The sequence below is a fragment of the Sphingomonas melonis DAPP-PG 224 genome, assembly GCF_000379045.1.
Taxonomy (GTDB): domain Bacteria; phylum Pseudomonadota; class Alphaproteobacteria; order Sphingomonadales; family Sphingomonadaceae; genus Sphingomonas; species Sphingomonas aquatilis.
In genome coordinates this window covers 705,001-925,495 of sequence record NZ_KB900605.1, presented here as the reverse complement: position 1 = coordinate 925,495, position 220,495 = coordinate 705,001, and the positions used below count along the sequence as shown (strand labels likewise).

Here is a 220,495-nt window from a genome sequence, read left to right as displayed (position 1 = left end):
GGGCCAGTCGCCCTCTGGCACGGCAAGCAGGGCTGCGGCGGCTTCGCGCAGGAAGGCGGCGACATCCTCGTCACGCGTCGGCGGTGACAGATCGACCGCCCGCGCGAGCCCCTTGGGCGTCGGCACCGCAAAGCGCGCGGGGTGGAGGAAGGCGAACAGTTCGAGCAGGTCGAGGCCCGACAGCTCGGGGTAGCCCAGCCGCTGCGCGACCAATGCGGCGTTGAGCAGGATCACCGGCGTATCCGCCGCGATCCGGATCGCCTCGCCGCGCCCGATCGGCCGCGTACCCTCCGCGGTCGCGATCCAGATGCCGCCATGGCTGGCGTGGAGGGCGGGATAAGGGATCACCGGTGCCGCTGTACTCCACCGGAACGGAATGGCAACTCGCCAACCCGCGCGCGGCGGACGTCATGCTGCATTCATGAAACCGCGCCCTTTATCGCTCGTTCGGCAGACATCGTTCGACACGAAAGGGAAATATATCATGCGCCATATGCTGTTCGCGCTCACCGCCGCTTCGCTCGTCCTGCCTGCCAGCGTCGCGCTGCCGGTCAGCAAGGCCGAGGCCAAGCGGCATCACCACCGCTATGCGCATGAGCGCGGCTATCGCTATGCGCACGGCTGCCGCTATTCGAGCGGGACGACGGGCCTGGTGGCGGGTGGCGTCGGCGGTGCGCTCGTCGGCAATTCGCTGCTCGGCCATGGCGCGCTCGGTACGATCGCGGGCGGCGTCGGCGGTGCCTTTGCCGGCCGGGCGATCGATCGCACGATCACCGCCAAGCGTCGCTGCCGCTAAGGCGCCGCGATCCAAAGTGTTGCGGGATGCGCGTCGGAACCTTAGTCCGGCGCGCATCATGACCGATACCGATCTGCGCTCCGCCGCTCTCGACTCCAAGGCCTGGCCGTTCGAAGAGGCGCGCAAGCTGCTGAAACGCTTTCCGGACGGCAAGCCAGGGGGCGCACCGATCCTGTTCGAAACCGGCTATGGCCCGTCGGGCCTGCCGCATATCGGCACGTTCAACGAAGTGCTGCGCACGACGATGGTGCGCAACGCCTTCCATGCGCTGAGCGACCAGCCGACGCGCCTGATCGCGTTCAGCGACGACATGGACGGCCTGCGCAAGGTGCCCGACAACGTCCCCAACGGCGACATGCTGCGCGAGCATCTGGGCAAGCCGCTGACGCGCATCCCCGATCCGTTCGGCAAGTTCGACAGCTTCGCCGCACACAACAATGCGATGCTGCGCGCCTTCCTCGACCGGTTCGGCTTCGACTACGAATTCGCCTCGTCCACGGACTATTACGAGGGCGGCAAGTTCGACGACGCCATCAAGGGTGTGCTGCGCCACTATCAGGGTATCCTCGACGTGATGCTGCCGACGCTGCGGGCGGAACGGCGCGAGACCTATTCGCCGGTCCTTCCTGTCAGCCCGACGAGCGGCGTCGTGCTGCAGGTGCCGGTCGAGGTGGTCGACGCTGACGCCGGCACGATCGCCTTCACCGACGAGAGCGGCGAACGGATCGTCCAGTCGGCGCTCGGCGGCATGGCGAAGCTGCAATGGAAGGTCGACTGGGCGATGCGCTGGGTCGCCTTGGGCGTCGACTACGAAATGGCGGGCAAGGACCTGATCGATTCGGTGACGCAATCGTCGAAGATAGCGCGCGTGCTCGGCGGACGCCCGCCCGAAGGCTTCAACTACGAGATGTTCCTCGACGAAAAGGGCGAGAAGATCTCCAAGTCCAAGGGCAACGGCCTCAGCCTCGACCAGTGGCTGACCTATGGCCCCGAGGAAAGCCTCGCCTTCTTCGCCTATCGCGAACCCAAGAAGGCGAAGGCGCTGCACTTCGGCGTCATCCCGCGCGCGGTCGACGATTATTGGCAGTTCCGCGGCAATTATCCGGCGCAGGAGCTGCCGCAGAAGCTGGGCAACCCCGTCCACCACATCCACGACGGCAACGTGCCCAGCGCGACGTTGCCGGTGACGTTCGGTCTGCTGCTCAACCTCGTCGGCGTGATGGGCGAGGCGAGCAAGGAGCAGGTGTGGGGCTATCTGCGCAATTACGTCCCCGATGCGACGCCGGAGCGCGACCCCGAGCTCGACCGGCTGATCGGCTACGCCTTGGCCTATGCCCGCGATTTCGTCGCGCCGACGCTGAAGCGCCGTGCGCCCGAGGGCGTCGAGGTGGACGCGCTGCGCCGGCTGGACGCCGATCTCGCCGCGCTGCCCGCCGACGCGAGCGCGGAGGATATCCAGAACGTCGTCTACGAAATTGGCAAGACCGCCGGCTTCGAAAGCCTACGCGACTGGTTCAAGGCGCTGTACGAGACGCTGTTGGGGTCCGAACAGGGGCCGCGCATGGGGAGCTTCATCGCGCTGTACGGGGTGGAGAACAGTCGGACGCTGATTGCCGAAGCCTTGGCGAAGGCCACTGCCTAAGTCCTCCCCCGCCAGGGGGAGGTGGCGCCGCGTAGCGGTGACGGAGGGGGAGGTATGCGGCGGAGGTCGTGTTTGCGGAAGCACGCCCTCCACCGCCGCCTTTGGCGGCAGTCCTCTCCCCGCTAACGCGAGGGAGGAATTGGCTGAATCCGCCCTCGCTCTTGCGCACTAAAGCGGAACTACGCGCCGCCCTTGGCCATTGATCTTGCTGCACTGCAGCAAGGTCGGTTAGGGCAGCATCCATGACGTTACGACAGACTGCCGAGGCGCATCCCGGCCTCGTCCATCTTGCGCTTGCCGTCGGCGGGTTTGCGATCGGGACGACCGAATTTGCGGCGATGAGCCTGGAGCCGGACCTGGCCCGCGGGCTGGGCATCGACGCGCCGACCGTGGGGCATATCATCAGCGCCTACGCCTTGGGCGTGGTGGTCGGCGCACCGACGATCGCGGTGCTGTCGGCCCGTATGGCACGGCGCAGCCTGTTGATCGGGCTGATGGCGCTGTTCGCGATCGGCAACACGCTGTCCGCCCTCGCGCCGTCTTATGGCTGGATGCTCGCGTTCCGATTCCTCGCAGGCCTGCCGCATGGCGCCTATTTCGGGATCGCCTCGCTCGTCGCTGCGTCGCTGGTGCCGACCGCGCAGCGCACGCAGGCGGTCGGGCGCGTGATGCTGGGCCTGACCGTCGCGACGATCGTCGGTGTGCCGGTCGCGACCTGGCTGGGGCAGATGGCGAGCTGGCGCTGGGTGTTCGCGCTTGTCGCGCTGCTGGCGCTGACCACCGCGAGCCTCGTCGCCGTGCTGGCCCCCATCGACAGTCCCGATCGCAGCGCCAGTCCTTTGCGCGAACTCGGCGCGCTCAAGCGGCGGCAGGTGTGGCTGACGCTCGGCACCGGCGCGATCGGCTTCGGCGGCATGTTCGCGGTCTATACCTATCTCGCCGCGACGCTGCACGACGTCACCGGCGTGGCACCGCAAACCGTGCCGGTCGTGCTGGCGGTGTTCGGCGCCGGCATGACGATCGGCAATCTGATCGTGCCGCGCTTCGCGGACCGGGCGCTGATGCCGACGGCGGGTGCGCTACTGCTGTGGTCGGCGGCGGCGCTGGCGGTCTATCCCTTATGTGCGGGGAGTCTCTGGACGCTGATCCCCGACGTCTTCGCGATCGGCTTGGGGGGTGCGCTGGGCACGGTGTTGCAGACGCGGCTGATGGACGTGGCAGGTGACGCGCAGGCGTTGGCCGCGGCGCTGAACCATTCGGCGTTCAATACCGCCAACGCGATCGGCCCGTGGCTGGGGGGCCTCGCCATCGCGGGCGGGCTCGGCTGGACGTCGACCGGACTGGTCGGCGCCGGCCTGGCGCTGGGCGGCTTTGCGATCTGGGCGGTCTCGTTCGCCATCGAGCGCGGCGGGTTCGGCTTGCCAGCGAGGCGCGAGCCGTTACGTCAGACGGGATGACCAAGGCCTCTGCCCATCGCCGCCACGCGCTGCGCGCCTTTCTGCATGGAGAGGCGGCGGGCGGGATCGTGCTGATCGCCGCGGCCGCGCTGGCGATGATTGCCGCCAACTGGCCGGCGACCGCGCATGGCTATGACGCGCTGCTGCACGCGCAGATCGGCCCGACGCTCGCCCCCGCTTTGGGGCCGATGACCGTCCACCTTTGGATCAACGACGGGCTGATGGCGCTGTTTTTCCTCCTGGTCGGGCTGGAGATCAAGCGCGAGTTCGTCGGCGGCCGGCTCGCCAGCGCCGACCGGCGGCGGCTGCCGTTCATCGCGGCGGTCGCGGGGATGGCGGTGCCGGCGCTCGTCTTCCTGCTCGTCGCGGGCGATACGCCGGGATTGCAGCCCGGCTGGGCGATCCCCGCCGCGACCGACATCGCCTTCGCGATCGGCGTGCTGGCGCTGCTCGGATCGCGCGTGCCCTCGTCGCTCAAGCTGCTGCTGACCACCGTCGCGATCGTCGACGACATGGGCGCGGTGGCGATCATCGCCATCGCCTATACCGATTCGATCCGCGTCCTGGCGCTGGCCGGCGCGGGGCTTGCGCTGCTGGTGCTCTACGTCCTCAACCGGCGGCAGGTGATGGCGCTGTGGCCCTATCTGCTGGTGGGGGCCGCGCTGTGGCTGTTCGTCCTGCAATCGGGGGTGCATGCCACGATCGCCGGCGTGATGACCGCCATGCTGGTGCCGATCCGCCGTGATGCGGCGGGGTCGCCGCTCCACCGGCTGGAGCATGCGCTGCATCCCTGGAGCGCCTTTGCCATCGTACCGCTGTTCGGCTTCGCCAATGCCGGCGTATCGCTGACCGGCGTCGGGCTGGAGACGTTCGCCCAACCGCTGGTGCTCGGCATCGCGCTCGGCCTGTTCCTGGGCAAGCAGACCGGCATCCTGGCAGCGATCTGGGGTGCCGACCGTCTCGGGATCGCACGCCGCCCCGCGGGGGTAAGCTGGGGGCAATTGTACGGCATGGCGCTGATCGCCGGCATCGGCTTCACGATGAGCCTGTTCATCGGTGGCCTCGCCTTCGCCGATCCTGCGCAGATGGATGCGGTGAAGATCGGTGTGCTCGCCGGTTCGATCGCTTCGGCCCTCGCGGGCGCGGCGGTGCTGGTGATCGCGGGACGCCGGGCGCATGCCGCCCGCTGACGCGGCCATCGCGCCCATTGCGCTCGGCACGCCCGCCTATCGCCGGCTGACGCTGGCGATGCTGTTCGCGGGCTTTTCGACCTTTTCGCTGCTCTACGCCGTCCAGCCGCTGCTGCCGCTGTTCGCACGCGATTATGCGCTGAGCGCGGAGGGCGCGTCCTTGGCCGTGTCGCTCGCGACCGGCCCGCTGGCGATCGCCATCCTGTTCGCGGGCGTCCTGTCCGACCGGATCGGGCGGCGGCCATTGATGATCGCGGCGATGTTTTCGGCGGGGCTGTTGACGCTTGCCGCAGCGGTGGCACCGGGATGGCATGCCCTGCTGGCACTTAGGCTGCTCACCGGCCTTGCGCTTGCCGGCGTGCCGGCGGTCGCCATGGCCTATGTCGCCGAAGAGGTGGATGCGGCGACGGTGGGCGCGGCGATGGGGCTGTACATCGCCGGCAGCGCGCTGGGCGGCATGGGCGGGCGACTGATCGCCAGCCTGATCGCGGACGTCGCGGATTGGCGCTGGGCGCTGGGCGGCGTCGGCTTCGCCGGCGTGGTGATGGCGGAGGCGTTTCGCCGGCTGGCACCGCCGTCGCGCCGCTTCGTCGCGAGCACCGCGCGCAACCCGCTCGCCGGCATCGCGATCCTGCTGCGCGACCGGGCGTTGCCGCTGCTCTACGCCGAAGCCTTCCTGCTGATGGGCCTGTTCGTCACGCTGTACAATTACGCGGGCTTCCGCCTGATCGCGCCGCCGTATGGCCTCAGCCAGGCGGCGGTCGGCATGGTCTTCCTGCTCTATATCCTGGGATCGGTGAGTTCGACGCTGTTCGGCGGCTTTGCGGGACGGGTCGGGCGGCGACGGGTGTTCTGGCTGCCGATCGTCGTGCTGATCGCGGGCATCGCCGTCGCGGCGGCGACACCGCTGTGGCTGGTCGTCGTCGGCATCGCGCTGGTGACGATCGGCTTTTTCGGCGCGCATTCGATCGCCAGCGCTTGGGTGGGGCGGCGCGCGGCGGGCCATCGCGGCCAGGGCGCCGCGCTTTACCTGTTCTTCTATTATCTCGGATCGAGCGTGCTGGGCTCGGCCGGCGGCATCGCGTGGAGCCGCAGCGCTTGGCCGGGGGTGACGCTGTTCTGCCTGATCCTGGCGGCTCTGGCATTGGTGGTGGCGCTGCTGCTGACCCGGATACCGCCGCTGCCGATGCCCGAAACGAACGGACCCGGACTGCCTGCGGCCTGACCGAACCGGGCCTATCTTGTCGGCGGCAAAGCTTTTCTTTCTATTCCCATCAGAATGGAGGGATATGCTCGCAGGTCTGGGAGACTTGCCATGCCGACGCTGTCCTCACCGCCCGAATCCCCTGCCGCCGGCGCGACGCTGGACGAGGCAGTCGGCGCGCTGCGCAGCGCCCGGGCGGCGTGGCGCGACCGGCAACAGCCCCAGCGCGCCGCGGCGATCTTCCCCTCGCGCGACGCCATCGAGCGCGTCGTCGCGCTGCTCGCCGAAGCGCTCTATCCCCGCCGTCTGGGCCAGCAACGCGTCGCGCCGAAGGACGAGGATCATTTCGTCGCCGCCAAGCTGACCGCCGCCTTCACCGATCTGGAACGCGAGATCGACCGTGAGCTCGGCTATTGGCAGATGGAGGCGCGCACCGCCTTCGCCGCGGATCAGGCCGCGACGATCGTGCGGCTGTTCGCCGGCACGCTCGGCGATATCCGCCGGCTGATCGACAGCGACGTCGAGGCTGCCTTCCTGGGCGATCCCGCCGCGGGCAGCACCGACGAAATCCTGGTCTGCTATCCAGGCGCGATCGCCAGCCTGCATCACCGTATCGCGCACCAGCTGCACAATCTGGGCGCGCCGATCGTCGCGCGCATGATCTCGGAGCTCGCCAACGAGCGTACTGGGATCGACATCCACCCCGGCGCGACGATCGGCGCGCGCTTCTTCATCGACCATGGCACCGGCGTCGTCATCGGCGAAACCGCGATCGTCGGCACCGGCGTGCGCCTGTACCAGCACGTGACGCTCGGCGCGCGCAGTCCGCTGGGCGCGGCGCGGCGATCCCCGCGCGAACGTTATGCCCGGCATCCCATCGTCGGCGACGATGTCGTCATTTACGCCGGCGCGACGATCCTCGGCCGCGTGACGATCGGCGATGGTGCGACGATCGGCGGCAACGTCTGGCTGCTCGACGACGTGCCGGCCGGCGGCGTGGTGGTGCAGCCCGAAGCCACGTTGCTCGCGCCCTCCGCCAGCCTCGCGTTGCGCGACACGCTGGTCGCGGCGCTGGTGTGATGGGGCAGGCCCGCCCTTTGTCACGCCGCCCCGTCATAGGGGTGCTGTGCTGCAACGAAGTCGCGGCGCGGCCGGTGCAGGTCGTCGCGAGCCGCTTCATCGCGCCGCTGACGACGCTGGCGCAGGCGACCGTGCTGCTGGTGCCCGCGATGCCGGGGACCGCCGATACCGACACGCTCTCCGCGGTGCTCGACGGACTGCTGCTCACCGGATCGCGCAGTCATGTCGCGCCCGGTCGCTATGGCGGCGCGCCGCTGCCAAGCGATCAGGTGACGGATGATTGCCGCGACGAGGTCGCGCTGGCGCTTGCCGGACGGATGATCGAGGCGGGCAAGCCCGTCTTCGGCATCTGCCGCGGGCTGCAGGAGATCAACGTGCTGTTCGGCGGCACGCTGGCTACGGCCAGCCATCCCGGCCGCCACCATCGTGGCGCGTGGGAGGGTGATTACGATTCGCTGTTCGACCACGGCCATGACGTGGAGCTGACCCCTGATGGCCGGCTCGCCGGCGCGACCGGCGCCCGCCGCGTCCGCGTCAATTCGGTGCATCAGCAGGGCATCGACCGGCTGGGCCGCGGCCTGTCCGTCGAGGCGATCGCCGCGGACGATGGCCTCGTTGAGGCGGTATCGGCGCGCCCCTGCGGCGGCGAGGTGCTGGGCGTGCAATGGCATCCCGAATGGGACGCCGCCGATTCGCCCGCCAGCCGCGCCTTCTTTTCGCTGATCGGCGCCGCCCTGCACCGCGGCCGCCCACCCGTTCCATCGCCATCCGGTTTCTAAAGGGAGAACGACATGAAGACTGCCATCCTGCTGCCCGTCCTCGGCCTCGCTGCACTGGGCCTTGCCGCCTGCGGCCCCAAGACCGAATCGGGCAACACAGCCGCGGAAACGGTCACGCTCAACGACGACGGCGCCGTCTTCGACAATGCAGCGGGCCTGGAAACGGACGGCAATTCGGCCGCGGGCGATACCGCGCCGACCGGCAATGTCACGGACAACGCCACCGCCCCGGCAGCCGGCAACGCGCTGTAACGCCTACCCCTTTTTCGAACACGCCAAGGTAAGCTCCCTAGGCGTAGACTGGCGGTCCGACATTGCTGGTGTCGGGCCGTCTCTTTGTGTGGGGGGCTTCAACACGACCTCGCTCCAGCGAATGCCGGAGGCTTTGGCGGCTGTTGGTGCGCTGCGCCGGGAGATCGCTGCCCATCGCTTGGATGACATGTCAGGCGGCGAAGAGGGCCAAACCCCGCCAACCCCTCCAACCGCACGACGCGGGAGTAAATCCCGCGCCGTCAGTCGCCGCTTTGGCGGCGCTGGCCGTGTCGGCGGATGACAGCGAGGCTGCGCCTGCTGTCACCGGCGGGCAACCCGCGTTGCCCGCCTTCCGCCGTCACAGCTTCTCGGTGAGTTCCGGCACGACCTTGAAGAGGTCGCCGACGAGGCCGATGTCCGCGACCTGGAAGATCGGGGCGTCTTCGTCCTTGTTGATCGCGACGATGACCTTGGAATCCTTCATGCCGGCGAGGTGCTGGATCGCGCCCGAGATGCCGACCGCGATATAGACTTCCGGGGCGACGATCTTGCCGGTCTGCCCGACCTGATAGTCGTTGGGCACGAAGCCCGCGTCGACCGCCGCACGGCTCGCGCCGACGCCCGCGCCCAGCTTGTCGGCGAGCGGTTCGATCAGCGCGTGGAAGTTCTCGCCGTTCTGCAGCGCACGGCCGCCCGACACGATGATCTTGGCCGACGTCAGTTCGGGACGCGCGTTCTGCGCGATCTCGGAGCCGACATAGGACGACACACCCTTGTCGCCGACCGAGGCGACCGCCTCGATCGCGGCCGAGCCGCCCTCGGCCGCCGCCTTTTCGAAGGCAGTGCCGCGGACGGTGATCACCTTCTTGGCATCCGACGTCTGAACGGTCGCGATCGCATTGCCGGCGTAGATCGGCCGCGTGAACGTGTCCTCGCCCTCGACCGACAGGATGTCGCTGATCTGCATCACGTCGAGCAGCGCGGCGACGCGCGGCGCGACATTCTTGCCGGTGGTGGTCGACGGCGCGACGAAGGCATCGTGATGCCCCATCAGCTCGACGACCAGCGGCGCGATATTCTCGGCGAGCGCATGCGCATAAGCCGCGTCGTCGGCGACATGGACCTTGCCGACACCGGCGATCTTCGCCGCCGCCTGCGCGACACCATCGACGCCCTGGCCGGCGACGAGCAGATGCACCTCGCCCAGCTTCGATGCGGCGGTGACCGCCGACAGCGTGGCATCCTTTACCGTCGAGCCATCATGCTCGACCCATACGAGCGTCTTCACTTGGCAATCCCCATGGCATGCAGCTTGGTCACGAGTTCGTCGACATCGGCGACCTTGATCCCGGCTTGGCGCTTGCCCGGCTCGACGACCTTCAGCGTCGTGATGCGGGGCGTGACGTCGACGCCGTAATCGGCGGCGGTCTTCTGCGCGAGCGGCTTGGACTTCGCCTTCATGATGTTGGGCAGCGAGGCGTAGCGCGGCTCGTTGAGGCGCAGGTCGGTGGTGACGATCGCGGGGAGCGGGAACTTGTCGGTTTCCAGGCCGCCGTCGACTTCGCGCGTCACGGTGACGTCGCTGTCGGTCAGCTCGACCTTCGAGGCGAACGTGCCCTGGCCCCAGCCGAGCAGGCCGGCGAGCATCTGGCCGGTCTGGTTGTTGTCGTCGTCGATCGCCTGCTTGCCCAGGATGACGAGGCTCGGCTGCTCTTCCTCGACGATCTTGGCGAGGATCTTCGCGACGCCGAGCGGCTCGACCTTGGTGTCGCTGGTCACAAGGATGCCACGGTCGGCGCCCATCGCCAGCGCCGTGCGGATCGTTTCCTGCGCCTTCGCCTCGCCGATCGAGACGACGACGATCTCGGTCACGCCCTTGTCCTTCAGCCGGATCGCCTCTTCGACGGCGATTTCGTCGAAGGGGTTCATGCTCATCTTGACGTTGGCAAGATCCACGCCCGAGCCGTCCGCCTTCACGCGGGGCTTCACATTATAGTCAAGCACGCGCTTGACCGGCACCAGCACCTTCATAGGCTTCCTTCCGATTGCGCCTCCGACACCTTTTTGGCGTCGTATCGGCGGGTGAGATGGCGGTTTTCCGTGCCTTTCGCAAGTCCGGTACGGAAAGCGCCGGTTGCCGTAACGGCAGGTCTACCGCCCAAACGAATCAGGCCCGGACATGATGCCCGAGCCTGAGGAATTTTCTATCGCAAAGTCCTTCCCCGCCAGGCGGGGGAACCGTTCGGCATCGGCCGAATGATCGAAGGGGACGTCAGGACCGGCCTTCATAAACGGCACCCTATCCTCCCCCTCCGTCACCGCTGCGCGGCGCCACCTCCCCCTTGCGGGGGAGGACTAAGGGATCACGCGGCCTTCTGGACCTCTGCGACGATCTTCTTCGCCGCATCGCCCAGGTCGTTCGCAGGAACGATCGCGAGGCCCGAGTTCGCCAGAATGTCCTTGCCGGCCTGCACGTTCGTGCCTTCCAGGCGGACGACCAGCGGCACCGACAGATTCACTTCCTTAGCGGCAGCGACGATGCCCTCGGCGATGATGTCGCACTTCATGATGCCGCCGAAGATGTTGACGAGGATACCCTTCACCGCCGGATCGGCGAGAATGATCTTGAACGCCGCCGTCACCTTCTCCTTGTTGGCGCCGCCGCCGACGTCGAGGAAGTTGGCCGGGAACATGCCGTTCAGCTTGATGATGTCCATCGTCGCCATGGCGAGGCCGGCGCCGTTGACCATGCAGCCGATGTCACCGTCGAGCTTGATGTAGGCGAGGTCGTACTTCGACGCCTCCAGCTCCATCGCGTCCTCTTCGGTGGTGTCGCGCAGCTCCATCAGGTCCTTGTGACGGAACATGGCGTTGCCATCGAAGCCGACCTTGGCGTCGAGCACGACCAGCTTGCCATCGTCGGTGACGGCGAGCGGGTTGATTTCGATCTGCTCGGCATCGGTGCCCAGGAACGCGTCATACAGCTTCGACGCGACGCTGGCCGCCTGCTTGGCGAGGTCGCCGGTCAGTTCGAGAGCGGCGGCGACGGCGCGGCCGTGATGCGGCATGAAGCCGGTCGCGGTGTCGATGTCGATCGAGTGGATCTTCTCGGGCGTGTCATGCGCCACGGTTTCGATGTCCATGCCGCCTTCGGTCGAAGCGACCATCGAGACGCGGCCGGTCGCGCGGTTGACGAGCAGCGCGAGGTAGAATTCCTTGGCGATGTCGACGCCGTCGGTGATGTACAGGCGGTTGACCTGCTTGCCGGCGTCGCCGGTCTGGATCGTCACCAGCGTGTTGCCGAGCATGTCGGTCGCGTGCGCGCGAACTTCATCAGCGGTCTTGGCGAGACGGACGCCGCCCTTGGCGTCGGGGCCGAGTTCCTTGAACTTGCCCTTGCCGCGGCCGCCGGCGTGGATCTGCGCCTTGACGACATACAGCGGTCCGGGGAGCTTCTTCGATGCCTCGACCGCTTCCTCGACGCTGAGCGCCGCAAAGCCTGCCGGCACGGGCACGCCGAACTTCGCCAGCAGTTCCTTGGCTTGATATTCGTGGATGTTCATGGCCTGCCTCGCATTATGCTATAAAGAGGAGATTGCCGCCGCCCTTTGCACAGGCGGCGCGACGAATCCACCCCGGATATAGCACGGGGTCCGATCGTTATCGCAAACGCTTCGCATTAGATGGAATACGCATGTCCTGGCCGATCGGCATCCTTATGTTTCTGGCGACGGTGATCGGCATGGAGGGCTTTGCCTATGCCGCGCACCGCTGGATCATGCACGGGCCGGGCTGGTTCCTGCATGCGAGCCACCACACCAAGCGCGAAGGCAATTGGGAGCTCAACGACCTGTACGCTGCGATCTTCGCGGTTCCCTCGTTCGTACTATTACTTGGCGGGGTACAGCTGGGCTGGTGGCCGGGCTTCGCGTGGATCGGCGCGGGAATCGCGGCCTATGGCGCGATCTATTTCGGGTTCCACGACATCATCGTCCATCAGCGGATCCCGACGCGCTATCTGCCCAAGTCCAGCTACATGAAGCGGATCGTCCAGGCGCATCGGCTGCACCATGTCGTCGAAACGCGCGAGGGCAACGTCAGCTTCGGCTTCCTGGTCGCTCCCCGGCCCGAAGCCTTGAAGGCCGAACTCAAGCGGCGCGGGCGGCAGGGGGTGCGAGCGCCCGCCGGGGAGCCGTTGGCAGAAAAGTAACGCCTTCCGTGGCACGATACAGCCATGGAACAGCCGACCTTCACGCCGCCGTACCAGCCCATCGCCCTTAACGGGACGGAGGAGGGCGCCGAGTCGCGCCGATCGCTGCGCAAGGCGGTGACGATGCGCGCGCACCTGCGCGATCGCGGGCAGACCCGGTTCGAAATCGACGTGACCGACCTGTCGCTGATGGGGTTCCGCGCCGAAACGTCCTTTACGCTATGGCCGGGCACGATCGTGTGGCTGACGCTGCCGGGGCTGGCCGGTCTGGAGGCCGTGGTCGCGTGGCGGGACAAGACGCAATATGGCTGCGCCTTCGCCAAGCCGCTGCACCCGGCGGTGTTCGACCATATCATCGCGCTCAGCCAGCGATAGGCGCTGACGCCGGTAAAGCCGTCGTCAGTCGCGTCACGCTGTACGCGTGAGTGGCCGCGCCTGCACCCGTCAGTCGAACAGCGACGACACGCTCGTTTCGTCGGCGATGCGCTTGATCGCCTCGCCCAGCAGCGGCGCGATCGGCAGGTGGCGGATCTTCGACGTCGCACCGATCGATTCGTGATTGCCGATCGAATCAGTGATGACGAGTTCGGTCAGCACCGATCCCTCGACGCGCGCGACCGCGCCGCCCGACAGGACGCCGTGCGTGACATAGGCGACGACATCCTCCGCCCCCGCCTGCCGCAGCGCCGCCGCCGCATTGCACAGCGTACCCGCCGAATCGACGATATCGTCGACCAGGATGCAGAAGCGTCCTTCGACGTCGCCGATGATGTTCATCACTTCCGATTCGCCGGCACGCTCACGGCGCTTGTCGACGATCGCCAGCGGGGCGTTGTCGAGTCGCTTGGCGAGCTGGCGCGCACGCACGACGCCGCCGACGTCGGGCGAGACGACCATCAGGTTGCGACCCTTGAAGCGCGCATGAATGTCCGCGCTCATCACGGGTGCGGCATAGAGATTGTCGGTCGGGATATCGAAGAAGCCCTGGATCTGCCCGGCGTGCAGATCGACCGACAGCACGCGGTCGGCGCCGGCGACGGTGACCAGATTGGCGACGAGCTTTGCCGAGATGGGCGTGCGCGGCCCCGGTTTCCGATCCTGGCGCGCATAGCCCATATAGGGGATCACCGCCGTGATGCGCTTGGCCGACGCGCGCTTCAGCGCATCGATGATGATCAGCAGCTCCATCAGATTGTCGTTCGCCGGGAAACCGGTCGACTGGAGCACGAACACGTCCTCGCCGCGCACGTTTTCCTGGATTTCGACGAAGATCTCCTCGTCGGCGAACCGGCGGACCAGCGCGTCGGTCAACGGGCTTTCGAGATAGTTCGCGATCGCCTGCGCGAGCGGAAGGTTCGAATTGCCGGTGATCAGTTTCATGCGCTGGGCTCCCTTGCGCCGCCCTTTATCGTCGATGGCGCCTTTCGCAAACCGCTTCGCTTCGCCCGCCCGCGGCGGTAGGAGCGCGGGCATGACCGTCATCGCCCGCTTCGCCCCCTCTCCCACCGGCATGCTCCACGTCGGCAATATCCGGGCGGGGCTGCACAATTGGATGTTCGCGCGGGGGCAGCGCGGGCGGTTCGTGCTGCGCATCGACGATACCGATGCCGAGCGGTCCGAGGAGCGGTTCGTCGACGGCATCCGCGCCGATCTCGCCTGGCTGGGCCTGACGCCCGATGCCGAGGTGCGCCAGTCGCAGCGATTCGCGCTGTATCAGGCGCGGTTCGATGCGCTGGTCGCGGCGGGGCGCATTTATCCGGCCTATGAGAGCGCACAGGAACTGGATCTGAAGCGCAAGATCCTGCTCGGGCGCGGCCTGCCACCGGTGTACGATCGCGCGGCGCTGACGCTGAGCGATGCGCAAAAGGCGCAGTTTGAGGCGGATGGCGTCGCGCCGCACTGGCGGTTCAAGCTGGATCATGACGCACCGATCCATTGGGACGATCTGATCCGCGGTGCCCAAAGCTTCGATGCGAAGACGATGAGCGATCCCGTCGTGCGCCGCGCCGACGGATCGTGGCTGTATATGCTACCATCGGCGATCGATGATGCCGATCTGGGCATCACCCATGTCGTGCGCGGCGAGGACCATGTATCCAACACCGCGCTGCAATTGCAGATGTTCGATGCGATGGGCGTCACGCCACCCGCCTTTGCACACGAAGCGCTGCTGACCGGCGCCGAGGGCAAATTATCCAAGCGTCTGGGATCGCTGGGCGTCGCGCATTTTCGCGACGCGGGGATCGAGCCGCAGGCGGTCGTCGCGCTGCTCGCGCGGATCGGGACGAGCGATCCGGTCGAGCCGATGGTCGATCCCGCACCGCTGATCGCCGCCTTCGACTTCGCCCGCTTCGGCCGCGCGCCGGCGCGATTCGACGAGGCGGAGCTGGCGCAGGTGAATGCGCGGATCGTCCACCAGCTGGCCTATGACGCGGTCGCCGATCGGCTGCCCGACGGCATGGGCGCGGCGGAATGGGATGCAGTGCGGCCGAACCTGTCGCGCGTCGCCGAGGCGGCGGACTGGTGGCAGGTGATCGAGGGGCCGATCGCCGCGCCGACGCAGGACGACGAGGCGCGTGCCTATCTCGCCAACGCGGCGGCAGTCGCAGAGGGACTGGACTGGGGCGACGACGCCTGGGCGGCGCTGACGACGTCGCTCAAGGCAGCGACGGGCCGCAAGGGCAAAGCGCTGTTTCTACCGCTGCGTCAGGCGTTGACTGGGCTCGACCACGGCCCCGACATGGCGGCGCTATTGCCGCTTATCGGCCAGCCGCGCGCCGTCGCACGCCTGCGGGACGCAGCTGGATAAGATCGGCCGCGCTTTGCAGGGGCAGTCGCCGTTCGGACGGGTAAATCGCGCGGGCTGGCGTCCCGCTTAGCCGTGAGCCCTTTCTCCCCTTCCTGTCCGCCTCTGCGACGCAAAGCGGCATCGCCCAACCCCTTGACGATCATATGTTATGGTGTAACGTTTCATGTCTGAGCGGCGTCGCCCCGGTCGAGGGCGACCCGACAGAGAGGAGACGGACGATGTATGCAGACCGCTACGCCAAGCCGACCCGTTTCAACCCCGGTGGACTGACCGCCGCCATCGCGATCAACGCCGCGCTGGTCGCGGCGCTGATGTTCGCGGTGCCGAAGATTCTGCCCGAGGGCCCCGACCATGTGCTGGTCATCGGCAATATCCCGCTCGACCCGCCACCTCCGCCGCCAATGCCAGAGGTGAAGCCAGCCGAAACGGCGCCGCATCATGCGACCGAGACGATCCTGGCACCCGTGCCGGAAATCACCGTGCCGACCAACCCGACCGACCTGGCCCTAACGACGATTCCGACGCCACCGGCACCGACCAAGATCATCGGCACCGATCCCGGGCCGGCGGTCGAGGCACCGGCACCGCCCGCGCCACTACCGTTTGTCGGCCCCAGCATCGATGCGCGCTACGCCGACGCCTTCCAGCCGGATTATCCCGCAGTCGAACGCCGCGCCAATCGCGATGGTCGCGTGACGGTGCGCGTGCTGGTCGGCGTCGACGGGCGCGTGAAGCAGATCGAACAGGTCAACGCGACCAGTGATGCCTTTTGGCGTACGACGCAGGAACGGGCGCTGAAGGCCTGGCGCTTCAAGCCGGCGACGCGCGGTAACGTGCCGGTCGAGGCGTGGCGGACGATGACGCTGACGTTTCGCATGGAGGATGCCGGGTAAACGGCGTGGGGTGACGCTTCCGTCCGGGACGCGTCACCCCAATCCGGGCCAAAACCTTTCCCGGCCCCTGCCGTCTCATAACACTGGAAAACCCCGGCCTGCGCCGGGATGACGGCCACCCCGGGTTGCCGAAGACGGGTTACGACCGACGCGGCTTGATGTCCGCCTTTGCGATCTGCGCGCCCGAGGTACGGCATTGTGCGCCGATCATCGGATAGGGCACGTCCGTGTTGCGCGCGAGCTGATCGGGCAGTGCCGCCCGGCATTGCGCCATCGACTGATAGTGGATCGGGACGACCCGAGCCTCGGTGCATTGGACGTTGCCGTCGCCGCAGCCCATGATCGCCATCACGTAGAACAACGGTTCCATGATGCCCTCGCTTGTCAACTGGTAAAATTCGCGAGGGCGCTAGTATGTTCCGCGGCGCGCTTTCTTCGCAGGGACGCCGTGCCTACATAAGCGGCAATGCCGCCCACCGATCCGACCAGCCAGACCCGCGCCGACCAGCCGTTGCTGCCGACGCTGCGCCGTTTCCTCCCCTATCTGTGGCCTGCGGGTGAAACGGGCCTGAAGGCGCGCATCGTCGTCGCGATGCTGCTCGTCGTCGCGAGCAAGATCGTTCAGGTCTTCGGCGCGGCCTATACGCTGAAATATGCGGTCGACCGGATGAGCGTCGGCGACCGAAGCCTCGTCACGATCGTCGTGCTCCTGGTGGTTGGCTATGCCGCCTCGCGCTTCTCGACGACCCTGTTCGACAATCTGCGCAACGCGGTGTTCGAACGCGTCGGGCAGGATGCGACGCGGCGCCTCGCGGCGAGTGTCTTCCGTCACCTGCACGGCCTGTCGCTGCGCTTCCATCTGGAACGGCGCACCGGCGCCGTCACCAAGGTGGTCGAACGCGGCACCAAGAGCATCGATACGATGCTGTATTTCCTGCTGTTCAATATCGCGCCGACCGTGCTGGAACTGGCCATGGTGTTGACGATCTTCTGGACCAGCTTCGGCTGGCCGCTGGTCGCGGCGACGGTGGCGATGGTCGCGATCTATATCGTCTTCACGCAAAAAGTGACCGATTGGCGCAACGCGCTGCGGGCGCAGATGAACGACCTCGACACCGGCGCGGTCGCGCATGCGGTGGATTCGCTGCTGAATTTCGAGACGGTCAAATACTTTGGCGCGGAGGAGCGCGAGGCGAAGCGCTATGACGCGGCGATCAGCGCCTATGCCGCCGCGGCGACCAAGTCGGAAAATAGCCTTGCATGGCTCAACGTCGGCCAGGCGCTCATCACCAACGCGATGCTTGGCGGCGGCATGGCCTATGTCGCCTGGGGATGGAGCCAGGGGCGGTTTTCGGCGGGCGACGTGGTGTTTGTGTCGACCTTGCTGTCGCAGCTGTTCCGGCCGCTGGACCTGCTCGGCATGGTCTATCGCACGATCCGCCAGGGCGTGATCGACATGGCGAGCATGTTCGCGCTGATCGATACGCCCGCCGAGGTCGTCGATGCGCCAAACGCCGCGCCGCTGGTGGTGGATCGCGGGCGCGTGCGGTTCGAGGACGTGCATTTTGGCTATGACGCGGATCGCGAAATCCTGAAGGGCCTCGACCTCGACATTCCGGCGGGCACGACGCTGGCGGTGGTGGGGCCATCGGGCGCGGGCAAGTCGACGCTCGCGCGGCTGATGTACCGGTTCTACGACGTCGATGCGGGCGCAATCACGATCGACGGGCAGGACGTGCGCACCGTGACGCAAGCCTCCCTGCGCACCGCGATCGGCATCGTGCCGCAGGACACCGTGCTGTTCAACGACACGATCGGCTACAACATCGGCTATGGCCGCGAAGGCGCGTCGGACGCGGAGATCGCCCAGGCTGCGGCAGGCGCGGCGATCGCCGGCTTCATCGAACGCCAGCCCGATGGCTTCGCGACGCGCGTGGGCGAGCGCGGACTCAAGTTGTCGGGCGGCGAGAAACAGCGCGTCGCGATTGCGCGCACCCTGCTCAAGAACCCGCCGATCCTGATCCTCGACGAAGCGACCAGCGCGCTCGACAGCCGGACCGAGGCCGAAATTCTCGACACGCTGAAGGCGATCGAGCGCGGCCGCACGACGATCGTCATCGCGCACCGCCTGTCGACGGTGGTGCATGCCGACCAGATCGTCGTCCTCGACGGTGGCCGGGTGGCGGAACGCGGTACGCACGCGGAACTGCTGAAGCGCGGCGGGCTCTACTCCGAAATGTGGGCACGCCAGGCACAGGAGCGCGACGACGAGGATGTCGCCGGCGCCGGCGAGGGCGCGCTGGCGGCGGAGTGACGCCGCCAAAACGGATCAGCTACGACCTTCAGCGCTGAGGCATAAGCTTCATACGGCTTCCCCACGCAACGTGACGGGGATGTCTTATAATGAAGATAATCGATGGCCTTTGGGACCAAGGCTTCGCACTCGACAAGCACACCGTATCGAGCACGTATCTCGGCGACGACGACAATGGGAATCCGCAGTTCGACACAAAGCGTACCGACATTGGCGAGGCTTTGTTTCAGCTGAAATATCGCGGCGGCTGGCAATACGTACCGGCACTGGCCGATGCCTTGGCGAAACAGATACAGGCCACTCTTCCGCGGTTCGATGTCATCGTTCCGATGCCTGCATCCGCCGTACGGCCGCGCCAGCCCGTGACGGAGCTTGCGACGGAGGTCAGCCGCATCCTCGGCATTCGGATGGACGGCGCCCTGCTCCAAAAAACCGCCACGTCACAGCTCAAAGACCTGACCAACCGATCGGATAAGGACGCCGTGCTGGCCGATGCGTTTTCAGTCCGCGACGCTGGCCTGGCTGACGGCCCCGTCGATGTGTTGCTGATCGACGATCTGATCCATACTGGTGCTTCTCTCGACGCCGCGTGCGCCGCGTTGCGGACCTCGCACAGGATCGGGCGCATCTATGTGGCTGTGTTGACTTGGAGATAACAGTGCCCACCAGCGGGACGGTCTTCATCGCCGGATCCATCGCGATCAGCCGACTGCACCCTGTCGTCTGCGATCGCATCGGGAATGCCGTCGATCGTGATATGGCGGTCGTGGTGGGCGATGCAGATGGCGCCGATACGGCAATTCAGCGCGTGTTGCTGGATCGACAGGCGCGCGCCGTTACGGTCTACTGCAGCGGAGACCGCCCGCGTAACAATGTCGGAGATTGGCCCGTCGAGCATATTTATCCCGATGCTCCGCCGGGCACGCGCCGGTGGTTCACTGCCAAGGACATCGCGATGGCGGAAGCCGCCGATTACGGGCTCATGATCTGGGATACGCGCAGCACGGGCACGCTTTCGAATGTCATCGAATTGCTCTCCGCAGGCAAAAAGTCCGTCGTGTTCGTCAACAAGGCGAAAGAGTTCATGAAGGTTGCCGATGTGGAGGGTCTAAACCGTCTGATCGACTTGATGTCGGTAACGGCAAGGGACAAAGCAGAGCAGAAGATGCGCCTGTCCGATAAGGTCGGCGCTCTTCGCCATCGACAGGGTGCACTGTCTTTATGATGTGCCCGTCCAACAAGGCAGGCGACGGCGACGGGCAGATGGCTTAGCCTACGCCTCGACGCTGCGGCCCGTCCCGCCTACATGAGCCGGTAATGCGTCCCGATCCCCTGCCCACCCTGTCCCGCGTCTTCGGCTTTGCGGGGTTCCGCGGCGTGCAGGAAGAGGTCGTCCACCGCGTGCTAGCCGGCGAGCGGACATTGGGGGTGATGCCGACCGGCGCGGGTAAGTCGCTGTGCTACCAGCTGCCGTCGGTGATGCTGGAGGGGACGTGCGTCGTCGTCTCGCCGCTCATCGCGCTGATGCACGACCAGTTGCGTGCCGCCGAAGCGGTGGGCATTCGCGCAGGCACGCTAACCAGCGCCGACCAGAATCGTGGCGAGACGATCGCGCGGTTCAAGGCTGGCGAACTTGACCTGCTCTATATCGCACCCGAACGCGCTTCGACCGGGCATTTCCGCGAGCTGCTGGGCAGCGCGAAGCTCAGCCTGTTCGCGATCGACGAGGCGCATTGCGTCAGCGAATGGGGGCACGATTTCCGCCCCGATTATCGCCTGCTCGCGCCGCTGATGGACGCCTTCCCGGACGTGCCGCGGCTGGCGCTCACCGCGACGGCGGACGCGCATACCCGCGCCGATATCCTGGCGCAGCTCGGCATTCCGCAGGATGGGCTGATCGTGTCGGGCTTCGACCGCCCCAATATCCGCTATGCGATCACCCCCAAGGCGAACACGACCAAGCAGATCGCCGATGTGATCGCAGGCACGCCCGGCCCCGGCATCGTCTATGCGCAAACGCGCGCGGCGACGGAGAAACTGGCGGAGGCGCTCGCCCGCACCGGCCGGCCGACCCGCGCCTATCATGCGGGGCTGGAGCAGCATATCCGCGCGAAAAACCAGGCGGATTTCGTCGCTAGCGAAGACATGGTGATCTGCGCCACGGTCGCGTTCGGCATGGGCATCGACAAGCCCGACGTCCGCTTCGTCGCGCATGCCGGCCTGCCGAAATCGATCGAGGCCTATTATCAGGAAACCGGCCGCGCGGGCCGCGACGGCGATCCGGCCGTGGCGCATCTGTTCTGGGGTGCGGAGGATTTCGCGCGTGCGCGCCAGCGGATCGGCGAGGTGGAGCCTGAGCGACAGGCGGGCGAGCGGACGCGGCTGGCCGCGCTGGGGGCGCTGGTCGAGACGGCGGGCTGCCGGCGTCGCATCCTGCTGAAGCATTTCGGCGAAGACCTCATCGAAGACTGCGGCAATTGCGACAATTGCTTGGGGTCCCCCGATGCGGTCGATGCGACGACGGTTGCGCAGAAGTTTTTGTCCGCCGTCTTCCGTACCGGCCAACTGTTCGGCGCGGGCTATGTCGAGCAGGTGCTGCTGGGCCAGTCGACCGACCGCAGCATCGATCGCGGGCACGAGGCGCTGTCGGTGTGGGGCATCGTCGCGGGCGAGGAGGCGGCGCTCGTCAAGCCGGTCGCCCGCGCGCTGCTGTTGCGCGATGCCTTGCGGACCAATGCGCATGGCGGGCTGGAGTTCGGCCCCGGCGCGCGGCCGATCCTGAAGGAGGGCGCGCGGGTGATGCTGGTGCTGCCGCCCAAGCGGGTCCGCGGCAAGAAGCGTGACGCGGGCGTGGCGATCAAGCCGGCCGATAATCCGCTGTTCGAAGCGCTGCGGACCTGCCGCCGCGATCTGGCCAAGGAGGCCGGCGTGCCGCCCTATGTCATCTTCCACGATTCGGTGCTGCGCGAGATGGCGGCGCAGCGGCCGACGAGCCGATCCGCGCTGATGCACCTATCCGGCATCGGCGCGCGGAAGCTGGAGGCGTATGGCGACGCGTTTCTGGAGGTGATCCGCGCGGCGGATTAGCGGCGAGCCAAGTCCCCCGTTCGCCCTGAGCCTGTCGAAGGGCATGCTACCCCACGCGGCGTCGCGCGTGGGGACGCCTGTGCTTCGACAGGCTCAGCACGAACGGTGGTTGTGGACCGGGCGATCGCTGCACTAAAATCCTGTCGGACCGCGACCAAAACGGCTGACGCGGCTCGGTTGATCGCGTAACGGGACCGGATGGCCGATATCCGCACGATCAACGAATCCATCAGCGTCGCCCCCCAGATCTCGCCCGAGGACATGGCGGCGATCAAGGCGGCGGGCTTTGTGGGCATCGTCAACAACCGCCCCGACGAGGAGGAAGCGGGCCAGCCGGCGGGCGAGGCGATCCGTGCTGCGGCGGAGGCGGCGGGCCTGACCTATGTCGCGATCCCGATCACGCATGCCGGCTTCTCGCACCCGCAGATCGACGCGATGACGCAGGCGCTGGTCGGCGCGGACGGGCCCGTGCTCGCCTATTGCCGGTCGGGAACGCGCAGCTGCAACCTGTGGGCGCTTGCCGCCGCGAAGGCGGGTCGCAACCCCGAGCTGCTGGTCGCCCAGGCGCGCGTCGCCGGCTACGATCTGTCGGGGATGCGCCCGACGCTGGACGCGCTCGCCGGCGGGCAGTGATCCGGCCATGCGCTTCGATGAGACGGCGATCGGGATCGCGCTGATCGCGGGCCTAATGGTACTGCTGGTCGTCGGCGGCATCGTCTGGGCGGTGCGCCGTGGACGCGTCGGGCGGATCGAGTCGCCCGAAGAGGCCGCCGCGGCGGCGGACGAGTCGCTGGGCGGATTCGAGACGTTGGGCGCGGTGGTCGGCGCGGATGGCGTGGGCGCGCTGGCGGTCGATCGCGCGGGCCGCGTCGCCGTGATGCGCCGCTATGGCAAAAGGATCACGGTGTGCGAGATCGCGTGGCTCGCGCTGCGCTCGACGGTAGAGGGGATCGAGATCGACAGCGGCGACCGGCGCATGGGCCGGGTGCTGATCGCGGGCGTCGATGCGCTCGACGTGCGGCGCTTGGCGCCAGCGGATCTCAAGAAGATGATCGGCTGAAGCCGGTATCCCTCCCCCGGCGCGACCGGAGGAGGGGCAGGCGGATTACGCGGCCTGCGTTTCCAGCGCGGGATAGTCGGTGTAGCCCTCGGGGCCCTTGCTATACCAGGTCTTCGGGTCGTCCTGGTTGAGCGGCGCGCCCTGGCGCAGGCGTTCGACCAGATCGGGGTTGGCGATATATTTGCGACCGAAGGCGATCGCATCCGCAACACCCGAATCCAGGTCGGCCTGCGCACTGGCGCCGTCATAATCCTGGTTCAGCACCAGCGGCCCCTTGAAGACCTTGCGGATTTCGGGGCTGAGCTTTGGCACGTCGCTCTTGCCGAACGTGCCGTCGGGGCCCTGTTCGCGCAGTTCGAGGAAGGCGATGCCGAGCGCGTCGAGCGCCGCCGCGGCGGGGACGAAGACGCTGGCGGGATCGCTGTCATCAGCGCCCTGCGTCTCGCCATTGGGCGACAGGCGGATGCCGGTGCGGCCCGCCCCGATCGCATCGGCGACGCGTGCCACCGATTCGCGCATGAAGCGGATGCGGTTTTCCGAGCTGCCGCCATAATCGTCGTCGCGATGATTGGTGCCGTCACGCAGGAACTGGTCGATCAGATAGCCATTGGCGCCATGCAGCTGCACGCCATCGAAGCCGGCACGGATCGCGTTGCGCGCGGCCGTCGCATAATCGTCCTGTACGCGGGCGATGTCGTCGAGCGTCGCGGCGCGCGCCTCGCCATAGGGGTTCGGCTCCTTGTGATAGGGCGCACGCGTCGCCGAGGACGACAGCGGCGTCATGCCGATCACGTCGGGGCGCGACAGGCGGCCCATGTGCCAGATTTGCGCGACGATCTTGCCGCCCGCCTCATGCACCGCCGCGGTCACCGGCTTCCACGCCTCGACCTGCTCGTCGGTCCACAGGCCCGGCGCGTTGGGCCAGCCCAGCCCTTCCTGGCTGATGCCGGTGCCTTCGGTGATGATGAGGCCGGCGCTGGCGCGCTGGCGGTAATAGTCGATCATGATCTCGGTCGGCACATGGCCGTCGGTCGAGCGGCCGCGGGTCAGCGGCGACATGAGGATGCGGTTGGCGGCGTGGATATCGCCCAGCTGGATGGGGTCGAAAAGGCTCGGCATGGATGCTCCGTTAGTGGCCTGACGCGGGGAAGATAGGGCGCTACAGGGCGGCATGCATCGGCCCGACCCCACAAGAAAAACTGTGCCTGCGCCAACGGTGCCGGTTGCCGCTACGGACACCGCGCCCGCGCTGGGCTTCGTCGCGCTGATCCTGGCGAATATCGCGCTCGCATTCGGGCCGTGGTTCGTGCGGTTGGCCGATGTCGGGCCGGTGGCGGCGGGGTTCTGGCGGATCACGCTGGCGATTCCCTTCCTCGCCGCATTGTCGCTGGCGGCAGGCGCCCGGCCGGTGCGGATGCCGGGCGGGCTGTGGCTACTGATCGCCGTCGGGGGCGTCGCCTTCGCCGCCGATCTGGCGAGCTGGCACCTCGGCATCGTGCGCACGACGATGGCCAATGCGACGCTGTTCGGCAATTCGGCGATCCTGATCTATCCGCTGTACGGATTCCTGGTGGCGCGCGCCTGGCCATCGCGCGGACAGGGGATCGCGCTGCTGCTCGCGGCGGTCGGTGCCGGGCTGCTGATGGGCCGGTCGTACCAGGTCGATCCGCGCAACCTGGCGGGCGACCTTCTCTGCATCGTCGCCGGCATCCTCTACACCGTCTATTTCATCATGATGGCCAAGGTGCGCGAAACGATGCGACCGCTGCCGGCGCTGGCGCTGGCGAGCTGCGCGACGGCGCTGCCGCTGCTCGTGTTCGCGGTGTTGCTCGGCGAGCGTGTGTGGCCGGGGCATTGGAGCGCGCTGCTCGGCCTCGCCCTCGTCAGCCAGGTCTTCGGGCAGGGCTGCATGATCTATGCGCTGGGCCGCATGTCGCCGCTGATCGTCGGCATCGCGCTGCTGATCCAGCCGATCGTCGCCGGCGCGGTGGGCTGGATCGCCTATGGCGAGCGGTTGCAGGGAGCCGATTGGATCGGCGTGGCGTTGGTCGCGGTGGCGCTGGTATTGGTGCGCCGCGCCGAGGTTGCACCGGCGCGTGCGCAGGCGCAGGAGATGGCGGCATGACCCAGGATACGATCGACACCAGCGACCTGACGCTCGACGAGATTCGCGTGTCGCTCGCCCCCGGCATCGCCGCCAATGCCGCGTTCGACGGCTGGGGTGACGCCGCGCGCGATATGGCGGCCGAGGCGGCGGGGATCGACCGCGACGTTGCACGACTCGCCTTTTCCGGCGGTGCGGTCGACATGATCGATGCCTGGTTCGCGCATATCGATGCGGCGATGGCGCAGGAGCTGCCGCCCGAACGCGTTGCGACGATGAAGATTCGCGAACGCATCGCCGGGCTTGTCGAGTCGCGGCTCGACGCTTTGGCCCCCGATCGTGAGGCGCTGCGCCGCGCGCTGACCATCCTCGCCATGCCCCAGAATGTCGCGCGAGCAGCGAAGCTCGGCTGGCGCAGCGTCGATACGATGTGGCGCATGGCCGGCGATACCGCAACCGACTACAATCACTACACGAAGCGGACGATCCTACTCGGCGTCTATACCGCGACGATCACGGTGTTCCTGGACGACGACAGCGAGGGACAGGCCGACACGCGCGCGTTCCTGTCGCGGCGGATCGACGGGATCATGCGGTTCGAGAAGGCCAAGGCGGGGTTCGTCAAGCGCTACGAGCACCGGCCCAGCCTGTCGCGCTTCGTCGGGCGGCTGCGGTATCCGGTGGTGTGATCCCCGGACCTAGTCTGGGGTGACGGACTTTGTACCGGGCGGCGCGTCGCATCCCGATAGGTCGGAGACGCACCCTTTACTCGCTCCTGCGTAAATGATAATCACTCGCAGCATGGATATGTCGCGTACGCCATCCCTCGATCTCGTCTCGCTGCCCCGGCGTCAGCCGGCGACGGTGGCGGGGATCGACTGGGCGCGACTTGCTGCGCCCGAGGCGCGGCGGTTGCGCGAACTGGGTTTCGATGAGGGCGTGTCGGTCGAGGTGCTGCACCGCGCTTCGCTGGGCAGCGGCCCGATCGCCTGCCGGATCGGGCGGATGACCGTCGCGCTGCGCCGCGCGGTGGCGGGAGCCGTCCACGTCGCGCTGCCGGCCGGCGCCGAATAAGCCGACGCCGCCCGTGCATGCAGCCCCGCTGGTGGCGCTGGTCGGCAATCCCAATGCCGGCAAGAGCGCGCTGTTCAACGCGCTGACGGGCGCGCGGCAGAAGGTCGGCAATTATCCCGGCGTCACCGTGGAGCGGCATTCGGGCCGGCTAGTGCTGGACGATGGTCGCCCGGTCGAGCTGATCGACCTGCCCGGCGCCTACAGCCTCGAACCCTCCAGCCCCGACGAACGCGTGACGCGCGACGTCGTCACCGGCGCGAGCAGCCTGGAACGCCTGCCCGATGCGCTGGTGGTGGTGGTCGACGCGGCCAATCTCGACAACCATCTGCGCTTCACGTTGCAGTTGATCGCGCTCGGCCTGCCGGTGGTCGTCGCGCTCAACATGGTCGATCTCGCCGAACGTGACGGGCTGACGCTCGACGCGGCGGTGCTGGAGCGCGAGCTGGGCGTGCCGGTGATCGCGACCGTCGCGGTGCGCAAGCGCGGGCTGGACGGCCTGCGGGCGGCGCTGGGATCGATTCTGGTCGGCGGCGCGGCGACGCGCCTGCGCCCCTCGGATGGCAGCATCGACGACGATATCGTGACGCTGCAGCGCCGCGCGCGACAGATCGCCGCGGCGGCGACGGTGTCGGAGACGGCGGGGCGGCGCTGGGCGCATGCGCTCGACGCGGTGGCGCTGCACCCGGTCGCGGGTCCGCTGCTGCTGGTGACGATCCTGTTCGTGATGTTCCAGGCGGTGTTCACCTGGGCGACCGTGCCCGCCGACGCGATCGATGCGGGCTTCGGCGCGTTGCAGGATGCGATCAAGAGCGCGATGCCCGACGGCTTCGTCCGCTCGCTGCTGACCGACGGGCTGATCGCCGGCGTGGGCGCGGTGATCGTCTTCCTGCCGCAGATCCTGATCCTGTTCCTCTTCATCCTCGTGCTCGAATCGTCGGGCTATATGGTCCGCGCGGCGTTCCTCATGGACCGGTTGATGGCGACCGTCGGCCTGTCGGGGCGCGCGTTCATTCCGCTGCTGTCGAGCTTCGCCTGCGCCGTTCCCGGCATCATGGCGACGCGCGTGATCGACGACGAGAAGGACCGGTTGACGACGATCCTGATCGCGCCGCTGATGACGTGCAGCGCACGCTGGCCGGTCTACACCCTCATCATCGGCGCGATGATCCCCAACACGCCGCTGCTGCCCTTCGTGCGGTTGCAGGGCGTCGTGATGTTCGGACTGCTCATCACCGGCATCGCCGGCGCCTATGTCGCGGCGCTGATCCTGCGGCGTACCGTGACCAAGGGCGCCTCGTCGGGCTTCATGATGGAAATGCCCAAATATCAGATGCCGCGGATGCGCGACGTCGCGCTGGGGCTGTGGCAGCGCGCGGTGATCTTCCTGAAGCGCGCCGGCACGATCATCGCGGCGACGACCGTGGTGCTTTGGCTGCTGCTCAGCTTCCCCAAGCCGCCCGAGGGCAGCGGGATCAGTCCGGTCGACTATTCGGTCGCCGGCCGCATCGGCCATGGCATCGAATATGTCGTCAAGCCGATCGGCTTCAACCGCGACATCGCGCTGGCGCTGTTGCCGGCGATGGCAGCGCGTGAGGTCGCGGTGTCGGCGATCGGCACCGTCTATGCGATCGACGACAAGGACGGCAGCGGCACCGACCGCATCACCGACCAGATCCGCGGCCGCTGGACGCTGCCGACCGCGCTCGCGTTCCTGATGTGGTTCGTCTTCGCACCGCAGTGCATCAGCACGATCGCCGTGACCCGACGCGAGACGAACGGGTGGAAGTGGCCGCTGTTCATGGTTGGCTACCTTTTCGCCGCTGCTTATGTCATGGCGGGGATCACATTCTGGCTGGCAACGTTTGCCGGCCTCTAAGAGGATCCCATGGCAGGCAGCGTCAACAAGGTCATTCTGGTCGGCAACCTGGGGCGCGACCCCGAAAGCCGCAGCTTCCAGAACGGCGGCAAGGTGGTCAACCTGCGCATCGCCACGTCCGAATCGTGGAAGGACCGCAACAGCGGCGAACGCAAGGAAAAGACCGAATGGCATTCGGTCGCGATCTTCAACGAAGGCCTCGCCAACGTCGCCGAGCGATTCCTGCGCAAGGGGTCGAAGGTCTATATCGAGGGCCAGCTCCAGACCCGCAAATGGCAGGACCAGAACGGTCAGGACAAATATTCGACCGAGATCGTGCTGCAGGGCTTCAACAGCGTGCTGACCATGCTCGACGGTCCTAACGGCGGCCAGGGCGGCGGCGGTGGCGGCCGTAGCGGTGGCGGCAACGACTGGGGCGGCGGCGACGACTTCGGTGGCGGGTCGAGCGGCAGCTACGGCGGCGGCAGCCGTGGCGGTTCGTCTGGTGGTGCATCCGGCGGCGGCCGTGGTGGCTTCGGCGGCGGGCAGAGTGGTGGTCCGGGCGGCGGCTTCGCCGACGATCTCGACGACGACGTGCCGTTCTGAGCCGTCGTTCAGCGATGACACCCGTCTGTGAACCGGCGAGCGAGACGCGCCGGGCCGAAGCCCTCGCCGCGCACGACCCGCAGTCGTTGCGCGACGATGCCGCGCTCACCCGGATCACGGACTTTGCCGCGGCTCTTTGCGACGCGCCGATCGCGTTGATCAGCCTGGTCGAGGCGACGCGACAGACCTTCCTGTCGCACACCGGCGTCGACATGACGGAAACGCCGCGCGACACGTCCTTCTGTGCGCTCGCCATGATGGAACGCGGCATCACCGTGGTGCCGGACGCGACGCGCGATATGCGCTTTTCCGCCATGTCGCTGGTGACGGGCGAGGCGCACATCCGCTTCTATGCCGGCGCACCTTTGGTCGCCGACGATGGCGTGCCGCTCGGTTCGCTGTGCGTGCTCGACACCCGCCCACGGCCCGAGGGGCTGACCGCCCTGCAACGGCAAGGGCTGGAAACGCTGGCGGAGGCGGTGATGGCCCGGCTGCGCGACAGCCGCGATGCCGCCACGTGGCGCCGCACCGATCGCGACACGCGCCAACGCCTGTCCGACAGCGAGGATCGCTTCCGCACACTGGCCGACACGATGCCGCAGATGGTGTGGTCGACGCTGCCCGACGGCTTCCACGATTATTACAATGCGCGCTGGTACGAATTCACCGGCGTGCCGGACGGATCGACCGATGGCGAGGGCTGGAACGACATGTTCCATCCCGACGATCAGGCCCGCGCCTGGGAGATATGGCGCCATTCGCTCGAGACAGGCGCGCCGTATCAGATCGAATATCGCCTGCGCCATGCCGACGGCACCTATCGCTGGGTCCTGGGCCGGGCCCTGCCGATCCGCGACACGGACGGGCAGATTACGCGCTGGTTCGGCACCTGCACCGACATCCACGAACAGAAACTGGCGCTGCACGAGCGCGAATTGATCAGCCAGGAGCTGTCACACCGGATCAAGAACATCTTCTCAGTGATCTCCGGCCTGATTTCGTTCGCGGCGCGCGCACGGCCCGAGTTCGCGCCGGCCGCCGCCGATCTGCGCGACCGGATCATCGCGCTGGGGCGGGCCCATGATTTCGTGCGACCGCACAGCCCCAATTCGCGGCCCGCGATGCAGCAGAATTCGCTGCACGGCCTGCTCAGCGAGTTGTTCGAACCCTATCGGCGTGGGGACTATCAGCCGATCACGGTCAGCGGCGATGCGGTCACGATCGACGATCGCTCGGCCACCCCGCTCGCGCTACTGTTCCACGAGCTCGCCACCAACGCGATGAAATATGGCGCCCTGTCGAGCGAGGACGGTGCCGTCGACGTCACCGTCGCGCGCGACGACGCGGACGTGGTGCTGTGCTGGAGCGAACGCGGCGGTCCCTCAGTCGCCGCGCCGGATGGGCCGCACGGTTTCGGCAGCCAGCTGATCGAACTGTCCGCCGTGCGACAGCTGGGCGGGGTGGTGACGCGCGAATGGAAGGCGGAAGGACTGGTCGTAACGGTCCGCGTGCCGATCGCGACGCTGAACCGCGCCTAGGCCTGACGGCTCGAATCGAGCAAAACGATATCGTCGTTGGCGGCGGGTGACCGCCCCTCCGCCGCGAGAGCCGCCGCAGCGAGGATCGCCGATTCACTGAACGGTTTGCGGATGTAACCCAGCGCGCAGTCGCGCCCGCAATCGATCTGTGCCGGATTCGCAGTGACGAAGACGACCTTCACGCCATAATCGCGCGCGATCTGCTCCGCGATACGCGGGCCGGTCGGCCCATCGCGCAGGTTGACGTCGACGAAGGCGAAGCCGCAACCCGGTGCCGCCTGCAACGCACTTTCCGCATCCGCGGCGATGCCGGCGACCTGATAGCCGCCATCGACCAGGATACGCTCCAAGTCGAGGGCGACAAAAATCTCATCCTCGACGATTAGTGCGGTTTTGGTCATCATCCATCCTGGCTTGGAGCCGAGAAACCGCTTTCACATAGGTTTGTTCCGAACCGTCCAGGTTTATGTCCGATACGGACGTGCGCCGTCAATGCCGCAACAGAAAAACTGCATGCTGTGCCAGCAGGTTGGCCGCTGCCGAACTGCGTTGCCGGTCGCCCGACAGAAACCATGCCCCCTCCACGGTCACGCCACGCGCTTTCAGGAAGGCGCGGAAGTCGTCGATCGTGACGTGATGGATGTTGGGGGTGTCATACCATTGTTCGGGCAATTGCCGCGTCACCGGCATCCGCCCACCCCACAGCAGCGACAGGCGGATGCGCCATTGCGCGAAATTGGGGAAGCTGACGAACGCCCGCCGGCCGATGCGAAGCAGATGATCGAGCACGACATCGGGCGCCCGCGCGGTCTGCAGCGTCTGGCTGAGGATCGCATAGTCGAAGCTGCGATCGGGATAGGCGGCGAGATCGATATCGGCGTCGCCCTGGATCACCGACAGCCCGCGCCCCACCGCCGCCGCGACATTGCCCGCGTCGAGCTCCAGCCCGCGCGCGTCGCAGCCCCGCTGATCGCGCAGCGCCGCCATCAGCGCGCCGTCGCCGCAGCCGATGTCGAGCACGCGCGATCCCTGCGCGACATGGCCGGCGATGACGGCGAGGTCGGGGCGCAGCGTCATGACGCCGTCTTCAACAGCGCGGCGGCCGCGGGCGACAGACGCTCCATGAAGCGATCGGGGCGGAGCAGCGCGTGGAAGCCGAGCGCTTCGTACACGCCATGCGCGTCGGCGGTGACGAGGCCGATGCGGCGGATGCCGGCAAAGGCGGGATGGTCGACGAACCAGCCGACCATGCGCCGGCCCAGTCCCTTCCCGCGGGCCGCTTCGTCGATCCAGACGTCGGCGATCCAGGCGAAGGTCGCGTGATCGGTGATCGCACGGGCAAAACCGATCTGCTCGCCGCCAGCGTAAGCGCCCAGGCAGTGCGAGCCGGCGATGGCGCGTTCCACCAACGCCCGGTCGATCCCCGGCGACCAGTAGCTCGACGCGAGCCAGCCATGGATGCGCGCGATATCGAGCCGGTCCTTGTCGTCGTCGAGGTCGATCCCAAGGTCCATCATCGCCCGCCTTTCAGGAAACCGTCGATCACGCGGTTCATCTCCGGCGCGTCGAGCAGGAAGGCGTCGTGGCCATAGGGGCTGGACAGCTCGACAAAGCTGACCGGTGCGCCGGCAGCGTTGAGCGCGGCGACGATGTTGCGCGATTCCTGCGTCGGATACAGCCAGTCGGTGTCGAAGCTGACGAGGCAGAAGCGCGTCGCCGGCCCTCGGAAGGCGTTGGCGAGCAGGCCGCCATGTTCCTCGGCCAAATCAAAATAGTCGAGCGCGCGGGTGATGTAGAGGTAGCTGTTGGCGTCGAACCGATCGACGAAGGCGAGGCCCTGGTGGCGCAGATAGCTTTCGACTTGGAAATCGGCGTCGAAGCCGAAGCTCTTGGCACCGTCCTGCTTGCCGGGGCGGGCTTGCAGCCGGCGGCCGAACTTTTCGGTGAGGCCGGCTTCGGACAGATAGGTGATGTGCGCGGCCATGCGCGCGACGGCGAGGCCGGCGGCGGGGGGATCGCCATCGTAATAGTCGCCGCCGCGCCATTTGGGATCGGCCATGATCGCCTGGCGGCCGACTTCGTGGAAGGCGATATTCTGCGCGGAGTGGCGCGCGGTCGAGGCGATGACGACCGCCGCGGCAACGCGATCCGGGAAGGTCGCCGCCCAGCTGAGCGCCTGCATGCCCCCCATCGAGCCGCCGACCACCGCCTTCAGTCGGGCGACGCCGAGATGGTCGAGCAGCATGGCCTGCGCACGGACCATGTCGCGGATAGTGATGACCGGGAAGGCCATGCCCCAGGGGCGCCCCGTCGCGGGATTGATGCTCGCCGGGCCGGACGATCCCATGCAGCTGCCGATGACGTTCGAGCAGATGACGAAGTCGCGCGCCGGGTCGATCGGCTTGCCGGGACCGACGAGGCGCGTCCACCAGCCAGGCTTGCCGGTGCGCGGGTGGGTGGAGGCGACGTGCTGATCGCCGGTCAATGCGTGGCAGATCAGGATCGCATTGCCGCCATCGGCGTCGAGCGTGCCATAGGTTTCGTAGGCGATCTCGACCGGCGACAGCAACGTGCCGCCATCGAGGCGCAGTGGCCCCGGCAGCGTCGCCTGTCGCCCGCAGCCGAACCGCATATCCTCGCTCATGGGCGCATCGCTACGGCGGGGCGCGCGTGGAAGCAAGTTGTCAACGTCGGCGCCGCCCCGCTAAGGCTCGCGGCCATGTCGGACACCACAACCGCCCCCGCCCCGAAGCCCTGGATCTTGGGCATCGCCCCCTACATCCCCGGTCGCGCCACCAGTGAGGACGGCCGCAAGGTCGTCAAGCTGTCGTCGAACGAGAATCCGTTCGGTACGCCCGAGGGCGCGCGGGCGGCGTATCGCGACGCGGCGGGGCATCTGGAGCGCTATCCCGACGCCGCCGCGGTCGACCTGCGCGGCGCGCTTGCCAGCCATTACGGCGTCGAGGCGGAGCGACTGATCTATGGCACTGGATCGGACGAGGTGTTGCACCTGGCCGCCGGCACCTTCGCCGGGCCGGGCGACGAGATCATCCACGTCCGCTACGGCTTTGCGGTGTATGAGATCGCGACGCGGCGCGTCGGCGCGACGCCGGTGATCGTCGCCGATCGCGACTATGCGACCGATGTCGATGCGATCCTGGCCGCGGTGACGGACAAGACCAAGGTCGTGTTCGTCGCCAACCCCAACAATCCGACCGGCACCTATTCCACCCGCGAGGAGATCGCGCGGCTCCACGCCGGGCTGCCCAAGTCGGTGCTGCTGGTACTCGACCAGGCCTATACCGAATATCTGGAGCCCGAGGACGACGACGGCGGGTTGGAGCTGGCACGTACGCAGTCCAACGTGCTGGTGACGCGCACCTTCTCCAAGATTTTCGGTCTCGCGTCCGAGCGGGTGGGCTGGGGCTATGCGTCGGCGGAGATCATCAATGCGATGCACCGCATCCGCGCGCCCTTCGCGTTCAGCATCGGGGCGCAGGCCGCCGCGACCGCGGCGCTGAACGATGCCGCCTTCGTCGCGCACAGCCACGACCACAATCGCCAGTGGCGCGGGTGGTTCAGCGAACAGGTCGACGCGCTGCCGGGCCTGCGCGCGGTGCCGAGCAAGGCCAATTTCGTGCTCGTGCTGTTCGAGGGCGGCCTATCCGCCGAGGACGCGTACAAGGCGCTGATGGCGGCGGGCTATGCGACGCGCTGGCTGCCCGGCCAGGGGCTGCCCCATGGCCTGCGCATCACGATCGGCACCGAAGAGGAAATGCGCGCGGTGGTGGACGTGCTGCGCGCCGAGGTGGAAAAGGCGGGCTGATGCTGCCCTTCGCGCGCGTCACGATCATCGGGCTGGGGCTGATCGGCTCGTCGGTGGCGCGCGCGGTGCGGGCCACGATGCCGACGGTGCGGATCACCGGTTACGACGCCTCGCCCGAGGTGCGCAGTATCGCGGAGCGGATCGAGCTCGCCGACGATATCGCTGACACGGCAGGCGCGGCGGTGATCGATGCCGACCTCGTGATGCTGTGCGTGCCGGTCGGCGCGATGGGTGCGGTAGCGGCGGAGTTCGCGGACGACCTGCCCGCCGATGCGATCGTCAGCGATGTCGGCGGATCGAAGGAAAGCGTGCTCGCCGCGCTGCGGGCCGTGCTGCCGCATGCGACGATCGTGCCGGGGCATCCGGTCGCCGGCACCGAGCATAGCGGGCCCGAGGCGGGCTTTGCGACGCTGTTCCGCGGGCGCTGGTGCATTCTGACCCCCGAAGAGGGCACGCCCGAGGCGCCGACGCTGCGGCTGCGCGCGTTCTGGGAGGCGCTCGGCGCGCAGGTTGAGGTGATGACGCCCAAGCATCACGACCTGGTGCTGGCGGTGACCAGCCATGTGCCGCACCTCATCGCCTATTCGATCGTCGGCACCGCGAGCGACCTGGAAGAGGTGACGCAGAGCGAGGTCATCAAATTTTCGGCGGGCGGCTTTCGCGACTTCACCCGCATCGCCGCGTCCGACCCGACGATGTGGCGCGACGTGTTCCTGAACAATCGCGAGGCGGTGCTGGAAATCCTGCAGCGGCTGACCGAGGACGTGACGATGCTGCAACGCGCGATCCGCTGGGGCGACGGCGACCAGTTGTTCGACCTGTTCACCCGGACGCGCGCGATCCGCCGGTCGATCATCGAACAGGGGCAGGATGACGCCAAGCCGGACTTCGGACGGAGCCACTGAGCGTTCCGTTCACGGCAACGTGGACACATGGACACCTGAACAGAAACGATCGAGGCCTATCGTTTCGGTTTCTGTCGGGATGGGACAGAGCTATCGTCCGTCATTGCGAGCGTAGCGAAGCAATGACGAGTTGGGGGATGTAGCCGGCAACCCGATCCTAAACGTCCAGCACGTTGATCGCCGTGTGGACCCGCGCCTCGATCTCGTCGCGGGGCAGGCCGGCAGGGATGACATCGCCGATGCGGATCGTCACCACGCCCGGGCGCTTGGGCCCATGCCGGGGCCAGACGCGGCCCGTGTCGAGCGCGATCGGCACGCACGGCATGCCGAGCGCCCGATAGAGGCCGGCGAAACCCGATTGCAGCGGCGGCCGCTCACCCGGCGCGACGCGCGTGCCCTCCGGATAGATCAGGATCGAGCGGCCTTCCGCCTTCAGCGCCTTGGCATCGCGCATCATCGATCGCAGCGCGCTCGCCGACGCCTCGCGATCGGCGACGATGCCGCCATATTGCAACGCCGCCCAGCCCCAGAAGGGGATGCGGCTGAGTTCGCGCTTGATGACCATCGCCGGGCCGCCGAGCAGCAATTGCAGCTCCAGCGTTTCGAACATCGCCTGATGCTTGGCGGCGTAGAAGACGGGCCCTGCCGGGCGCTGCCCCTCCACGACGACGCGGATGCCCATGATGCTACGGTAGAGCAGCCGGTGCATCCGCGCCCAGAGATGCGCGTGCCGCATCACCGCGCGCCGGCCGAACAGCGCAGAGATGGGCACCGCGAGCACGATCGGCACCGACAGGCCGTAGAAGAACAGCGAAAACAGCAACGTGCGCAGGCGGTTCATGCCCCGATCCCCAGCCACAGCGCGACGCGGCGCAGCAGCAGCTTGTTATATTCGTTGACGAGCGTGCCGAGCCGCGGCGTGCTGGGCACGCCATCCCCCATCACGATGACGCCCGGCCCCAGCACCGCCGCCAGCTCCATCCGCGCGCGCGGCACGTGCCAGTCGGAGGTGACGAGGCGGACGGTGCGATAGCCATGGGTCTTTACCCAAGCCGCTGTTTCCTCGGCGTTCGAACGCGTGTCGACGGCGTCGGCGCCCAGATCGATGCAGCAGGCAAAAAGCTTCGGCGAGGTGTGATAGGTCCGGGCGAGATCGATCGGCCGCACGCCGGGCGCGACGCCGGTGACGAGCATCCGCCGCGCCTGCCTGGCCTGCAGCAGCGCGATGCCGCGATCGATCCGCCCCGCGCCGCCGGTCGGCACGACGATCGCATCGGTGGTGTTGCCGGTGAGCGGCGGCGGCAGCAGCAGCATGAAGGCGGCAAAGCCCAGGCACCAGCCGAGCGCGGCGAATCCCATCAGCCGGACGATCATAGCAGGCGCGCCGTCACAGGATGCGCCTCAGCGCGGCTACGATCGTCACCCGCGCGATGACGGTCGCGAGCAGGACGAAGCCGATCGGCAGCAGGACCAGCAGCGCCCAGTCGCTGACAGTCAGCGTGATGCCGCTAAGCAATTGCGATCCCAGCGCCGCGACGCGCGTGGCGAGGAACAGCAGCATGGCGAGCGCAGCGACGCTGCCCGCCACCCCGCCGATCGCCGCATCGAGCGCGAGACGGCGCTGGAACAGCCGCGCGACCTGCACGTCGGTGGCGCCGAGCATGTGCATCACCTCGATCGTCGCGCGATGCGTCTCCAGCCCTGCGCGGGCCGCGAGGACGACGACCGCGCCGGTCGCCGCCAGCATCAGCGCCACGAGGCCGAGCGCGAGCCAGGTCAGCGTGTCGAGGAAGCTGCCGACCGGCGACATCCAGCGCTGGTGCCGGTCTATCCGCGCCGTCGCGCTGATATCGTGGACCGCCGCGACGATTCGGCCGGCATCGGCGCCGTCGGCGAGGTCGACATCGATCATCGCGGGCACGGGCAGGTCGGGATCGGCGTCGCTGCGCCCCAGCCACGGTTCGAGCAGGCGCATCAGCTCGGCGCGCGGCACCGGCGTCGCGCGGCGCACGTCGGGCAGCGCGCGCAGCACGGCGAGGATGCGCGCGGCGACCGCATCGCGCGCGACCGGGCTGCCATCGACCACCTGCACCGTCAGCCGCCCGGCGAGCTGGCGTTCGAGCGCCGTCGCCGACTGGCGCGTGCCGAGGCCGAGCGCGGCGGCAAGCAGGGTGAGGAACAGCATGATCGCCATCACCCCCGTCATCGCGCGAAAGCCGCCCGCTTCGTCGAGCACGCGGCGGTCGGCGCGGTTGGTGCCGCCCGCGCTCATGCCAGCCCCTTCAGCGTCGGTGGGTAGCGGAGCGAGCCGGTGGGATCGAGCAATTGCCCCTTGTCGAGCCGCATCATCTGCGCGCCCGCGACGCGGCTGAGCAGGTGCAGATCGTGCGTGGCGACGACGACGGTGGTGCCCAGTTTGTTGAGCGATTCGAACAGATGGATCAGGCGATCGGCCATGTCCGGGTCGACGTTGCCGGTCGGCTCGTCCGCCACCAGCACTTCGGGGCGGCCGATCACCGCGCGGGCGATGGCGACGCGCTGCTGCTCGCCGCCCGACAGCGTCGCCGGCCGCGCACCGGCGCGGTCGGCCAACCCGACCCAGGCGAGCATTTCGCGTACCGGCTGCTCGATATCCGATTCTTCCACCCCGGCGACGCGCAGGGGCAGCGCGATATTGTCCCAGGCGGACAGGTGCGGGACCAGCCGGAAATCCTGGAAGACGACGCCGATGCGGCGGCGAAATCCGGGCAGGCGCGCGCGCGGCATCGTCACCGCATCCTCGCCGAACAGGCGGATGATGCCGCGGCTGGGGCGCTGCGCCAGATACAGGAGCTTCAGCAGCGAGGTCTTGCCGGCGCCGCTCGCCCCGGTCAGGAAATAGAAGGCGCCGCTGGTCAGCGTGAAGCTGATGTCGGACAGTGTTTCCTGCCCGGTGCCGTACCGCAGCCCAACATTTTCGAACTGCACGATATTTGCCATGCGCCTGGCCGCAACCGCTCCATCTAGGTGCCAAGGGCCGTCAGCGGCCGTGTTCGATCAAGCCTTCGCATGGCGACGCCGCGGCTTCAAGCTTGCCACGCAGGCGGCGCACGTGCTTACAATCGCCGCCATCCCGCGGAGGTCTCTTCCCCGCACGGCCATCTGTCGTAAAGCGTCGCGCATGATCCTCGAATGTCCCGAATGCAGCACCCGCTATCTGGTGCCCGACAGCGCGATCGGGGTGGAGGGCCGCACCGTACGCTGCGCCAATTGCCGGCACAGCTGGTTCCAGGAACCGCCGGTGCCCGAAGAGGAAGCGCTTGCCGCGCCTCCTCCTCCCCCTCCCCCGCCGCCGCCCGTCATGGCGGACCAGCCGCGCTTCGACCTGCCCGATGCGCCCGAGGAGGAGGCGCCGCCGCCGTTCCTGGAGCCTGCGGTGCTGCCGGGTGCGCGCGTCGCCGCGCCCGAGCCCGTCGTTGCCGCGCCGGACTATGACGCCTTCGCGCATCGCCCGCCGTTCCGGCCGCGCCGCAACGCGCTGCGCCGCTGGACGGTGATCGCGGTGTTGGTCGGACTGTTGCTGATCGCTGGGATCGGCGCGATCCTGTTCGTCGGTGCGCCGGGGCTGCTTGCGCGCGTCGGCCTGCCGGTCGGCACCGACGAATCGCCGCTGCGGCTGAAGGACAATCCGATCGAGCGGCGCGAGCTGGAAAACGGATCGGAACTGTTCGCGGTCAGCGGGCAGATCACCAATCCGTCGTCCGAAAAACAGCGCGTGCCGGATATCCGCGCCGAGCTGCGCGATGCCCAGGGCCGCATCGTCTACAGCTGGACGATCAACCCGCAGCAGCGGACGCTGAACCCGGGTGCGTCGATCGACTTCAATTCGGCCAAGCTGGACGTGCCGTCGAATTCTAAGCGGCTGGAGCTCAGCTTTGCCGGCGAAGCCGCCAACCCATAAGCGCGAACCGGCCGCCGTGCAGCACCGCGGCGGCCACCATGCCGAGGCCCGACGCCCAGACCAGCGCCATCGGCCCCATCCCCTGATGCACCAGCCACCAGCCCAAGCCGCCTGACACGATGAAATAGGCGAGGATGCTGTTGACCCCCGCCACCACCTGATCGCCAAGGCTGCGCAAGGCGTACATCAGTACGACCTGGATGCCATCGAAGACGATGAACGGCGCCCACACCGCCAGCATCGCGGTGCCGAGGACATGGACCGGCGCCGTCGCCGGGAACAGCGCGACGATTCCCGGCGCGGTCGCCCGTAAGATCAGCATCAGCAGGCCGAGCGCACCGATCGCCAGCCCGACCGCGATCAGCGTGCGAGGGATGGCGGCGGCCGGCTGCCCCTCCCCCACCGCATTGCCCGCACGCACCCCCGCCGCCGATCCCAGTCCGATCGCGATGGCGAAGGTGACGTTGTGGATCGAAAAGACGATCTGAAAGGCATGGGCGGCGACGTCGCCCAATTGCGTCGATAGCGCGATGAGGATCGAAAAGCCGGCAAGCTCCAGCCCCGAGGCGATCGCCGGGACGAGGCCGAAGGCGGCGAGCGCCACGACGCCGCGCGGCACGCTGGCCCAGGCGGCACGGTCTGTGCGCCGCACCTCACGCTCCTGGGCGCGCGGCAGGGTGAGCGCGCTCGCCACCATGCCGGCGGCACCCAGCAGCGAGGCGATGCTGGTCGCGAACGCCGCCCCCACCGCCCCCAATGCCGGCAGGCCGAGATGCCCCGCGGACAGCGCCCAGGCGAGCACCGCGTTGACCGGCAACACCGACAGATTGACCGCGGCGACGCGCCCGGGGCGGCTGACGCCTTCGAGGAAGAAGGCGGCGGCGACGTTCACTAGCTGGAACGGAAAGGCGACGGCAAAGGCGCGGACGACGCGCGCGCTCTCGTCGATCCGGTCCGCCGCAACGCCGACCAGCGCGAGCAGGGGTTCGGCGGCGACCAGGAACAAGCCGCCGATCGCGACGCCGAGCAGCAGTCCCAGCACGAGGCCCTCACGCAGCACGCCGCCGGTGCGCGGCAGATCGCCCGCGCCGTCGGCCCGCGACGCCATGACCAACACGCCCGACAGCCAGGAGAGCCCGGCGACGATGCCGACGAAGCCCAGCGCGCGGCTGGCACCCAGCGCCGCCACCTCTTCGGTGGCGACGAGACCGACGACCATCACGTCGGTCACCTGCAGCAGCGTCCAGTTGAGGCTGGTCAGCACCACCGGCCAGGCGAGCGCCAGCAGGCGCCGGGTTTCACCATGGATCGAAAGAGCTTGGCGGACCGTCATGGCCCCGCGCTACCGGAGTGGGCAGGCCGCGAAAACGAAAAAGGGGCGCTTGCGGAGCATGAAACGCTTTGCTAGGGGCCTGCGCCTGCCAGATGCCGGCTCCGCCCGGTATTCTCATCACGTGCGGCCGTGGCGGAATTGGTAGACGCGCAACGTTGAGGTCGTTGTGGGCGAAAGCCCGTGGAAGTTCGAGTCTTCTCGGCCGCACCACTCTTCAAAGAAATCGCAGAACGCTCGTCGGTCAGGCGGCGCCCAGCCGGCGCAGATAGGCGCGGACCGCGGTCTGGCCGGTATCGCTGAGCGAGACCTCCATGCGCCGCCGGTCGTGCGGATCGATGACGCGATCGACCAGCTTCAGCTTGTGCAGATGATCGATCCAGCGCTGCGACGTGGTGACCGGCGTATGCGCGGTGCCGACCAGCGCCTTGACGTTCAGCGTCCGCCGCTCCTCATGCGCGACGAACAGCGCGAGCAGCATGTCCCACGCGGGCTCGTGGAACAATTCGGCCGGAAAGTGATCGAAACGCGCCATGCGCTGCGCCAGCAATTGCTTGGCGAGCTCGCGCGCATCGGGTGCCGCCGCCGCCTCGTCGCGGTTCGGCCGGTCGTGCGTTTCGTCGCCGGTATCGCCATACGCGAGCCGATCCGCGCGCGCGCCAAATTCACTGGCGATGGCCGACAATTGTGCCGTCAGGTCCTTGACCAGCCCGGCAATGGATTCCCCCGCCATCCGGCGCCCCCCAATGCGTTAATTGTCGAACGGAAATCTAGGCGACATCCATCGGGAAACACAAGAAATTCTCGGAGAATTCCATTACCCCCGATGCGACCGAAACGCACCAATCGCCATTTTATCGTGAGGCATGCATCCATTTCGGCGGCGACGCGTTCTTGCCTGTCGTTCGCCGTTTCGGCGGACGTGTGAAGGACCCCGGTGCCGCTCCCCCCTTACGCCTGCCTGCGCGCCATCGGTACGGCCGTGCCCGCGAACGATATCCACAATGCCTTCATCGGCTGGGCCAAGGCCCAGGTCGAGCCGCGCCATGCCGCGCTGTTCGATCGCATGGCCGCGCGCGCCGGTATCACGCATCGTTGGTCGGTCCTGCCGGGGAGCGCTGGGCACAGCCCGGTCGATGCGGGCGGCTTCTATGCGGACGCGCTGCCCGGTACGGCGGCGCGGATGGCGGTGTATGCCGAGGCTGCACCGGCGCTGGCCCTCGCCGCGATCGACGATCTGGCGACGCGCGTGGAGCTGGACGGCATCACCCATCTGGTCGTCGCGAGCTGCACCGGCTTCGTCGCGCCGGGGATCGACCAGATCATCGCCGCGCGGCTGGGCCTGCCGACCGCGGAGCGGCTGCTGATCGGATTCATGGGCTGCTATGCCGCAGTGGTCGCGTTGCGCACCGCGCGGCATATCGTCCGGTCCGACCCCGACGCCCGCGTGCTGGTGGTGACGGTGGAGCTGTCGACGCTGCATCTGCAGGCGACGCACGAGATCGAGCCGCTGCTCGCCATGCTGCAATTCGGCGATGGTGCCGCCGCGGCGCTGGTGACGGGCGCCGATGCGGAGACGCAGGGGCTGATGCTGGAGGCGCCCTTTGCCGCGACGCTGCCCGACAGCGAGGCGCTGATCCGCTGGAATATCACCGACACGGGCTTTGCGATGCACCTCGACGGGGCGGTGCCGGGACGCATCGCCGCCGCGCTGCACGATCCCGCGCTGGTCGCGACGCTGACCGACGGGGCGCCGGCGCAGGACCTGTTCTGGGCGGTGCATGCCGGCGGACGATCGATCCTGGATGCCGTGCAGGGCGCGCTGGCGCTCGACGGCACCGCGCTGGCGGCGTCGCGCGCGGTGCTGAGCGACAATGGCAACATGTCGTCGGCGACGCTGATGTTCGTGCTGGCCCGCCTGCTCGCCGCCCCGCCCGCGGTGGACCAGGGTGTCGCGCTTGCCTTCGGTCCCGGGCTTGCCGCCGAAGGATTGCGGCTGCGGTTCGTGGCATGACGCTCGCCACCCGTGCCCAGGCGGACGAACTGATGGACGCGGACGATCTGCCCGCGGACGTCTATGCCGCGGTGGTCGCCGACCTGGCGCGCGTCAACGTCGTGACGATGGCGGCGCGACCGACGCTGCGCTTCCTGGCGCGTGCCGCGCGCGGCGCCGATCGGCTGCGCATCCTCGACGTCGGGTTCGGCGATGGCGACATGCTGCGGCGGATCGCGCTCTGGGCGGCGAAGCGGCGGCTGCCGGTCGAGCTGGTCGGCGTCGACCTCAACCCGCGCAGCGAGGCGGCGGCGCGCGCGCATACCCCGCCCGAGCTGCCGATCCGCTGGATCACCGGCGATTATGCCGATCTGGCGGGCGGCGGATGGGACGTGATCCTGTCGAGCCTGGTCGCGCACCATATGACGCACGATCAGCTGATCGCCTTCCTGCGCTTCATGGAGACCGAAGCCAGGCGTGGCTGGCTGGTCAACGACCTGCATCGGCACGGTTTCGCGCATGCGGGCTTCCCACTGCTGGCGCGGATCGCGCGCTGGCATCCGATCGTGCGGCATGACGGCACGCTGTCGATCGCGCGCTCCTATCGCCCAGCCGAATGGCCGCCCCTGCTCGCAGAGGCGGGTATCTCACATGCGCGGGTGTTCCGCGCCTTCCCCTTCCGGCTATGCGTCGAACGGCTGCGCTGATCGTCGGCGGCGGGCCGGCCGGATCGGCCGCGGCGATCCGCCTGGCGCGTGGTGGCGTGACGCCGCTGCTGCTCGAGCGGCATGCGGCCGCGGATGCGCTGTGCGGCGGCTTCGTCAGCTGGCGGACGCTCGATCGGCTGAAGGATCTGGGTATCGACGCCGATGCGCTCAACCGCGATCGGCTGACCGAGGTGGTGCTATTCGCGGGCCAGCGCGTGCGGACCGCACGCCTGCCCCGCCCCGCCGTCGGCGTGTCGCGGCGGCGGCTCGATACTTTGCTCCGCGAACAGGCGCAGGCGAGCGGCGCGGGGCTCGAAACCGGCGTCACGGTGCGCCGGGTAGAGGGCGATGCGGTGTGGCTGGACGACGGCTGCCCGCTGCGCGGCGACGCGCTGTTCCTTGCCACGGGCAAGCACGACCTGCGCGGCCTTGCCCGGCCGGCGGAGGCGCGCGGCACGGACCCGACGTTGGGCGTGCGCGTGCGGCTGGGCCCGGCACCCTCGCTGGAGCAGGCGTTGCGCGGGCGGATCGAGCTGCACCTGTTCGACCGCGGCTATGCCGGCATCGCCTTGCAGGAGGATGGCAGCGCCAATCTGTGCATGGCGGTCCACCGATCACGCCTGCACGAGGCGGGCAGCCTGCCCGCGCTGCTGGACGCCTTGGGCGCGGCGCATCCGCGGCTGGGCGAGCGGCTCGCCTATCGCGCGTCGGATGCGCCGATCGATGCGATCGCCAACGTGCCCTATGGCTGGCGCGAGCGCGGCGGCGCGGCGGGGCTGTTCCGGCTGGGCGACCAGGCGGGGGTCATCCCCAGCCTGGCCGGCGAAGGCATGGGCATCGCGCTGGCGAGCGGGATCAGCGCCGCGGACGCGTGCCTGCGCGACGGTCCTGCCGGATCGGCGGCGTGGCAGGCACGGTTCGCGCGGCAGCTGATCCGGCCGATGGCGGTCGCAGGCGCGATCCGGACGCTGGCGGAGCGGCGCTGGGCCGCGCTGGGCGTTGCATTGGCGCCGCCCGGGCTCATCGGACTGATCGCCAGCGCGACGCGGGTGGCGGGCTGAGCCGCCACCGGTCGCAGCGTCCGCGCAAATCGGCGCGGCCCGATGCGCACGTGCTTGTGACCCGCCCCGGAAGCGCGTAATCGCGGGCCCCTCCATGGCTCGTGCGCGCACCTCCCGCTCCGCTCCCGCCCCCCGCTCTCGTTGGCGTCGGCGGATCGTCGTTACCCTCCAGATTCTGATCGGTCTCGGCATCCTCGCCTTCGGCGCGCTGGTGATCGCGGTCTATGTCGCGCGCTCGCAGCTGCCGAGCTTCGACGAGCTGAAAAGCTCGCCCAACGGCCAGATGATCCGCGTCCATGCCGCCGACGGCAGCATCATCGCCTCATTGGGCCCAAGCTACGGCGAATGGCTGCCCTATGCGCAGATCCCCAGGATCATGCGGCAGGCGACCGTTGCGGTCGAGGATCGCCGGTTCCGCGGCCATCCGGGCGTCGACCCGATCGGCATTGCGCGGTCGGTGCAGGTCCGCTTCGAACGCGGGCGCTGGGTGCAGGGCGGATCGACGATCACGCAGCAGCTGGCGCGCAACGTCTTCCTGAACAACCAGAAGAAGTTCGGCCGCAAATTCCGCGAATGGATCCTGGCGCTCGCGCTGGAACGCAAGTTCAGCAAGGACGAGATCCTCGAGCTGTACCTCAACAAGATGTACTACGGCGGCGGCACCTATGGCATCGACGCCGCGAGCCGGAAGTTCTTCGGCCATGGCGCGAATCACCTGAGCATCGGCGAGGCCGCGGTGATCGCCGGGCTGGTGAAGGCGCCGTCCAACTATTCGCCGACCGCCGATGCCGAGGCGGCGCGCGGCCGCGCCGGGGTGGTGCTGCAACAGATGGTGCGCGCAGGCGACATCACCGAGGCGCAGGCGCAGGCGGCGGACGTCGCCGACCTGAAGCTGACGCCCGAACGCCAGCAGAACAGCGCGCGCTACTTCACCGACTGGGCGCTGCCGCAGCTCGATACGCTGATCGACGAGACCAGCGCGCCGCTAGAGGTGTGGACGACGCTGGACCCCGCGATGCAGCGCGAGGCGGATGCGGCGATTCGCGCCAATGCGCCGAACGGCGTGCAGGGTGCGCTCGTCAGCCTGGATCGCGACGGCGGCGTGCGCGCGATGGTCGGCGGCAAAGATTACGTCACCTCGATCTACAACCGCGCGACGCAGGCGGTGCGCCAGCCGGGATCGGCGTTCAAGCTGTTCGTTTATCTCGCCGCGCTGGAGGCCGGGCATAAGCCCGAGGATACGATCGTCGATGAACCGGTGACGATCGACGGCTGGAGCCCGCGCAACGATTCGCGCCGCAATTCGGGGCCGGTCAGTCTGCGTACCGCCTTCGCCTATTCGCTCAATACGGTGGCGGCGAAGCTGGGGCAGGAAGTCGGCTTTTCCACCATCGCCGCGATGGCGCGCCGCTTCGGCATCACGACGCCGATCAACACGCATCCCGCGATGGTGCTGGGCACCAGCGACGTGCGGCTGATCGACATGACGAGCGCCTTCGCCAGCGTCGCCAACAAGGGCGTCGCGGTGACGCCGTACGGCATCACGCGCGTCACCGCGAACGGCCAGACGATCTATAGCCACGAGGTGGATCGCAGCCGCGTGCTCGTCGCGCCCTATGTCGCGGCCGAGATGATCGACCTGTTGCAGACCGCGGTGAACACCGGCACCGGCCGCGCCGCGCAGATCGGTCGGCCTGTCGCGGGCAAGACCGGCACCACCACCTCGCTGAAGGACGGCTGGTTCCTGGGCTTCTCGAGCGGTCTTACTACCGGCGTGTGGATGGGCCGCGACGACGCCAAGCCCGTCGCCGGGCTGCACGGCGGCACCGCGCCGGCCAAGGCATGGGCGGCGTTCATGAAGCCCGCCACCGCCAACCGGCCGATCGAGCAGTTCGATACGCAGGTGACGCTGCCCGACTGGCAGCTGGAGCCGGATGAGGAGGCCTATTACGGCCAACCCGACGATGGCTCTGCGGGCGCGCCGATGGTCGATCCGGACGGCAATCCGCTGCCCCAGGCGCCGCGCGAGACCGATCCGCAGGCGCAGGGCGAACCGGCGGACGGCGGCGCGCCCGACACGCCGCCGCAGCAGCAGCTGAACGACCTGATCGACCGCGTCACCGGCCGCGATGCGCCGTCGCGAGATCCGGCGCCGCGTGATGGCGTGCGGGACGGGCAGCGTGCGCCCTCCGCCACCGCTCCGTCGCGGCAGGGCCCGCCGCCGCGTGATGGCTATCTGCCGCCGCGCGCGCCGCTACAGCGCCCGGTTCAGGACGATCGCCCGACCCAGTGAAGCCCCGCGCCGTGCGTGCGCAGCCAGGCGCGCGCCGGCGTCGGATCGCCGTCGTACAGCTGCGCGACGAGCGCGTGGAAAGCGGGGCTGTGGTTCATGTGGACGCGGTGCGCGACCTCATGCGCCACCGTCGCGCGGCGTACCCAAGCGGGAGCGAGGATCAGCCGCCAGCTGTAGCGGATGACGCCGTCGACGGCGCAGCTGCCCCAGCGCCCGCGCGCATCGCCGATCGCGACCTTCGTCACGCTCACGTCGGCTTTGTCCGCATAATAGGCCGTGTCGTCGGCCAATTGGTCGAGCGCGGTGCGCTTCAGCCACGTCTCGACGCGGCGCGGCAGCGTGTCGAGCGGGCCGGATAGCGACAGCGTGTCGCCCACCACCTCGACCCGGCGACGGCTACCCGGCTGCCAGTCGATGGTCAGCGACCGGTCGGCGACGGTCAGCACCATGCCCGGCGCATAGGGCCGCGCCACCGGCAGACGCGCCTGCTGTTCGGCGATCCAGTCCGCCTTGCCGCGCGCCCAGGCGAGCGCGGGCTTCAACGCGGCGCGGCGCGGCAACACCAGCCGGGCGCGGCCGCTCGCCGGATCGATCGACAGGCGCACGCGCCGCGCGGTGGGGTGGCGGACGACCTCGAACGGGTCGCTCACAGCTCGCGATCGACGATATGGTTTTCGAGGTCGCCGACATCGTCCTCGCTGACCGTCCAGCCGCGCACCGAGATACCGGCGATATGGACCGTCTCGCGATCGCCGCTGATCAGATAATGCCAGTCGCGCAACGGCTCGCCCGCCGCGCGCAGGCGATAGGCGCAGGTGGAGGGCAGCCAGTCGATGTCGCGGACATTGCCCGCGGTCAGCCGCACGCATTCGGGCACATAAGCGCGGCGGTGTTTATAGTCGGAGCAGAAGCCGGTGCGGCGGTTCAACAGCCGGCAGGCGACGTTGGTCGGCACGACCTCACCCGTATCCTCGTCCTCCAGCTTGTGGATGCAGCATTTGCCGCAGCCGTCGCACAGAGCCTCCCATTGGCCGCGATCAAGCTGCTCGATCGGCAGCTCCCAGAATTTGCTCATGTCGCCCAGCGCTTGATCTCGTCGGCCACGGCTTGCGGCCCCTTGTCCGACGGCAGCAGCGCAAGCGGCTTGCCGTCCGGGCTCATCAGATAGGTGGCGCGGCTATGATTCACCAGATAGCCGCCGCCGGGCTGCGCTTCGCCCTTGCCGGCGAACACGCCATAGGTCTGCGACACCGCGGCGATCTGCGCGGGCGTGCCGGTCAGCCCGACCATCTGCGGCGAAAAGGCGGAGACGAAGCTTTTCAGGACCTTGGGCGTGTCGCGTTCGGGATCGACGCTGACGAAGATCGGTACGATCCGCTTGGCGAGATCGGGATCGCTCTTGGCGAGCAGCGCAACGCCCTTGCCGATCGCCGCCGCGTCGGTGGGGCAGACATCGGGGCAATAGGTGTAGCCGAAATACATGATCCGGTATTTGCCCGCGAAATCGCGGTCGGTGACGGTGCGGCCGTCCTGATTGACCAACGTGAATGGCCCGCCGATCTTTGCGCCGGCGAGCGGCGGCGCCGTGGTGGCTGCGGGCTGGCAGGCGGCCACCGCCAAAGCGGCGGCGGGCACGGCGAGGCGGGCGAAGCGCAGAATGTTCATGACCGTGGCAGCTGTGATCTGTTACCGGTGCGCCCGCAAGTCTTGTCCAAGGGACCTACGATGATCCGCCGCCCTTTCCTGCTCGCCCTCAGCCTCGCCGCCGCCGTGATCACCCCCGCCGCCGCGCAGCAACAGTCCGAAAGCTACAAATTCCTGCAGGCGATCGAGAAGGAGGACGGCAAGACCGTCACCACGATGATCGAAACGCCGGGCAGCACGATCATCAACACCAAATCGCCCACCACCGGCCGCGGCGCGCTGCACGACCTGACGAGCCATTCGGGCAATCTCTACATGCAGTATCTGCTGCAGCATAAGGCCGATCCCAACATCCGCGATGCCAAGGGCAATACGCCGCTGGCGCTGGCGGTGATGGCCGGACGCGACGATCTGGTCGACCTGCTGCTGATGTTCAAGGCGAACCCGAATCTCGCCAATTCGTCGGGCCAGACGCCGCTGATCCTGGCGGTGAACACCCGCAACGAAGGCATTGCGCGCACGCTCATCAACAAGGGCGCAGACCCCGACCAGACGGACAATCTCGCCGGCCTGTCGGCGCGCGACTATGCGGTGCGCGATTCGCGCAATCCGGCGATGGTGGCGCTGTTCAAGGATGCGCCGAAGAAGGTGCGCGCCCAGGTGTCCGGCCCGCGGTTGTAGAGCGGACCTCTGCGGGGTCGCATGATCCTCCCCCGCCAGGGGGAGGTGGCATGCCGCAGGCATGACGGAGGGGGCAGAAAGGAACGTCCCTGCCCACGACGCGTGCCCTGACCTCCCCCTCCGTCACCGCCTTCGGCGGCGCCACCTCCCCCTGGCGGGGGAGGAATGATCGGTGCCACGGCGCAGGGCCGGGATGACGGTTTGGGATTAGAGGTTCAGCAGTCGCGCGACCTCGGTAAAGTCGTGCGCGATCGCCTGGACGCCCAGCGCCTTCAGCCGGGCGTCGTGGCCGATGGCGCAATGCGTGCCGGCGCACAACCCGATGACGTGGCCGCCGGACGCGACCGCGCCGGTGGCGCCGACCGGGGAATCCTCGAGTATCGCGCACGCCTCGATCGGCACGCCGATCGCCGCGGCGCCGTGCCAATAGAGGTCGGGCGCGGGCTTGCCGCGGGTTACGTGCTCGCGGCCGCTATAGATATGGTCGCCGAACGCGTCGGCGAGGCCGATATGGTCGAGGTGACGGCGGATCCAGCGGGTCGGGCTGGACGAGACGACCGCGCGCGGCAGATCGGCGGGCAGCGAGCGCACGAAGGCGACGGCACCGGCCACCGCATCGATCCCCTCCGCCATCGCGCGCGCATCCTCCGCATCCCGCGCCGCGTCGAAGCTTGCGGGGATCGGGCCGCCGATCCACGCCTCGATCGCCGTGCGGAAATCGGGGCCGGCGAGACCCATGAAGTTCGCCATCGAATCTTCGGGGGTCGTCGGATAGCCCGCGTCGGTGAGCCATTCGGCAAGCTGGCGGTTGCCGGCGAATTCACTCTCGATCAGGACGCCGTCGAAGTCGAACAACAGGCCACGCGGCGTCATGCGGCGGCTCCGCCACGGGCGCCGAACAAGGCGCTGCCGACGCGGATGTGCGTCGCACCGATCGTCACCGCGGTCGGATAATCGGACGACATACCCATGCTGAGCCCAGTCAGGCCGACCTCGCGCGCCAGCTTGGCGAGCAGCGCGAAATAGGGCGCGGGCTCGACGTCTGCGGGCGGAATGCACATCAGCCCGACGATCGGCAGACCGGCAGCGCGCGCCTGATCGAGCAGGGCGGGCAGATCGGGGATGGCGCAGCCGCCCTTCTGGTCTTCCGCGCCGATATTGACCTGCACGAAACAGTCGGGGCGGCGGCCGGTCTTCGCCATCGCCTTGCCCAACGCCTCGACCAGCGACGGGCGGTCGACCGAATGGATCGCGTCGAACAGCGCGACCGCGTCGTCGGCCTTGTTCGACTGGAGCTGGCCGATCAGGTGGAGCGACACGCCCGGATAGGCCGCGCGCAGCGCCGGCCATTTCTCCGCCGCCTCGGCAACGCGATTTTCGCCGAAGACGCGATGGCCTTCGTCGAGCAGTGGACGGATCGCATCGGCGTCGTGCGTCTTGGACACGGCGATCAGCGTCACCGCCTCCGCCTTCCGGCCGGCGATGTGCGCGGCCTGGGCGATGGCGGTGGTGACATTGTGGAGAGCGGAGGGTGCAGGCGGGGACAGGGTGTCGGCGGTCATGACGCTCGCTATAGCGGGGTGGTGGCCGATCTGAACCGCAATCTGTCTCCCCGGCGTCATGCGTGGCTGATGACCGACGAACGCATCGGCGCGGCGCTGCTGCCCGCGATCCGGGCGTTGCCGCCAGGTGCGGGCGTGGTGTTCCGCCATTACGGCCTGCCGCGAGGCGAGCGGCATCGGCTGTTCCTGATGGTGCGGCGGCTGGCGACGGCGCGCAAGTTGCGGATTAGTGCAGCCGGCGGGTTGCCAGGCGTCGGGTCGCATGGCGGCCGACGGGCCCTCACCCATGCGGCGCATGACCGGCGCGAGGCGATTCGCGGTATCCGCGCGGGGGCAGCGTGGCTGTTCGTGTCGCCGGTCTTTGCTACCCGGTCGCATCCGGGTGCGCGGGCGCTGGGCGTGCGGCGGGCGGTGGGTGTCGGACGAGGGCTTGGCGCCGGCCGTGTTGCGCTCGGCGGGATGACGGGCGCGCGCTGGTTGGCGATCCGCCGCTATGGCTTCGATGGCTGGGCGGCGATCGATGGGCTGATGCCGGGCAGGCGCTAGGCGAACTGCCGGTCGTCATTGCGAGCGTAGCGAGGCAATCCAGGGCGTCATGATCCGGCTCTGGATTGCTTCGCTACGCTCGCAATGACGGGGGTGTTGCGACTGCTTCGCACCATCAGCAAAAGATCCTAGCCTTCACTGCGATGACGGTGATCAGGTCAGGTCACGCCCGCCCCGTCACCGATGATCAGAAGCGGAAGGCGGTGCCCACGTAGACCGACTGGCTATCGCGCCGCGTATCGTCGAGGCGGGTCAGGCGGTCGCGATCCGAGCGGTAGCGCATGCCGGCGGTCAGATCGAGGTTGCGGGTCAGCGAATAGGAGCTGCTGACGTCGACGGAATAGCTCGACGGTTCCTGCGTCAGCTTCGGCGTAGTGTCGAGCGGACGATCGGAGACCGCCATCACGCGGCTGCTGGCGCGGCCGGCGCGATAGGTGAGCGCGACATCGGTCGATTCGCGGCTGCCGGGCACGGGGCCGAGATCGATGTGGTTGATGCCCCCGGAGACCGCAAAGCGCTTCCAGCCCACCGATGCACCGAGGTTGTAGGCGATCGGCTGGATGCCGACGGTCGGTGCCGGTGCGGTGGTGCGGGCGGCATCGGCGAGTGCGACGCGGTTCGAGCGGACGCGGACCGCGACGGTCACCGCGCGCTTGTCCTGCCGGGCCTCTGCCGGGGTGAAGCGGAAGTCCATGCCGTCGAGGCCGCCGCGCGCGATCGCCGCGGCGAGTCGCGGGTCTGCCGCGGCCGGGGTGAAGGATCCGGTGAAGCGCGGTGTGGCCGACGTGATGCGACGGGCGGGCTGGGCGCGTTCGGCGGCGCCGAATGCGGGCGCGACGGCGACGCCGGCAGCGACCAGCGCTCCCGCCATCAACACAGTCATCGCACGCCCACCGGCACGCTTCGCAAACACAAGCAGTCCCCTCGACTCCCGCTGCAACGCGCCTAACACGATTCCGGCGCGCGCCAATATGGAAGTATTGCTGGCTCAGGCATCATTTTGTCCGACTGTTGCAATCGGCACACAGGTTTTGGCGGCCGATCGTCCCAATCCGGTCGAATCACGGCTCGCTTGCGGGTGATCGTGCGCATCTATAGAGCGAGAGCGCTTCTTTTTCTGCAGGACAGTCACGCCCATGATCCGCTCGTTGCGCACCGCCCTCATGGTCGCCGCCATCGCCCTGCCGCTCGCCGCTTGCGGTGGTCGCGGCAACAAGACCGTCGCGAGCGCCGATCTCGCCGCGTCGAAGATCACGACGATCGGCGTCAACTCCTACCTGTGGCGCGCGAGCCTCGACACGCTGTCGTTCATGCCGCTGCTCCAGACCGATTCCAACGGCGGCGTCATCGTCACCGACTGGTACGTCAACCCGCAGGTGCCGACCGAGCGGATGAAGGTGACCGTGTCGATCCTGGACCAGGACCTGCGCGCCGATGCGCTCCGCGTCGCGGCGCTGCGCGAAGTGAACCGCGGCGGCCAGTGGGTGTCGGCGCCGGTACAGGCCGCGACGACGCAGAAGCTGGAAGACATCATCCTCACCCGCGCCCGCGACCTGCGCCGGGCGTCTATCGCGGGCTGATGCCTGCCTGCGGTGCCGGGCCCCCTTGCGGCCGGCACCGCGCTGATAACGGAAATTGCTGAATGACCACGCGTTTCAACGCGCTGACCGCGGACTCGGCCTGGCAGAAGGTCTGGGACGATCGCCAGACCTTTGCCGCCAAGGATAACAGCGGCAAGCCGCAAAGCTACGTCCTCGAGATGTTCCCCTATCCGTCGGGGCGCATCCACATGGGCCACGTCCGCAACTATACGATGGGCGACGTGCTGGCGCGGTTCCGCCGGATGCGCGGCTATGAAGTGCTCCACCCGATGGGCTGGGACGCGTTCGGCATGCCCGCCGAGAATGCCGCCATGGAAAAGGGCGTGCATCCGGGCACCTGGACGCTCGCCAATATCGAGACGATGAAGGCGCAGTTGAAGCGCCTGGGCTTCGCGCTCGACTGGAGCCGTGAGCTCGCCACCTGCAAGCCGGATTATTACGGCCACGAACAGGCGCTGTTCCTCGACATGCTCGAGAATGGCCTGGTCTATCGCAAGGAATCGGCGGTCAACTGGGATCCGGTCGACATGACCGTGCTCGCCAACGAGCAGGTGATCGACGGGCGCGGCTGGCGGTCGGGCGCGTTGGTCGAGAAGCGCAAGCTGAACCAGTGGTTTTTGAAGATCACGCAATTCGCCGACGAGCTGATCGAAGGGCTGGGCGAGCTGACGCACTGGCCCGACAAGGTCAAGCTGATGCAGGAGAACTGGATCGGCAAGAGCCAGGGCCTGACCTTCGGGTTCCAGGTGTCGAACGGCGAGACGATCGAGGTGTTCTCGACGCGGCCCGACACGATCTTCGGCGCGAGCTTCGTCGCGGTGGCGGCGGATCATCCGATCGCACAGGCGCTGGCTGGCAACCCGGAGGTTGCCGCTTTCATCGCACGCTGCAAGCAGGGCGGCACGACCGCGGCCGAATTGGAGACGCAGGAAAAGCTGGGCTACGACACCGGCCTCACTGCCGCGCATCCGTTCGATCCCGCGCGCCGGCTGCCCGTCTATATCGCGAACTTCGTGCTGATGGAGTATGGCACCGGCGCGGTGATGGGCGTGCCGGCGCACGACCAGCGTGACCTCGATTTCGCGCGGAAGTACGACCTGCCGGTGCAGCGCGTCGTCGCGGATGGCGACACGACCGATCCGGTGTTCGAGGGTGACGAGGCCTATACCGGCCCCGGCGCGCTGGTGAACTCGGCGTTCCTCGACGGGATGGACGTGGAGGCCGCCAAGCGCGCGGTCATCGCCAAGGCCGAAGACGGCGGTTGGGGCAAGGGTTCGACCGTCTATCGCCTGCGCGACTGGGGCGTGAGCCGCCAGCGCTATTGGGGCACGCCGATCCCGGTGATCCATTGCGAGGCGTGCGGCGTCGTGCCGGTGCCGAAGGATCAGCTGCCCGTCGTGTTGCCCGATGACGTGTCGTTCGACGTCCCAGGTAATCCGCTCGATCGCCATCCGACGTGGAAGCATGTCGATTGCCCGTCGTGTGGCAAGCCGGCACTTCGCGAGACCGACACGCTCGATACGTTCGCCGATTCGTCCTGGTATTTTATACGCTTCGCCAGCCAGCCAAAGGACAAGCCGTTCGACCGCGCCGTCGCCGAGAGCTGGCTCCCGGTCGGCCAGTATATCGGCGGTGTGGAGCATGCGATTCTTCACCTGCTCTACGCGCGCTTCTGGACGCGGGCGCTCAAGCACATGGGACTGCTCGACATCGCCGAGCCGTTCACCGGCCTGTTCACGCAGGGCATGGTGACGCACGAGACGTACAAATCCTCGGACGGCCGCTGGCTATCGCCCGGCGACATTCGCGACGGCATCGAAACCGCGACCGGTAATCCGATCACGGTCGGCCGCGTCGAGAAGATGTCGAAGTCGAAGAAGAACACGGTCGATCCCGAGCCGATCGTTGATCGCTACGGTGCCGACGCGACGCGCTGGTTCATGCTGTCCGACTCGCCCCCCGAACGCGACCTGCCGTGGAGCGAATCAGGAATCGAGGGTGCATGGCGCTTCGTCCAGCGGCTGTGGCGCCTGTTCGACGGCGAAACGCCGGAACCGGGTGACGGCGACGATGCGGCGCTCGATCGCAAGCTGCACCAGACGATCCTGGGCATCGAACAGGACATCGAGGCGCTCGCCTTCAACAAGGCGGTCGCGCGGCTGTACGAGTTGGTCACCGCCATCGAGCGTGCTGCGCCCGGCGCGTCGCGCCGCAACGCGGTCTACACGCTGATGCTGCTCGTCGCGCCGATGGTCCCGCACATTGCCGAAGAGGCCTGGGCAGCCAAGGGCCTGGACGGCTTGATCGCCGATGCGCCCTGGCCCGAGGTCGATGCGCGCCTGCTGGTCGAGGATGAGGTGACGATCGCGGTGCAGGTCAACGGCAAGCTGCGCGATACGCTGACGGTCCCGAAGGACATGGACCGCGAGGCGCTGCAGGCCGTGGCGCTGGCCAGCGACAAGATCGTCCGGAGCCTCGACGGCAAGGCCCCCAAAAAAGTGATCGTCGTTCCCGGCCGATTGGTGAATATCGTCGCATGATCCGTTTTGCCGCGCTTCGCCTGACGCTCCTCGTACCACTCGCGCTGATGGCCAGCGCCTGCGGTCTCAAGCCGCTATATGGCGGCGGTGCTGGCGGCGCGGTCGCGGGCACGCTCTCGCATGTCGAGGTCGCGCCGATCGAGGGCAAGGCTGGCTGGCTGATGAGCAATGCGCTGCGCGACCGGCTGGCGGCGGATGGCAGCAATGCGCCGCGCTATCGCCTCGACGTGAAGCTCGACGACAAGATCGCCGGCTTCGGCGTCCGGCGCGACGACAGCGTGACACGCGAGCGGAGGACGCTGCGCGCGCGCTATCAGCTGGTCGATCTCAATGACGGCAGCGTCCTGGTCGACGCGACGGCAGGATCGGACGCGGGCATCGACGTCGTCCAATCCGAATATGCGACGATCGCGGCGGAGAATACGGCGCTGGAGCGCCTGTCGGGGATCGTCGCGGACCAGATCGTCTCGCGGCTTGCCGTCTACGCCAACGGCCGTCCTGCGGGGCGATGAAGGCTAACGCGCGCGATATCCGGTCGGCGCTGGAACGCCCGTCGCCGGATATCCGCCTGTATCTGCTTCACGGTCCCGATGCCTCGGCGGCGGCGGAGCTTGCGGGCTTGCTCGCCAAGGCGATGGGACCGGAGGCGGAGCGTATCGATCTGGACGGCGCAACGCTGCGCTCCGATCCAGCGCGTTTGTCTGACGAGGCGGCCTCCATGTCCTTGTTCGGTGGTGCGCGGCATATCCGCGTGTCCCCGGCGGGTGAGGAGTGCCTGGAGGCGTTCACCGCGCTGCTGGAGGCGGATCATGCCGGCAACCCCGTGGTGGCGCTGGCACCCACGGTCAAATCGACCGCTAAGATCGTCAAGCTGGCGATCGACTCGCGCCGGGCGATGGCGTTTGGCGCCTATGAACCCACCGCGGCTGATCTGGAGCGCCTGGCAGCGGGCATGGCGCGCGATGCGGGCCTGCGCCCCGGCGGCACCGTGCCGGCGCGGCTGGCGGCCGCCTGCGGTGGCGATCGTGCGGTGCTGGCGCGCGAGATCGAGAAACTGGCGCTATTCCTCGACGCGGCGCCTGACCGCCCGCACGACTTGGACGATGCGGCGCTCGACGCGATCGGCGCGGACCTGGGCGAAGCGGAGACGAGCCGGGTAGTGGACGCCGTCGTCGGCGGGCAGACCGCGGTGCTGGGTGCGGAACTGGCCCGGTTGAGCGAGGCCGGCACCTCGCCCATTCCGTGGCTGCGCCAACTTGCGCGCAAGCTGATGACGCTGGCCGAGATGAAGGCGGAGATCGACGCCGGCGCTGGGCAAGACAGCGTCTTCAAACGCCACCGCGTGTTCTTTCGGGAGGAAGCCGCGACCGCGCAGGCGCTGCGGCGCTGGAATGCCGCGATGCTGGCGGCCGCGCTCGACCGGGTGCGGCATGCCGAGCGGGCGGTGATGGCGAGCGGGAATGCGGGCGGCGTTCTCGCGGACCATGCGCTGACCGAGCTGACCCGTGGGGTCGAGCGGCGGGGGTAGGCCCGCCTCGCTCGTATCGTCACGCCTGCGCAGGCCGGGCTCTTGGTGCGCCTTATAACCGGCAGATCCCAGCCTGCGCTGGGATGACGATCAGGTCGGTTTTAGCGCAAGACCCGCCCGAATAGCGCCAGCGCCCAGCCGGTCGCCGCGACGAACAGCGCCGGATCGTAGCGCGGCCCCTCGTCGCGCAGGAACGCATGCTGGGCGTTCACCTCATGCCATTCATACGTCGCGCCGACGTCTTCGAGACGCGTCCGGATTGCCTCACGCCCCGCATAGGGGACATGCGGGTCCTGCCGGCCCCAGACGAACAGCGTCTCCGCCTTGAGATCGACCATGCGCGCCAGGCTATCGTCGCTGCGCCCCTCGCCCAGCGTGCCGCTGTGGATATCGGTGGGATAGAAACACGCGGCGGCGCGGACCCGCGGATCGAGTGCGGCGCGATAGGCCAGATGGCCGCCGAGGCACACGCCGACCGTTCCCAGCGCGCCGGTGCAGGCCGGATGTGCGACGAGCGCGTCGAGCGCGATCCGGGCGTCGCTATCATAGGCCGCGACGGGCTTCGCGATCTTCAGCGCATTGCCGCGATCGGTGCCCGGCGGATCGTAGCGGAGCACCGTGCCCGGCACCTCGTATTCGTGATAGACCTCGGGCACCGCCACGACATAGCCGTGCCCCGCGAAAAACGCCGCAAGCCGACGGATCGGGTCGGTGACCTGATAGATTTCCGAAAACAGCAACAGCCCAGGATAACGCCCCTCCGCCACCGGGCGGAACCAGTGCGTCCGCATCACCCCGCCATCCGGCGTCGGCAGATCGTCGTGCTCGTCCGATCGGAGGATCATATCGTGTCGCCGGTCAGGCGCTGGCACACCATGTCGAGCTGATCGAGCGTGCCATAGGTCAGCGTCAGCGTGCCGCCCTTGTCGCTATGCGCGATGCGGACGTTGAGACCGAGCAGGTCCGAGAGCTGGCGCTCCAGTGCCGCGATATCGGCGTCAGGCGCCTGTGGGGCCGCGCCACCGCCGCGGCTACCCCCTGCCCGCTCCGGCTTGGCGCCGCGGGCGAGCTTTTCCGTTTCGCGTACCGATAGGCCGCGGGCAACGACCTGCTCCGCCAATATCTCGACATCGCGCGCACCGAGCAGCGCGCGCGCGTGGCCCATCGACAGCGAACCGTCGGTGACGCGCGCCTGCACATCGGCCGGAAGTTCCAGCAATCGCAATAGGTTAGCGACGTGACTGCGCGATTTGTGGACGATCTTGGCCAGCGCTTCCTGCGTATGGCCATATTCGCCCGCAAGCCGCTGATACGCCTGCGCCTCTTCGATCGCGTTGAGGTCCTGGCGCTGGATATTCTCGATCAGCGCAATTTCGAGCGTCTGCGCATCGTCGAAGTCGCGGACGACGACGGGCACCTCATGCAGCCGGGCCCGCTGCGCCGCGCGCCAGCGGCGTTCACCCGCGACGATCTGATAATCGTGACCGTGCGGCCGGACGACGATCGGCTGGATCAGTCCGCGCGCGGCGATCGAGGCGGCGAGTTCGTCGAGCAGCGCATCGTCGAAATGGCGACGCGGCTGATCGGGGTGCGGCGCCAAGGCGCTGACCGGCAGCATGCGTACGCCGCTCGGCGTGTTGCTCTTGGCGCCGGGCGTGACAGGTGCCTCGGTCGCCATCTCACCCAGCAACGCGCTGAGGCCCCGCCCCAGCCCGGCCGGGCGGCTGCGCTTGCCACCATCGCTCATGCCGCCACCGCAGCTGTTTGCGGCAAGCGTGCGATCAGCTCGCGCGCAAGATCGATATAGGCCTGCGATCCCGAACAGCGATGATCGTAGATCAGCGCGGGCAGACCATGGCTCGGCGCTTCGGACAGGCGGACGTTGCGCGGGATCACCGTGTCGAACACCACCTGCCCCAATACCGCGCGGACATCGGCCGCGACCTGATCGGTCAGGCGGTTGCGACGATCGTACATGGTGAGCGCGACGCCGAGGATGGCGAGGCCGGGATTGAACCGTTCGCGGATTCGCTCGACCGTGGTCAGCAGCTGCGACAGCCCTTCCAGCGCGAAGAATTCGCATTGCAGCGGCACCAGCAATTTGTCCGCGGCGACCATGGCATTGATGGTCAGCAGGCCCAACGACGGCGGGCAATCGATCAACACGATGTCCCAGCGCCCCTTCACCTGCGCCAGTGCGCGATCGAGACGATGGGTCCGGTGGTCGAATTCGACCAGTTCGATCTCGGCGCCCGACAGATCCTGCGTCGCGGGCACCAGATCGAGGCGCGGCACCGGCGTGCTGATGACGGCATCGGCAATCTCCGCCTCGCCGACGAGGACGTGATAGCTCGACCGCCCGCGCTTGGCTTGGCCGATGCCGAGACCCGTGGACGCGTTGCCCTGCGGGTCGAGATCGATCAGCAGAACGCTCTTGCCGGTCGCCGACAGCGCCGTGGCGAGGTTGATCGCGCTGGTGGTCTTGCCCACCCCACCTTTTTGATTGGCGACGGCGATACAGGTCATGGTGCGCGCCCCTTGTGACGATCGACGATGAGGATCGCCGAGTCCGGATCGGTAAGACTATGTTCCACGTGAAACACTCGATCGCGCTGGCGGCGGAGCGCGGTAAGCTGCTCCGGCTCGATCCGACCGCGAGGCAGGATCCAGCGCGTGTCTGGTTTGGCGCATGGCGCTGCTGCTTGCAAAAGCTTTTCGACCGATGCCACCGCGCGGGCGGAGATAATGTCGTACCGTCCCGAGACAGCCTCAACCTTACTTGCCATCACATCAGCGTTGGCGATGCCGAGGTGGTCGACACATGCCTGGAGAAAGGCGGCGCGCTTCTTTCGCGGTTCCACCATCGTCACCTTGCCGTCGAAGAGCAGCGCGACGACCATGCCGGGAAAACCGCCACCGGTGCCAATATCCAGCCACGACTCCGCTGATTGTTCCACGTGAAACATCAACTGCGCCGAGTCGAGTGCGTGGCGCACCCAGATCGTCTCGATCGTCGATGGCGCGATCAGATTTTGCAGATCGTTCTCAGCGACCACCATATCGAGAAACACGGCGATCCGCTGAACGCGATCCGGTCCGTACCGCTCCGTCATCAATCCGCGAGCGTCATCTTCGGTCATGCTGCCCGCCTTTGTGCGTAAAGATAGATGGCGGATAGCGCCGCCGGAGTAACGCCCTGCACGCGCGAGGCCGCGCCCAGCGAGCCCGGACGCGCTCTGCGGAGCCGATCGATCATCTCGTTCGACAGCCCAGGCACCGCGTCATAATCCAAATCGGACGGTAGCACCGCGTGCTCGTCACGGCGCATCCGCTCGACCTCTTCGGCCTGCCGCTCGAGGTAGGGGGCGTAACGCGCATCCTCAATGACTTCGTCGAGGACCCCAGCCGGAGCGATGCCGACCACGTCGGGCGCGACCATGTCGAGCGTGACGCCCGACATACGCAGCCATTCATAGGCGGTCCGCCGGCTGCCATCCTGCGCGACCTTCGCACCGCGCTGGGCGAGTTGCGATGCGGTGACCATGCCCGACAATCCTGCGCGGATCGTCATTCGCTGCTCGTGCAGATCGCGCTGGTGTGCTCGCCGGGCGTCGCTCAGACATCCAAGCCGTTCGGCGATCGGGCCGAGCCGCGTCTCCGCATTGTCGGCTCGGAGCGACAGGCGATATTCGGCGCGCGCGGTCAGCATGCGATAGGGTTCGGTGACCCCCTGCAACACCAGGTCGTCGATCATCACCCCCGTATAGCTCGATGCGCGATCGAGAACGCAGGGCTCCAGATCGCACGCGGTCGCCGCCGCGTTGAGGCCGGCGACAAGGCCCTGCCCCGCCGCTTCCTCATAGCCCGTCGTGCCGTTGATTTGTCCCGCGCAATACACGCCGGGAATAGCCGCCAGCGCGAGCGTCGCGTCCAGACTGCGCGGGTCGAGATAATCATATTCTACGGCATAGCCAGGCAGCGTGATTGTCGCGCGCTCGAGCCCGGTGATGCTGCGGATCATCGAAGTCTGCACATCGACGGGCAAAGAGGTCGACAGGCCGTTCGGATAGACGGTCGCATCGTCCAGTCCCTCGGGTTCGAGAAAGACCTGATGTCCGTCCCGGTCGCCAAAGCGGTGCACCTTGTCTTCGATCGACGGGCAATAGCGGGGGCCCTGCCCCGCGATCGCCCCCCCGAAGAGCGGCGAGCGATCGAGCCCACTGCGGATCGCATCGTGCGTCGCGCCATTGGTGCGGGTGATCGCACAGGCGACCTGCGGCAGCAGACGCGCCGTGGTCATCGGCGACATGGTCCATGGATCGGTATCGGACGGCTGCTCGTCGAGCCGCGCCCAGTTGATCGTGCGGCCGTCGATCCGTGGCGGGGTGCCGGTCTTCAGACGCGACAGCGGCAGGGCCAGCGCCCGCAATTGCTCCGCCAGCTTGCGCGCCGCGCGCTCGCCGATGCGACCGCCCTCATGGCGTTCGTCACCCCGGAACATTCGGCCGCCAAGGAAGGTGCCGGTCGCCAGTACCACGGTCCGCCCCGCGATCCGCGCGCCATCGCCCAATACGACGCCGGTCGCGCGACCCCCGTCGATGACCAGTGCGTCGACATCGCCTTCGCCGATCGTCAGCGTCGGGAGGGCGGCGAGCATCGCCTGGATCGCCGCGGCATAGCGCCGCCGGTCCGCCTGGATGCGTGGTCCCTGCACCGCCGCGCCCTTGCTGCGGTTGAGCATCCGGTAGTGGATCGCCGCGGCGTCGGCGGCCCGGCCGATCAGGCCGTCGAACGCGTCGACTTCACGAACGATGTGTCCCTTGCCCAAGCCGCCGATCGCCGGGTTGCACGACATCGCTCCGATCAGGCGTCGGTCGTGGCTAAGCAGCAGGGTGTTTGCGCCACGGCGCGCGGCGGCAGCGGCGGCTTCGGTGCCGGCATGGCCACCACCGACGACGATCACGTCATACATGCGATGCGCCTATGCCAGCGCGTGCGGAACGTCAAAACTGTTCCACGTGGAACATCACTTGCCGATGCAGAAGCGTCCGAACAGGGCGTCGAGCATCGTCTCCGTGGCGTCGATACCGAGGATCGTGGCCAGTGCCCGTCGCGCCAATCGCAGTTGCTCGGCGATGACGAGCGGGTCACCGTCCGAATGTCGTATCGCGTCCAGAGCATCCCGGCACGCCGCGCGTTCGCTTTCGCGAAACGCCAGCGCGTCGCTCCGCGGCACCATGGCCTCCCCCCGCGCTGCAATCAGGCGCCATACCGCCTCGACGCTGGCGGCATCATCCTGCGACACTGCCGCCTGCGTTCCCTCCGCCGCAACCCGGCCAAGCACGTCAGCCCGCGCGTGCAGCCATATCGCATCGTCGCGCGGTGGCGGGGTATCGCCCAGCCACAGCAGCACGTCCGCCGCGACCATCGCATTCTCCGCACGCGTGACGCCGATCTGCTCCACGGGATCATCGCTCTCGGTCAGCCCCGCCGTATCGGTGAGCACATAGACCAGACCGTCCCGCACCACGGTCGCTTCGATCCGATCCCGGGTCGTGCCGGCGATCGGCGAGACGATCGCCAGCTCGCGCTGGCTGAGCAGGTTGATGAGCGTCGACTTGCCCGCATTGGGTGGACCGGCGAGCACCACGCTGATCCCGTCGCGCAGCCGTTCGACGGGTGGGTTGGCCAGCACCGCCGCCAGCTCCGCCGCCAGCGCGCGCTGGCCTTCGACCACCGCCGCCATCGCCGCCGCGTCGTCGTCGACATCGTCCTCATCGGCAAAATCGAGTTGCGCTTCGACCATCGCCGACAGCATCGCCAGCCGATCGAGCCAGCCGCGCACGCGCTGGCTCACCACGCCTTCCGCCGCCGCGAGCGCGGCCACCCGCTGCCGCTCGGTATCGGCGGACAACAGGTCGGCGAGACCCGCAGCCTCGGCCAGATCGATGCGCCCATTCGCCAGCGCCCGGCGCGTGAATTCGCCTCCGACCGCAGGGCGGAGGCCAGGCTGCTCGCCCAGCGCCCGCAGCACTGCTGCGATCACCGCACGGCCGCCATGGCAATGCAATTCGACCAGATCTTCGCCCGTCGCTGTCGCCGGTCCAGGAAAGACCAGCACGAGCGCGCGATCGAGCAGCGCACCCCCGGCATCGCGTAACGCGCGCACCCGTGCCTCACGGGGTGGCGGCAAGGGTCCCGCCAGCGCGGCCACCGCCATCATTGCGTCGGGACCGCTCACCCGGATGACACCAATGCCAGCGGGTGCCGCGCCGCTCGACAGCGCGAAGATCGTCGTCATCAGCTGCCCGAGCCGCCGCCCGTCTTGGTCGCCGTCTCGAACATCTGGCGCCACATCGCAAAGCCCGCTTCGCCCATCGGCGCCCAGCTTTTCATCATGTTCTCGAGCAGTTCGGGGCGGACTTGGCCGTTCATCGTTTCCAGCATCGCGGCGACATAGCGTTCGTGCAGCGGCGTCAGGTCGGGCAGGCCCATCGCGCGGCGCGCCTCTTCCGGGGTCAGATCGACGTCCACCGTTACCTTCATCGCATGCATCCCGTTGCGGCCCTGTGGCGTTTGCCATAGCCCAGCCGGATCGGCTGCGCGAGAGGAGCACCCATGACTGCCACGTCCCGGACGATCACCATCGACACGCTAGACGGCAAAGGCCGTTTCGACACCTATGTCGCCGAACCTGCAAGCACGCCGCGTGCGGCGATCGTCGTCATTCAGGAAATCTTCGGTGTGAACGCCGGGATCCGCAGCAAATGCGATCGGCTGGCGGCGGACGGCTATCTCGCGCTCGCCCCCGACCTGTTCTGGCAGATCGCACCGGGCGTCGAGCTGGACCCCGACGTTACCGACCAGATGCAACGCGCGCTCGACCTCATGGGACAGTTCGATCAGGATGCCGGCATCCGCGATACCGAAGCGACGATCCGCACCGCGCGGGGCATGCTGGCCGATGGCGGCAAGGTCGGGGTCGTCGGCTATTGTCTCGGCGGCCGCCTCGCGTTCATGACTGCGGCTCGTACCGATGTGGACGCCAGCGTCGGCTATTACGGCGTCGGCATCGACGGACTGTTGGGCGAAGCGCATGCGATCGCGCACCCGATGCTGCTGCACATTCCGCAGGAAGATCATTTCGTCGACAAGGATGCGCAGGCCCGCATGCACGCCGGGCTGGACGATCACCCCAAGGTGACGCTGTTCGACTATCCCGGCGAGGACCACGGCTTCGCGACCGAGTTCGGCCAGCGTCGCTCGGACGAGTCGGCGCAGCTGGCCGACCAGCGCACCGCGTCCTTCTTCGCGGCGCACCTCGGATGACACGAAAAGGGGGGCTTCGCGGCCCCCCTCCCCTTATCCGAATAGCTTCATCAGCCCGACATTGGGGTCGACCACCCCTTCGTAGATCATCTTGCCCGCGACATAGACGATCACCGCCAGCCCGACGTAGGCGATCCAGCGATAGCGCTCGATATATTTGGCGATCAGGTTCGCCGCGATGCCCATCAACGCGACCGAGAGCAGCAGCCCGATGATGAGGATGCCGGGATGATCGCGCGCCGCACCGGCGACGGCGAGCACGTTGTCGAGGCTCATCGACACGTCGGCCACCGCAACCGCCCAGGCGGCGGCAGCAAAGCTCTTGGCAGGCTTCAGCCCAGCGGTCTCGTCGCCGTCAACCTCGGGTGAGCCGGCGTTGTGCTCGCCGCGCAGCTCGCGCCACATCTTCCATGCGACCCACAGCAGCAGGATGCCGCCCGCGAAGATCAGCCCGATCACGCCGAGTAGCCAGCTGACTGCCAGCGCGAAGATGATGCGCAGGACGAGCGCGGCAAGAATGCCGATCAGGATGACCTTCTTGCGCTGATCTACTGGCAGGCCCGCGGCCAACGCGCCGACGACGATCGCATTGTCGCCCGCCAGCACGACGTCGATCATCAGCACCTGCACGAACGCGGACAGCGCGGCGGGCGTCGTGATGTTCGAAAAATCGTTGATGATATGCTGCCAGATCTCGGCCGGAGACCCCGGCCCGCTGGCGGCGGCCGCGCTCAGCATGGCGATGATGGACACGTCGTTACTCCCCGTTGATGCCGTGGTGCATACCGCAGCAACGCGCAAAAGCCATCGGCGACGCGTGGATGAGGATTGTGACGTTGTGTTGCTGGTGACGAAGCGCGGGCAACACGTCGTCACCCCGGGCTTGACCCGGGGTCCCGCTATGTCTGCCCGGGACGGTAGAAAAGCGAGCGGGACCCCGGCTCTACGGCCGGGGTGACGGATGGAAGTCGGCGGACGCGGGCGAAGCCCGCGTCGGACGGGTTGCGCCTGGGCGCACCCGCCGGCCGAGCCGGTGCGAGTCCTGCCGCAGCATGCGGCAGGCCGCACTCGGCTGCGGCTATTGGTTCATGCTGTCGAAGAAGTCTTCGTTGGTCTTCGAATTCTTCATCTTGTCGAGCAGGAATTCCATCGCGTCGATCGTGCCCATCTGCATCAGGATGCGGCGCAGCACCCACTGCTTGCTGAGCTTGTCCTTGTCGACCAGCAGCTCTTCCTTGCGCGTGCCCGACTTGCCGACGTCCAGCGCCGGGAAGACGCGCTTGTCGGCGACCTTGCGGTCGAGGACGATTTCGGAGTTACCCGTGCCCTTGAACTCTTCGAAGATGACTTCGTCCATGCGGCTGCCGGTATCGATCAGCGCGGTGGCGATGATCGAGAGCGAGCCGCCCTCTTCGATGTTACGCGCCGCGCCGAAGAAGCGCTTGGGGCGCTGCAACGCATTGGCGTCGACACCGCCGGTCAGCACCTTGCCCGACGACGGCACGACGGTGTTGTAGGCACGGCCAAGGCGCGTGATGCTGTCGAGCAGGATCACGACGTCCTTCTTGTGCTCGACCAGGCGCTTGGCCTTTTCGATCACCATCTCGGCGACCTGAACGTGGCGCTGCGCGGGTTCGTCGAAAGTCGAAGACACCACCTCGCCCTTCACGCTGCGCTGCATGTCGGTGACTTCCTCGGGTCGCTCGTCGATCAGCAGGACGAGCAGGAACACCTCGGGATGGTTGTCGGTGATCGCCTTGGCGATGTTCTGCAGCATCACCGTCTTACCCACACGCGGCGGCGCGACGATCAGCGTGCGCTGGCCCTTGCCCTGCGGCGAGACGATGTCGATGACCCGCGCCGACTTGTCCTTCTGCGTCGGATCGGCGGGATCGAGCGTCAGCTTCGATTCCGGATACAGCGGCGTCAGGTTGTCGAAGTTGACGCGGTGGCGGACGGCTTCGGGATCGTCGAAATTCACCGAGGTGAGCTTGGTCAGCGCGAAATAGCGTTCGCCATCCTTGGGCGCGCGGATCTCGCCTTCGACGGTATCGCCCGTGCGCAGGCCGTGCTTGCGCACCTGATTGGGAGACACATAGATATCGTCCGGGCCGGCGAGGTAGTTCGCTTCGGGCGAGCGCAGGAAGCCGAAGCCGTCCTGCAAAACCTCGATCGTGCCGAGGCCCATGATCTGGTCGCCATTTTCCGCCTGCACCTTCAGGATCGCGAACAGCAGATCCTGCTTGCGCAGCGTCGAGGCGCCCTCGACCCCCAATTCCTCGGCCATGCTGACCAGGTCGGCGGGGGTCTTCTTCTTCAAGTCTTTAAGATGCATGGAATAATCCGAATGCGTAGGCAGTGGGGAGAGGCTTCAGATCGGCGAAGGAACCGCAGCGACGAACAGCCGGAGGAGGAACGCGGAGCCACCGGGCGGCGGCTCTACGCGTCGGCAGGAGGTAAGAGGGCCCAAGGCCCCCGTCAAGCGCAGAACAGCGTCGCGCCGATCAGAACGGCTTTACGAACACCAGCACGACGATCACCGTCGCCAGCAGCGCCGGCACCTCGTTGATCATGCGCAGCGTGCGGCCATCGAGCCGCATCTCGCCGCGCGCCAGCCTTTTGGCATAGCCGACCGCCCAGCCGTGATAGCCCGACAGCAGCAGCACGAGGGCGAATTTGGCGTGCAGCCACCCCGCGCCCCAATGCTGGCCCACGGTGGCGAGCGTCAGGCCGAGTATCCACACTACGATCATCGCCGGCGTCAGGATGATGCTGCGGATCTTGCCCTCGCGCTCCACCCACAGCGCCGCCTCGTCGCTGCGCCCCGCCGCCAACGCCTCCTGATGATAGACGAGGTAGCGCGGCAGCATGAACAGGCCCGCCATCCAGAAGATGACGAAGATCACGTGCGCCGCGACGATCCACAGATAGGCGCCTGCCAGGGCTTCCATTACGCGCTCCTTACCCGTTGGATCAGATGTTCGACATGCGCGATCGGGGTGAACTGGCCGATGCCATGGCCGAGGTTGAAGACGTGCGGCCGGTCACGGAAGGCGGAGAGCGCCCGGTCGATGCCCGCGTCCAAGGCCGCACCACCGGCGAGCAACGCCAACGGGTCGAGATTGCCCTGCACCGGCAACCCCTGCGGCAGCACCGCGTCTGCCCAGGCCGGATCCACTGTCTCGTCGAGCCCGATCGCGTCGACGCCAGTCTCACGGGCATAGGCGGGGAGCTTGCCCCCTGCCCCCTTGGGAAAGCCGATGATGACCGCGTTCGGACACCGCGCCCGCAGCCCGGCAACGATCGCCGCATTGGGCGCGATCACCCAGCGTTCGAACTGATCCGGTGACAGCGATCCTGCCCAGCTGTCGAACAGCTGCACCGCCTCCACCCCGCTTTCGATCTGCCGGGCGAGATAGTCGATCGTCATCGCGACGATCGCATCGATGATCGCGCCGAACGCAGTCGGGTCGGCATAAGCGAAACCGCGTGTCTCGCCATGATCCTTCGACCCCTGCCCCGCCACCATATAGGTCGCGACCGTCCAGGGACTGCCGGCAAAGCCCAGAAAGGTGGTCTCAGGCGGCAAGGCAGCGGCCACCCGCTCACAGGTCGCATAGACCGGCTCGAGGCGCTGAGGCACCCGTTCCAGCGCACCCAACGCATGATCGACCAACGGCGGGGTCAGCCGCGGTCCCTCGCCCGGGCCGAACGTCAGCTCCTGCCCCAGCGCCCAGGGCACCATCAGGATATCGGAGAACAGGATCGCGCCGTCGAAACCGAAGCGGCGGATCGGTTGCAGCGTCACCTCGGCTGCCGCGACCGGATCGGTGGCGAGCGCCAGGAAGCCGCCCTTCTCCGCCCGCAACGCGCGATACTCGGGCAAATAGCGGCCCGCCTGACGCATGAGCCACATCGGCGGCACGGCCGGCTTCGCACCCTTCAGCGTGGCGAGCAGCGGCTTGTTCACAGGATCGGTCAGCGTCCTTCTTCCTATAATAAGATTCTTAGAAAGGATGATGAAGTGATTGGCACGTGGAATACGGGATAAGCGGATTCATGCCCTAATCACCCACAGGTTGACGGGCAAGGACACCCGGAATCGTGTCGATTCGGTTCGCCATGTCCCCGTTTTCCACGATCTGTGGATAAAAACGTGCCATGTTGGCGAACATGTGGATGAAATGCGGGTTGTCCACGGCGTTGGGGTCGCTTGGCGGACCTGCCGACTTGTCCTATCGATCATCCCCATGTTGTCCACAGGTCTGCCCCGGAGGTCGCGATGATGCGCCTCCACCTCCACCTTCTATCGGACTCGACCGGTGAGACGCTGGAGAACATCGCGAAGGCCGCGCTCGCGCAATATGACGACGTCGAGACCGTGCGCCATTTCTGGCCGATGGTGCGCACCGAGGCGCATCTGGAGCGCATTCTGCAGGAGATCGCGCAAAACCCCGGGCTGGTGATCTTCACACTGGTGAACGCCGCGACCCGCCGCATCCTGGAGCAGCGGTGTCTGGCGCTCGGGTTGCCGGCGGTGGCGCCGCTCGATCCGGTCAACGATGCGCTGTCGGGCTTGCTTGGCCAGCAGGCAAAGGCGCGGCCGGGGCGTCAGCATGCGCTCGACGCCGCCTATTTCGCCCGCGTCGATGCGATCCAATGGACGATCGCGCATGACGACGGCATCGCGCACGAGGATTGGGAGGAAGCGGATATCGTCCTTGCCGGCGTGTCGCGGTCGTCGAAGACGCCGACCTCCATCTATCTCGCCAATCGGGGATGGAAGACCGCGAACATCCCGATCGTCGTCGAAAGCCCGCCGCCGCGGATGCTGTTCGACCTGAAGCGCCCGCTCGTCGTCGGGCTGACGACCAGCGCCGACCGGCTGATCCAAATCCGGCGCAACCGCCTGCTGTCGCTCAACCAGATGCCCGATACGGCCTATGTCGAGGAGGAAGCGGTGACACGCGAGATCGCCTTTGCGCGGCGGATGTTCGCCGACAACGGCTGGCCGGTGATCGACGTGACGCGCCGTTCGATCGAGGAGACGGCCGCGGCGATCATCGCGCTGGCGAATGAGCGGAAGGGATGATGTGTCCGTCTGCTTTGTCTTCGTCATCCCGGCGCACGCCGGGATCCATGGTTCCGACGCACTCAATTGTAGCGCGTACCATCAGCGGCGCGCGTCCATGGATCCCGGCATGCGCCGGGATGACGAGTAAAAAGGTGTTGGCATGACCCCCCTCCTCCTCGCCTCGCAAAGCGCGTCGCGCCGAGCGATGCTCACCGCCGCGGGCGTTCCGTTCGACGCGACTGCGGCGGGCGTCGACGAGGATGCCGCCAAGGCGTCGCTCGCCGGTCGATCGCCGCGCGACCTGGCCGATGCGCTTGCCGAATTGAAGGCGGTGAAGGTCAGCCTGCGCCATCCCGACCGGCTGGTGCTGGGCAGCGACAGCGTCGTCGCGCTTGCCGATGGTCGCCTGCTCGACAAGCCTGAGAGCCGTGAACAGGCGGCCGAGCATCTCGCCGCCATGTCGGGCACCCGCCATGAATTGTGGAGCGCCGCGGTGATTGCCGAAGCCGGACGCCCGGTCTGGCGCCATGTCGAGGCGGCGCGGATGCATGTCCGCCCCCTCTCCCCCGCCTTCATCCAGGCGTATCTCGACCAGGAATGGCCGGCGATCAGCGGCTGCGTCGGCTGCTATCGGATCGAAGGGCCCGGCGCGCAGCTGTTCAGCCGCATCGAGGGGAGTCAGTTCACCGTGCTGGGGCTGCCGCTGCTCAACGTGCTCGACTATCTGCGCGTCCGCGGGATGCTGCTCGCATGAACGGCGATCGCGCGCTGGCCATCATCGTGGCGGTGATCGCCGGCCTCGGCCTGCCGTTCGCGGCGATGGCGATCCTGTTTTCGCCGATGCTTTATGATTCACCGAATGCGGGTGGCTGGCCACTGACCGTGCTGTTCGTCGGCCTGATGTCTGCCTTGCCCTGCCTGATCGGGGCGCTGGTCCTCGGCATCGTCGCGGCGCTGGCAAAATTCGCAGCGAAACGTCGCCCGTTGCTGCTCGCCGCCATCCTCGCGCTTGCCGCGCCGGTCGTGCTGATCGGCGTGGGCGCGCTCACCATCGACCTCGTCTGCGACGGTCGATTCGAATGCCGGAACCGTTCATGACCCCTTATGCAGACGTGATCGGCGATCCGATCGCCCAGTCGAAATCGCCGATCATCCATCGCTTCTGGCTCGATCAGCTGGGCCTCGACGCCGACTATCGCAAGACGCTGGTGACCACCGACGACCTGCCGCGCTTCTTCGCCGAGCGGCGCGACGATCCCGCCTGGCGGGGCTGCAACATCACGATGCCGCACAAGCTTGCCGCGCTCGACCATGTCGAGGATCGCGGGGACGTGCGCGGCGGTATCGGCGCGATCAACACCGTCTTTCGCCCGGAGGACGGCGCGCTGGTCGGGACCAACACCGATGCGGGCGGCTTCTATGCACCGATCGCGGGGTTCGATTTCGCCGATCGGCCGGTCACGGTGATCGGGGCTGGCGGCGCGGCGCGCGCGGTGCTGTTCGCGCTCGCCCGGATGAACGTGGGGCCGGTGACGCTGCTCAACCGCAACGTGTTGAAGGCGGGGGTGTTGCTATCGTCCTTCGGCCTCAAGGGGCAGGCGCTGCCTTTGACCGCACCGGTGCCGCCCGACACGGCGCTGCTGGTCAACGCCAGCACGCTGGGCATGACCGGCCAGCCCCCCCTGCCCGTCGATCTGCCTGACCTCGACGACGATAGCGTCGTGTACGACATCGTCTATTCGCCGCTCGAAACGCCGCTGCTCGCGGCGGCGCGCGCGCGGGGACTGGAGACGGTCGACGGGCTCGAGATGCTGATCGGCCAGGCGGCACTGGCGTTCGAACTGTTCTTCGGCGTCGCACCCCCGCGCGACCGCGACGAGGAGCTTCGCGAGGCACTGCTGGCGTGACCGCTCCGTCGATGGCGCACCCGCTGATCCTCGGCCTCACGGGCTCGATCGGTATGGGCAAGTCGACGGTTGCCAGTATGTTTGCCGACGAGGCGGTGCCGGTGTTCGACGCTGACGCGACGGTGCATCGCCTGCAAGGCCCCGGCGGCCGCGTCGTCGCCGCGATCGAGGCGGCGTTTCCCGGCACCACGTCGGATAGGGGTGTAGACCGCGCGAAGCTGTCGGCGGCCGTCCTTGGCGATGACGACGCGATGCGCCGGCTGGAGGGGATCGTTCATCCTGCCGTGGCGGAAGAGCGTGCGGTTTTCCTCGCCGCCAACGCCGATGCGCCGTTCGTCGTCTTCGACATTCCCCTGCTCTTCGAAACCGGCGGCGACGCGCATGTCGATCGGATCGCGGTCGTCTCGGCAGCCCCGGAGGTGCAGCGCGCGCGCACGCTCGCCCGCCCCGGCATGACGCCCGCCAAATTCGACGCCATCCTCGCGCGCCAAATGCCCGACGCGGAGAAACGCGCGCGCGCCGACGTCGTCATCGCCACCGATGTCGCGATCGACCAGACGCGAGAGGCCGTCCGCCGCGTCATCGCTTGCATGAGGGCCGAAGCAGGCGGATAAGAGGGTAATGCGTGAGATCGTCTTCGATACCGAGACCACCGGCTTCAAATTCAGCGAAGGCGATCGGTTGGTCGAGATCGGCTGTGTCGAGATGGTCAACCGGGTCGAAACCGGCCGCACTTTCCACGCTTATTACCATCCCGAACGCGACATGCCCGCCGATGCGGAGCGCGTTCACGGCCTGTCCGCGGCATTCCTGTCGAAGTTTCCGGTGTTCGCCGAGGGCGTGGCGGAGCTGCTCGACTTTCTGGGCGATGCGCCGCTCGTCGCGCACAACGCCTCGTTCGACTTCGGCTTCCTGAACGGCGAGCTGGGTGCACTCGGCTTCCCGCCGATCTGCCACAAGACGCGGATGGTCGACACGCTGCAGATCGCGCGCAGCCGCCATCCCGGCGCCAAACATACGCTCGATGCGCTTTGCACCCGCTACGGCGTCGACCGGTCGCACCGTGTCCACCATGGCGCGCTGCTCGACGCGCAGCTGCTGGCGCAGGTCTATGTCGAGCTGATGGGCGGACGGCAGATCGGCCTGGGGCTGGTCAGCGAGGTCGCGACCGCGGACACGCTGGCGCCGGTCGTCCGCCGCCCGGTCACGGTACGCCCGCCGCGCACCTTTCGCCCGTCCGAGGCGGAACTTGCCGCTCATGCGGCATTTGTTTCCAAGTTGCAGGATCCAATCTGGGGGGTCGCGGCGTTCGATTAACGCCAACCGGGCAAAGGCCAACAGGTCAGCCCCTATCAATGGAGAAGACGATGGATATCCGGATTTCTGGTCATCAGGTCGCAACCGGCGACGCGCTCAAGAATCATGTGAGCGACCGGCTTCAGGGTATCGCCACCAAGCATTTCGCGCGCGCCATTTCGTCCGAAGTGACGTTTGGCAAGGGGCCGCATGACGTCGGCTTCCGCTGCGATATCGTGGTCCACGTCATGAAGGGTCTGGTGCTGAAGGGCAGCCACCAGGCGCAAGAGGCGCACCTCGCGTTCGACGGGGCAGCCGAAAAGATCGAGAAGCAGCTGCGTCGCTACATGCGCCGCTTGAAAGACCGGCACGCCAGCGAGGCGGCGGCCATTCAGGACGACATGGGCTATGACAATGCGGGCTATACGCTGTTCCAGGAGCCGGCAGCGAGCGAGGACGATGTGGGCGACGCGCCGCTCATCATCGCCGAAACGCGCGTCGACATCCCCGATGCCAGCGTGTCGGATGCGGTGATGATGCTCGATCTGCGCAACACCGCCGCCCTGTTGTTCAAGAATGCAGGCACGGGCGCCTACAATATGGTCTATCGTCGCGGCGACGGCACCATCGGCTGGGTCGAGCCGCAGCGCGGCAGCGTGCAGGCACAGCAGCCCGCCGCAAGCTGATCTTTCCACCCCCCGCCGGTACTGTTACGGGCCCGGCGGGGCCCTTTTCTTTTATTCGAGACCGGGATGAACGACTTCAGCGATCTGCTGCGCCCCGAGGCGGTCTATAAGGACGTCGCCGTCGCGCATAAAAAGGCCCTGTTCGCGCAGCTTGCGACCGCGGCCGAGGGCCTGGGCATCGACGGTCGCCTGACCGCCGAACTGCTGGCGGCGCGTGAAAAGATCGGCTCGACCGGCTTTGGCGGCGGAGTCGCCATCCCGCATGCGCGCCTGCCCGATCTGCCCGCGGTGACCGGCGTCTTCATGCGCCTTGCCCAGCCGATCGAATTCGACGCGGTCGACGATCTGCCCGTCGATCTGGTGTTCATGCTGCTGTCGCCGGTCGATGCCGGTGCGGATCACCTGAAGGCGCTCGCCCGCGTGTCGCGGCGCTTACGCGACCGGACGTTCCTCACCAAGCTGCGCGGCGCGGGGTCGCCTGATGCGCTCTACGCATTGTTCACCGCCGACGCGGCGCGCGACGCAGCGTGAGCGGGACGGCCGACGACAGCGGCGCACAGGCGCATTATCGCAGCCTCGAATCGCTCTACGCTGCCGCACCGATCAACCGCCTGTTCGAATCACGGCTGGAAATTGTTGCGGCGGGCGTCGCGCGCATCCACTTCCTGATCGGGCCCGAACATTATCATGCGGCCGGCGCCGCGCATGGCACTAGCTATTTCAAGATGTTGGACGACGCCGCTTTCTATGCGGCGAACAGCCTCGTCACCGACCGGTTCCTGCTGACGACGGCGTTCAACCTGCTGCTTACCCGGCCGATGAAGGCGGGGCCGGTCATCGCCGAAGGGCGCTGGATCAGCGGCAAGCGCCGCGTCTACGTCGCCGATGCGCGGCTGATCGACGCCGATGGCGAGGAGGCGGCGCGCGGCACCGGCACGTTCATGCGCTCGCAGATCGCGCTGTCCGGCCTGCCCGGCTATCGCGCCGCACCGTGAGCGATCGGCTGCCGACGCATCTGGTGGTCGGGGCGCTGCTGCGCCGGGTCAACGATGCGGGCGGCATGGCGATGGTGCGGGCGAAGGGCGATCCGCAAGGGGGCGCAATTCTGCTGCTGATCGAATCCCGTTCATCTCCGGTTCGGGTTCTCGAACGCACGATCGATTTCGATGGCGTGGCGATTCTAGCCGAATCGGTCCCGCCCGATGGTGCCGAAGCCTATTGGCGGCGGCGGTGCAGTCGCGACCCCGATCTATGGGTCGTCGAACTGGATATCCCGGAAGCCGAACGGTTCGCCGCTGAAACGATCCTGTCGAATTGACTCGTGACGGATGTGTGACGATGGCTCGCGCACGTTGAATGCGCGTTGTGCCGCGCCTGGGTGCGATCCGGGTCGGTGACGCAGTCGGGGGGATGCCCGGACGATCAGCCTGACTGATCGGGTCCGTGGTCCAACCGCATATCGAATACGTTGATGACGATTTTGCAGCGCGCCGCGGCCATCGCGGTGATGTCTTTCTCTCTGGCGGGCCTGATCAGCCACAGCTCGCCGGTCCGGGCCTCGGATCTGAATCGCACCGCGATTCCCGCGCCGACCGCCCCCTCCACCGATCCGGTCGTTCCGGCATCGGTCCCCGTCTCTCCCGCTCCCGTTGCCGCGACGTTCGGACCCGCCAAGCCGGTGGTCCAGCCGCTCCCCACGGTTGAAGCCAGCGAAGACGAAGAGTATAACAGCCTCGCCGAAGCCGTTGCCGCGCAGGACAGCGCCGACGTCGACGAGACGCAGCGCTGCCTCGCCGGCGCGATCTATTTCGAATCGAAGGGCGAACCGCTCGCGGGCCAGCTCGCCGTCGCCAACGTCATCATCAACCGCTCGAAGTCGGGCCGCTTCCCCAGCGATATCTGCTCGGTCGTGAAGCAGCGCGGCCAGTTCAGCTTCGTGCGCCACGGCGAAATCCCGGCGATCGACGAAGGCCGCGCGACCTACCGCACCGCCCTCGCCGTCGCGCGCGTCGCGCTGGATGCGGCCTGGGACAGCCCGGCTCCCAAGGCGCTGTTTTTCAACACGCCGAACCGTCGCCCCGGTGCCAATGTCACCAAGATCGCAATGATCGGCAACCACGTCTTCTATCGCTGATCCGCAACGGGGCGCTTGCCTCGTTCGCTGAATGTTCTAAACCGGAGTCATGCTCGACATGGCTCCGGTTTCTTGCGTTGAGGGGGGTGATCCCGCGATCTGCGCCGCCGACGTCGCGCGCGGCGTCACGCGGATGCTGCTGCGCCACGACCTCGTCACCATTCCCGAAGTTCCGCTGGAGGGCGGCCGCCGCGCCGACCTGATGGCGATCGACGCGCGTGGGCAGTTGGTGATCGTCGAGATCAAGGTGTCGCGCGCCGACCTGATGGGTGATGGCAAATGGCCGGACTATCTCGGTCACTGCGACCGGTATTATTGGGCGGTGCCGGCGGGGTTCGATACCGCGCCGCTGGACGGTGCGGCGTTCCTGCCGGAGCGGACGGGCGTGATCGTTGCGGATCGCTACGACGCGGCGATCCTGCGTGAGGCGCATAGCGTGCCGCTGGCCGCGCACGTTCGCAAACGCTGCACCCTCGCCTTCGCGCGGCGCGCGGCGCGACGGCTGACGGGACTCACCGACCCGGAGGCGTTCGTCTGAGCGAAGTCAGAGCTGGTGGCCGGTCCGGTCCCGCTTCGTCGCCAGATAGCGTGCATTATGGGGATTGGGCGGCAGCGCATGCGCGACGCGTTCGATCACCGTCACGCCCGCCGCTTCCAGTCCCGCGACCTTGGCCGGATTGTTGGTCAACAGCCGCACGGTGCGCTGCCCCAGCAGCGACAGCATCCGCGCCGCCACGCCGAAATCGCGCGCGTCGATCGCAAAGCCCAGCCGCGTGTTGGCATCGACCGTATCGAACCCCTGATCCTGTAACGCATATGCGCGCAGCTTGTTGACCAGGCCGATCCCACGGCCTTCCTGTCGCAAATACAACAACATGCCCCAGCCCTGCGCCTTGATCGCCTCGATCGCCGCACGCAGCTGCGGTCCGCAGTCGCATTTCAGGCTGCCGAGCACGTCGCCGGTCAGGCATTCGCTATGCAGGCGGACCAGCGGCGGCGATCCATTGGGCTGGCCAACCAGAAGTGCGACATGTTCGTCGCTCGAATCGGGCGAGCGGAACGCGACGATCTCGGCTTCCTCGGCGCCGTCGACCGGCAGCCGGGCGCGCGTCGCGAGACGCAACGCGCCGGATGCCTGATGCGCGTCGATCGCGGCCGGATCGATCGTCACCTCCGCGCCGATGCCGTCGAGGACGAAGGCCGGCAGCAGTCCCGCGATCCGCGCCAACCGGATCGCCGCGAGGCTCGCCGCCGGGCGATCGATCGCCATCGTGCGGAACGGCCCTTTCAGCGGCGTCGCGAGATCGAATTGCGGATCGGCGAGCGCGACCGCGGTAGAAAAGTCGAGCCACGGCGCCGGCTCGATCGCGACCGGCGTGTCGGGATCGGCGGCGGCGAGCTGGTTGGTCAGCTTCAGCGTCGCGGCGCGGCCGTTGGAGATGAGCAGCGGGAATGTGCCACCGCCCGCGAAGGATTCGAGCCCGATCGGATCGGCAGTCTCGACCGCGAGCAGGGGCAGGGGGGCCTCACCCGGCGCGGCGATGGCGATCGGCCAGCCGCGGCGCAGCGCGTCGATCGCGCGCGCGACATCGCGGGCGGACGCGCTCATCAGAAGGCGAACTCGGTCAGGATCGGCACATGGTCCGATGGGCTCAGCCAGCTGCGGCAGGCTTCGTGGACGACGTGCGCCGTGGCCTTCTCCGCGACGTCGCGCGTCGCCCACATATGGTCGAGCCGGCGGCCGCGGTCGTTCTTGGTCCAGTCGGGCGAGCGATAGCTCCACCACGTGTGAAGGCGCGCGGGGGCGGGGTGGAAATGCCGCCCCAGGTCGACCCAATCGTTCGAGGCCTGGAGGCGATCGAGCGCCTCGACCTCAATGGGGGTGTGGCTGACGACCTTCAGCAGCGCCTTGTGGCTCCACACGTCGCTGGGCAGCGGCGCGATGTTGAAATCGCCGGTCAGGATGGTCGGCACGTCGAGCGTTTCCGACCAGCGCGTCATCCGTTCGACGAAGTCGAGCTTCTGGCCGAATTTGGGGTTTACGTCGCGATCGGGAACGTCACCGCCGGCGGGGACGTAGACGTTTTCCAGCCGGACGCCGTTGGGCAGGCGGACACCGACGTGGCGCGCCTCCTGGTTCGCCTGCCAGTCGAAGCGATCGTCCTCGATCAGCGGCACGCGGCTGAGGATCGCGACACCATGGTGCATGCGCTGGCCGTGGATGACGATATGGTCGTAGCCGAGCGCGCGGAAGGCATCGAAGGGGAAGTCGGCGTCGATGACCTTGGTTTCCTGGAGGCACAGGATGTCGGGTTCCACCTCGCGCAGGAACTGTTCGACGATGGCGATCCGGAAACGGACCGAATTGATGTTCCAGGAGACGATCTTCACGCCGGTGCATCTAGGCGGGGGCGGGGAGGGGGGCAAGGTTCGGGCCGACCTTGGGGCCGTATGCGCCATGCGCCTTCCGGTCGCCCTGAGCTTGTCGAAGGGCAGCTCTCCCCGAGCTTCACGCTGGTGGCAACGTGCCCTTCGACAGCGTCAGGGCGACGGGAGAGGGGGCGCGTCATCGGCCAAGCCCATGACGTCGAACGGGCTGCGCCCGCCGGCCGGTTCATGCGGGCTTGCCCCGCATGAACGGAAAGGCCCTCGCTCCGGGGGCATGGAGCGAGGGCCGACCTAGCGTTCGTCACGCAGGCGGGAAGTGGTTGATGGTCATCCGGGCAACAGGGGGAAAAAATCCCGAACGCCCCACATCCGCGAGGACGTCTCTAGGCCAGCAAACCTGTCGGGTACATGAATGAACCCGGCTCAGCGGACGTTCGGCCTCCGCGGATCGTTCCATTTGAACGTCTGGTCGCTCACCGGCACGCCGAATCGCTGATTCGACAGGCGAATCGTCGTGCGGTTGTTCTGGCTGTCGAGCGCGACCCAGCCCTGCAGCGCGAGTCCTGCCGGGGCCGCCGAGTCGCGGGCGAAGATCAGCGTGATCTTGCCATATTCGGGGTGCTTGGGATCGTTCGCCTCGACCGAGACGACGCGGTCGTTGCCCGTCTGGACGAGCTTCGCATAGCGGGTGATGTCGCGCGTCGGATCGAGCAGCACGCCCAGCGGCGAATTCTTGATCGGCCAGCGCTGCACCTGCCGCACCGAATAATCGATGAAGGTCAGCGCGCCGCCTTCCGCCACGATCAGGATCGGCACGCCCTTTTCATACTGGAAGCGCAGCTTGCCCGGCTTCTTCAGCGTGAACGTACCGGTCAGCACCTTGCCGTTGCGGTCGGTCTGCGTGAAGTCGGCGGTCATCGTCTCGACCGACTGGAGGTGGCGCTGCACCGCGGCGAGGTCGCCGGTCGCCTGGGCGGGCAGAGCGGCCGGCGCGACGAGCGCGATCGGCAGGGCGAGAGCAAGAGCGTATCGGGTCATGCGGGTCCTGATGCGGGGAAGGCGTTGAACCGGCCCTTAACTGTCGGGGCGGGTGTTGGTGCCGGGAACATGGACGACGTGAACACCCAAAAGAAACCGATCGGTTCGTTTTTGAAGGTGATGTCGTGGGCCCATCCTCACCCTTCCGCGGCTGCGCCGCTCCCTCCCTCTCCCAACGGGAGAGGGAAGAGCCGCCATAGGCGGCTCAGGGTGAGGGTGGGTGCGGCACGGCCGGGGTATGAGGGCGGTGATTCTCATTCATCGTTTGATCGCAAGTGCTTAAATGTCACCCGATCCATCACTTCCCCAGCAGGTTCGCCTGCCAGAACATCAGGCTGGTCCAGAACTGATAGTCCTGGTTCTCCTTCTTGGCGTAGCCATGGCCTTCGTCCTTGGCGAGCAGGTGCCAGGCGGGCACGCCATTGGCGCGCACCGCGGCGACCATCTGATTGGCTTCCGAGGCGGGCACGCGGGGGTCGTTGCCGCCGGTGACGACCATCAGCGGGATTTTGAGCTCCTTCGCGCGGGTGAGCGGGCTGATCTCGACCAGCTTGGCGCGCTGGGCGGGATCGCGCTCGTCGCCATATTCGACGCGGCGCAGGTCGCGGCGATAGCTTTGCGTGTTTTCGAGGAAGGTGACGAAGTTGGAGATGGCGACGATGCAGTTCGCCGCCTTGAACCGGTCGCCGTACCGGATCGCGAGCGCGTAACACATATAGCCGCCGTAGCTGCCGCCGGTCTCCGCGATCCGCTTCGAATCGATGCGCGGGTCCTTGTCGAACCGGTCGAGGAAGGCGCCGATGTCCTTCACCGAATCCTCGCGCTTGAACGGCCCGTTGTCGAGCGCGACGAAGCGCTTGCCGAACCCGGTCGAGCCGCGGACGTTGGGGTAGAAGAGCGCGATGCCCAATTCGTTGAGCAGGTAATTGTTGCGCCCCAGGAATCCGGGGGTCGACTGCCCCTCCGGTCCGCCGTGGATGTTGAAGAGGAGCGGGCGCTTGCCCGGCCAGCGCTTGGGATCGGGACGGTAGAGGAAGCCCGACACGGGTTCGCCGTCGAAGCTTTTCACCTCGACGAATTCCGGTTCGACGTTGCGCGCGGGATCAAGGCCGCCGGTTTCGCTCGCGGTCCAGCGCGTCACCGTCAGCGACGCGGGATCGAGCGAATAGGTGTCGGTCGGCGCCTTGGCGGAATTGAGCGAGAAGCCCAGCGCGCCCCATGGCGCGAATGCCACGCCGCCGATGCTGCCGGCGGGCAGCGGCACGGTGCGGGCGCGGCGGCTCGCGATGTCGAGCAGCTTCAGCCGGTCGATGCCCGCTTCGTTGACGACATAGGCGATGGTGCGGCCGTCGTCCGAAATGTCGAAAGCGTCGACGTCCCACTTCGGTTCGGGGGCGACCGCGGTGAAGCGGCCCGTCTTCGGATCGATCGTGCCGAGGCGCTGGAAGTCCGATCCCTCGTCCGACGTGACCCACAAGGTGCCATCGGGCGCGAACTTGGCCTCGCCATAGGCGATGGCGGCGGCAGGATCGCCGATCGGTGTCATCGCGCCGGTCGCGACGTCCATCCGGTACAGGTTGGTCTTGTTGACCGAGCGATATTCGGTGACGACCGCGGTCTTCGCATCGGGTGCGAAGTCGCTGATCGCCCAGCCGCCGCCCTTCACCTGCGCGACCAGCCGGTCGCTCTTCGGATTGCGCGGATCGATGACGTAGAGGTCGTTGTCCGCGCCGTTGCGCCGTGTCGACGAATAGCCGAGCCAGCGGCCGTCATGGCTCCAGGCGTTGATCGCGTTGCGGCTCTTGCCGTCGGTCAGCAGCGTCAGGCGGCCGTCCCGCAGCGTGTAGAGCTGCCAGAATTCGCTGCCGCCGACGTCCTTCTGCACGACCATCACGTCGCCGCGCTTGGGCGCATAGCTCGCGCGGGCGATCGCATCCGCCTCGAACGACAGCTGGCGGCGCGCGCCCATCGGCATCGCGACCTCGTGCGCCTGCACCGTATTGCCGAAGCGCGTCGCGATCAGCACGCCGCGCGTCACCGGATTCCAGCCGCCGAACGCCGACGAGCGCGATTCCATATAGGGCCGCGTCGCATCGGCCAGCGCCTGCGGCACCGGCGGGATACCATCCGCCTGAATCGCGGCGGGCGGAGCGATGGTGGCGCTGTCCTGCGCCATGGCGGTGCCGGCCAGCAGAAGCGCGGCGGCGGCGGCGATGCGTTTCATCGAATGATACTCCCCGGTGTATTATGTCTTAGCTACACCTTGCCAGCTTGGCGGCGGGGATCAAGGAAAATGGCGATCGGGGCGCGGGGCCATCAGGCGTGGCCGTTGCAAACTGCGCGCGTGACGCTGCGGCTGGCGATGTCGTACGCGACGCTGATCTGCATACAGCCGCCATCCGACATGGAGGGCAGGTCGATTGGCTTCGCGAACCACCGGCGGCGGCCGGCGGGGGTTTCGGCGGTCAGAAATTGGGTCTCCTGACGGTCCATCTCGGCGTTCTCTTCGGGCGTGCAGGGCCGCGTCTTAAAGTCGTCGGTCAGGAGGTCGCACCCCTCGCGCGGGTCGGACGGCAGCGAAGGCAGGATATAGGTCGCGACAACATGCGTCGCCTCCGACCAGGCATAGTTGCGGCCGTAGGCGGCGAAGGGCCAGGCTTTCTGGGGCAGGACGATACTGCGCTCGATCGCGTCCATCACCGCCTGCTCGCGCGACGGGGGTAGGATGGCGGACGCGGGGGTCGAAAGCAGTGCCAGCATCGGTAGCGCCTGGACCGAACGTGTCGTAGCGCTGATGCGTGTCATGATCGATGCCCCTGCGGCGTGAGCGCGCCATCATGCCGGCGTCCTGCTTTGCATCAAGGGGGTTCAGCTTGAACGCCAGCGTAACGGTCGGCAAACCTGACGTATATGACGTATATGACGTATCCGATCCACCGTTACCGCGCGTTCGCCGATCTCACCCGCACCGAAGTCGAATTGCTCGGCACGCTTGGCGAGGGCGCGGTGGTGCGCCGGCGCGGCGAAGTCTTCCAGCGCGAAGGCGATGCGGTAGGCGGCTTTTACCTGCAGCTGAAAGGCTGGGTAGCCTCGTCGATCATCCTGCGCAGCGGCAACCGCCTGATCCAGAAGGTGCATCTGCCCGGCGACATGCTGGGTACGCCGACGATGGTGCTGTCGGAGGCGGCGGACACGCTGACCGCGATCACCGAATCGGTGACCGCCCTCGTGCCCTATGCGCGGTTCGGGCGGTTGTACCTGACGGCGCCGCGGCTCGCTGCGCTGTTCACGGTGGCGGTGCAGATGGAGCGGCTGGCACTGATGGATATGCTGGCGATCACCGGCAATGCCTCGGCGCGCGAACAGCTGGCGCGGCTGTTGATCGACCTGCACACCCGGCTGACGCCGATCGGCATGGTGGAGGACGATGCGTTCGACCTGCCGCTGACGCAGGAGGTGATCGGCGATCTGCTCGGGCTGACCGGGGTCCACGTCAACCGCACGGTGCGCGCGCTGGAGGACGAGGGACTGATCGCGCGGACGGGGCATCGTGTGCGGTTGCTCGATGTCGATCGCCTGCGGCAGCTGTCACCGCTGCCGCCGCGCCAGCCGGCGTTCGAGCCGGCGTGGCTGCCGGCGGCGCGGTAGGGCTTCATCGACTCGTAACCCCGGCGGCATAGAAGGCGTCGGATGGATACGCACCCGACGTTTCGCGTGACGGTCGATATGGATCGCGGCTGCTTCGAGACCGCGATGCAGGGCTTCTGGACGCTGGAGACGCTGGCCGATTTCCGTCGTGCGCTGGAGGATGCGGTTGCCCGTATCCGCGCAACGGGCCGCGAGCCGGTCAGCCTGTGCGACTATTCGGGTGCGATGGTGCAGAGCCAGGAGGTCGTGGCGGGATTCATCGCGATGATGGCCGATCCCGCGGTGCGATCACGACGCGTCGCGGTCTACACGGGCGCCGCGCTCACCAGGTTGCAGGCCGAGCGCGCCAATCGCGACCATGCCGAATTCCGCTACTTCGAGGACCGGGACGCGGCCTTGGCATGGCTGTTCTCCCCGGAAGGGGCCTGATCCCCCGCCTCAGATCGCGTGGCCTTCGGTATCGCGCAGCACTTCGCGGCGGCCGACATGGTCGGGGCGGCCGACGATGCCGTCCTTTTCCATGCGTTCGATCAGGCGCGCGGCCGAATTGTAGCCGATGCGCAGCTGGCGTTGCAGCCAGCTGGTCGAGGCCTTTTGCGATTCGCACACCAGCTGGATCGCGGCGCGATACTGCTGGTCCTCGGCGGTGTCCTCGCCTTCCGGCGCGCCGTCGAGCGCGAAGCTGTCCTCGGGCTCTTCGGTGACCGAGCTGATGTAATCGGGCTGGCCTTGTGCGCGCCAGTGATCGGCGATGGCGCGTACCTCGTCGTCGCTGACGAAGGGGCCGTGGACGCGGACGATGCCCTTGCCGCCGGGCATATAGAGCATATCGCCGCGGCCCAGCAGCTGTTCGGCGCCCTGTTCGCCCAGGATCGTGCGGCTGTCGATCTTGCTGGTCACGTGGAAGCTGATGCGCGTCGGCAGGTTCGCCTTGATGACGCCGGTGATGACGTCGACCGACGGACGCTGCGTCGCCATGATCAGGTGGATGCCCGCCGCGCGCGCCTTTTGCGCCAAGCGCTGGATCAGGAATTCCACCTCCTTGCCCGCGGTCATCATCAGGTCGGCAAGCTCGTCGACGATGACGACGATCTGCGGCAGCGGTTCGTAGTCGAGCTGCTCTTCCTCATACACCGGCTGGCCGGTGTCGGGGTGGTAGCCGGTCTGGACACGGCGGCCGAGGCGTTGCCCCTTCGCCTTCGCCGCGCGGACCTTGTCGTTGAAGCCCGCCAGGCTGCGCACGCCGACCGACGACATCTGGCGGTAGCGGTCCTCCATCGTCTCGACCGCCCATTTGAGCGCACGCACCGCCTTGGCGGGATCGGTGACGACCGGCGACAGCAGGTGCGGGATGTCGTCGTACATGCTCAGTTCGAGCATCTTGGGATCGATCATGATCATCCGGCACTGTTCAGGCGTCAGCCGGTAGAGCAGCGAGAGGATCATGCAGTTGAGGCCGACCGACTTGCCCGAACCGGTGGTGCCGGCGACGAGCAGGTGCGGCATGGGGGCGAGATCGGCGATCACCGGATCGCCGGCGATGTTCTTGCCGAGGATGATCGGCAGCTGCGCGGCCTGATCCTCGAACGTCTGGCTGCCGACGAGTTCGTGCAGACTGACCGATTCGCGCTTCTGGTTGGGCAGTTCGATGCCGATCACGTTGCGCCCCGGGATCACCGCGACGCGCGCCGAGATCGCCGACATGTTGCGCGCGATATCGTCGGCGAGCGCGATGACGCGGCTGGCCTTGATGCCCGGCGCCGGCTCGAGTTCGTACATCGTCACGACCGGGCCGGGGCGCACTTCGTTGATGACGCCGTGCACCTTGAAATCGTCGAGCACGTTCTCGAGCAGGCGCGCGTTGCGCTCCAGCGAGGCCTTGTCGATCGTGCCCTTCGGCGCCGGCGGCGCAGGGGTCAGCAGGTCGAGCTGCGGCAGCGTATAGCTGTGGCCGAGGTCGAGGCTCTGCTGCTTGGGCTTGGGCTTGGCGGCGGAGGGCGCGAGATTGCGGTCGGCGATGTTGGGGGCGGGACGTGGGTCTGGCGTCGCGATCGCGCGCGGTTCGACGACCTTGCGCGCGAGCTGGAGCGGTTCCTCGTCCCCGTCGTCATAGGCGTCGTCGTACAGATCGTCGCCATCGTCATCGGCACCGATCGCGTCGCCACGCGTGCGGCGCAGGCGGAAGCGGCGGTCGCCGAGGTCGGCGTCGAGGCTCTTGGCCCAGATGACGATACCGGCGATGCCGACGATCAGGCCGATGCCGCGTGCCGCCCAGCGCTCTGCGCCCGGCTGGCCGATGAAGGACAGGCCCCATTCCACCGCCTTCGCAATCGACAGGCCGGCGACGCCGCCCCAGCCGGCCGGCAGCGCCAGCACCGACGCATCGGACACGAAGGCGAGCGCGGCGGCGATCAGCGCCACGCCAATCGCGGCATTGCGCAGCATCGCGAGCCAGCGCCCCGCGGGCCGATCGCGCCACAGCCGCGCGGCGACGATCGGCGCGATCGGCAGCAGCAAGGCGACCGCCGGGCCGAACAGCGTGAGCGCAAGGTCGGCGAACCAGGCGCCGGGCGGGCCGGCGAGATTTTGCACCGGGCCCCCGGAGGCGGTGTTGAGCGCGGCGTCGCTGGCGCGATAGCTCGCCAGCGCGAGCACCATCACTGCGGTGGCGACGAACAGCGCGATCGCGGCGACCAACGCGCCGCCCCGCACGGCGCCCGCCTTCACCGTCTCACGCAACAGCCCTGGCTGCGCACGGCTCGCCATCGCTCGATTCCTTCAATGTTCCGAAAAGTTAACGCGGGTTCATCGGCCGATGGCGCGATTCCGTCAAGATGGCGGGCCGATCGCCTGCTTCACCCGTTCGCCCTGAGCCTGTCGAAGGGCGCGTGCCACCAGCGATGCGCTCGTGGGCCGCCCTTCGACAGTGAGCAGGTGAAACCATCCCCCGGATGGTTTCAGCCGAGCCTGGGAGGCTCGGCAACCTGCTCACCAGGTGAACGGGGATGGGCAAAACAGTTCAGGGACAAGGCGTCGGCTACGAAGCGTCGGACCCGTTGGATCGCCGCTACCGCCGCCGCCCGCCAACCCATTGAATAGCGGAGACGAATGCGGCCGACCACATTCCCGCTGTCCTACACGCCCCATCCGTGTCACCCCTGCCCAGGCTCTGTCTCACCGCAGGCCCCCCGTTTCGAAAAACACGTGCGTCGGCGTGACTTTTGTGACTTTCCGAACCGCTCCCCCGCCGGGAACAACGCCTGCCCTACGACCGTAGGGAGCGTTGGCACGGTGCGCGGCGACCTGTAGGGGGATGCACATGAATTCGGACGTCATCATCCTCGGCGGCGGCCTGGTCGGCGCCACCCTCGCACTGGCGCTCGACGCGCATGGGGTCACGAGCATCGTCGTCGATCCCGCCGACCCCGCGGTGGTCCACGCCCCGGGCTTCGACGGGCGCGCGTCGGCGATCGCCAGCGCGAGCGGGCGGATGCTGGATGCGATCGGCGTGGGCAAGGCGCTGGCGGGCCAGGGCTGTGCGATCCGGCATATCCGGGTCAGCGACGGGCTGGCGCCGGGCAAGCTCGATTTCCGGCCTGGCGACAACGATGATCCGCTCGGCACGATGTACGAAAACAAGGCGCTGCGCGCCGCGCTGTTCGCCGCCGCGACCGCTGCGACCCATGTCGACCTGCGCATGCAGACGCGCGCCACCGATCTGGTACGCGGCGAGCATCAGGTCACCGCGACGTTGAGCGACGGCACCACCGTCACCGCGCCGCTGGTGATCGTGGCGGAGGGGCGCAATTCACCGACGCGCGAGGCGGCGGGGATTCCGGTGGCACGCTGGCAATACGACCATGCCGCGATCGTCGGCGCCTTCCACCACGAATATCCCCACGAAGACGTCGCCTACGAAATCTTCTACCCCGCCGGCCCGTTCGCGCTGCTGCCGCTGCCCGACGACGACATCGGCCATCGATCGGCGATCGTCTGGTCGGTGAAGGGCGCGGATGGGCCCGGCATGATGAAGCTGGGCGACCGCGCCTTCCTGGCAGAGGCGACCAAGCGGATGGGCGGGTTCCTGGGCGAACTCAGCGCAGCATCGCCGCGCGCAAGCTATCCGCTGGGCTTCCACCATGCCGCGCGGATCACTGCGGAGCGGCTGGCGCTGGTCGGTGACGCTGCGCACGGCATCCATCCGATCGCGGGGCAGGGGCTGAACCTGGGCCTGCGCGACGTCGCGACGCTGGCGGAAGTGTTGGTCGAGGGCAAACGGCTGGGGCTGGACCTGGGCGATCCCGCGCTGCTCGAACGCTATCAGCGCTGGCGTGGGCTCGACACGTTCATGGTTGCCGCCGCCACCGATACGCTGACGCGCTTGTTCGGCATTCCGGGCAAGACGGCGCGCGCGGTGCGTCGCTTCGGCATTTCCGCGGTCGATCGCCTGCCGCCGCTGAAGGATCGCTTCATGGCCGAGGCGCGGGGCGAAAGCGGCACGTTGCCCAAGCTGCTGCAGGGCCTGCTGGTGTGAGCGAGACGCCGGTCGATCCGGCGAAGCGGGCACCCGCGACGCCGCTTGCCCGCGCGCAGGCGGGCGTGACGCGCGCCATGGGCATCGCCGTCGTCGTGACGGTGGCGCTGGCGCTGATCGGCTACGCCCGCGGCGATGCGATGATGCTGGAGGCGCGCGGCTGGACGCTGGGCGTCGCGCTGCTGACGCTGGGCTTGTGGGTGGCGGCGGCGATCGGCGACGTCGCGCGGCGGCGCTTCGCTTCGGCGAGCGCGATCGATGGCGGCGACGGCGTCGACCCGCGTGTCGATGCGGCCAATGCCATCCTGCGCAACACCGCCGAACAGGCGCTGCTCGCCGCGATCGCTTATGGCGCGCTGACGCTGCTCGACGATCATGCCCGCGTGGCCGTTGCGCTGTTCGCGGCCTGTTTCTCGGCCGGGCGGCTGCTGTTCTGGAGCGGCTATCGCGACGGCGCGGCGGCGCGCGCGCTGGGCTTCGGCCTGACCTTCTACCCCAGCGTCGCCGCGCTGCTGATGGCGGCGCTGGCGCTGCTGCGCTAATCCGGCCCCTGTCTGCCGCAGCGGGCAACCGGCTCGTCGCAGGCGTAACCCGCACATTCCGCGGTTAATTTGACTTTAGCGCTTTGGCCCCACAACGCTGCCACCCTGACGCCGGGGGGACGCGGCGCACGGATCATGAGGCGCCGCCCGCGTGTTTTTGCGCAACGATCAAGGCTATGAGCTGGCCGGCGGCACCGCGGCGCGCCCGTTCGTGCGCCTGCCGGGCGTGCCCGGCGCGCGGCCGGCGGTGCGGAAGCCGGGGCTGTTCGGTATCGATTGGGGCGCGATCGACTGGGCGCCCGACCTTGGCGCGCAGATCGGCACGCGCGACTGGTGGCGCGGCCTCGCAACGCTGACCGGCCTGCTGGCAACGGTCTGGGCGCTCAATCCGGGCGTGCGCCCCTTGGTCGGCGCGGCGCCCGCGGTGCTCGACGGCACCGCCTGGGAAGAGGCGCGCGGCCAGGCCATCGCGCCGCTGGCCTGGGGCGGCGACACGGGCCATCGCATGGCGGCGAACGACCTCGTCTCGCCACTCGCCGAGGCACCCGAACGCCCGCATGTCGAGCTGAGCGCGACGCTGGGCGAGGGCGATGCGCTGGCGCACGTCCTGACCCGTGCCGGCGTCGGCCGCGCCGATGCGGCGCGTGCGGCGGAGCTGATCGCGCAGGCGGTATCGCTCGACGACATCCAGCCGGGCACCCGCCTGTCGCTGACGCTCGGCCGCCGCCCGACGCGCACCGTCGCCCGGCCGCTCGAAAAGCTGTCGCTGCGCGCGCGCTTCGATCTGGCGCTGACGCTCGATCGGGCCGCCACCGGCTTGGTGCTGACGCGCCAGCCGATCGCGGTCGACCGCACGCCGCTGCGCATCCAGGGCCTCGTCGGCTCCAGCCTGTACCGCTCGGCGCGCGCTGCGGGTGCGCCGGCGCGCGTGGTGGAAAGCTATATCAAGGCGCTGGCGACGCGCCTGTCGATCGGCCGCGATGTGGGGGCCGCCGATAGCTTCGACCTGATCATCCAGCGCGACCGCGCCGCGACCGGCGAACAGCGGCTCGGCGACCTGCTGTTCGCCGGCATCGACCAGGGACGCCGCAAGGTCGAACTCGTCCGCTGGGACGATGCGGACGGCCATGCGAGCTGGTTCGACGCCAAGGGGCAGAGCGAACGCCGCGGCTTCATGGGCATGCCGGTGGCGGGGCGGATCACCTCGTCCTTCGGATTCCGCATGCATCCGCTGCTCGGCTATCTGAAAATGCACAAGGGCGTCGACATCGGTGCGCCCTACGGCTCGCCGATCTATGCGGTGCTCGATGGCGTGGTGCAGGGCGCGGGGCGCTCGGGCGGCTACGGCAATTTCGTCAAGCTCGGCCATGCCGGCGGCCTTGCCAGCGGCTATGGCCATATGAGCCGCATCGCGGTGACGCGCGGCCAGCACGTGCGGCAGGGTCAGGTGATCGGCTATGTCGGCTCGACCGGCCTGTCGACCGGGCCGCATCTGCACTGGGAAGTATGGCGCAACGGCCAGACGGTAAACCCGCGCTCGATCAGCTTCGCCAGCGTCGCGGCGCTGTCGGGCAGCGACCTGCGGCGGTTCCGCAGCTACGCGGCGGGGCTGCTCGCGGTGCCAGTGGGCGGGCGGTAGGGGTTCGAGTGCCGATTGGCGTCGGTGTGTCGGAACCTGGGGTTAGCTGCCGTTCCGCTTGAAAAGGATGAAGTAGCGGATCGCTGTTCCGACGACGTAACCGCCCATTGCCCCTAGGCTCGGCCATAGTGGCCCGAACACGAAGTCGAGGCCGCTTGTAGACCTGAGGCTGTCAGGATGGGCGCTCTGCCACGCATACACGTATGCGATCATGGCAAGGGGCACGATCCACAGGGCCGCGCATCCGAGCTTAGGGGTTTTTGCGCCCAATCCAATCACGAGGCCGGTAAGAGCGCCCCCGATCAGTAGCATCTCGATGGTCATGCCGCATCGTGCCCCGCGTGCATGGATGTCCGCAAGTGAGCGAAAGCAGAATGTCCGCTGGCAGGTCATTTCACCCGCTGGGACAATTCCGATAGCGGGCTCGCCGCCAAGACCTCATGTGGTAGTAAACTGGCGAGACGGCCAGACGATTGCTCCTATACCTTTGCCGTCACTTCCTTTTTACCGCCCCTGGGCGCGCCAGCGGAGGATGGTGCGGGCGATGATATCGTCTTCGCCACCGGCGTCGCACCAGAGTTGCGAGAAAATGGGGTCGGTGGACGCGGGTTGTTTGGCGGGTTCGAGGTTGTCGAAGCTGACGCGGATCGGCACCGCGACGCCTTCGCCGCAGACGATGCATTCGCGGTTGCGCAGCGCCGGGATCGCATCGAGGAAGCCGCGCGCACCCTCCGGCATCGCCGCACGGACGAAGGCCTGGTCGCGTTCGTTGTTCAGGCGCATCGCGATGATCGTGCCGCATTGCGACAGCACGCCTTCCTCGAGATCGGACGGACGCTGCGTGATCAGCCCCAGGCTGACGCCATATTTGCGCCCTTCCTTGGCAATCCGGCCGAGGATGCGGCCGACCGAGGCGTTGCGCCCGTCGGCGCCCAGGCTGCTCGGGATGTAGCGGTGCGCCTCTTCGCAGACGAGCAGGATCGGGCGCCTGGGCTCGTTGCGCGCCCAGATCGCGAAGTCGAACGTCATGCGGCTGAGCATCGCGACGACGACCGAGGTGATTTCCGACGGCACGCCCGACACGTCGATGATCGAGATCGGCTTGCCGCCGCCCGGCATACGGAAGATGCGGGCGAGGAAATCCGCCATCGAGTCGGCGACGAGCATGCCGGAGAACATGAAGCCGTAGCGCGGATCGGCCTTGATCTCTTCGATCTTGGTCTTGAGCCGGAGATAGGGGGCGGTGTCGCCGGCGCGATCCATCTTGCCCATTTCGAGGCTGATGAAATTGGTGAGGTCGCTGAGCAGATAGGGGATCGGCGCGTCGACGGTGAGCTTGGCGACGCCCTGGCCCAGGCGATTCTTGCCGCGTGCCATCAGCAGGCACTTCGCCAGGATGTCGCGGTCGAGCTGGCTGTCTTCGCCGCGGGCGGTCACGAAGACCTCGCAATGCTCCTCGAAGTTCATCAGCCAATAGGGCATCTGGAGATTGTTGACGTCGTACAGCGCGCCGTTGTTGCCGAAGGCGGCGCCATATTCGCCGTGCGGATCGATCATCAGCACATGGCCCTGCGGCGCCAGTTCGCAGATGCGGTGGAGGATCAGCGCGGCGCTGGTCGATTTGCCGGTGCCGGTCGAGCCCACCAGCGCGAAATGCTTGCCGAGCATCGCGTCGATGTAGAGCGAGGCGCGCACGTCGCGGGTCGGATAGACGGTGCCGATCTGGATATGCGCGCGGTTGCTGGCCGAATAGATCTGTTGAAGGTCGGCGGTGGTGATCGGAAAGACCTCGCACCCCGGAATCGGATAGCGCGTCACGCCGCGGCGGAAGCCGTACAGGCGGCCGGTCAGCTGCTCCTCCATGCCTTCGCCGAGGAAGTCGATCTCGGCCGCGACCCAGTCGCTCGACCCGTCGCGCAGCGTCAGGCTGCGGACGTTGGCGACCAGCCACGACTGGCCGATGCGCATCTTGATCTGAGTGCCGACCTGGCCCGCGCCGGCGGAAACCGGATCGGATCCTTGCGCGGACAGGGCCAGTGCATTGCGGTCGAACAGCACACGGCTGCTGCTGCCCGCGATCGTCAGGACGCAACCGATCGGTGCGCCGGACAGGCCGATCGTTTCCTGCACGTCCGCCGCGCTCAACGGCGTACCTTGCGAAAACGAACCCGCCCCCGCCATATCGTTCATCACGCCCGATCCCCGTTCATACCGGACCAAAGGTAGAGGGCGCTGGTTAATTTAGCGTTGGGAACCGTCACACACGGCGCGCGACCCAGCCCGCGCCCCAGCCGAGCGCGATTGACAGCGCCACCGCCGCGATTCCGTAGAGGAACGCATGCCGTTCGGCGGCGCGTGCGACGAAGCGTTCGAAGCCCGATTTGCGGATATCGATGTCGCGTACCGCCGCCGCCAGCACGCGGCCGTCGCGGATCAGGAAGGTTTCTGCGGTGAACCGCCCGACGGGGACGCGCGCCGGGATGGTGAGTCGCGCGCGGTACAGGACGTCGTCGGTGATCTCGACCGCGCGCGGCGCCTCGACATACAGGCCGGCCCGGCGGCGCAGGTCGACGAGGCCCTGCTGGAAGCGATGCTCGACCGTGCTGACCGCATTGGAGCCGGGGGACAATTGCAGGCTGTCGAGTCCCAGTTCGTAGATCGCGCGGGTGCGTTCGTCGACGATCCGGTCGATTGGGCGTGACGAGGCGAGCGCGTAGAAACTGGGCGCCGAACTGTAGCGCTGATGCTGGGCATTGACCCAGATGCCGGCGATCTTTTCCTTTTCGCGGACCAGCACCGATTGCGTCGGGCCCTTTACGATCACCACGATATCGGTCGGCGATTCGCCGGGGGGCAGGCGGCCGCCGGGATAGAGGATCGCGCCGAACAGCAGCAGCTCCGCGCCCGTAAAGCTGTAGGCGATCTCGATCTGGCGCTGCGACACGTCGGGGACGAGCACCGGTTTCGCCGTCGCAAAGCCGCCCGGCGGCGCCGACGACGCCAGCAGCGCCGGCGCGACGAGCAGCAGAGCCGCGCGGGCGCTCACGTCAGCTCGACCGTGAAGATTTCCTCCGGCCGCCAGACGAGGCCGAGCAGGATGCGCAGGCCGACCAGCAGCACCATGATCGCGAGCGCGAGGCGGAGATATTCGGGCTTCACCCGGCTGGCGAAGCGCGCGCCCAGCTGCGCCCCCGTCACCGATCCGACCAGCAGCAGGCCGGCGAGCACGATATCGACCGCCTTGGTGGTGGTGGCGTGGACCATCGTCGCGACCGCGGTGACGAACAGCGTCTGGAACAGGCTGGTGCCGACGACGACGCTGGTCGCCATGCCGAGCAGGTAGATCATCGCCGGCACCAGGATGAAGCCGCCGCCGATGCCGAGCAGGATGGTGAGGATGCCGGTGAAGAAGCCGAGCAGCAGCGGTGCGAGCGGCGAGATGTAGAGGCCCGACGCGTAGAAACGCGTGCGCAGTGGCAGCGCGGCGACCAGCGGGTGGTGGCGCCGCTTGCGCGCGCGGGGGCGGACGCGGCCCTTGGCGACGCCGATCGCACCGATCGATTCGCGTGCCATCAGCGTACCGATCGACCCCAGCATCGCGACATAGACGACGCCGATCACCGTATCGATCTGGCCACTCGCCTTGAGCAGCTGGAAGATCCACGCGCCCGCCCCGCTGCCGAGGATACCGCCGGCCACCAGGACGCTGCCCATCTTCACGTCGACGCCGCCGCGGTGGAAATGCGCGAACACGCCCGACACGCTCGCGCCCGTCACCTGGCTGGCCGAGGAGGCGGCGGCGACGGTGGGCGGAATGCCGTAGATGATGAGCAATGGCGTCGTCAGAAAGCCGCCGCCGACCCCGAACATGCCCGACAGCAGCCCGACGCCGCCGCCCAGCAGGATGATGACCAGCGCGTTGACCGACAGGTTGGCGATGGGGAGGTAGAGGTCCACGAAAGGCTTTATACGCGGCTGGCGCCGCGGGACTAGGACCATCGTCATCGTGCGGGTCGGCGGGCCGATCGATGCGCGGCGGTAGTGCATTCCTTTCCCCGCCAAGAGAGGTGGCATGCCGCAGACATGACGGAGGGGCAGATAAGGGTGGCGCTATGTTACCGGCGACGTTCCTTTCCGCCCCCTCCGTCACCGCCGTTCGGCGGCGCCACCTCCCCCTTGCGGGGGAGGAGTGTCTGACCCGCTGGATGGCGACCAGTCTTATTCCGTCACCCCGGACTTGATCCGGGGTTCCGCTTTGGGTCAACCGCCGCAAAAGCGGGACCCCGGCCCAAGGCCGGGGTGACGGGAGGGGTTGGGCGGATCGTTCGGCGCCCGATCGGTATCTCGTGCGTGCGGTCATTCCGGGGGAGGATGATGTCACCGCGCTGGATGGCGACCAGTCTTATTCCGTCACCCCGGACCTGATCCGGGGTCCCGCTTTGGATCCACCGCCGGAAAAGCGGGGCCCCGGCTCGAGGGCGGGGTGACGGGAGGGGGGCGTTCGGGGCTCGCCGTCAGAAGTTGGTGCCGATCGAGAGGGCGGGACCCGAATCGGGGCGGGCATCGCCGGCGATGCGCTGGCGCCAGTCGGCGGTCAGGCGGAGGCTGCGGTTCGCGACCGGCAAGATCAAACCTAGCGACGGGCCGATGTCGAGTCGTGCGGCGCCGCGCTGCGCCCCGCCCCATGCACCGATTCCGACGTCGAGGCGGACCTTCCCCCGGCGCGCGACGGGATGCGCGAGGCGGAGCGCGCCATCGACGAAGGTTTCGGTGCCGTCGCGCGCGATCAGTCCTGCCTGGCCATAGCCCTCGACCGTCACCGGCCCGGCGACGGGCGCGGGGCCATAGCCGCCGACGAGACCGAGCATCGTGCCGCCGCGGCCGCCGTCGAGCGCGATGCGGCGTTCGGCGAGCAGGTGGATCGGCAATCGGGTGGGCTGCCAGTCGAGGCCCAGCGCCGCTTCCGCACCGCGCCCGGCGAGCGGAGTCGAGAGCCGCGTCGCGAGCGCGATGCGACGCGATGCGCCCAGCGCATAGGTGACGCGGATCCCCGCCTGCGATCCGCCGAGCTGGCCGCCGCTGGCCTGCCCGATCCCGCCGTCGCGGGTGATGCCCCAAACGCTGCCGGCAAGACGCGATGGTCCCCGCGGGGTGATCGCCGCGGGCGTTGCGAGCGGGAGCAGGGGCGGGGGCGGCGTGGCGTGGAGCGTCGTCGTCGTCGTGGCGGGTGCGGGGCGGTCGCCGTCCGTCCGGGCGGCGGCGGTCGGGATGCACGACGGTGCTGGCGGCGGCGCGATCGGCGGGCGGTTCGGTCGTGGGACCGGTGTGGCTCCGCTCGTCGGAAGCGGGGGGCGTGCGGCCGCCTCCGCCGGTCCGATCCCGAGTGCGGCGACGATATGCTCGACCGGGTTGGTAAGTGGCGCCAGCGGCAGGTCGCCTGTCTGGAACAAGGCCAGGGTTCGCATGCCGATCCAGCCGCCGAGCACGATCGCGAGAAAGCGCAAGGGTCGCCCGCCGGTCATGCCAGCGGCGTGCCTGGCTCCGGAAAGGCGTGTGCGGTCTTGTCCCAGATCAGCGGGCCGCCGCGCAGCAGCGTGAGGTAGCGCCGGATCGCGCGTGGTGCGGCGATCAGCGCGATGATGTTGCCGACGAAGAATCGCGGCAGCGACCAACCCGCCTGGCGCCAGCCATGGTCGTGCGCGGTGCAGCCGACCCGCATGCCCAGCCGCCAGACGAGCAGCAATGTGGTTGCGATCAGCAGCCAGTCGGCGAGCCGGTCATCCGCCACCGCGGTTCCGGTCAGCCAGTGCAGGCCGACCGACAGCGGCCACAGGAGGATCGCGGCATAAGCGATTGCGAGCACCAGCACCGACACGGGCGCGCGCCGGTCGCGAAAGCGCATCCAGTGATCGGCCAGCGCCTGCGGCCGTCCCCAGCCGGTGCGATCCCAGCCGGCGAGCGCGATCCCGGTCATCCACCGCGCCTTCTGCCGCGTGGCGGTGGGCACGCTGTCGGGGAAATAGGCGCGCACCGCGATCAGGCTGTCGTCACGGGGATCGCGCACGCGGGCGAAGCGACTGCGGCCACCGCGTTCGGCGATGTGGAGGCCGAGCTCGTAATCCTCGGTCAGGCTGGTGTCGTCGAACGGTGCGCCGCCCCGATCCGCGGCGATGGCCGCGAGCATGTCGGTCGCGATCGCGCAGCCCGTGCCGGCGAGCGGCATCGCGGCGCCCAGCATCGCGCGTACCGGCTGCTGGACGATATGCGCATAGGCGAATTCGTCGGCATAATGGCCGGATACCAAAGATCCGCGGCGGACCAGCGGCAGCACGGGCAGCTGTACCACGGCGCTTCCTTCGATCAGCGTGTCGAACACGGTGAGTTCGGCGGCGTGGACGACATCCTCGGCATCGTGCAGCACCACCGCCTTGATCGGGCCGTCCGCGGCGTCGGCGACGAGCGCGCGCCACAGGCTGTTGAGGCAATCGGCCTTGGTGGTCGGGCCGTCGCGGGGGCCGACGATCACGCGGATGCGCGGGTCGGTCGCCGCCACCGCTCGCGCCGCCGCGATCGTGCCAGGATCGTTGGGATAGACGCCGACATAGAGCCGGTAATCGGGATGATCGATGCGCGCGACGGCGGTGGCGAGCATCTGGCCGATCACCGCCTGTTCGTCCCAGGCGGTGTAGCTGGCCAAAAAAGTTGGCCAAAAAGTCGCGCTCGGCGCGGTCGGCGCGATTTGTCAGGTGAGTTTTTGGCCAACCTTCAGCGTGGGGTGCAGCCTAGCGGGACGGCGTGGTCGGCGGTCCAGCGGCATATGCGCTGGAGGGCTGACCAGCCGCGGCGGCCCCAGTCGAGGATCGCCTGATTGTAATCCTCATAGGCCGCTTCGCTGGTGGCGGCGGTGGGCGGGATGGCGGGTTCGGCCTCGATCGCGAGGTCAACAGCCGGAGGTGCGGAGAAGGTCTGGGGCGGCACCCTGCTGGTGGAGCAGGCGGCAAGCGCGAGCATGCTGGCGAGCGCTAGGGGCGTGGTCGGGAAGCGCATGCGTGGCCTCTTGGATGGCGCGGGACTTGGCCGCGATGGTCTGGTCGTCGGTGCGGCGGGTGGTGGTGGCCTGCGCGTCAGCGGCGCGGTCGGTGCGCAGCGTTTCGGCCGCGTGGCCGGCGGTCCTGGCAGCGCAGCGGGCGGAGGTGTCGACCGTGCAGCGGCCCAGCCCGAACGCCAGCGGCAGCGCGACGAGCGCCGCCCCGGCGACCGGCCAGCCGCCCGGTAACAGCCGTGCAACGCCGCTGAAGGCGCCGGTCACGGCCGCGTGCCCCGCAGCCGCTCGACCGTCTTCGCCAAGCCGTAGCCCGACGCGAGCGTGCCGATCAGGATCAGCACATCGGCGGGGATGCCGCGCAGGAACGCGGTGGAGGCGACGACCATCGCGTCGGCGCGGGCGGGGCTGAAGAGCGCCACCGCCCCGACGCTTGCCGCGCCGACCGTCGGGATCGCCATCAGCGCGCCGATGCAGAGCGGCCTGATCGAGCGCAGCGCGAAGGTCAGCCAGCGCGGGGCGTCGGCGCCGAGGTCGACGATCTCGCCGGCGAGCGCCATGACGCCGATCGGTTCGGGCGTGCCGGCGCGGTCGGCGTCGAACGGGATCGCCGGCGCCAGCCGGTCGTCGTCGTGCGTCCCTGCCGCCAGCGGCGAAGGGGTTCCGGCGGTGCGGAAGGCAGGGGTCATGCGGGGGTCCTCGTGAACAGGGTGCCGAGCCGCTTCGCCCAGCCGAAGGTGAAGGCCTCGTTCGCCGCACGCGCCTCGGCGATCTCGACGTAGCGGGCGCCCTGGAGGGCATCGAGATAGGCGAGCAGCGCGTCGCGCCCCTCGCGCCCGCGCACGCGGATCAGCGCGCGCAGCGCGTCCGCGGTGGCGGGACCCGCGACGCCGTCGACGACGAGGTCGGGATAGTCGCGACCCGCGCGGTTGAGCACGTTGAGCACGCGCTGGAGGAAGCGCCCGGCGATGGCGACGCCCTGGTTCACGCCCGTGTCGAACACCTCGCACGCGACCGCGGAATCGACCGCGGCGATCCAGTCGAGGCCGATGCGATCCCAGTAGAGCCGACGGTAGATCGCCAGCGCGCGCGCCTTGGGCAGCGCGCGCATGTCGCCGGTGTAGCCGTCGGCGCGGGCGACCGCTTCGGTGATGCCCCATTGCGTCTTGCCGCCCCGGTCGGCGGGGTCGTCGGCATAGCCGCCCTCGATGCCGAGCGTGTGGGCGGCGGCGAGGGCGAAGGGATCGGAAGGGGCGGGCATGGGTGGCGGGGTATCGCGTCGCGGCGGATGGGTTCGGCTTCCGCGCGCGGACGATCAGGCCCAGTCCTGGACCTGCATCGCCCATTTGGCGGTGCCGTCCGGCTGGCGTTCGAACGGCTCGAACTTGCCGAACAGCGACCAGTGGATGCGCTCGTTGAGCGCGGGCGTGACCGCCGGGTCCTCGATCACCAGCAGCTCGCCGGCGAGGCCGACATCGAGCGCCAGCGCGTAGAGCCGCTCGGAGAGGTCCGGCGACAGGTCCGGCATCACCCATTGCCAACCGCCCGCCGCCACGCCGCGGTCCTTCCCGAAACCGCCGCCCAGCAGGCGCTCGACGCGGCCGGTGTCGATTATCGGTCGGCCGGCGTTCCAGTCGTGGTTCGGGCGCAGCGCCTCGCCGACGACGACAATGCCGGCGACGAGCGGCGCGGCCGTCTCGACCTGGAGCCGCAGGTAGCGCGACCGCACCGGGGCGGGCAGCATCGCGAGGCCATGGCGCAGTACCGGCGCGCGCCGGAAGGAATGCGCGAAGCTGCCTGCCACCGCCTCGGCGTCCAGCCCCGGCGCGACTGCGATCCGGTCGGTGGCGGCGGCGTTGGTGAAGCCCAGCAGCACCGTGTCGAACGCCTGCACGCTGCCCAGGTCGACGATGATCGTCGCGGCGGTGCCGGCGGCGACGAACGCCTCGCGCGGGTTGGGCGTCGCCAGGTTAGCAAGGCCGCTGCCCGCGCTCGACCGCGCGGCGTCTAGGGTGAGGGCGAGCGGCTGGAGGATCGCGAGGGTCATGCCGCCAGCCTGCGCAGCACGGTGAGCTGGGTGGTGCCGTTGTCCAGTTCCTGCGCGCCGATCACGAACACGAGGTCGCCGGGCGCATAGCCGTAGCGTGCGTAATCGACCGCGATGCAGCGCCCCCACAGGTCAGCGCGACGCCCGACGACGATCGCGCGATCTTGGACGAGCGGGGCGGCATAGAAGGCGGCGAGGCGCGTGCCCTCCGCCTGGGCGCCCTCCACCGTCGCGAAGGGGGTGGCGACCGCGATCGTGCGTCCGCGCGGCCAGCGAGTGGCGCCGGGCACGGCGACGGGCAGCATGCGCTGTTCGGCCTTAAGCCAAGCGGCGAAGCCGGCAGAGACGGCGGCGTCAGCCATGCTGCACGTCGATCCAGGGGCGGCCGTCGCGGATCGCCCACACGGCGCCGACGCGCCGCATATAGAGCGGCAGCGTCATGTCGGCTTCGCGAACGGCGGTGACGCCGATGCCGGCGCCGCGGGCGACCGCGACGAGGTAGACCGCCACGCCATCCGCCAGCGCCGCCTCGCACGCCGCGAGCGTGTCGGCGTCGACGTTGACCGGCACCTGCCCCGAGAAGGCGATGCGGTCGACCGTCTGGCGCGCGGCTTCCAGCTCGGCCTCCCACACGGTCAGCGCTTCGCCATGCGCGGCGAGCGCGACGGCATGCGCCGCCTCAGCCGCGTCGATCGCGGCACGATATGCCTCCTGCGCGTCCCGATAGGCGGCGAGGTCCGCCTGATACTGTTCGACGGCCGCGGCATAGGCAGCCTGCGCCTTTGCGGCCTCAATCTGGGCAGCAGCGGCCGCCTCCGCCTGGGCGATCGTGGCGGCCTGGGCGTTGAGGAAAGCGGCGAGCCGCAGCAGATAGGCGTCGTCATCCTCGCCATCGGCGCGCACGGGCTGCACCGGCATCTCGATCACCGGCGGCACGAAGGCGGCCGGATCGATCGGCTTGGTCGGCTCGGCCGACCCGCCATAGGTCGGCGCGGCATACAGCGGCTCTTCGGGGCGCGGGCCGAGGTGCGCCGCCCAGGTGTCACCGCCGACGAGGTTGGGATCGGTCGACTTGACGACATAGCGGCGGGCGTCCGCCCAGGTCCGGGTAAGCTGGCCGTTGCTGTCGATCCCGCACACGTCCCCCTTCAGGATCGTGCCGCACGCCAGCGACTTTGCGATATACTCGGCGTAGTCAGCACCCGCAAAATTGGCCGTGCCACCCGAACTGATTGACCGCCCGGTCACCGTATTGCGCCCGATGATGCAGGCGGAAGCGGCGCCATTCCAGCCCTCCGACGCGACTGAGAAGAGGCGAATGGAGCCGTAGCCACTGCCTAGAACGTCTAGTATCGCCGCACCCTCAGCCGCAGCTTTATAGATGCGATGATACCCGCTCCCACTTGTCCCGCCGACCAGCAGGTTGCCGCTTGCGTCGAAGCGTCCCCATTCGGTGACGACACCTCCTAGATTGTCGCTGCCCAGCAACAGCGGCTGGCCCGCGTAGGACAGCAACTGCGAGGCGCCATCCGCTCGCACTCCAACCCGTGTCATGCCGCTCGGATTGCCAATCATCGAGTAACAGGGTGCTGGGCTCGATTCGTTGACGTGATGCTTGGCGGCGGGCGTTGCGGTGCCGATCCCGACGGCCCCCGCATTGGTAACTCGCATGCGTTCCGCACCGCCTGCGAAAAAGCGATGAGGATCACCGCCATACGTATAGTAGACCAAGCCGGTCGTTTCCGTGCCGCCGAGCGCCGCGCCAGCGTCACCGATGAAGCCCGACGCCGCCCCGGCTCGGGTGAAGAGAATGGAGCCACCCCGACCCGCTTCCGCAGTAGCGGCGATCGTCAATCTGGCTGGCCCACCCCCCGTGCTGACGGTCGCACCGTCGCCATCCAGCGTCAGGCGATCGACGCCGCCGGCAACAAAGGCGATAATGTTCGAACCGAGGCGTCGAAGCCCAGAGTCCTGGTCCGCGGAAAAGCGGATGCCAGGTGCCGCCGCAGTGCCGTCGGGGAACATTCCTTGGCCGACACCATCGCGCACGGAGGCAAAGCTGCCGATCAGATCGGCCGCGCGCTGGGCGAGCAATCGCTGGTAATCTTGAAGCGGCATGATCTTATAACCGCGGCCCCCGCCGCTCGCGCCGCGATAGGCCGGGCTGATCGTCAGCTGCGTCGACGACTGCGCGCCCACCACCTCATAAGTGTAGCCCGCCTCGTCGACGAAGCCGTCGCCGGGGAAGACGTTGGGCGCCATGAAGTCGGTGCCGGCGCCCGTGACAGTCGCCGATCCCTGCGTCACGGTCACGCTGCCGCTCTGATACCACGTCATGATTCTTCCTTCTGCTCAGAGCGCCGCGCGCTTGATTTCAACGAATTCGATGTAGAGGCCGGCCTTCACGGTCAGCGCGCCGTCCGGCTCCAGATTGCGGATCGAGAGAACGGCTTCGTATTGGCCGGCAGGCAGCCCAGGTACGGCCGTCACCATCGTGAGCGGCCCCTGTGCTTTGCTAGCAAGGCCATCAAAGATCAGGTTCACCGGCGTCACCTTGCGGATGACGCCCCCGATCGTGAGGTAGGCGATCAGCTGAAGGTCGTCGGGACTGGACAGGTCGGCGCTGACCAGCACGCGCAACAGGCTGGCGTCCTGTGACTTGGGAATCGTCAGCGTTCGAACGACGACGCCGGTGTTGCCTCCGCCTCCGCCTCCGCCTCCACCGCCTCCGCCGCCACCGCCGCCACCGGGATCGCCGATGCCCGGTTCGTCCGGGGTCTGTTCAACCGCCATGCGCGCGCCTCACCCGTACTGGATCACGATGTCGGCATCGGTGACGGAAAAGACCGTCTGCTGAACGGCGCCCGCGGCGATCTCGCGCGCGGTGATGATCCCCGCCTTGATCGCATTGACCACCGTCTGGCCCGTCGTCGTGTCAATCTCGAAGATTTGGCTGTTGCCGACGATGAACTTGTCGGCCGCGACGGCGAAGACGCTCTGCTGGCCATTGATGACGAAGCCGGTGATCTTGCCATTGGCGTTGATCGTCAGCTGGGCGACCGCTTCCTTGCCATCGAGCGATCGGAGCAGAAAGTCGATCGTGGTCGTATGACCTCCGACCGTCGTCGATACCTGCTTGATGCTTTCCGACAGCGCCGCCTTGTCGCTCGCCTGCGCCCGCGCAACGTCGGTAACGCGGCTGTCGACCTGCCCGATCGCAGAGCGGTTTGCAGCATCACCGGCATCGCGCAGCGCGTTGGCCGAGTCGATGGCGTCCATCGTGTGCTCGTACTTGTCCGCGATATCGGTGCGCAGGCGGGTTTCGCCCGCGCTGCGCGCCTGTTCCGCCTGGGCGGCGACCTCCTTCGTCGCCGTCCCGATGCTGGCGCGGACCTCGCGCAACGATTCAGCATTGGCCGACAGCTCATCGGAGAATGCCTTGGCGAGGTCCGCCAGCGCCGCCCTCGTCTTGGCGAGACCCGTCGCCGGGTCGTTGACGCTCGCCTCCAGCGTTTCCAGCCGGCGGACTGCGGCGGTGTTCTGGGTCGCGACCGCATCGGTCAGCGCCGCCAGCTCCGCACGCGTCTTGCCAAGCCCCGTCGCCGGATCATTCACGATCGCGCGCAGTCCCGTGATCAGCTCGGAGGTCGCCTTGTCGGCTGCGCTGGTCGTGCGCGCCAGATCAGCGATGTCGGCCCGCGTCGCGACGAGGTCGGCGGACTGGCGGCCGTATTCGGTTTCCAGCGCCGTGATCGCCTGCGTCACCGACTTGAAGCGGTCGGCGGTCGCCCGCACCTCACGCGTGTACCGCGCGTCGGCCGCGTCGATCTGCGCGCGCAGTGCCAGCCGCTCGGCCGCCGCGGCCGAGAAACCGGCGACGAGCGTCGCGGTCAGCTGCGTCTGCACCTCGGCAAGCCCGGTGGCGATCCGCCGCGCCGCCTCGTCACCCGCCAGCACGCCGGCGAGCGTCGCGCCGTCCGCCTCGCCCGCCCGGCGGACCTGCTGGCGCAGCGTCGTGCCGAGCAACGTGATGCCGCCAATGGTATCCACCGAGGTCTTGCGCAGCGTCGCGATCTCGCCGGCCTGGCTGTCGGACGCCGCGCGCAGCCCGTCGATATCCTGTGCGAGCACCGCGTCGGCGCGGATCAGCAGCTGCCGGTCCTGAACGGAGCGCGCATCGAGGTCGCCCACGGTTGCGGCGAGCAGCGTCCGCGCCCGCACCTCCAGCGTCAGCGCGTCGCCGACACCGGTGATGCTGGCGTAAAGCTCCTGCCGCAGGTCCGCCTGCGCGCTGATCTGGCGCACCGCCGCGTCGTTGCCTGCCAGCACCGCGGCGAGCAGGCCGGCGCCGCTCTCCCGGTTGTCCGCGCGCGCCTGGCGCAGCTCCAGCGACAGCCGCGACACGTCGCCATAGGCCTGCAAGGTCTGCTCGGCAGACGCGATGCGGAACAGCGCCTGGTCGAACTCGGTCTGGGCGACCTTGGTCCGTACCAGCGCGTCGGTGGCGCTGATCGCCTGTTCGGCGGTTGTGAGGCGGGCGACCGCGCGCGACAGTTCGACCAGCTCGGCCTTGGTGCGCAGCTCGGCACGGATGCCGTCCTGCGCGACCTCGATCGCGGCGAGACGCGCGACCAGCGGTTCGAGTTGGGCGACCTGCTCGGGGTTGAGCACCGCCTTCAGGATCTTCTCGTCGACCTCGCTGCTCGACGCCTTCGACCGGATGAGCGCGGCCTGCGCATCGAGCGTGATCTCCGCCGAGCGCTGGCGTTCGGCAAGCGCATCGACGGCATAGATGCGGACAACGCCGGTGTTCGGGTCGATGGCGATGCCGGCGTCGCGCAGCCGCTGGATCAAGCCGTCCGCGATCAGCAGCAGCTGGAGCGACGCGGCCGACAGCCGGCCGGCGTCCTGCTCCATCTGGCGGCGGGCGGCGGCACCGCCCGCGACCGCATCGTCCAGCGCGCCGATCGCGACACCCGCGGCATCGGTGTCGCTGCGCAGGCCTGCGACCGCCGTATCGAGCCGGATGCGTGCGTCGCGCAGATCGGACACGTCGGCGGCGATCACCGGCACCCGCTCCATCACCTGGAGCGCGTCGATCACCTTCTTGCCGCCGAACGCGCTTTGCGGATCAGCGCTGTTGGTCGCGCCGGCTTCGGCGGGCTTCAGCGCCTCGACGGGCGTGCCGTCGGCATAGGTGACATCGCCCGCCAGCACCGCTGCGCTGATCTCCGCATCGGTATGCGGGCGGTGATTGTGCGCATAGCCGATCGACAGCGCCGTCACCGGCGCGAAGCCGCCCACCCGCTCGACCGAGGCGAAGCGGATCGTTTCGACCGGATCGGCGAAGGCGATCGAGCGCAGCTGCAGCACCCCCGCCGGCGACACGCCCCAGGCGAGCGAGGTGCGCAGCAATAGTCGGTCGAGCATCGCCGCAGCGCTTTCGCTGGCCTCGCCCGCGTGCAACCCGGCGGGGTGCGGCCGGGCTGCGACGAACGCCGCCAGGTCCGCGACGCGCGTCACGCCCGCGGCCGCGGCGATCCGCGCGGCGATCGCGGCAACGGTCTCGACATAGCCGTCGCCCGTTTCGCCCAGAAGGTCGGCGGTGAGCGGCCCCGACGGCTGCGTCCACCATTTGACGCAGGCGATCGCCGGCGCCACCGCGGCCCCGCCGGCGGGGGGCGCAGCGGCCTTCAGCGCCGCCAGCGTGTCGGCGATCGATCCCACCCAGCCGACGACGACCAGCGGCCCCGCCCGGCCGCGGTCGCGTACCGCGCCGAAGCCCGTGAGCGGCCGGGCCGGATCGCCGAATTCCCAGATATTGTGTGCGGCAAGGAGGATGCGCCCCTCGACATTGGCGCACACGCCCCAGCTGCGCCGCTTGAGGCGGCCGATGGCGGCGGCGTCGCCCTCGATCCCGCCGGTGCCGGCGAAGGTCGCGGTGACCAACGGCTTGGCGAGGCCCGCCGCCATGTCGGACAGGGTGAATTCGAACCGGCCGCCGCCGATGCGATAGCCCGCGACGGTGCCAGCGATCAGCGGCGTCAGCACCGGCTCGCCCGCGGCATCGTCGCCGACCGACACGGTGATCGGCGCATCCTCCCACATCAGCGCGGCGAGGAAGGCGGCGGTCGACGCCATCGAGGGCATGAAGCCCAGCGCGGCGGTGGTGGCGATCGCGCCGCCGGTGAAGCCGTCGCGGTCGAAGCCGAGCGCCGCTTGCGCCAGCGGCACGCTGACGATGCCGCCGCGCCAGTCGGTCCCGCCCTTCCAGGTGTGATGGCGCTGCCCGCCGCCGGCGAGCCGCACCGGCACCGCCGCGCCGGTCGCCGCATCCCAGGGCGCGGCTTCCACCGCCACGACCGCGGTCATGCCGCCCCCCGCGTGGTGAGCGCGAGGTCGGCGAACACGGCCCCGCCCCGCGGCGCGGCGGCGAGGTCGACCAGCGCGCCGAGCAGCGCATTAGTTTCGCCCTGTTGCGCGACGATCTGCTGGGTCAGCGCATTGCCCGCGACGACGGCGTCGGCGGTCGCCTGGTCCACGCCGGCGGCGGCGTTGACGCGCTGCGTTTCGAGCTGGATGATCCGCTCGATCTCGGCGCGCGCCTCCGCCCGGTCAGCGGCATATTCGGGGCCGGCGGTGCCAAAGGCTTCCTTCGACGTTTCGATCAGCTGGCGGGCGAGGGCGGCATAGCGATCGGCGGCGCCGGCGACGCCCGCCTCCGCATCCGCCTTCGCCTCCTCCATCTCGCGCCGGATCGCGGCGCGGCGATCCACCGGCGACCCTTCGAACAGGTCGCCATAGGTCAGGTTGGACAAAAGCTCCTTCAGCGACCCGATCCGCCCCTTCAGCGTCTGGTCGAGCAGGTCGGCGCGCTGTTCGGCGTTGAGCTTCTCGACCGCCAGCAGGTCGAGGCCATAGGCCTTGGCAAGCCGGACGCGCTCGGCGGCGGTGGTGTCGAAGGTCTTGAAGATGCTTTGCAGCTGGCCTGTCACCCCGCCCAGCAGCTTTTCGAGGTCGGCGACTTTCAGCGCCTCGGCCAGCGCGGCGTTGATGTCGCTCGACGAACGCAGCGCCTGCGCGACCGCGGGCGAGATTCCGGCGATCGCGCCGTCGGCGATCGCGTCGGCGATGGCGAAGGCGATCGCGCCGGCCTGGTCGTCGCCGAAATTCTTCAGCGTCGCCCAGTTCGCGCGGTTCTTCTTGCCGAACGACATCTCGCCGGTCTGGCCGCTGGTCGATACGCGGTACTTGCCGTCATAGGTGCCGATCGACACGGTGTACTTGCCGAGCACGCCGCCCAGCTGCTGGGCGATCTGCGCGATCCCCTGCTGCACCTGGCCGGCGAGGCCCGTGGCCGTGCCCTTCGCCGCGCCGTTGTTGCCCGACGATCCGACGCTGGTCGCCGTCCCGTCCGAACTGATCGTCGCGGTGCCGTACTTCGCCTTCTTGAACAGCCCGCCGAGCAGGCCGCCGGCGATCGCGCCGATGATCGACCCGCCGGGGATGGGCAGGAAATTCCCGATTGCGCCGCCGATCTGCGCGCCGCCGCCGCTCATCTTCAGCCCCAGCGAATTGGCGAGACCGGCGACGACGGTGCCGGTCGCGGCACCGGCCAGCGCGGTCGAGGATTTCTCGCCGATCCACTTGCCGATCTGGCCGGCCTTGTCCTTGTCGATGCCGATCTGCTGGCCGAGCTTCGTCGCGAGGCGCTCGATGCCGCTGGCGACGAGCGATTCGGGTTTCAGCCGGTCGCGCCGGCCGGTGACGACGATGTCGGCGCCGCCGTCCGGGGTCGCCGCGGGCAGGCCGGCGCCCGTCCCGCGCATCGCGCCGGCGGCGCCGCTCGCCGCGTCGGCGAGGTCGCCCAGCGCGTGCGTGGTCTGCCGGGTCTGGCCGGACACGGCGTCGACCGCATCCGCCATCCGCGCCGACGCATCCTCGACGACGCTCGTCCCCTTCACCTGGTCGCGCAGGTCACGAAACGCATCCTCGAACAGGCGGTCGAACAGGTCGTCGGCCTTCAGCGACAGGAAGGTGTCGAGCATCCGCCCCGGCGCCTTCAGGAACTGGCCCAGGTCGCCGCGCGCGAAGTCCTGCGTCGCGGCGCGGACGATGTCGCGCATCTGCGACAGCGCGTCGATGTAGAGCTGCTGGCGCTGGCGATTGCGCTCGATCTGGCGATCTTGCGCGGCGAGCGCCTGCGTCGTCGCCAGCACCGCTGCCTTCTGGCGTTCGGTCAGCGGTCCCATCTCGCGCTGGAGCTGGTTGATGACGCGCAGCGCCTCCGCCTCGTCGGCGCGGCCGGCGGCGATCAGCCGGCCGACCGCCAGTGACTGTTCCTGGCTCTCGACGAGTTCGCGCAACGGCCGGTTGAGGCCCTCGGCGATCGCGCCGCGGGCCTGCTCCACCGAGGCGAGCAGGGGACCGAGGTCGGGCGGGCGGCGCTGCTCCAGGTCGGCGGCGATCGCGTCGAGCTGGCGGTAGGATTTCGCCGCCTGGTCGGCGAGCGTGCGCGGCCGGTCGAACGATTCGGCGACCGTCTCGATCAGCCCGCGCCGCACCACCGTCTTCGCCGCCTCGGCCGAGGCGATCAGCCCTTCGAACCCCGGCGGCTTGCGGCGGCCGAGGTCGTCGATCAGGTCGTCGAGCTTGGCGATCTCGACATTGGTTTTCTGCAGCGCGCTGGGCGTGCGGTCGAACTGGCCGGTGATCGCGGCGATCCGGTCGCCGGCGTCGCGGCCGAATTCGTCGCGCGCGGCGGTCGAGGCCGGTTTCTTCGGCTTGCCCGCAGGCTTGTCGCGGCGCAGCTCGGGTGCCAGCACGCCGTCGGTCAGCGATTTGTCGATCTGATCGGCGATGCGATCCTTCACCGGCGCGGTCGCCGCGTCGATCAGCGCCTGCTGGAACTGCTCGCGATTGATCTTAAGGCCGGAGAAATCGATCTTTTCCGACGCGCGCAGCGCCGCCGCGGAGGTGATCTTACCCGATTGCAGCCCGGTGACGACGCTGCGCAGGTTGCGGGCGTTCTGCGATCCCGTGTCGGTGCCGGCCAGCGCCCCGACGAGCATCCCGCCGAGGCCCTGGCCGCTGCCCTGCGCCGCGCCCGTCAGCTTGTCCGCGATCGACTGGCGCCCTGCTCCCTCGAACGCCTGCGCGGACGACTGGCGCAGCTTCGATGCCTCGCCGCGCAGGTTGATCGCCGTCAGCCGCGCGTTGAGCAGCAGCATTTCGTTCTGCTTTTTGAGCTTACCCGTGGTGAGGTCGAACACCGCACCCAGCACGCTTTGCGCTTCGCTTAGCCCATCGGCGCCGACCTTCGCGGCGTCGGCGGCATCGCCGGCCTTGAACAATTCCTCGACGAACGGCGCGGCGACCGCGGCGGCGACGGTGAGCGCGATACCCCATGGGCCGGTGAGGAAGGCGCCGACCTTGCCCGCCTTGCCGCCCAGTTCGGACATGGCATAGCCGATCTGCCCCGCCTGCTGGCCGAAGGCGCGCGCCGGGCTGATCCCGCCGGCAATCGACAGACCCAGGTCGCCGAATTGCTGACCCAGGTTGCGGATGCCGAACGCGTGCCGCTCGGACGAGACGGCGCCGTCGCGATGTTCGCGGTTCGCACCCTTCAGCCGCGATTCGAGCACGTCGACGCGGCCCGCCAGGCTGGCGTTGATCTCCTGGAGCTGGCGCAGTTCGGTCGTCAGCTGCGCGGCGTCGGCCCGCGCACTTTCCATCTCGCGGGCGAGCTGGGCGTTCGCCGCGGCGAGCGATGCGGCGTGTGCGCTGCCTTGTTGCTGCTGGCCGCCGAGGTTTGCGGTGGCGGCGGCCGCCTGCCGTTGGTCGGTGGCGAGGCCTTGTGCGGCGGCGCCGGCCTGGCGCCCCGCCGCGCCCAGCGCCGCGACCGCGCCGGCCGCGCCCGTGGCGGCGGTGCCGGTCTCGCGCACCCCGGCGGCGGCATTCTCCGCGCCGGCCCCCAGCGCCTTGGCGTCCGCGCCCGCCCTGGTGGCGGCATCGCCCAGCCGGTCGACCGCCGCGGTGCCGTGATCGGCTTCGGTGACGAGGCTGCGCGAATCGGCGCGCAGGACGACGCGGGCAACGAGCTCGGTCATGCGGCGGCGAACACGGCGAGGGCCGCGCGCTCCATGATTGCGATGTCGTCGAACAGCGCCGGCGTCATGCCGATCCCCATCAGCGTCGCGGTCGGCGCGACCGCGGCATAATCGATTCCCAGGCGCACGCCGGACATGGCATGGACCCGCCACTGGCCGTGCAGGCGGTAGAACAGGCGCACCGCATCCCAGTCCTCAGGCCCGATTTCCGGCGCGTCGTCGCTCCGCCCACCAGCCCGGCGCGCCGCGATCGCCGCGATCGCGGCGGCGGCGCTGCCAGTCGCGGCATCGTCGGCCGGCTGTCCGCCACCGCGCCCGCCGGCCCAGCCGCGCGCGATGGCGATCAGTTTCCCTCGCGAATCCCCGATTGCCCGGCGAGGCAGGCGCGAAAGGCGCGGAAGACGTGGGTGAACATGTTCGGCTCGTTCATCAGCAGGCGCAGGTTGGCCGCGTTCCAGGGCAACGGCTCGCCATTCTCGGCATGGACGTTGCGCCAGTCGTCGGCGATCCGCGCGACGAGGTCGGCGTAGATGGCGGCAAGGTCGACACCCTCGTCGCCCTCGCGTTCGGCGGCCTGCATCGCGTCGCGGATGAATTGGCCGGCCTCGTCGACCTTCAGCAGCCGCATGCGCAGCTCGATGCGATTGTCGACGATGCCGCCGTCCTCGGCGACGCCGGGCCAGGCGACCGGCCACCAGGCGCGCGGCTGCTTCACGATCTTGAAGGGGAGCGTGGTCACGGAACGGCGTCCTTACTTGGCGGTGATGACGAGGTCGTCGGGCGTCGTGCCGACGTTGAGGCCGTAGGCGATCGACAGCATCAGCGTGTCGTCCTCCTCCTGCAGGTCGATCTCGGTGATCTGCAGGTGTGCGCCGTCGAGCTGGACGATGTTGCCCGGCGTCGTGCCGTGGATCAGCTGGACCGGGATCTCGTCGCCGGCCTTCAGGGTGCGGAAATAGTTCCTGGCGCCGATCGTCGGCGCCTCGCACACGATTCGGCCGGTGATCGCATGGTTGCCGCGATTGACGTAGCGCGCGCCGACCAGGCTGCGCAGCTTCACCTCGGCGCCGACATCGCCGGTGAAGGCGCGCAGCACCGCGGCATAGCCGCCCAGGGTGAAATCGGTGTTGTCGTCGTTGACCTCGACCGGGTCCTTCCACTGGTCGAGCGTGATCGCACCGGGCGCGGCATCGCTGATCCCGAAGTCGGCGGTCGCCGGCAGCAGGCCGGTGAAATCGAGCTTGAACACCGGCTCCGCCCCGGCGGTGAAGTCGAACGAGAAGGTGCCGCGTGCGCCGATGTTGATGCGCCGCTGGTTGCCGTGGAAGTGATAGGCGGTGAGCGATGACAGCGCTGCGCCGATCGGTGCAAAGCGCTGCACCGCGCTGGCGCCCGCAGTCAGCACCGGCGCGGCCATGCCGCACGCCTCCAAATCCTCCATCCAGGCCGGTGCGGTGCCGGGCGTGCCGCTGCCGGCGGCTTCCAGTTCGTAGCCGAAAGTCGCGCGCACGTTGGACGGCGCGTCTTTCGTCCGGCCGCGCACATTGCTGTCGCGGTTGCGCGCCAGGCGATCGGTGACGACCGGCTTGGCGGTGAAATTGCGCGTGATCGCGGCATTGGCGGCGCCGGTCGGCGCGGCGTCGGTGGCGTAGGTCGCTTCCTTCTTGCGGAAGATGACCTTGGTGGTGGCGACCATCGTATCAGTCCTGGGGCGGGGTTGCGGGAGCGGGGACGGGCGCCCAGGCGGCGGGATCGTCGCGCGGGTCGGGCTTGCCGGCGAGGCCAAGCGCACGTGCGCGGGCCGGGCCGTTCAGCGGCAGGCCCCAGTCGTCGTGCTGACGGCCGTCGGGATCGACGGGGCGCGGGGCCGTGGGATCGGCCTGGGTCGTCTTGATGTCGCGGGCCACCTAGCTCGTCCTTCGTTCGTGGTAGCGCGTGGTAAACCGCACCTCCCAGCTGACCCGGCTTCCGGCCGCGGAAGCCAGCCGCCCGCCCGAATAGGCGCACGCGCGCGCGGCATCGGGATGCGTCCAGCCGACCACCGCGTCCTTCACGGCGCGCACCTGGACGGTCAGCTCCTCGGAAATGCCGGCGGCGTTGCGGCGCGCGCCATCGACCGCGACGAACACCGAAAAGCCGACGTCGACCGGCTGGTTGCGGCCGACGTCGTTGGTGCTGGCGCCGGCGCGTTCGCCAGTCGGCACGACGAACAGCGCCGGCACGACGCGCGGCTCATCGGGCTTGCCGGCAAGTTCCAGCACGCCCTCGACCTGGCGAAAGCCTGCCGCGCGCAGCCGTTCGACGATGGGGGTCAGCGACAGGTGCATCAGCCGGCCATCGCGCGGGCGAGATAGTCGTCGATCGCGCCGATCGCATAATCGGCGTTCTCGCTGTTGAAGCCCAGATAGGGGCGGGCCGGGATGAGGACGCTGGCGAACAGCCGGCCGGCGAACGACAGCGCCGCCTTCACCTTGGGCCGGATCGTGCCGCCAAACTGGTGGATCGCGGCATAGATCGCCGCACCGCCCGACGCCTCCGGCCCGGCGGCGGCATAGTCGCTGCCCCAGTCCTCGGCGATCGAGGCGAGCAGGTCGCCGCTGTCAACCAACGTCTTGCCGTCGGGGCGGTGCGGGCCATGGCCGTCCCTGCTGCCGTCGAGGCCGAGCACGCGGCGCGACGGTTTCCAGGGCACGCCATCGGGATCGCGGCTCGTCTCGAACCGCTCGCGGGTCGTGTCGGCGAGGTGGCCGGCGATATCCTTCATCACCGGCGTCATGTCGCCGCCCGCCGTCGCCAGCCGGCCGAGCGCGTCCGACACGTCGTCGCGCAGCGTGATCGCGACATCGAAGGCAGCCATCAGTAATCCGCCAGCCGGTCGGGATAGGCGCGCAGGCCGGGTGCGATCAGCACGGGCGTGTCGCTGGCGGTGGCCGGCGACTCGGCGGCGGGCAGGCCCAGCGACACTTGCCCCGCCTGCAGCCGTTCGAGCAGTCGCGCTGCTGCCTTGGCCTGGTCGGCGACGCCCTCAGGCGCGCCGCGCGGATAGAGCCGGGCGCGGGCGAGGTCGCCGACCGCCATCTCCAGCACGCGCGGCACGCTGGCGAGCGGCAGTGCATAGCGATCGGCGACATGCGCGGCGGCGATCGCCTGCGCGTCGGTCAGCGCGTCGACCAGCAGGTCGCGATCGATCCGCCCCGATCCGTCGCTGTCGGTCATCCGCACCACCTCGTCCAGGCCGAAGCGGCGGACGAAGCCCGCGATGCCCAGCCAGGGCGCGCCGCCGTCGGGCAAGGCCCAGGTGCAGTCGATCACCGTCACCTCGACCTCGCTCTCCAGCTCGGCGCCCGCGGCGTCGCGCGCGCGAACGGTGACGAGATACCGTTCGCCGTCCGCACCCCCGACGAGCGCGAGCGTGACGCTGCCGCCGGCGACGCTCGCCGCGGCGACGAGCGGCGCACCGCCGGGCACGAGGCCGCGCGCGACGGTGGTGGTGGCGAGGATGGCCGCGATCGGCGCCGAAGTGGCGAACGGCACGACCGGCCGCAGCGTTTCGCCCGGCTGTTTGAGCAGCGTGACGATCATGCGCCGGCACCGGCCGCCCCGCGCTTCGCCTCGATCGCGGCGATCAGGACGGCGTTGGTGGCGTCGCCGGGCACGTCGACGCCCTCGGCCGCGGCGGTGGCGAGCAGCTCCGCATTGGTCTGGCGGGGCAGCGGCCGGGGCTTCGACGGCGCCGCGGCCTTCAGCTGCTCCACCTCGGCGAAGTCGGGATCGTCGTCGATCGCGCCCAGGGCGAGCAGGTCGTCGCGCGCCGCCGCCTCGGCGGGATCGTCGGCGTCGAAGGTGATGGGGGTGTCGGGCGCGTGGTCCTTGCCGCGAAAGATCACGGTGCGCGCGACGCGATAGGGGTAGGTCATGGCAGGCTCTGGGGCTGGGCGCGCGGCGGATCGATGCCCGCCGCGCGGCGGGGATCAGGCAGCGGAGAAGGCGCTTTCGAAGAAATAGCCGGCCTGGGCGGCGATCACGCGCTCCTTCACGCTCTCGCCGACCAGCACCGCGGTGCCGCCGCGCAGGCCCATCTCGCCCGGCTTCATCTCGCGCTGCGACGCGACGCGCTCGCCCCAGGTGAAGGTGCCGGCGAAGGTCGGCGTCTCGCGGCTAAGCACCGGCGCCTTGTAGGTGAGCGCGAGGTGGTTGCCCCACAGCCGGCTCATCTGCGCCGCCTGGCCCTTGCGCGCCTGGTTGCCGAACGCCTGGCCGACGACGACCTCGTTCACCTCGAACAGCGCCGCCACCTCGTCGCGGGTGACGAGGCCGCCGCCGCGATCGCCGCGGATCGCCTTCACGATGCTCGGCAGGCGGCGGAACTTGGTCCAGCCGCGCTGGCCGAACACCATCTGGTTGGGGCGCAGCAGCGACTTGTCGAGCGCGTCCGAGATGCGGGTTACGGCATTGCGCTCCGGGTCGGCGTCCGCGTCCTTGTTGTCGAACTGGTCGGTGCCCGCCAGCGTGACGCGCAGGCCGGGATCGTAGGTCGCAGGGTTGAAGATCAGCGCGGCGGCCCGGATTTCACGGCGCACCTCGATCAGCTCGGTCGTCAGCGCTGCGGCATTGCCGAGCGGGTCGTAGCGGGCATCGGCGTTGGCGACATCCGCCTGCGGCACCGGCGCCTCCAGGCCGTGATCCTCGGTGACGTCGGGCACCTCTACGCCGTCCATCGTCACCTGGTTCGCCTGGCCGCGCCGGCCGATCAGCGTGTCGGGCGTGTCGAAGAAGGTGTTCATGCCGTACTGCATGAACGTGAAGTTCTGTTTGCCGACCGTGATGCGCGGCACGACGATGTCGGCGATATAGCCCTGGTTCTTGTAGGCGATGGCGATCGCGGTGAGCGCGGGGTCGATGGGATAAGGCGAAACGGCCATGGGAAATGCGTCCTGAAAGCGGGTTGAAGCGGGCGTGAAAGGGGGCGTCAGCCGGTGACGAAGCCGGGTGCGGCGCGGTAGGCGACGATGTCGCCGGCGACGCCGGTCGACAGCGCAAAGCCGGCGATGCGCACGCGCACACCGGCGGCGGGCGCCGCCTCGACTGCGCGCCCGGCGGCGTCCGAGGTGATAGGTCGGCCGCGCCCAACGGGACCGCCCAGGCGGATTTCGGGCAGGCCGCCCAGCGCCACGTCGATCCGCTCGCCCTGCGCGGCGGCAAGTTCGACATTGCTGCCGAGGATGTCGTCGGTCGCCGCGGCGGCGGGGACGACACTCTGGTCGTCGGCACCGAACTTGACGAAGAGATAGGGGGCGATCGCCGCCCCGGCGCGGAAGGTCTTGATGAGACCGTCGGTACGTCCGGCCATGATGGGTGTCCTGTGGTGTGAGGGGGTGGGGGATCAGGCGGCCGGATCGTCGGCGACGATGCGGACGGCCTGCTGAATGGTCATCGCCGTGCCGGCGGCGCGGCTCTTCTCGGCGAAGGCGACCGCGCGTCGGGCGATCAGCGCAGGGTCGGCATCCGCGTCGGGGGCGGCGCGATCGGCGCCGGCATGTTCGCCCAGCGCGATCACCGGCTGCGCGCCGTCCAGCAGCGATCGGAACGCCGCGGCGGGCGTCATCCGGTTGGCATCGCCCTCGCCGAACGCGATCGGCTGCGTCGCGTCGAGATGGTCGAGCAGGCCGATCACCCGGTCGCGGCCCGCCGGTGCCAGCCGCGCGCCGGTGACGAGCGCCTCGGCGAAGGCGACGTGATCGGCATGCGCGGCGTCGCGCCGCTCCTTGGCCAGCGCCGCCTCGCGGGCGGCGATCGCGGTCTCTCGCGCGTCGAGCGCGGCGACCTGTTCGGCGAACGCGACTGCGTCCACCGGCTGCTCAGGTGCAGTCGTCATGGAAAATTCCTCGATGGTGAGTGTGACCGCGCCGGCCGGCGCGTCCGAAAAGGCGTAGGTGCCCAGCCCTTTGATCGCCGGCGCCGCCGCGCCGAGGAACCCGACGTGCTGGAGATACCAGTGGCCGGGCTTGGGGTTGGACGGGCTGTGGGGGGGATAGAGCTGCGGCGAGACCTTGCGGTAATGCCCGGCCTCCACCGCCTCGGCGAAGGCGGGCGCGACCTCGGACGGCAGCGCGACGAGATTGCCGTCCTCCATCGCGAGCGCGCCGACCCAGCCATAGGCGGGGGCGTCGGTGCTGGGATGGCCGACGACCAGCGGGGCGGGATCGCTGCCCGCGTCGTAGGACGCGATCAGGTCGTCGAGGTCCGCCTGCGCGAACGTGACCTTGGTGCCGTGAATATCGGTGAAGGTGCCGGGACGAAGGATGCGAATAGCGCGGGCCATGCCGCGGAATTACGCGCGCGCGCGATCAGCGCAGGACTTCCGCTCGCGGAAGCAGTGGGTTAGCTCTTGCTGAACAGGACGGGGATTAAGGCCATGATCACTATTGAAATTCGTAATCCCGATCGAGGAGTTCGCAGAGTTTTTCCAGATGAGGCATCCGCAATTGTGTGGGTGCAAGATGAGATCGCTCGATGGGAAAAAGCACTTGGACCAAATTTACAGAACAATCCGGGCGCCTACGCGGAGCCAGTGCTCGCGTGGCGCCATATAAAAGACGACATCGATGGTTTTCGGCGTAGAGGGCGAAACAAAACTTCGGAAAGAGAGTATTTTCTTGGAGATGAAACCGATAGTTTGGTAGAGATTAACTCTGCATATGGCAGGTCTTTAACGTATGTACTGAATAATCTGGGGGTAGATTCGGCAAATGCGGCCGCAATATATTATAGGATAGGATCCGGTGAACTAGACTGGAGTGATAATGTCCAATTTCGTGGCGTAGTGCTCTTTGAGATAATACTAAATACATACCGGCAATTTGAACAAGATAATGCTGAGCGGTCAGCCAGAGCAAAGGTCGATACAGTATCAGATCGTATTGATCAGATTAATGGATCAATATCAAAAATAGACGAGATGATCGCCTCTGTATCAGCGACGGTATTGCAACAGCGATCGGAGGTCGACGCGGAGTGGATGACCTATAAAGCGGAAGCCACTGAGAATTGGCGAAAACTTGCCGAGGAGGCGACGCATATCGAAGCGATAAACAAATCGGCGGTCGCAGCTGCAGAGAGCCGGTTTGCAGGTTCGATACAAGATGCGCAAACAAAGCTCGATGGTTGGATTTCCGCCCAGGGTGAGCAGCGCCAACTCGAAAAGCCCGCTGCGCTCTGGGCCGAGCGTGCCGGGAAGCACTCGAAACAGGCCGCCAAGTGGCAGTCCATGTCGATTATCGTTGGCATCGCGGGCTTGGTGTTCGCAGCGCTTGTCGCGGTGATCGCGTTCAAATTGGCGAAGCCGTTGTTCGACGCCGCCATCGTACCCGGCGCACCGGCCAAGTTGCTTGCGGGCACGCTGCGCCCCACCTTCCACTACGAGTTGATCTTCACCGGCGCGATCACGCTAGCCTGGCTGACCATGTACCTATGGGCGATGCGAATTCTCGTCCGGCTCTATACGACCGAACATCACCTCGCGATCGATGCCAGCGCGCGTGGTGCGATGATGGAGGCGTATCTTGGTCTGATCGAGGCGGACGCTGCCAACGCGGCCGATCGGCCGATCGTGCTTCAAGCGTTGTTCCGCCCGGTGCAGGACGGCATGGTGCGCGACGATGGTCCGCCTGGTATTACACCGGCCGCGCTGTTGTCGTCGATCGCCGGCGCGAAGGGCGGTAACAGCTAACCCCGCGCGATCCGCTCCAAGCGGCGGCGCTCGCGATCGTTGGCGTTGAGCCAGGCGATCGCAGGTACGCCAGCGGGGGTGCGCGGTAGGAAATCGGGATGGATGCCGCGCACACTGGCCCCGCGTGTATTGCAACCGACGTGACCGTTCCCGCCGCTGCAACGCATCATCGTGCCCAAACGCTGAAGGTCGATGTTCAACCGCAGGCTACGCCGCCGCGGATCGCGCGAGGCGAGCAGACAGCCAGGGACGAAATACCGACGGCGCCCGCATCCCCGACATGTGACCTCGACCACGATACCATGCCGGGCACAGTCGCCGATCGTCTCGCACCGGATCAGGCTCATCGTTCGACATCCTCGATCGCGGCGTAGCGTCGACGTGCCAGCTCTAGGAACGGTGGCGGGTCGCGCTGGATGAAGGCGCAGGCGTCGAGATAGAAGGTGCCGTCCTCGCGCCGGCCGTTGCGGCTCGCCAGCGCGTCGGCCACCGCCTGCCCGCGCGAGGCCCGCCATGGCCAGCAGCGATCGAACACGCGCAGGCGCCAGCGCGGGAAGCGGTCGGTTGGATTGGCGAGGATCACCGCGGCCGGCGGCCCCAGCCGCTCGCGCCGCTCCCAGCGGCGACGCCGATCGCCCGCTGCCACGATCAGCGCGCACGCTTCGGCATGGCTGATGAAACGGCCGGTCAGGGGATCGCGATTCATGCGCCGCGCCGCCATTCGCGTTCGGCATCGTCCAGCATCTCGAACATGTCGCCGTCGGCGCCGCGCGCGATCAGGTGCGCGCGTACCCCATCGGGATCAGCGCGTTGCGGAAACCGCGGATCGCGCGCCGCGCTGTCCGCCAGCTGCCCGATCCAGTCGATCCGCCCCTTCTGGGTGACGAGCCACCCGCCGAACTGCTGCTGCATATGACCTCCCGATTCGCAGAACAGAACAGGAACATGCCGCCGGGTCGGTCATCTGTCGAGTCCGTCGATCGCCAAGCCGCCGTCCTGCCCCTGTGCAGCCCGCACAGCGCGATGCGCACCCTTTCGGCGACCGGACATCGTCGAGCCGCTGACGCGCGCCTCCAGAGGCCTTACGGTCGCGATCGGAAGGATGGGGGATTCGATGCGAAAGGCACTGCTGGCCGCGCTGGCGCTCGCGGGGTGTTCAAGCCAGGCGCTGAAACCGGAGGATCAGGCGGCGGTCGAACGCTTCGCTGCTCAGGAACAAGCTCCGGCCCCCGCGCCGGTTGTGGCCAGCTGGTACGCGGGCGGCGAGCCGGGGTTTCTCGCGTGCGCCGAGATTAAGGCGCCGCCGGGGGCAGGCAAGCCGACGCTGCGGTTGGTGTACGATCTGGTGCGGAAATACGGGCAGGTCGAGATGCATGAGGGGTGGCACGCAGCCAACGGCGCTGGTGAAGCTGCACTTGAGAACAATCGTGTGTCATTTGATAGCGTCTGGCAGACTCATTGCACGACCCGAACCGTGGAAGGGCCGCGTCGAATATTGTGAGTATTGCTTTCAGCTACTCGCACTCCATAGTGTTCAACATGAGCATGGCAGAATTTGACGGTGATCGCCCGATCCGTACGGATGACGAAGACCGATTTGGCTTTTCATCATTAGCCGATCGCATCGCCGATGCGCTCACCGTACAACCCGGCAGTAAGGGTTTCGTCTTTGGCCTTGAGGGGAAATGGGGATCAGGGAAGTCCAGCTTACTCGCGCTTTCCCTCAAAAAGCTGCGCGCCATGGACACAGGAAAAGTTGCAGCGGTCGAGTTCCGGCCATGGCTCATCGGAGACCGCGATCAACTGCTGAACTCTCTTTTCGAGGAACTCGCCAAGGCGATTGCCGGCTTGGAACGCGAGGGAGGAGATGCGACGAGGGCAACGACGTTGGCCGCAAAGGATGTTGCGGCCCAGGTGAAGAGTTTCGCCCGTCATCTGGGTCCCGTCGGCAAATTAGCTGGCGTCGCTGGCCTATTTGTTCCCGGAGCGACCATTGCCGGTGATATCATCGAAAAGATCGCCGCCGCAGCCGCTGAGCAAACGGAAGGCCCCACTTTGGTAGAACAGAAGGAGAGGCTATCAGCGTCCCTCCTCAAGCTCGACTGTCGGATTGTCGTAACGATTGACGATGTCGACAGGCTGGAGCCGAAGGAAATTGCGGAGCTGCTGCGCCTTGTGCGTTCCGTCGCCGATTTTCCGAACGTGTCCTACCTGCTCTGCTACGACAGACGCATTCTTGCTCATGCAATCGAAGCGGGCATGGGCTTGCCCAACGGCAATAATTATCTCGAAAAGATTATTCAGACTGCAGTTGCGGTCCCGCAGCCAGAATCCTTCGCGCTCCGCCGCTGGTTCTCGACGCAGCTGCAAGGCTTCGCACAAGGTCGTCAAGACCGGGTCAGCCAGCTCCAGCAGGTCATTGATCAGACAGGTGGTCGAGTTATGGGCACACCCCGCGCCGTTGTCAGAGTGCTGGACAGCCTGCGGGTTTATTGGCCTAGTCTTCAGTCACGCGTGGATTTGGCCGATCTTGTATGGTTGCGCATGATCGCGGTTGGGCATCCAAATTTGTACGGCTGGATTGAGGAATATCTTGTCGCAAGCGTAGCCCTCTCCAGCGGTCGAGTAGTCGTATCGTCAGATCAGCAAGCGGAAATGGGAAAGGGCTTGAACGCCGCGCTTGCAGCCGACGGGCTTGAATGGGACAAAATTCAGTTTGAACTTGAGCGTCATCTGCCCGGAATCCAAACTCAAGCCTTCAATAAGAAGAAGGATGAACGTCTTTTTTACCAGTTAAAGAAAGGGCGTTATGGTGGAAGGAGTAACGACGGGCTGCTTGCCAATCCGAGTTATACACGCCTTTTCTTTACTCTTATAGACTCGCCGGACGCTGTAACGGAAGATGACGTTCAACGTCTTTTGACTGCAGCAAACGCGAGCGCCGAAAATGTAAAATATCTGATCGTCTTGATGGGGCTGCAAAAGGGTGACGCGGGCGCTAGCAAAGCCGAAAGATTGCTCGACGAGTTTCGGTACACGGACCGGGAGGTGTATAGCACATGGCCGCTGGAGGCTCTCGTGATGGGCCTGAGCGAAGCAGCGGATGATCTCGCCGCGGTTGGGATCGATGATTGGGGCTATCCCCAGGTCTGGTATCTGTTACGAGCTGTATTGCGGCAGCTCCATGACGGTGTGGAACCAGAACGGTTCCAGCGCCTTTTCCGGTTGCTATTTACCAACGGAACATCGCTTGGGTTTCTGACCTATCTGCTTCGGGACGAGACGTTCAATCAGGGGTTTTTCGGCGACCGTGGAAACGTGCACGAATGTCTGGCATCTGCTCAGACGTTCGAAGAGATTCGCATCGGTATGTTGCGTCGATACGACGCCATGGGTCTCGATGGCGTACTGAATCACCAAGCCGCGACGAATATCCTTTATGCCTGGTCACAGGCGGGCGGCCGGGACGACCTTAAAAGCCGCATCGAGGCCCGTGCGCAATCCGACGGCTGGTTGTTGACTTTTGTGTCTAAGCTTTACTCGGTGAATTCCTCGTTGTCGCTCGACGCACTATCGGCATTCTTCAAGCAGCCATCGAAGATCGTAAAGCGGCTCAGCCAGCTCGCACAAGGCGATCCCCCTGTGGCGGCCGCGGAAGCTGCAATCCGTTCACTCAAATCTAATATGCGCTTCGACGGAGAGGATCTCGACGCACTAATGGCAACTTGGCAGCAACACGAGGCGGACCAAACTGGTTAGGCCATGCAGCGCTATTTATTGTCGCGCAGACGATCGCTTGCATGCTTGTCGTATTCGGCCTTCGTTATCATACCAAGCCTTGTAGGTCGCAATCCCCTCTTCAAGCGCCATGCACGCGATATTATGCCCGCCGGCCTCCACCAGGGCCAGCGTGCGGCCGTAGTGGTCGTACCCGACCCGGTCGATCCGCACCTTGCCCTTCAGCATCGCCGCCAGCGCGTCCTTCGACGCATAGGGATCGCCCTCCACGCAGACGCGCCCGCGGCGGCAATGGCCGGGCATCTCCGGCGCATCGATGCCGAGCAGGCGGATCCGTTCGGTCCCGCATTTGATAGTGTCGCCGTCGATCGCGTGGCAGGGGACGGCCAGCGTCACCCAGGCAAGCGCGATCAGCGGCGCCATGGGTTGCCCACCACCTTGATCGCGCCGACGACGCGGCCCAGCACCTCGAACGTGCCCTCCTCGCTTTCCACCTCGACGACGATGTCGGTGTAGACCGGGTTGGCACTCTTCAGGACGATCGTCGCGCCCTGCATCTGAAGGCGCTTCACTAGCAGCGTGCCGTCGCGACGCACGACGTGCATGCCGTCGCGCGGGCGGTTCGCGCTGGTGTCGACCAGCACGCGGTCGCCGTCGCCGAACTCGGGTTCCTGGCTGTCGCCGACGACCGTCACCAGCTTGAGGTGCTTGGGATTGCCGAACTGGGCGAGCCAGGCGCTGGGGAAAGGCCAATAGCCCATCGGCTCCTGCCGATCGAAACTGAAGCGTCCGGCGCCGGCCGCGACCTCGATGTCGAATTCCGGCACGCTCAGCACGTCGCCGTCGTCGGTCGCGACATGGCCGTCGCGCATCTCGCCGCGGCCGAGCAGCAGCCAGTCCAGGCTGACCTCCAGCGCCGCGGCGATCGCGATCACCGCCTCGGTCTTGACGAAGCCCTTGCGACGGTAGCCGTTGAGCGTGCTGATCGGGATGCCTGCCGCATGCGACAGCCAGGCATAATCGCGGTGGCCCAGCGCTGCTGCGATGCGGTCCTCCATCGACTGATGATCAACATCGACGGTCATGCCGCATTCTCGCGACGAATTTTCGGCATCGCCCACCGTTCATGCTGACTTTTCGGCTTGCCGCCGCCCACATTTGAGCATAACGAGTTTTCAGGCCGACTTTTCGGCATGAATGATCCCCTCGCTGAGTTTTCAGCAGGCAACAGGTGGAGGCCGCGTTTGCACCGCGAAGACGTCAAGGCTGCGATCCGCAAACGCTTCGGCAGCCTCAAGGCGTTCGAACGCGCGGAAAATCTGCCGCTCAAGTCGGTCAGCGGAGTGTTGGCGGGTCGCAAGAGCGATCGCGTGCAGCGCGCCATCAACGGCCTCTTCCAAGATGCGCCGCGGGACATCCGGGGCGTGGTGGATAACTACCGGCCCGAAACTCGGTCTGGCAAGTCGGCATGACATTGGTCGGCCGCACCCATCTGTCCCCCAGCGAGATCGCAGCGCTCGCGCTGGACGGCCTGCCGGAAACGAAGCGCGGCGTGCAGCTGCTCGCCGAGCGGGCCGGCTGGGCGTCGATCGCGCGCGTCGGGCGGGGCGGCGGGCGGCAATATGCGGTCGCCGACCTGCCGGAAGCGGCGCGCCGCGACCTTGCCGATCGCTGGGCGGCGCAGGCGGGCGTCGCCGCGATCGGCCGGCCGAAGGGCACCGATTTCTTCACGCAGAACCCGGCGGTCGCCGATGCGGTGGAGGTGCTGCTCGCCGAACGGCCGCTGTCGGCCGCGCGCATCCTGGAACTGCTGTCGACGCGCTTTGCTGTGCTGCCCTCGCGCCGCACACTCGCCCGCTTCATCGGCCGGATCGAAGCCGAGAAACCCGCGCTGCTGGCCTCGATGCGCGATCCCGATCTGTACAAGAGCCGCTACCGCCTGGCGCTCGGTCGCGCCGACGCCGCCGTCACCCATGCGCATCAGGTGTGGGAGATCGACACCACCCGCGCCGACGTGCTGTGCCGCGAAGGGCGCAAGTCGATCCTGGGCATCGTCGACGTCTGGTCGCGCCGCACCTTCTACCTGGTCGTCGATTCCGAAAGCGCGCAGGCGGTGCGCCGCACGCTGGTCGCCGCGATCACCGCCTGGGGCGTGATGCCCGAACGGCTGCGCACCGATCAAGGTTCGGGCTACATCAACCAGACGATGGCGACCGCGCTGCCGCTGCTCGGCATCGAGCATGAGCCGGTGCCGCCCGCCAGCGGCGACAAGAAACCGTTCGTCGAGCGCATGTTCGGGACTTTCACCCGCGAACGCGCCGCGCTGCTCGACGGCTTCGCCGGCCACAATGTCGCGCAGGCGGCAAAGCTGCGCCAGGCGGCGAAGGTGCGCACCGGCCGCGCGGTGATCGTCCCCGAGCTGACCGCGGCCGAGCTGCAGGTCGTCATCAACGCCTGGCTGGACGGTGTGTACCACCTCCGCGACCATGCCGGCATCGGCGCCAGCCCGATATCGCGCTGGACCAATTCGCCGCGGCCCGCCCGCGCCGCGCCCGACGAGGCGGCGCTGCGCCTCGCGCTGTCCGCCGCGATCGGCCCCGCCACCGTCACCAAGCGCGGCGTGCAGTGGAAGCATGGTCGCTACTGGGCGGCGCCGCTCGCCGCCTGGGTCGGCCGGCAGGTGATGCTGCGCCGGGACGAGGATGATCTGGGCGCGATCTTCGTGTTCGATGCCGACGGCCAGTATATCGCGACGGCGGTCAATGCCGAACGCTCCGGCCTGTCGGAGGAGCGGTTCGCGGTCGAGGCCCGGCGCCAGCAGGCGGCATGGATGGCCGAGCAACGCGCCGAGCTGCGCGCCAAGCGCCGCGACTTTTCGTTCGAGCGCGCCCGCGACGACCTGCTGCGCCGCGATGCCGAGGCGGCGGGCAAGCTCGCGACGCTGCCCGTGCGGACCGCGGCGCACGTCACGCCGATGCTCGCCAGCATCCCCGACGCCGCCCCCGATCTGCCCGGCGACGCCGCGCTGGAGGCCGCGGTCCGCCGCGCGCCTGCGCGTGCCGTGCCCGTCTCGGTCGAGGACCGCATCGCCGACACCGACCGCATCCTTGCCGCGCACGATGCCGGCCAGGACGTCGCGGCGGATGCGCTCGCTGCCGCCCGGCTGCACGCCCAATCCTCCGAATATCGCGCGGACAAGATTCTGCGCGGCCCCTTTCAGGCGCGCCGATCCGCCGCGCCCGCCCCGCTTCAGCCCCTGAGGGAGATCAGCCAGTGACCGACTCCATGCCCACCCTGCGCGGGATCAGCGAACCCGCGCAGCTCACCAACATGCGCCTCGGCCTGTCGACGATGCTCGACTGCCAGGATGCCGAGGAAGGCTCGCCGCGGATGGGCCTGTTCTATGGCCCATCGGGCTACGGCAAGTCGGTCGCCGCGGCGACCGTCGCCGCCCGGCTCAACGCCGCGTACGTCGTCGCGAAATCGATCTGGACGCAGCGTTCGCTGCTGGAGGCGATCGCGGTCGAGATCGGCATCACCAGCCCCGCGCGCACCGCGCCGCGGCTGCTCGACCAGGTCGTCGATCAGCTGCTGGAGGAACCGCAGCCGCTGATCGTCGACGAGATGGATCACCTCGTGACAAAAAAGTCGGTCGAGATCATCCGCGACATCCACGACAATGCGCGCATTCCCGTGCTGATGATCGGCGAGGAGGCGCTGCCCGCCAAGCTGAAGGCGTGGGAGCGGTTCGACAACCGCATCCTGGTCGCCACGCCGGCGCAGCCCGCCGACCTGCGCGACGCGCGGCTGCTGCGTGCCTATTACTGCCAGAAGGTCGATGTCGCCGACGATCTGCTCGACGCGATCCTGGCGGCGACCGGCGGCATCACCCGCCGCCTCGTGACCAACCTGCAGATGGTGCAGAAGCACGCGATCGCCGCCGGCCGCGACCGGATCGCGCTGGCCGACTGGGACGGACGCAAGTTCCGCACCGGCGCGGTGCTGACGCGGAAGGCGGCTTGATGCCCGGCTATGCCGTCTATCTCGATGTCCGGCCGGAGGTGGAGGAACCGTTGTGGCGCGCGCTCAGCGACGCCGCGGCGCCCGCCACCGTCCACGAACTGCACCTTGCCACCGCGGCGCACCCCAACGCGATCCAGCACCGTCTGTCGCGCTGGGTCAGCGCCGGCCTGGTCACGCGGACGGAGGGTTCGCCCCGGCGCTTTGCCATGACCGACACGACCGAACGCACGCCGAGGCCCCCGCGCGTCGACCTTACCGGCCGCATCGCCGTGCGCCGCCGCACCGCGCGCGAGGCGCTGTGGAGCGCGATGCGCGTCCTGTCGCGTCACGGCAGCTTCGACGTGCCGACGCTGCAGATGACCGCGGGCGTCTCGCGCCGGTCGACGGAGGAGATGCTCAACGTCCTCCACCGCTCGGGCCACGTCCGCCAGCTCGCCCGCGGCAACAGCCAGACCGGCAGCTGGTCGACCTATCGCCTCGTCCGCAACACCGGGCCAAAAGCGCCGGTCGTGCGCCAGCAGGTGGCGGACGGCGTTCGTCGCCGCCTGGTCGTCGACGGCAACACCGGCATCGCCACCGACATCTCCCCCGCCGCGGTCAGCCTGCGGCGGAAGGATACCGACCCCGCTGCGGCCGGGGGGGAGGGTTAACCATGTCTATTAACCTCACCAACCGCGACAAGGCGCTTGCCGCCTGGGGGGCGGAGGCCCCCGCCTGGGTGCTGCTGCTCGCCGACGAATGCGACCGCAGCGGCCAGCGCATCGCCGGCAACCGCATCGGCTATAACAGCGCGGTCGTCAGCCGCATCGTCAACGCCAAATACCCCGGCGACCTCGCCGAGGTGGAAACGCTCGTCCGCGCTGCGCTCGGCGCCGAGCAGGTGATGTGCCCGGTGTTCGGGGTGACGCCGCTCAAGCGCTGCATCGCCAACCGCCGCCGCACCCGCCCCGCGAACTGGGCGCAGGTCCAGCTCGCCCGCGCCTGCCCCGACTGCCCCAACAACACCGACCGTCCCGAGGAGGATTGAATGACCGTTGCAACCGACCTGCAGACCCTTGTCGCCGACGTGTCGGCTGCGATCGCCAGCGGCAAGCCGATGGGCCGCACCGAACTGGAGGTGATGCGCCGCACCTTGTCCGCGGTCGCCACCGAAGCGCGCGCCGAGGAAAAAGCGGGGACGCTCGCCGCGATGGTGCTGCGCGACCTGTTCGCCGGCATCGAGAATCGCGCCGCCGACCTCTCCGGCCTCGCCGCTTTCCAGCGCGAGCGACTGGGCGCGGTCTTGCCCCGTGCTCCAGGGGTGCACTGATGGACGCGGACTCCCCCTACGACCACCTGATGTGGCGCCGCGGTGAGGCGCGGATCGGCGATTTCAGCTGCTCCAGCCGCGGTGGGCGCACGGTCATGCGGATCGAGCTGATCGTCACCACGCCCTGGGCGCTCGCGGATGTGTCGCGCGACCTCATGGAACTGAAGGCGACGGGGCAGGCCAAGCCGCCCCGTGCCACGCCAAGGACATCCTCATGACCGACATCATCCGGCTGACGCCGATGCACGGCTTTACCGCTTCGATCGCGCATGTCCTGCGCGATCCCGTTCCCAATCAGGCCGCGGGGATCGCCATCGGCCTGGATGGTGAAGGCGACGACCGGCGGCTTGCGCTGACCCTGCGGCATGCCGACGGCACCGCGCTCGTCTGCTACCTCAGCGATGCCGGCATGGGGCGGCTCGGCGACCTGATCGTGCGCGTCTATGGCGAAAGCGTCGTCGCCGCCGCCACCGCCGTCGTCGGGAGCGTCCAGTGACCGCGCCGGCCGTCGCGGCGATCGTCGCCGAGGTGGCGGAGGCGTTCGGCGTCACCGTGCCGGCGCTGCTGGAGCGCGACCGCGTGCTGCGCGCCCGCTTCGCGGCGGTGTGGGTGGCGCGCCAGGCGACCGGCGCGAGCTTCGCCGGGCTGGGGCGCGCGCTCGGCGAGCGCGATCATTCGACCACGCTCCACGCCCATCGTCGCGCGGAAGCACTGCGCGCGAGCGACGCGCCGTTCCGCCAGCTGACCGACCAGCTGCTGCGCGGCATCCTGGGGCACGATAAGCCATGATCGCGCCGCGCCGGGACTATCGTGCCGCGCAGGCCGACCGCGGCTACCAGCCGAGCTATGTCGCGGGCACCGCCTGCCCCGGCTGCGGGCACCGCGCCTGGCTGCTCGGCCGGCGCGCGGCGGAATGCGGACGCTGCGGCACCGCGCTGCCACTGGCGCCGGAGGTGGCGCATGGCTGAGCCTCGCCGCAAGCCGGCCGGTGGCGCCGACGCGCGCGTGCGCCTGATCCGCGCGGTGCGCGCCGCCTGCCGGGCGCAGGGGATCGGCGACGACGACCGCCGCGCGATCCAGCTCACCGCGACCGGCAAGGCGTCACAGGCCAACATGGACACGACCGACCTCGCCCGCGTGCTCGACCGGCTCAACCGCACGCAGGCGCCGCGGGGCGCCGATCGCGCGCATGTCGGCAAGGTCCGCGCCTTGTGGTGGACGCTCTACTGGCTGGGCGCGATCGACCAGCCCGACGATCGCGCGATCGGTGCGTTCGTAAAGCGCCAGACCGGCCGCGACGCGCTGCGCTTCCTCGACGCCCGAGCCGCGCATCGCGTGATCGAGGCGCTTAAGGACTGGGCAACGCGCGAAGGCGTGGCCTGGCCGATGCCGGGCGATCCGATCGCCGACCGCCGCGCCGTTGCGACCGCGATCGCCGCCCGCATCGATCCCGCCACCCCGGTCGATACGATGCTGCGCGCGATCCTGCCCGGTGATCCGGCGCAATGGCCGGCGGGCAGCTGGGACGAGGCGATTCGGGCGCTGGGCAAGCGCTGGCGCCGGGAGCGCGCGCGATGACGGACGCCGCCGTGCCCGCCCTGTCCGAGGCTGCCGCCGCGCTCGACCGCTGGCAGGCGCGTGGCCGGCTCCCGCGCCTCGACGAACTGCCGATCCCCGCCGACGTGCGGCCCGGCCCCGGCTGGACGCAGCAGATGACCGAGATGGCCGATCACATCGGCGCGTATACGACGCTGTGTATCGTCGCTCGATACGGTGGCACGCAGGTCTATATCGGCCGAGATCCCGCGCGTTCGCCCTTCGCCGAGGTGGTCGACGCAGCGACTGCGGCAGCGATCGCCGACATCTATGGCGGCAACCGGCTGCTCGTGCCGGTCGGACGGGTGGCGATCGCGCGCGCGCGGCGGGCTGTCGTCCTCGCTGCGGTACGTGCCAAGCGGATCAGCGGGGCGGACGCGGCCAAGGTGCTGGGCACGAGCCGCACGTATCTAAGTCACCTCCTCAACGAGACGGACGAGGGATGCGCCATGGAGCCGGCCGCGGCGGTATCACGCTTTCCCCGGCAGGGAGACCTCTTCGCATTGCTGACCGATCCTCGTTGCGATCGCCGCGCCTAAGGCTTATCCATTTCGCGAGTGGGCGCGCCCGTCACGGACCTGCAGGTTTGCCTCGACAGGCCGCACCGTTGGCTTGCCGCGACCAAGCCGCGCCGCCGCCAGATATGCACCAATCCGAGTGTGCTGTTTCGCTGTTGGCTCACCGAAATACATAGAAGACGATCTTCCAATCGTTCCTATAAATCGTTGTTCGGAACCAGAAAGCGAGGAAATCACCTATCGGTAAATAAGCCTGTCGATAGTGATTTCGAGACAAGCTTATTTCTGTTGACCGCACCGCTAAATCCCCCGAGCATGACGGGTGTCACAGAAGCTGATAATTATTCTGCGCGCGTGGCAGGGGGGGATAATGAAGGCGACGTGTTTTGTAGCAGCCGCGATTTTGCTGGCCGGGTTGACGGCTTGCGCAGATCCCGGGGAGCGGCTGTCTCAATATTATATAAAGCACCCGGAAGCCCTTCAAGAAGCGCTCAACCGCTTGGCTCAATATCAGGAGCAGGAGGATACCAAGGCCGTCATGGCGGCGATTTCCGCTAGCTCTTCCTGGTTGTACTCAGATGAATACGGAAATCGCTTGGGCAGCATGAATGCGCCGATCAAGGTGGCGATGTTCACGGACTATAATTGCGCAGTGTGCAAAAAAGCTATCAAATCATTAATCAACGATCCGAAATTCAAGAATGGGGAGGTTTCAATATTCATTCACGATCTTCCCATCCTGGGGGAGGATTCCGCATACTTCGCTCGGATCGGTATGATGGCGCAATCGAACGAAGAGCTCGCGGAATACTTTGAGGGATTGATGGCGATTGATCGGCCCAGTCGCGCCTACGCGGAAAAGCTTGCGATGAATGTCGGTATTGATCCGAAGGCAGCCATTACCGAACCTGCTCTGTCTAAGTCAGATGTGATTATCAGGCGAAACAGAGATTTTTTCAGGCGAGTCGGGGCTTCAGGAACACCTGTTTTTATAACAAGAGGAGAGCTGTTCAAGGGATGGAATCCTTTGAAGAAGCCCTTTTAGCGGGGGTGCAGGACAAAACCCCTACACCCCTCTCTTATCGCCTATTGTTACCCACAGCCACTTTCGCAGTTTTCCGCCTGCTGCCTGTACGAGTCTTCGCAGTAATATTGCGCATCGTAGTTGAGGCCTACGCAATTTTGCCACGCCAAGGAATCTGCGTCAGCGTGACAATTGTAGATGCATTCCTGACGCGCCTCCCATATTGGATCGTCGAACCTATCAGGATCGGCCACTCTTTTCAGGAGCGATTTTGCGTTGACGTTCCCCGATCCAGATCGAAGCAGTACTGCGTTTTTGAAGGGTTCTTCCGCCGAAAGCCTTGATGATACGGTAGCGGGAAATGCTCGTGTTGCGACGGCGTTTTTGTAACGTCCGTCAGGGCCAGTTTGTGCCGATTGCGCGAAGGCAGCAGATGGGAAAAGTAGAATCGCGGCGGCAATGGCTACGCTCTTCATCAATAATCCTCCCGTTTTACTCCGCTAGAATGCGGAACAACATGTTATGCATGCAGTAACTCGCTCCGCAAGAAATAAAAGGACGGTTATCTCATGAGATCCCTTTTGCGTATCGCCGCGATAGCAGCCTTGGCTTGCTTTGGGAGCTATGTATTTGCTCAGGATCAAGATATTGTAGTCAATGGGAAATTACCAAAAATGGCTGCCGGCGAGTGGGAGGTGCGCGAGACTTTGCCGGCCCGGATGCGCGGTCAGAGTGTCGAGACGCGGCAGCCACAGAAAGTGTGTGTGGGGGACAGAAACGGTCTGAGCGCGCTTCAGAGCGTCCTTGAGAGACAGCGCCGTGAAGGCATGATGGAAAAGTGTTCCACGGTTACTATCGACTTGAAAAATGACCGTCTTTCCGGCCGCCGGAGATGCAGCACGATATCGGTCGACTTTTCGTACCGATATTCCGGTATCATAAGCGATACGTCCTTTGAGATCGACGAGTATACCGACGTGCTGAACCGATCGGGGGGGCGCTCGTCTGGCAGGAAGACGATCATTGGCCGGTTGATTGGGCCGTGCGAGAAATCGGAAGGAACGGTGAATGATGGTAGCACCGCAGCGGCAATTCCGCTGGCCGTGCCTCCATTGTCAACGCGCCAGTCGCTGTCGAGTGAGGTCGAAACACGATCGCCACAGTCCGTGGCGCCGATTGCGCGTTCCGCTGAGATATCTCCGAGCATCATCGCGCCGGCCAGGCCTAGCGCGGATGTTTTGACTCCATCTGTGCCTCAGAAGGATAATGGTAACGAGGTGACCAGCCAGGATGATATTGTTGTCTTGGCCCGCAGTTTTCAGAGAATGAAGCTATCGATCAGGAAAGTCAGCAGAAGCGAGCGATTCTGCAGGGCGACCGAGAGCAGCGGCGACAAGAAAATCGATCGTATCGGATGCTCGGTTTTGCTCCGCTGCATCGAACGCGGCTTCGTTGAGAAGCAGGAGGTGACGATGTGCGTCAACAAGCGGATGGATGAACTTTTCCCACGAGGAAAGCGAGACTGAACGCATCGGGGGTGATCGCCGGGATCGCCCTTCCGGTTGCGGAAGGCGTCCCCGGCGCGTTCCTTCCAGCACACCCACCCCGACACAACCGGGGTGCGTTCATTGTCGTGGTTTCAAATTTGGACCGTCAGCTGGCAGGTCGCGGTCTTTCTCACGCCGATGATGGTCGGCTGCGCGGTGCTGTGGCTGAAGGCGCAGTTCGTCACCAAGGCGGACGCGGTCGTCGAGAAGAACCGCGTCGACGGCGCCTTCACCACGGTGCGCCAGGACGCGCGCGCCGAAAGCACGCGCATCGATGCCGAACTCGCCAGCGACCGGCGCGAGCGCGACGCCCGCTACGAGCGAATCAAGGATCAGCTGGGCGACCATGAAAGCCGGCTGAAGGTCGCCGAGGCCGAGCTGGTCAAGCCGCCGACCCGCCACGCGCTCAACACCGAGCTGACCAAGGTCGTCGCCTCGGTCCAGGGCCTCGAACGGCATATCGGCGGCCTGTCGAAGCAGCACGACACGACGCAGGAATATCTGCGCATGCTGATCGAGCGCGGGATGAGCGCCGAATGATCCCGCCGCTCGCACTCCCCATCGTCCGCCGCGCGATCCTCGACCTGCTGGAGGAGATCGGCGGCGAGCACAATCACGACACGCTCACGCTGCAGCTGCGCAGCCTGGGCCATCGCGTCGCCGCGCGCGACGTAGCCGAGCAGCTGCTGTGGCTGGGGGGAGCCGGGCTGGTCCATGCCGAGGCGCTGGGTCCCTATACCGTCGCGCGCGTACTCGCCGACGGCCGCGATGTCGCGACCGGCCAGCTGACGGTCGAGGGCGTCAGCCGGCACCGCACCGGGGACTAACGCCATGGCGCGCTCCACCATCGACGCGCTGCCGCCGGCGATCCTGGCGGCGGTGCATGACGCGATCGAGCGGCGCGAGACGATCGACGCGATCGTCGCGCGCATCCGCGACATGGGCGGCGACGCGTCGCGCTCAGCGGTCGGCCGCTACACCAAGGGCTTTGCCGAACTGGCGAAGCAGCAGCGCGACATGCGTAGCGTCGCCGAGGCGTTCGGTCGCGAATTCGGCAGCGCCGACGACCTGCAGGGCCGGATGATGATCCAGCTGATGACCTCGCTGACGACGCGCGTGCTGATGCCGCACATGACCGGCGAGGCGGAGGAGGATTTGTCCGTCCTCGACCTCTCGCGCCTGGCGAAGGCGGTGAAGGACGCGACCAGCGCGTCGAAGATCGACATCGAGCGCGAGGCGAAAATCCGCGAGGAGGAAGCGCGCCGCGCCCGCGAACGCGCTGCCGCCGATGCCGAAACCGCCGGCCGCGCCGCGGGCGCCAGCGAGGCGACGCTGCGCGCGGTACGGCTCGGCATCCTGGGGCTATCGGCATGACCCTGCCCGCCGAGGCGCCCGCCGTCCTGTTGCCCTATCAGATCGAGGCGATCGAGCTGAGCCATGCGCACCCGCTGTTCGTGTCGGAGAAGAGCCGCCGCACTGGGCTGACCTATGGCTTCGCGGCGGATGCGGTGCTGACCGCGTCGCCGGCACAGCGCCCGTCCAACGTCTATTACCTGGCCTACAACAAGGATATGACCCGCGAATTCATCGCCTATTGTGGCGATTTCGCGAAGGCGTTCGACGCCGCGGCGACCGCGTCCGACGAATTCTTGTTCGACGACGGGTCGGACAAGGGCATCCTGGCGCTTCGCATCGACTTCCCCAGCGGCAAGGCGATCGTCGCACTGTCGTCCAAGCCGCGGTCGCTGCGCGGCATGCAGGGCGTCGTCATCATCGACGAAGCCGCCTTCCACGACGACTTCTGGGGCGTGCTGAAGGCGGCGCTGGCGCTGCTGATGTGGGGTGGACGCGTCGTCGTCATCTCGACGCATGACGGCGCCGACAATCCGTTCAACGAGCTGATCGGCGAGATTCGCGGCGGGCAGCGCAAGGGCGTCGTCCAGCGGCTGACGCTGAAGGATGCGATCGCCCACGGCCTCTACCGCCGCATCTGCCTGCGCACCGGCAAGACATGGACCGCCGAAGGTGAGGCGGCGTGGGAGGCGGACCTGCGCAACACCTACAAGGACGCCGCGGAGGAGGAGCTGGACGTCGTCCCCGCCAAGGGATCGGGCGTCTTCCTGCCGCGCGCGACGGTCGAGGCGTGCATGTCGCCCGCCTATGCCGTCGTCCGCCTCGTGCCCGGCAAGGATTTCGACACCGCCGGCGGTCTGCTGGCGGGGCCGGGCGCGCCGATCGGCGACGCCGTGCGCGACGCAGTGCGCGCCTGGCGTGAGGCGTGGATCGACGAGTGGATCGAGCGCGTGCTGGCGCCCGTCGTCGCGACCTTCGATCCCCACGCCCGGTCGTTCTTCGGCCAGGATTTCGCGCGTTCGTCCGACCTTTCCGTGATCGCCTGCGGGCAGGAGGATGCGCAGCTCGTCCTTCACAACCGCCTCGGCATCGAGATGCTGGGCGTGCCCTTCTGGGCGCAGTTCCGCATCCTCGTCTGGCTGTGTCGCACGCTGCCCAACTGGTCGGCCGGCAAGATGGACGCGCGCGGCAACGGCCAGCAGCTCGCCGAAGACATGGTCGAGGAATTCGGCGCCGACCGGATCGAGGGCGTGATGGCGACGCAGGCGATCTACCTCGCGCGCATGCCCCGGCTGAAGGCGCGGTTCGAGGATCGCACCCTGCTGATCCCGCGCAGCGACGGCGTGCTCGACGACCTGCGCCTCGTAAAGCTGGTGCGCGGCGTGCCGATGGTGGTCGACCGGATCGACGCCAAGGCGGACGGCGCCAAGGGCAAGCGCCACGGCGACTATGCGATCGCGCTGATGAACCTGGTCGGCGCGGCGGACGAGGATGTCCAGCCGATCGACGTGCACGCCGCCGGCCAGCCGCGCAGCCAGAGCGGCGACTATGAAACGACGGACACCGGCTTCGGCACGGTGCGCCGGCACGATCGCTTCGGCGGCCGGGGGGATTGGTGATGGTGTGGCCCTTTTCCCGCAAGGCGCCCGCGCGCGTGCCCGCCGACCTTGCCGCCAGCATCGCGACGACCGGCGATGGCCGCGACATCACCCGGCCCTACATCCAGGACCTGCAGCAGGCGCGCGACCCGAAGCTCGGCGCCTCGCCCGACTGGGGCGTCTACGAACGCATCCGCCGCGACGACCAGGTGAAAAGCTGTATGGAGCAGCGTATCCGCGCGGTGGTCAGCCGCGAATGGGACGTGCTGCCCGGCGACGAGGCGGACCCCCGCGCCGTCGCCGCGGGCGATGCGCTGAAGGCGACACTGGAGCGGATCGGCTGGGACCGGCTGACCGAAAAGATGCTGTGGGCGAGCTTCTACGGGATCCAGGTCGCCGAACTGCACTGGGGCATGCTCGACGGCCTGCTGACTTGGGTGCCGGGCGCGCAGAGCCTGCCGATCCACGTCCGCCACGCGCGCCGCTTCCGCTATGACGCCAGGGGCGACCTGCGCCTGCTCACCCGCACCGCGCCCGCGGGCGAGGCGTTGCCGCCGCGCAAGTTCTGGGTGGTGACGGCGGGCGGCACCGACGACGACACGCCCTATGGCGAGGGGCTGGCGGAATGGCTCTACTGGCCGACGCTGTTCAAGCGGAACGGCGTCCGCTTCTGGAACATCTTCCTCGACAAGTTCGCGGTGCCGACCGCCAAGGGCATCTACCCGCGCGGACCGGCGCAGAAGGACATCGACAAGCTGCTCGCCGCGATCCAGGCGATCGCCAACGACAGCGGCTTCGCGATTCCGGCGGGCATGGATGTCGAGCTGCTGACGCTCGCCCAGTCCGGCGCCGATTTCCAGGCGGTCTGCCGCTACATGGACGGCGCGATCGCCAAGGTGATCCTGTCGCAGACGATGACGACCGACAACGGGTCGAGCCGTGCGCAGGGCGAAGTCCACGCCGACGTGAAGCTGGAGGTCGTGAAGGCCGATGCAGACCTGTTGTCGGACGGGTTCAACGCCGGCCCGGCACGCTGGTGGACCGACCTCAATTTCGGTGCCGACGTGGCGTCCCCGCGCGTCGTGCGCATCGTCGAGGAAGAGGACGACCTGAAGGCCGCGGCGGACACCGACGAGGTGCTGGGCCGCCTGGGCTGGGTGCGAACCGACGACAGTTTCCGCGACCGCTATGGCGACGGCTACGAACGCAAGGCCGCCCCCACGCCGGTCGAGCCGCCCGCCGGTGCGGATGCGCCGCCCGACGCGCCGCCCGCAGCCGCCAACGATGCCGCGCCGCTGAAGGTGGCGCTGGCCGAGGCGCTCGTGCCCGTCCTCCACCCCCGCGACGTGGTGGACGAGGCGGTGGAGGCGGCGATGGCCGACGAGGGCTGGCGCCGCGCCGCGGACGCGTTGGTCGATCCGCTCGTCCGCCAGCTCGCCGCCGCGCGCTCGCCCGACGAGGCCGCCGCGATCCTGGCGCGCGAGGCGGAGCTGGCCGACCTCGACCCGCTGGTCGAGCGGCTGGCACGCGCCGGCTTCGCGCTGCGCCTCGACGCGCTGACCGATCCGGGCGGAGACGCCTGATGGCCGACGACGCCGATCGCGCCGGCGACATCGCCGACCGCCTGCTCGAACGCCAGATCGCGGGCGCGGTGCGTGTTGTGCCGGCCGGGGAGCCGGGCGACTGCCGGACGTGCGACAGCTGGTCGCCGCGCCTCGTCGGCGGACGCTGCGCCCCCTGCCGCGACGGGCGCCGCCGATGACCCGCCGCCTGACCCGCCCTCAGCGCCGGGCGCTGGCCACGCTCGACCCTGTGATCCTGCGCCAGTTCGCCGACCTGCAGGCGCAGGGCGTCGCCTGGGCGACGCTGGTCAGCCTGATGCGCGATGCCCCCGGCCGCCCGGCGCTCGCGCGACAGGTCGACCTCAAGCCCGCGACGTGGCTGAAGGTGCCCTACATCAGCTTCTTCCGGCTGACCGATGCGGGGATCGCCCGGCAAAACTTGTAGCGGAGGGAGCAGTCGCGATTCAGGCGTGAGCCACCTCGACGTTGAGTGCGAAAAGATGAAGTGGGTAGATCAGTGTGCGTTTGTCGAAGATCGTCGCTTACACAAATGTTCGTCAGAAAAGCGTTGGTGGCAACGGCGAAACAGGGCCGGCGTCTTTCACATCATTGTAGAGGATAACTCCCTCGATCCGACCTTTAACCTCGTGGCCGATCACCAAAGCGGCTTGCAGGTTCTCGGGGCCTGTGCCGCCCGAAAAAAAGCCCTTCTGAACTGCGCTCACAATGCGTTGCATCGCAATGGATGCACCCACGCAGCTGTCGATCGCTCCGTCGGTCAGTCCAGGCATTCTCGCAAGAATATCCAAAGTTCCAGACTTGTATGCGGCTTGGGCGCCGAAGCGGTTCGTCTCTTTTCGGAAATCGGCCGTCGCGCCTCTTTCAGGATTTGTCGGATCATAAGCGGCTTGTACGCGGGATACCGTGTCACGAAGGAGGTCAAGCGCCCCCGAAACGGCATTGGCCACCTCACGGTAACGCATCGCGATCGCGGCTTCCTCGGCCTTGGCTGCCGCATCCGCTTTTTTCTGTTCTTCGTCTTTACGAGCTTTATCTACCGCCTTCGCATCCTCCTTCGCCTGGTTAGCGACTTTTTGAGGGATACGGATGGACGCCCAAACAGCTGCCCCCGTTGCGATGACCGCCACAATCGCGACAACCATCGCGCCAAGCGTGGCAACCGCCGAAAATGCGGTCCATTCATTGGGTGTAAGGCTGTACCATCCCCAAGCTATTTTTGTTGTTGCTTCGCTATTCATTTCACTCGCCAAAAATCGCGGTCTGGTCGGCACGTTAGTTCGATGAACATTACAGCATGACTAACAGACCTATCAGCAGCCTGATCCACCTCGCGCCCGACGCCACCGTCCGCGCCTTCGAGGCGCGGGACACGCTGCGCGCGACGGTGCGCTGGTCGGAGATGATGCACGAGGAGCACGCCCGCGCCTTCACCGTCGCCAAGGTCGCCAACCTCGATCTGCTTGCCGAAATCCAGGCGAGCCTCGCCGACATGCTGGCGAACGGCGGCACGTTCGAACACTGGCAGGCGAACCTTGTCCCCTTTCTGAAGCGCCAGGGCTGGTGGGGCGAGGTGCAGGATCGCAGCCTGACCGGCACCGACGACATCGTGCACGTCGGCGCGCGGCGGCTGCGCACGATCTACGACACCAACCTGCGCGTCAGCCGCGCCGCCGGGCGCTGGGCGCGCATCCAGGAGCTGAAGGACGTGCGCCCCTTCCTCCGCTACGTCGCGGTCATGGACAGCCGGACGCGGCCGGAGCACCGGCGCTGGCATGGCGTGATCCTGCCCGTCGACCACCCTTGGTGGGACACGCATTTCCCGCCCTGCGGCTGGTTCTGCCGCTGCACGGTGCGCCAGCTGTCGCAGCGCGAGATGACGGCGAAGGGGTGGACGGTTTCGGACGTGCCCGATGATGGCCCGCCGGTGGCGTTCACGCCCGCGGGCGCCGCGCCGATCGCGGTGCCGGCAGGCATCTCGCCAGGCTTCGGCTACAATCCGGGCAAGGCCAGCCTGCGCGCGGTCGCCGAAAAGGCGATGCGCTCGCTGGAGGCGGCGGCGCCGGTCGACCTTGCCGCGGCGCGCGCGACGCTCGACGACCTCGTCCAGTCGGATGCCTTCCTCGAAACGCTGCACGAACCGGGCGGCGTGTTCCCGGTGATGGTGCTGGCGCCGGACCTCTCCGCTGCGATCGGCAGCGAGGCGCATGTCGTGCGCCTGTCGAGCGATACCTTCGCCAAGCAGCTCGGCCGGACGGGGCGGAGCGAGGGGCATCCCGAACTCTCCGTCGCCGACTATCGCCAGCTGCCGCAGATCGGCGCCGCGCCCGACGCGGTCTATCGCCAGGGCGACAACCGGCTGCTTCTGTTCCGCGAGGCCGACGGGCGCCAGCGGCTCGCGGTGGTGAAGGCGGCGGCGGGCGGGCGCGAACTGTACCTCGTCAGCTATCGCTTCGCGAACCCGCGCACGATCGCGCAGCTGATCGCCGGCGCCGACAGGATCGATCTGTGAGGAAGGGACGACGCGCGGCGAGGACTGCCATCCCCTCGCATGCGATCCCGCTCCCTGCCCGGAGCGGTCCTACGGCAGGCAGATTCACCGTGTCACGCGCGTCGCATCGCCGATGTAGGACGCTTGCAGCCCACGTGCAAATCGCGCCGATCGGCAAACCGGGAACGCGGCCGAACCGGGAATCGGGAAATGCGCCTCATCCGCCCAGCGATCGCCGCGACCCCGCCACCCGAACTGGGAACGCCGCCGTCGGATTGGCCAGCAACCTCGAAATGCCCGTGCGTGCACCGCCCAGCCGCCGTTTTCCGCGATATCCAGCCCGATCGATCCCACCCGATCCCATTGTATCCCGCCCCGACCGCCTTCCCGGTTCCCTGACCAACCACAGGCGGCCACGAAGATCGCGAGGCATCCGCTGTCGGTCGGCGCCGGCAGTCGATCGAGATGCGCGGGAATGGCACCGCGACCCATTCCGCGTCGCGCCAGGAAACACAGGTCGACGATCAGATCGTCCAGGCCGCCGATCAACAGGCCGGCCGCGGCGAACAACATGGTTTCGCGCACAGCGGCATCGATACTTGCCGTGATCCAATCCACGCGCCACCCCCCGGTCCGCCCGGTTACAAACCTCCATTATGGACTAAAGTTCGGCAAGTCGCTTCTGACATCGATATGAATTGGCCCAAGATAACGGGCCGGTCGTGCCGCCGACTTCGAGGTTTTCGCGCGAATCGGATCAATAATCGCCTGCATATTCGCGTGCGACAGGTGGCGTTGGCCCGCTGGATTCGGCCCCGCGAACCGCCTAGACATGGCGCAACAGCGGGGGGCGGGCATGCGGCGGAATGCGGCGGTACGGTTGGCGGTGCTGGCACTGGCTCTGGCGCCCGTCGCGGCGTTCGGCGACGACAGCCCGCAGGTGGTGCTCGCCCAGCCCGGCACGGGCGGCGCCGGTGCGACCGGCGGCGGCGCGATCGAACGCTATACGATCCGCTTCAACCAGGCGATGGTGCCGTTGGGCGACCCGCGGGCGAAGGCCCCGTTCAAGACGGGTTGCGCCGGCACCGGCCGCTGGGTCGATCCGCAGACCTGGGTGTTCGATTTCGCCGCGCCGCTCACTGGCGATGCCAAATGCAGCTTCGATGCGGTCGAGGGGCTGAAGAGCGTAGCGGGCTACAGCTTCTCCGGGCGGGCGAATTATACGGTCGAGTCGGGCGGGCCGCGTGCGCTCGCGGTGCTGCCGTCGGGGGACGAGATCGAAGAGGATCAGGTGTTCCTGGTCGCCGCGCCGGTGGCGCCGACGCGCGCTTCGGTGGCCGCCAACGCCTATTGCGCAGTCGACGGGCTGGGCGAGAAGATTCCGGTCGACGTGCTCGATGCCGGCCTGCCCGCGAAGCTGTTGGGCGAGATGGGGACGCGCAACTGGTCGGTGCGCAGCTTCCTGGAGAATGCCGGGCTGCCCGAGGCGGTGCCGGCCACGCCCGCGGAGCGACAGGCCGCCTATGCGGGGATCACCGCCCTGAAATGCCGCCGCGCGCTGCCGCCGGGGCGCGACATGGCGCTGGTGTGGGGCAAGGGGATTGCCTCGGCGTCCGGTAAGCTGGCCGGCACGGACCAGCGGTTCGACTTTACCGTACGCAAGCCGTTCGCCGCGCGCTTCGAATGCAGCCGTACCAACCCGCAGGCCGGGTGCAGCCCGGTACAGCCTGCGTACGTCCGCTTCACCGCGCCGGTGCCGATGAGCCAGGCCGCGGCGATCCGGCTGACCTTCGCGGACGGCAAATCGATCGCGCCGACGTTCGATGACGACGATAAGAAGAAGGCGACGATCAGCGACGTTACCTTCAAGGCGCCGCTGCCCGCCGATGCGACCGCGAAGCTGACGTTGCCGGCGGGGATCAAGGACGAAAGCGGTCGTAGCCTGAGCAACGCCGAACGCTTCCCGCTGGAGGTGAAGTTCGACGAAGCGCCGCCGCTGGTGAAGTTCGCGGCCGACTTCGGCATCCTCGAATCGGCCCAAGGGGGCGTACTCCCCGTTACCGTGCGCAACGTCGAACCGGCGTTGCAGGGCAAGAGCCTGGCGATCGGCGGGCGGACGCTGAAGGTGGGCGATTCGGATGCGGCGGTCGCCGAATGGCTGCGCACCGTCGCGGCGGCGGGCGAGACCCGTATCGAGGACGTGAAGCGCGGCGACGAGGTCGTGGCGCGTATCAACCACACCGGCGACCGGTCGATCCTGGGCGATCAGGGCGCAGGGCTAAAGCTGGGCCTGCCGGGCAAGGGGCGGGCGTTCGAGGTCGTCGGCATTCCGCTCGGCAAGCCGGGGTTCTACGTGGTCGAACTCGCCAGCCCGCGGCTCGGCCGGTCGCTTCTGGGGCGCAACGCGCCGCGCTATGTCGCGACCGCGGCGCTCGTCACCAACATGGCGGTGCATTTCAAATGGGGCCGTGAGCGCAGCCTTGCCTGGGTGACCGCGCTCGACAGCGGCAAGCCGGTCGCCAACGCGAGCGTGCAAGTGAGCGACAGCTGCACCGGCCGCGTGCTGGCGCGGGGCGTTACCGATCGTAGCGGCGGGCTGATGGTGCCCAAGGGGCTGCCCGAGCCGGAGACCTACGGCAGCTGTTCCGACACCTCGACCGCGCACCCGCTGATGATCTCCGCGCGCAGCGGCGACGATTTCAGCTTTGCGCTGACGACGTGGGGCGAGGGCATCCGGCCGTACGATTTCGAATTGCCCTATGGCTATTCGGCGCCGTCCGAGACGTTCCACACCGTCTTCGACCGCGCGCTGGTGCGTCAGGGCGAGACGATCCACATGAAGCATATCGTCCGCCGTCCGAATGGCAGCGGCTTTGCGATCCCGCCGGGCTTTAGCGGCACCTTGCGCCTCGCGCATCGGGGATCGGACACGCAGTTCGACCTGCCGCTCAATATCGATGCGCGCGGGGTGGGCGAGACGAGCTGGACGGTGCCGCAGGGCGCGCCGATGGGCGACTACGACCTGCGCATCGTGCGGGGCGACGACGTCACCTATACGTCGCAGTCGTTCAAGGTCGACGAATACAAGCTGCCGACGATGCGCGCGAGCGTGACCGGGCCGAAGGCGCCGGCGGTGCGGCCCAAGTCGCTGCCGCTCGATCTGTATGTCGGCTACCTCTCCGGCGGCGGCGCGAGCAACCTGCCCGTCGACGTGCGCGTCGGCTGGTTCGCGCACAGCGCCAACCCGGAAGGCTATGAGGCGTACACCTTCGGCGGTGCCAAGGTCGAAGAGGGCACGCGCGCGATGAACGGCGACGGCGACGATCGCGAGACGCCGCTGCCGCCGACGCAGACGCTGCCCGCGACCCTGGGCGGCGACGGTACGGGCCATATCAACGTCGACGTGCCTGCGCTCGACGGGCTCGCCGACATGCGCGTCGAGATGGATTATCAAGATGCCAATGGCGAGGTGCTGACCGCCAGCCGCGTGATCCCGATCCTGCCGTCGGCGGTGCAGCTGGGCATCAAGACCGATGGCTGGCTGATGAAACAGGACGACCTGCGGCTGAAGTTCGTCGCGCTCGACGCGCGCGGCAAGCCGATCAAGGGCCAGAAGGTGTCGGTCGCGCTGTACAGCCGCCAGATCCTCACCGCGCGGCGGCGGCTGATCGGCGGCTTCTACGCCTATGACAACCAGATGCGCACGACGAAGCTGGCGGCGGACTGCACCGCCACCACCGATGCGCAGGGGCTGGCCAGCTGCACGATCGATCCCGGCGTGTCGGGCGAGGTCTATGCGGTCGCGACGACCACCGATGCGGACGGCAATGTTGCGCGCGCGGTGCAATCGGTGTGGCTGGTCGGCGACGACGCCTGGTGGTTCGGTGGCGACAATGGCGACCGGATGGACGTGATCCCCGAACGCACCGCCTACAAGGCGGGCGAGACGGCGCGATTCCAGGTGCGCATGCCGTTCCGCGCCGCTACCGCGCTGGTGACGGTGGAGCGCGAGGGCGTGCTGTCGAGCTTCGTCACCGACCTCAGCGGCACCGATCCGGTGGTGGAGGTGCCGATGCCGGGATCGTACGCGCCCGACGTCTTCGTCTCCGTGCTCGCGGTGCGCGGGCGGGTGGAGAGCGGCTGGACCAGCTGGTTGCGCGGCATCGGCCAGTCGCTGGGGTTGGTGAAGAGCGAACCCGCGCCCGAACCGACCGCTTTGGTGGACCTCGCCAAGCCCGCCTTCCGTCTCGGCATCGCCAAGGTGAAGGTCGGGTGGGAAACGCATACGTTGGGCGTGACGGTGAAAGCCGATCACGAACGCTTTGCGCCGCGCGGCACGGCGGCGGTCGCAGTGCAGGTGAAGCGGCTGGACGGCTCGCCGGCGACGAGCGCCGATGTCGCCTTCGTCGCGGTGGACGAGGCGCTGTTGCAGCTCGCCCCCAACGACAGCTGGGACGTGCTGACCGCGATGATGGGCGAGCGGCCGCTGTCCGTGCTCACCTCGACCGCGCAGATGCAGGTCGTCGGCAAGCGGCATTACGGTCGCAAGGCGGTGGAAGCGGGCGGTGGCGGCGGCGATGCCGCGGCGGCGATCAACCGCGAGAATTTCAAGCCGGTGCTGCTGTGGCAGGGGCAGGTGCCGCTGGATGCGAGCGGGCGTGCAACGCTGCGCGTGCCGCTGTCCGATGCGCTGTCGTCGTTCAAGCTGGTCGCGATCGCCACCGACGGCAACGGCCTGTTCGGCACCGGATCGACCGCGATCCGCACCGCGCAGGATCTGTCGGTCTATGCCGGCCTGCCGCCGCTGGTGCGCAGCGGCGACTGGTATGCGGCAGGCTTTACGTTGCGCAACGGCAGCGATCACCCGATGACCGTCACCGCGAAGGTGGAGGTGTTCCCGCGGATCGCGCAAGGCAAGCCGCTGACCGTGACGATCCCGGCGGGCCGCGCCGTGCCGGTCGCGTGGAACCTGACCGCCCCACAGGCGAGCGGGACGCTGCGCTGGAAGGTCACGGCCACGTCGAAGGACGGCAAGGCAAGCGACCGGCTGACCGTCAGCCAGCAGGTGGTGCCGGCGGTGCCGGTCGAAACCTGGGCGGCGGCGCTGACCCGGGTAAGCGATACCACCAGCCTGCCGATCGCGGCGCCCGCGGGTGCGTTGCCGGGGCGCGGATCGGTCGACGTGCAGCTGACCGACACGCTCGCGCCGCCGCTGGCGGGCGTGCGCGATTACATGACGCGCTATCCGTACAATTGCTTCGAACAGCAATTGAGCCGGATCGTCGCGCTCGGCGATGCGGCGCGGTGGAGCGCGCTGGCGGGGGCGATCCCGACCTATCAGGCATCCGACGGGTTGCTGCGCTACTGGCCCCGCGAATCGCTCGACGGGTCGGAGGCGCTGACCGCCTATGTGCTGTCGCTGACCAGCGAGGCGGGGCTGCCGCTGCCGCCGGCATCGCGCGCGCGGATGGTGGAGGGGCTGAAGGCGGTGCTCGACGGCCGCGTCCGGCACGAGACCTATGGCGATCCGCGCCAGCAGAAGCTGGTGGCGTTTGCGGCACTGGCGCGCGCGGGCGAGGCGACGCCCGCAATGCTGGGGCAGATCGGGCTGCCGGCACAGGACATGCCGACCTCGCTGCTCGCCGATTATATCGCGGCGCTCGACCGGGTGCCTGCCGCCAATGCGGCGGCGCTGAAGGCGCAGGCGGAGGGGGTGCTGCGCAGCCGCTTGGTCTATGAGGGCACGCGGCTCGATCTGTCCGACGCGTCGTCGGCGCCGTGGTGGCTAATGGCATCGGGCGACGAGGCGGCGATCAAGGCGCTGCTCGTCACGCTCGGGCGGCCGGGCTGGCAGGACGAGGCGGCGAAGATGATGGTCGGCGTCAGCCTGCGCCAGTCGCGCGGCCATTGGGATACGACGACCGCCAATGCCTGGGGTGCGGTGGCGGTGCGCAAGTTCGCCGGACTGTATCCGGCACAGGCGATCGCGGGCACGACGACGCTGCAGCTGGGTTCGGCGAGTGCGTCGCGCAGCTGGCCGCTTGCCGCCGACGCGCGGACGGTCAGCCTGCCGCTGCCGCCCGCACAGACGCCGCTGGTCCTGCGCCAGAGCGGCGGGGCGGGGCCATGGGCGACGGTGCTGGTGCGCGCCGCGGTGCCGCTGACCAGCCCGGTCTTCGCCGGATACCGCGCGACGCGGACGGTGCAGGTGGTACAGGCGCGTGAACGCGGGCAGCTAACGCGCGGCGACGTGCTGCGCGTGACGATCACCGTCGATGCCAGCGCCGAGCGCAACTGGGTGGTGGTCGACGATCCGATCCCCGCGGGCGCGACGATCATCGGCGACCTCGCCAACCAGTCGCAGATGTTGGGGGAGGGCGGCGATAGCGATGGCGTTCAACCGTCGTATATCGAGCGCGGCAACGACAGTTGGCGCGGCTTCTTCGCCTGGGTGCCGCGCGGGCGCTTCACGGTGAGCTATGCGCTGCGGCTGAACGGCGCGGGCCGGTTCAGCCTGCCCCCGACGCGGGTGGAGGCGATGTATTCGCCGAGCGTGCGGGCGCAGGTGCCGAACCAGCCGGTGGTGGTGGGGCAAAGGTGAGGGGGGCGGTCATTGCGAGGAGGGCGCGGCGATGCAGCGCCGGATCAGTGCGCCCTAGGTGGCGGCGCTGCGGTCGCCTCACATCCCTCGTCACCCCGGACTTGGTCCGGGGTCCACTCTGCGGCGAGGGGGAAGGCTGGAGGCGCAGGCCGTCCCCCCAGCCCCACGGTGGACTCCGGCACGAGTCCGGGGTGACGGAGTGGGTGGGGCGAGCGGGGTGGCAGAGCGGCGGGGCTGCTGGTCGGACCGGCTGACGTGGCGTTCCGCTTCACCCCCCGGCGCGCCCTCGCACTGGTCGGCGTCGTCGCAGTCCTCGGCGGCGGCCTCGACTATACCACGCGGCCACCGCCTCTGCCGGACTACGCCACCGTCCGTGCGCGGTGGCGGCCGTCGGAGGCGTGGCTGTACGATCGGCACGGCGCGCTGATCGACAGCGCACGCGTCGATTTCGCGGCGCGGCGGCTCGCCTGGACGCCGCTGTCGGCGATCGCTCCCGATGCCCGCGCCGCGATCGTGCGGGCGGAGGATCATCGCTTCTTCGATCATGGCGGTGTCGACTGGGTGGCGCTGGCCGGGGCGACGCGCGCGCGGATCGAGCGGCAGCGGGCACGCGGGGCGTCGACGCTGTCGATGCAGCTGGCGGGATTCCTCTCGCCGACGCTGGCGCGGCCGGGCGCGCGCGGATGGATCGACAAGGTGCGCCAGATCCGCGCCGGCCGTGCGCTGGAGGGGCGGTGGAGCAAGGACCAGATCCTCGAAACCTATCTGAACCTCGCCGGTTATCGCGGCGAGGCGCAGGGGATCGGCGCGGCGGCGCTGGGGCTGTTCGGCAAGACGCCGGCCAGCCTGACCCGTGACGATGCGCTGCTGCTCGCCGCACTGCTGCCCGATCCGCGCGCCGATGCGGCGACGATCGCGCGGCGGGCGTGTGCGCTGTCGGGGGGTACGGATTGCACGCGGTTCGCGCCGCAGGTCGCCGCGATGCTGGGCCCGGCGCGCAGCCTGGCGCTCGATCCGGGCTTGGCGCCGCATCTGTCGGACCGGCTGCTGACGAAGCCGGGGCTGCGCATCACCACGACGCTCGACGTCGGCGTGCAGCGGATGGCGGCGGCGGCGCTGCGGCGGCAGTTGCTCGGCCTCGGCGGCACGCGCGCGCGCGACGGCGCGGTGGTGGTGGTCGACAATGCGAGCGGCGACGTGCTTGCCTATGTCGGCGGGATCGGCGGCGCGTCGACCGCACCGGCGGTGGATAACGCCAATGCCTATCGCCAGGCGGGATCGACGCTGAAGCCGTTCCTGTACGCGTTGGGGATCGAGCGGCGCTATCTGACCCCCGCGTCGATCCTCGATGATTCGCCGGTGCAGCTCGACACCGCATCGGGCCTGTACGTGCCGCAGAATTACGACCGTGGATTCAAGGGGCCGGTGTCGGCGCGGATCGCGCTGGCGGGGTCGCTCAACGTGCCGGCGGTGCGGACGCTGCTGCTCGTCGGCGTCGAGCCGTTCCGCGATCGCCTGTGGGACCTCGGCTATCGCGGGCTGGTGGAGGACGGCGCCTATTACGGCTTCTCGCTCGCGCTGGGATCGGCGGAGGTGACGCTGCTGGAGCAGGCCGACGCCTATCGTACGCTGGCGCAAGGCGGGCGGTGGAGCCCGTTGCGGCTGACGCTGGACCAGCCGCGCGTGCTGCTTCGCGCGATCGTGTCACCCGCGGCGGCGTGGATCGTCGGCGACATGATCGCCGATCCCAATGCGCGTGCCGCGACCTTCGGCCTCGATTCGGCGCTGCGCCTGCCGTTCTGGGCGGCGGTGAAGACGGGCACGTCCAAGGCGATGCGCGACAATTGGTGCATCGGCTATTCGGATCGCTTCACCGTCGGCGTGTGGGTCGGCAATGCGGAGGGCGACCCGATGCGCGCGGTGTCGGGCACCAGCGGCGCGGCGCCGGTGTGGCGCGACGTGATGTTGGCCTTGCATGCCCGCGTGCCCGGTCGCGCACCGCCGAAGCCCGCCGATGTCGTCGCGAGCCGTGTCGCCTTCACCGACACGCGTGAACAGGCGCGGCAGGAGTTTTTCGTGCGGGGCACCGCGCAGACGCAGGTCGCCGCCGCGCCGGCCGAGGCGCATCGCCCGCGCTTCACCAATCCGGTGGCGGGCAGCGTCTATGCGCTGGATCCTGATATTCCGGCGGATCGCCAGCGGCTGGTGATCGGGGTCAGCGGCAGTGCTGCCGCGCATCGCATCCAGCTCGATTCGCGCGATCTGGGGCCGGCGGATCACGGCGAACCCGTGATGCCGGGGCCGGGGCTGCACCGGCTGCGGCTGGTCGATGACGGCGGCCGGATCGTCGACCAGATCCTGTTCACGGTGCGCTGACGAAAATCGTGCGCCACGAAAGAACCAAAGCCCGCATGACGCGTTAGCCGCCACTGATCCCTTAACCCCTTTTGGGATCAGTGCCGGTCCAAGCACGGCACGGCCGCGCCGATGCGTAGCAGGCGGCGCGGCCAACGCCGTGGCGGCCAGCCGGGGCCGTTACGGCGTGTTGCGACCGCCGCCGGTGTTGCTGCCGCCGGGGCCACCGGCACCCGCCGCACCGACGGTGCCGATGTTGCCGAACAGATCCTCGAAGAAGCCGCGCTTCTTGCCCAGCGTCGGCGTCGTCTTGCCGTACGGATCGACGCTGGCGATCTGATCGATGCCGGTGCGCGTCACCGACTTGACCGTGCCGTTGGGATCGAAGGTGATCTTTAGCGCGATCTGGTCCTTCGCCTTGGGCTTCTGGAAGTTGAGGTTCCGGCTGTCGCGCGAGACGTAATACCAGTCCTGCGCCCCGAACTGGCTGGCGATCGTCGGCCGGCCGAGCACCTGCGCCACCGATGCGCGGTTGTCGACGCCCGGCTGCACCGAATTCACCAGATCGGCGTCGATGATATAGCCCTGGTGCGACCGCAGCGGCGTGCAGGCGCCGGCACCCAGGACACAGGCCACTCCCGCGATCAGACCCACGCGGGCACGGGCGCGGGCGCCGAAACGGGCAACGGATACGCTCATCACAATCTCCAGCGGCGGCTTTCCCGCCCATGGCGCGCGCAGGATCGATTGCATCGCCCGCCGATCGCCTCGATATGCGAGGAACGACAAGGCTTCAAGCGGCAGTGCCGCGGGGCGTGGCAGGGAGGATGGGCGCACAGTGGGTTGGTGGGGACGATTGTTCGGCGAGCGACAGGATCAGGCGCTGCCGCTGTACAATGCGGTGGTGACGCGCGGGCGGGCGGAGCATTGGTATCTGGCCGGCGCCGTGCCCGACACGGTCGATGGCCGGTTCGACATGATCGCGGCGGTGCTGACGATGGTGCTGCTGCGGCTGGAGGCGGAGCCGGCGGCGGCGACGCTGTCGGCGCACCTGACCGAACGCTTCGTCGACGATATGGACGGGCAACTCCGGCAGATGGGCATGGGCGACCTGGTCGTCGGCAAGCATGTCGGCAAGATGATGAGCATGCTCGGCGGGCGGCTCGGCGCCTATCGCGACGGGCTGGCGGCGGGGGACCTGACGCCGGCGCTGGTCCGCAACCTGTACCGCGGCGAGGCCCCTGCGCCAGAGGCCGTGGTCCATGTGGCACAGAACCTTGCCGCCTTCCGCACCGCGCTCGACGCGACGCCGCTCGACCGCCTGACCGCCGGAGACCTGCCATGACCCCCGAATTCAGCCGTCCCGAACGCCTCGACGCGATCGGCGCGGGCGATCGTGCCGTCCACATCCATGCCGATGCCGACGAACGCGCCGCCTTGGCACGGCGCTTCGATCTGATCGCGGTCGACCGATTGGAGGCGGAGCTGACGCTGCGCCGCGAAGCCGCCGGCATCGCCGTGCGCGGCCGGGTGACGGGCGCGGTGACGCAGGCGTGTTCGGTCACGGGCGTGCCGCTGGCGGCGACGATCGACGAACCCGTCGCCTTACTGTTCGTCGAACGGCTCGACGGCCAGGACGAGGTGGAACTCGACGCCGGCGCGCTCGACACGGTGGAGATCGAGGGCGGCGGTATCGACCTCGGCGAAGTCGCCGCCGAAACGCTCGCGCTGTCGCTCGATCCCTTCCCCCGCAGCCCCGACGCCGCCGACGCGCTGAAGGCCGCCGGCGTCATCAGCGAGGAAGAGGCTGGGCCCTTCGGCGCGCTGAAGGATTTGAAGGCGAAGCTGGCGGGGGGGTGAGTTGGCGAGGGCGGTGCGCTCAGAGCAGGAGAGTAGGCGACCTAAAGTTTAACCTGCTCTGTCCGCTATTGGGGGGAAAGCGGACATTGCCGCGGCGGATGGCACGCTGCTAACTGCACTTATGGATTGGTCGAAGATCGCCCCGCATTTCGAAGCTGATGGGTCTCTTCGTGACATCTACATATGTGGAACATCGATTGACGATTGGGCGAGCGTTTGGACGGCGCTCATCGTCGAGCCGAGATGCCTAGCATTCACCATCGACGGAGAGTTGAGCACGGTCCCGTCAGTAGTGACCACGGCCTTCCTGCTAGGCCGTGCTCATTCTGTCTGCGCATCTTACGCACTCGGTCGACAGCGCCTGAACTGCCACTTCTTCAGTGAGGAGGAAATTGAGTTTGATCTCGATCCTCGCGATGTCGTTGGACCCGATGAAGCGAAGCAGTTGGCGGAATTTATGACGAGGATGGGGCGAGTTACGTCAAAGGAAGTGCGCCTGACGCCTGAAAACGAAGTGGGCTCTGCGATTGCTCGCTATGAGCCAGTCACTGACGAACTCGTGTGGATGCCTATCACGGCCTGACTGCATGTCCGCAATTGGGCGTAAAACGGCCGAGCTAAGCACGTCGACGGAAGCATAGAACGCAGACAGGGATTGGGGATAGCGCGATCCCCATGAAGACCAGCAACTCATCAAAGCGCCACGGTTCGCCCAAGCCTCCCCACGCAAGTGTGAACGACACCATCGCCGCTATCACGAGAGTGTAGCAGACTGCTGCGATGCGAGCGCTGATGTCCGGCTTATCGATCATCGGGTCTGACTAGCACGGTTCTGAACGTCCACTACTGGGCGTGCCGTTGACTTCGCCTATCACGCCACCCGCTCGATTAGCGCCTTCGCCCCATGCGGTGCCCGCACCTTCGCGCCGTTGATGAAGAAGACGAAGGTGTCGCGCTGGGCCTTGGCGGGTGTGTCGGGGGTGACGTAGGGCAGGCCCTCGGGGCGGCCGCCGGCCTGCCAGTCGCGAGCCGCTTTCGCCCAGCGGTCGAGCGCCGCGGCGCTGTAGCCTGCCGGCTCCGCTTCCACGGCATTCTCAAGCCGCGCGTAGACGAAGTCGGCGGTGACGTCGGCGATGGCGGGATAGTCGGCCGAATCGGCGTAGACGATCGCGACGTTGGCCGCGCGCGCCATGGCGATGAAGGCGGGGTCGGCGAAGCTGTCGTGGCGGACCTGGATGGCGTGGCGGAGGGGGATGCCGTCGTGCTTGGCCGGCAAGAGCTTGAGGAAGGCATCCATGTCGTCGGCGTCGAACTTCTTTGTCGCCATGAACTGCCACAGGATCGGGCCGAGCTTGTCGCCCAGCTCGGTGATGCCCTGTCCGACGAAGCGTTCGATCGATTCGCCGGCGTCGGCCAAGACCTTGCGGTTGGTGCAGTAGCGCGACGCCTTCAGCGTGAAGACGAAGCCGTCGGGCACCGCGGCGGCCCAATTGGCGAAGCTGGCGGGCTTGAAGCTGGAATAATAGGTGCCGTTGATCTCGATCGCGGTCATCTGCGACGCGGCATATTCCAGCTCGCGCTTCTGCGGCCATTTTTCGGGATAGAAGGTCCCGCGCCACGGCTCGTAGGTCCAGCCGCCGATCCCGATTCGTATCGTCATGGGCGGGAGCATAACGGCGCGTGCGACCGGGGGACATGCCTTGCGGCGAGGCAGATTGTTCGCGCAGAGGCGCGGAGGGCGCAGAGAGGTTGCGCCGGGCGGCGTCGGTCACTCCTTACAATGAGCCCCAGCGGAAAAGGGCGCTGCCGCACGTGGGGCGTCTTTGCGTCCTCCGCGCCTCTGCGCGCACTCAATCGAAGCGATAGGGTACGATCCCGCGGCGGTCTGGGTCGATAAGCAGGTCGCGGCCCACCGGCGGGAAGGCGCGCTGGTCGCAGTCGCGGCGGGGGCAGATGCGGCAGGAGGGACCGATCCGCGTCGCGCTGTCCGCACCGGCGACGTCGAGCCCGTCGGCATAGACGAAGGCGGCGGCATGCTCGACCTCGCAGCCGAGCACCACGGCATAGCGGCGGGGGGATCGGCGGTAGCTCGCGGTGGCTTTCACCAGCCCCTTCGCCATCGAGACGTAGCGCACCCCGTCGGGCATTTCGGCGACCTGGACGAGGATACGGTCGCTGATCGCCACCGCCTCGTGCGCGACCCATAGGGGGCAGGCGCCGCCATATTGCGCGAATTGCAGCCGCGTCGCCGAATGCCGCTTGGTGATGTTGCCCGCCATGTCGATCCGGCAGAAGAAGAAGGGGATGCCGGGTGCGCCGGGGCGGCGCAGCGTCGAGAGGCGGTGGCACACCTGTTCGAAGCTGACCCCGAAGCGCTGGCGCAGCGCGTCAACGTCGTGGCGCTGCTGCCGCGCGGCGCTGCGGAAGGCGGCATAGGGCATCATCAGCGCGCCCGCGCCGTAATTGGCGAGGCCGACGCGCAGCAGCTCGCGCGCCGCCTCCGACTGCAGCGGGGCGTCGGCGACGATCCGCTCGATCAGATCCGCCGCCTCGAGCCGGATCAGCTGGTGCGCCATCTGAAAGGCGCGCGTTTCGATCGGTTGCGCGGCGTCGATGCGCAGCGTCGCGGCGGCGGGATCGTAGCTGCGCAGGGCGTCGCCATCGTCGATCAGCCGGATGCCGTGGGCGCGCTCGAGTCGTTCGGCATAGGCGCGCGCGCCGGACAGATCGGCGGCGAGGCTTTCGGCGAAGCGATCGAGCGCGTCGATGTAATTGCCACTGCCCTGGAACCAGTCGCGCACCTCTTCCCACGGCAGGGGCACGGGCAGGCTGCCGCCGGCATCGACGCGGTCGTCGAGCACGCGCAGCTGCTCCTGCGTGCGCTGGAGCGCGGCATGCAGCGCCGCCATCCGTCGTGCGAGCAGGGGCTGCTGGCGCACGCCGCGGCGCACCGCATCCTCGTCGAGCTGTGCGGCGGGTACGGACGGGTCGGTCCCGGCCGCCAGTGCGGCGACCAGCGCCGCCGATTCCTCCTCCGGCGCGACGTCGACCCAGTCGAGCGGAAAGGCGCGCGCCAGCGCCGCCAGGACGCCGCCGGTGATCGGCCGGTCACCACTTTCGATCTGCGACAGGTAACTGGTCGAAATGCCGAGGCGCTGGCTGAGCGCCGTCTGGCTGAGCGCCAGCCGCGCGCGCAGCGTGCGCACCCGATCGCCGGCGAACAGACGGGGGCGGGGCGGCTCGGCGGTCATCGAACGGGCCTAGTTTGCAAAAATGCAAATTGCAATTTTGCAAACCCACAGTTGAAAGCAACGCCTAGACCGGGAGAAACAGCCGCGCAGGAGTTTGCCCATGTCTTCCACGCTGAACGAACTCGAACGCCGTCGCGCCGCCGCCCGGGCCGGAGGCGGCGAAAAGCGCGTCGCCGCGCAGCACGCCAAGGGCAAGCTGACCGCGCGCGAACGGCTCGACATCCTGCTCGACGAAGGCAGCTTCGAAGAGATCGACATGTACGTCGAGCACAATTGCGTCGATTTCGGCATGGCGGATCAGGTGATCCCCGGCGACGGCGTCGTCACCGGATCGGGCACGATCAACGGCCGGCTCGTCTATGTCTTCAGCCAGGATTTCACCGTCTTCGGCGGATCGCTATCCGAACGCCACGCGCAGAAGATCTGCAAGGTGATGGACACCGCGATGAAGGTCGGTGCACCCGTCATCGGCCTCAACGATTCGGGCGGCGCGCGCATTCAGGAAGGCGTCGCGAGCCTCGGCGGTTATGCCGAGGTGTTCCAGCGCAACGTGCTGGCATCCGGCGTGGTGCCGCAGCTCAGCCTCATCATGGGCCCGTGCGCGGGTGGCGCGGTCTACTCGCCGGCGATGACCGACTTCATCTTCATGGTGAAGGATTCCTCGTACATGTTCGTCACCGGGCCCGACGTGGTGAAGACGGTGACCAACGAGGTGGTGACGCAGGAGGCTTTGGGCGGCGCGGTGACGCACACGACCAAGACCAGCGTCGCCGACAATGCGTTCGAGAACGATATCGAGGCGCTGCTCGCGGCACGCGACTTCATCGACTTCCTGCCGCTGTCGAACCGCGAGGCGGTGCCAGAACGCCCGACCGCCGACGCCTGGGACCGGCTGGAACCGAGCCTCGACTCATTGGTGCCCGCCAGCGCCAACCAGCCCTATGACATGCACGAGCTGATCCGGAAGGTCGTCGACGAAGGTGATTTCTTCGAAACGCAGCCGGCGCATGCGGCGAACATCATCACCGGCTTCGGCCGGATCGAGGGCAAGACGGTCGGCATCGTCGCCAACCAGCCGATGGTGCTGGCCGGCGTGCTCGACATCAATTCGTCGAAGAAGGCGGCGCGGTTCGTGCGCTTCTGCGACGCGTTTGAGATTCCGATCGTGACCTTCGTCGACGTCCCCGGCTTCCTGCCCGGCACGGCGCAGGAGCATAACGGCATCATCAAGCACGGCGCCAAGCTGCTGTTCGCTTATGCCGAGGCGACGGTGCCGAAGATCACCGTCATCACGCGCAAGGCCTATGGCGGCGCCTATGACGTGATGGCGTCGAAGCACCTGCGCGGCGACTTGAACTATGCCTGGCCCACCGCCGAGATCGCGGTGATGGGCGCGAAGGGGGCGGTGGAGATCATCTTCCGGGGGAAGACGCCTGAAGAGATCGCCGAGCGCACGGCGGAATATGAGGCGCGCTTCGCCAACCCCTTCGTCGCGGCGAGCAAGGGCTTCATCGACGAGGTGATCCAGCCGCACTCGACGCGTCGCCGGATCGCGCTCGGCTTGCGGAAGCTACGCGGCAAGAGCCTCGAGAATCCGTGGAAGAAGCATGACAATATTCCGCTGTGACCCCGTCATCGCGAGCGCAGCGAAGCGATCCAGAGCGTCCGAGTGTGCGACTCTGGATTGCGTCGCTGGACTCGCAATGACGAAGGATCGGTAATGCGCCCCTCGATCTATATGATGGCGAGCGGGCGGAACGGCACGATCTACGTCGGCGTGACGTCCGATCTGCCGCGCCGCGCGTGGGAGCATCGCGAAGGCACGATCAATGGTTTCACCAAACGCTACGGCTGCAAGCTGCTCGTGTGGTTCGAGACCGCGGACACGATGGACGTGGCTATCGCGCGCGAAAAGCAGATCAAGGCTGGATCACGCGCCAAGAAGGTCGCGCTGATCGAGGCGATGAACCCGCTCTGGAACGACCTATACGAGCAGATCGCCCATGGCTGACCAATACATCCCGTCATTGCGAGCGGAGCGACGCAATCCAGAGCCGGACCAGGACGCCCTGGATTGCGTCGCTCCGCTCGCAATGACGGCAGGAGGAAGAAAATGACCCTCGGCCGCCTCAACCACGTCGGTATCGCGACGCCGTCGATCGCGCAGTCGATCGAGACCTATCGCACCCTACTCGGCGCGGCGGTGGTCGGCGAACCCTTCGACCTGCCCGCGCAGGGGGTGAAGGTGTGCTTCATCGACACGCCCAACACGCAGATCGAGCTGATCGAGCCCTATGACGATAGCTCCCCCATCGCCGGCTTCCTGAAGAAGAACCCGGCGGGCGGGCAGCATCACGTCTGTTTCGAAGTACCCGACATCCACGCCGCCGTCGCGGACCTGAAGGCAAAGGGCGCGACCGTGCTCGGCGAACCGCGCATCGGCGCGCACGGCACGCCGATCGTCTTCGTGCATCCCAAGAACATGGGCGGCGTGCTCGTCGAACTGATGGAGACGCCGCATGGCGATCATTGAGACACAATCCCTCTCCCGGCGGGAGAGGGAGGGAGCGCCGCAGGCGCGGAAGGGTGAGGGCGGTTGTCTCACCCTCACCCTCCCGGCGCTACGCGCCTCCTTCCCTCTCCCGATGGGAGAGGGACTGTGAGCGACAAACCCACCCTCGCCGATTGGGAAGCCGCCGCCGCGAAGGAGGTGAAGGGCAAGGACCTGATCTGGCCGACGCCCGAAGGCATTGCGGTCAAGCCGCTATACACCGCCGAGGACGTGACGGCAGACCCCGGCCTGCCCGGCTTCGCGCCGTTCACGCGCGGTGTGCGCGCGTCGATGTATGCCGGCCGGCCGTGGACGATTCGGCAGTACGCCGGCTTTTCGACCGCGGAGGAATCGAACGCCTTTTACCGGCGCAACCTCGCCGCCGGGCAGAAGGGGCTGAGCGTCGCCTTCGACCTCGCCACCCATCGCGGCTATGACAGCGACCATCCGCGCGTCACCGGCGACGTCGGCAAGGCGGGCGTCGCGATCGACAGCGTCGAGGACATGAAGATCCTGTTCGACGGCATCCCGCTCGACCAGATGTCGGTCAGCATGACGATGAACGGCGCGGTGATCCCGATCCTCGCCTTCTTTATCGTCGCAGGCGAAGAGCAGGGCGTCGACCGCAAATTGCTCGACGGGACCATCCAGAACGACATCCTCAAGGAGTTCATGGTCCGCAACACGTACATCTACCCGCCCGAACCGAGCATGCGGATCATTTCGGACATCTTCGGCTATACCAGCCGCGAGATGCCCAAGTTCAACAGCATCTCGATTTCGGGTTATCACATGCAGGAGGCGGGGGCGACGCAGCTCCACGAGCTGGCCTTCACCATCGCCGACGGCATGGAATATGTGAAATACGGCGTGGCGAGCGGCCTCGACATCGACAAGTTCGCCGGGCGCCTGTCGTTCTTCTTCGCGATCGGCATGAACTTCTTCATGGAGATCGCCAAGCTGCGCGCCGCGCGCGTACTGTGGCATCGCGCGATGACGCAGCTGGGTGCGAAGGACGAACGCAGCAAGATGCTGCGCACGCACTGCCAGACCAGCGGCGTCTCGCTGACCGAGCAGGACCCGTACAACAACGTCATGCGCACGACGATCGAGGCGATGGCAGCGATGCTGGGCGGCACCCAATCGCTCCACACCAACGCGCTCGACGAAGCCATTGCGCTGCCCACCGATTTCTCCGCCCGCATCGCGCGCAACACGCAGATCGTGATCCAGGAAGAGACGGGGATGACCAAGGTCGTCGATCCGCTCGGCGGCTCCTATTACATCGAGAGCCTGACGCAGAGCCTGGTCGATGGCGCGTGGGAGATCATCGAGCGCGTGCAGGCCGAAGGCGGCATGGCCAAGGCGGTCGCGGCGGGCTGGCCCAAGGCGATGATCGAGGAAGCCTCCGCCGCCCGCGCCGCGCGCGTCGACCGCGGCGAGGACGTGATCGTCGGGGTGAACAAATACCGCAAGGCCGACGAGGACCCGATCGACATCCTCGACGTCGATAACGTCGCGGTGCGTGAGGCGCAGATCCGCCGCATCGAACGCGTCAAGGCGACCCGCGACGAGGCGGCGTGCCGCGCCGCACTCGATGCGTTGCGCGAAGGCGCGCGGGGTAAGGACAATCTGCTCGCACTCGCCGTGGACGCGGCCCGCGCGCGCGCGACGCTCGGCGAAATTTCCTCTGCGATGGAGGATGTGTTCGGCCGCTTCGGCACGCAGCCGACGCCGGTGAAGGGCATCTATGGCGGGGCCTATACCGACGACATGCGCTGGGAGCGGCTCGCCGAGGGCGTCGCCGCCACCGAGCGCCGGCTGGGCCGCAAACCGCGCATGCTCGTCGCGAAGATGGGGCAGGACGGGCACGACCGCGGCGCCAATCTCGTTAGCAGCATGTTCGGTGATCTGGGGTTCGAGGTCGTCCCCGGCCCGCTGTTCCAGACGCCCAAGGAGGCCGCGGTGCTCGCGTTGGAGAAGAACGTCGACGTCGTCGGCGCCTCCAGCCTCGCCGCCGGGCACAAGACGTTGATTCCCGAACTGATCGGTCACCTGCGCGACGCGGGCCGCGCCGACATCAGGGTGATCGCCGGCGGGGTGATCCCGGCGCAGGACTATCAGGCGCTGCGAGACGCGGGCGTACAGGCGATCTTCGGCCCCGGCACCAACCTCATCAAGGCGGCCGAAGAGGTGCTGCGCCTGCTCGGCCACAATATGCCGCCGCAGGAGGACGCCGCGTGATCCGTTTGACCCTTACCGCCGCGCGCGGGGACTATGCGGGCGGATCGATGCGACGGACGATACGCAGCTAATGGCCCACGCGGTTGACAGGCGAGCGGGCGGCACAGTTGAAGAATGTGCAATGGCAGCGCGGACGACGAGCGTTTACGCCGCCACGGCATCGATCCGGGCGGCGGGCAATACGCGCGATCGGTTCGGTTCAAGAAATTTCGCTGCAGGCGGCGTAGGAGTGAATATGCGGTTTGGAACAACATTAGCGTGGTCGCTTGGCCTGTCCCTTGCGATCGCTTCCCCAGCCGCCGCGCAGGAGCGCGCCGCGACGAACGGACGCTCGATCACAAGCCTGGCCGGCGTGCCGTTGAAGACGCGCGACGGAAAGCCGATCACGCTCGGATCGCGCATCGTGTCGGGAAAGCCGACGCTCATCTCGATCTGGGCGAGCTGGTGTCCGCCCTGCATGGTCGAGGCGCCTTATCTCAACAAGATGCGCAAGGATTTGGCGGGCCGGTACAACTTCGTCTACGTCAATCGCAGGGATGGGAATCCTGATCCGTCGCAGCCTGCCGATTCCATCGCCCGCTTCCTCGCGCGCGGCGGCCTGTCCGATAGCGACTATGTCGTTGCCGACGTCAAAGCCTATCAACAGATCGTCGCCGCCGACCTCAAGGATATCCCCGACGGAAAGGTGGGCATCCCGCGGGTCTACCTCTTCGACAGCAAAGGCCGGCAGGTCTATACGTCCTATGGCTTTCAGCCGTCCGAGGCCCCGGCGCTGGAAGCGCGCTTGAAGCAGGCGATGGCCAAGTGAGCGCGCCCTCGCCCGACCGCAACGCGGTTCGCAACGACTGGACGCGCGACGAGATCGCCTCGCTGTTCGACCTGCCCTTCGACGAATTGATGTGGCAGGCGCAGACGGTCCACCGCGCGCATCACGCGGCGGGGCAGGTGCAGCTATCGACGCTTCTCTCGATCAAGACGGGCGGCTGTCCGGAGGATTGCGGCTATTGCTCGCAATCGGTCAGCGCCGACAGCGGGGTCAAGGCGACCAAGCTGATGGACGTGCGCGCGGTGTTGCAGGCGGCGGCGCAGGCGAAGGACAATGGCTCGACCCGCTTCTGCATGGGCGCGGCGTGGCGCAACCCCAAGGATCGCGACATGGGCGCGATCGTCGCGATGGTCGAGGGCGTGCGCGGCATGGGCATGGAAACGTGCATGACGCTCGGCATGCTGGAGCCGCATCAGGCCAAGCAGCTCGCCGACGCGGGTCTCGATTACTACAATCACAATATCGACACCTCGCCCGAACGCTATGGCGACGTCATCACCACGCGCAGCTTCCAGGAGCGGCTCGATACGCTCGACGCGGTGCGGAGCGCGGGGATCAACGTGTGCTGCGGCGGCATCGTCGGCATGGGCGAGACGCGCGAGGATCGCGTCGGCTTCGTCCATGCGCTGGCGACCCTGCCCGAGCATCCCGGCAGCGTGCCGGTCAATGCGCTGGTGCCGGTGAAGGGCACGGTGCTGGGCGATATGCTCGCCGACACGCCGCTCGCCAAGATCGACGAGATCGAGTTCGTCCGCACCGTTGCCGTCGCGCGCATTACCATGCCGGCGAGCATGGTGCGCCTGTCGGCAGGGCGCGAAAGCATGTCGGATTCGGCGCAGGCCCTGTGCTTCATGGCAGGGGCCAATTCGATCTTCACGGGTGACAAGCTGCTCACCGCGGGCAATGCGGGCGACGACAAGGATGCGGCGCTGTTCGCGAAGCTGGGCGTGACGCCGATGGCGGTGGAGCCCAGTGCCCGTCACCCCGGCCTTGAGCCGGCGTCCCGCTCCTGCGGCTCCGTGGAAAGAAGCGGGACCCCGGGTCAAGCCCGGGGTGACGCGGTGATGGCCGAGGCGGCGGAGTGAAAGGTCTGGTCCGCTTCGCAGCGATTGTCTTTACGATCGTCTCGACGTCGTTCTGGTTGCTCGCAACGAGCATCACTCTCGATGGTGGCGCGATCGTGACGGTCCAGTTAGCGAGGTCGGCGAGCTACGTCACGACGTACCTTTTTTACGCGGTGCCAACGCTGCTCTACGCCGTGCTGTGCACCCTGTTCTGCCACTGGTTTGCTCGTCACGTCGTAAAGCAGGTCGGAAAATAGACAGCCATTCCCCTTCCGCTTGCGGAAGGGGTTGGGGGAGGGCCGTCCTCCCCATCATCAAAACGATGCCCGCGTGCGGACAGGCCCTCCCCCGGCCCCTCCCGCTCCCGGGAGGGGAGAAGAGGATGTTCAAGAAAATCCTGGTCGCCAATCGCGGTGAGATCGCCTGCCGCGTGTTCCGCACCGCGAAGCGCATGGGGATCAAGACGGTCGCGGTCTATTCCGATGCCGACGCGCGATCCCCCCACGTCCTGATGGCGGACGAGGCGGTGCGCCTGGGGCCAGCACCCGCTGCGGAAAGCTATCTCAAGGCCGAGCTGATCCTGCTCGCCGCCAAGGAGACGGGCGCGGACTGTATCCACCCCGGCTATGGCTTCCTGTCCGAACGCGAGAGCTTCGCCAAGGCGTGCGCCGAGGCGGGCATCGCCTTCGTCGGCCCGCCGCCGAACGCGATCGCGGCGATGGGCGACAAGATCGAATCGAAGAAGCTCGCCAAGGAAGCGGGCGTCAACGTCGTCCCCGGCTTCCTGGGGGAGATCGCCGACACCGACGAGGCGGTGCGGATCGCGACCGACATCGGTTATCCGGTGATGATGAAGGCGTCCGCTGGCGGCGGCGGCAAGGGCATGCGCCTCGCCTACAGCGAGCAGGACGTGCGCGAAGGGTTCGAGGCGACCAAGCGCGAAGGCCTCGCCAGCTTTGGTGACGATCGCGTGTTCATCGAGAAGTTCATCGAATCGCCGCGCCATATCGAAATCCAGGTGCTCGGCGACCAGCACGGCAACATCCTGTACCTCAACGAGCGCGAATGTTCGGTGCAGCGCCGCCACCAGAAGGTGGTCGAGGAAGCGCCCTCGCCCTTCGTCACCCCGGCGATGCGCAAGGCGATGGGTGAACAGGCCGTCGCGCTGGCCCGCGCGGTGGGCTATTATAGTGCGGGTACGGTCGAGCTGATCGTGTCGGGTGCGGATACGACCGGCGAGAGCTTCTACTTCCTCGAGATGAACACCCGGCTGCAGGTGGAACATCCGGTGACCGAGGAGATCACCGGTCTCGACCTCGTCGAACAGATGATCCGCGTGGCGGCGGGGGAGCGGCTGTCGATCACCCAGGATCAGGTCGGCATCAACGGCTGGTCGGTCGAAAACCGCGTCTATGCCGAGGACCCGTACCGCGGCTTCCTGCCCAGCATCGGGCGGCTGGTGCGGTACAATCCGCCCGAATCCACGCCGTCGTCGACGCAAGCTGACGAACCCCGTATCCGTGTCGACGACGGCGTCGCCGAGGGCGGCGAGGTCAGCATGTTCTACGATCCGATGATCGCCAAGCTCGTCACCTGGGCGCCGACGCGCGAGGCGGCGATCGACGCGCAGATCGCGGCCTTGGACGCGTTCGAGATCGAGGGGCCGGGCACCAACATCGACTTCCTGTCGGCGCTGATGCAGCATCCGCGCTTCCGGTCGGGCAATATCACCACGGGCTTCATCGCCGAGGAATATCCCGACGGCTTCCACGGCGCCCCCGCCGACGCCGACCTCAAGCGCCATCTCGCCGCCATCGCCGCCTTCGCCGCGACCGCGCAGGCCGATCGCGCGCGCCGGATCGACGGCCAGCTCGGCAGCCGCCTGCAGCCGCCGCATGCCTGGGCGGTGCGGATCGATGGCGAGGACCATGCCGTGGCGGTCTCGACCGACGGCATCACCGTCGATGGCGAGGCGCTCGACATCGCGCTGGAATATACCCCCGGCGATCGGATGGTGGAGGCTGAGATCGGGGAGGATGCACGGCTCACCGTGCGCATCCTGCCGATACGTAGCGGCTTCCGCCTGACCACGCGCGGCGCGAGCCACGACGTCCGCGTCCTGCCCGCGCACGCCGCGCCGTACGCGCAGCATATGATCGAGAAGGTGCCGCCCGACCTGTCGCGCTTCCTGATCGCGCCGATGCCGGGCCTGCTCGTCCGTCTCGACGTAGGCGCGGGCGATGCGGTGGAGGCGGGCCAGCCGCTTGCCGTGGTCGAGGCGATGAAGATGGAGAATATCCTGCGCGCTCAGAAGGCGGGCCGGGTGAAGGCCGTCTCCGCAGCCGCCGGCGACAGCTTGGCGGTCGACCAGATCATCCTTGAAATGGAATGAGCCATTGCCGCCGGGCGCGCCCGCCCGGCGGTCAGGGCGCGTGTGGCCGCCCGATCGCGCGCGCATAGACGGCGAGCAACGCGACCGCGGCGACCGCCAGCCACACGCCCGCCGTTCCCACCGCGCCATAGACGGCGGCCCCGCTGCATGCGCCCGCGACCAGCCCCATCCACAGCAAAGCATAGGGCAGCCACGCCCAGCGCGGCCCGCTGCCCATCAGCGCTGCCGTCAGCCGCTGCACGCATTTTACCAGCGTGCCGGTCATATAGGTGACGCCGACGCTCACCTCGCCATCGCGCTGGAAGATGGTGTTCGCCGCGCCCATCGCCGCCGCCATCATCAGGCTGGTCGCCATCGCGGGCGATCGTCCATCGCTCGCCGCTGCCAGCGCCAGCAGCGCGCCCATCAGTAGCAGCGAGACGGGCAGGCGCCCACCCCCGTGCCGCGCCGACAGCCATGTCCCGCCCGCCACCCCGGCCGCAAAGCCCGCGATCAACGCGCCCGCCACATATGCGACATGCGCATTCGTCACCGCACCGACTGCGAATCGCGTCGAATTGCCGCTCATGAATGACACGAAGAACCCGCCCAGCCGCAGGAATCCGACCGCATCGACATAGCCCGCCGTCGCCGCGAGACCGGCGGCGAGAAACCAGAAGCGGCGGTCGTAGCGGGTCATCGGCCGGGAGTGTTGGGGGAGAGCGGGCGGGGACTCAAGGGGCGACGTGGGAGGGATAGGGGCATCGTTTGCACCAACGATCGCAGCTTTCCGGCGGCCGAAGACGAGCGAACTCAGCCCCGACAGGCCGGTGGTGCAGACCGCGCCGCAGAGCATTACCCCGCCAAAGCTCTGCACCAGTGCCCCGCGGGCGCCGGGCTCGACCCGCAGCGCGCGTTCGGTCAGGCTGATGCGATATGGTCAGCATCACGGCCTTCGGAGCACCACCGATATGCGAATCCTGAACATCCTCGTCCGCCGCTACCTTTCGCTCGACGAGATCGATGCGGCCGTCAGCTTCTATGAAGCCTTGATCGGGCAGAAGCGGCGTCTGGCGTTCGACTATCCGGAACATGACCTGAAGCTGGCGCAGGTCGCCTCGATCCTGTTCATCGCCGGCACCGACGAAAGCCTGACGCCGTTCCGTGCCACCGAAGCGACCTTCATGGTCGAGGATCTGGACGCGTTCGCCGCGCATCTCCCGACGACCGGTAGCACGATCCTGAAAGCGGCAAAGCCGGTTCCGACCGGTCGCAACATGCTGGTGCGTCACCCCGATGGCATGCTGGTCGAATATGTCGAACACACGACCAAACATCCTGCCGACGTCATGGCCCCCTTCGATTGACGCTATGGCCGACGAACCGAATGACTGACGAGGTCAGGATTTCCCGATGAGCGCGAATCATGCCTGCCGGGGTCACCGGCAACTCTTCAAGATCGGATCGGGGTGAGCGAGGCACATCCGCGGTCAGGGGTAAAACGCTTGGTGCCATGAAGACTTAGCGCCGGTCGATGGACCGCGTCGCCTTCCCCCATGCTACTGCGTTACCGAGCGGCAGGCCGGGGAAGCCAAAAAACGGCCCCGAAGGACCGCCGTAACCGTATGACACTGTTAGGAAAAACTGGAGCGGGCGAAGGGATTCGAACCCTCGACCCCAACCTTGGCAAGGTTGTGCTCTACCCCTGAGCTACGCCCGCTCTGGCGCCTGTGCCGGCTGCTCATTGGAGCCACCGGCTGGGTGAGGCGCGTCCACTAGCGGTGACTGCGCGGGGCCGCAAGCCCCATCTTGTGATTTTCGCACACGATTTCGACTTGGCGACTCGATATCCGGAACATTACAAGAACATATATGTCCGACTCGTCCGCCCTGATCGCCCGTCTGCGTGGCCTTGCCGCCGCTGGCGGGGCTGCGCAAGCGGCGGCGGCACCGGTCGATGCCTGGCGAACGGAAGGGCTGGCGCGCGCGCAACTTCATGAAATCTATGCGTTGGAGGGCGAGGATGGGGCGAGCGCCGCGGGGTTCGGACTGGCCTTGGCGCTCGCCGCCGGAACGGTGCCGCTGCTGTGGCTGCGCACCGAGGCGGGGGAGCGTGCGCAAGGCCGGCTGCATGCCAGCGGCCTCGCAGACCTGGGGCTGGCGGCCGATTCGGTGCTGCTGGTCGTCGTCGCCGACGAATCGGCGCTGCTACGCGCGGCGGCGGATGCGGCGCGCTGCGGGGGGCTGGGCATGGTGCTGGTCGAAAGCATCGGGCCGATGCCGGGGCTGGACCTCACCGCAACGCGACGGCTGATGCTGGCGGCGGAGGCGTCGGGCGTCACATTGCTGTCGCTGCGGATCGGCGCGGAACCGGTGGCAAGCGCCGCTGCGACGCGGTGGAGCGTTGCCGCCGTGCCCTCGACCGCGCTGGATCAGGGGCTGGGGGAGGGCGCGCCAGGCCTGCCGGCTTTCGACGTCGAATGTGTGCGCCGGCGTGGCGGCCCCGCGGGGCAGCGCTGGCGCGTGGAGTGGGATCGTGATGCCAAGAGTTTCCGTGACGCGCCGCTATCTGGCGCTGGTCTTTCCGTGGCTCCCGATCGAGCGGCTGCGCGCCACCCGGCCGCATCTGTTCGTCGGCGGTGAGGCGCCGGTCGCCTTCGTCGAGACGGTGGGCCAGGCGATCCGGCTGACCGCGACCGATCTGGCCGCGGCGCGCGCCGGGCTGGAGCCGGGGCTGACGCTGGCCGATGCCCGCGCGCGCGTGCCCGAGCTGGAGGTGTTTCCGGCCGATCCGCATGCCGACATGGACTGGCTGGAGCGGTTGGCGGATGGCTGCACGCGCTACAGCCCGACGGTGGCGCTGCTGCCCCCCGACGCGCTGGTGATCGACATTGCGGGGTGCATCCATGCCTTCGAAGGGGAGCGTCCGCTCGCCGCCGATGTCGAGGCGCGGATGGCGCGGCGTGGGATCCTGGCGCGCCATGCGTTCGGCGATACGCCCGAAATCGCCTGCGCCCTCGCCCGCTATGCCGGCGCGCCGGCGCCCGACGAGACGCGCGCGGTGAAGCGCCTGCCGGTCGCGGCGCTGGAGCTGGATGCGGACGCGACGGTGGCGCTAACCCGCGCGGGGTTGAAGACGGTGGGCGACGTGATGGCGCGCCCGCTCGTTGGCATCGCCGCGCGCTTCGGCGAGGAAGCGGCGACGGCGGTGCGGCGGCTGTCGGGCGACTATAAGGCGCCGGTCCGGCCGCGCGTGCGCGTCGCGCCGGTGGTGGTGGAACGGCGCTTTGCCGAACCGATCGCGCGGACCGACTATGCGCTGGAGGTGATCGAGGAACTGGCAGGCGAGGCGGGAAACACGCTCGGCCAGCGCCATCAGGGCGGGCGCCGGTGGGAAGCGCGGCTGTTCCGCAGCGACGGCCACATCCAGTCGCTGCGCGTCGAGACGGGGCAGCCGACGCGCGACGTCGCGCTGCTGATGCGGTTGTTTGCCGAGCGGATCGACGCGCTCGCCGACCCGCTCGATCCCGGTTACGGCTATGACCTGATCCGGCTCGACGTGACGCTCGCCGAGCGGCTCGATGCGGCGCAGCTGCGGCTGGAGGGCGGCGAGGGGGCGACCCAGGCGCCAGCGGTGGCGGAGCTGATCGATCGCCTGTCGACCCGGCTGGGGCGCGAGCGGGTGCGGCGATTCGCCCCGCGCGACAGCCATATCCCCGAGCAGGCCGAACTGATGCTGCCCGCCGCCGCACCGCCGCCTGCCGGAGACTGGCCGCAGGCGGAGGCGGGGGAGCCGCCGCTGAGGCCCATCTATCTGTTCGATCCGCCGCAGCCGATCGAGGCGGTGATGGCGGAGGTGCCCGACGGCCCGCCGCACCGCTTCCGCTGGCGCCGCCGCGTCCACGAGGTCGCGCGCGCCGAGGGGCCCGAGCGGATCGCCGGCGAATGGTGGCGACGCCACGACGGCGCCATCCCGACGCGCGATTATTACCGAATCGAGGATCGCCGGGGGCGGCGCTTCTGGATCTTCCGCCACGGCCTGCATAGCGAACAGGCGCACCCGCGCTGGTACGTCCATGGGCTGTTCGCGTGAGCGTGTTCCCGCTTCCACCGTCGCTCCGGACTTGGTCCGGGGTCCACTGTGCGACTGGGGGGATGGCTGGAGGCTCCTGCCGCTCCCTTGCGAATCAGTGGGCCACGGACCAGGGCCGGGATGACGGGGTGGAAGGGGCCGGCGGTGCCATCGCGCCATGAGCGGGTTCGTCGAGCTGGTCGCCGCGACCAATTACTCGTTCCTCGACGGTGCCAGCCATGCCGAGGACATGGTCGCGCAGGCGATAACGCTCCGCCATGCCGGCATCGGCATCGCCGACCGCAATACCGTCGCAGGCGTCGTGCGCGCCTATGACGCGCTGAAACGCGCCGAAACCGGACGGCTGGGTGCCGCCTTGCCGCCCTTCGGCTTCACGCTGGCGGTCGGCACCCGTCTGGTCTTCGCCGATGGTACGCCTGACATCGTCGCCTATCCCGCCAATCGCACCGGTTGGGGCCGGCTGACGCGAATCCTGACCACGGGCAATCTGCGGTCGGTGAAGGGCGATTGCCTGCTGGGCCTGGGCGACCTCATCGCGCTGCATCGCGATCTGTTGTTGATCGTCCTGCCCGAAAGCAGCGCCCGCGGCGGCGTTGCCCGCGACGAGGCCGAGCGCCCGCCGCCGCGCAGCGATCCCAGCCTCGCCACGACGCTGAGGGCGGTGAAGCGGCTGGCACCCGACGGCGTCTGGCTGGGGGTCAGCATGGCCCGGCGCGGCCAGGACCGCCGCCGCCTCCGCCGCCTAAAAATCCTGGCCGAGACGGTCGGCGTGCCGCTGCTGGCGACGACGGACGCGCTCTATGCGCATCGTGACGACCGGCCCTTGCACGACGTCGTCACCTGCATCCGCGAAGGCGTGACGATCGATACGGCCGGACGTCGCCTCGCCGCCAATGGCGAGCGTCATCTGAAGGACGAAGCCGAGATGCGTCGGCTGTTCCGCGACGCGCCGGAGGCGATCGACGAAAGCCTTCGCCTGCTGGCTCGCATCGGCTTCTCGCTCGATCAGTTGCGATACGAATATCCGCACGAGCCGGTGCCGGCGGGATGGGACGCGCAGGCCTGGCTGGAACATCTCGTCTGGCAGAATGCGCTCGACCGTTACGGGGATCGCGTTCCCGACCGTATCCTCACCCTGCTGTACGAAGAGTTCGATCTCATTCGGCGCCAGCATTATGCCTATTATTTTCTGACGGTGCATGACGTGGTGCGGTTCGCGCGCAGCTGCACCCCGCCGATCCTGTGTCAGGGGCGCGGGTCGGCGGCCAATTCGGTCGTCTGCTACCTGCTGGGCGTGACCTCGGTCGATCCGCTGAAATACGACCTGCTGTTTTCGCGCTTCGTGTCCGAAGAACGCGGCGAGCCCCCCGACATCGACGTGGATTTCGAGCACGAGCGGCGCGAGGAGGTGATGCAATATATCTATTGCCGCTACACCCGCGAACGCGCGGCGATCGCGGCGACCGTCATCCATTATCGCCCGCGCAGCACCGTGCGCGAAGTCGGCCGCGTGCTGGGGTTCAGCGAGGACGTGACGCAGCGGCTGACCAGCACCGTCTGGGGCAGCTTTTCGGATCGCATGCCCGAACAGCGCTTCACCGAAACCGGGTTCGACCCCGCCAATCCCCGCCTGGCCCAGCTCAGCGACCTGGTGTCGCGGCTGCTGCAATTTCCCCGCCATCTGTCGCAGCATGTCGGCGGCTTCGTGCTGACGCAGGGGCGGCTCGACGAAATGGTGCCGATCCACAACGGCGGCATGAAGGACCGGACGTTCATCGAATGGGACAAGGACGACATCGATTGTCTGGGCCTGATGAAGGTCGACATTCTCGCGCTCGGCATGCTGACCTGCATCCGCAAGGCCTTCGACCTGATGGAGATGCACGGCCTGGGCCGCCACGCGCTGGACAGCCTGGCTACCGACGAGCATCCCGACGTCTATAAGATGCTGTGCAAGGGCGACAGCATCGGCGTGTTCCAGGTGGAAAGCCGCGCCCAGATCAACATGCTGCCGCGACTGCGTCCGCAGGAATTCTACGATTTGGTGGTCCAGGTCGCGATCGTGCGGCCGGGCCCGATCGAGGGCGACATGGTCCATCCCTATCTGCGCCGCCGCACGAAGAAGGAGCCGGTCGATTTCCCGTCGCCATCGCCGCTGTACGGTCCGCCCGACGAGCTGTTTCAGCTTTTGAAGGCAACCTACGGCGTGCCGTTGTTCCAGGAACAGGCGATGAAGCTGGCCATCGTCGCGGCCGGCTTCACCCCCGGCGAGGCGAATGAGCTGCGACGCGCGATGGCGACGTTTCGCAAGGTGGGCGGCATGGACAATTTCCAGGCCAAGCTGATCGGCGGGATGGTCCGCCGCGGCTATCCGCAGGAGTTTGCAGAGCGCTGCTACAAGCAGATCGAAGGGTTCGGCAGCTACGGCTTTCCCGAAAGCCATGCGCTGTCGTTCGCACGGCTGGTCTATGTCTCGTCGTGGATCAAATGCTTCCACCCGGCGGTGTTCGGCTGCGCGATCCTCAATTCGCAACCCATGGGTTTCTATGCGCCCGCCCAGCTGGTCGAGGATGCGCGCGCGCATGGCGTGGTGGTGCGGTCGATCGATGTGAATGCGAGCCAGTGGGACAATGTGCTCGAACGGACTGAGGATGGGGATTTCGCGATCCGGTTGGGGTTTCGGCAGATCGACGGGTTTCGGCAGGATTGGGCGACCGCGCTGGTGGATGCGCGGGGAGGGGTGCCCTTTGCGAGCGTCGAACAGGTCGCGGGCCGTGCGGGCCTGCCGACGCGGGGGCTGAACCTGCTCGCCGATGCCGATGCGTTCGGATCGATCGCGCTGCCCCGCCGTGCTGCTTTGTGGGACGTGCGGCGGACGCCGCCCAAACAGCTGGCGCTGTTCGCCGCGGCGGAGGCACCCGAATTGCGCGAAGAGGCCGATCCGCCGCTGCCCGCGATGCCGATCAGCGAAGAGGTGGCGGCCGATTACCAGACGACGCGCCTGTCGCTGAAGGGCCATCCGATGCGATTCCTGCGACCGCTGTTCGCCGCCGAGGGCGTGCTGTCGAGCGAGCAGGCGGCGCGGGCGAAGGACGGGCGACGCGCGCGCGTCGCAGGCGTGGTGCTGGTCCGCCAGCGGCCGGGCAAGGGCAATGCGATCTTCGTCACGATCGAGGACGAGACGGGCATCACCAACGCGCTGCTGTGGGCGCGCGATTTCGAGGCGAACCGGCGCGCGATCATGGCGGCGCGGCTGTTGGTGCTGGAGGGCGTGATCCAGCGCAGCGAGGAGGGCGTCGTCCATCTGATGACGGTCAAGGCCTATGACCGCACCGTGGAGCTTCGGCGGCTGTCGTCGGACTATGACGGGCAGATGCCGCTTTCGCCGGTGGATGAGGTGATCCGTCCGAAGCCGATCGTCAGCCAGGATCCGCGCGGGCGGCATCCGCGTGACGTGCGCATCCTGCCGAAATCGCGGGACTTTCATTGAGGTCCCCCGGCTGCCCCACCCCCTCCGTCACCCCGGACTCGGTCCGGGGTCCACTCTGCGGCGAGGGGGATGTCCGGAGGCTCTTGCCGCCCCCTTGCGGCCCGGTGGACCCCGGACCAAGTCCGGGGTGACGAAAGGCGTGGGGCGACCACTCGCACAACCAAAAGCCTTGGCGTCGGCGCTTGCCTGCCCCACATGGGCGCCAAGAATGGACGAAGGGAGCAAGACGTGGCCACGTTAGGACTGTCGCCAGCCGACAAGCAGGCGGTCGAGGATTTCCGCCGCGACGTCGTCGAACCGTCGATGACGTCCCTCGTCATCATCGATTTCTGGGCGGAATGGTGCGGGCCGTGCAAGGCGCTGGGCCCCGTACTCGACAAGGTCGCCGCGGCCTATGCCGACAAGGGCGTGGTGCTGGCCAAGGTCGATACCGACAAGAACCAGTTCATCGCCGCGCAATTCCAGATCAAGTCGATCCCCACCGTCTATGCGATGTTCCAGGGGCAGCTGGTCGCCGACCTGACCAGCGCGCGCACCGAATCTCAGCTGCGCACGATCCTGGACCAGTTGCTCAAGCAGCTGCCGATCCAGTCGGAGGCGGCCGATGCCGCCGCCGAGATCGAACCGCTGATCGCGATGGGCGAGGATGTGCTGGCGAGCGGCGATGCCGAGCGGGCATTGTCGATCTTCGACCAGCTGTTCGAGATGGCACCGGATAATCCGGCCATCCTGTCGGGTCGCATTCGCGCACTCGTCGCGGCGGGGCAGACCGACGCAGCACAGGCCGCGATCGACGCGCTGCCCGCCGATATCAAGGACGCCGGGATCGAGCGCGCCAAGGCGGCGCTCGCGCTCGCACAGAGCGCGCCGCAGGGCGAGGACACCGCCGGCCTCGCCGCCGAGGTCGCCGCGCATCCCGACGATCACGAGCGTCGCTTCGCGCTGGCGAACGCCCAGATGGCAGCGGGCGATCGCGATGCCGCGGCAGACAATCTGCTCCACATCATCGCCGCCGAGCGCGACTGGAACGAGGGCGCGGCGCGTCAGCAGCTGCTCAAGCTGTTCGAAGTCGTCGGCCTGATGGACCCCTGGGTGTCCACGCAGCGGCGCCGCCTGTCCGCGATTCTGTTCGGATGACGCAAGCGACCCGCCTGTCGATCTTTCCGCTGCCCGGGGCGCTGCTATTCCCGGGCATGCACCTGCCGCTGCACATCTTCGAGCCGCGCTATCGGGCGATGGTGTCGGATGCGATGGCGCGCGACCGGCGGATCGGGATGATCCAGCCGCTGACGATGCCGGCGACGGTCGAGGAACGGTCGGCGCTGTACGACATCGGCTGCGTCGGCAAGATCGCCGAGGTCGAGGCGCTGGATGACGGCCGCTACAATCTGGTGCTGGAGGGCGTCGCGCTGTTCCGCGTGGTGCGCGAACTCGACGTGACGACGCCGTTCCGCCAGATCGAGGCGGAGCTGCTGCCGGTCCGGGCGGACGAGACGCTGTCGCTGGGCCGCCGATCGTCTTTGGAGCAGGAATCGCGCCGCTTCGCCGATGCGCAGGGCTATGCGGTCGACTGGGACGCGGTGGGGCGGCTGGACGACGAAAGCCTCGTCAACGGCATCGCGCAGATCGCGCCGTTCGACGCCGCGGCGAAGCAGGCCTTGCTCGAGGCGTCGGATATCGAATCGCGCGCGGAGCTCATCATCCAGCTGATGCAATTCTTCGGCCGGCATGACGGCGACGAGCGGGTGACGCTGCAATGAGCGCCGTCCCCCCCGCCCCACTCGATCCCTGGCTGCTCGAACGGCTGGTCTGCCCGGTGACGCGCCAGCCGTTGCGCTATGACGAGGCTGCGCAGGAACTGGTGTCGGAGGCGGCGGGCCTCGCCTATCCGATCCGCGACGGCGTACCGGTGATGCTGCCCGAGGAGGCGCGGCGGCTGTAGCCCGCCCGCCTTCATCTCCATCATTGCGCACCGGCCCGCGACGCACGATGTTGTTGCCATGAAAGCGGCGGTTACGGCGGTCCTCGGACCCACGAACACGGGCAAGACCCATCTCGCCGTCGAGCGGATGTGCGCGCACTCCAGCGGCATCATGGGCTTTCCGCTGCGGCTACTGGCGCGCGAAGTGTACGACCGCGTCGTCAAGCTGAAGGGCGCCGATCAGGTCGCGCTGGTGACGGGCGAGGAAAAGATCGTACCCCCGAACGCGCGCTGGCATTTGTGTACGGTCGAATCGATGCCGGAGACCGACGTCGCCTTTGTCGGGCTGGACGAGGCGCAGCTGGGGACGGACCCGGAGCGCGGGCACGTCTTCACCGATCGGCTGCTGCGGCGGCGCGGGCGCGAGGAGACGATGATCCTCGGCTCCGAAGCGCTCAGGCCGATGATCCGCGCGTTGGTGCCCGATGCGGAGATCATCGGGCGGCCGCGCTTTTCGAAACTGACCTATGCGGGCGCCAAGAAGATCAGCCGCCTGCCCAAGCGTTCCGCGATCGTCGCGTTCAGCGCGGAGGAGGTCTATGCCGTCGCCGAGATGCTGCGGCGCCTGCGCGGCGGCGCGGCGGTGGTGATGGGCGCCCTCTCCCCGCGCACCCGCAACGCACAGGTCGCGATGTTTCAGGCAGGCGAGGTCGATTATCTGGTTGCAACCGATGCGATCGGCATGGGCCTCAACATGGACGTCGCGCATGTCGCCTTTGCCGGGCTGCACAAGTTCGACGGACGCCGCACCCGGCGGCTGACCGTCGCTGAGATGGCGCAGATCGCCGGCCGCGCCGGGCGACACCAGCGCGATGGCACGTTCGGGGGCGTGACCGAAGAGGGGCCGGGCGCGTTCCTGCCCGAAGAGGTGTTCGCGATCGAGGAGCATCGCTTTCCGCCGATCGGCAACCTCTATTGGCGCAACGGCGAGCCGGACTTCGCCAGCATCGACGCGCTGATCGCCAGCCTGGAGCGGCGGCCCGAACCGGGCGTGCTGCTCGCCGCGCCGCAGGCGACCGATCTTGCCGTGCTGAAGCGATTGGCGGACGAGACATGGGTCCGCGACCGGGTGCGTTCGCCGGCGATGGTGAAGCGGCTGTGGGCGGCGTGCGGCCTGCCCGATTTCCGCAAGCTGGGGCTCGACCCGCATGCGCGCTTCGTGTCGCGCGTCTTCACCTATCTGTCCGAAGGGCGCGGCGTCGTCCCCAATCAATGGTTCGCCGACGAGGTGGCGCGGCTCGACACGATTTCGGGCGATGTCGAGACGATCGCCGGGCGGATCGCGGCGATCCGCAGCTGGGCCTATATCGCGCAGCGCCCAGACTGGCTCGCCGATCCCGCCGCGGGCGCCGATCGCGCCAAGGCGATCGAGGAACGGCTGTCCGACGGGCTGCACGCCAGCCTGACGCAACGCTTCGTCGACAAGCGCACGACGGCGTTGATCCGCCAGATCGGCGCGGATGCGTCGCTGCTGCCCGTGACGATCGGGCCGGAAGGCGAGGTGTTGGTCGAGGATCATCCGATCGGGCGGCTCGATGGCTTCCGTTTCACCGTCGATCCGGCCGCGCGGGCCGCGGATCGCCGGCTGTTGCTCGCCGCGGCAGAAAAACGGCTGGTAACCGAACGCGGGCGGCGGGGCGAGGCGCTGGCGGCGGCAGAGGATGCGGCGCTGACCCTCGTCGACGGCATGATCGTCTGGAACGGGCATGGCGTCGCCAAGTTGACGCCGGGGCGCTCGCTGGCGCGGCCGCAGCTGGTGCTGGAGCGCGATCTCGATTGCCTTGCCAAGCCGCAGCGTGAGGCGGTCCAGGCTCGTTTGGTGCGCTGGTTCGACGCGATGCTCCGCCGCCACGTGCCGGCGCTGATCGCGCTGGCCGATATGGCGCGCGATCCGCAGGCGACGCCGGCCTTGCGCGTCGTGGCCGGCGAACTGGAGGCGGCCGGTGGGCTCGCCCCCCGGATCGCCTTGCGCGAGGCGGTGGACGGTCTGTCGCCCGACGAACGCAAGCGGTTGCGCAAGGCAGGAGTAACGATCGGCGCGCTCGACCTGTTCGATGCGCGATTGCTCAAGCCCGGCGCGGCGCGCTGGCGGGCGGCGCTGCTCGGCGTGCGGGGGCCGGCGCCCGTGTTGGCACGCGAAGGTGCGAGCGTGCTGGCACGTGGCAGCCCGGGGGCGCAGGTCGTTAGCGGCTTTCGGCCGCTGGGCGCCCAGGCGGTACGGCTCGACCTGGTCGAGCGTATCGCGCGCGCGGCGCATGACGCCCGCCAAGGCAGGAAGCCCTTTGCGCCCGATCCGGCGCTCGGCATTTCGATGGGGGTCGAGCCGGCGACGTTCGAACGGCTGATGGCAGAGCTGGGCTTTCGCAGCGTGCGCGGCAGCGAGGCACCGACGTGGATCTGGCAGGGGCGCCGCACGGTCCGGCGTGAGGCGCGGCCCGCACCGCCTGCGACCGGCGCCTTTGCGGCACTTGCGGAATGGAGCGGGCATGGCTGACGCGTCGATGCGGCTCGATCGCTACCTGTGGTTCGTGCGGCTCGCCAAGACGCGCGAGGCGGCGCAGGCGATTGCGTGCGAGGGGCGTCTGCGCATCGACGGCCGCCCGGTGGGGCGCAGCGCGGCACCGGTGCGCGTCGGCAATATCCTGACCTTCGCGCACCAGGGGCGCGTCCGCGTGCTACGCGTCGAGGCGCTGCCGCTGCGGCGCGGACCGGCACCCGAAGCGCAAGGTTGCTACCAGGAACTGGTTGCGAACGTATCGCAGACATCCGCGATCGATTGACGTGAGCCGGAACGCGGCATAGCAGCCTCGTGTTCGTACCCCGTTCTTCGTCCCTTGGTTCACAGGGCGGAGATCGATCGCCCAAGGCCGCAAGGAAGCCCCATGACCTACGTCGTCACCGATGCCTGCATCCGCTGCAAGTATATGGACTGCGTCGAGGTGTGTCCGGTGGACTGCTTCTACGAAGGCGAGAACATGCTCGTCATCAACCCCAGCGAGTGCATCGACTGCGGCGTGTGCGAACCCGAATGCCCGGCCGAGGCGATCCTGCCCGATACCGAGAGCGGCCTGGAACAGTGGCTGGAGCTCAACACGACCTTCTCCGCGCAATGGCCCAACGTCACGCGCAAGCTGGACCAGACGCCGCCCGACGCGGACGCGATGAAGGGTGTCGAGGGCAAGTACGACAAATTCTTCTCGCCCGAGCCGGGTGCCGGCGACTGAGGTTGCGCGATTCCAGTGGGTTGAGCGAAGCTAAGCGACTCAACCGCGCTGGTAATTTTGTTGCGAGTGTGTTAAATGGGTCCACGACGGGCAGGATGAGTCATGCCCGATCAGGAGACACTCGTACCAACCATCCTCGTCGGTCCTGCCCAGCGGTTTTCCGCCACGGACCGTTCACGCGAGCGATGCGACCTTAGAAAGGCCCGTTCATGGCTGCCAAGGCATTGTCCTTCGATGTCGGTGATTACGTTGTTTATCCCAAGCACGGCGTCGGCCGTGTGATCGAACTGCAGAAGCAGGAGATCGCCGGAACCAGCCTGGAGCTGTACGTGCTCCGCTTCGAAAAAGAGCGCATGACGCTCCGCGTCCCCACCAATAAGGCCGAGTCGGTCGGCATGCGCAAGCTGTCGTCGGACAAGACGATGCGCGAAGCGATGGAGACGTTGAAGGGCAAGCCCAAGGTCAAGCGCACCATGTGGTCGCGCCGCGCGCAGGAATATGAAGCGAAGATCAATTCGGGCGACCTCGCGTCGATCGCCGAAGTGGTCCGCGACCTGTTCCGTGCCGACGACCAGCCCGAGCAGAGCTATTCGGAACGCCAGATCTTCGAAGCGGCGTGCAGCCGCCTCGCGCGCGAACTCGCCGCGATGGAAGAGGTGGACGAGCTGAAGGCGCAGGAAAAGATCCTCGACATCCTGCGCGCCGCCGCGGCGATCTACAACAAGGACAAGGTGCCGGCGTAAGCCGTTCGCCTCGTGCCATCGAAGAGGGCGGCCCCGCAACGGGCCGCCCTTTTTCGTTTGGCCGGTCGTGCCTCCTCCAAACGATCTTCTGTTTACATCTGTAGGCGATACGCTAGCATCCGGCCACACCACGAGAGGATGCCCGCCATGAACTATCTTGCGCTTGCCCTGATCCCGCTCGCCGCCACCGCTGCGATCGCCGCGGAACGCGACCATGGCCCTGGTATCGCCGGGCAGCGGCAGGGTGAGGCGATGGTCTATCCGGTGCGCAATTTCGATGCGATCCGGCTGGGCGGGTCGGAACGGGTCGTCGTCCATATCGGCAATGGCTATAGCGTGCGGGCAGAGGGGCCGGCGGCGGCGTTCGTCAACTTCCGCATCGCGCGCGATGGATCGGCGCTGGTCGTCGGACGGCGCTATGACGAGCGCGAGAGCAGCGCGATGGAGCGGCAGATCGTCGTCCACGTCACCATGCCCGCGCTCCGTGCCGCCAGTGTCGGCGGATCGGGCAGCCTCAACGCCGATCGCGCGGGCGGTGACCGGTTCTCGGCCGGTGTCGGCGGATCGGGATCGCTGCGCATCGACGCGCTCGATGCGCGGACCGCAGAATTCAACGTCGGCGGATCGGGGATGATCTCTGCCGCAGGAACGGTGGGCACGCTGGAGGCCAATGTCGGCGGTTCGGGCGGGATCGCCGCTGCCGGTCTGCGCGCCTCCAACGCACAGGTATCCGTCGGCGGGTCGGGCACGGTCCGTGCGACCGTAAGCGGTCCCGCGCAGGTGTCGATGGCAGGCAGCGGCATGGTCGATCTGGGGCCGCAGGCGCGCTGTACGGTCAGCAAGGTCGGCGGCGGGCGGGTGCGCTGCGGCAACTGACCGCAGACGACTTGCGATGCCCCTCTATGTGTATTAATTAAGCAATACACATAGAGGGGACAGGCCATGCACCGGATTGCAATCGCGTTGATGGGAGCGGCATCGCTGACCGCCTGCTCGGTCGGCAGCGACGAGGGCAGCACCGTGCCCGCGAGCGGCAGCGGACCGACCCGCACCTATGCAGTGGAGGGGTTCGACCGGATCGCGGTGGCGGGTGGCGACGATGTCGACGTGCGCGCCGGCACCGCCTTTTCCGTGCGCGCCGAGGGGCCGGCGGACGAACTCGACAGGCTGCGCATCGCGCGTGATGGCCGCGACCTCGTGATCGGGCGCCAGAAGCGTGTGTTCGGCTTTGGCGGCGGCAAGGGCGTGAAGGTTTTCGTGACGCTGCCGCGCCTGTCCGAAGCCAATATCGTCGGATCCGGTACGATGACGGTCGACCGGATCGAAGGCACGACGTTCGAGGCGAATATCGCCGGATCGGGCGATCTCAACATCGCCGCGCTGACCACCGATGCGGCCGAGGTGAATATCGCGGGTGCGGGCACGTTGCGCGCCGGGGGAGCGATTAAGCGACTGGAGGCCAACGTCATGGGATCGGGCAGCCTCGATGCGGCGGGTCTGCGCGTCGGCGAGGCGGACGTGACCGTCGCCGGATCGGGCAACGTCCGCGCCGCCGTCAGCGGCCGGGCGAAGGTGGAGCTGATGGGATCGGGCAACGTCGATCTGGGCGCGGCGGCACAGTGCGACGTATCGAAGAAGGGATCGGGTTCGGTTCGCTGCGGCCGATAACGCAGGCTCTTGCCGCCGCGTGGCGGCGGTGCGAGGCTGCGACCATGATCCGTCCCGTCTCCGCCCTGCTGGTCCTGTCCTCCCTCGCGCTGCCATCGGCGGCGAGCGCGGGGGAGCGGCGCGTGTCGATCGGCAGCTTCGATCGGTTGCGGGTGTTCGGCGCCTTCGAGGTGACGGTCACGACGGGATCGCCCGGCGCGACCGTGGTGGGCGATGATGGCGCGATCGGCGACGTCGACATCCGCGTCGAGGGATCGACGCTGACGATCCGGACCGCGCGCGCTGGCACCTGGACCGAGCAGGATCGGGCGCGCCCCACCACGCCGCTGCGCATCCTGTTGTCGACGCCGCGGTTAAGCGCGATCAGCGTGACGGGGGCGAGCAAAGTCTCGGCCGCCCAGCTGAAGGGCGCCAGCATCGATCTTGCCGCAATGGGCGCCGCAACGATCGGCGCGGCGTCGGTGGATGGCGATCGCCTTGCCGCGCAGCAGGTGGGGGACGGGCAGATCACGCTCGCCGGCCGCGTCGGCGCCGCGCGGCTTTTCGACGGCGGATCGGGGACGATCGATGCACGCGCCCTTGACGCGGGCGACGTGGTCGTCCGTCTCGACGGACCGGGGACCGTTCGGGCGCAGGCGCGCTATACCGCGCAGGTGACGAGTACCGGCCTCGGCACCGTCGAGGTCTCCGGCCGGCCGAAGTGCCGCGTCGTCGCGCCCGCCGGCGCCCCGGTCACCTGCGGCTGAGCGTCAGACGAAGCCCAGGTTCCAGCTCGACGCATTGTAATTGCCCATATTGGGCAGCACCGTCGTCATATTGCCGCTGCTCACCCCGAACCAGTTCGCCAGCGTCGCGGCATATTGATCGACCGAGATCGTCGGCAGCAGGCGGCCCTGTCCCACGTCATCGGCGGTGTTGTTGCCGATCGCCGGCGGGGTGCCATAGAAGCGCCGGCCCTTCACCGCACCGCCCAGCACGAAATGATGGCTGCCCCAGCCATGATCCGATCCGTCGTCGTTCGACTGCAACGTCCGCCCGAAATCGGACGCGGTGAAGCTCGTCACCTGATCCGCGACGCCGAGTGCGACGGTCGTGTCGTAGAAGGCGCGCATTGCATCGGCGACCTTGCCCATCAGCCCGGGATGCTGCGCGACCAGATTGTCGTGCAGGTCAAACCCGCCGATCGACACGAAGAACACCTGCCGCTTCGCGCCCAGCTGCGACGAGACGGCGATCAGCCGCGCGACCATCTTCAGCTGGTCGGCAAGGCCGTTGTTACCGGGGAATAGCGAGAAGCCGCTGGCCGGCGCTCCGGCGAGTGCGCTGGTGACCTGTGAATAGGTGTCGAGCGCACGCTTCGAGACGCGGGCATGTTCGTCGGCGAACAGATTGCCGCTGCTGCCCGTCATCAGGCTGCGCAACGTCGCCGCCGCGGCCGTCGACCCGTAGAGCGACGTCGCATTGTTGAGCAGCGCGATCGGGCCGCCGGTGCCGATGGCATATTGCACCGCCGACTTGCCCGTCAGGTACACCGCATTGCCGCTCGCGTTGATGCAGGTCAGCGTCGCCGCGCCATTGCCCGACTGGAACAGGTCGCCCATCCGCCCGCCCCAACCGCTGGTCGCACCTTCGGGGTTGGACGCCTGAAAATAGCTTTGCTGGTCGTTGTGGCTGAAGAGCTTGGGCGGCAGCTTCACGCTGTTCGCCTGATATTGCGCCTTCGTCGTCGGCTGCACCAGCGTGCCGACGTTGAGCGCCACCGCGAGCTTGCCTGCATCGAACAGCGGCAGCAGCGATCCCATCGTCGGCGCCAGCGCATATTGCCGACCGTTGGCCAGGCCGGTCGCCGGATTGAGCAGTGTACTGCTAAGCGATTCGCGGGTCAGCGCGATGTTCGATCGCGCTGCCAGATATTTGGCGTAGCTGTCCGCGTCATAGGCGGCGAGCGTATTGGCATAGTCCATGCCGCCGTACAGGAAGACGCAGACCAGCGCCTTGTAATCGGTCGCGGTGGCCGCCGCGGCTTCGCCGATCGCGGCAAGGCTGGTGACGAAGGGGGTGGCGACGCCGGCAAGCCCCAAAGCGGCGGAGCGCTTCAGGAAGGCGCGGCGGGAGGAATCGCGGGTCGTGTCCATGATGGTCACCGCTGCGTCAGGAAGTCGGGGGAGGCGAGCGTCAGTAGCAGGGCGATGCCGACGCGGTTGGTCGCGGCGTTGGTCGCGGTCGTCGCGACGCTGTCCACCGCCGCGCGGATCGCGGTGACGGTGGCGCTGCTCAGCTGGCCGGCAGCCAGCACGACGTTGATCTCGTCGACCAACGCTGCGCTGTCGGATGCCTTGGCGGTCAGGTCGCTATAGTCGGGCTTCATGTCGCCGGTGCCGTTGGCGACCAGACCCTGCATGTAGTTGACGTAGGCGACGACGCTCTGTTCGTTGGTGATCTGGAATTCGGGTGCGACGAGGCCGGCGTTGCTGATCCCGGTGGCGGGCGGCGCATAGCCGGGGCGGAAGAAATTGAAGACCGATCCGCTGCGCCCCATCGATTGGGCGAGCCGGGTGGACTGGCTGGACGTGTCGCCGAACGCCCAGGCGTTCGACGCGGAGTTGATCTTGGCAAGCCGTGCCCAAGCGGTGAGCCGCATCACCGGCTCGCGCAATTTGCCGGCGGTGGTGCCGGTTAGCGTGTCGTCGCTGCGCGCCTCCGTATCGAGCAGGATCGCCTTGATCACGGCCTTCATGTCACCGCGCGTGCCCGAGCCGTTGTTGGCAAAGACCGACGCGACGCGGCCGACATAGGCGGGGCTGGGGTTGCTGGTGACGAGCCGCTGGATCAGCTGCTTCGACACGAACGGCGGCAGGTTGGGATGCGCGAAGATCGTGTCGAGCGCCTTGTCCACCGCCGCCGTACCGCCGCCGCTGACGGTGGTGCCGAGGAAGGTTGCGCTGCCCGTTTCGTTGATCGCCGCGTTCATCACCAGCGGCTGGCGATAGCGATCGGGTGTCGTGCTGACGTTGCTCGCCAGACTGAGGCCGGTGAACACGCGGGCGAGACCGCTGACGTCGGCGGGGCCGTAGGTTTCCAGCGGGGTGCCGCCGTTCGTCTTGACGCTGCCGTCCATGTTGAGCTGGTACAGGCCCAGCGTGAACAGCTGCATCAGCTCGCGCGCGTAATTTTCGTCGGGCTGCGCGCCGGTCGTCGTGTTCGCCTTGCGATTGCCGAGGAAGGTGAGGAACGATCCCATGGCCGCATTGGTGGTGATCGCGCCCATCAGCGTGCGATAATTGCCGAATGCATTGTCGAGCAGCACATCGACGTAGGCGGCGGTGGCGAACTGTTTCCAGTTGAGGTTTACGCCGCCGATGCCGACGACGAGCATGTCGAGCAGCGCCATGCCGATCCGCTGGCGCAGCTGATCGGGCTCGACGATCATCTGCCGCCACATCGTCGCGTCGAAGCCGGTCTCGCTGTTGATGTTGGCGGCGACGTTATAGCCGTTGGCGTTCAGCCAGTCCCAGTGCGACGTCGCGCGTGGCAAGGCGAACTGGTCGTCGATCCAGCCTTCGTAGCGGCGGCTGATGACCGTATCGATCATCGCGCGCGTCGCCCCCATCGTGGTCTGCGCGAGGAAGCGGCTCGCCTGGGTCGCGGTGATCGCGGCGGGCGTGACGACAACCGGTGTCGATGCGGTTGGTGTCGGCGTCGACCCGCCGCCTCCGCCGCCGCAGGCCGCAAGCAGTACCGCGGGTGCGATCGCGCTGCCGATCTTCAGCGCGGCGGAAGCGCCCGTCGCTCCGCCCAAGGCGATCGGCAGCGTCGGCGCATCGCCCGCTCCGGTGTCGCCCACGTCCTCCGGCGACGCCCCCGCGCCCGCCCGTTCCGCGTCCAGCATATGATTGTCGGTCCCCACCCCCGCGACGGCGGCACCCACCTGCCGACGTATCGAAGATGCCGACATCATACGTGTCAAAGTGTTAACGGATAAGCAGGGTGTGGCCTCAAGTCGGCGCATACAGGGCCGGATTGGTCGTATGCGTTACGAACCGAGGGAATGGCAGGTACGGCTCGCCCCACCCACGTCGTCATCCCGGACGTGTTCCGGGGTCCACTGCGCCGCGGGGGGATGCTCGCTCATCCTGTCCCCCACCCGCCAAATCCGGTGAGGACTCTCGGCAAAAGGAAAGCCCCGGAGCAACGCTCCGGGGCTTCGTCTTTCATTGCTGGCCGGTCACGGGAGAGAATCCCGTAAGCCTGTCCCCGCGGAGGCGGGGATCGATCGCGGCCGTGCCCGGTGTGTGCGACTTTCGCCGCACCGGCGCCTAGCCTTGGCTACGCGCCTCACACCGTCAGTCGATCTTTGGCAGCGTTTCGAACTGGTGGTACGGCGGCGGCGAGGACAGCGTCCATTCCAGCGTCGTCGCACCTTCGCCCCAGGGATTGTCCGGCGCCTTCGGGCCCGCGATCAGCGAATAGATCACGTTGACGAAGAAGATCGCCATGCCCGCGGCCATGATCTCATAGCCGTGCGTCGCCAGCGCATTGTAGGTCGCATAGGCATCCGGATAGTCCGGATAGCGACGCGGCATGCCCTGCAGGCCCAGGAAGTGCATCGGGAAGAACAACACGTTCACGCCGATGAAGAACACCCAGAAGTGCGCCTGACCGAGGAACTCGTTGTACATCTTCCCGAACATCTTCGGGAACCAGTAGTAGAAGCCGGCGAACAGGCCGAACACCGCGCCGAGGCTGAGCACGTAGTGGAAGTGCGCCACCACGTAATAGGTGTCCTGCATGTAATCGTCGATGCCGCCGTTGGCGAGCACGACGCCGGTGACACCGCCGACGGTGAACATGAAGATGAAGCCGATCGCCCAGACCATCGGCGTCTTGAAGGTCAGCGAACCGCCCCACATCGTCGCGATCCAGCTGAAGATCTTGATGCCGGTCGGCACCGCGATCACCATCGTCGCGGCGGTGAAGTACATCTTCACGTTCACGCTGAGGCCGGTGACGAACATGTGGTGCGCCCACACGACGAAGCCGACGACGCCGATCGCGACCATGGCGTACGCCATGCCGAGATAGCCGAAGACGGGCTTGCGGCTGAACGTCGCGATGATCTGGCTGACGATGCCGAAGCCCGGCAGGATCATGATGTACACTTCGGGGTGGCCGAAGAACCAGAAGAGATGCTGGTACAGGATCGGGTCACCACCGCCGGCCGGATCGAAGAACGTCGTGCCGAAGTTACGATCGGTCAGCAGCATCGTGATCGCCGCGGCGAGCACCGGCAGCGAGAGCAGCAGCAGGAAGGCGGTGACCAGCACCGACCACACGAACAACGGCATCTTGTGCAGCGTCATGCCGGGTGCGCGCATGTTGAAGATGGTGGTGATGAAGTTGATTGCGCCCAAAATCGAGCTTGCGCCGGCGAGGTGGAGTGACAGGATCGCCATGTCCACCGACGGTCCGGGCTCGCCATAGGTCGACAGCGGAGCATAGACCGTCCAGCCGGTGCCGGCGCCGCCGAAGAAGGGCGAGGCGAGCAGCAGCGTGAATGCCGGGATGAGCAGCCAGAAGCTGACGTTGTTCATCCGCGGGAAGGCCATGTCGGGCGCGCCGATCATGATCGGTACGAACCAGTTGCCGAAACCGCCGATCATCGCCGGCATCACCATGAAGAACACCATGATCAGGCCGTGCGCGGTGATCAGCACGTTCCAGAGATGGAGCGCGTGGTCGAGACCGCCGTCGCCGCCGGGCAGGAAGTTCGCCCAGCCGACCAGATACTGGATGCCCGGCTGCGCAAGCTCGGCGCGCATCAGGCCGGAAATCGCGCCGCCGATGATCCCCGCGACGATCGCGAAGATCAGGTACAGCGTGCCGATGTCCTTGTGGTTGGTCGACATGAACCAGCGGGCGAAGAAGCCCGGCTTGTGGTCCGCGTCGTGGTGCGCGTGGTCGTCGTGCGCGACGAAGGCGTTGGGGTGAAGGGCGGTATCGGTCATCTTACTGTCCCGCGTTGCCGGTGGCCGGATTGCCGGTCGCACCCTGCGAGGTGGTGGGGGCGGCGGTCGTCGCGTTGGTGACCGGGCCGGTGACGGCGTCGGCGGCCTTGGCTTCCGCCTGCTTGGTCGCCGATCCTTCGGCGCCCGGCTGCGGGATCACCTTGTCCGACGGCGCCTTGGTGCCGGGCATCGTGCCGCCCTTGGCCTTCACCCATGCGGCGAACTGCGCAGGAGACACCGCCTCGACGGCGATCGGCATGAAGGCGTGGCGCGCGCCGCACAATTCGGAGCACTGGCCGAAGTACAGGCCGGGTTCCTTGATCGTGAAGCTCGTCTCGTTGAGGCGGCCGGGCACCGCGTCGAGCTTGATCCAGAAGGCGGGGACCGCCCAGCTGTGGATCACGTCCTGCGAGGTGGTGATCAGGCGGATCGGCACGCCCACGGGGAGCACGATGCGATTGTCGACCGCGAGCAGGCGGGGACCGTCGGCATCGGTGCGGAACCGTTCGCCCTTGGCGACCTGGTCCTTTTCCTTCAGCATGTTGGCGGTGACTTCGAACCCGCCGTTATCCGGGTACTGATACGACCAATACCATTGATTGCCGATCGCCTTCAGCGTCACCGCGCCCGCCGGAGCCGGCTTGAACTGCGCCTGCAGCAGGCCGATCGAGGGCACGGCGATCAGCACCAGGATGATGACCGGCGCCAGCGTCCAGATCACTTCGATCGCGGTGTTATGGCTGGTCTTCGACGGGATCGGATTGGCGGCGCGGCGATAGCGGATCACGACCCAGATCAGCAGCAGCAGCACCAGCACGCTGATCGCGACGATCAGCGGCAGCAGGATCGAATCGTGGAACCAGTGGGCGAACTGCCCATTGGTCGTCACCTGCGGCTGCAAGCCGATGCGGCCGGCGACCGGGTGGCCGACGCCGGGCTTGGCGGTCATCGCCGGCGCGCCGTCCATCGCGAGCGCGGGCGATTCCGGTGCCGCCGGCGCGGTAGCGTTGGCGGTGGTGGGGGCGATATTGGACACGCCCGCCGGGGCAGCGGCCCCTTGCGGAGTGGGCGACGCGGGGGCCTGCGCCACGGCGCTCGCCCCCAGGCCGGTCAGCGCCAGCCCTGCGGCCAGCACGATTCCCTTGAACCTCATGCGCATGCGTGTCGTCACCCCGTTCAGTTCCCTCGCCCGCCCGGCAACGGGCCGTTATGGGCACACGAATGCACCCCTTTTGCCACGGCTATACGCGGCAGGGCGCCCCGCCTCAAGCGTTACCCCCATGTTTATGGTGGCCGGGCGCTTGAGGGGGCGGGACGGAGTACCTATGAGCGCCGACAATACGGTTTCCTGTGCGGGACGAATGACGATGACCGACGACGACGTGCTGGCCGAATTCCGCGCCGCGGACGCGCTGCTCGAAGGGCATTTCATCCTGTCGTCGGGCCTGCGCAGCTCGCGCTACCTGCAATGCGCGCGCGTGCTGATGGACCCGCGCCGTGGCGCCCGCCTGTCCGACGCGCTGGTGCAGCGCATTCCCGCCGAACTGAAGGCAAGGATCAGCGCGGTCGTCAGCCCCGCGATGGGCGGCGTGATCGCGGGCCATGAGATGGCGCGTGCGCTGGGCGTCGAGGCGATGTTCGTCGAACGTCCCACCGGCACGTTCGAGCTGCGCCGCGGCTTCCGCCTGGAGCCGGGCCAGGAGGTGCTGATGATGGAGGACGTCGTCACCACGGGCCTGTCGAGCCGCGAGGCGATTGCCGCGATCGAGGCGGCGGGCGGGCGCGTGATCGCCATGGCTTCGCTGGTCGATCGGTCGGGCGGCAAGGCGGCGTTCGACGTACCCTTTTTCCCGCTGATCCGGCTCGACGTGCCGACCTACCAGCCCGACGCCTTGCCGCCCGAACTGGAAGCGATCCCCGCGATCAAGCCGGGGAGCCGCGCGGCATGACCGGGCATCTGCGGCTGGGCGTCAACATCGATCACGTCGCGACGGTGCGCAATGCGCGCGGGTCGGGGTATCCCGACCCGGTGCGGGCGGCGCTGCTGGCGGTCGAGGCGGGGGCGGACGGCATCACCGCGCATCTGCGCGAGGATCGCCGCCACATCACCGACGACGATATCGCGCGGCTGGCGACCGGCCTGACCGTGCCGCTCAATCTGGAGATGGCGGCGACAGACGAGATGCTCGCCATCGCGCTGAAGCATCGCCCGCACGCGGCGTGCATCGTGCCCGAGAAGCGCGAGGAACGCACGACCGAGGGCGGGATCGACGCGGCGGGGCAGTTCGAGCGCCTGTCGCCCATCGTCGCGCAGCTGCGCGAGGCGGGGGTGCGCGTCTCGCTGTTCATCGAGCCCGATGCCGCGCAGATCGATGCGGCGATCCGCCTCGGCGCGCCGGTCGTCGAGCTGCACACCGGCCGCTACGCCGAACTGGACGGCGAAGCGCGCACCGCCGAACTGCGCCGCCTGTCCGACGCCGCGGCGCTGGCGGCGAAGAACGGGATCGAGGTGCATGCGGGCCATGGCCTGACCTTCGACAATGTCGGGCCCATCGCGGCGATCCCGCAGGTGCGGGAGCTCAACATCGGCCATTTCCTGATCGGCGAGGCGCTGTTCGTCGGCCTCGATGGCGCGGTGCGGCGGATGCGCGAGGACATGGATGCCGCGCGTGGGTGAAAGCTGCCTTATTCCTCTCCGCGCGCAGCGCGGGGAGGAATGGGGTTGTGATCGTCGGCCTGGGCTCCGACCTGTGCAATATCGAGCGGATCCAGCAGTCGCTCGACCGGTTCGGGGATCGCTTCGAAACCCGCGTCTTCACCGATGCCGAGCGCGCGCGGGCCGCGAAGCGGCCGTTTACCAAGGCCGGCACGCTCGCCAAGCGCTTCGCCGCGAAAGAAGCGTTTTCGAAGGCGGTCGGCACGGGCTTCAAGGCGGGCGTGTTCATGAAGGACATCGGCGTCGTCAACGCCCCCTCCGGCGCGCCGACGCTCAGCCTCACCGGCGGTGCGAAGGACAGGCTTGACGCCATGATCCCCGAGGGCCACCTCGCGCATGTACATCTGACCCTGACCGACGATCATCCCTGGGCGCAGGCCTTTGTGATCATCGAGGCGATCCCGGACCCCAGAGCATGAAGGAAGCGGTGTTGGACGGTAACGAGTCCGCTCAGAACGGGACGGTAGCGCCGCCGCCTGCCGAGGCGTCACCCAAGAAGACGACCGACTGGTGGGGTGAGGTGAAGGGCATCTTCTGGCTCGTCCTGATCGTGCTCGGTTTCCACAGCTTCGTCGCCAAGCCTTTCTATATCCCGAGCGAGTCGATGCTGCCGGGGTTGCGCGTCGGCGACCGGCTGGTGGTGTCGAAATTCGCTTATGGCTGGTCGTTCGTCTCGCCGACGATCCCCAACCCGGTCGCGATCTTCAAGGGGCTGGTGCTGCGCCGGCCCGAGGAAAGCTGGAGCGTCGGCTTGCCGTTCATCCACGGCCGCCTGTTCGGCAGCCTGCCGACGCGCGGCGATGTCGTCATCGTGACGCCGCCCGGCACGCAGAACGATTACATCAAGCGCGTCATCGGCCTGCCTGGCGATACGCTGGCGGTACGTGGCGGCACGGTGATCCTGAACGGCAAGCCGATCAAACGCGGGCCGCTCCACTATGTCGACATTCCGGTCGACACCAACAGCCCGTGCAGCGAAACTGACTATTACGGTGCCAAGCGCCCGGCGCCGGGGGGCAAGGGCGAGGTATGCCACCTGCCGATCGTCACCGAAACGCTGCCGAACGGCCGCCACTACGACACCGTCGATCTGGAACCCGACAGCCCCGGCGACAATTATGGCCCGGTGACCATTCCGGCCAACCATGTCTTCCTGATGGGCGACAACCGCGATCGCTCGGCGGACAGCCGTTTTCCGCTGACCCAATTGGGTCTCGGCGGGCCGGTGCCGTATGAAAATCTCGGCGGCCGTGCGGAATTCCTGACCTTCAGCCTCGATGGCGATGCGACGCTCAACCCGCTGACCTGGTGGGGATCGCTGCGCTCGGGCCGCGCCGGCCTGTCGCTCCATCCCGCCCAGACCCACTGACGCAAGGACCATCACGATGACGGACGCGCCGCTCACGCGGGAGGCCAGCCCCAATGAGCTGCGCGATCCGTTCGTCCGGCGCGAGCTGAAGCGCGCGACCGTCTGGCTGGGCCTTGCCGGCGCGATCGCGCTGGCGGTGATTCTGGTCCAGCCACTGCTGATCATCTTCGCCGGCCTCGTGTTCGCGGCGCTGCTCGACGGCGGCGTGCGGCTGCTCGGCAAGGTGCTTCCGATCGGGCGCGGCTGGCGGCTGCTCATCGTCGTGCTGCTGACGATCGCCTTCCTGATCGGCACTTTCTACCTCACCGGCGTGCAGGTCGCCGACCAGTTCGGGCAATTGCGCTCGACGCTGGAAACGCAGGCGAATCGCGCGGCGAGCTGGCTGAGTTCGCAAGGGCTGATGCCCGGCGCGTCCGACGTCAGCGGCATCGCCAAACAGGCGCTGTCGTCGGTCGGGCGGATCACCTCGTGGGTCGGCACCGCCTTCGGTGCGCTGACGACGATGTTCATGATCATCGTCATCGGCCTGTTCGTCGCGATGGACCCGCGCACCTACCAGCGCGGGCTGGAATGGATGGTGCCGCGCGATCATCGCACCGAATTCGCGACCGTTCTCGAACGGATGGGCAAGACGCTGCGTCGCCTGCTCGCCGGGCGCCTGCTCGGCATGGTCGCGGAGGGCGTGTTGACCGGCACCGCGCTGGCGATCGGTGGCGTGCCGATGGCGATGATCCTCGGCATCCTCACCGGCCTGCTCGCCTTCATCCCCAATATCGGGGCCTTCATCAGCGGCGCGCTGATGATCGCGGTGGGCTTTTCGGCGGGCACGCATGTCGGCTTCTGGGCGATCGGCACCTATGTGATCGTGCAGGGGTTCGACGGCTATGTGCTGCTGCCGATCGTCGCTAAGAAGACCGTCGACTTGCCGCCGGCGCTGACGCTGGGCGCACAGATCATGGCGAGCGCGCTGTTCGGCATTCTGGGGCTGGCGCTGGCCGACCCGATGACCGCAATGGTCAAGACCGCGCTGGAGCGCAGCGCCGAACGCGAATCGGAGCGGGACGACGGCGCCGAGGGCTGACGCTGGTCAGGACAGCGGCTGCGTCGCCGGCACGGGTAAGGTGCCAGCGCCGGCATAGGCCCCGCGCCGCGCCTTCTGGCTGGCGCGGACTTCGCCCGCCAGTCGATCGAACAGCATGAGATAGCGGTCGGCCGAATCGCTGCCCGGCTGCGCGACCGGATCGGGGCGCGGCGCATCGAGCCAGCGGGTCAGCGCCGCGGCGAAGACAGTGGGGTCGTCCGCCGCTACCACCGTGCCGAACGTGGGCGAGGACACGATCTCGCGTACCGACGGGCTGCACGCGGTCGATACGACCGGCGTCCCCACCGACAGCGATTCGCGTAAGACCCCCGGTACGCCTTCGTAATCGGAGGGCAGCGCGAGCACGCGGGCCGCCGCCATCGCCGCGATCGGGTCCGCGACATGGCCCGGCAGATGGACGCGGTTCGCCAGCCCCGCCTCGCGCGCCTGCCGCTCCAGCGCTCCACGCAATTCGCCTTCGCCCAGGATCACGACCTGCACGTCGTCGGGCATCAGCGGCAGGGCGGCGATTAGCCGGTCCCAGCGCTTCTGCGGCACCAGGCGGCCGACGCCCAACACGACGCGGCCCGGCGGCAGGGGGATCGCCGGCGCAGTCGGATCGACGATCCGCGGTGCGGGCGGGTTGGGGATCACGCTGGTGCGCCGCTGCATGCCGGTGAGGCGCGCGGCCTGCGCCGCGGTGGCGGGCGTCATCGCGACGAGATGGTCGAGGAACCGGCCGTGCTGCGCCAGCCACAGTCGATGCGCGGCATCGGCGACGCGGCCATGATCGCCGCGCGTCACGGCATTGGATAATTTCCCGACGATCGGCGGGCAGTCCGCACCCAGCCGCCAGCGCAGCCAGGCGGCGACCAAGGTGTAATGGCTGCCACCGCAGAAAATGACATCGGGGTCATGTTTGCGGACCCAGTCGGCGATTCGCGCCTGCGTCAGATAGCCGCGATTGCCGAGCGGCACGATCTCCAGCCCGGGTGGAATTTCGGACGCCAGGGGGCCGCTGGCATCGCCGATCGCGAGCGTGACGCGACGTCCGGCGGCCAGCCAGCCGCGCGCAAGGCGCAATTGCGCACGCTCGACGCCGCCACCGGCCAGGTCCTGCGCGTAGGTGAGGATGTGGGTCGCGGCCATGGTTCGTTACGCCTCTTGCCATATTGCTGCCCGAGACGACAGTGAAAGGGAATTCATGTGCAAGTCGGCGCGCTGCCGGCTACATCGCGCCACCTTCATGTTCGGACCACTGGGTGCAGATCGATCATAAAGCAGACGGGTTCCCGGACCAGACCGAACCGTCCTCCTCCTCCGATATCGACGGGCTGCAGCCCCTGAAGACGATTCGCAGCCGCTGGCCGGCGATCATCGGCGGGTTGGTGACGCTCGCCATGCTCGGCGGTCTCGCGCACGAGCTGCTGAGCTCGGGGCTGGACGGTCTCGAGCGGGCGACGCCGCACAGCCCGTGGTTCTATCTCGCATTCCTGGCGCTGTATTTCATCCCGCCGCTTGCGGATTACTGGATCTTCTACCGGCTGTGGCGGATTCCCGCGGCGGGCTTCGTCGCGCTCAACAAGAAGCGCATCTCGAACGATGTCGTGATGGGCTATTCGGGCGAGGCCTATTTCTACGCCTGGGCCCGCCAGCGCGCGCAGCTGGTCGCGGCGCCGTTCGGGGCGGTGAAAGACGTGTCGATCCTGTCGGCGATCGCCGGCAATGCGGTGACGCTGGCGATGATCGCGATCGCACTGCCGGTCGGGCGCAACCTGATCCCGCACGACATGGTCCGCTACGTCTACGGCAGCCTCGCGGTGATCTTCGGCACGTCGCTGCCCTTCCTGATCTTTTCGCGGAAGGTGTTCTCGCTGCCGCGCGCCGACCTGTGGGCGGTGTTCGGGATCCACTGCCTGCGCCTCGTCGGCGGGGCGTTCTTCCTGGCGCTGGCCTGGGCGCTGGCGATGCCCAGCGTGCCGCTCGGCATCTGGGTGTTCCTGTCGGCGGGGCGTATGTTGTTCTCGCGCCTGCCTTTGCTGCCCAACAAGGACCTCCTTTTCGCCAATTTTGCGATCCTGATGATCGGGCAAGATCAGGCCTTGTCGGAGCTGATCGCCTTCACCGCCGCCGCCGTGCTGCTGCTGCATGCGGTGCTTGTGTTGGGGTTCAGCCTTTACCATCTCGCGACCAGGAAACGGGTATGAAGACGCCGGATATGACCAAGCGTGCGATCCTCGCCGCGGCACTGCTGATGGCGGCAACGCCGGCCGGCGCGCAGGTGCTGGGCAGCGATGCCGCGGCGTGCAGCGCCGGCGGCGGGTCGGCGATTCTGGTGCAGGTGACGGGCCTGAAGGACCGCAAGGGCCGCATTAAGCTGGAACTGTATCCGGCGACCGAAGCGGATTTCCTGAAGGACGACGACAATCTCGTCGCCGAGGGCAAGACCTTCCGCCGCGTCTGGGCGAATACGCCGGGCAGCGGCCCGGTCAACGTCTGCATCCGCGTGCCGCGCCCCGGCCGCTATGCGCTGCTCGTCACGCACGACCGCGACGGCAAGAACAAGTTCAACTTCTTTCAGGACGGTGCCGGCTTCGTCGGCACGGGGAAGCTCGGCATGTCGCGGCCAAAGGTGGATCAGGCGATCATCGATGTCGGCGGCGGCACCGTGGAGCGGACCGTCCGCATGCAATATCTGCGCGGCCTGGGCGGGTTCGGCCCGGTCAAGGGCGACTGAGCGATGCGGATCGTCGACGTCAACGAGATCTACTCGCCGACCGGCGGCGGCGTGCGCACCTATATCGATCGCAAGATCGAGGTGCTGGCGTCGATGGGGCATGAGCTGATCGTGCTCGCCCCCGGTCGCGAGGATCGGATCGAGGAACGACCCGGCGGCGGCGCGATCCACTATATCAAGGCGCCGGGCATGCCGTTCGACGCCAATTACGGCCTGTTCTGGGATGCCGAGCCGATCCACCGTCGGCTCGATGCGCTGGACCCCGACGTCGTCGAGAATTGCTCACCGTGGCGCTCGGCCTGGATCGTCGCGCAGTGGAAGGGGCGGGCGATCCGTTCGTTCTTCCTGCACAACGACAATGTCGAAGCCTATCCGAAGCGCTGGCTCAAGACCTTCGCCTCCGCGCCGCGGATCGAGCGGGCGTTTTCGTGGTACGATCGCTATCTGACGCACTGTTTCGACCAGTACGACACGATCGTCACCAACGGCCCGTCGCTGACCAAGCAGCTGGGCGCGCGCGGCGTGCGCGTCGATGCGACGATGCCGCTGGGGATCGAGCGCGCGCATTTCTCGCCCAGCCTGCGCGACGAGGCGCTCCGCGTCGCGCTGCTCCAGCAATGCGGGCTGCCGGCGGACGCACACCTGCTGCTCGGCGTCGGGCGCCACCATCCCGAAAAGCGCTGGCCGACGGTGATCGACGCGGTCCGCCGCGTCGGCACGCAGGCGCCGGTCGGCCTCGTCATCCTGGGCCAGGGCATGGATACCAAGACGCTGGAACGGCACATCGGCGCCAATCCGCACATCCGTCTGTTCCGCCCGGTCTACGACCGCCGCCGCCTCGCGACGATCATGGCGAGCGCGGACGCCTATATCCATGGCTGCGGGACGGAGACGTTCGGGCTGGTGCCCGCCGAGGCGCTGGCAAGCGGCACGCCGCTGATCGTGCCCGATGGCGGCGGCACCGCGGAAATCGCCGAGCCGTTGTTCGCCGAGGTCTATGCCCAGCGCGACGCGCATTCGTGCGCCGACGCGATCCTGCGGATGCTGGCACGCGACCGCGCCGTGGTGCGCCGCGCGGCCGGCGTCGCGGCGGGCAAGGTGCGCACCGACGAGCAGCACGCGGCGGAGCTGGTCGCGCATTACGCCGATGTGATCGCGCGTAAGGACGGGATGCGGCGCAGCGCTTGATATCCTGCGTCACCCCGGACTTGGTCCGGGGTCCACTCCGCGGCGAGGGGGGCGGTTCGAGCCTCTTGCCACCCCCTTGCGGCCCGGTGGACCCCGGACCAAGTCCGGGGTGACGGGGTGGGTGGTAGAGGGTTCGTCGAACGACCCGCTTCGACCGCCGACGTATGCCTTGCATGCTGGATCAACCTAAGGTGATCACCAAGGGCGCTGGCTCGCATTTGGCGGCTGAGTAGGCGATCTTCTCTCACCGTCACCCCGGACTTGGTCCGGGGTGACGGAGTGGGTGGGGTTAGCCTAGCAATTCCGCATAAGCGGCCGGCTTGTGCCCCCCGAACGCCGCGAAGGTCGTCGTGATGCTGCGCATCAGCGCCGGCACGGTGGTGTCGCCCGGATGTACCGCGATGCGCACGTTCCTGGTCGGCTGCAGTACATGCCGCAGCGCCCCCGCGGCGAACAGCGAACTCAACTGCCGCGGCCGGCTGCGGCTCGCCCAGGTGATGACCGGCCCGCGGGCGACGACCTCGCCGCCGGGCTGCCACACCCGCGCATGATCCTCCGCCAACGCGAAGCCGGCATCTTTCAGCGCCGCGCGCGCGCCCTGCGAATACAGCCAGGCCGGCGCGATGAAGCCGGTGGCGGCGCGGCCGGTGATGTCCTCGACCAACGCCTTGCCGCGGCGCATGCGGATCAGCGCCTCGGCATGGCTGAGGCCCAGAAACTCCCCTTCGCCCGCGGTCATGTGCTTGGCCTTCAGCGACGCGGCGGCGCCGGTGTGGGCGCTGTCGTCGCGGTGCGTCCAGCCGTGGACGAACATCTCGATGCCCTCGTCCGCCCAGCCACGCAGGCGCGTCGCGAACGCCGGCGTGATCGGCGCGCTCGACCAATGGTCCGGCACCACCAGCATCGCGAGGCGCCGGCCGACATGGGGTGCGAGATGGTCGAGCAGGCGGTCGACCTCGCCCTCGAAGCGGGGCGAGACGTCGTGGATCGAGGCGAACAGGCGTTTCATCGCAGCCGTTTATAGACGCTGATCGTCTCGTTGCCCATCGGCAGTGCGGCGGCGAGGGCGTAGTCGGCGGCCATTGCCGCCATCACCGCCGCGCGCGCTTCGGGCCGTTCGCCGCCATAGGGCGGGCGCATCACCACGACGGCGGGGCGGGTGGCGAGGATGCGGCGGATTTCGCCTTGCTGGTCGATGCCGGTGGCGCCGGCTTCGCGCGTGCGGGCGAGGTGGCTCGGCACGATATAGCGTGACGGCGCGCAGCGTGCGGTCGAGACGTACAGCATCGTGCTGCCCGAATAGACCCACAGGCACCCCGGCCCTCGCCCAACCGCAGCGCTGAGCGCGGCGAACTCGCGTGCCTCGCCCCGTTCCAGGCGCTGGATGACGAGCGTGATCTGCCCGGCGAGCGCGGCGGTCAGCAGCAGGGTGGGTGTGCGCCAGCGCTGCCAGTCGTCGCGCCCCAGCAGGCCCGCCGCAGCGGCACAGGCGGGCAGCAGGACGGGCAGGCTGTAATGGTCGAACCACGGCCGGAACACGATGACGCCTGCGATCGACACCGCGAGCCACAGTGCGACAAAGCGGCGCGCGCGCGTCATCGCGCTCCGGTGCAGCGCCAGAATGGCGATCGCGACGATCGGCGAGATGACGAGGACGATCTGGCCGAGATTGCGGGCCAGCTCGCCGAGCGGGTCCGGGTTGCGGTGGAAGATCGACAAGAAATTGGCGTAGACGAAGGCGTCCCATTGGCCGATCGCCGCATAAGCGACAGCGGCGAGCGCGGTGGGCAGCATTGCAAGTGCGACCAGGGCGATGCCGTATCCGATTAGGTCGCCGGGGCTTTTGCGCGCGCGCCAGTCGTCAGCGAGCAGCCACAGGCCGAGGAACAGCCCCTCGAACACCACCGAATATTTGATCTGCAGCGCAACGCCGACCAGCGCCATCGCCGCGAGGCCGGCGCGCTGCGTGCCGCGTAGTGCGAGCAGCGCGGCGCCGATCATCAGCAGATTGTAAAAGACCGGCGACTGCCCGCCCTGTCCGCCGAGCAGGTCGAACCAGAGGACATAAGCCAGCGCGCTTGCGGTGGCGCCGGCGGCGAATCCGGCGCGGGTCGCGAGCCGGGCGACGAGCGCCGCGGTGGCGATCAGGCTGGCGAGCGCCATCGCCTGATAGGCCCAGATGCCGGCGGGAAAGCCGAGCCCGGCGGGGACGGCGTAAAGCAGGAATAGGCCGACGGGCTTTCGGTCCCACACATCGACGAACGGCAGCAGGCCGTGCCACAGCGCGGTGCCGGTAAAATAATAGAATTCCTCGTCGACGTGGACGACCGGATTGCCGAACGTCAGTGCCCGTGCCGCGATGGCGACGAGGATCAGCAGGGGCAGCCGCAAACGAGGGTTGGTGAACAGTGGCATGGGCCGCCCCGTTATCATTCCTCCCCCGCCAGGGGGAGGTGGCGCCGCGATAGCGGTGACGGAGGGGGCGGACGCGGTGGGCGTCGTGTTGGTGGAAACGCCCCCTCCATCACGGTCTTTGGTCGCGGTCTCCCTCCCCGCTAAAGCGAGGGAGGACTTAGACGCGCTTGGCCGTCACGAAATAATCGAGGGTGGTCGAATCGCTCAAGGTGAAGCCGGTTGCGGGCGAAAAGCTCAGCCCCGTCACGTCCGTCACCGTCAGGCCGGCGCGTTCGATCAGGTCGGTGAGCTCTTCGGGGGTCAGGAACTTGTCCCAATCGTGCGTGCCGCGCGGGATGCGGCCAGTGCCTTCCGCCAGCGTGATCAGCGCGAGGCGGGAGAGCGGCGTGCGATTGGGGGTCGACAGGATCAGCAGGCCGTCGTCGTTCAGCGCTTCGGCGAGGCCGCGGACGAAGCCGGCGGGGTCGCTGACATGCTCGATGACCTCGAGGCTGGTGACGAGGTCGAAGCGGCCGGTCATGCGTTCGATGCCGGTCGCTCGGTAATCGATGGCGAGCCCGATCATCGCCGCATGCGCTTCTGCCACCGCGATATTTTCCGCTGCCGCATCGATGCCGGTGACGGCCGCGCCCAGCCGGGCGAGCGGTTCGGCGAGCAGCCCGGCGCCGCAGCCGACGTCGAGCGCCGCCTTGCCGGCGAGCGGCGTGAAGCTGGTGTCGTCACCGTCCCAATGCAGGTCGATCGCGGCCCTGATGTAGCGCAGCCGCACCGGGTTGAGCTTGTGGAGCATCGCCGACGAGCCTTTGGGGTCCCACCAGTCCTTCGCCATGCGTCCGAAATGCTCGGCCTCGCGGGGGTCGATGGTGGTGGCGCCGGTAACGCCGTCGGCGGGATCGATCGTGCTGCTTGCGCTTGCCATGGCCGCTACCTATCAGGGCGCACCCTTTCACCCAAGGAGTTTGGCGAGACGCGATGGCACGTATCGTGATGAAGTTCGGCGGCACGTCGATGGCCGGGATCGAGCGCATCCGGAGCGTTGCGGCGCGCGTCAAACGCGAGGTGGAGGCGGGCAATGAGGTTGCGGTCGTCGTATCGGCGATGGCGGGCGAGACGGACCGGCTGGTCGGCTTCTGCCGCGAAGCCTCGTCGCTGTACGACCCACGCGAATATGACGTCGTCGTCGCCGCGGGCGAACAGATCACCAGTGGCTTGCTGGCGATCGCCTTGCAGGCGGCAGGCGTGCAGGCGCGCAGCTGGCTCGGCTGGCAGCTGCCGATCCATACCGACGATGCGCACGCCAAGGCGCGGATCGGCACGATCGAGACGGACGCACTGCTCGCCAGCATGGCGGCGGGCGAGGTGGCGGTGATCCCCGGCTTTCAGGGCCGGTCGGAGGATGGCCGCGTCACCACGCTGGGGCGCGGCGGGTCGGATACGTCGGCGGTCGCGGTCGCGGCGGCGGTGAAGGCGGACCGCTGCGACATCTACACCGACGTCGATGGCGTCTACACCACCGACCCGCGCATCGTTCCGCGCGCGCGGAAGCTCGCCAAGGTGACGTACGAAGAGATGCTGGAACTCGCCAGCGTCGGCGCGAAGGTGTTGCAGACCCGATCGGTCGGCCTCGCGATGAAGGAACAGGTCCGCGTCCAGGTGCTCTCGTCCTTCACGGGCGAGGACGCGCCGATGGCGGATACATTGCCCGGCACGATGATCGTCGGCGAAGAGGAGATTGACGACGTGGAACGCCAGCTGATCACCGGCATCGCGCACGACAAGAACGAAGCGAAGATCACGCTGACATCCGTCCCTGACAAGCCGGGCGCGGTGGCGGCGATCTTCGAACCGCTGGCGGCGGCGAACATCAACGTCGACATGATCATCCAGAATATTGCGCACAACCACGGCTCGACCGACGTCACCTTCACGGTGCCGTCCGCCGATCTGGCGCGCAGCCTCGAGGCGCTGAACCAGGGGCGTGAGGCGATCGGCTTCGGCGAACTGGTCCATGACACGCGCGTCGCCAAGATTTCGGTCGTCGGCGTCGGCATGCGCAGCCATGCGGGTGTCGCGTCGACGATGTTCACCACGCTCGGCGCGCGCGGGATCAACATCCAGGCGATCTCGACCAGCGAGATCAAGGTCTCGGTCCTGATCCACGAGGACGAAACCGAGCTCGCGGTGCGCGTGCTGCACACCGCCTATGGCCTCGACGCAGAGGCGGCGGCGTGAGCGTCGGCGAAGAGCGCCTGACGCGCCGCATGGCGCGCGGCGCCGCGTTCCTCGGCAGCGAGGTGGCGATCATGGCCGGCGCCATGTCGTGGGTCAGCGAGCGCAACCTCGTCGCCGCCATGTCCAACGCCGGCGGGTTCGGCGTGATCGCGTGCGGAGCGATGACGCCCGAACTGCTCGATGCCGAGATCGCGGGCACGAAGGCGCTGACGGACAAGCCTTTCGGCGTGAACCTCATCACCATGCACCCGGCGCTCTTCGACCTGATCGCGGTGTGCGCCAAGCACAACGTCGGCCATGTCGTGCTCGCCGGGGGGCTGCCGCCCAAGGGGTCGCTGGAAGCGATCAAGGACAGCGGCGCCAAGGTCATCTGCTTCGCGCCGACGCTGGCGCTCGCCAAGAAGCTGATTCGGTCGGGCGTCGACGCGCTGGTGATCGAGGGCATGGAGGCCGGCGGCCATATCGGCCCCGTTTCGACCAGCGTGCTCGCGCAGGAGATGCTGCCCGAGATCGCCGAATCGGTGCCCGTGTTCGTCGCCGGCGGCATCGGCCGCGGCGAGGCGATCGCGGGATACCTCGATATGGGCGCGGCGGGCGTGCAGCTCGGCACGCGCTTCGTCTGCGCGACCGAATCGATCGCACACCCCAATTTCAAGAAGGCGTTCATTCGCGCCAGCGCCCGCGACGCGGTGGCGAGCGTGCAGATCGACCCGCGCCTGCCGGTGATCCCGGTGCGCGCGCTGAAGAACGCCGGCGGGGAATTGTTCACCGCCAAGCAGCGCGAAGTGGCGCAGAGTCTGGACGAAGGCAGCGTCGCGATGGCCGAGGCGCAGTTGCAGATCGAACATTATTGGGCCGGTGCGCTGCGCCGCGCGGTGATCGACGGCGACGTCGAGCACGGCAGCGTGATGGCCGGCCAGTCGGTCGGCATGGTGACCAAGGAAGAGCCGATCGCGGACATCATCGCCAGCCTGATGGCGGAGGCGGCCACGGCGCTGGACAAGCGGGCGGCGTGATCGGGGCCATGCAATAGCCCCACCCACGCCGTCACCCCGGACTCGTTCCGGGGTTCACTCTGCGGCGAGGGGAATGGCGTGAGCCTCCTGCCTTCCCCGTGCAGCCCGGTGGACCCCGGAACCAGTCCGGGGTGACGAAGGAGACCGGGCGAGGGGGCGGCCCCATTCCCCAGCGTCATCCATAGCGCGCCCTATCCCGAGCCGCTCGCGGCTCACCGCACCGCTAACGCTTCGTTAACCATCCGACCGCAGAGTCGCCCTCACATGCCGGGGGGCGAAAGGGACGCCGGGACGATGCGCCGTTCGATTGCCATTTCCATGACCGTGCTGGCGCTCCTCGCCGGCTGTGCGACGCGCCGGGTGCAGCCGCCGCCCGTCGTGGCGACGCTGCCCAAGCCCGCCCCCGCGCCGCTGACGATGCCGAAGGGCGCCTATGTCGGCATGCCGATCCCCGCACTGATGGCCGATGGCCGCTATGCGACGCCGAATCGCAACCTCAGCGCCGACGGCGCGGTCTGGCACCTACGCGCGGCGTTGAACGTCGCGGCGCTTGCCTGCCGTGGCCCCGAATCAGCCCAGGTCGTCGCGGATTACAACACTTTGCTCACCGCGCAGAAGGCGATGCTCGCCTCCGCGCAGACGCGGCTCGCGAGCGAGTTCAAGGCAGGCGGCGGCGACTGGCAGGACCGCTATGACGACGCGATGACGCGGCTCTACAATTTCTTCAGCCAGGTGCCGGCGCATGAGGCCTTCTGCAACGCCGCCGCTGCGACGCTGACCGACGTGCAGGGCGTCGCACCCGCAGACCTGCCCGCCTTCGCGGCCGGCCGGCTCGCCGTGCTCGAAAAGCCGTTTACCGATTTCTACGCGGCCTATGACGCATGGCGCGCGCAACAGGCTGCGGCGACGCGAATGGCGAGCGTGACGCCGTTCACCCCGCGCCCGCTGGTCGTGCAGGCGGTGCCGGCCGCGACGCCGGCGGCGCATCCGCGCCTCAAACTGGACCCCAGCGCCTTCGCCGATGCCGGCACCGTCACGCAATAAGGCGGTGCGCGGGCGCGGCTAAGGGTTTCCCCTAGGGCCGGGTTGGGTTAACGCCGCCTCGCAATGGACGAGGGATGCATCGACCAGCCCGCGGGTGGACGGTTCGAGGGGCGCGAGCACCTGTTCCCGCTGCGCGTCTATTTCGAAGACACCGATCTGTCGGGGGTCGTCTACCACGCCAATTACCTGCGCTACATGGAGCGCGCCCGCTCCGACATGCTGCGCGTCGCCGGGATCGACCAGCGTGCCGTTCATGAGGCGGGCGAGGGCGCCTATGCGATCGTCGACCTCGCCATCCGCTATCGCGCGCCCGCCAGGCTCGACGACGCGCTGATCGTCGCCAGCCGCGTGATCCGCGCCAGCCCGGCGAGCGTGGTCATTCATCAAACAGTCAGGCGCGGTTCGCTTGTGCTGACCGAAGCTGAGGTCACGGCGGCGCTCGTCGCGCCATCGGGACGGCCGAAGCGTCAACCGGCCGACTGGCTCGCCATCTACCAACGCCTGATCTGGCAGGGGACCAATTCATGAATCCGGTGTTCAACATGGATGCGGCGACGCTGTCGCCCGTCGCACTGTTCCTGCAGGCGGATATCGTCGTGAAGGTCGTGATGCTCGGCCTGCTCGGCGCCAGCATCTGGACCTGGGCGCTGATCATCGCCTTCTGGCGGCGGCTGGGCCGGATCCGCAAGGGCATGGCCGGCTTCGAACGCGATTTCTGGAAGGCGGAGGATATCGACGCCTTCTACAAGGCGGAAAGCGACAAGGACCTGCCCTCCGCGCGCGTGTTCGTCGCGGGCGTGAAGGAATGGCGCCGCTCCACCGCGGGCGGCACGATCGACAAGAACGGCACGCGCGAACGCCTCGCCACCGCGATGGGCGCGGCGGCAGCGGGCGAGATCGATCGGATCGGCGACCGGCTCAACATCCTCGCGACGATCGGATCGGTCGCCCCCTTCGTCGGGCTGTTCGGCACGGTGTGGGGCATCATGCGCAGCTTCACCGGCATTGCGCAGGCGCAGAATTCGTCGCTCGCCGTCGTTGCGCCGGGCATTGCCGAGGCGCTGTTCGCCACCGCGATCGGCCTGTTCGCGGCGATTCCGGCGGTGATCGCCTACAATCGCTTCAGCCACGGCGTGAACCGGATCGAGGCGGCACTGAACCGCTTCGCCGACGGCTTCCACACCACGCTGTCGCGCCAGCTGGACGGCTCGCGGTGAGCGCGCGCTAATGGCCATGAACCTCCCCTCGCAGCGCGGTCGCGGCCGGCGCGCACCGATGGCGGACATCAACGTCACGCCGCTGGTCGACGTGATGCTGGTGCTGCTGATCATCTTCATGGTGACGGCGCCGCTGCTGACCGCAGGCGTGCCGGTGAACCTGCCCGACAGCCGCGCCAAGGCGTTGGATCAGGACCAGAAGCCAGTGCAGCTGTCGCTCGATGCGCAGGGCAAGACGTACATCGATGACGAGGAAGTAAGTGCCGCCGCGCTGCCGCAGCGGCTGGAGCAGATCGCCGCGGTGCAGGCGGGCGGCCAGCCGCCGCAGGTGTTCCTGCGCGCCGATCGCGGGCTCGATTACGGGCAGGTGATGCGCGTGATGGGCGAGCTGAACCGCGCCGGGCTCAACCGCGTGTCGCTGCTGACGGTGGAAGGCGGCGAGCAGAAATAATGGATCGCGTCGAGAAGGTCGGACTGGGGATCGCGGTTGCGGGGCACATCGTGCTCTTCGGCCTGCTGTCGATCGGCTTTCTCGCCACGCCCAATCCGGAGAAATTGCAGCAGACGCCGATGGAGGTCAGCCTCGTCAAGGATGTCGGGCTGGAAGCGACGGCGCCGCAATCGGTGACGCCGCCCGCGCAATCGGTCGCGCCCGATGCCGGGGAGCCGGAGGATGCCGCCGCGCCTGCCGAGCCCGAACCCGCCGCAGAACCGGAACCCGCGCCGCCCGAACCCAAGCCGGCGCCGCCGCAGCCCAAGCCTGAACCGAAACCGGCGCCTAAGCCTGTACCCAAGGCGGAGCCGAAGCCGGCGAAACCCGAACCCAAGCCGCAGCCCAAACCGAAACCCGCGCCGGTGAAGGCCGCGCCGAAGCCCCGGCCCGTCGCCGAGGCGGCGCCCAAGCCGGCCGCGAAGCCCGCGCCCGCCAAGGCTGCGGCGAAACCCGCCGCCGAACCGGCGAAGACGGGCAAGGGCAAGTCGGCGAGCGCGGCCAAATCCTCCGCCGCCAAGGGTAGCGGTAGCAGCGAAACCGCCAAGGCGGCACGTCCGCGCGGCTCGCGCCTGGGTGACAACTTCCTCGCCGGGCTGACCAGCGAGAAGTCGACCAGCACCTCCACCGCACCGCGCGCCGCCAAGATTGACGCGAGGGCGCTTGCCGGGATCATCGACGCGATCGAACGCCAGATCCGGCCGTGCGCGATGCGACAGGTCAATCCGGGGCCGGGTGCGAACGAAATCCTGACGGTGCTCGACCTGCGGCTCAACGAGGATGGCTCGCTCGCGACGACGCCGAAGATGGTACGCCAGTCGGGCATCACCGACGAGAATGAGCGGTACAAGCAGCGCGTGATCGATCTGGGGATCGCCGCGTTCAAGGGCTGTTCGCCGCTCAAGCTGCCGCCGGAATATTATTCGACGCCGTCGGGCGGATGGAACGCGATCCGCTTCAACTGGAAATTGCAGTGACGACGCCGGCCCCACCCACTCCGTCACCCCGGACTTGGTCCGGGGTCCACTTTGGGGCTTGGGGAGTGGCAAGCCGCTCCAGCGTTGCCCATGCGGCTTGGTGGACCCTGGACCAAGTCCGGGGTGACGAAGTGGAGGCGGAACCGATAGCGTGCGAATCGAATGTGAGAGGATGGTCATGATCCGGTCGTTGCTGGTCGCGCTGAGCGTTACCGTTGCCCTGCCTGCGCTAACCCTGCCTGCCCTCGCGCAGCAGGCGCCCGCCCCGGCGCAGTCCGCTGCCGCGGCACCGGCGCCGCAGGATCAGGCCGCGCCTGCCGGGCAGACGCCCGCACCGCTGGAAGTGTCGGTCACGGGCGGCGTCTCCGCACCGATGCCGATCGCCATCCCGGCCATGCCGACCGCCGAAGTGGTCGATACGCCCGCGGGCCGCACCGACGCGCTCGGCCGGCAGATGGCGGACATCATCGCCAACGACCTCCGGAATTCCGGCCTGTTCACGCCGCTCGGCGCCAACCAGTTGCGCCCCGTCGGCTTTCAGGAAGTGAATGCGCCCGCCTTCGATTACTGGGGCGGCACGGGCGCGCAGGCGCTGGTGCAGGGCTTCGTGCGCGCCAATGGCGACGGCAATCTGACGATCGGCTGTTATCTGTACGACGTCTTTTCGAAGATCGAATTGAAGCGCACCGGCTTCGTCGTCGCGCCGTCCGACTGGCGGCGCGCCGGGCACAAATGCGCCGACATGGTCTATGCGCGTCTGACCGGCGAAGGCCCCTATTTCGACAGCCGCGTCGTCTATGTCAGCGAAACGGGCCCCAAGGCGAAGCGTATCAAGCGCCTTGCGATCATGGATCAGGACGGCGCCAATCACCGCTTCCTGACCAACGGCCAGTCGATCGTGCTGACGCCGCGCTTCGCGCCGAACCAGCAGTCGATCGTCTTCATGAGCTATGAAAACGACAAGCCGGCGATCTACGTCTACGATCTCGGCTCGGGTCGCCCGCGCCGCGTGGTGCAGAACGTCAGCCTTACCTTCGCGCCGCGCTTTTCGCCCGATGGCCGCTGGATCCTGTTCTCGATGGCGCAGAACGGCAACACGGACATCTACCGCGTCTCGTCGCAGGGCGGCACGCCGCAGCGGCTGACCACCTCGCCCGGCATCGATACCGGCGGCAGCTATTCGCCCGACGGGTCCAGAATCGTGTTCGAGAGCGACCGGTCGGGCGGCCAGCAGATCTACGTCATGAACGCGGATGGCTCCGGCCAGCAGCGGATCAGCTTCGGCGGCGGGCGCTATGCGACGCCGGTGTGGAGCCCGCGCGGCGACCTGATCGCCTTCACCAAGCTGGGCGGCAATTTCCGGATCGGCATCATGTCCCCGTCGGGCAGCGGCGAAAGGATCCTGACCGACGGCTGGCAGGACGAAGGGCCCAGCTGGTCGCCCAATGGCCGCGTCATCACCTTCTACCGCTCGACGCCAGGCAGCTCGGGCAAGGCCGATCTGTGGATGGTCGACCTGACCGGACAGGTCGAGCGCAAGATTCCGACGCCGCTCGACGGCTCGGATCCGGCCTGGGGACCTTTGCGGCCCTGACGCGTTTTCGGCAGGGGTGTTTCGGGGGCGAAACGATCACCAACGGAGTCACGACGATGACCAAATTGACCAACATCCTGTTGACCGGCGCGGCGCTGGCGTCGCTCGCCGCCTGTGCGCACAAGCCCAAGCAGCTGCCGCCGCCCCCGGTCGACAACACCGCCGGCCTCAACACCGCGCCGCCCGCCAATACCGGACCGGTCGATGGCGCGATCGTGCCTGGTTCTGACGCCGACTTCCGCCGCTCGGTGACGTCGAACACCGTGCTGTTCGGCACCGACCAGAGCGACATCGACGCCGACGCGCGAGCGATCCTCGACAGCCAGGCGGCGTGGATGCAGCGCTACCCGAACGTCCGCGCGACGATCGAGGGTCATTGCGACGAACGCGGCACGCGCGAATATAATCTGGCGCTGGGCGATCGCCGCGCCAATGCGGCCAAGAACTATCTGGTCGCCAAGGGCATCGACCCGTCGCGCCTGACCACGATCAGCTACGGCAAGGAACGCCCCGTCGCGCTGGGATCGGACGAGGCGGCCTGGGCGCAGAACCGCCGTGCGGTGACGGTCGTCCTGAACTGACGCGCCGAGGGGGCGGCGTCTGCCTCCCAGGCTCGATGGGCCACCACGATCCGATCCCTCCCGTCGCCCCGGGCTTGACCCGGGGTCCCGCTTCTTCCGCCGATCGCGTCGGAGAAGCGGGACCCCGGCTCTTCGGCCGGGGTGACGGGATGGGTCAAAGCGAATCCCCTTGCATCCCCTAAAATCCGATATAAATGTGATATCACATTAATCGGAGGACAGGGTGGTGCAACAGGGGAGTCTCACGCGGTCGCAGGAACGGCGTGCCGCCACGGCGAGCGGTTATACGATGCTGGCGCTGGCGGCGCTGCTGGTCGTGATCGCGGTGTTCGTCATCGTCGAACTCGCATCCGACGCGATGCCGCCGATCCTTGCGATCGTGCCGCTGCTATGCGCGATCGGCACCGTGTTCATCGCAGCTGGTTTCTACATGTTGCAGCCCAATCAGGCGGGCGCGATTACCTTGTTCGGTAGCTATGCCGGCACCGATCGCGAATCGGGCCTGCGCTGGGTGCTGCCTTGGCTGATGCGCCGGAAAGTGTCGGTCCGCGCCAACAACGTCATTTCGGACCGGATCAAGGTCAACGATCTGCGCGGCAACCCGATCGAGATGGCGGCGCAGGTCGTCTGGCGCGTCACCGACACCGCGCAGGCGCTGTTCGACGTCGATGACTACAAGGCGTTCGTGAACGTTCAGATCGAGGCGGCGGTGCGCACGATCGGCTCGCGCTACCCCTATGACGATTACGAGCATCAGGAGATCACGCTGCGCGGCAACCACGATCAGGTGGGGGCGGAACTCCGCGCCGAGCTGATCGCACGGCTGGCGGTGGCGGGGATCACCGTCGACGAATGCGGCTTTACGCACCTCGCCTATGCGCAGGAGATCGCGGGCGCGATGCTGCGCCGGCAGCAGGCGCAGGCGGTGGTCGCGGCGCGCACGACGCTGGTCGAAGGTGCGGTTGGCATGGTGGAACTGGCGCTCGACCAACTGTCGGCGAAGAACGTTGTCGAACTAGACGACGAGCGGCGTGCGGCGATGGTTTCCAACCTGATGGTCGTGCTGTGCGGCGAGCGCGACACGCAGCCCGTCGTCAATGCGGGTTCGCTCTACCAGTAAGCGTATCGATCGATGGCTTCTCCCCCCAAAAAGGCGTTTCCGCTCCGCGTCGATCCCGCGCTGTACGCGGCGATCGAGCGGAGCGCGGCGGGCGACCTGCGCAGCGTCAATGCGCAGGTCGAATGCCTGCTGCGGGAGGCGCTCGCCCGGCGGGGGGTGAAGCTGGAAGCGCCGGTCGCGGCAAAGCGCGGCCGCCCGCCCAAGCAGCAGGAGGACGATGATGCAGGAGCGTGACGATGGCGCGTGGTTCGCGCCCAAGCGGTTCGGTTACGGCGCGGGCCTGCCGATTGCGTGGCAGGGATGGGCGGTGCTGGTGGCGTATCTGGCGGTGGTGATCGGGGTGCCGCGGCTGTGGCCGCACGCGGCGGCGTTCGTGGTGATCCCTGCGACGATCGCGGTGGTGTGGGTGGCGTACGCCAAGACCCGCGGTGGCTGGACGTGGCGGGGCTGGCGATAACCGCCGCCCTCGCCGTCATTCCCGCGGAGGCGGGAATCCAGCCTCGGAGGTCTTACCAGAGCCCAGACGTCAGAGGCTATGGATCCCCGCCTGCGCGGGGATGACGAAGGGGTGCAGGATCACCCCAGCGCCTGATCCAGCAGCTTCGCCAGCCGCAGCCCGCCGCGCTCCACTTCCAGCCGCGCGACCGGGACCAGCTTTTCGATCGTCGCTTCGTCCAGCGTCACCTTCGTGGGCGAGGGCGCACACGGATCGTCCTTCAGCGCGCTCGCATAGACGACGTCGTGTGCGACCTGATACGATCCGCGGCTCCAGTCGACGACATTGCCCGCGGCGATGCGGCGCTTTTCGGCGGCGGGATAGCGGCGCACGAGGCTTGGCCCGGTCGTGATCGCGCGTTCGGCGAGCGTGCCGTCCCAGATCGAATGCAGGTTGAACCGCTTCGGGCTGTAGCTGCCATAGGCGGCGGCGACGTCATTGCCGCCCTTGTCGTTCTTTTCGCCCGCGTGCAGCGGCTGGTGCAGGTCGCCGACGAAGTGGATCAGGAAGACGAGTGCCTGCGCCCGCTCCTTCACCGGCAGGCGCTTGTTCTTCAAGATCGCGACGTCGCGCGTAATCTGCGCCGACACGCAATTGCCGTCCTTGCACGCCTCCTCCAGCGTAAAGGGCTGGCAGATGTTCACGTCCTGAAAGTGCCAGGTGTAGGCATAGCCGAAGCGCGACTTGCCGTCGGGTCCCTTCAGCGGCTTGACGCAATCGGCCCAGGTGCTCGCCCCCTCGATCGTCGTCGCGGGGCATTCAGGCGTATCGAGCTTCGGCGTCTCCGCGAGCAGCCTGTCGATCGCGCGGCGCGTCTGCGGCGTGACATTGGCATAAGCGATCTTCGCGACCGTCTCATGCCCGAACTCCCAATAGGCCTGGGCAGGCGCGGCGAGGACGAGCGCGGGCAGCGCGGCAAGGGCAAAGCGGACGAGTGTCATGACCTTGGTATTAGCGTCGGAATGTGACGGGCAGAAGCGGCTTTGCGTCAGTGGGCTGTGGGCATCGGCGGGCAGGGGCCGTTTTCCTGCAGGATGCGCGCGGCGTTCTGCGCCATCGTGTTGAGTCCTGCGGCGCGGCGATAGCCTTCGACCTTCGCGCCATCTTCCAAGGGGAAGGGCTGCCAGCTGCCCGTCGCGCAGCTCATCTGCGTCCCGTAGCGCTGTGTCCCGACCATCTGGAGCATGACGCGATCGTAGAGCAGCGCATAATTCCGGGGCGACACCTGCCCGCGCGCGGCAAGCGGCTCCATCAGCCGCAGCATCTTGAGTTGGAAGACGGGATCGTCGTCGGCATGCTGAACCAACATCCAGGCGCTCGACGATGCCTGCGCTCCGACCTTGGCGATGGTCGGCCAGCCATGTTTGGCGACCACCGTCTTCATCCATGCGGTATTGGCATGATCGCGCGCGGCGATCGCAGACCAGGTGAGTCCGCGGACGAGTCCCGCCTCCATCGGATCGAGCGGCGGCGCGCCCTTCGTCGGACCCTGATTCCACGCCAGTGACGTGCGCAGGACCTGATCGGTGATCGGTCGGGCGATCAGCTGCGCGGTCAGGATGTCGCCCGCCTCGTCACCGACCGCCTGCGCCAGCGCGGCCGACCAGACGAGCGTGTCGGCGACGCGCCGGGCGCTTGCCAGCTTCGTCTGGAACAGCGACCAATCGTCACCCATGTCGCCTTGTGGGAACGCTCGACCGACCGCGCCGCAGGGCGCATCCCCGTAAGCGGTAGGGCGGATCTTCGGATCGGCGATGCCGAGCGCGATCAGCTCGGCGCGGGTCTGTGCGGCACTGTCCTGCCGGCACTGCTTCAGCCAGGCGTCCAGCACGTGCCATTCGGCTTTTTGTGCAGGCGTCGCGTCATCGAAGGCACCGCGCAGCCAGCCATAGTCACCCGGCCGGAACGTCCCGCCGGTGATATAGGGGGCCAGCGTCGCGGGCGGTGGCGGCGCCTCGGCGGTGGCGAACAAAGCGGCGGCGAGCAGGGCGAGGCGGCGGATCATGACGCCATGCTCGCCACGGACCATGGCCGGATCGTGACGATCACTCGTCGCCGTAGATCGCGACCTCGCGCACACCGGCCGCGGTGGCGCGGGCGCGGTACATGCCGGGGGTGGTGAGGCTCCACACCGCTTCACCCGCAGGCGTCGTGACGATCACGCCGCCGGTCCCGCCGAGCGCGCGCACCTCCGCCATCACGGCGTCCGCGGCCGCTTGCGGTGTGTTCCCGGCGAGGCGAATGCGCGCCGCGATCTCATGCCCCACGCCGACGCGGATGAAGAATTCGCCCGATCCGGTACACGATACCGCGCAGGCACGATCGTCGGCGAAGGTGCCCGCGCCGATCAGCGGCGAATCGCCGATCCGGCCCCAGCGCTTGCCCGTCACGCCGCCGGTCGAGGTGGCGGCGGCGACATGGCCCGCCGCATCGCGCGCGACCGCGCCGACGGTGCCGTATTTCATGTCGACGTCGAAGGCGTCGGCGTTGCGCGACAGCATCTCGTCGAGCTGGCGGCGACGCTCGGGCGTCTCGAACCAGCCTTCGGGTGCGACCTCCAGGCCCTGGTCGCGGGCGAATTGCTCGGCGCCGGTGCCGCTCAGCAGGACGTGGGGGCTCGCCGCCATCACCCGGCGTGCGAGCGCGACGGGGGAGCGCGTCTGCGTGATCCCCGCGACGGCGCCGGCCGCTCGCGTGGCGCCGTCCATGATCGCCGCATCCAGCTCGATGCCGCCGTCGCGGGTGAAGGCGGCGCCGCGGCCGGCATTGAAGTGCGGATCGTCCTCCAGCACCTGGACGGCGGCTGCCACCGCATCGAGCGCGCTGCCGCCGTCCGACAGGATCGCCGCGCCGGCGTCGAGCGCGCGGGACAGGCCGGCGCGGGCGCCCGCGTCCTGTTCGGGCGTCAGGCGGTGGCGCTCGATCGATCCGGCGCCGCCGTGCAGGACAAGGGACCAGCTCATGATGCTACCTTCTGTGACGAAAGGGACCGCAGCCCGATCAGCGGGCGCAGGATCGCGATGCGGCGGCCGATCGCGTAAAAGGCCCAGCAGCCGGCGATCGTCGCGGCGATCAGCACCGAAAATTCGGCACCGCCGGCCAGTCGCGCGGGGATCAGCCAATAGGCGACGAGGACGATGATCGTCTGATGGACGAGATAGAAGGGGAAGACCGCCTCGGTCAGCGTGACGCGCGCTGGCGCGTCGCGATTCCAGTGCCGCTCGGCCATGCCGATCAGCGCGAGCGTCGCGCCCCATTGCTGCAGCGCATGTGCGGCCCCGTAGGTGGGATATAGCCAGCGCGGTGCGTCGCCGCCGACCAGCTCCACCGTCAGGATGAAGCCATAGCCCAGGATCGCCATCGCCAGCCCCGCCCAGCGCCAACGCACGCACGCCGCCAGCACGGGCGCCGATCCCGCCAGCGCGAAGCCGAACAGGAAGGCGGGCAGGTAGCTCAGATGCGCCATCAGGTCGTGGAGCGGATCGTGCGTCTCATATCCCATGGGGAACCACCAGCCGTGGATGCACACCAGCCATGCGGTCGGGATAACCACCAGCAGTGGCCCGGCAAACAGCCGGTCGAATGCCCGCTGCGGCGCCTGCGTGCGGATCAGCGCGACGCCCGCCGCCAGTACAACCGTGTACAACCACAGATAGGCGACGAACCACAAATGGTTGAGCGCGGGCAGGCCGATCCCACCAAGCCTGCCGAAGCGGAAATAATCGTAAGTCCAGAAGGTCGCGAACCCGGCGCGATAGCCGTGCTGCGTGACGAGCTCGACCCAGCTTTGCGGCGGCACGATCACCGCGACGCCGAACGCCAGCGGCACCAACAGGCGCAGCGAACGCTGGCGCAGAAAGCCGCCGGGACCGTGCGCGCGGGTCAGCAACGCCCGGCTGGCATAGCCCGATACGACGAACAGCAGGCTCAATCGCCATGCATTCACCGCCAGCATTGGCAGTACCACCCAGTCGGCGCCATGCGCGCTCTTGGCGTGGAAGCCCCAGGGCACGAACACCATGCCGACATGATAGACGATCAGGATCGCAAAGGCGGCAACGCGCAGCCAGTCGAGGCCGTAATGGCGAGGAATTGGGGCGCGCGTCATGGAACTGCTGCTGCCCTACACCAGCGTCTTTGAACCGCAACCCGGCTGCTGTATATAGACGCCATGTCCTTACGTCCGTGGCGCGACATCGTCCGCCGTCAGAGCCGCCAGATCATGGTCGGCACCGTCCCCGTCGGCGGCGATGCGCCCGTCACCGTGCAGACGATGACCAACACGCCCACCCCCGATATCCGCGCGACGATCGACCAGATCCGCCGCTGCGAAGATGCGGGCGTCGACATCATCCGCGTCTCCTGCCCCGACGTCGAATCGACCGCGGCGCTGAAGCAGATCGTGCGGGGATCGCGCGTGCCGATCGTCGCGGACATCCACTTCCACTACAAGCGCGCGCTGGAGGCAGCAGATGCCGGCGCGGCCTGCCTGCGCATCAATCCGGGCAATATCGGGTCGTCGGAACGCGTCGCCGAAGTTGTCCGCGCCGCCAAGGCCAACGGCTGCGCGATCCGCATCGGCGTCAACGGTGGGTCGCTGGAAAAGGACCTGCTCGAAAAATACGGCGAGCCGTGTCCGGATGCGCTGGTGGAAAGCGCGCTCGACCACATCAAGCTGCTGCAGGACCACGATTTCCACGAATATAAGGTCGCGGTGAAGGCGTCGGACCTGTTCCTGGCGGTCGCGGCCTATCAGCAGCTCGCCGAGGCGGTGGATTGCCCGCTGCACCTCGGCATCACCGAAGCGGGCGGCTTCGTCGGCGGCACCGTGAAGTCGGCGATCGGGATCGGCAGCCTGCTCTGGTACGGGATCGGCGACACGATCCGCGTTTCACTCTCCGCCGAACCGGAGGACGAGGTGCGCGTCGGCTTCGAGATCCTGAAGGCGCTCGGCATCCGCAACCGCGGCGTGCGTGTCGTGTCGTGCCCGTCGTGCGCGCGGCAGGGGTTCGACGTGATCCGCACCGTGCAGGCGCTCGAGGAACGGCTCCAGCACATTCGCACGCCGATGAGCCTGTCGGTGCTCGGCTGCGTCGTCAACGGCCCCGGCGAAGCGCGTGAGACCGACATCGGCATCACCGGCGGCGGCAACGGCAAGCACATGGTCTATCTGTCGGGCGTCACCGATCACCACGTCCAAGACGAGGGCATGATCGACCACATCGTCCGGCTGGTCGAAGCCAAGGCGGCGGAGATCGAGGCGGCGTCAGCCGCGCCACAGGTCGTGGCGGCCGAATAGGTTCTGTGCTATAGGTCGGGACCTGGAGGTTCTGACATGACCTATCATGCCAAGGTGATCGCGGGCGGCAAGGTGGTGATCCCGGCGGATATCCGCCGCGAGCTCGGCATCAAGGATGGCGATTCGCTGGTCATCGATCGCGACGCCAAGGGCGCCGTCGTGTTGCGAACGCGTGAGCAAATCGTCGATGACGTCCGGCAATCCTTCCGATCGATGCGAGAAGATATCGCTCCGCACGGCAGCGTCGTCGCCGAGCTGCTCGAAGACCGCGCGATGGAGGCGCGGCGAGAGGCAGGCGAGACGGGCGCGTGAGCACCCTTGTCATCGATGCCTCCGCCATTCTCGCGATGATCTTCGATGAGGTGGGCGGCGACATGGTCGCGGACGTCTGCGATGGCGCTGTGCTGAACGCCGTCAATCTCGATGAGGTGCTCCACAAGGTTGCACGCCGCGGCATGGATCCGATGCTGGTCGAAACGCAACTCTCGCGGCTGGGCATTTCGGTCGTTGCGTTCGATGTCCGTCAGGCTCGGGTTTCGGCAGCCCTCCATTCGCAGCTGACCGGGACCGATACGTCCTTTGCCGATCGAGCCTGTCTGTCGATGGGACTGATGCTGGATGCCACCGTCCTGACTGCTGATGCCAAATGGATGGGACTGGGACTGGATGTCGACATCCGCCTGATCCGATGAGCCGCGCTACATCCCCCATCACCGCCTTCGGCGTCGCCGCGGGTGGGATCGCCGTCTATGCGGGTATGGATGCCATCATGAAGGGGCTGTCCGTTGCGAGCGGCGCTTACTTTGCCGTGCTCTGGCGATCGGTGGCGGGGGTGGCGTTGCTGGCGCCGATCTTCATCGCGCGGGGCGGGCGGTGGCCGGCGTGGGCGGCGCTGCGGCTGCATCTGGCGCGCGGCGGCGTCGGCGGCGCGTCGGTGCTGCTGTTCTTCTGGGGACTCGTGCGCGTGCCGATGGCGCAGGGGGTGGCGCTGACCTTCCTCGCGCCGCTGATCGCGCTGTTCCTGGCCGCGCTGACGCTCGGCGAACGCATCCAGCGCAGCGCGATCGGTGGGTCGCTGGTCGCAAGCCTCGGTGTGTTCGCGATCGCCGCGGGTCAGGTACAGGCGCGCGCGTCGGAAGACATGGTGCTGGGCAGCGTCGCGATCCTGGTCGCGTCGGTCCTGTATGCGGGCAGCCTGATCCTGCTGCGGCGGCAGGCGCAGGCGGCCGATCCGCTGGAGGTGGCGCTGTTCACCAGCATCGTGCTGGGCGGACTGCTGCTGATCGGCGCACCCTGGTTCGCCGGCGTGCCGCGCGCCGAGCAGTTGCCCGCGATCGCCGCATCGGCGGCGCTGGGATCGGTGTCGGCGGTCGCGCTCGCCTGGGCCTATGCGCGGGCGGAGGCGCAGGTGTTGGCGCCGGTCGAATATACCGCCTTCGTCTGGTCCGCTTTGTTCGGCTGGCTGGTCTTCGCCGAGCGCGTGTCGCCGTGGACGGTCGCGGGCGCATTGCTCATCATCGCCGGGTGCCTGGTCGCGGTGCGCCGCCCGATCCCCGCTCCGCAAACGGAAGCATCGTTATGACCGACATCTCGATCCGCCCCGCAACGCCCGACGATGTCGCGACGATCCTGCGCTTCGTGCAGGACCTCGCCGCGTTCGAGCGTGAGCCCGATGCGGTCGAGGCGACCGAGGCGATGCTGGGCGAGGCGCTGTTCGGGCCGCAGCCGGCGGCGGAAGCGGTGATCGCCGAAGAGGCGGGGGCGCCCGTCGGCTTCGCGCTGTTCTTCCACAATTTTTCGACGTGGAAGGGGCGGCGGGGCCTGTATCTGGAGGATCTATACGTGACGCCGGTGGCGCGCGGGCGGGGCGTGGGCGGCGCGTTGCTGCGCTATCTCGCTGGCATAGCCGTGGAGCGGAACTGCGCGCGCTTCGAATGGGCGGTGCTCGACTGGAATGCCGATGCAATCGCGGTCTACCGCCGGATGGGGGCGGTGGGGCTAGAGGACTGGACGGTGCAGCGCGTCGAGGGCGAGGCGCTCAGGCGGATGGCGGGGGCCTGATTCCTACCCTGGCGAGGAGGCGGCCGCGCGGCGCTCACCGAGGGATGGTGGGAGAGATAAGCGATTTCGCGTGTAGTACGGGCGCCGCGTCCCTCCCCCTCCGTCAGCGCGTGCGCGCTGACACCTCCCCCTGGCGGGGGAGGAGTTCGGTTGCAAAAGGGGGCGTTGCGCGTGGCGCCGCCCCCTCCACCATTCGCGTTTCGAAAGGTCCCCTCCCCCGCTGACGCGAGGGAGGATTTTCGGCGTGGATCAGTCGCGGCCGGGGACGTCGTGGTCGTGCGGCTCTTCGCCCTGCTTCTTGGCGGCGTCGTAGCGGTCGATCGCTTCCATCACGATACGGCGCGCTTCCTCGCGGTCGCCCCAGGTGCCGATGCGCACCCACTTCTTCTTCTCCAGGTCCTTATAGTGGGTGAAGAAGTGTTCGATCTGTTCGAAGACGATCTCCGGCAGATCGTCCTTTTCCCCGACGTTCGAATAATAGGGGAAGGTCGAATCGACCGGGACGCAGACGAGCTTTTCGTCGCCGCCGGCTTCGTCTTCCAGATTCAGCACCGCAATCGGACGCGCGCGCACGACGCAGCCCGGGATGAACGGCGAGCGCGCGACGACCAAGGCGTCGAGCGGATCGCCGTCCGGCGACAGCGTGTGCGGCACGAAGCCGTAATTCGCCGGATAGCGCATCGGCGTGTGCAGGATGCGATCGACGAACAGCGCGCCCGACGCCTTGTCGAACTCATATTTGACCGGCTCGCCGCCGGTCGGCACCTCGATGATGACGTTGAGGTCGTCGGGCGGGCTCTTGCCGACCGGAATCAGATCGATACGCATGAAAGTCCCTTGATAATCTTATGCCTGCTGCCCCTCAGCGCGGCATCAGAAGCTTGTCGAGTCCGGTTTCGCCGGTGCCAGTCTTCTGGAGGCGCGGATAGCGGGGACCGCCGTGATAGTCGATGGCGACTTCGCGATAACGCGGCCCGCTCTTGACCAGCAGCTTGATCGGCTCCTTCGAGGTCTGTGCCGCGACGATCGCCGCCTTCAGCACGTCGCCGCTATAGGCGGTGCCGTTGACTGCCTGAATGACGGTGCCGACGTCCATGCCCGCCTTGAACGCCGGGCTGTCCCAGATCACTGCGGTCGCCTCGCCGTCCTTGGCCACCGACAGACCGATCGAATAGGTGACGTTCACGCCGCCGCTTTTCTCGGCGTTGGTGAAGTATTTCGTCGGTTCGGCGGTGTAGACGAGCTTGTAGCCGTTCATCGCGAAGCCATCGACCGGCGCGGGCTGGCCCGTCTCGGTCAGGCGCTTGGTGAGGAAGCTTGCCCAGTCATAGGGGACGATGGCGTTCAGCGTGTTGGCGACGTCGTCGAACGTGTAGGTGACCTCACCCCAGTCGCCGTTGCGGATGCCGAAGAAGGCCTTGGCGAAATCGTCGATCGACTTGGTGCCACCCGACTTCTGGCGGAGCATCGCATCGACTTCCATCCAGACCATCAGGCCTTCGTTGTAATAGTCTTCGCTGCGCTGCCAGCTGGTCCAGCCCTTCGGGCGGCGCGCCGAGATGATGGGATCGTTGGTGGTATCGATCAGGTCGCGCCACTGGCGCGCCGGGGCAAGATCATAGCTGCCGGCGATGCCGGCATAGGCGTCCAGCGTGTCCTGCTTGCTGACGAGGCCCGAGCGCGCCTGTAGCACATAGCCCCAGAATTGCGTCTGCCCTTCATAGACCCACAGCGACTTGTCGCGCATCGGCGTGCGATAGTCGGGCGTCCACAGCTCCGCGCCGCGGCGGAACTTGCCGTCCCAGCTGTGGGTGAATTCGTGCGGCAGCAGGTTGCGGCGGCCGGGGCTGGCATTCCATTCGGTGAAATAGCCCGGCGTCACGCCGTTCTCCGACGAGCGGTGATGCTCCAGCCCGATGCCGCCCAGCTGGTCGCTGATCGACAGCAGGAATTCGTAATGGTCGTAATGATGCGCGCCGAACGTCTTTTCGGCCTGCTCGACCAGCCGCTTGTGCGCGTCGATCTGCTCGGGCGTCGCGGCGAGTTCCTTGGGATCGTCCGCGAAGACGTTGAGGTTCACGCGCTCCGACAGCGGCCACGTCTTGCCGTAGCGGCCGGCGAGCAGCGGCGAATCGACCAGGATCTCGTAATTCGTCTTGTCGTAGACATAGGTCGAACCGTTCGCCTTGGCCGGCACCGCGCCCGCCGCGGTCCAGCCGGTCGGGAACTTCACCGTCATCTGGATCGGGATCTGACGGGTGAAATAGCCCGCGGGATACAGGCTGACCGAGTTGGGTTCGAGGCTGATCATGTTGGGCGTCGCGACGATGCGGCCCTGATCGGGCTTGGTGGCCGAGATGAACTGGAACTCGACGTCCAGATTGCGCGCGCCCTGCGGCACGTCGATGTGGAAGGCGAAGACGTCGACCATGTCGCGCGTCCACGGAATGACGCGGCCGTTCGCCTTGATGACGAGGCCGGCCAGCTTTTCGATCTCACCGCGCGGGCTATGCGCGCCGGGCAGCCACTTGGGGAACAGCAGCGCCATCGGCCCCGCCTTGGCGACGGGAATCGTCTCCTTCACGCGGAAGATGCCCTGTTCGGTGTTGGTCGCATCGACGTTGAGCAGGATCGTGCCGGGATAGGGCGTGTCCTGCGGCGCCGGGATCGTGTCGACGAAGGGCACCGGCTGCGGTGCCGAATTGCCGGGCGGGACCTGTGCAAGGGCCGGCGCGGCGGTGGACAGGAGCAGGGAGGCGACGGCGATGGAACGGAGCATGGCGAGCCTTCGGCAAGAAACGAATACGCCGGTGTAAGCTTCGCAAAGCCGCGGCGTCCAGCCCTTACGCGGGCAACGGGGAATTCCGCCCCGTGATCTGGCACCATCCGATATCCCCGCCCGTCATCCCGGCCTTGAGCCGGGATCCCGCTTCTTCTTTCTCTGTGGGCAACAGCGGGACCTCGGATGAAATCCGGGGTGACGAGACGAGAAGGACTTAGTTTCCGCCGCCGCCGCCCAGCACGTTGATGGTGAAGGCGATCACGCCGAGGTTGAAGACGAAGGCGGCGAGGCACTGGCCGAGCACGACGCGGCGAATGCGCCGCGAGGTGATGGAGACGTCGCTAGTCTGGAACGTCATGCCCAGCGTCGCGCTGAAATACAGGAAGTCCCAGTAATCGGGTTCCTTGCACCCTGGAAAGTCGATGCCGCCCGCGTCCCCCTCGCCACCGTCGTCGGCGCTGTAGAACAGATGCGCGTAATGCATGGCGTAGACCATGTTGGAAAACAGCCAGCTCAGCGCCAGCGTCGTCACCACCAGCACGATCGCCAGCGTATCGTTGCGCCCCTTAAGCTCGCCCGCCACCGCGACTAGGATCACGCCCATCGTCGCTGCGGTGATCGCCAGCAGCAGCGCGCGATTGGCGTCGTTTTCCCGCGTCGCCTGTCGCATCCGCGCGGCATTCGCGTGGCGAAACAGCGAGACGAGCGACAAAAGGAAGACGATCGCGGCGGCATCGAACGCCCCCATGATCCCGCGCCCCTTGCCGACGATCGGGATCAGGGCGGCCAGCCCGATGGCGAAGATCGCCCCGAACAGCGCGAAGCGCGGCGGTGCGATGCGGTTGCCGATTCCCCAATAGCGGCGCGGATTGCTCATGCGTCGGGTGCTAGCGCTTGGGATCAGCGTCGCCTAGGGCCCAGACCCACAACTGCCAATGACCGTGATCGCGCGGAGCCGCCCGCCGGCAAGGAGCGCAGCGCAGACGCGTGGCTGCGCCACGCGCAAGCAAGCGACGCCGTCCGGCGGGCGGCTCCGCGCGACCGCTGTGCGGCGGGCCGTATTTGGCGCCGGGCGGCGTCGCGCGTCGGTTACGATGCTTCGGCATCGCTCCCTCCTTGCTCCTGGCCTGGCGCCAAATACGGCTCCGTCACGGCCGTTGTCAGTTATGGGTCTGGACCCTAGATACCGCCACCATATGGCCCGTATCGAAACGCCGCGCCGGGTGCGCGGAACCCAGGATATCTTCGGCGACGAGCAGCGCCGTTTCGCGACCGTGATCGAGACGTTCGAACGCGTCCGCCGCCTGTATTGCTTCCAGCGCGTCGACCTGCCGGTGTTCGAGGCGACCGAGGTCTTCGCCCGCTCGATCGGCGAGACGACCGACGTCGTGTCGAAGGAGATGTACACCTTTCCTGACCGCGGCGGCGATTCGCTGACCCTGCGGCCCGAGTTCACCGCAGGTATCGCGCGCGCGTTCCTGACGGAAGGCTGGCAGCAGTACGCGCCGCTGAAGGTCGCGACGAGCGGTGCGGTGTTCCGCTACGAACGCCCGCAGAAGGGGCGCTATCGCCAGTTCCACCAGATCGACGCCGAGATATTGGGCGCGCCCGAGCCCGCGGCGGACGTCGAGCTGCTGGTGATGGCGGACCAGCTGCTGCACGAGCTAGGCATTGCCGAGGGCGTGACGTTGCAGCTCAATACCCTGGGCGACGCCGAAACGCGCGACGCGTGGCGTGCGGGGCTGGTGGCGCATTTCGAGGCGCATCGCGGGGACCTGTCAGAAGACAGCCTGACGCGGCTCGAGAAAAACCCGATGCGCATCCTCGATTCGAAGGACCCGCGCGACCGGCCTATCGCCGACGCGGCGCCCGATATCGACGCCTATCTGACGGCGGACGCGCGCGCGTTCTTCGATGCGGTGACGGCGGGGCTGGATGCGGCGGGGGTCCGCTGGACGCGCAACCCGCGGCTGGTGCGCGGGCTGGACTATTACCGGCACACGGCCTTCGAGTTCGTCACCGATCGGCTGGGGGCGCAGGGGACCGTGCTGGCCGGCGGGCGCTATGACGGGCTGGTCGAGAGCCTCGGCGGCGCTTCTACCGCTGGTGTCGGCTGGGCGGCGGGTGTCGAGCGGCTGGCGATGCTGCTGGACGAGCCGGCGAAGGCGACGATCGATGCGGTGATCGTGCCCATGGGCGCGGCCGCGGAAGCGCGGGCGCTCGGTCTGCTTGCCGATCTGCGCCGCGGCGGTGTGGCGGTGGACATGGCGTACAAGGGCAAGATGAAGCAGCGGCTCGCCAAGGCGGATGCCCTCGGCGCGCGCTATGCCCTGATCCTGGGCGACGACGAACTGGCGGCGGGCGTCGTGGCGGTGAAGGATCTGGCGACGGGGGACCAGCGGAAGGTCGCCTTTGCGGACGTGGCCGAGGCGCTGCGATGACCCCCGTCGTCATCCCCGCGCAGGCGGGGATCCATAACCGCTGCCGTCTGGCAGGAGCCGCAGCGTCTGCGCGTCTGGATTCCCGCCTGCGCGGGAATGACGGAGTGGGAGCGGCACGCGCATGACCACCATCTCCCCCGAACGGATCGCGCAGATCGAGGCGCGGCGGGACGAATTGCAGGCGCAGATGGCGACGGGCGACCTGCCCTCTGACCGCTTCGTCGCGGTGTCGAAGGAATATGCCGAGCTGGAACCCGTCGCGCAGGCGGCCAGCGAGGTGCGGCGCTTACGGCAGGAGGCGGACAGCCTCGCCTATATGGCGGAGGATACCGGCGACGAGGAATTGCGCAGCCTGGCCGCGGAGGAGCTGCGCGACAACGCCCGCGCGCTGGAGGCGGCGGACCGGCGGCTGGCGCTCGCATTGCTGCCGCGCGATGCGGCGGACGAACGCGCGGCGATGCTCGAAATCCGCGCCGGCACCGGCGGCGACGAGGCGGCGCTGTTCGCCGGCGACCTGTTGCGCATGTACCAGCGCTACGCCGAAACGCAGGGCTGGCGGGTCGAGGTGATCTCCAGCTCGTCGTCCGATGCGGGCGGGTTCAAGGAAGTCGTTGCCAGCGTCACCGGCACGGGCGTGTTCGCGAAACTGAAGTTCGAGGCGGGCGTCCACCGCGTGCAGCGCGTGCCCGTCACCGAGGCGGGCGGCCGCATCCACACCTCCGCCGCCACCGTCGCGGTGCTGCCCGAGGCCGAAGAGGTCGACGTGCGCATCGACGACAAGGACCTGCGCATCGACGTGTATCGCTCGTCGGGTCCCGGCGGCCAGTCGGTCAACACCACCGACAGCGCGGTGCGCATCACGCACTTGCCGACCGGCCTGGTCGTGATCCAGCAGGATGAAAAGTCGCAGCACAAGAACAAGGCCAAGGCGCTGAAGGTGCTGCGCACGCGCCTGTACGAAGCCGAACGCGAGCGGCTGGCGAGCGAACGATCGGGCACGCGACGCGCGATGGTGGGATCGGGCGACCGATCCGAGCGCATCCGGACGTACAATTTCCCGCAGGGTCGCGTGACGGATCATCGCATCAACCTGACGCTGCATCGCCTGCCCGAAATCCTGCAGGGCGAGATGGACGAACTGATCGGCGCGCTGATCGCCGAGGACGAGGCGGAGCGGCTGGCGTCGCTGGATGGGTGAGGGCGCGGGTGAGGGGGCGGCTTTCCTCCCCACACCGTCATCCCCGCGCAGGCGGGGATCCATGGACGGCGGTATGGCCAGCGTGAGGGTGCAACACATGCGTCGCGTGTCCATGGTTCCCGGCGTTCGCCGGGATGACGAAGCGGGTGGATGGTGACTCCCCTCCGCGCTGCGCTCGCCGACGCCACCGCGCGCTTCGGCTTTTCCCCCACCGCGCGGCTCGATGCGGAATTGCTTATGGCGCACGCGCTGGGGATCGATCGCAACGCGCTGCTGCTCGACATGGAGCGGCCCGTCCCCCCCACCTTCGCAGGCCTGGTCGAACGGCGCGCGGCGCACGAGCCGGTGGCCTATATTACCGGCACGCGCGGCTTCTGGACGATCGACCTAACCGTCGGTCCCGGCGCATTGGTGCCGCGACCTGATAGCGAGACGCTGCTGATCGCCGCGCTCGCGCATTTCGGCAACCGCGCGCCCGCAACCGTGCTCGATCTCGGCACCGGACCGGGGACGCTGTTGCTCGCCGCGCTCGACGAATGGCCGGCGCGCGGGATCGGTGTCGATCGCTCCGCGCAGGCGCTGGCCTATGCCACATCCAACGCCGTCACATTGGGGATGGCGCACCGCACCGCCTTCGTCCGCGGCGACTGGGCGGCGGCGATCGATGCGCGCTTCGATCTCGTCCTCGCCAACCCGCCCTATATCGGCACCGACGAGCCGCTGCCCGACGAAGTGCGCCGCCATGAACCGGGCTCCGCCTTGTTTGCGGGCGCCGATGGCCTCGACGATTACCGCCTGCTCGCGGGGCAGCTCGCGCGGTTGATCGCGCCCGGCGGCTGTGCGGCGGTGGAGATCGGTCATACCCAGGCCCCAGCGGTCGCCGCGCTGTTCGCTGCGGCCGGCCTCGACAGCGTCGTCCATCGCGATCTGGGGCAGCGCGACCGCTGCCTTCTCGTCACGCCCCGCGCCGCCGGTTGAAAGATGGCTCGACCATCCACATATTTCGCTTGTAGGAACGCCCTCGCGCCAGCTATTGGTCGGGCCGGGGCAAGCACCATCGACGATCACAAGGGGTCGTAGGACGGTCACCCGCATCCTTTCGTCATCAGGTCGCCGCATGGGCGGGGGCCGTGACAGGCTCCAGCGTCGCCCCGAAGGGCACGCCGCGGACGCAAAGGATGGCACCGTTTGACCGTGCGTCAGGCCCGAAGGGCCGGATTGGTTTTGAGGACCATTACTCAGATCATGGGACATCAGCTTGATTAACAATCGGCAGAACGGCCGCCGTCGCGGCCGTGGTGGCAACAACGGCGGCGGCAACAACGGGCCGCGGCAGGGTGGCCAGGGGCGTCCCGACAACGGCAACCGCATCGACAGCCGCGCGCGCGGCAACGCGAACCAGCTGTTCGAGAAGTACAAGAACCTCGCCATGGAGGCGCAGCGCCAGGGCGACCGCGTCAACACCGAATATTACCTGCAGTTCGCCGACCATTATTTCCGCGTGCTTGCCGATCAGCGCGGCCGCTTCGAGGATAATCAGCCGCGCCGCCAGCAGCCGTTCGACCTGAACGACGACGAGGATTACGGCGACGAAGGCGAGCCGATCCGGGCCGGCGAGCAGGACGGCGAGGGGCAGGCGCGCGACGGGCAGGGCCGCGAGGACCGCCCGCAGCGCCAGAGCCGCGACCGTCAGGATCGCCAGGATCGCGACCGCCAGGACGGCGACCAGCGCCAGGGCCGGACGTGGGACGATCGCGGCAATCGCGAAGAGCGCGGCAATCGCGACGATCGCCCCCAGCGCGACGATCGCCCGCAGCGTGAAGACCGTCCCCAGCGCGAGGACCGCGTCCGCCGGCCCCGCTTCGAGGCGGAGCAGGCGCCGGTCGAGGTTGCCGGCCAGCATCGCGCCGATCCGATCGCAGAGGGCGAATCGCTCACCGAGCGCGCCGAAACCGTGATCGCCGCCGACGCCCCCGCGCCCAAGCGCCGCGGTCGCCCGCGTCGGGATGCGCAGGTCGAAGCGCCCGCGGCCGAGGATCAGGGCAATGGCGTCGACGCCGATCGCCTGCCGCCTTCGCTCAACATCGCTGCGGCGAACGATTCCGACGAAGAGGCGCCCAAGCCGCGCCGCCGTCGCACACCGCGCACGCCCGCGGTGGAAGTGCCCGCCGCCGAATAAGCGCGCGCTATCCGAATATCAGAAGGGGCCGGTTCCGACGAGGAGCCGGCCCTTTTTGCTTTGGTGGTCGCGGCACTCACCGAGACACGCCACTCCTGCAACGACTGGCGTTCGCCGCGGCACATACGGGTGGAGTGCCGCATGACTTCGCCCACGCCGACGCGGGAATCGCTTCTGCGTTGAGGCGCGGGGGACGCGTGCCTTCGCGCCCGCCGTCTAACGATCGTGCCGCGGTCCCGGCGCGGGCGGATCGTGCCGCTCGACGTGTTCGTCATGCCCGGTGCCCGAACTCAGGAACACCAGACCCATCAGCGCGCCGGCGAGCGCGATCGATCCGCCGACCCCGCCAATTACCGCCGCCATAGTGATCAGCCGCAAAGGCCCATGTACGCAGGCGAGGCCGACGATCGCGCCTGCGCTGCACGCCGCGGCAACGGCGATCATCCACGCCATGATGCTGCGAAACCGCGCCCAGGCGTGCGCCGCGAGCGCGGGATCGTCCAGTCCGGCGGGGCGCTGATCCATGGCTTTGCCAATGACGCGCAAACATGATCTGCTCAACCCCGATCCGGCCCGAAGAGTCGGACGGGGCCGAGTCGGATGTGACGGAGGAGGATGAACATGACAATCGCGGCAATCCTGCGCACCAAGGGCGACGATGTGATCGCGCTGACCCCGCAGACGCGTGTCGGCGAGGCGGTGGCGGTGCTGGCGGAGAAGCGAATCGGCGCGGTGCCGGTCTGCGACGATGGCGTGCCGGTGGGCATCTTCTCCGAACGCGACGTCGTTCATTGCCTGGCGCAGGCCGGCGCGGGCGCGCTCGACCGGCCGCTGTCCGAGGTGATGACGCAGCCCGTGCAGAGCGTCGGCGCGCAGGAAAACGTCATTGGCGCACTGTCGCTGATGACGCGGCGGCGCATCCGTCATCTGCCGGTGGTCGAGGACGGGCGAATGGTCGGCTTCGTCTCGATCGGCGATCTGGTCAAATACCGCATCGACCGGATCGAGGCGGATGCCGCGGCGATGCGCGACTATATCCAGCAGGGATAGGACGGGTCAGCGCTGCCCCGTCAGGCCGGCAGCGGCCGCTTGCGCAGGATCGCGATCAGCTCGCGCACCGTGCCGCGCGCGAACAGCGCGAGCCAGCCGCCATAGGTCGCGGCCCCCACGCCGACGAGGATCGCCAGCTGCACCGGCGGCGCCAGCGGCGGCAGCAGCGCTTCCACCAGTCGGACGACGCCCGCCATCATGGCGGCGGCGACTACCGCTGGCGCGACCGCCCGGATCAGCGCCAGCGGTGCGACGCCGATCACCGGCAGCGACCGCCAGCTGCTCACCGCCAGATACACCGGGTAGGCCACCACCCAGCTCCATGCGAGCCCGACCGGCCCCCAATGCACCCCGATCAGGAAGGTCATGGCGAGCACCAGCGCGCCGAACGCGCCGTTGCGCGCGCCGATTCCGGGCCGCCCGCGCGCATCGCAGGCGGGGGAATAGAGGACCTGGATCGTCATGAACGGCATGGCCAGCGCGATGATCTGCACGACCGGCGCCACCTCCACCCATTTGGCGTCGAGCACCGTCAGCACCAACGGATAGGCGGTGACGGCAAGGCCGGCGTAGAAGGGCATCGCCGCAAGCATGATGATCCGCACCGATCGCACGAAGGCGCGCGACACCGCGGCGTCATCATGCTGAATGCGCGCATAGGCGCTGAACGCCACCTCGTTGAGCGGCGGCACGAACTTCGACACGAAGATCTGCGCCAGGAACAGCGCGGTGGTGTAGATTCCGAGCTGGTGGGCGCTGAACCAGCGTCCGCCGATGAACACGTCGGCTTGACTCTGCAGGAACCAGAAGAACTGCCCCGCCGCCATCACCCCGCCATAGCGGGCGAGATGGCCGGCGC

233 protein-coding genes and 2 tRNA genes (2 of these 235 running past the window's edge) are annotated in these 220,495 nt (G+C 68.0%); 139 read left to right on the top strand and 96 right to left on the bottom strand.

The window, feature by feature from the left end:
* Positions 1–348, bottom strand: the 5' portion of a protein-coding gene (locus SPHME3_RS0104640) for an ATP-dependent DNA helicase (RefSeq protein WP_017980445.1). It extends 2,382 nt beyond the left edge of the window; the window shows 348 of its 2,730 coding nt (coding positions 1–348); the start codon lies at positions 346–348; the stop codon falls past the left edge of the window.
* A 136-nt stretch (positions 349–484) separates the two neighbouring features.
* On the opposite strand from SPHME3_RS0104640, the gene SPHME3_RS0104635 reads away from it, so the two are divergent.
* The 8 genes from SPHME3_RS0104635 to SPHME3_RS0104600 all read left to right on the top strand — a co-directional run bounded on the left by SPHME3_RS0104635 (position 485) and on the right by SPHME3_RS0104600 (position 8,400).
* Positions 485–796, top strand: coding sequence for a hypothetical protein (locus SPHME3_RS0104635; RefSeq protein WP_018250585.1), 312 nt, complete (start codon positions 485–487; stop codon positions 794–796).
* Positions 797–854: 58 nt separating this feature from the next.
* Positions 855–2,438 carry a lysine--tRNA ligase gene (locus SPHME3_RS0104630; protein WP_017980447.1) on the top strand — a complete coding sequence of 528 codons (1,584 nt, stop codon included), beginning with the start codon at positions 855–857 and terminating at the stop codon, positions 2,436–2,438.
* A gap of 242 nt (positions 2,439–2,680) precedes the next feature.
* Positions 2,681–3,895, top strand: a complete 1,215-nt coding sequence (locus tag SPHME3_RS0104625; RefSeq protein WP_017980448.1) for an MFS transporter — start codon at positions 2,681–2,683, stop codon at positions 3,893–3,895.
* Complete coding sequence (gene nhaA, locus SPHME3_RS0104620) at positions 3,892–5,085, top strand: Na+/H+ antiporter NhaA (protein ID WP_017980449.1); 1,194 nt, start codon at positions 3,892–3,894, stop codon at positions 5,083–5,085. Before SPHME3_RS0104625 ends, nhaA begins: the two co-directional genes overlap by 4 nt.
* Positions 5,072–6,310, top strand: coding sequence for an MFS transporter (locus SPHME3_RS0104615; RefSeq protein ID WP_017980450.1), 1,239 nt, complete (start codon positions 5,072–5,074; stop codon positions 6,308–6,310). The genes nhaA and SPHME3_RS0104615 overlap by 14 nt, the downstream gene beginning before the upstream one ends.
* A 90-nt stretch (positions 6,311–6,400) precedes the next feature.
* Complete coding sequence (gene epsC / locus SPHME3_RS0104610; protein ID WP_017980451.1) at positions 6,401–7,369, top strand: serine O-acetyltransferase EpsC; 969 nt, start codon at positions 6,401–6,403, stop codon at positions 7,367–7,369.
* A gap of 41 nt (positions 7,370–7,410) precedes the next feature.
* Positions 7,411–8,148, top strand: a complete 738-nt coding sequence (locus SPHME3_RS0104605; RefSeq protein WP_017980452.1) for a gamma-glutamyl-gamma-aminobutyrate hydrolase family protein — start codon at positions 7,411–7,413, stop codon at positions 8,146–8,148.
* A gap of 12 nt (positions 8,149–8,160) precedes the next feature.
* Positions 8,161–8,400, top strand: coding sequence for a hypothetical protein (locus SPHME3_RS0104600; protein ID WP_017980453.1), 240 nt, complete (start codon positions 8,161–8,163; stop codon positions 8,398–8,400).
* 358 nt (positions 8,401–8,758) lie between these two features.
* Here the strand turns inward: SPHME3_RS0104600 and SPHME3_RS0104595 are convergent, their stop codons facing one another.
* The 3 genes from SPHME3_RS0104595 to sucC form a co-directional block, all read right to left on the bottom strand.
* Positions 8,759–9,688, bottom strand: coding sequence for an electron transfer flavoprotein subunit alpha/FixB family protein (locus tag SPHME3_RS0104595; RefSeq protein ID WP_017980454.1), 930 nt, complete (start codon positions 9,686–9,688; stop codon positions 8,759–8,761).
* Complete coding sequence (locus SPHME3_RS0104590; protein WP_017980455.1) at positions 9,685–10,431, bottom strand: electron transfer flavoprotein subunit beta/FixA family protein; 747 nt, start codon at positions 10,429–10,431, stop codon at positions 9,685–9,687. The genes SPHME3_RS0104595 and SPHME3_RS0104590 overlap by 4 nt, the downstream gene beginning before the upstream one ends.
* Before the next feature lie 332 nt (positions 10,432–10,763).
* Positions 10,764–11,963 carry an ADP-forming succinate--CoA ligase subunit beta gene (gene sucC / locus SPHME3_RS0104585; protein WP_017980456.1) on the bottom strand — a complete coding sequence of 400 codons (1,200 nt, stop codon included), beginning with the start codon at positions 11,961–11,963 and terminating at the stop codon, positions 10,764–10,766.
* Positions 11,964–12,094: 131 nt separating this feature from the next.
* On the opposite strand from sucC, the gene SPHME3_RS0104580 reads away from it, so the two are divergent.
* Positions 12,095–12,610: a sterol desaturase family protein gene (locus SPHME3_RS0104580; RefSeq protein WP_017980457.1), complete on the top strand. Its 516-nt coding sequence runs from the start codon at positions 12,095–12,097 to the stop codon at positions 12,608–12,610.
* 24 nt (positions 12,611–12,634) lie between these two features.
* Complete coding sequence (locus SPHME3_RS0104575) at positions 12,635–12,985, top strand: PilZ domain-containing protein (RefSeq protein WP_017980458.1); 351 nt, start codon at positions 12,635–12,637, stop codon at positions 12,983–12,985.
* A gap of 69 nt (positions 12,986–13,054) precedes the next feature.
* On the opposite strand, the gene SPHME3_RS0104570 is transcribed toward SPHME3_RS0104575, so the two are convergent.
* A complete protein-coding gene (locus tag SPHME3_RS0104570) occupies positions 13,055–13,990 on the bottom strand; it encodes a ribose-phosphate pyrophosphokinase (protein ID WP_024310320.1) in 936 nt (311 codons plus the stop codon).
* Positions 13,991–14,081: 91 nt separating this feature from the next.
* Here SPHME3_RS0104570 and SPHME3_RS0104565 point away from each other — a divergent pair, with 91 nt between their 5' ends.
* The gene (locus SPHME3_RS0104565; protein WP_017980460.1) at positions 14,082–15,419 is read left to right on the top strand and encodes a glutamate--tRNA ligase; all 1,338 of its coding nucleotides are present in this window, start codon (positions 14,082–14,084) and stop codon (positions 15,417–15,419) included.
* A gap of 218 nt (positions 15,420–15,637) precedes the next feature.
* Entirely contained in the window at positions 15,638–16,312 is a 675-nt protein-coding gene (locus SPHME3_RS0104560) for an energy transducer TonB (RefSeq protein ID WP_017980461.1), read from the top strand.
* Positions 16,313–16,451: 139 nt separating this feature from the next.
* Here SPHME3_RS0104560 and SPHME3_RS0104555 read toward each other — a convergent pair whose 3' ends face one another.
* Entirely contained in the window at positions 16,452–16,682 is a 231-nt protein-coding gene (locus SPHME3_RS0104555; RefSeq protein ID WP_017980462.1) for a hypothetical protein, read from the bottom strand.
* 96 nt (positions 16,683–16,778) lie between these two features.
* Between SPHME3_RS0104555 and SPHME3_RS0104550 the strand changes: the two genes are divergently transcribed.
* The 6 genes from SPHME3_RS0104550 to SPHME3_RS0104525 all read left to right on the top strand — a co-directional run bounded on the left by SPHME3_RS0104550 (position 16,779) and on the right by SPHME3_RS0104525 (position 22,773).
* Positions 16,779–18,626: an ABCB family ABC transporter ATP-binding protein/permease gene (locus SPHME3_RS0104550; RefSeq protein WP_017980463.1), complete on the top strand. Its 1,848-nt coding sequence runs from the start codon at positions 16,779–16,781 to the stop codon at positions 18,624–18,626.
* Positions 18,627–18,715: 89 nt separating this feature from the next.
* On the top strand, positions 18,716–19,282 hold the full coding sequence (locus tag SPHME3_RS0104545) for a ComF family protein (RefSeq protein WP_017980464.1): 567 nt from the start codon (positions 18,716–18,718) through the stop codon (positions 19,280–19,282).
* Between the two features lie 2 nt (positions 19,283–19,284).
* Positions 19,285–19,851 (top strand): hypothetical protein, encoded by a 567-nt coding sequence (locus SPHME3_RS0104540; protein ID WP_017980465.1) that lies wholly within the window; start codon positions 19,285–19,287, stop codon positions 19,849–19,851.
* Between the two features lie 92 nt (positions 19,852–19,943).
* Positions 19,944–21,713 carry a DNA helicase RecQ gene (gene recQ / locus SPHME3_RS0104535; RefSeq protein ID WP_017980466.1) on the top strand — a complete coding sequence of 590 codons (1,770 nt, stop codon included), beginning with the start codon at positions 19,944–19,946 and terminating at the stop codon, positions 21,711–21,713.
* 198 nt (positions 21,714–21,911) lie between these two features.
* The gene (locus SPHME3_RS0104530) at positions 21,912–22,346 is read left to right on the top strand and encodes a TIGR01244 family sulfur transferase (RefSeq protein WP_017980467.1); all 435 of its coding nucleotides are present in this window, start codon (positions 21,912–21,914) and stop codon (positions 22,344–22,346) included.
* Positions 22,347–22,353: 7 nt separating this feature from the next.
* Complete coding sequence (locus SPHME3_RS0104525; RefSeq protein WP_017980468.1) at positions 22,354–22,773, top strand: hypothetical protein; 420 nt, start codon at positions 22,354–22,356, stop codon at positions 22,771–22,773.
* Between the two features lie 45 nt (positions 22,774–22,818).
* Here the strand turns inward: SPHME3_RS0104525 and SPHME3_RS0104520 are convergent, their stop codons facing one another.
* The gene (locus SPHME3_RS0104520) at positions 22,819–23,892 is read right to left on the bottom strand and encodes an alkene reductase (RefSeq protein WP_017980469.1); all 1,074 of its coding nucleotides are present in this window, start codon (positions 23,890–23,892) and stop codon (positions 22,819–22,821) included.
* A gap of 52 nt (positions 23,893–23,944) precedes the next feature.
* Between SPHME3_RS0104520 and SPHME3_RS0104515 the strand changes: the two genes are divergently transcribed.
* The 6 genes from SPHME3_RS0104515 to SPHME3_RS0104490 all read left to right on the top strand — a co-directional run bounded on the left by SPHME3_RS0104515 (position 23,945) and on the right by SPHME3_RS0104490 (position 29,950).
* A complete protein-coding gene (locus SPHME3_RS0104515) occupies positions 23,945–24,898 on the top strand; it encodes a DMT family transporter (protein WP_232479636.1) in 954 nt (317 codons plus the stop codon).
* Positions 24,895–25,566, top strand: coding sequence for a COQ9 family protein (locus SPHME3_RS0104510; protein WP_017980471.1), 672 nt, complete (start codon positions 24,895–24,897; stop codon positions 25,564–25,566). Before SPHME3_RS0104515 ends, SPHME3_RS0104510 begins: the two co-directional genes overlap by 4 nt.
* 112 nt (positions 25,567–25,678) lie before the next feature.
* On the top strand, positions 25,679–25,951 hold the full coding sequence (locus SPHME3_RS0104505; protein ID WP_017980472.1) for a FeoA family protein: 273 nt from the start codon (positions 25,679–25,681) through the stop codon (positions 25,949–25,951).
* A 13-nt stretch (positions 25,952–25,964) separates the two neighbouring features.
* Positions 25,965–27,827, top strand: a complete 1,863-nt coding sequence (gene feoB, locus SPHME3_RS0104500) for a ferrous iron transporter B (RefSeq protein WP_024310319.1) — start codon at positions 25,965–25,967, stop codon at positions 27,825–27,827.
* Between the two features lie 9 nt (positions 27,828–27,836).
* Entirely contained in the window at positions 27,837–28,412 is a 576-nt protein-coding gene (ssb, locus tag SPHME3_RS0104495; protein ID WP_017980474.1) for a single-stranded DNA-binding protein, read from the top strand.
* Between the two features lie 14 nt (positions 28,413–28,426).
* Positions 28,427–29,950 (top strand): sensor histidine kinase, encoded by a 1,524-nt coding sequence (locus SPHME3_RS0104490; RefSeq protein ID WP_017980475.1) that lies wholly within the window; start codon positions 28,427–28,429, stop codon positions 29,948–29,950.
* Here SPHME3_RS0104490 and SPHME3_RS0104485 read toward each other — a convergent pair.
* The 4 genes from SPHME3_RS0104485 to metX form a co-directional block, all read right to left on the bottom strand.
* Positions 29,947–30,354, bottom strand: a complete 408-nt coding sequence (locus SPHME3_RS0104485) for a response regulator (protein ID WP_017980476.1) — start codon at positions 30,352–30,354, stop codon at positions 29,947–29,949. The genes SPHME3_RS0104490 and SPHME3_RS0104485 overlap by 4 nt on opposite strands.
* An 85-nt stretch (positions 30,355–30,439) precedes the next feature.
* On the bottom strand, positions 30,440–31,027 hold the full coding sequence (gene metW, locus SPHME3_RS0104480; RefSeq protein WP_017980477.1) for a methionine biosynthesis protein MetW: 588 nt from the start codon (positions 31,025–31,027) through the stop codon (positions 30,440–30,442).
* Positions 31,024–31,464, bottom strand: coding sequence for a GNAT family N-acetyltransferase (locus SPHME3_RS0104475; protein ID WP_017980478.1), 441 nt, complete (start codon positions 31,462–31,464; stop codon positions 31,024–31,026). Before SPHME3_RS0104475 ends, metW begins: the two co-directional genes overlap by 4 nt.
* Positions 31,464–32,594 (bottom strand): homoserine O-acetyltransferase MetX, encoded by a 1,131-nt coding sequence (metX, locus tag SPHME3_RS0104470; RefSeq protein WP_017980479.1) that lies wholly within the window; start codon positions 32,592–32,594, stop codon positions 31,464–31,466. Before metX ends, SPHME3_RS0104475 begins: the two co-directional genes overlap by 1 nt.
* A gap of 75 nt (positions 32,595–32,669) precedes the next feature.
* Between metX and hisC the strand changes: the two genes are divergently transcribed.
* Together hisC and SPHME3_RS0104460 are read left to right on the top strand one after the other, a co-directional pair.
* Positions 32,670–33,776 (top strand): histidinol-phosphate transaminase, encoded by a 1,107-nt coding sequence (gene hisC, locus SPHME3_RS0104465; protein WP_018250582.1) that lies wholly within the window; start codon positions 32,670–32,672, stop codon positions 33,774–33,776.
* Positions 33,776–34,681, top strand: coding sequence for a prephenate/arogenate dehydrogenase family protein (locus SPHME3_RS0104460; protein ID WP_017980481.1), 906 nt, complete (start codon positions 33,776–33,778; stop codon positions 34,679–34,681). Before hisC ends, SPHME3_RS0104460 begins: the two co-directional genes overlap by 1 nt.
* A 157-nt stretch (positions 34,682–34,838) precedes the next feature.
* Here SPHME3_RS0104460 and SPHME3_RS0104455 read toward each other — a convergent pair whose 3' ends face one another.
* From SPHME3_RS0104455 to ftsE, 4 genes are read right to left on the bottom strand one after another with little or no spacing between them, the layout of a single operon-like run.
* A complete protein-coding gene (locus SPHME3_RS0104455) occupies positions 34,839–35,522 on the bottom strand; it encodes a lysophospholipid acyltransferase family protein (RefSeq protein ID WP_017980482.1) in 684 nt (227 codons plus the stop codon).
* Entirely contained in the window at positions 35,519–36,055 is a 537-nt protein-coding gene (locus SPHME3_RS0104450) for a YdcF family protein (protein WP_017980483.1), read from the bottom strand. Before SPHME3_RS0104450 ends, SPHME3_RS0104455 begins: the two co-directional genes overlap by 4 nt.
* A 13-nt stretch (positions 36,056–36,068) precedes the next feature.
* Complete coding sequence (locus SPHME3_RS0104445; RefSeq protein WP_017980484.1) at positions 36,069–36,953, bottom strand: cell division protein FtsX; 885 nt, start codon at positions 36,951–36,953, stop codon at positions 36,069–36,071.
* A complete protein-coding gene (gene ftsE, locus SPHME3_RS0104440) occupies positions 36,950–37,660 on the bottom strand; it encodes a cell division ATP-binding protein FtsE (protein ID WP_017980485.1) in 711 nt (236 codons plus the stop codon). Before ftsE ends, SPHME3_RS0104445 begins: the two co-directional genes overlap by 4 nt.
* Positions 37,661–37,841: 181 nt before the next feature.
* Here ftsE and SPHME3_RS0104435 point away from each other — a divergent pair, with 181 nt between their 5' ends.
* Positions 37,842–38,621, top strand: a complete 780-nt coding sequence (locus SPHME3_RS0104435; protein ID WP_017980486.1) for an MJ0042-type zinc finger domain-containing protein — start codon at positions 37,842–37,844, stop codon at positions 38,619–38,621.
* Here SPHME3_RS0104435 and SPHME3_RS0104430 read toward each other — a convergent pair.
* Complete coding sequence (locus SPHME3_RS0104430; protein ID WP_018250581.1) at positions 38,590–39,954, bottom strand: MATE family efflux transporter; 1,365 nt, start codon at positions 39,952–39,954, stop codon at positions 38,590–38,592. The genes SPHME3_RS0104435 and SPHME3_RS0104430 overlap by 32 nt on opposite strands.
* A gap of 123 nt (positions 39,955–40,077) precedes the next feature.
* On the opposite strand from SPHME3_RS0104430, the gene SPHME3_RS0104425 reads away from it, so the two are divergent.
* Positions 40,078–40,164, top strand: a tRNA-Leu gene (locus tag SPHME3_RS0104425).
* A gap of 31 nt (positions 40,165–40,195) precedes the next feature.
* Here the strand turns inward: SPHME3_RS0104425 and SPHME3_RS0104420 are convergent.
* On the bottom strand, positions 40,196–40,684 hold the full coding sequence (locus tag SPHME3_RS0104420) for a winged helix-turn-helix transcriptional regulator (protein WP_017980488.1): 489 nt from the start codon (positions 40,682–40,684) through the stop codon (positions 40,196–40,198).
* Positions 40,685–40,888: 204 nt separating this feature from the next.
* Between SPHME3_RS0104420 and SPHME3_RS0104415 the strand changes: the two genes are divergently transcribed.
* The 4 genes from SPHME3_RS0104415 to SPHME3_RS0104400 all read left to right on the top strand — a co-directional run bounded on the left by SPHME3_RS0104415 (position 40,889) and on the right by SPHME3_RS0104400 (position 46,005).
* Positions 40,889–41,965 (top strand): type III polyketide synthase, encoded by a 1,077-nt coding sequence (locus SPHME3_RS0104415; RefSeq protein WP_020486633.1) that lies wholly within the window; start codon positions 40,889–40,891, stop codon positions 41,963–41,965.
* Positions 41,962–42,651 (top strand): methyltransferase domain-containing protein, encoded by a 690-nt coding sequence (locus SPHME3_RS0104410; protein WP_017980490.1) that lies wholly within the window; start codon positions 41,962–41,964, stop codon positions 42,649–42,651. Before SPHME3_RS0104415 ends, SPHME3_RS0104410 begins: the two co-directional genes overlap by 4 nt.
* Entirely contained in the window at positions 42,630–43,712 is a 1,083-nt protein-coding gene (locus tag SPHME3_RS0104405) for an NAD(P)/FAD-dependent oxidoreductase (protein WP_017980491.1), read from the top strand. The genes SPHME3_RS0104410 and SPHME3_RS0104405 overlap by 22 nt, the downstream gene beginning before the upstream one ends.
* 94 nt (positions 43,713–43,806) lie before the next feature.
* Positions 43,807–46,005 carry a transglycosylase domain-containing protein gene (locus SPHME3_RS0104400; protein ID WP_018250580.1) on the top strand — a complete coding sequence of 733 codons (2,199 nt, stop codon included), beginning with the start codon at positions 43,807–43,809 and terminating at the stop codon, positions 46,003–46,005.
* Here SPHME3_RS0104400 and SPHME3_RS0104395 read toward each other — a convergent pair.
* Genes SPHME3_RS0104395 through SPHME3_RS0104385 form a run of 3 tightly spaced genes read right to left on the bottom strand, consistent with a single transcriptional unit; the run spans position 45,981 to position 47,670 of the window.
* Positions 45,981–46,655 carry a M48 family metallopeptidase gene (locus SPHME3_RS0104395; RefSeq protein WP_017980493.1) on the bottom strand — a complete coding sequence of 225 codons (675 nt, stop codon included), beginning with the start codon at positions 46,653–46,655 and terminating at the stop codon, positions 45,981–45,983. The genes SPHME3_RS0104400 and SPHME3_RS0104395 overlap by 25 nt on opposite strands.
* Entirely contained in the window at positions 46,652–47,080 is a 429-nt protein-coding gene (locus tag SPHME3_RS0104390) for a YcgN family cysteine cluster protein (protein WP_017980494.1), read from the bottom strand. The genes SPHME3_RS0104395 and SPHME3_RS0104390 overlap by 4 nt, the downstream gene beginning before the upstream one ends.
* The gene (locus SPHME3_RS0104385; protein ID WP_018250579.1) at positions 47,077–47,670 is read right to left on the bottom strand and encodes an SCO family protein; all 594 of its coding nucleotides are present in this window, start codon (positions 47,668–47,670) and stop codon (positions 47,077–47,079) included. Before SPHME3_RS0104385 ends, SPHME3_RS0104390 begins: the two co-directional genes overlap by 4 nt.
* A 60-nt stretch (positions 47,671–47,730) precedes the next feature.
* Here SPHME3_RS0104385 and SPHME3_RS0104380 point away from each other — a divergent pair, with 60 nt between their 5' ends.
* Positions 47,731–48,330, top strand: a complete 600-nt coding sequence (locus tag SPHME3_RS0104380) for an ankyrin repeat domain-containing protein (protein WP_017980496.1) — start codon at positions 47,731–47,733, stop codon at positions 48,328–48,330.
* Between the two features lie 207 nt (positions 48,331–48,537).
* Here the strand turns inward: SPHME3_RS0104380 and SPHME3_RS0104375 are convergent, their stop codons facing one another.
* Both SPHME3_RS0104375 and SPHME3_RS0104370 read right to left on the bottom strand, forming a co-directional pair.
* Positions 48,538–49,203, bottom strand: coding sequence for an HAD family hydrolase (locus tag SPHME3_RS0104375; protein ID WP_017980497.1), 666 nt, complete (start codon positions 49,201–49,203; stop codon positions 48,538–48,540).
* Entirely contained in the window at positions 49,200–49,892 is a 693-nt protein-coding gene (locus SPHME3_RS0104370; RefSeq protein WP_017980498.1) for a YggS family pyridoxal phosphate-dependent enzyme, read from the bottom strand. Before SPHME3_RS0104370 ends, SPHME3_RS0104375 begins: the two co-directional genes overlap by 4 nt.
* 69 nt (positions 49,893–49,961) lie before the next feature.
* Here SPHME3_RS0104370 and SPHME3_RS0104365 point away from each other — a divergent pair, with 69 nt between their 5' ends.
* Positions 49,962–50,438: a thiamine phosphate synthase gene (locus tag SPHME3_RS0104365; RefSeq protein ID WP_231372473.1), complete on the top strand. Its 477-nt coding sequence runs from the start codon at positions 49,962–49,964 to the stop codon at positions 50,436–50,438.
* 187 nt (positions 50,439–50,625) lie between these two features.
* Here the strand turns inward: SPHME3_RS0104365 and SPHME3_RS0104360 are convergent, their stop codons facing one another.
* A complete protein-coding gene (locus tag SPHME3_RS0104360) occupies positions 50,626–51,321 on the bottom strand; it encodes a hypothetical protein (protein WP_286165002.1) in 696 nt (231 codons plus the stop codon).
* Between the two features lie 253 nt (positions 51,322–51,574).
* On the opposite strand from SPHME3_RS0104360, the gene SPHME3_RS0104355 reads away from it, so the two are divergent.
* From SPHME3_RS0104355 to holA, 4 genes are all read left to right on the top strand, one after another.
* Positions 51,575–52,018: a DUF3576 domain-containing protein gene (locus SPHME3_RS0104355; protein WP_017980501.1), complete on the top strand. Its 444-nt coding sequence runs from the start codon at positions 51,575–51,577 to the stop codon at positions 52,016–52,018.
* A gap of 62 nt (positions 52,019–52,080) precedes the next feature.
* Positions 52,081–54,579, top strand: coding sequence for a leucine--tRNA ligase (gene leuS, locus SPHME3_RS0104350; RefSeq protein ID WP_017980502.1), 2,499 nt, complete (start codon positions 52,081–52,083; stop codon positions 54,577–54,579).
* Complete coding sequence (lptE, locus tag SPHME3_RS0104345) at positions 54,576–55,091, top strand: LPS assembly lipoprotein LptE (protein ID WP_017980503.1); 516 nt, start codon at positions 54,576–54,578, stop codon at positions 55,089–55,091. The genes leuS and lptE overlap by 4 nt, the downstream gene beginning before the upstream one ends.
* The gene (holA, locus tag SPHME3_RS0104340; RefSeq protein ID WP_017980504.1) at positions 55,088–56,107 is read left to right on the top strand and encodes a DNA polymerase III subunit delta; all 1,020 of its coding nucleotides are present in this window, start codon (positions 55,088–55,090) and stop codon (positions 56,105–56,107) included. Before lptE ends, holA begins: the two co-directional genes overlap by 4 nt.
* Positions 56,108–56,208: 101 nt before the next feature.
* Here holA and SPHME3_RS0104335 read toward each other — a convergent pair whose 3' ends face one another.
* The 7 genes from SPHME3_RS0104335 to SPHME3_RS0104305 are packed head-to-tail and all read right to left on the bottom strand — an operon-like array spanning position 56,209 to position 62,653.
* Positions 56,209–56,952, bottom strand: a complete 744-nt coding sequence (locus SPHME3_RS0104335; protein WP_017980505.1) for a dienelactone hydrolase family protein — start codon at positions 56,950–56,952, stop codon at positions 56,209–56,211.
* On the bottom strand, positions 56,949–57,854 hold the full coding sequence (locus tag SPHME3_RS0104330; protein WP_017980506.1) for a ParB/RepB/Spo0J family partition protein: 906 nt from the start codon (positions 57,852–57,854) through the stop codon (positions 56,949–56,951). The genes SPHME3_RS0104335 and SPHME3_RS0104330 overlap by 4 nt, the downstream gene beginning before the upstream one ends.
* Positions 57,851–58,633: a ParA family protein gene (locus SPHME3_RS0104325; protein WP_017980507.1), complete on the bottom strand. Its 783-nt coding sequence runs from the start codon at positions 58,631–58,633 to the stop codon at positions 57,851–57,853. The genes SPHME3_RS0104330 and SPHME3_RS0104325 overlap by 4 nt, the downstream gene beginning before the upstream one ends.
* Positions 58,630–59,247: a 16S rRNA (guanine(527)-N(7))-methyltransferase RsmG gene (gene rsmG / locus SPHME3_RS0104320; protein ID WP_017980508.1), complete on the bottom strand. Its 618-nt coding sequence runs from the start codon at positions 59,245–59,247 to the stop codon at positions 58,630–58,632. Before rsmG ends, SPHME3_RS0104325 begins: the two co-directional genes overlap by 4 nt.
* Positions 59,244–61,079: a tRNA uridine-5-carboxymethylaminomethyl(34) synthesis enzyme MnmG gene (gene mnmG, locus SPHME3_RS0104315; RefSeq protein ID WP_017980509.1), complete on the bottom strand. Its 1,836-nt coding sequence runs from the start codon at positions 61,077–61,079 to the stop codon at positions 59,244–59,246. Before mnmG ends, rsmG begins: the two co-directional genes overlap by 4 nt.
* Before the next feature lie 54 nt (positions 61,080–61,133).
* Entirely contained in the window at positions 61,134–62,408 is a 1,275-nt protein-coding gene (gene mnmE, locus SPHME3_RS0104310; RefSeq protein WP_017980510.1) for a tRNA uridine-5-carboxymethylaminomethyl(34) synthesis GTPase MnmE, read from the bottom strand.
* Positions 62,408–62,653, bottom strand: coding sequence for a DUF6489 family protein (locus SPHME3_RS0104305; RefSeq protein ID WP_024310317.1), 246 nt, complete (start codon positions 62,651–62,653; stop codon positions 62,408–62,410). Before SPHME3_RS0104305 ends, mnmE begins: the two co-directional genes overlap by 1 nt.
* Positions 62,654–62,725: 72 nt before the next feature.
* On the opposite strand from SPHME3_RS0104305, the gene SPHME3_RS0104300 reads away from it, so the two are divergent.
* A complete protein-coding gene (locus SPHME3_RS0104300) occupies positions 62,726–63,436 on the top strand; it encodes a dienelactone hydrolase family protein (protein WP_017980512.1) in 711 nt (236 codons plus the stop codon).
* Positions 63,437–63,469: 33 nt separating this feature from the next.
* On the opposite strand, the gene SPHME3_RS0104295 is transcribed toward SPHME3_RS0104300, so the two are convergent.
* The 4 genes from SPHME3_RS0104295 to hemE all read right to left on the bottom strand — a co-directional run bounded on the left by SPHME3_RS0104295 (position 63,470) and on the right by hemE (position 67,352).
* Positions 63,470–64,174 carry a TerC family protein gene (locus SPHME3_RS0104295; RefSeq protein WP_029720500.1) on the bottom strand — a complete coding sequence of 235 codons (705 nt, stop codon included), beginning with the start codon at positions 64,172–64,174 and terminating at the stop codon, positions 63,470–63,472.
* 340 nt (positions 64,175–64,514) lie between these two features.
* Entirely contained in the window at positions 64,515–65,771 is a 1,257-nt protein-coding gene (gene rho, locus SPHME3_RS0104290; protein ID WP_024310316.1) for a transcription termination factor Rho, read from the bottom strand.
* Between the two features lie 169 nt (positions 65,772–65,940).
* Entirely contained in the window at positions 65,941–66,387 is a 447-nt protein-coding gene (locus SPHME3_RS0104285; RefSeq protein WP_017980515.1) for a CopD family protein, read from the bottom strand.
* Positions 66,387–67,352: a uroporphyrinogen decarboxylase gene (gene hemE, locus SPHME3_RS0104280; protein WP_231292095.1), complete on the bottom strand. Its 966-nt coding sequence runs from the start codon at positions 67,350–67,352 to the stop codon at positions 66,387–66,389. The genes SPHME3_RS0104285 and hemE overlap by 1 nt, the downstream gene beginning before the upstream one ends.
* A 366-nt stretch (positions 67,353–67,718) precedes the next feature.
* On the opposite strand from hemE, the gene SPHME3_RS0104275 reads away from it, so the two are divergent.
* The 12 genes from SPHME3_RS0104275 (at position 67,719) to SPHME3_RS0104215 (ending at position 75,071) form a co-directional block, all read left to right on the top strand.
* Entirely contained in the window at positions 67,719–68,528 is an 810-nt protein-coding gene (locus SPHME3_RS0104275) for a pyruvate, water dikinase regulatory protein (RefSeq protein WP_017980517.1), read from the top strand.
* Positions 68,529–68,670: 142 nt separating this feature from the next.
* Entirely contained in the window at positions 68,671–69,264 is a 594-nt protein-coding gene (locus SPHME3_RS0104265) for a Maf family protein (protein WP_017980519.1), read from the top strand.
* Positions 69,261–69,608: a hypothetical protein gene (locus SPHME3_RS0104260; RefSeq protein WP_017980520.1), complete on the top strand. Its 348-nt coding sequence runs from the start codon at positions 69,261–69,263 to the stop codon at positions 69,606–69,608. The genes SPHME3_RS0104265 and SPHME3_RS0104260 overlap by 4 nt, the downstream gene beginning before the upstream one ends.
* Positions 69,605–70,417: a shikimate dehydrogenase family protein gene (locus SPHME3_RS0104255; RefSeq protein WP_020486635.1), complete on the top strand. Its 813-nt coding sequence runs from the start codon at positions 69,605–69,607 to the stop codon at positions 70,415–70,417. The genes SPHME3_RS0104260 and SPHME3_RS0104255 overlap by 4 nt, the downstream gene beginning before the upstream one ends.
* A gap of 11 nt (positions 70,418–70,428) precedes the next feature.
* Entirely contained in the window at positions 70,429–71,031 is a 603-nt protein-coding gene (gene coaE, locus SPHME3_RS0104250) for a dephospho-CoA kinase (protein WP_017980522.1), read from the top strand.
* Between the two features lie 7 nt (positions 71,032–71,038).
* Positions 71,039–71,734 (top strand): DNA polymerase III subunit epsilon, encoded by a 696-nt coding sequence (gene dnaQ, locus SPHME3_RS0104245; protein WP_017980523.1) that lies wholly within the window; start codon positions 71,039–71,041, stop codon positions 71,732–71,734.
* 50 nt (positions 71,735–71,784) lie between these two features.
* On the top strand, positions 71,785–72,399 hold the full coding sequence (hpf, locus tag SPHME3_RS0104240) for a ribosome hibernation-promoting factor, HPF/YfiA family (RefSeq protein WP_024310314.1): 615 nt from the start codon (positions 71,785–71,787) through the stop codon (positions 72,397–72,399).
* 66 nt (positions 72,400–72,465) lie between these two features.
* The gene (locus SPHME3_RS0104235) at positions 72,466–72,930 is read left to right on the top strand and encodes a PTS sugar transporter subunit IIA (RefSeq protein ID WP_017980525.1); all 465 of its coding nucleotides are present in this window, start codon (positions 72,466–72,468) and stop codon (positions 72,928–72,930) included.
* Positions 72,927–73,394, top strand: coding sequence for a PaaI family thioesterase (locus tag SPHME3_RS0104230; RefSeq protein ID WP_017980526.1), 468 nt, complete (start codon positions 72,927–72,929; stop codon positions 73,392–73,394). Before SPHME3_RS0104235 ends, SPHME3_RS0104230 begins: the two co-directional genes overlap by 4 nt.
* On the top strand, positions 73,391–73,717 hold the full coding sequence (locus SPHME3_RS0104225) for a DUF1491 family protein (RefSeq protein ID WP_017980527.1): 327 nt from the start codon (positions 73,391–73,393) through the stop codon (positions 73,715–73,717). The genes SPHME3_RS0104230 and SPHME3_RS0104225 overlap by 4 nt, the downstream gene beginning before the upstream one ends.
* 153 nt (positions 73,718–73,870) lie before the next feature.
* Complete coding sequence (locus SPHME3_RS0104220) at positions 73,871–74,533, top strand: cell wall hydrolase (RefSeq protein WP_017980528.1); 663 nt, start codon at positions 73,871–73,873, stop codon at positions 74,531–74,533.
* Positions 74,534–74,582: 49 nt separating this feature from the next.
* Positions 74,583–75,071, top strand: coding sequence for an MmcB family DNA repair protein (locus SPHME3_RS0104215; protein ID WP_017980529.1), 489 nt, complete (start codon positions 74,583–74,585; stop codon positions 75,069–75,071).
* Positions 75,072–75,077: 6 nt separating this feature from the next.
* On the opposite strand, the gene ribA is transcribed toward SPHME3_RS0104215, so the two are convergent.
* The 5 genes from ribA to SPHME3_RS0104190 form a co-directional block, all read right to left on the bottom strand.
* Positions 75,078–76,142: a GTP cyclohydrolase II gene (gene ribA / locus SPHME3_RS0104210; protein WP_017980530.1), complete on the bottom strand. Its 1,065-nt coding sequence runs from the start codon at positions 76,140–76,142 to the stop codon at positions 75,078–75,080.
* Positions 76,142–76,924, bottom strand: coding sequence for an exodeoxyribonuclease III (locus tag SPHME3_RS0104205; RefSeq protein ID WP_017980531.1), 783 nt, complete (start codon positions 76,922–76,924; stop codon positions 76,142–76,144). Before SPHME3_RS0104205 ends, ribA begins: the two co-directional genes overlap by 1 nt.
* Positions 76,925–77,344: 420 nt before the next feature.
* Positions 77,345–77,959 carry a LolA family protein gene (locus tag SPHME3_RS0104200; RefSeq protein WP_017980532.1) on the bottom strand — a complete coding sequence of 205 codons (615 nt, stop codon included), beginning with the start codon at positions 77,957–77,959 and terminating at the stop codon, positions 77,345–77,347.
* A 298-nt stretch (positions 77,960–78,257) separates the two neighbouring features.
* On the bottom strand, positions 78,258–80,183 hold the full coding sequence (locus SPHME3_RS0104195) for a S9 family peptidase (RefSeq protein ID WP_017980533.1): 1,926 nt from the start codon (positions 80,181–80,183) through the stop codon (positions 78,258–78,260).
* A gap of 92 nt (positions 80,184–80,275) precedes the next feature.
* Positions 80,276–80,764, bottom strand: a complete 489-nt coding sequence (locus SPHME3_RS0104190; protein WP_020486636.1) for a hypothetical protein — start codon at positions 80,762–80,764, stop codon at positions 80,276–80,278.
* Positions 80,765–80,878: 114 nt separating this feature from the next.
* Between SPHME3_RS0104190 and SPHME3_RS0104185 the strand changes: the two genes are divergently transcribed.
* Positions 80,879–81,607 (top strand): Crp/Fnr family transcriptional regulator, encoded by a 729-nt coding sequence (locus tag SPHME3_RS0104185; RefSeq protein WP_231292064.1) that lies wholly within the window; start codon positions 80,879–80,881, stop codon positions 81,605–81,607.
* Between the two features lie 42 nt (positions 81,608–81,649).
* The gene (locus SPHME3_RS0104180) at positions 81,650–82,036 is read left to right on the top strand and encodes an STAS/SEC14 domain-containing protein (protein WP_017980537.1); all 387 of its coding nucleotides are present in this window, start codon (positions 81,650–81,652) and stop codon (positions 82,034–82,036) included.
* Positions 82,037–82,045: 9 nt separating this feature from the next.
* Here SPHME3_RS0104180 and SPHME3_RS0104175 read toward each other — a convergent pair whose 3' ends face one another.
* A complete protein-coding gene (locus SPHME3_RS0104175) occupies positions 82,046–84,373 on the bottom strand; it encodes a DNA translocase FtsK (RefSeq protein ID WP_018250578.1) in 2,328 nt (775 codons plus the stop codon).
* A 553-nt stretch (positions 84,374–84,926) separates the two neighbouring features.
* On the opposite strand from SPHME3_RS0104175, the gene SPHME3_RS0104170 reads away from it, so the two are divergent.
* From SPHME3_RS0104170 to SPHME3_RS0104160, 3 genes are all read left to right on the top strand, one after another.
* Positions 84,927–86,141, top strand: a complete 1,215-nt coding sequence (locus SPHME3_RS0104170; protein WP_017980539.1) for a UbiH/UbiF/VisC/COQ6 family ubiquinone biosynthesis hydroxylase — start codon at positions 84,927–84,929, stop codon at positions 86,139–86,141.
* Positions 86,138–86,683, top strand: coding sequence for an MAPEG family protein (locus SPHME3_RS0104165; protein ID WP_017980540.1), 546 nt, complete (start codon positions 86,138–86,140; stop codon positions 86,681–86,683). Before SPHME3_RS0104170 ends, SPHME3_RS0104165 begins: the two co-directional genes overlap by 4 nt.
* 151 nt (positions 86,684–86,834) lie before the next feature.
* Positions 86,835–88,322 carry a M23 family metallopeptidase gene (locus tag SPHME3_RS0104160; protein ID WP_017980541.1) on the top strand — a complete coding sequence of 496 codons (1,488 nt, stop codon included), beginning with the start codon at positions 86,835–86,837 and terminating at the stop codon, positions 88,320–88,322.
* Between the two features lie 42 nt (positions 88,323–88,364).
* Here SPHME3_RS0104160 and SPHME3_RS0104155 read toward each other — a convergent pair whose 3' ends face one another.
* The 7 genes from SPHME3_RS0104155 to SPHME3_RS0104125 all read right to left on the bottom strand — a co-directional run bounded on the left by SPHME3_RS0104155 (position 88,365) and on the right by SPHME3_RS0104125 (position 95,369).
* The gene (locus tag SPHME3_RS0104155) at positions 88,365–88,646 is read right to left on the bottom strand and encodes a hypothetical protein (RefSeq protein ID WP_017980542.1); all 282 of its coding nucleotides are present in this window, start codon (positions 88,644–88,646) and stop codon (positions 88,365–88,367) included.
* 180 nt (positions 88,647–88,826) lie between these two features.
* Entirely contained in the window at positions 88,827–90,512 is a 1,686-nt protein-coding gene (locus tag SPHME3_RS0104150) for an ATP-binding protein (protein WP_017980543.1), read from the bottom strand.
* A 67-nt stretch (positions 90,513–90,579) separates the two neighbouring features.
* Positions 90,580–91,368, bottom strand: coding sequence for a TIGR02186 family protein (locus SPHME3_RS0104145; protein ID WP_017980544.1), 789 nt, complete (start codon positions 91,366–91,368; stop codon positions 90,580–90,582).
* On the bottom strand, positions 91,365–92,279 hold the full coding sequence (locus tag SPHME3_RS0104140; protein ID WP_024310313.1) for a sulfite exporter TauE/SafE family protein: 915 nt from the start codon (positions 92,277–92,279) through the stop codon (positions 91,365–91,367). The genes SPHME3_RS0104145 and SPHME3_RS0104140 overlap by 4 nt, the downstream gene beginning before the upstream one ends.
* Positions 92,280–92,836: 557 nt before the next feature.
* The gene (locus tag SPHME3_RS21515) at positions 92,837–93,844 is read right to left on the bottom strand and encodes a hypothetical protein (protein ID WP_017980546.1); all 1,008 of its coding nucleotides are present in this window, start codon (positions 93,842–93,844) and stop codon (positions 92,837–92,839) included.
* A complete protein-coding gene (locus SPHME3_RS0104130) occupies positions 93,841–95,019 on the bottom strand; it encodes a glycosyl transferase family protein (protein WP_017980547.1) in 1,179 nt (392 codons plus the stop codon). Before SPHME3_RS0104130 ends, SPHME3_RS21515 begins: the two co-directional genes overlap by 4 nt.
* 68 nt (positions 95,020–95,087) lie before the next feature.
* Entirely contained in the window at positions 95,088–95,369 is a 282-nt protein-coding gene (locus SPHME3_RS0104125; RefSeq protein ID WP_017980548.1) for a hypothetical protein, read from the bottom strand.
* Between SPHME3_RS0104125 and SPHME3_RS0104120 the strand changes: the two genes are divergently transcribed.
* A complete protein-coding gene (locus SPHME3_RS0104120) occupies positions 95,368–95,598 on the top strand; it encodes a hypothetical protein (protein WP_017980549.1) in 231 nt (76 codons plus the stop codon). The genes SPHME3_RS0104125 and SPHME3_RS0104120 overlap by 2 nt on opposite strands.
* 29 nt (positions 95,599–95,627) lie before the next feature.
* On the opposite strand, the gene SPHME3_RS0104115 is transcribed toward SPHME3_RS0104120, so the two are convergent.
* The 19 genes from SPHME3_RS0104115 to SPHME3_RS0104025 form a co-directional block, all read right to left on the bottom strand.
* Positions 95,628–96,053, bottom strand: a complete 426-nt coding sequence (locus SPHME3_RS0104115; protein WP_017980550.1) for a hypothetical protein — start codon at positions 96,051–96,053, stop codon at positions 95,628–95,630.
* Positions 96,050–96,625, bottom strand: coding sequence for a glycoside hydrolase family 108 protein (locus tag SPHME3_RS0104110; RefSeq protein ID WP_017980551.1), 576 nt, complete (start codon positions 96,623–96,625; stop codon positions 96,050–96,052). Before SPHME3_RS0104110 ends, SPHME3_RS0104115 begins: the two co-directional genes overlap by 4 nt.
* Before the next feature lie 54 nt (positions 96,626–96,679).
* Entirely contained in the window at positions 96,680–97,411 is a 732-nt protein-coding gene (locus SPHME3_RS0104105; protein ID WP_017980552.1) for a hypothetical protein, read from the bottom strand.
* On the bottom strand, positions 97,408–97,773 hold the full coding sequence (locus SPHME3_RS0104100; protein WP_017980553.1) for a hypothetical protein: 366 nt from the start codon (positions 97,771–97,773) through the stop codon (positions 97,408–97,410). The genes SPHME3_RS0104105 and SPHME3_RS0104100 overlap by 4 nt, the downstream gene beginning before the upstream one ends.
* Positions 97,766–99,748 carry a hypothetical protein gene (locus tag SPHME3_RS0104095; RefSeq protein WP_018250576.1) on the bottom strand — a complete coding sequence of 661 codons (1,983 nt, stop codon included), beginning with the start codon at positions 99,746–99,748 and terminating at the stop codon, positions 97,766–97,768. The genes SPHME3_RS0104100 and SPHME3_RS0104095 overlap by 8 nt, the downstream gene beginning before the upstream one ends.
* Positions 99,749–99,763: 15 nt before the next feature.
* Positions 99,764–100,204 (bottom strand): hypothetical protein, encoded by a 441-nt coding sequence (locus SPHME3_RS0104090; RefSeq protein WP_024310312.1) that lies wholly within the window; start codon positions 100,202–100,204, stop codon positions 99,764–99,766.
* A 9-nt stretch (positions 100,205–100,213) separates the two neighbouring features.
* The gene (locus tag SPHME3_RS0104085) at positions 100,214–103,783 is read right to left on the bottom strand and encodes a coiled-coil domain-containing protein (RefSeq protein ID WP_026189059.1); all 3,570 of its coding nucleotides are present in this window, start codon (positions 103,781–103,783) and stop codon (positions 100,214–100,216) included.
* Positions 103,780–107,520 carry a hypothetical protein gene (locus SPHME3_RS0104080; protein ID WP_018250575.1) on the bottom strand — a complete coding sequence of 1,247 codons (3,741 nt, stop codon included), beginning with the start codon at positions 107,518–107,520 and terminating at the stop codon, positions 103,780–103,782. Before SPHME3_RS0104080 ends, SPHME3_RS0104085 begins: the two co-directional genes overlap by 4 nt.
* Positions 107,517–107,726, bottom strand: coding sequence for a DUF1799 domain-containing protein (locus tag SPHME3_RS0104075; protein WP_081609163.1), 210 nt, complete (start codon positions 107,724–107,726; stop codon positions 107,517–107,519). The genes SPHME3_RS0104080 and SPHME3_RS0104075 overlap by 4 nt, the downstream gene beginning before the upstream one ends.
* A 137-nt stretch (positions 107,727–107,863) precedes the next feature.
* Positions 107,864–108,259: a hypothetical protein gene (locus SPHME3_RS0104070; RefSeq protein WP_017980560.1), complete on the bottom strand. Its 396-nt coding sequence runs from the start codon at positions 108,257–108,259 to the stop codon at positions 107,864–107,866.
* Positions 108,260–108,271: 12 nt separating this feature from the next.
* Positions 108,272–109,216, bottom strand: a complete 945-nt coding sequence (locus tag SPHME3_RS0104065) for a hypothetical protein (protein ID WP_017980561.1) — start codon at positions 109,214–109,216, stop codon at positions 108,272–108,274.
* A gap of 4 nt (positions 109,217–109,220) precedes the next feature.
* Complete coding sequence (locus tag SPHME3_RS0104060; RefSeq protein WP_017980562.1) at positions 109,221–109,427, bottom strand: hypothetical protein; 207 nt, start codon at positions 109,425–109,427, stop codon at positions 109,221–109,223.
* Positions 109,428–109,847 carry a phage tail terminator protein gene (locus SPHME3_RS0104055; protein WP_017980563.1) on the bottom strand — a complete coding sequence of 140 codons (420 nt, stop codon included), beginning with the start codon at positions 109,845–109,847 and terminating at the stop codon, positions 109,428–109,430. It abuts the gene before it with no gap.
* On the bottom strand, positions 109,847–110,377 hold the full coding sequence (locus tag SPHME3_RS0104050) for a phage virion morphogenesis protein (RefSeq protein WP_017980564.1): 531 nt from the start codon (positions 110,375–110,377) through the stop codon (positions 109,847–109,849). Before SPHME3_RS0104050 ends, SPHME3_RS0104055 begins: the two co-directional genes overlap by 1 nt.
* Positions 110,377–111,102: a phage protein Gp36 family protein gene (locus SPHME3_RS0104045; protein WP_017980565.1), complete on the bottom strand. Its 726-nt coding sequence runs from the start codon at positions 111,100–111,102 to the stop codon at positions 110,377–110,379. Before SPHME3_RS0104045 ends, SPHME3_RS0104050 begins: the two co-directional genes overlap by 1 nt.
* Positions 111,099–111,437: a hypothetical protein gene (locus SPHME3_RS0104040; RefSeq protein WP_017980566.1), complete on the bottom strand. Its 339-nt coding sequence runs from the start codon at positions 111,435–111,437 to the stop codon at positions 111,099–111,101. Before SPHME3_RS0104040 ends, SPHME3_RS0104045 begins: the two co-directional genes overlap by 4 nt.
* A gap of 54 nt (positions 111,438–111,491) precedes the next feature.
* The gene (locus SPHME3_RS0104035) at positions 111,492–112,442 is read right to left on the bottom strand and encodes a hypothetical protein (RefSeq protein WP_017980567.1); all 951 of its coding nucleotides are present in this window, start codon (positions 112,440–112,442) and stop codon (positions 111,492–111,494) included.
* 47 nt (positions 112,443–112,489) lie between these two features.
* A complete protein-coding gene (locus SPHME3_RS0104030; RefSeq protein ID WP_017980568.1) occupies positions 112,490–112,870 on the bottom strand; it encodes a DUF2190 family protein in 381 nt (126 codons plus the stop codon).
* A 33-nt stretch (positions 112,871–112,903) separates the two neighbouring features.
* Entirely contained in the window at positions 112,904–113,842 is a 939-nt protein-coding gene (locus SPHME3_RS0104025; protein WP_017980569.1) for a hypothetical protein, read from the bottom strand.
* Between the two features lie 93 nt (positions 113,843–113,935).
* On the opposite strand from SPHME3_RS0104025, the gene SPHME3_RS20970 reads away from it, so the two are divergent.
* Positions 113,936–115,249, top strand: coding sequence for a DUF6161 domain-containing protein (locus tag SPHME3_RS20970; RefSeq protein WP_145957887.1), 1,314 nt, complete (start codon positions 113,936–113,938; stop codon positions 115,247–115,249).
* Here the strand turns inward: SPHME3_RS20970 and SPHME3_RS0104015 are convergent.
* From SPHME3_RS0104015 to SPHME3_RS0104005, 3 genes are read right to left on the bottom strand one after another with little or no spacing between them, the layout of a single operon-like run.
* Positions 115,246–115,596, bottom strand: a complete 351-nt coding sequence (locus tag SPHME3_RS0104015; protein WP_017980571.1) for a hypothetical protein — start codon at positions 115,594–115,596, stop codon at positions 115,246–115,248. The two genes, SPHME3_RS20970 and SPHME3_RS0104015, sit on opposite strands and share 4 nt — an antisense overlap.
* Positions 115,593–115,955, bottom strand: coding sequence for a hypothetical protein (locus tag SPHME3_RS0104010; RefSeq protein ID WP_231292065.1), 363 nt, complete (start codon positions 115,953–115,955; stop codon positions 115,593–115,595). Before SPHME3_RS0104010 ends, SPHME3_RS0104015 begins: the two co-directional genes overlap by 4 nt.
* The gene (locus tag SPHME3_RS0104005) at positions 115,952–116,161 is read right to left on the bottom strand and encodes a YozE family protein (protein WP_017980573.1); all 210 of its coding nucleotides are present in this window, start codon (positions 116,159–116,161) and stop codon (positions 115,952–115,954) included. Before SPHME3_RS0104005 ends, SPHME3_RS0104010 begins: the two co-directional genes overlap by 4 nt.
* Before the next feature lie 202 nt (positions 116,162–116,363).
* Here SPHME3_RS0104005 and SPHME3_RS0104000 point away from each other — a divergent pair, with 202 nt between their 5' ends.
* Both SPHME3_RS0104000 and SPHME3_RS0103995 read left to right on the top strand, forming a co-directional pair.
* Positions 116,364–116,750, top strand: coding sequence for a hypothetical protein (locus tag SPHME3_RS0104000; RefSeq protein ID WP_020486641.1), 387 nt, complete (start codon positions 116,364–116,366; stop codon positions 116,748–116,750).
* Between the two features lie 38 nt (positions 116,751–116,788).
* Complete coding sequence (locus SPHME3_RS0103995) at positions 116,789–119,008, top strand: KAP family P-loop NTPase fold protein (protein ID WP_231376740.1); 2,220 nt, start codon at positions 116,789–116,791, stop codon at positions 119,006–119,008.
* A 15-nt stretch (positions 119,009–119,023) separates the two neighbouring features.
* Here SPHME3_RS0103995 and SPHME3_RS0103990 read toward each other — a convergent pair whose 3' ends face one another.
* Together SPHME3_RS0103990 and SPHME3_RS0103985 are read right to left on the bottom strand one after the other, a co-directional pair.
* A complete protein-coding gene (locus SPHME3_RS0103990) occupies positions 119,024–119,410 on the bottom strand; it encodes a thermonuclease family protein (RefSeq protein ID WP_017980576.1) in 387 nt (128 codons plus the stop codon).
* On the bottom strand, positions 119,398–120,072 hold the full coding sequence (locus tag SPHME3_RS0103985; RefSeq protein ID WP_018250573.1) for a LexA family transcriptional regulator: 675 nt from the start codon (positions 120,070–120,072) through the stop codon (positions 119,398–119,400). Before SPHME3_RS0103985 ends, SPHME3_RS0103990 begins: the two co-directional genes overlap by 13 nt.
* A 159-nt stretch (positions 120,073–120,231) precedes the next feature.
* Here SPHME3_RS0103985 and SPHME3_RS0103980 point away from each other — a divergent pair, with 159 nt between their 5' ends.
* The 13 genes from SPHME3_RS0103980 to SPHME3_RS0103920 all read left to right on the top strand — a co-directional run bounded on the left by SPHME3_RS0103980 (position 120,232) and on the right by SPHME3_RS0103920 (position 127,478).
* Entirely contained in the window at positions 120,232–120,459 is a 228-nt protein-coding gene (locus SPHME3_RS0103980) for a helix-turn-helix domain-containing protein (protein ID WP_017980578.1), read from the top strand.
* Positions 120,456–122,264 carry a Mu transposase C-terminal domain-containing protein gene (locus tag SPHME3_RS0103975; protein ID WP_017980579.1) on the top strand — a complete coding sequence of 603 codons (1,809 nt, stop codon included), beginning with the start codon at positions 120,456–120,458 and terminating at the stop codon, positions 122,262–122,264. Before SPHME3_RS0103980 ends, SPHME3_RS0103975 begins: the two co-directional genes overlap by 4 nt.
* Entirely contained in the window at positions 122,261–123,010 is a 750-nt protein-coding gene (locus tag SPHME3_RS21275; RefSeq protein WP_020486643.1) for an AAA family ATPase, read from the top strand. The genes SPHME3_RS0103975 and SPHME3_RS21275 overlap by 4 nt, the downstream gene beginning before the upstream one ends.
* On the top strand, positions 123,010–123,660 hold the full coding sequence (locus SPHME3_RS0103965; RefSeq protein WP_017980581.1) for a hypothetical protein: 651 nt from the start codon (positions 123,010–123,012) through the stop codon (positions 123,658–123,660). Before SPHME3_RS21275 ends, SPHME3_RS0103965 begins: the two co-directional genes overlap by 1 nt.
* Before the next feature lie 2 nt (positions 123,661–123,662).
* Positions 123,663–124,037 carry a hypothetical protein gene (locus SPHME3_RS0103960; protein ID WP_017980582.1) on the top strand — a complete coding sequence of 125 codons (375 nt, stop codon included), beginning with the start codon at positions 123,663–123,665 and terminating at the stop codon, positions 124,035–124,037.
* Positions 124,038–124,319, top strand: a complete 282-nt coding sequence (locus tag SPHME3_RS0103955; protein WP_017980583.1) for a hypothetical protein — start codon at positions 124,038–124,040, stop codon at positions 124,317–124,319. It abuts the gene before it with no gap.
* Positions 124,319–124,537 (top strand): hypothetical protein, encoded by a 219-nt coding sequence (locus SPHME3_RS0103950; protein ID WP_017980584.1) that lies wholly within the window; start codon positions 124,319–124,321, stop codon positions 124,535–124,537. Before SPHME3_RS0103955 ends, SPHME3_RS0103950 begins: the two co-directional genes overlap by 1 nt.
* Positions 124,534–124,815: a hypothetical protein gene (locus SPHME3_RS0103945; RefSeq protein WP_017980585.1), complete on the top strand. Its 282-nt coding sequence runs from the start codon at positions 124,534–124,536 to the stop codon at positions 124,813–124,815. The genes SPHME3_RS0103950 and SPHME3_RS0103945 overlap by 4 nt, the downstream gene beginning before the upstream one ends.
* On the top strand, positions 124,812–125,108 hold the full coding sequence (locus SPHME3_RS0103940) for a helix-turn-helix domain-containing protein (protein WP_017980586.1): 297 nt from the start codon (positions 124,812–124,814) through the stop codon (positions 125,106–125,108). Before SPHME3_RS0103945 ends, SPHME3_RS0103940 begins: the two co-directional genes overlap by 4 nt.
* Positions 125,105–125,287: a hypothetical protein gene (locus tag SPHME3_RS0103935; RefSeq protein WP_017980587.1), complete on the top strand. Its 183-nt coding sequence runs from the start codon at positions 125,105–125,107 to the stop codon at positions 125,285–125,287. The genes SPHME3_RS0103940 and SPHME3_RS0103935 overlap by 4 nt, the downstream gene beginning before the upstream one ends.
* A complete protein-coding gene (locus SPHME3_RS0103930; protein ID WP_017980588.1) occupies positions 125,280–125,897 on the top strand; it encodes a regulatory protein GemA in 618 nt (205 codons plus the stop codon). The genes SPHME3_RS0103935 and SPHME3_RS0103930 overlap by 8 nt, the downstream gene beginning before the upstream one ends.
* Complete coding sequence (locus SPHME3_RS0103925; RefSeq protein WP_020486644.1) at positions 125,894–126,454, top strand: hypothetical protein; 561 nt, start codon at positions 125,894–125,896, stop codon at positions 126,452–126,454. The genes SPHME3_RS0103930 and SPHME3_RS0103925 overlap by 4 nt, the downstream gene beginning before the upstream one ends.
* 301 nt (positions 126,455–126,755) lie before the next feature.
* Entirely contained in the window at positions 126,756–127,478 is a 723-nt protein-coding gene (locus SPHME3_RS0103920) for a thioredoxin domain-containing protein (protein WP_018250572.1), read from the top strand.
* Between the two features lie 47 nt (positions 127,479–127,525).
* Here SPHME3_RS0103920 and SPHME3_RS20960 read toward each other — a convergent pair whose 3' ends face one another.
* Positions 127,526–127,933 (bottom strand): hypothetical protein, encoded by a 408-nt coding sequence (locus SPHME3_RS20960; RefSeq protein WP_145957888.1) that lies wholly within the window; start codon positions 127,931–127,933, stop codon positions 127,526–127,528.
* Between the two features lie 93 nt (positions 127,934–128,026).
* Between SPHME3_RS20960 and SPHME3_RS20615 the strand changes: the two genes are divergently transcribed.
* From SPHME3_RS20615 to SPHME3_RS0103880, 8 genes are all read left to right on the top strand, one after another.
* Positions 128,027–128,983: a hypothetical protein gene (locus tag SPHME3_RS20615; RefSeq protein ID WP_231376739.1), complete on the top strand. Its 957-nt coding sequence runs from the start codon at positions 128,027–128,029 to the stop codon at positions 128,981–128,983.
* 102 nt (positions 128,984–129,085) lie between these two features.
* The gene (locus SPHME3_RS0103910) at positions 129,086–129,544 is read left to right on the top strand and encodes a hypothetical protein (RefSeq protein WP_017980592.1); all 459 of its coding nucleotides are present in this window, start codon (positions 129,086–129,088) and stop codon (positions 129,542–129,544) included.
* The gene (locus tag SPHME3_RS0103905; protein WP_017980593.1) at positions 129,541–129,831 is read left to right on the top strand and encodes a hypothetical protein; all 291 of its coding nucleotides are present in this window, start codon (positions 129,541–129,543) and stop codon (positions 129,829–129,831) included. Before SPHME3_RS0103910 ends, SPHME3_RS0103905 begins: the two co-directional genes overlap by 4 nt.
* A gap of 4 nt (positions 129,832–129,835) precedes the next feature.
* The gene (locus SPHME3_RS0103900; protein WP_017980594.1) at positions 129,836–130,378 is read left to right on the top strand and encodes a phage protein Gp27 family protein; all 543 of its coding nucleotides are present in this window, start codon (positions 129,836–129,838) and stop codon (positions 130,376–130,378) included.
* Positions 130,375–131,976 (top strand): hypothetical protein, encoded by a 1,602-nt coding sequence (locus SPHME3_RS0103895; RefSeq protein ID WP_017980595.1) that lies wholly within the window; start codon positions 130,375–130,377, stop codon positions 131,974–131,976. Before SPHME3_RS0103900 ends, SPHME3_RS0103895 begins: the two co-directional genes overlap by 4 nt.
* The gene (locus tag SPHME3_RS0103890) at positions 131,976–133,538 is read left to right on the top strand and encodes a DUF935 domain-containing protein (RefSeq protein WP_017980596.1); all 1,563 of its coding nucleotides are present in this window, start codon (positions 131,976–131,978) and stop codon (positions 133,536–133,538) included. Before SPHME3_RS0103895 ends, SPHME3_RS0103890 begins: the two co-directional genes overlap by 1 nt.
* Positions 133,538–133,717, top strand: a complete 180-nt coding sequence (locus tag SPHME3_RS0103885) for a hypothetical protein (protein WP_017980597.1) — start codon at positions 133,538–133,540, stop codon at positions 133,715–133,717. The genes SPHME3_RS0103890 and SPHME3_RS0103885 overlap by 1 nt, the downstream gene beginning before the upstream one ends.
* Entirely contained in the window at positions 133,714–133,962 is a 249-nt protein-coding gene (locus SPHME3_RS0103880) for a hypothetical protein (protein ID WP_017980598.1), read from the top strand. Before SPHME3_RS0103885 ends, SPHME3_RS0103880 begins: the two co-directional genes overlap by 4 nt.
* Before the next feature lie 112 nt (positions 133,963–134,074).
* Here SPHME3_RS0103880 and SPHME3_RS0103875 read toward each other — a convergent pair whose 3' ends face one another.
* Positions 134,075–134,776 (bottom strand): hypothetical protein, encoded by a 702-nt coding sequence (locus SPHME3_RS0103875; protein WP_231372471.1) that lies wholly within the window; start codon positions 134,774–134,776, stop codon positions 134,075–134,077.
* 56 nt (positions 134,777–134,832) lie between these two features.
* Here SPHME3_RS0103875 and SPHME3_RS0103870 point away from each other — a divergent pair, with 56 nt between their 5' ends.
* Positions 134,833–136,047: a phage head morphogenesis protein gene (locus tag SPHME3_RS0103870; protein WP_017980600.1), complete on the top strand. Its 1,215-nt coding sequence runs from the start codon at positions 134,833–134,835 to the stop codon at positions 136,045–136,047.
* Between the two features lie 84 nt (positions 136,048–136,131).
* Here the strand turns inward: SPHME3_RS0103870 and SPHME3_RS0103865 are convergent, their stop codons facing one another.
* Positions 136,132–136,644: a hypothetical protein gene (locus SPHME3_RS0103865; protein ID WP_017980601.1), complete on the bottom strand. Its 513-nt coding sequence runs from the start codon at positions 136,642–136,644 to the stop codon at positions 136,132–136,134.
* A 238-nt stretch (positions 136,645–136,882) separates the two neighbouring features.
* On the opposite strand from SPHME3_RS0103865, the gene SPHME3_RS0103860 reads away from it, so the two are divergent.
* Together SPHME3_RS0103860 and pbpC are read left to right on the top strand one after the other, a co-directional pair.
* On the top strand, positions 136,883–142,627 hold the full coding sequence (locus SPHME3_RS0103860) for an alpha-2-macroglobulin family protein (protein ID WP_018250571.1): 5,745 nt from the start codon (positions 136,883–136,885) through the stop codon (positions 142,625–142,627).
* A 255-nt stretch (positions 142,628–142,882) separates the two neighbouring features.
* The gene (pbpC, locus tag SPHME3_RS0103855) at positions 142,883–145,003 is read left to right on the top strand and encodes a penicillin-binding protein 1C (protein ID WP_017980603.1); all 2,121 of its coding nucleotides are present in this window, start codon (positions 142,883–142,885) and stop codon (positions 145,001–145,003) included.
* Positions 145,004–145,162: 159 nt separating this feature from the next.
* Here pbpC and SPHME3_RS0103850 read toward each other — a convergent pair whose 3' ends face one another.
* Complete coding sequence (locus tag SPHME3_RS0103850) at positions 145,163–145,735, bottom strand: outer membrane protein assembly factor BamE (protein WP_017980604.1); 573 nt, start codon at positions 145,733–145,735, stop codon at positions 145,163–145,165.
* 85 nt (positions 145,736–145,820) lie between these two features.
* On the opposite strand from SPHME3_RS0103850, the gene SPHME3_RS0103845 reads away from it, so the two are divergent.
* The 3 genes from SPHME3_RS0103845 to SPHME3_RS0103835 all read left to right on the top strand — a co-directional run bounded on the left by SPHME3_RS0103845 (position 145,821) and on the right by SPHME3_RS0103835 (position 147,425).
* Entirely contained in the window at positions 145,821–146,327 is a 507-nt protein-coding gene (locus SPHME3_RS0103845) for a ubiquinol-cytochrome C chaperone family protein (protein WP_024310311.1), read from the top strand.
* Entirely contained in the window at positions 146,324–146,842 is a 519-nt protein-coding gene (locus SPHME3_RS0103840; RefSeq protein WP_017980606.1) for a YceD family protein, read from the top strand. The genes SPHME3_RS0103845 and SPHME3_RS0103840 overlap by 4 nt, the downstream gene beginning before the upstream one ends.
* A 121-nt stretch (positions 146,843–146,963) precedes the next feature.
* Positions 146,964–147,425: a hypothetical protein gene (locus SPHME3_RS0103835; RefSeq protein ID WP_017980607.1), complete on the top strand. Its 462-nt coding sequence runs from the start codon at positions 146,964–146,966 to the stop codon at positions 147,423–147,425.
* Between the two features lie 288 nt (positions 147,426–147,713).
* Here the strand turns inward: SPHME3_RS0103835 and SPHME3_RS0103825 are convergent, their stop codons facing one another.
* Positions 147,714–148,514, bottom strand: a complete 801-nt coding sequence (locus SPHME3_RS0103825) for a DUF72 domain-containing protein (protein WP_018250570.1) — start codon at positions 148,512–148,514, stop codon at positions 147,714–147,716.
* A 178-nt stretch (positions 148,515–148,692) separates the two neighbouring features.
* Positions 148,693–150,093 carry a helix-turn-helix domain-containing protein gene (locus SPHME3_RS0103820; RefSeq protein ID WP_017980610.1) on the bottom strand — a complete coding sequence of 467 codons (1,401 nt, stop codon included), beginning with the start codon at positions 150,091–150,093 and terminating at the stop codon, positions 148,693–148,695.
* Positions 150,094–150,193: 100 nt separating this feature from the next.
* On the opposite strand from SPHME3_RS0103820, the gene SPHME3_RS0103815 reads away from it, so the two are divergent.
* The 8 genes from SPHME3_RS0103815 (at position 150,194) to SPHME3_RS0103780 (ending at position 159,170) form a co-directional block, all read left to right on the top strand.
* Complete coding sequence (locus SPHME3_RS0103815; protein ID WP_017980611.1) at positions 150,194–151,720, top strand: acyl-CoA carboxylase subunit beta; 1,527 nt, start codon at positions 150,194–150,196, stop codon at positions 151,718–151,720.
* A gap of 93 nt (positions 151,721–151,813) precedes the next feature.
* Positions 151,814–152,104 (top strand): GIY-YIG nuclease family protein, encoded by a 291-nt coding sequence (locus tag SPHME3_RS0103810; RefSeq protein WP_017980612.1) that lies wholly within the window; start codon positions 151,814–151,816, stop codon positions 152,102–152,104.
* A gap of 102 nt (positions 152,105–152,206) precedes the next feature.
* Positions 152,207–152,626: a methylmalonyl-CoA epimerase gene (gene mce / locus SPHME3_RS0103805; protein ID WP_017980613.1), complete on the top strand. Its 420-nt coding sequence runs from the start codon at positions 152,207–152,209 to the stop codon at positions 152,624–152,626.
* Positions 152,627–152,752: 126 nt separating this feature from the next.
* Positions 152,753–154,888, top strand: a complete 2,136-nt coding sequence (scpA, locus tag SPHME3_RS0103800) for a methylmalonyl-CoA mutase (RefSeq protein ID WP_017980614.1) — start codon at positions 152,753–152,755, stop codon at positions 154,886–154,888.
* 121 nt (positions 154,889–155,009) lie between these two features.
* Positions 155,010–155,696: a TlpA family protein disulfide reductase gene (locus SPHME3_RS0103795; RefSeq protein WP_231292071.1), complete on the top strand. Its 687-nt coding sequence runs from the start codon at positions 155,010–155,012 to the stop codon at positions 155,694–155,696.
* Positions 155,693–156,799 carry a biotin synthase BioB gene (gene bioB, locus SPHME3_RS0103790; protein ID WP_017980616.1) on the top strand — a complete coding sequence of 369 codons (1,107 nt, stop codon included), beginning with the start codon at positions 155,693–155,695 and terminating at the stop codon, positions 156,797–156,799. The genes SPHME3_RS0103795 and bioB overlap by 4 nt, the downstream gene beginning before the upstream one ends.
* Positions 156,796–157,035: a hypothetical protein gene (locus SPHME3_RS0103785; protein ID WP_017980617.1), complete on the top strand. Its 240-nt coding sequence runs from the start codon at positions 156,796–156,798 to the stop codon at positions 157,033–157,035. Before bioB ends, SPHME3_RS0103785 begins: the two co-directional genes overlap by 4 nt.
* A 125-nt stretch (positions 157,036–157,160) precedes the next feature.
* Positions 157,161–159,170, top strand: coding sequence for an acetyl-CoA carboxylase biotin carboxylase subunit (locus SPHME3_RS0103780; RefSeq protein ID WP_017980618.1), 2,010 nt, complete (start codon positions 157,161–157,163; stop codon positions 159,168–159,170).
* A gap of 31 nt (positions 159,171–159,201) precedes the next feature.
* On the opposite strand, the gene SPHME3_RS0103775 is transcribed toward SPHME3_RS0103780, so the two are convergent.
* A complete protein-coding gene (locus SPHME3_RS0103775; RefSeq protein WP_017980619.1) occupies positions 159,202–159,849 on the bottom strand; it encodes a DUF1275 family protein in 648 nt (215 codons plus the stop codon).
* 271 nt (positions 159,850–160,120) lie between these two features.
* Between SPHME3_RS0103775 and SPHME3_RS0103770 the strand changes: the two genes are divergently transcribed.
* Positions 160,121–160,516 carry a VOC family protein gene (locus SPHME3_RS0103770; protein ID WP_017980620.1) on the top strand — a complete coding sequence of 132 codons (396 nt, stop codon included), beginning with the start codon at positions 160,121–160,123 and terminating at the stop codon, positions 160,514–160,516.
* Between the two features lie 278 nt (positions 160,517–160,794).
* On the opposite strand, the gene SPHME3_RS0103765 is transcribed toward SPHME3_RS0103770, so the two are convergent.
* Positions 160,795–160,869 (bottom strand) — tRNA-Gly (locus SPHME3_RS0103765).
* Between the two features lie 152 nt (positions 160,870–161,021).
* Between SPHME3_RS0103765 and SPHME3_RS0103760 the strand changes: the two genes are divergently transcribed.
* From SPHME3_RS0103760 to SPHME3_RS0103700, 13 genes are all read left to right on the top strand, one after another.
* On the top strand, positions 161,022–161,792 hold the full coding sequence (locus SPHME3_RS0103760) for an ImuA family protein (RefSeq protein ID WP_017980621.1): 771 nt from the start codon (positions 161,022–161,024) through the stop codon (positions 161,790–161,792).
* Entirely contained in the window at positions 161,689–163,242 is a 1,554-nt protein-coding gene (locus SPHME3_RS0103755) for a Y-family DNA polymerase (protein ID WP_029720478.1), read from the top strand. The genes SPHME3_RS0103760 and SPHME3_RS0103755 overlap by 104 nt, the downstream gene beginning before the upstream one ends.
* A gap of 157 nt (positions 163,243–163,399) precedes the next feature.
* Positions 163,400–166,732, top strand: a complete 3,333-nt coding sequence (locus SPHME3_RS0103750) for an error-prone DNA polymerase (RefSeq protein ID WP_017980623.1) — start codon at positions 163,400–163,402, stop codon at positions 166,730–166,732.
* 228 nt (positions 166,733–166,960) lie between these two features.
* Positions 166,961–167,869, top strand: coding sequence for a tetratricopeptide repeat protein (locus SPHME3_RS0103745; RefSeq protein ID WP_017980624.1), 909 nt, complete (start codon positions 166,961–166,963; stop codon positions 167,867–167,869).
* On the top strand, positions 167,866–168,492 hold the full coding sequence (locus SPHME3_RS0103740; protein ID WP_017980625.1) for an LON peptidase substrate-binding domain-containing protein: 627 nt from the start codon (positions 167,866–167,868) through the stop codon (positions 168,490–168,492). Before SPHME3_RS0103745 ends, SPHME3_RS0103740 begins: the two co-directional genes overlap by 4 nt.
* Positions 168,489–168,674 carry a Trm112 family protein gene (locus SPHME3_RS0103735; RefSeq protein WP_017980626.1) on the top strand — a complete coding sequence of 62 codons (186 nt, stop codon included), beginning with the start codon at positions 168,489–168,491 and terminating at the stop codon, positions 168,672–168,674. Before SPHME3_RS0103740 ends, SPHME3_RS0103735 begins: the two co-directional genes overlap by 4 nt.
* 58 nt (positions 168,675–168,732) lie before the next feature.
* A complete protein-coding gene (locus SPHME3_RS0103730) occupies positions 168,733–171,207 on the top strand; it encodes a helicase-related protein (protein WP_018250569.1) in 2,475 nt (824 codons plus the stop codon).
* Positions 171,200–171,493, top strand: coding sequence for an RNA-binding S4 domain-containing protein (locus SPHME3_RS0103725; protein WP_017980628.1), 294 nt, complete (start codon positions 171,200–171,202; stop codon positions 171,491–171,493). Before SPHME3_RS0103730 ends, SPHME3_RS0103725 begins: the two co-directional genes overlap by 8 nt.
* Positions 171,494–171,595: 102 nt before the next feature.
* Positions 171,596–171,937, top strand: coding sequence for a ferredoxin FdxA (gene fdxA, locus SPHME3_RS0103720; protein WP_017980629.1), 342 nt, complete (start codon positions 171,596–171,598; stop codon positions 171,935–171,937).
* Between the two features lie 209 nt (positions 171,938–172,146).
* Positions 172,147–172,680 (top strand): CarD family transcriptional regulator, encoded by a 534-nt coding sequence (locus SPHME3_RS0103715; protein WP_017980630.1) that lies wholly within the window; start codon positions 172,147–172,149, stop codon positions 172,678–172,680.
* A 147-nt stretch (positions 172,681–172,827) separates the two neighbouring features.
* A complete protein-coding gene (locus SPHME3_RS0103710) occupies positions 172,828–173,556 on the top strand; it encodes a GIN domain-containing protein (protein WP_017980631.1) in 729 nt (242 codons plus the stop codon).
* 66 nt (positions 173,557–173,622) lie between these two features.
* Positions 173,623–174,348: a head GIN domain-containing protein gene (locus SPHME3_RS0103705; RefSeq protein WP_020486648.1), complete on the top strand. Its 726-nt coding sequence runs from the start codon at positions 173,623–173,625 to the stop codon at positions 174,346–174,348.
* Positions 174,349–174,392: 44 nt separating this feature from the next.
* A complete protein-coding gene (locus tag SPHME3_RS0103700; RefSeq protein WP_017980633.1) occupies positions 174,393–175,094 on the top strand; it encodes a GIN domain-containing protein in 702 nt (233 codons plus the stop codon).
* Between the two features lie 3 nt (positions 175,095–175,097).
* On the opposite strand, the gene SPHME3_RS0103695 is transcribed toward SPHME3_RS0103700, so the two are convergent.
* The 4 genes from SPHME3_RS0103695 to coxB all read right to left on the bottom strand — a co-directional run bounded on the left by SPHME3_RS0103695 (position 175,098) and on the right by coxB (position 181,512).
* The gene (locus tag SPHME3_RS0103695; RefSeq protein ID WP_017980634.1) at positions 175,098–176,483 is read right to left on the bottom strand and encodes a DUF1501 domain-containing protein; all 1,386 of its coding nucleotides are present in this window, start codon (positions 176,481–176,483) and stop codon (positions 175,098–175,100) included.
* Positions 176,484–176,488: 5 nt separating this feature from the next.
* On the bottom strand, positions 176,489–178,237 hold the full coding sequence (locus SPHME3_RS0103690) for a DUF1800 domain-containing protein (RefSeq protein ID WP_231292072.1): 1,749 nt from the start codon (positions 178,235–178,237) through the stop codon (positions 176,489–176,491).
* Positions 178,238–178,691: 454 nt separating this feature from the next.
* Positions 178,692–180,353, bottom strand: a complete 1,662-nt coding sequence (gene ctaD / locus SPHME3_RS0103685; protein ID WP_017980636.1) for a cytochrome c oxidase subunit I — start codon at positions 180,351–180,353, stop codon at positions 178,692–178,694.
* Position 180,354: 1 nt separating this feature from the next.
* Positions 180,355–181,512, bottom strand: a complete 1,158-nt coding sequence (gene coxB / locus SPHME3_RS0103680; protein WP_018250567.1) for a cytochrome c oxidase subunit II — start codon at positions 181,510–181,512, stop codon at positions 180,355–180,357.
* A gap of 208 nt (positions 181,513–181,720) precedes the next feature.
* Here coxB and pyrE point away from each other — a divergent pair, with 208 nt between their 5' ends.
* Genes pyrE through SPHME3_RS0103655 form a run of 5 tightly spaced genes read left to right on the top strand, consistent with a single transcriptional unit; the run spans position 181,721 to position 185,519 of the window.
* Complete coding sequence (pyrE, locus tag SPHME3_RS0103675; RefSeq protein ID WP_024310309.1) at positions 181,721–182,302, top strand: orotate phosphoribosyltransferase; 582 nt, start codon at positions 181,721–181,723, stop codon at positions 182,300–182,302.
* A complete protein-coding gene (locus SPHME3_RS0103670) occupies positions 182,299–183,030 on the top strand; it encodes a pyridoxine 5'-phosphate synthase (protein WP_017980639.1) in 732 nt (243 codons plus the stop codon). Before pyrE ends, SPHME3_RS0103670 begins: the two co-directional genes overlap by 4 nt.
* Before the next feature lie 47 nt (positions 183,031–183,077).
* On the top strand, positions 183,078–183,488 hold the full coding sequence (acpS, locus tag SPHME3_RS0103665; RefSeq protein ID WP_017980640.1) for a holo-ACP synthase: 411 nt from the start codon (positions 183,078–183,080) through the stop codon (positions 183,486–183,488).
* Positions 183,485–184,438 carry a signal peptidase I gene (gene lepB, locus SPHME3_RS0103660; protein ID WP_017980641.1) on the top strand — a complete coding sequence of 318 codons (954 nt, stop codon included), beginning with the start codon at positions 183,485–183,487 and terminating at the stop codon, positions 184,436–184,438. Before acpS ends, lepB begins: the two co-directional genes overlap by 4 nt.
* A gap of 16 nt (positions 184,439–184,454) precedes the next feature.
* Entirely contained in the window at positions 184,455–185,519 is a 1,065-nt protein-coding gene (locus SPHME3_RS0103655; RefSeq protein ID WP_017980642.1) for an AI-2E family transporter, read from the top strand.
* Positions 185,520–185,525: 6 nt separating this feature from the next.
* Here SPHME3_RS0103655 and SPHME3_RS0103650 read toward each other — a convergent pair whose 3' ends face one another.
* A complete protein-coding gene (locus tag SPHME3_RS0103650) occupies positions 185,526–186,668 on the bottom strand; it encodes a glycosyltransferase (protein WP_017980643.1) in 1,143 nt (380 codons plus the stop codon).
* A gap of 113 nt (positions 186,669–186,781) precedes the next feature.
* Between SPHME3_RS0103650 and SPHME3_RS0103645 the strand changes: the two genes are divergently transcribed.
* The 3 genes from SPHME3_RS0103645 to SPHME3_RS0103635 are packed head-to-tail and all read left to right on the top strand — an operon-like array spanning position 186,782 to position 189,444.
* On the top strand, positions 186,782–187,726 hold the full coding sequence (locus SPHME3_RS0103645; RefSeq protein ID WP_017980644.1) for a hypothetical protein: 945 nt from the start codon (positions 186,782–186,784) through the stop codon (positions 187,724–187,726).
* Positions 187,723–188,256 carry a DUF2141 domain-containing protein gene (locus tag SPHME3_RS0103640; RefSeq protein ID WP_017980645.1) on the top strand — a complete coding sequence of 178 codons (534 nt, stop codon included), beginning with the start codon at positions 187,723–187,725 and terminating at the stop codon, positions 188,254–188,256. Before SPHME3_RS0103645 ends, SPHME3_RS0103640 begins: the two co-directional genes overlap by 4 nt.
* A 3-nt stretch (positions 188,257–188,259) precedes the next feature.
* The gene (locus SPHME3_RS0103635; protein WP_017980646.1) at positions 188,260–189,444 is read left to right on the top strand and encodes a glycosyltransferase; all 1,185 of its coding nucleotides are present in this window, start codon (positions 188,260–188,262) and stop codon (positions 189,442–189,444) included.
* A 289-nt stretch (positions 189,445–189,733) separates the two neighbouring features.
* Here the strand turns inward: SPHME3_RS0103635 and SPHME3_RS0103630 are convergent, their stop codons facing one another.
* The 3 genes from SPHME3_RS0103630 to ubiG all read right to left on the bottom strand — a co-directional run bounded on the left by SPHME3_RS0103630 (position 189,734) and on the right by ubiG (position 192,778).
* Entirely contained in the window at positions 189,734–190,453 is a 720-nt protein-coding gene (locus tag SPHME3_RS0103630) for a polysaccharide deacetylase family protein (RefSeq protein WP_017980647.1), read from the bottom strand.
* Complete coding sequence (locus tag SPHME3_RS0103625) at positions 190,450–191,859, bottom strand: hypothetical protein (RefSeq protein ID WP_018250566.1); 1,410 nt, start codon at positions 191,857–191,859, stop codon at positions 190,450–190,452. Before SPHME3_RS0103625 ends, SPHME3_RS0103630 begins: the two co-directional genes overlap by 4 nt.
* Before the next feature lie 157 nt (positions 191,860–192,016).
* The gene (ubiG, locus tag SPHME3_RS0103620) at positions 192,017–192,778 is read right to left on the bottom strand and encodes a bifunctional 2-polyprenyl-6-hydroxyphenol methylase/3-demethylubiquinol 3-O-methyltransferase UbiG (RefSeq protein ID WP_018250565.1); all 762 of its coding nucleotides are present in this window, start codon (positions 192,776–192,778) and stop codon (positions 192,017–192,019) included.
* A gap of 53 nt (positions 192,779–192,831) precedes the next feature.
* Here ubiG and SPHME3_RS0103615 point away from each other — a divergent pair, with 53 nt between their 5' ends.
* The 12 genes from SPHME3_RS0103615 (at position 192,832) to SPHME3_RS0103560 (ending at position 202,587) form a co-directional block, all read left to right on the top strand.
* The gene (locus tag SPHME3_RS0103615; RefSeq protein ID WP_017980650.1) at positions 192,832–194,091 is read left to right on the top strand and encodes an aspartate kinase; all 1,260 of its coding nucleotides are present in this window, start codon (positions 192,832–192,834) and stop codon (positions 194,089–194,091) included.
* Between the two features lie 29 nt (positions 194,092–194,120).
* Complete coding sequence (locus SPHME3_RS0103610) at positions 194,121–195,107, top strand: NAD(P)H-dependent flavin oxidoreductase (RefSeq protein WP_029720472.1); 987 nt, start codon at positions 194,121–194,123, stop codon at positions 195,105–195,107.
* Positions 195,108–195,401: 294 nt separating this feature from the next.
* The gene (locus SPHME3_RS0103605; RefSeq protein WP_020486651.1) at positions 195,402–196,151 is read left to right on the top strand and encodes a hypothetical protein; all 750 of its coding nucleotides are present in this window, start codon (positions 195,402–195,404) and stop codon (positions 196,149–196,151) included.
* Positions 196,152–196,214: 63 nt separating this feature from the next.
* Complete coding sequence (locus SPHME3_RS0103600; RefSeq protein WP_017980653.1) at positions 196,215–196,679, top strand: YbgC/FadM family acyl-CoA thioesterase; 465 nt, start codon at positions 196,215–196,217, stop codon at positions 196,677–196,679.
* Complete coding sequence (tolQ, locus tag SPHME3_RS0103595) at positions 196,676–197,368, top strand: protein TolQ (protein WP_017980654.1); 693 nt, start codon at positions 196,676–196,678, stop codon at positions 197,366–197,368. Before SPHME3_RS0103600 ends, tolQ begins: the two co-directional genes overlap by 4 nt.
* 10 nt (positions 197,369–197,378) lie before the next feature.
* On the top strand, positions 197,379–197,819 hold the full coding sequence (gene tolR / locus SPHME3_RS0103590) for a protein TolR (protein ID WP_020486652.1): 441 nt from the start codon (positions 197,379–197,381) through the stop codon (positions 197,817–197,819).
* Complete coding sequence (locus SPHME3_RS0103585) at positions 197,819–198,835, top strand: hypothetical protein (protein ID WP_017980656.1); 1,017 nt, start codon at positions 197,819–197,821, stop codon at positions 198,833–198,835. The genes tolR and SPHME3_RS0103585 overlap by 1 nt, the downstream gene beginning before the upstream one ends.
* Before the next feature lie 178 nt (positions 198,836–199,013).
* Positions 199,014–200,429 (top strand): Tol-Pal system beta propeller repeat protein TolB, encoded by a 1,416-nt coding sequence (tolB, locus tag SPHME3_RS0103580; protein WP_017980657.1) that lies wholly within the window; start codon positions 199,014–199,016, stop codon positions 200,427–200,429.
* Positions 200,430–200,485: 56 nt separating this feature from the next.
* The gene (gene pal, locus SPHME3_RS0103575; RefSeq protein WP_017980658.1) at positions 200,486–201,010 is read left to right on the top strand and encodes a peptidoglycan-associated lipoprotein Pal; all 525 of its coding nucleotides are present in this window, start codon (positions 200,486–200,488) and stop codon (positions 201,008–201,010) included.
* Positions 201,011–201,233: 223 nt separating this feature from the next.
* Entirely contained in the window at positions 201,234–202,130 is an 897-nt protein-coding gene (locus SPHME3_RS0103570; RefSeq protein WP_020493471.1) for an SPFH domain-containing protein, read from the top strand.
* A gap of 12 nt (positions 202,131–202,142) precedes the next feature.
* Positions 202,143–202,364, top strand: a complete 222-nt coding sequence (locus SPHME3_RS0103565; protein WP_017980660.1) for a hypothetical protein — start codon at positions 202,143–202,145, stop codon at positions 202,362–202,364.
* Positions 202,348–202,587 (top strand): hypothetical protein, encoded by a 240-nt coding sequence (locus SPHME3_RS0103560; protein WP_231292073.1) that lies wholly within the window; start codon positions 202,348–202,350, stop codon positions 202,585–202,587. Before SPHME3_RS0103565 ends, SPHME3_RS0103560 begins: the two co-directional genes overlap by 17 nt.
* Positions 202,588–202,706: 119 nt before the next feature.
* On the opposite strand, the gene SPHME3_RS0103555 is transcribed toward SPHME3_RS0103560, so the two are convergent.
* Genes SPHME3_RS0103555 through SPHME3_RS0103540 form a run of 4 tightly spaced genes read right to left on the bottom strand, consistent with a single transcriptional unit; the run spans position 202,707 to position 206,734 of the window.
* Positions 202,707–203,567 (bottom strand): S1/P1 nuclease, encoded by an 861-nt coding sequence (locus tag SPHME3_RS0103555; RefSeq protein ID WP_018250561.1) that lies wholly within the window; start codon positions 203,565–203,567, stop codon positions 202,707–202,709.
* Between the two features lie 47 nt (positions 203,568–203,614).
* A complete protein-coding gene (locus SPHME3_RS0103550) occupies positions 203,615–204,655 on the bottom strand; it encodes a DUF6624 domain-containing protein (RefSeq protein WP_017980663.1) in 1,041 nt (346 codons plus the stop codon).
* A 16-nt stretch (positions 204,656–204,671) separates the two neighbouring features.
* The gene (locus SPHME3_RS0103545; RefSeq protein ID WP_017980664.1) at positions 204,672–205,589 is read right to left on the bottom strand and encodes an isoaspartyl peptidase/L-asparaginase family protein; all 918 of its coding nucleotides are present in this window, start codon (positions 205,587–205,589) and stop codon (positions 204,672–204,674) included.
* The gene (locus tag SPHME3_RS0103540; protein ID WP_017980665.1) at positions 205,586–206,734 is read right to left on the bottom strand and encodes an acyltransferase family protein; all 1,149 of its coding nucleotides are present in this window, start codon (positions 206,732–206,734) and stop codon (positions 205,586–205,588) included. The genes SPHME3_RS0103545 and SPHME3_RS0103540 overlap by 4 nt, the downstream gene beginning before the upstream one ends.
* A 63-nt stretch (positions 206,735–206,797) precedes the next feature.
* Here SPHME3_RS0103540 and ispG point away from each other — a divergent pair, with 63 nt between their 5' ends.
* Genes ispG through SPHME3_RS0103515 form a run of 5 tightly spaced genes read left to right on the top strand, consistent with a single transcriptional unit; the run spans position 206,798 to position 209,986 of the window.
* A complete protein-coding gene (ispG, locus tag SPHME3_RS0103535) occupies positions 206,798–207,925 on the top strand; it encodes a flavodoxin-dependent (E)-4-hydroxy-3-methylbut-2-enyl-diphosphate synthase (protein WP_017980666.1) in 1,128 nt (375 codons plus the stop codon).
* Positions 207,926–207,961: 36 nt separating this feature from the next.
* Complete coding sequence (locus tag SPHME3_RS0103530; protein ID WP_017980667.1) at positions 207,962–208,237, top strand: AbrB/MazE/SpoVT family DNA-binding domain-containing protein; 276 nt, start codon at positions 207,962–207,964, stop codon at positions 208,235–208,237.
* Positions 208,234–208,617 (top strand): type II toxin-antitoxin system VapC family toxin, encoded by a 384-nt coding sequence (locus SPHME3_RS0103525; RefSeq protein ID WP_017980668.1) that lies wholly within the window; start codon positions 208,234–208,236, stop codon positions 208,615–208,617. The genes SPHME3_RS0103530 and SPHME3_RS0103525 overlap by 4 nt, the downstream gene beginning before the upstream one ends.
* The gene (locus tag SPHME3_RS0103520; protein WP_017980669.1) at positions 208,614–209,507 is read left to right on the top strand and encodes a DMT family transporter; all 894 of its coding nucleotides are present in this window, start codon (positions 208,614–208,616) and stop codon (positions 209,505–209,507) included. The genes SPHME3_RS0103525 and SPHME3_RS0103520 overlap by 4 nt, the downstream gene beginning before the upstream one ends.
* Positions 209,504–209,986 (top strand): GNAT family N-acetyltransferase, encoded by a 483-nt coding sequence (locus tag SPHME3_RS0103515; protein WP_017980670.1) that lies wholly within the window; start codon positions 209,504–209,506, stop codon positions 209,984–209,986. Before SPHME3_RS0103520 ends, SPHME3_RS0103515 begins: the two co-directional genes overlap by 4 nt.
* A gap of 249 nt (positions 209,987–210,235) precedes the next feature.
* Here the strand turns inward: SPHME3_RS0103515 and ppa are convergent, their stop codons facing one another.
* The 3 genes from ppa to SPHME3_RS0103500 all read right to left on the bottom strand — a co-directional run bounded on the left by ppa (position 210,236) and on the right by SPHME3_RS0103500 (position 213,645).
* A complete protein-coding gene (gene ppa, locus SPHME3_RS0103510) occupies positions 210,236–210,814 on the bottom strand; it encodes an inorganic diphosphatase (protein ID WP_017980671.1) in 579 nt (192 codons plus the stop codon).
* A 34-nt stretch (positions 210,815–210,848) separates the two neighbouring features.
* On the bottom strand, positions 210,849–212,765 hold the full coding sequence (locus tag SPHME3_RS0103505; RefSeq protein ID WP_017980672.1) for a M61 family metallopeptidase: 1,917 nt from the start codon (positions 212,763–212,765) through the stop codon (positions 210,849–210,851).
* A 217-nt stretch (positions 212,766–212,982) separates the two neighbouring features.
* Positions 212,983–213,645, bottom strand: a complete 663-nt coding sequence (locus tag SPHME3_RS0103500; protein WP_017980673.1) for a DUF1345 domain-containing protein — start codon at positions 213,643–213,645, stop codon at positions 212,983–212,985.
* A 319-nt stretch (positions 213,646–213,964) separates the two neighbouring features.
* Here SPHME3_RS0103500 and hisS point away from each other — a divergent pair, with 319 nt between their 5' ends.
* From hisS to SPHME3_RS0103480, 4 genes are all read left to right on the top strand, one after another.
* On the top strand, positions 213,965–215,209 hold the full coding sequence (gene hisS / locus SPHME3_RS0103495) for a histidine--tRNA ligase (protein WP_018250560.1): 1,245 nt from the start codon (positions 213,965–213,967) through the stop codon (positions 215,207–215,209).
* A 121-nt stretch (positions 215,210–215,330) separates the two neighbouring features.
* Positions 215,331–216,407: a peptide chain release factor 1 gene (gene prfA, locus SPHME3_RS0103490; RefSeq protein ID WP_017980675.1), complete on the top strand. Its 1,077-nt coding sequence runs from the start codon at positions 215,331–215,333 to the stop codon at positions 216,405–216,407.
* A 150-nt stretch (positions 216,408–216,557) separates the two neighbouring features.
* The gene (gene prmC / locus SPHME3_RS0103485) at positions 216,558–217,385 is read left to right on the top strand and encodes a peptide chain release factor N(5)-glutamine methyltransferase (RefSeq protein WP_018250559.1); all 828 of its coding nucleotides are present in this window, start codon (positions 216,558–216,560) and stop codon (positions 217,383–217,385) included.
* Positions 217,386–217,665: 280 nt separating this feature from the next.
* Entirely contained in the window at positions 217,666–218,586 is a 921-nt protein-coding gene (locus tag SPHME3_RS0103480; protein ID WP_017980677.1) for a DUF4167 domain-containing protein, read from the top strand.
* A gap of 216 nt (positions 218,587–218,802) precedes the next feature.
* Here SPHME3_RS0103480 and SPHME3_RS0103475 read toward each other — a convergent pair whose 3' ends face one another.
* On the bottom strand, positions 218,803–219,111 hold the full coding sequence (locus SPHME3_RS0103475) for a hypothetical protein (protein WP_017980678.1): 309 nt from the start codon (positions 219,109–219,111) through the stop codon (positions 218,803–218,805).
* A gap of 96 nt (positions 219,112–219,207) precedes the next feature.
* On the opposite strand from SPHME3_RS0103475, the gene SPHME3_RS0103470 reads away from it, so the two are divergent.
* Complete coding sequence (locus tag SPHME3_RS0103470; protein ID WP_018250558.1) at positions 219,208–219,636, top strand: CBS domain-containing protein; 429 nt, start codon at positions 219,208–219,210, stop codon at positions 219,634–219,636.
* 20 nt (positions 219,637–219,656) lie between these two features.
* Here the strand turns inward: SPHME3_RS0103470 and SPHME3_RS0103465 are convergent, their stop codons facing one another.
* Positions 219,657–220,495, bottom strand: partial view of a lipopolysaccharide biosynthesis protein gene (locus SPHME3_RS0103465; protein WP_017980680.1) — the 3' portion only. Its footprint extends 643 nt past the window's final position; the window shows 839 of its 1,482 coding nt (coding positions 644–1,482); its start codon lies beyond the right edge, outside the window; it ends in the stop codon at positions 219,657–219,659.

Excerpts from the sequence above, each read along its gene's own strand:
- SPHME3_RS0104565 (WP_017980460.1), top strand. The coding sequence starts at position 14,082 with ATGACCGTCATCGCCCGCTTCGCCCCCTCTCCCACCGGCATGCTCCAC.
- prmC (WP_018250559.1), top strand. The coding sequence starts at position 216,558 with ATGGTGACTCCCCTCCGCGCTGCGCTCGCCGACGCCACCGCGCGCTTC.
- SPHME3_RS0104520 (WP_017980469.1), bottom strand. The coding sequence starts at position 23,892 with ATGCCGAGCCTTTTCGACCCCATCCAGCTGGGCGATATCCACGCCGCC.
- SPHME3_RS0104255 (WP_020486635.1), top strand. The coding sequence starts at position 69,605 with ATGACCCCTTATGCAGACGTGATCGGCGATCCGATCGCCCAGTCGAAA.
- pyrE (WP_024310309.1), top strand. The coding sequence starts at position 181,721 with ATGACCGACGACGACGTGCTGGCCGAATTCCGCGCCGCGGACGCGCTG.
- SPHME3_RS0103700 (WP_017980633.1), top strand. The coding sequence starts at position 174,393 with ATGATCCGTCCCGTCTCCGCCCTGCTGGTCCTGTCCTCCCTCGCGCTG.
- SPHME3_RS0103550 (WP_017980663.1), bottom strand. The coding sequence starts at position 204,655 with ATGGTCCGTGGCGAGCATGGCGTCATGATCCGCCGCCTCGCCCTGCTC.
- SPHME3_RS0104235 (WP_017980525.1), top strand. The coding sequence starts at position 72,466 with ATGAACGACTTCAGCGATCTGCTGCGCCCCGAGGCGGTCTATAAGGAC.
- SPHME3_RS0103585 (WP_017980656.1), top strand. The coding sequence starts at position 197,819 with ATGGATCGCGTCGAGAAGGTCGGACTGGGGATCGCGGTTGCGGGGCAC.
- ubiG (WP_018250565.1), bottom strand. The coding sequence starts at position 192,778 with ATGGCAAGCGCAAGCAGCACGATCGATCCCGCCGACGGCGTTACCGGC.
- SPHME3_RS0103950 (WP_017980584.1), top strand. The coding sequence starts at position 124,319 with ATGGACGCGGACTCCCCCTACGACCACCTGATGTGGCGCCGCGGTGAG.
- SPHME3_RS0103895 (WP_017980595.1), top strand. The coding sequence starts at position 130,375 with ATGACCCTGCCCGCCGAGGCGCCCGCCGTCCTGTTGCCCTATCAGATC.
- SPHME3_RS0104300 (WP_017980512.1), top strand. The coding sequence starts at position 62,726 with ATGACTGCCACGTCCCGGACGATCACCATCGACACGCTAGACGGCAAA.
- SPHME3_RS0103775 (WP_017980619.1), bottom strand. The coding sequence starts at position 159,849 with ATGACCCGCTACGACCGCCGCTTCTGGTTTCTCGCCGCCGGTCTCGCG.
- SPHME3_RS0104390 (WP_017980494.1), bottom strand. The coding sequence starts at position 47,080 with ATGAGCAAATTCTGGGAGCTGCCGATCGAGCAGCTTGATCGCGGCCAA.
- SPHME3_RS0104275 (WP_017980517.1), top strand. The coding sequence starts at position 67,719 with ATGATGCGCCTCCACCTCCACCTTCTATCGGACTCGACCGGTGAGACG.
- SPHME3_RS0103810 (WP_017980612.1), top strand. The coding sequence starts at position 151,814 with ATGCGCCCCTCGATCTATATGATGGCGAGCGGGCGGAACGGCACGATC.
- SPHME3_RS0103520 (WP_017980669.1), top strand. The coding sequence starts at position 208,614 with ATGAGCCGCGCTACATCCCCCATCACCGCCTTCGGCGTCGCCGCGGGT.
- mnmG (WP_017980509.1), bottom strand. The coding sequence starts at position 61,079 with ATGTATGACGTGATCGTCGTCGGTGGTGGCCATGCCGGCACCGAAGCC.
- SPHME3_RS0103875 (WP_231372471.1), bottom strand. The coding sequence starts at position 134,776 with ATGAATAGCGAAGCAACAACAAAAATAGCTTGGGGATGGTACAGCCTT.
- SPHME3_RS0103715 (WP_017980630.1), top strand. The coding sequence starts at position 172,147 with ATGGCTGCCAAGGCATTGTCCTTCGATGTCGGTGATTACGTTGTTTAT.
- SPHME3_RS0103820 (WP_017980610.1), bottom strand. The coding sequence starts at position 150,093 with ATGACCGCCGAGCCGCCCCGCCCCCGTCTGTTCGCCGGCGATCGGGTG.
- epsC (WP_017980451.1), top strand. The coding sequence starts at position 6,401 with ATGCCGACGCTGTCCTCACCGCCCGAATCCCCTGCCGCCGGCGCGACG.
- mnmE (WP_017980510.1), bottom strand. The coding sequence starts at position 62,408 with ATGACGACGATCTTCGCGCTGTCGAGCGGCGCGGCACCCGCTGGCATT.
- SPHME3_RS0104110 (WP_017980551.1), bottom strand. The coding sequence starts at position 96,625 with ATGCCCGCCCCTTCCGATCCCTTCGCCCTCGCCGCCGCCCACACGCTC.
- SPHME3_RS0104090 (WP_024310312.1), bottom strand. The coding sequence starts at position 100,204 with ATGGCGGTTGAACAGACCCCGGACGAACCGGGCATCGGCGATCCCGGT.
- tolQ (WP_017980654.1), top strand. The coding sequence starts at position 196,676 with ATGAATCCGGTGTTCAACATGGATGCGGCGACGCTGTCGCCCGTCGCA.
- SPHME3_RS0104085 (WP_026189059.1), bottom strand. The coding sequence starts at position 103,783 with ATGACCGCGGTCGTGGCGGTGGAAGCCGCGCCCTGGGATGCGGCGACC.
- SPHME3_RS0103975 (WP_017980579.1), top strand. The coding sequence starts at position 120,456 with ATGACATTGGTCGGCCGCACCCATCTGTCCCCCAGCGAGATCGCAGCG.
- lptE (WP_017980503.1), top strand. The coding sequence starts at position 54,576 with ATGATCCGTTTTGCCGCGCTTCGCCTGACGCTCCTCGTACCACTCGCG.
- mce (WP_017980613.1), top strand. The coding sequence starts at position 152,207 with ATGACCCTCGGCCGCCTCAACCACGTCGGTATCGCGACGCCGTCGATC.
- ctaD (WP_017980636.1), bottom strand. The coding sequence starts at position 180,353 with ATGACCGATACCGCCCTTCACCCCAACGCCTTCGTCGCGCACGACGAC.
- metW (WP_017980477.1), bottom strand. The coding sequence starts at position 31,027 with ATGACGCTGCGCCCCGACCTCGCCGTCATCGCCGGCCATGTCGCGCAG.
- SPHME3_RS0103835 (WP_017980607.1), top strand. The coding sequence starts at position 146,964 with ATGGATTGGTCGAAGATCGCCCCGCATTTCGAAGCTGATGGGTCTCTT.
- SPHME3_RS0103640 (WP_017980645.1), top strand. The coding sequence starts at position 187,723 with ATGAAGACGCCGGATATGACCAAGCGTGCGATCCTCGCCGCGGCACTG.
- SPHME3_RS0103710 (WP_017980631.1), top strand. The coding sequence starts at position 172,828 with ATGAACTATCTTGCGCTTGCCCTGATCCCGCTCGCCGCCACCGCTGCG.
- SPHME3_RS0104155 (WP_017980542.1), bottom strand. The coding sequence starts at position 88,646 with ATGACCATCGAGATGCTACTGATCGGGGGCGCTCTTACCGGCCTCGTG.
- SPHME3_RS0103740 (WP_017980625.1), top strand. The coding sequence starts at position 167,866 with ATGACGCAAGCGACCCGCCTGTCGATCTTTCCGCTGCCCGGGGCGCTG.
- metX (WP_017980479.1), bottom strand. The coding sequence starts at position 32,594 with ATGAGCGAGGATATGCGGTTCGGCTGCGGGCGACAGGCGACGCTGCCG.
- SPHME3_RS0104485 (WP_017980476.1), bottom strand. The coding sequence starts at position 30,354 with ATGATGACCAAAACCGCACTAATCGTCGAGGATGAGATTTTTGTCGCC.
- SPHME3_RS0103545 (WP_017980664.1), bottom strand. The coding sequence starts at position 205,589 with ATGAGCTGGTCCCTTGTCCTGCACGGCGGCGCCGGATCGATCGAGCGC.
- SPHME3_RS0104370 (WP_017980498.1), bottom strand. The coding sequence starts at position 49,892 with ATGACCGCCGACACCCTGTCCCCGCCTGCACCCTCCGCTCTCCACAAT.
- SPHME3_RS0104065 (WP_017980561.1), bottom strand. The coding sequence starts at position 109,216 with ATGGTCGCCACCACCAAGGTCATCTTCCGCAAGAAGGAAGCGACCTAC.
- ribA (WP_017980530.1), bottom strand. The coding sequence starts at position 76,142 with ATGAGCGCGTCCGCCCGCGATGTCGCGCGCGCGATCGACGCGCTGCGC.
- SPHME3_RS0104115 (WP_017980550.1), bottom strand. The coding sequence starts at position 96,053 with ATGACCCCTGCCTTCCGCACCGCCGGAACCCCTTCGCCGCTGGCGGCA.
- SPHME3_RS0104055 (WP_017980563.1), bottom strand. The coding sequence starts at position 109,847 with ATGCACCTGTCGCTGACCCCCATCGTCGAACGGCTGCGCGCGGCAGGC.
- SPHME3_RS0104195 (WP_017980533.1), bottom strand. The coding sequence starts at position 80,183 with ATGAAACGCATCGCCGCCGCCGCCGCGCTTCTGCTGGCCGGCACCGCC.
- SPHME3_RS0104530 (WP_017980467.1), top strand. The coding sequence starts at position 21,912 with ATGGCCGATATCCGCACGATCAACGAATCCATCAGCGTCGCCCCCCAG.
- SPHME3_RS0103605 (WP_020486651.1), top strand. The coding sequence starts at position 195,402 with ATGCGCCGTTCGATTGCCATTTCCATGACCGTGCTGGCGCTCCTCGCC.
- SPHME3_RS0103780 (WP_017980618.1), top strand. The coding sequence starts at position 157,161 with ATGTTCAAGAAAATCCTGGTCGCCAATCGCGGTGAGATCGCCTGCCGC.
- SPHME3_RS0104025 (WP_017980569.1), bottom strand. The coding sequence starts at position 113,842 with ATGGCCCGCGCTATTCGCATCCTTCGTCCCGGCACCTTCACCGATATT.
- leuS (WP_017980502.1), top strand. The coding sequence starts at position 52,081 with ATGACCACGCGTTTCAACGCGCTGACCGCGGACTCGGCCTGGCAGAAG.
- SPHME3_RS0104180 (WP_017980537.1), top strand. The coding sequence starts at position 81,650 with ATGGATACGCACCCGACGTTTCGCGTGACGGTCGATATGGATCGCGGC.
- SPHME3_RS0103935 (WP_017980587.1), top strand. The coding sequence starts at position 125,105 with ATGATCGCGCCGCGCCGGGACTATCGTGCCGCGCAGGCCGACCGCGGC.
- SPHME3_RS0103815 (WP_017980611.1), top strand. The coding sequence starts at position 150,194 with ATGTCTTCCACGCTGAACGAACTCGAACGCCGTCGCGCCGCCGCCCGG.
- SPHME3_RS0104455 (WP_017980482.1), bottom strand. The coding sequence starts at position 35,522 with ATGAACCGCCTGCGCACGTTGCTGTTTTCGCTGTTCTTCTACGGCCTG.
- SPHME3_RS0103635 (WP_017980646.1), top strand. The coding sequence starts at position 188,260 with ATGCGGATCGTCGACGTCAACGAGATCTACTCGCCGACCGGCGGCGGC.
- SPHME3_RS0104080 (WP_018250575.1), bottom strand. The coding sequence starts at position 107,520 with ATGACCGAGCTCGTTGCCCGCGTCGTCCTGCGCGCCGATTCGCGCAGC.
- pal (WP_017980658.1), top strand. The coding sequence starts at position 200,486 with ATGACCAAATTGACCAACATCCTGTTGACCGGCGCGGCGCTGGCGTCG.
- SPHME3_RS0104360 (WP_286165002.1), bottom strand. The coding sequence starts at position 51,321 with ATGACTGTGTTGATGGCGGGAGCGCTGGTCGCTGCCGGCGTCGCCGTC.
- lepB (WP_017980641.1), top strand. The coding sequence starts at position 183,485 with ATGAAGGAAGCGGTGTTGGACGGTAACGAGTCCGCTCAGAACGGGACG.
- SPHME3_RS0104435 (WP_017980486.1), top strand. The coding sequence starts at position 37,842 with ATGATCCTCGAATGTCCCGAATGCAGCACCCGCTATCTGGTGCCCGAC.
- SPHME3_RS0104190 (WP_020486636.1), bottom strand. The coding sequence starts at position 80,764 with ATGACACGCATCAGCGCTACGACACGTTCGGTCCAGGCGCTACCGATG.
- SPHME3_RS0103955 (WP_017980583.1), top strand. The coding sequence starts at position 124,038 with ATGACCGTTGCAACCGACCTGCAGACCCTTGTCGCCGACGTGTCGGCT.
- SPHME3_RS20970 (WP_145957887.1), top strand. The coding sequence starts at position 113,936 with ATGATCACTATTGAAATTCGTAATCCCGATCGAGGAGTTCGCAGAGTT.
- SPHME3_RS0104510 (WP_017980471.1), top strand. The coding sequence starts at position 24,895 with ATGACCCAGGATACGATCGACACCAGCGACCTGACGCTCGACGAGATT.
- ispG (WP_017980666.1), top strand. The coding sequence starts at position 206,798 with ATGTCCTTACGTCCGTGGCGCGACATCGTCCGCCGTCAGAGCCGCCAG.
- coaE (WP_017980522.1), top strand. The coding sequence starts at position 70,429 with ATGGCGCACCCGCTGATCCTCGGCCTCACGGGCTCGATCGGTATGGGC.
- SPHME3_RS0103655 (WP_017980642.1), top strand. The coding sequence starts at position 184,455 with ATGACGGACGCGCCGCTCACGCGGGAGGCCAGCCCCAATGAGCTGCGC.
- SPHME3_RS0103735 (WP_017980626.1), top strand. The coding sequence starts at position 168,489 with ATGAGCGCCGTCCCCCCCGCCCCACTCGATCCCTGGCTGCTCGAACGG.
- SPHME3_RS0104410 (WP_017980490.1), top strand. The coding sequence starts at position 41,962 with ATGACGCTCGCCACCCGTGCCCAGGCGGACGAACTGATGGACGCGGAC.
- SPHME3_RS0104035 (WP_017980567.1), bottom strand. The coding sequence starts at position 112,442 with ATGGCCGTTTCGCCTTATCCCATCGACCCCGCGCTCACCGCGATCGCC.
- SPHME3_RS0104445 (WP_017980484.1), bottom strand. The coding sequence starts at position 36,953 with ATGAGCGCGGGCGGCACCAACCGCGCCGACCGCCGCGTGCTCGACGAA.
- hemE (WP_231292095.1), bottom strand. The coding sequence starts at position 67,352 with ATGTGGCTCATGCGTCAGGCGGGCCGCTATTTGCCCGAGTATCGCGCG.
- SPHME3_RS0104630 (WP_017980447.1), top strand. The coding sequence starts at position 855 with ATGACCGATACCGATCTGCGCTCCGCCGCTCTCGACTCCAAGGCCTGG.
- SPHME3_RS0103825 (WP_018250570.1), bottom strand. The coding sequence starts at position 148,514 with ATGCTCCCGCCCATGACGATACGAATCGGGATCGGCGGCTGGACCTAC.
- SPHME3_RS0104555 (WP_017980462.1), bottom strand. The coding sequence starts at position 16,682 with ATGGAACCGTTGTTCTACGTGATGGCGATCATGGGCTGCGGCGACGGC.
- SPHME3_RS0104030 (WP_017980568.1), bottom strand. The coding sequence starts at position 112,870 with ATGGCCGGACGTACCGACGGTCTCATCAAGACCTTCCGCGCCGGGGCG.
- SPHME3_RS0103725 (WP_017980628.1), top strand. The coding sequence starts at position 171,200 with ATGGCTGACGCGTCGATGCGGCTCGATCGCTACCTGTGGTTCGTGCGG.
- SPHME3_RS0103840 (WP_017980606.1), top strand. The coding sequence starts at position 146,324 with ATGACCCCCGAATTCAGCCGTCCCGAACGCCTCGACGCGATCGGCGCG.
- SPHME3_RS0103960 (WP_017980582.1), top strand. The coding sequence starts at position 123,663 with ATGTCTATTAACCTCACCAACCGCGACAAGGCGCTTGCCGCCTGGGGG.
- SPHME3_RS0104560 (WP_017980461.1), top strand. The coding sequence starts at position 15,638 with ATGTATGCAGACCGCTACGCCAAGCCGACCCGTTTCAACCCCGGTGGA.
- ppa (WP_017980671.1), bottom strand. The coding sequence starts at position 210,814 with ATGCGTATCGATCTGATTCCGGTCGGCAAGAGCCCGCCCGACGACCTC.
- SPHME3_RS0104100 (WP_017980553.1), bottom strand. The coding sequence starts at position 97,773 with ATGGCTGACGCCGCCGTCTCTGCCGGCTTCGCCGCTTGGCTTAAGGCC.
- SPHME3_RS0103560 (WP_231292073.1), top strand. The coding sequence starts at position 202,348 with ATGATGCAGGAGCGTGACGATGGCGCGTGGTTCGCGCCCAAGCGGTTC.
- SPHME3_RS0104430 (WP_018250581.1), bottom strand. The coding sequence starts at position 39,954 with ATGACGGTCCGCCAAGCTCTTTCGATCCATGGTGAAACCCGGCGCCTG.
- SPHME3_RS0104460 (WP_017980481.1), top strand. The coding sequence starts at position 33,776 with ATGCTGCCCTTCGCGCGCGTCACGATCATCGGGCTGGGGCTGATCGGC.
- SPHME3_RS0104590 (WP_017980455.1), bottom strand. The coding sequence starts at position 10,431 with ATGAAGGTGCTGGTGCCGGTCAAGCGCGTGCTTGACTATAATGTGAAG.
- SPHME3_RS0104615 (WP_017980450.1), top strand. The coding sequence starts at position 5,072 with ATGCCGCCCGCTGACGCGGCCATCGCGCCCATTGCGCTCGGCACGCCC.
- SPHME3_RS0103890 (WP_017980596.1), top strand. The coding sequence starts at position 131,976 with ATGGTGTGGCCCTTTTCCCGCAAGGCGCCCGCGCGCGTGCCCGCCGAC.
- SPHME3_RS0104505 (WP_017980472.1), top strand. The coding sequence starts at position 25,679 with ATGGATATGTCGCGTACGCCATCCCTCGATCTCGTCTCGCTGCCCCGG.
- SPHME3_RS0104420 (WP_017980488.1), bottom strand. The coding sequence starts at position 40,684 with ATGGCGGGGGAATCCATTGCCGGGCTGGTCAAGGACCTGACGGCACAA.
- nhaA (WP_017980449.1), top strand. The coding sequence starts at position 3,892 with ATGACCAAGGCCTCTGCCCATCGCCGCCACGCGCTGCGCGCCTTTCTG.
- fdxA (WP_017980629.1), top strand. The coding sequence starts at position 171,596 with ATGACCTACGTCGTCACCGATGCCTGCATCCGCTGCAAGTATATGGAC.
- SPHME3_RS0103905 (WP_017980593.1), top strand. The coding sequence starts at position 129,541 with ATGATCCCGCCGCTCGCACTCCCCATCGTCCGCCGCGCGATCCTCGAC.
- SPHME3_RS0104265 (WP_017980519.1), top strand. The coding sequence starts at position 68,671 with ATGACCCCCCTCCTCCTCGCCTCGCAAAGCGCGTCGCGCCGAGCGATG.
- SPHME3_RS20615 (WP_231376739.1), top strand. The coding sequence starts at position 128,027 with ATGAGATCCCTTTTGCGTATCGCCGCGATAGCAGCCTTGGCTTGCTTT.
- SPHME3_RS0104575 (WP_017980458.1), top strand. The coding sequence starts at position 12,635 with ATGGAACAGCCGACCTTCACGCCGCCGTACCAGCCCATCGCCCTTAAC.
- sucC (WP_017980456.1), bottom strand. The coding sequence starts at position 11,963 with ATGAACATCCACGAATATCAAGCCAAGGAACTGCTGGCGAAGTTCGGC.
- SPHME3_RS0104600 (WP_017980453.1), top strand. The coding sequence starts at position 8,161 with ATGAAGACTGCCATCCTGCTGCCCGTCCTCGGCCTCGCTGCACTGGGC.
- SPHME3_RS21515 (WP_017980546.1), bottom strand. The coding sequence starts at position 93,844 with ATGACCGGCGGGCGACCCTTGCGCTTTCTCGCGATCGTGCTCGGCGGC.
- SPHME3_RS0104580 (WP_017980457.1), top strand. The coding sequence starts at position 12,095 with ATGTCCTGGCCGATCGGCATCCTTATGTTTCTGGCGACGGTGATCGGC.
- SPHME3_RS0104355 (WP_017980501.1), top strand. The coding sequence starts at position 51,575 with ATGATCCGCTCGTTGCGCACCGCCCTCATGGTCGCCGCCATCGCCCTG.
- SPHME3_RS0104050 (WP_017980564.1), bottom strand. The coding sequence starts at position 110,377 with ATGGCTGCCTTCGATGTCGCGATCACGCTGCGCGACGACGTGTCGGAC.
- SPHME3_RS0104400 (WP_018250580.1), top strand. The coding sequence starts at position 43,807 with ATGGCTCGTGCGCGCACCTCCCGCTCCGCTCCCGCCCCCCGCTCTCGT.
- SPHME3_RS0103760 (WP_017980621.1), top strand. The coding sequence starts at position 161,022 with ATGTCCGACTCGTCCGCCCTGATCGCCCGTCTGCGTGGCCTTGCCGCC.
- SPHME3_RS0103630 (WP_017980647.1), bottom strand. The coding sequence starts at position 190,453 with ATGAAACGCCTGTTCGCCTCGATCCACGACGTCTCGCCCCGCTTCGAG.
- hisS (WP_018250560.1), top strand. The coding sequence starts at position 213,965 with ATGGCCCGTATCGAAACGCCGCGCCGGGTGCGCGGAACCCAGGATATC.
- SPHME3_RS0103470 (WP_018250558.1), top strand. The coding sequence starts at position 219,208 with ATGACAATCGCGGCAATCCTGCGCACCAAGGGCGACGATGTGATCGCG.
- SPHME3_RS0104260 (WP_017980520.1), top strand. The coding sequence starts at position 69,261 with ATGAACGGCGATCGCGCGCTGGCCATCATCGTGGCGGTGATCGCCGGC.
- SPHME3_RS0103995 (WP_231376740.1), top strand. The coding sequence starts at position 116,789 with ATGAGCATGGCAGAATTTGACGGTGATCGCCCGATCCGTACGGATGAC.
- SPHME3_RS0103515 (WP_017980670.1), top strand. The coding sequence starts at position 209,504 with ATGACCGACATCTCGATCCGCCCCGCAACGCCCGACGATGTCGCGACG.
- SPHME3_RS0104170 (WP_017980539.1), top strand. The coding sequence starts at position 84,927 with ATGAATTCGGACGTCATCATCCTCGGCGGCGGCCTGGTCGGCGCCACC.
- SPHME3_RS0104200 (WP_017980532.1), bottom strand. The coding sequence starts at position 77,959 with ATGACCCGATACGCTCTTGCTCTCGCCCTGCCGATCGCGCTCGTCGCG.
- SPHME3_RS0104295 (WP_029720500.1), bottom strand. The coding sequence starts at position 64,174 with ATGCTGAGCGCGGCCGCCGCCAGCGGGCCGGGGTCTCCGGCCGAGATC.
- SPHME3_RS0104525 (WP_017980468.1), top strand. The coding sequence starts at position 22,354 with ATGCGCTTCGATGAGACGGCGATCGGGATCGCGCTGATCGCGGGCCTA.
- SPHME3_RS0103650 (WP_017980643.1), bottom strand. The coding sequence starts at position 186,668 with ATGGCCGCGACCCACATCCTCACCTACGCGCAGGACCTGGCCGGTGGC.
- SPHME3_RS0104005 (WP_017980573.1), bottom strand. The coding sequence starts at position 116,161 with ATGCAGCAGCAGTTCGGCGGGTGGCTCGTCACCCAGAAGGGGCGGATC.
- SPHME3_RS0103880 (WP_017980598.1), top strand. The coding sequence starts at position 133,714 with ATGACCCGCCGCCTGACCCGCCCTCAGCGCCGGGCGCTGGCCACGCTC.
- coxB (WP_018250567.1), bottom strand. The coding sequence starts at position 181,512 with ATGCGCATGAGGTTCAAGGGAATCGTGCTGGCCGCAGGGCTGGCGCTG.
- SPHME3_RS0104405 (WP_017980491.1), top strand. The coding sequence starts at position 42,630 with ATGCGTCGAACGGCTGCGCTGATCGTCGGCGGCGGGCCGGCCGGATCG.
- SPHME3_RS0104625 (WP_017980448.1), top strand. The coding sequence starts at position 2,681 with ATGACGTTACGACAGACTGCCGAGGCGCATCCCGGCCTCGTCCATCTT.
- SPHME3_RS0103870 (WP_017980600.1), top strand. The coding sequence starts at position 134,833 with ATGACTAACAGACCTATCAGCAGCCTGATCCACCTCGCGCCCGACGCC.
- SPHME3_RS0103770 (WP_017980620.1), top strand. The coding sequence starts at position 160,121 with ATGCGAATCCTGAACATCCTCGTCCGCCGCTACCTTTCGCTCGACGAG.
- SPHME3_RS0103475 (WP_017980678.1), bottom strand. The coding sequence starts at position 219,111 with ATGGATCAGCGCCCCGCCGGACTGGACGATCCCGCGCTCGCGGCGCAC.
- SPHME3_RS0103925 (WP_020486644.1), top strand. The coding sequence starts at position 125,894 with ATGACGGACGCCGCCGTGCCCGCCCTGTCCGAGGCTGCCGCCGCGCTC.
- SPHME3_RS0104515 (WP_232479636.1), top strand. The coding sequence starts at position 23,945 with ATGCATCGGCCCGACCCCACAAGAAAAACTGTGCCTGCGCCAACGGTG.
- SPHME3_RS0103625 (WP_018250566.1), bottom strand. The coding sequence starts at position 191,859 with ATGCCACTGTTCACCAACCCTCGTTTGCGGCTGCCCCTGCTGATCCTC.
- SPHME3_RS0104325 (WP_017980507.1), bottom strand. The coding sequence starts at position 58,633 with ATGACCTGTATCGCCGTCGCCAATCAAAAAGGTGGGGTGGGCAAGACC.
- SPHME3_RS0103530 (WP_017980667.1), top strand. The coding sequence starts at position 207,962 with ATGACCTATCATGCCAAGGTGATCGCGGGCGGCAAGGTGGTGATCCCG.
- SPHME3_RS0104105 (WP_017980552.1), bottom strand. The coding sequence starts at position 97,411 with ATGACCCTCGCGATCCTCCAGCCGCTCGCCCTCACCCTAGACGCCGCG.
- SPHME3_RS0103565 (WP_017980660.1), top strand. The coding sequence starts at position 202,143 with ATGGCTTCTCCCCCCAAAAAGGCGTTTCCGCTCCGCGTCGATCCCGCG.
- SPHME3_RS0104015 (WP_017980571.1), bottom strand. The coding sequence starts at position 115,596 with ATGAGCCTGATCCGGTGCGAGACGATCGGCGACTGTGCCCGGCATGGT.
- SPHME3_RS20960 (WP_145957888.1), bottom strand. The coding sequence starts at position 127,933 with ATGAAGAGCGTAGCCATTGCCGCCGCGATTCTACTTTTCCCATCTGCT.
- SPHME3_RS0104045 (WP_017980565.1), bottom strand. The coding sequence starts at position 111,102 with ATGATCGTCACGCTGCTCAAACAGCCGGGCGAAACGCTGCGGCCGGTC.
- SPHME3_RS0103540 (WP_017980665.1), bottom strand. The coding sequence starts at position 206,734 with ATGACGCGCGCCCCAATTCCTCGCCATTACGGCCTCGACTGGCTGCGC.
- SPHME3_RS0104550 (WP_017980463.1), top strand. The coding sequence starts at position 16,779 with ATGCCGCCCACCGATCCGACCAGCCAGACCCGCGCCGACCAGCCGTTG.
- recQ (WP_017980466.1), top strand. The coding sequence starts at position 19,944 with ATGCGTCCCGATCCCCTGCCCACCCTGTCCCGCGTCTTCGGCTTTGCG.
- SPHME3_RS0103705 (WP_020486648.1), top strand. The coding sequence starts at position 173,623 with ATGCACCGGATTGCAATCGCGTTGATGGGAGCGGCATCGCTGACCGCC.
- SPHME3_RS0104185 (WP_231292064.1), top strand. The coding sequence starts at position 80,879 with ATGACGTATCCGATCCACCGTTACCGCGCGTTCGCCGATCTCACCCGC.
- SPHME3_RS0104285 (WP_017980515.1), bottom strand. The coding sequence starts at position 66,387 with ATGGAAGCCCTGGCAGGCGCCTATCTGTGGATCGTCGCGGCGCACGTG.
- SPHME3_RS0104545 (WP_017980464.1), top strand. The coding sequence starts at position 18,716 with ATGAAGATAATCGATGGCCTTTGGGACCAAGGCTTCGCACTCGACAAG.
- SPHME3_RS0104175 (WP_018250578.1), bottom strand. The coding sequence starts at position 84,373 with ATGGCGAGCCGTGCGCAGCCAGGGCTGTTGCGTGAGACGGTGAAGGCG.
- SPHME3_RS0103555 (WP_018250561.1), bottom strand. The coding sequence starts at position 203,567 with ATGACACTCGTCCGCTTTGCCCTTGCCGCGCTGCCCGCGCTCGTCCTC.
- SPHME3_RS0104385 (WP_018250579.1), bottom strand. The coding sequence starts at position 47,670 with ATGAACATTCTGCGCTTCGCCCGCCTCGCCGTGCCCGCCGCCGCTTTG.
- tolB (WP_017980657.1), top strand. The coding sequence starts at position 199,014 with ATGATCCGGTCGTTGCTGGTCGCGCTGAGCGTTACCGTTGCCCTGCCT.
- ftsE (WP_017980485.1), bottom strand. The coding sequence starts at position 37,660 with ATGGCAAATATCGTGCAGTTCGAAAATGTTGGGCTGCGGTACGGCACC.
- rho (WP_024310316.1), bottom strand. The coding sequence starts at position 65,771 with ATGCATCTTAAAGACTTGAAGAAGAAGACCCCCGCCGACCTGGTCAGC.
- SPHME3_RS0103695 (WP_017980634.1), bottom strand. The coding sequence starts at position 176,483 with ATGGACACGACCCGCGATTCCTCCCGCCGCGCCTTCCTGAAGCGCTCC.
- SPHME3_RS0103670 (WP_017980639.1), top strand. The coding sequence starts at position 182,299 with ATGACCGGGCATCTGCGGCTGGGCGTCAACATCGATCACGTCGCGACG.
- SPHME3_RS0104490 (WP_017980475.1), top strand. The coding sequence starts at position 28,427 with ATGACACCCGTCTGTGAACCGGCGAGCGAGACGCGCCGGGCCGAAGCC.
- holA (WP_017980504.1), top strand. The coding sequence starts at position 55,088 with ATGAAGGCTAACGCGCGCGATATCCGGTCGGCGCTGGAACGCCCGTCG.
- prfA (WP_017980675.1), top strand. The coding sequence starts at position 215,331 with ATGACCACCATCTCCCCCGAACGGATCGCGCAGATCGAGGCGCGGCGG.
- SPHME3_RS0104450 (WP_017980483.1), bottom strand. The coding sequence starts at position 36,055 with ATGATCGTCCGGCTGATGGGATTCGCCGCGCTCGGCTGGTGCCTGGGC.
- SPHME3_RS0103755 (WP_029720478.1), top strand. The coding sequence starts at position 161,689 with ATGCCAAGAGTTTCCGTGACGCGCCGCTATCTGGCGCTGGTCTTTCCG.
- hpf (WP_024310314.1), top strand. The coding sequence starts at position 71,785 with ATGGATATCCGGATTTCTGGTCATCAGGTCGCAACCGGCGACGCGCTC.
- SPHME3_RS0103965 (WP_017980581.1), top strand. The coding sequence starts at position 123,010 with ATGCCCGGCTATGCCGTCTATCTCGATGTCCGGCCGGAGGTGGAGGAA.
- SPHME3_RS0103730 (WP_018250569.1), top strand. The coding sequence starts at position 168,733 with ATGAAAGCGGCGGTTACGGCGGTCCTCGGACCCACGAACACGGGCAAG.
- SPHME3_RS0104375 (WP_017980497.1), bottom strand. The coding sequence starts at position 49,203 with ATGACGCCGCGTGGCCTGTTGTTCGACTTCGACGGCGTCCTGATCGAG.
- SPHME3_RS0104305 (WP_024310317.1), bottom strand. The coding sequence starts at position 62,653 with ATGAAGGTAACGGTGGACGTCGATCTGACCCCGGAAGAGGCGCGCCGC.
- rsmG (WP_017980508.1), bottom strand. The coding sequence starts at position 59,247 with ATGACCGAAGATGACGCTCGCGGATTGATGACGGAGCGGTACGGACCG.
- SPHME3_RS0103990 (WP_017980576.1), bottom strand. The coding sequence starts at position 119,410 with ATGGCGCCGCTGATCGCGCTTGCCTGGGTGACGCTGGCCGTCCCCTGC.
- SPHME3_RS0103690 (WP_231292072.1), bottom strand. The coding sequence starts at position 178,237 with ATGCTGGACGCGGAACGGGCGGGCGCGGGGGCGTCGCCGGAGGACGTG.
- SPHME3_RS0104010 (WP_231292065.1), bottom strand. The coding sequence starts at position 115,955 with ATGAATCGCGATCCCCTGACCGGCCGTTTCATCAGCCATGCCGAAGCG.
- ssb (WP_017980474.1), top strand. The coding sequence starts at position 27,837 with ATGGCAGGCAGCGTCAACAAGGTCATTCTGGTCGGCAACCTGGGGCGC.
- SPHME3_RS0104475 (WP_017980478.1), bottom strand. The coding sequence starts at position 31,464 with ATGGACCTTGGGATCGACCTCGACGACGACAAGGACCGGCTCGATATC.
- SPHME3_RS0103505 (WP_017980672.1), bottom strand. The coding sequence starts at position 212,765 with ATGCTCCGTTCCATCGCCGTCGCCTCCCTGCTCCTGTCCACCGCCGCG.
- SPHME3_RS0104125 (WP_017980548.1), bottom strand. The coding sequence starts at position 95,369 with ATGCGCTTCCCGACCACGCCCCTAGCGCTCGCCAGCATGCTCGCGCTT.
- SPHME3_RS0104150 (WP_017980543.1), bottom strand. The coding sequence starts at position 90,512 with ATGAACGATATGGCGGGGGCGGGTTCGTTTTCGCAAGGTACGCCGTTG.
- SPHME3_RS0103985 (WP_018250573.1), bottom strand. The coding sequence starts at position 120,072 with ATGACCGTCGATGTTGATCATCAGTCGATGGAGGACCGCATCGCAGCA.
- SPHME3_RS0104040 (WP_017980566.1), bottom strand. The coding sequence starts at position 111,437 with ATGACCTACCCCTATCGCGTCGCGCGCACCGTGATCTTTCGCGGCAAG.
- SPHME3_RS0104380 (WP_017980496.1), top strand. The coding sequence starts at position 47,731 with ATGATCCGCCGCCCTTTCCTGCTCGCCCTCAGCCTCGCCGCCGCCGTG.
- SPHME3_RS0104335 (WP_017980505.1), bottom strand. The coding sequence starts at position 56,952 with ATGATCCTCCGATCGGACGAGCACGACGATCTGCCGACGCCGGATGGC.
- hisC (WP_018250582.1), top strand. The coding sequence starts at position 32,670 with ATGTCGGACACCACAACCGCCCCCGCCCCGAAGCCCTGGATCTTGGGC.
- SPHME3_RS0104220 (WP_017980528.1), top strand. The coding sequence starts at position 73,871 with ATGACGATTTTGCAGCGCGCCGCGGCCATCGCGGTGATGTCTTTCTCT.
- SPHME3_RS0104635 (WP_018250585.1), top strand. The coding sequence starts at position 485 with ATGCGCCATATGCTGTTCGCGCTCACCGCCGCTTCGCTCGTCCTGCCT.
- SPHME3_RS0104095 (WP_018250576.1), bottom strand. The coding sequence starts at position 99,748 with ATGACGTGGTATCAGAGCGGCAGCGTGACCGTGACGCAGGGATCGGCG.
- SPHME3_RS0103750 (WP_017980623.1), top strand. The coding sequence starts at position 163,400 with ATGAGCGGGTTCGTCGAGCTGGTCGCCGCGACCAATTACTCGTTCCTC.
- tolR (WP_020486652.1), top strand. The coding sequence starts at position 197,379 with ATGGCCATGAACCTCCCCTCGCAGCGCGGTCGCGGCCGGCGCGCACCG.
- SPHME3_RS0103795 (WP_231292071.1), top strand. The coding sequence starts at position 155,010 with ATGGCAGCGCGGACGACGAGCGTTTACGCCGCCACGGCATCGATCCGG.
- dnaQ (WP_017980523.1), top strand. The coding sequence starts at position 71,039 with ATGCGTGAGATCGTCTTCGATACCGAGACCACCGGCTTCAAATTCAGC.
- SPHME3_RS0104330 (WP_017980506.1), bottom strand. The coding sequence starts at position 57,854 with ATGAGCGATGGTGGCAAGCGCAGCCGCCCGGCCGGGCTGGGGCGGGGC.
- SPHME3_RS0103885 (WP_017980597.1), top strand. The coding sequence starts at position 133,538 with ATGGCCGACGACGCCGATCGCGCCGGCGACATCGCCGACCGCCTGCTC.
- SPHME3_RS0104365 (WP_231372473.1), top strand. The coding sequence starts at position 49,962 with ATGACCGACGAACGCATCGGCGCGGCGCTGCTGCCCGCGATCCGGGCG.
- SPHME3_RS0103500 (WP_017980673.1), bottom strand. The coding sequence starts at position 213,645 with ATGAGCAATCCGCGCCGCTATTGGGGAATCGGCAACCGCATCGCACCG.
- SPHME3_RS0103610 (WP_029720472.1), top strand. The coding sequence starts at position 194,121 with ATGGCGCGCGGCGCCGCGTTCCTCGGCAGCGAGGTGGCGATCATGGCC.
- SPHME3_RS0104215 (WP_017980529.1), top strand. The coding sequence starts at position 74,583 with ATGCTCGACATGGCTCCGGTTTCTTGCGTTGAGGGGGGTGATCCCGCG.
- SPHME3_RS0103860 (WP_018250571.1), top strand. The coding sequence starts at position 136,883 with ATGCGGCGGAATGCGGCGGTACGGTTGGCGGTGCTGGCACTGGCTCTG.
- SPHME3_RS0104570 (WP_024310320.1), bottom strand. The coding sequence starts at position 13,990 with ATGAAACTGATCACCGGCAATTCGAACCTTCCGCTCGCGCAGGCGATC.
- SPHME3_RS0103930 (WP_017980588.1), top strand. The coding sequence starts at position 125,280 with ATGGCTGAGCCTCGCCGCAAGCCGGCCGGTGGCGCCGACGCGCGCGTG.
- SPHME3_RS0103900 (WP_017980594.1), top strand. The coding sequence starts at position 129,836 with ATGGCGCGCTCCACCATCGACGCGCTGCCGCCGGCGATCCTGGCGGCG.
- SPHME3_RS0104120 (WP_017980549.1), top strand. The coding sequence starts at position 95,368 with ATGCGTGGCCTCTTGGATGGCGCGGGACTTGGCCGCGATGGTCTGGTC.
- SPHME3_RS0103945 (WP_017980585.1), top strand. The coding sequence starts at position 124,534 with ATGACCGACATCATCCGGCTGACGCCGATGCACGGCTTTACCGCTTCG.
- SPHME3_RS0103615 (WP_017980650.1), top strand. The coding sequence starts at position 192,832 with ATGGCACGTATCGTGATGAAGTTCGGCGGCACGTCGATGGCCGGGATC.
- SPHME3_RS0103850 (WP_017980604.1), bottom strand. The coding sequence starts at position 145,735 with ATGCAATCGATCCTGCGCGCGCCATGGGCGGGAAAGCCGCCGCTGGAG.
- SPHME3_RS0104000 (WP_020486641.1), top strand. The coding sequence starts at position 116,364 with ATGCGAAAGGCACTGCTGGCCGCGCTGGCGCTCGCGGGGTGTTCAAGC.
- SPHME3_RS0103600 (WP_017980653.1), top strand. The coding sequence starts at position 196,215 with ATGGACGAGGGATGCATCGACCAGCCCGCGGGTGGACGGTTCGAGGGG.